At 74.2% G+C, this 230686-nt stretch carries 190 protein-coding genes and 4 pseudogenes (2 of these 194 cut by a window edge); 85 read left to right on the forward strand and 109 right to left on the reverse strand.

The genetic code is table 11. From position 1 onward, the window contains the following. The 4 genes from ACSU6Z_RS27460 to ACSU6Z_RS27475 form a co-directional block, all read left to right on the forward strand. Nucleotides 1-36 carry the end of a glycoside hydrolase family 2 TIM barrel-domain containing protein gene (locus ACSU6Z_RS27460; RefSeq protein ID WP_437049649.1) on the forward strand. It extends 3060 nt beyond the left edge of the window, so only the last 36 of its 3096 coding nucleotides appear in the window; the start codon falls outside the window, past its left edge; its stop codon occupies nucleotides 34-36. A 162-nt stretch (nucleotides 37-198) separates the two neighbouring features. Continuing rightward, nucleotides 199-2442, forward strand: a complete 2244-nt coding sequence (locus ACSU6Z_RS27465; RefSeq protein ID WP_437049651.1) for a glycoside hydrolase family 9 protein — start codon at nucleotides 199-201, stop codon at nucleotides 2440-2442. A 149-nt stretch (nucleotides 2443-2591) separates the two neighbouring features. Further along, nucleotides 2592-2837, forward strand: coding sequence for a hypothetical protein (locus tag ACSU6Z_RS27470; protein ID WP_437049652.1), 246 nt, complete (start codon nucleotides 2592-2594; stop codon nucleotides 2835-2837). Nucleotides 2838-2840: 3 nt separating this feature from the next. Beyond that, on the forward strand, nucleotides 2841-3218 hold the full coding sequence (locus ACSU6Z_RS27475; protein WP_437049654.1) for a toxin Doc: 378 nt from the start codon (nucleotides 2841-2843) through the stop codon (nucleotides 3216-3218). An 83-nt stretch (nucleotides 3219-3301) separates the two neighbouring features. Here the strand turns inward: ACSU6Z_RS27475 and ACSU6Z_RS27480 are convergent, their stop codons facing one another. Further along, nucleotides 3302-4912 carry a purine-cytosine permease family protein gene (locus ACSU6Z_RS27480; RefSeq protein WP_437049656.1) on the reverse strand — a complete coding sequence of 537 codons (1611 nt, stop codon included), beginning with the start codon at nucleotides 4910-4912 and terminating at the stop codon, nucleotides 3302-3304. 481 nt (nucleotides 4913-5393) lie between these two features. Here ACSU6Z_RS27480 and ACSU6Z_RS27485 point away from each other — a divergent pair, with 481 nt between their 5' ends. Then, on the forward strand, nucleotides 5394-5828 hold the full coding sequence (locus ACSU6Z_RS27485; protein WP_437049658.1) for a subtilase-type protease inhibitor: 435 nt from the start codon (nucleotides 5394-5396) through the stop codon (nucleotides 5826-5828). Between the two features lie 136 nt (nucleotides 5829-5964). Here ACSU6Z_RS27485 and ACSU6Z_RS27490 read toward each other — a convergent pair whose 3' ends face one another. From ACSU6Z_RS27490 to ACSU6Z_RS27535, 10 genes are all read right to left on the reverse strand, one after another. After that, nucleotides 5965-6207, reverse strand: a complete 243-nt coding sequence (locus tag ACSU6Z_RS27490) for a CDGSH iron-sulfur domain-containing protein (protein WP_437049660.1) — start codon at nucleotides 6205-6207, stop codon at nucleotides 5965-5967. Next, nucleotides 6188-6817, reverse strand: a complete 630-nt coding sequence (locus ACSU6Z_RS27495; RefSeq protein WP_437049661.1) for a HemK2/MTQ2 family protein methyltransferase — start codon at nucleotides 6815-6817, stop codon at nucleotides 6188-6190. Before ACSU6Z_RS27495 ends, ACSU6Z_RS27490 begins: the two co-directional genes overlap by 20 nt. A 45-nt stretch (nucleotides 6818-6862) precedes the next feature. Further along, complete coding sequence (locus ACSU6Z_RS27500; protein ID WP_437050509.1) at nucleotides 6863-7882, reverse strand: iron-containing redox enzyme family protein; 1020 nt, start codon at nucleotides 7880-7882, stop codon at nucleotides 6863-6865. Nucleotides 7883-7996: 114 nt separating this feature from the next. Next, nucleotides 7997-8179 (reverse strand): hypothetical protein, encoded by a 183-nt coding sequence (locus ACSU6Z_RS27505; protein ID WP_437049663.1) that lies wholly within the window; start codon nucleotides 8177-8179, stop codon nucleotides 7997-7999. Between the two features lie 63 nt (nucleotides 8180-8242). Beyond that, nucleotides 8243-9250 (reverse strand): Ppx/GppA phosphatase family protein, encoded by a 1008-nt coding sequence (locus ACSU6Z_RS27510; protein ID WP_437049665.1) that lies wholly within the window; start codon nucleotides 9248-9250, stop codon nucleotides 8243-8245. 102 nt (nucleotides 9251-9352) lie between these two features. Continuing rightward, a complete protein-coding gene (locus ACSU6Z_RS27515) occupies nucleotides 9353-12187 on the reverse strand; it encodes an NHLP bacteriocin export ABC transporter permease/ATPase subunit (protein WP_437049667.1) in 2835 nt (944 codons plus the stop codon). A gap of 1 nt (nucleotide 12188) precedes the next feature. After that, nucleotides 12189-14414: an NHLP family bacteriocin export ABC transporter peptidase/permease/ATPase subunit gene (locus ACSU6Z_RS27520; protein ID WP_437049669.1), complete on the reverse strand. Its 2226-nt coding sequence runs from the start codon at nucleotides 14412-14414 to the stop codon at nucleotides 12189-12191. Beyond that, a complete protein-coding gene (locus ACSU6Z_RS27525) occupies nucleotides 14411-15217 on the reverse strand; it encodes an HlyD family efflux transporter periplasmic adaptor subunit (protein WP_437049671.1) in 807 nt (268 codons plus the stop codon). Before ACSU6Z_RS27525 ends, ACSU6Z_RS27520 begins: the two co-directional genes overlap by 4 nt. Before the next feature lie 120 nt (nucleotides 15218-15337). Then, nucleotides 15338-15553 (reverse strand): type A2 lantipeptide, encoded by a 216-nt coding sequence (locus ACSU6Z_RS27530; protein WP_437049673.1) that lies wholly within the window; start codon nucleotides 15551-15553, stop codon nucleotides 15338-15340. A gap of 516 nt (nucleotides 15554-16069) precedes the next feature. Next, complete coding sequence (locus ACSU6Z_RS27535; protein ID WP_437050510.1) at nucleotides 16070-18232, reverse strand: SpoIIE family protein phosphatase; 2163 nt, start codon at nucleotides 18230-18232, stop codon at nucleotides 16070-16072. A gap of 267 nt (nucleotides 18233-18499) precedes the next feature. On the opposite strand from ACSU6Z_RS27535, the pseudogene ACSU6Z_RS27540 reads away from it, so the two are divergent. Continuing rightward, nucleotides 18500-19081, forward strand: a pseudogene (locus tag ACSU6Z_RS27540) (LuxR C-terminal-related transcriptional regulator); the annotation flags it as partial. Here the strand turns inward: ACSU6Z_RS27540 and ACSU6Z_RS27545 are convergent. The 4 genes from ACSU6Z_RS27545 to lanKC form a co-directional block, all read right to left on the reverse strand. Continuing rightward, nucleotides 19004-20926 carry an ATP-binding cassette domain-containing protein gene (locus tag ACSU6Z_RS27545; RefSeq protein WP_437049675.1) on the reverse strand — a complete coding sequence of 641 codons (1923 nt, stop codon included), beginning with the start codon at nucleotides 20924-20926 and terminating at the stop codon, nucleotides 19004-19006. The pseudogene ACSU6Z_RS27540 and the gene ACSU6Z_RS27545 sit on opposite strands and share 78 nt — an antisense overlap. Continuing rightward, on the reverse strand, nucleotides 20923-22638 hold the full coding sequence (locus ACSU6Z_RS27550; protein ID WP_437049676.1) for an ABC transporter ATP-binding protein: 1716 nt from the start codon (nucleotides 22636-22638) through the stop codon (nucleotides 20923-20925). Before ACSU6Z_RS27550 ends, ACSU6Z_RS27545 begins: the two co-directional genes overlap by 4 nt. A gap of 171 nt (nucleotides 22639-22809) precedes the next feature. After that, a complete protein-coding gene (locus ACSU6Z_RS27555; RefSeq protein ID WP_358784776.1) occupies nucleotides 22810-22926 on the reverse strand; it encodes a SapB/AmfS family lanthipeptide in 117 nt (38 codons plus the stop codon). 66 nt (nucleotides 22927-22992) lie between these two features. Beyond that, nucleotides 22993-25605 (reverse strand): class III lanthionine synthetase LanKC, encoded by a 2613-nt coding sequence (gene lanKC, locus ACSU6Z_RS27560; protein ID WP_437049678.1) that lies wholly within the window; start codon nucleotides 25603-25605, stop codon nucleotides 22993-22995. 253 nt (nucleotides 25606-25858) lie between these two features. Here lanKC and ACSU6Z_RS27565 point away from each other — a divergent pair, with 253 nt between their 5' ends. The 4 genes from ACSU6Z_RS27565 (at nucleotide 25859) to ACSU6Z_RS27580 (ending at nucleotide 30700) form a co-directional block, all read left to right on the forward strand. Then, on the forward strand, nucleotides 25859-28300 hold the full coding sequence (locus ACSU6Z_RS27565; protein WP_437049680.1) for a SpoIIE family protein phosphatase: 2442 nt from the start codon (nucleotides 25859-25861) through the stop codon (nucleotides 28298-28300). A 115-nt stretch (nucleotides 28301-28415) separates the two neighbouring features. Beyond that, nucleotides 28416-28835 (forward strand): CBS domain-containing protein, encoded by a 420-nt coding sequence (locus ACSU6Z_RS27570; protein WP_437049682.1) that lies wholly within the window; start codon nucleotides 28416-28418, stop codon nucleotides 28833-28835. A gap of 294 nt (nucleotides 28836-29129) precedes the next feature. Continuing rightward, nucleotides 29130-30116 carry a dTDP-glucose 4,6-dehydratase gene (gene rfbB / locus ACSU6Z_RS27575; RefSeq protein ID WP_437049683.1) on the forward strand — a complete coding sequence of 329 codons (987 nt, stop codon included), beginning with the start codon at nucleotides 29130-29132 and terminating at the stop codon, nucleotides 30114-30116. Nucleotides 30117-30199: 83 nt separating this feature from the next. Further along, complete coding sequence (locus tag ACSU6Z_RS27580) at nucleotides 30200-30700, forward strand: metallophosphoesterase family protein (RefSeq protein WP_437050512.1); 501 nt, start codon at nucleotides 30200-30202, stop codon at nucleotides 30698-30700. 356 nt (nucleotides 30701-31056) lie between these two features. Here ACSU6Z_RS27580 and ACSU6Z_RS27585 read toward each other — a convergent pair whose 3' ends face one another. Next, the gene (locus ACSU6Z_RS27585; RefSeq protein ID WP_437049685.1) at nucleotides 31057-31428 is read right to left on the reverse strand and encodes a helix-turn-helix transcriptional regulator; all 372 of its coding nucleotides are present in this window, start codon (nucleotides 31426-31428) and stop codon (nucleotides 31057-31059) included. A gap of 151 nt (nucleotides 31429-31579) precedes the next feature. Here ACSU6Z_RS27585 and ACSU6Z_RS27590 point away from each other — a divergent pair, with 151 nt between their 5' ends. Beyond that, the gene (locus ACSU6Z_RS27590; protein WP_437049687.1) at nucleotides 31580-31927 is read left to right on the forward strand and encodes an STAS domain-containing protein; all 348 of its coding nucleotides are present in this window, start codon (nucleotides 31580-31582) and stop codon (nucleotides 31925-31927) included. A gap of 575 nt (nucleotides 31928-32502) precedes the next feature. Further along, on the forward strand, nucleotides 32503-32892 hold the full coding sequence (locus ACSU6Z_RS27595; RefSeq protein WP_437049689.1) for an ATP-binding protein: 390 nt from the start codon (nucleotides 32503-32505) through the stop codon (nucleotides 32890-32892). Between the two features lie 335 nt (nucleotides 32893-33227). On the opposite strand, the gene ACSU6Z_RS27600 is transcribed toward ACSU6Z_RS27595, so the two are convergent. Both ACSU6Z_RS27600 and ACSU6Z_RS27605 read right to left on the reverse strand, forming a co-directional pair. Then, nucleotides 33228-33587, reverse strand: a complete 360-nt coding sequence (locus ACSU6Z_RS27600) for an STAS domain-containing protein (RefSeq protein ID WP_437049691.1) — start codon at nucleotides 33585-33587, stop codon at nucleotides 33228-33230. Then, nucleotides 33584-34906, reverse strand: a complete 1323-nt coding sequence (locus ACSU6Z_RS27605) for a PP2C family protein-serine/threonine phosphatase (protein WP_437049693.1) — start codon at nucleotides 34904-34906, stop codon at nucleotides 33584-33586. The genes ACSU6Z_RS27600 and ACSU6Z_RS27605 overlap by 4 nt, the downstream gene beginning before the upstream one ends. Before the next feature lie 206 nt (nucleotides 34907-35112). On the opposite strand from ACSU6Z_RS27605, the gene ACSU6Z_RS27610 reads away from it, so the two are divergent. The 7 genes from ACSU6Z_RS27610 to ACSU6Z_RS27640 all read left to right on the forward strand — a co-directional run bounded on the left by ACSU6Z_RS27610 (nucleotide 35113) and on the right by ACSU6Z_RS27640 (nucleotide 44319). Beyond that, nucleotides 35113-39261, forward strand: coding sequence for a SpoIIE family protein phosphatase (locus ACSU6Z_RS27610; RefSeq protein ID WP_437049695.1), 4149 nt, complete (start codon nucleotides 35113-35115; stop codon nucleotides 39259-39261). Further along, nucleotides 39261-39557, forward strand: coding sequence for an STAS domain-containing protein (locus ACSU6Z_RS27615; protein WP_437049697.1), 297 nt, complete (start codon nucleotides 39261-39263; stop codon nucleotides 39555-39557). Before ACSU6Z_RS27610 ends, ACSU6Z_RS27615 begins: the two co-directional genes overlap by 1 nt. A gap of 476 nt (nucleotides 39558-40033) precedes the next feature. Beyond that, nucleotides 40034-41122 carry an S-(hydroxymethyl)mycothiol dehydrogenase gene (locus tag ACSU6Z_RS27620; protein WP_437049698.1) on the forward strand — a complete coding sequence of 363 codons (1089 nt, stop codon included), beginning with the start codon at nucleotides 40034-40036 and terminating at the stop codon, nucleotides 41120-41122. Next, a complete protein-coding gene (locus tag ACSU6Z_RS27625; RefSeq protein ID WP_437049700.1) occupies nucleotides 41119-41751 on the forward strand; it encodes an MBL fold metallo-hydrolase in 633 nt (210 codons plus the stop codon). Before ACSU6Z_RS27620 ends, ACSU6Z_RS27625 begins: the two co-directional genes overlap by 4 nt. Before the next feature lie 124 nt (nucleotides 41752-41875). Continuing rightward, entirely contained in the window at nucleotides 41876-42790 is a 915-nt protein-coding gene (locus tag ACSU6Z_RS27630) for an SDR family oxidoreductase (protein WP_437049702.1), read from the forward strand. A 250-nt stretch (nucleotides 42791-43040) separates the two neighbouring features. Then, nucleotides 43041-43226, forward strand: a complete 186-nt coding sequence (locus ACSU6Z_RS27635; RefSeq protein WP_437049704.1) for a hypothetical protein — start codon at nucleotides 43041-43043, stop codon at nucleotides 43224-43226. Between the two features lie 544 nt (nucleotides 43227-43770). Further along, nucleotides 43771-44319, forward strand: a complete 549-nt coding sequence (locus ACSU6Z_RS27640; protein WP_437049705.1) for a flavin reductase family protein — start codon at nucleotides 43771-43773, stop codon at nucleotides 44317-44319. A 15-nt stretch (nucleotides 44320-44334) separates the two neighbouring features. Here ACSU6Z_RS27640 and ACSU6Z_RS27645 read toward each other — a convergent pair whose 3' ends face one another. Beyond that, nucleotides 44335-46758 (reverse strand): SpoIIE family protein phosphatase, encoded by a 2424-nt coding sequence (locus tag ACSU6Z_RS27645; RefSeq protein WP_437049707.1) that lies wholly within the window; start codon nucleotides 46756-46758, stop codon nucleotides 44335-44337. Between the two features lie 367 nt (nucleotides 46759-47125). Here ACSU6Z_RS27645 and ACSU6Z_RS27650 point away from each other — a divergent pair, with 367 nt between their 5' ends. Both ACSU6Z_RS27650 and ACSU6Z_RS27655 read left to right on the forward strand, forming a co-directional pair. After that, entirely contained in the window at nucleotides 47126-47287 is a 162-nt protein-coding gene (locus tag ACSU6Z_RS27650; RefSeq protein ID WP_437049709.1) for a hypothetical protein, read from the forward strand. A gap of 52 nt (nucleotides 47288-47339) precedes the next feature. Then, nucleotides 47340-47735 (forward strand): DUF3662 domain-containing protein, encoded by a 396-nt coding sequence (locus ACSU6Z_RS27655; protein WP_437049711.1) that lies wholly within the window; start codon nucleotides 47340-47342, stop codon nucleotides 47733-47735. A 45-nt stretch (nucleotides 47736-47780) separates the two neighbouring features. Here the strand turns inward: ACSU6Z_RS27655 and ACSU6Z_RS27660 are convergent, their stop codons facing one another. Continuing rightward, the gene (locus ACSU6Z_RS27660) at nucleotides 47781-48464 is read right to left on the reverse strand and encodes a nucleoside/nucleotide kinase family protein (protein ID WP_437049712.1); all 684 of its coding nucleotides are present in this window, start codon (nucleotides 48462-48464) and stop codon (nucleotides 47781-47783) included. A 150-nt stretch (nucleotides 48465-48614) separates the two neighbouring features. Between ACSU6Z_RS27660 and ACSU6Z_RS27665 the strand changes: the two genes are divergently transcribed. From ACSU6Z_RS27665 to ACSU6Z_RS27680, 4 genes are all read left to right on the forward strand, one after another. Beyond that, nucleotides 48615-49355 carry a beta-phosphoglucomutase family hydrolase gene (locus tag ACSU6Z_RS27665; protein ID WP_437049714.1) on the forward strand — a complete coding sequence of 247 codons (741 nt, stop codon included), beginning with the start codon at nucleotides 48615-48617 and terminating at the stop codon, nucleotides 49353-49355. Beyond that, nucleotides 49352-51706, forward strand: a complete 2355-nt coding sequence (locus ACSU6Z_RS27670) for a glycoside hydrolase family 65 protein (RefSeq protein WP_437049715.1) — start codon at nucleotides 49352-49354, stop codon at nucleotides 51704-51706. The genes ACSU6Z_RS27665 and ACSU6Z_RS27670 overlap by 4 nt, the downstream gene beginning before the upstream one ends. A 166-nt stretch (nucleotides 51707-51872) precedes the next feature. Beyond that, on the forward strand, nucleotides 51873-53390 hold the full coding sequence (locus tag ACSU6Z_RS27675) for a hypothetical protein (protein WP_437049717.1): 1518 nt from the start codon (nucleotides 51873-51875) through the stop codon (nucleotides 53388-53390). A 211-nt stretch (nucleotides 53391-53601) separates the two neighbouring features. Further along, on the forward strand, nucleotides 53602-54135 hold the full coding sequence (locus ACSU6Z_RS27680; protein WP_437049719.1) for a DUF5709 domain-containing protein: 534 nt from the start codon (nucleotides 53602-53604) through the stop codon (nucleotides 54133-54135). Nucleotides 54136-54203: 68 nt separating this feature from the next. Here the strand turns inward: ACSU6Z_RS27680 and ACSU6Z_RS27685 are convergent, their stop codons facing one another. After that, nucleotides 54204-54425 carry a hypothetical protein gene (locus ACSU6Z_RS27685; RefSeq protein ID WP_437049721.1) on the reverse strand — a complete coding sequence of 74 codons (222 nt, stop codon included), beginning with the start codon at nucleotides 54423-54425 and terminating at the stop codon, nucleotides 54204-54206. Nucleotides 54426-54913: 488 nt separating this feature from the next. Here ACSU6Z_RS27685 and bdeA point away from each other — a divergent pair, with 488 nt between their 5' ends. The 9 genes from bdeA (at nucleotide 54914) to ACSU6Z_RS27730 (ending at nucleotide 66525) form a co-directional block, all read left to right on the forward strand. Further along, nucleotides 54914-55843: a bis(hydroxyethyl) terephthalate hydrolase gene (bdeA, locus tag ACSU6Z_RS27690; RefSeq protein WP_437049723.1), complete on the forward strand. Its 930-nt coding sequence runs from the start codon at nucleotides 54914-54916 to the stop codon at nucleotides 55841-55843. A gap of 271 nt (nucleotides 55844-56114) precedes the next feature. Beyond that, nucleotides 56115-58994, forward strand: coding sequence for a LuxR C-terminal-related transcriptional regulator (locus tag ACSU6Z_RS27695; RefSeq protein WP_437049725.1), 2880 nt, complete (start codon nucleotides 56115-56117; stop codon nucleotides 58992-58994). A gap of 118 nt (nucleotides 58995-59112) precedes the next feature. Further along, on the forward strand, nucleotides 59113-60390 hold the full coding sequence (locus ACSU6Z_RS27700) for a PucR family transcriptional regulator (protein ID WP_437049727.1): 1278 nt from the start codon (nucleotides 59113-59115) through the stop codon (nucleotides 60388-60390). A 197-nt stretch (nucleotides 60391-60587) separates the two neighbouring features. Continuing rightward, entirely contained in the window at nucleotides 60588-61400 is an 813-nt protein-coding gene (locus ACSU6Z_RS27705) for an ABC transporter ATP-binding protein (protein ID WP_437049728.1), read from the forward strand. After that, the gene (locus tag ACSU6Z_RS27710; RefSeq protein WP_437049730.1) at nucleotides 61397-62251 is read left to right on the forward strand and encodes an ABC transporter ATP-binding protein; all 855 of its coding nucleotides are present in this window, start codon (nucleotides 61397-61399) and stop codon (nucleotides 62249-62251) included. The genes ACSU6Z_RS27705 and ACSU6Z_RS27710 overlap by 4 nt, the downstream gene beginning before the upstream one ends. Next, on the forward strand, nucleotides 62248-63144 hold the full coding sequence (locus ACSU6Z_RS27715; RefSeq protein WP_437049732.1) for a branched-chain amino acid ABC transporter permease: 897 nt from the start codon (nucleotides 62248-62250) through the stop codon (nucleotides 63142-63144). The genes ACSU6Z_RS27710 and ACSU6Z_RS27715 overlap by 4 nt, the downstream gene beginning before the upstream one ends. Further along, the gene (locus tag ACSU6Z_RS27720) at nucleotides 63137-64261 is read left to right on the forward strand and encodes a branched-chain amino acid ABC transporter permease (protein ID WP_437049734.1); all 1125 of its coding nucleotides are present in this window, start codon (nucleotides 63137-63139) and stop codon (nucleotides 64259-64261) included. The genes ACSU6Z_RS27715 and ACSU6Z_RS27720 overlap by 8 nt, the downstream gene beginning before the upstream one ends. After that, the gene (locus ACSU6Z_RS27725) at nucleotides 64258-65541 is read left to right on the forward strand and encodes an ABC transporter substrate-binding protein (protein ID WP_437049735.1); all 1284 of its coding nucleotides are present in this window, start codon (nucleotides 64258-64260) and stop codon (nucleotides 65539-65541) included. The genes ACSU6Z_RS27720 and ACSU6Z_RS27725 overlap by 4 nt, the downstream gene beginning before the upstream one ends. Before the next feature lie 165 nt (nucleotides 65542-65706). Then, complete coding sequence (locus tag ACSU6Z_RS27730; protein ID WP_437049736.1) at nucleotides 65707-66525, forward strand: SAM-dependent methyltransferase; 819 nt, start codon at nucleotides 65707-65709, stop codon at nucleotides 66523-66525. A 61-nt stretch (nucleotides 66526-66586) separates the two neighbouring features. On the opposite strand, the gene ACSU6Z_RS27735 is transcribed toward ACSU6Z_RS27730, so the two are convergent. Next, nucleotides 66587-67510 carry a helix-turn-helix domain-containing protein gene (locus ACSU6Z_RS27735; protein WP_437049738.1) on the reverse strand — a complete coding sequence of 308 codons (924 nt, stop codon included), beginning with the start codon at nucleotides 67508-67510 and terminating at the stop codon, nucleotides 66587-66589. A gap of 106 nt (nucleotides 67511-67616) precedes the next feature. Next, nucleotides 67617-67844: a DUF397 domain-containing protein gene (locus ACSU6Z_RS27740; RefSeq protein WP_437049740.1), complete on the reverse strand. Its 228-nt coding sequence runs from the start codon at nucleotides 67842-67844 to the stop codon at nucleotides 67617-67619. Nucleotides 67845-68385: 541 nt separating this feature from the next. Here ACSU6Z_RS27740 and ACSU6Z_RS27745 point away from each other — a divergent pair. The 3 genes from ACSU6Z_RS27745 to ACSU6Z_RS27755 all read left to right on the forward strand — a co-directional run bounded on the left by ACSU6Z_RS27745 (nucleotide 68386) and on the right by ACSU6Z_RS27755 (nucleotide 70017). Next, the gene (locus ACSU6Z_RS27745) at nucleotides 68386-68934 is read left to right on the forward strand and encodes a hypothetical protein (protein ID WP_437049741.1); all 549 of its coding nucleotides are present in this window, start codon (nucleotides 68386-68388) and stop codon (nucleotides 68932-68934) included. 232 nt (nucleotides 68935-69166) lie between these two features. After that, nucleotides 69167-69430: a DUF5133 domain-containing protein gene (locus ACSU6Z_RS27750; RefSeq protein WP_437049743.1), complete on the forward strand. Its 264-nt coding sequence runs from the start codon at nucleotides 69167-69169 to the stop codon at nucleotides 69428-69430. Nucleotides 69431-69795: 365 nt separating this feature from the next. Further along, a complete protein-coding gene (locus tag ACSU6Z_RS27755; protein ID WP_358784966.1) occupies nucleotides 69796-70017 on the forward strand; it encodes a hypothetical protein in 222 nt (73 codons plus the stop codon). An 83-nt stretch (nucleotides 70018-70100) separates the two neighbouring features. Here ACSU6Z_RS27755 and tgmB read toward each other — a convergent pair whose 3' ends face one another. From tgmB to ACSU6Z_RS27770, 3 genes are all read right to left on the reverse strand, one after another. Further along, a complete protein-coding gene (tgmB, locus tag ACSU6Z_RS27760) occupies nucleotides 70101-71093 on the reverse strand; it encodes an ATP-grasp ribosomal peptide maturase (protein ID WP_437049744.1) in 993 nt (330 codons plus the stop codon). A 16-nt stretch (nucleotides 71094-71109) separates the two neighbouring features. After that, nucleotides 71110-71301, reverse strand: coding sequence for a putative ATP-grasp-modified RiPP (tgmA, locus tag ACSU6Z_RS27765; RefSeq protein ID WP_437049746.1), 192 nt, complete (start codon nucleotides 71299-71301; stop codon nucleotides 71110-71112). A 148-nt stretch (nucleotides 71302-71449) separates the two neighbouring features. Further along, the gene (locus ACSU6Z_RS27770) at nucleotides 71450-71761 is read right to left on the reverse strand and encodes a YkvA family protein (RefSeq protein ID WP_437049748.1); all 312 of its coding nucleotides are present in this window, start codon (nucleotides 71759-71761) and stop codon (nucleotides 71450-71452) included. A 232-nt stretch (nucleotides 71762-71993) separates the two neighbouring features. Here ACSU6Z_RS27770 and ACSU6Z_RS27775 point away from each other — a divergent pair, with 232 nt between their 5' ends. Beyond that, nucleotides 71994-73331 (forward strand): hypothetical protein, encoded by a 1338-nt coding sequence (locus ACSU6Z_RS27775; protein ID WP_437049750.1) that lies wholly within the window; start codon nucleotides 71994-71996, stop codon nucleotides 73329-73331. Between the two features lie 76 nt (nucleotides 73332-73407). Here ACSU6Z_RS27775 and ACSU6Z_RS27780 read toward each other — a convergent pair whose 3' ends face one another. The 6 genes from ACSU6Z_RS27780 to ACSU6Z_RS27805 form a co-directional block, all read right to left on the reverse strand. Then, entirely contained in the window at nucleotides 73408-75546 is a 2139-nt protein-coding gene (locus tag ACSU6Z_RS27780; RefSeq protein WP_437049751.1) for a xanthine dehydrogenase family protein molybdopterin-binding subunit, read from the reverse strand. A 27-nt stretch (nucleotides 75547-75573) separates the two neighbouring features. Next, nucleotides 75574-76569, reverse strand: a complete 996-nt coding sequence (locus ACSU6Z_RS27785; protein WP_437049752.1) for an FAD binding domain-containing protein — start codon at nucleotides 76567-76569, stop codon at nucleotides 75574-75576. After that, complete coding sequence (locus ACSU6Z_RS27790) at nucleotides 76566-77135, reverse strand: (2Fe-2S)-binding protein (RefSeq protein WP_437049754.1); 570 nt, start codon at nucleotides 77133-77135, stop codon at nucleotides 76566-76568. Before ACSU6Z_RS27790 ends, ACSU6Z_RS27785 begins: the two co-directional genes overlap by 4 nt. A gap of 173 nt (nucleotides 77136-77308) precedes the next feature. Further along, nucleotides 77309-78553 (reverse strand): hypothetical protein, encoded by a 1245-nt coding sequence (locus tag ACSU6Z_RS27795; protein WP_437049756.1) that lies wholly within the window; start codon nucleotides 78551-78553, stop codon nucleotides 77309-77311. A gap of 334 nt (nucleotides 78554-78887) precedes the next feature. Further along, nucleotides 78888-79208, reverse strand: coding sequence for a hypothetical protein (locus tag ACSU6Z_RS27800; protein WP_437049758.1), 321 nt, complete (start codon nucleotides 79206-79208; stop codon nucleotides 78888-78890). A 57-nt stretch (nucleotides 79209-79265) separates the two neighbouring features. After that, a complete protein-coding gene (locus tag ACSU6Z_RS27805; protein ID WP_437049760.1) occupies nucleotides 79266-80366 on the reverse strand; it encodes a YihY/virulence factor BrkB family protein in 1101 nt (366 codons plus the stop codon). A 253-nt stretch (nucleotides 80367-80619) separates the two neighbouring features. Here ACSU6Z_RS27805 and ACSU6Z_RS27810 point away from each other — a divergent pair, with 253 nt between their 5' ends. From ACSU6Z_RS27810 to ACSU6Z_RS27825, 4 genes are read left to right on the forward strand one after another with little or no spacing between them, the layout of a single operon-like run. Further along, nucleotides 80620-81018 (forward strand): hypothetical protein, encoded by a 399-nt coding sequence (locus ACSU6Z_RS27810; RefSeq protein WP_437049762.1) that lies wholly within the window; start codon nucleotides 80620-80622, stop codon nucleotides 81016-81018. Then, nucleotides 81015-81791 (forward strand): hypothetical protein, encoded by a 777-nt coding sequence (locus tag ACSU6Z_RS27815; RefSeq protein ID WP_437049764.1) that lies wholly within the window; start codon nucleotides 81015-81017, stop codon nucleotides 81789-81791. Before ACSU6Z_RS27810 ends, ACSU6Z_RS27815 begins: the two co-directional genes overlap by 4 nt. A gap of 38 nt (nucleotides 81792-81829) precedes the next feature. Next, nucleotides 81830-82447: a roadblock/LC7 domain-containing protein gene (locus ACSU6Z_RS27820; RefSeq protein WP_437049766.1), complete on the forward strand. Its 618-nt coding sequence runs from the start codon at nucleotides 81830-81832 to the stop codon at nucleotides 82445-82447. A 37-nt stretch (nucleotides 82448-82484) separates the two neighbouring features. Beyond that, on the forward strand, nucleotides 82485-82859 hold the full coding sequence (locus tag ACSU6Z_RS27825) for a hypothetical protein (RefSeq protein ID WP_437049768.1): 375 nt from the start codon (nucleotides 82485-82487) through the stop codon (nucleotides 82857-82859). A 280-nt stretch (nucleotides 82860-83139) separates the two neighbouring features. On the opposite strand, the gene ACSU6Z_RS27830 is transcribed toward ACSU6Z_RS27825, so the two are convergent. Then, on the reverse strand, nucleotides 83140-84504 hold the full coding sequence (locus ACSU6Z_RS27830; RefSeq protein WP_437049769.1) for an FAD-dependent oxidoreductase: 1365 nt from the start codon (nucleotides 84502-84504) through the stop codon (nucleotides 83140-83142). Between the two features lie 307 nt (nucleotides 84505-84811). Between ACSU6Z_RS27830 and ACSU6Z_RS27835 the strand changes: the two genes are divergently transcribed. Then, on the forward strand, nucleotides 84812-86224 hold the full coding sequence (locus ACSU6Z_RS27835) for an MFS transporter (protein WP_437050514.1): 1413 nt from the start codon (nucleotides 84812-84814) through the stop codon (nucleotides 86222-86224). 27 nt (nucleotides 86225-86251) lie between these two features. On the opposite strand, the gene ACSU6Z_RS27840 is transcribed toward ACSU6Z_RS27835, so the two are convergent. Then, the gene (locus tag ACSU6Z_RS27840) at nucleotides 86252-86398 is read right to left on the reverse strand and encodes a hypothetical protein (RefSeq protein ID WP_437049771.1); all 147 of its coding nucleotides are present in this window, start codon (nucleotides 86396-86398) and stop codon (nucleotides 86252-86254) included. Nucleotides 86399-86547: 149 nt separating this feature from the next. On the opposite strand from ACSU6Z_RS27840, the gene ACSU6Z_RS27845 reads away from it, so the two are divergent. Continuing rightward, nucleotides 86548-86721, forward strand: coding sequence for a CsbD family protein (locus ACSU6Z_RS27845; protein WP_437049773.1), 174 nt, complete (start codon nucleotides 86548-86550; stop codon nucleotides 86719-86721). Nucleotides 86722-86869: 148 nt separating this feature from the next. Here the strand turns inward: ACSU6Z_RS27845 and ACSU6Z_RS27850 are convergent, their stop codons facing one another. Continuing rightward, entirely contained in the window at nucleotides 86870-89566 is a 2697-nt protein-coding gene (locus ACSU6Z_RS27850) for a SpoIIE family protein phosphatase (RefSeq protein WP_437049775.1), read from the reverse strand. Nucleotides 89567-90212: 646 nt separating this feature from the next. After that, the gene (locus ACSU6Z_RS27855) at nucleotides 90213-90578 is read right to left on the reverse strand and encodes a hypothetical protein (protein WP_437049776.1); all 366 of its coding nucleotides are present in this window, start codon (nucleotides 90576-90578) and stop codon (nucleotides 90213-90215) included. Nucleotides 90579-90863: 285 nt separating this feature from the next. Here ACSU6Z_RS27855 and ACSU6Z_RS27860 point away from each other — a divergent pair, with 285 nt between their 5' ends. Further along, nucleotides 90864-91292, forward strand: a complete 429-nt coding sequence (locus ACSU6Z_RS27860) for an ATP-binding protein (RefSeq protein ID WP_437049778.1) — start codon at nucleotides 90864-90866, stop codon at nucleotides 91290-91292. A gap of 44 nt (nucleotides 91293-91336) precedes the next feature. On the opposite strand, the gene ACSU6Z_RS27865 is transcribed toward ACSU6Z_RS27860, so the two are convergent. Beyond that, complete coding sequence (locus ACSU6Z_RS27865; protein WP_437049779.1) at nucleotides 91337-91678, reverse strand: STAS domain-containing protein; 342 nt, start codon at nucleotides 91676-91678, stop codon at nucleotides 91337-91339. Between the two features lie 172 nt (nucleotides 91679-91850). Between ACSU6Z_RS27865 and ACSU6Z_RS27870 the strand changes: the two genes are divergently transcribed. Beyond that, complete coding sequence (locus ACSU6Z_RS27870; RefSeq protein ID WP_437049781.1) at nucleotides 91851-92720, forward strand: restriction endonuclease; 870 nt, start codon at nucleotides 91851-91853, stop codon at nucleotides 92718-92720. A 66-nt stretch (nucleotides 92721-92786) separates the two neighbouring features. Continuing rightward, a complete protein-coding gene (locus ACSU6Z_RS27875; RefSeq protein ID WP_437049783.1) occupies nucleotides 92787-93062 on the forward strand; it encodes a hypothetical protein in 276 nt (91 codons plus the stop codon). Between the two features lie 206 nt (nucleotides 93063-93268). Here the strand turns inward: ACSU6Z_RS27875 and ACSU6Z_RS27880 are convergent, their stop codons facing one another. The 9 genes from ACSU6Z_RS27880 to ACSU6Z_RS27920 form a co-directional block, all read right to left on the reverse strand. Beyond that, nucleotides 93269-93463, reverse strand: a complete 195-nt coding sequence (locus tag ACSU6Z_RS27880; RefSeq protein WP_437049785.1) for a hypothetical protein — start codon at nucleotides 93461-93463, stop codon at nucleotides 93269-93271. 332 nt (nucleotides 93464-93795) lie between these two features. After that, entirely contained in the window at nucleotides 93796-94044 is a 249-nt protein-coding gene (locus tag ACSU6Z_RS27885) for a hypothetical protein (RefSeq protein WP_437049787.1), read from the reverse strand. Between the two features lie 219 nt (nucleotides 94045-94263). Beyond that, nucleotides 94264-96171 (reverse strand): DUF2264 domain-containing protein, encoded by a 1908-nt coding sequence (locus ACSU6Z_RS27890; RefSeq protein ID WP_437049788.1) that lies wholly within the window; start codon nucleotides 96169-96171, stop codon nucleotides 94264-94266. Next, complete coding sequence (locus ACSU6Z_RS27895) at nucleotides 96168-97199, reverse strand: hydroxyacid dehydrogenase (RefSeq protein ID WP_437049790.1); 1032 nt, start codon at nucleotides 97197-97199, stop codon at nucleotides 96168-96170. The genes ACSU6Z_RS27890 and ACSU6Z_RS27895 overlap by 4 nt, the downstream gene beginning before the upstream one ends. 82 nt (nucleotides 97200-97281) lie before the next feature. After that, complete coding sequence (locus ACSU6Z_RS27900) at nucleotides 97282-98145, reverse strand: carbohydrate ABC transporter permease (RefSeq protein WP_437049791.1); 864 nt, start codon at nucleotides 98143-98145, stop codon at nucleotides 97282-97284. Beyond that, on the reverse strand, nucleotides 98142-99131 hold the full coding sequence (locus ACSU6Z_RS27905; RefSeq protein WP_437049793.1) for a carbohydrate ABC transporter permease: 990 nt from the start codon (nucleotides 99129-99131) through the stop codon (nucleotides 98142-98144). The genes ACSU6Z_RS27900 and ACSU6Z_RS27905 overlap by 4 nt, the downstream gene beginning before the upstream one ends. Before the next feature lie 24 nt (nucleotides 99132-99155). Further along, nucleotides 99156-100487 (reverse strand): ABC transporter substrate-binding protein, encoded by a 1332-nt coding sequence (locus ACSU6Z_RS27910; protein WP_437049795.1) that lies wholly within the window; start codon nucleotides 100485-100487, stop codon nucleotides 99156-99158. Between the two features lie 191 nt (nucleotides 100488-100678). Then, complete coding sequence (locus ACSU6Z_RS27915; RefSeq protein WP_437049797.1) at nucleotides 100679-101764, reverse strand: substrate-binding domain-containing protein; 1086 nt, start codon at nucleotides 101762-101764, stop codon at nucleotides 100679-100681. Nucleotides 101765-101922: 158 nt separating this feature from the next. After that, a complete protein-coding gene (locus tag ACSU6Z_RS27920) occupies nucleotides 101923-102576 on the reverse strand; it encodes a class I SAM-dependent methyltransferase (protein ID WP_437049798.1) in 654 nt (217 codons plus the stop codon). A 457-nt stretch (nucleotides 102577-103033) separates the two neighbouring features. On the opposite strand from ACSU6Z_RS27920, the gene ACSU6Z_RS27925 reads away from it, so the two are divergent. Both ACSU6Z_RS27925 and ACSU6Z_RS27930 read left to right on the forward strand, forming a co-directional pair. Further along, nucleotides 103034-103705: a lytic polysaccharide monooxygenase auxiliary activity family 9 protein gene (locus ACSU6Z_RS27925; RefSeq protein WP_437049800.1), complete on the forward strand. Its 672-nt coding sequence runs from the start codon at nucleotides 103034-103036 to the stop codon at nucleotides 103703-103705. Between the two features lie 184 nt (nucleotides 103706-103889). Then, nucleotides 103890-105614 carry a hypothetical protein gene (locus tag ACSU6Z_RS27930; protein WP_437049801.1) on the forward strand — a complete coding sequence of 575 codons (1725 nt, stop codon included), beginning with the start codon at nucleotides 103890-103892 and terminating at the stop codon, nucleotides 105612-105614. 42 nt (nucleotides 105615-105656) lie between these two features. Here ACSU6Z_RS27930 and ACSU6Z_RS27935 read toward each other — a convergent pair whose 3' ends face one another. Both ACSU6Z_RS27935 and ACSU6Z_RS27940 read right to left on the reverse strand, forming a co-directional pair. Continuing rightward, nucleotides 105657-106898, reverse strand: a complete 1242-nt coding sequence (locus tag ACSU6Z_RS27935; protein WP_437050515.1) for a phytase — start codon at nucleotides 106896-106898, stop codon at nucleotides 105657-105659. Between the two features lie 249 nt (nucleotides 106899-107147). After that, a complete protein-coding gene (locus tag ACSU6Z_RS27940; RefSeq protein ID WP_437049802.1) occupies nucleotides 107148-108122 on the reverse strand; it encodes a helix-turn-helix domain-containing protein in 975 nt (324 codons plus the stop codon). A 96-nt stretch (nucleotides 108123-108218) separates the two neighbouring features. On the opposite strand from ACSU6Z_RS27940, the gene ACSU6Z_RS27945 reads away from it, so the two are divergent. From ACSU6Z_RS27945 to ACSU6Z_RS27955, 3 genes are all read left to right on the forward strand, one after another. Then, nucleotides 108219-108818 carry a non-oxidative hydroxyarylic acid decarboxylases subunit B gene (locus ACSU6Z_RS27945; RefSeq protein WP_437049804.1) on the forward strand — a complete coding sequence of 200 codons (600 nt, stop codon included), beginning with the start codon at nucleotides 108219-108221 and terminating at the stop codon, nucleotides 108816-108818. A 64-nt stretch (nucleotides 108819-108882) separates the two neighbouring features. After that, entirely contained in the window at nucleotides 108883-110307 is a 1425-nt protein-coding gene (locus tag ACSU6Z_RS27950) for a non-oxidative hydroxyarylic acid decarboxylases subunit C (RefSeq protein ID WP_437049806.1), read from the forward strand. 60 nt (nucleotides 110308-110367) lie between these two features. After that, on the forward strand, nucleotides 110368-110640 hold the full coding sequence (locus tag ACSU6Z_RS27955) for a non-oxidative hydroxyarylic acid decarboxylases subunit D (protein WP_437049808.1): 273 nt from the start codon (nucleotides 110368-110370) through the stop codon (nucleotides 110638-110640). Between the two features lie 428 nt (nucleotides 110641-111068). Here ACSU6Z_RS27955 and ACSU6Z_RS27960 read toward each other — a convergent pair whose 3' ends face one another. Both ACSU6Z_RS27960 and ACSU6Z_RS27965 read right to left on the reverse strand, forming a co-directional pair. After that, entirely contained in the window at nucleotides 111069-111932 is an 864-nt protein-coding gene (locus tag ACSU6Z_RS27960) for a DMT family transporter (protein ID WP_437049810.1), read from the reverse strand. A gap of 206 nt (nucleotides 111933-112138) precedes the next feature. Continuing rightward, nucleotides 112139-113584 carry a glyceraldehyde-3-phosphate dehydrogenase gene (locus ACSU6Z_RS27965; RefSeq protein WP_437049812.1) on the reverse strand — a complete coding sequence of 482 codons (1446 nt, stop codon included), beginning with the start codon at nucleotides 113582-113584 and terminating at the stop codon, nucleotides 112139-112141. 170 nt (nucleotides 113585-113754) lie between these two features. Between ACSU6Z_RS27965 and ACSU6Z_RS27970 the strand changes: the two genes are divergently transcribed. Then, complete coding sequence (locus ACSU6Z_RS27970; RefSeq protein WP_437049813.1) at nucleotides 113755-114333, forward strand: hypothetical protein; 579 nt, start codon at nucleotides 113755-113757, stop codon at nucleotides 114331-114333. A 140-nt stretch (nucleotides 114334-114473) separates the two neighbouring features. On the opposite strand, the gene ACSU6Z_RS27975 is transcribed toward ACSU6Z_RS27970, so the two are convergent. From ACSU6Z_RS27975 to ACSU6Z_RS27985, 3 genes are read right to left on the reverse strand one after another with little or no spacing between them, the layout of a single operon-like run. Next, nucleotides 114474-115703: a sensor histidine kinase gene (locus ACSU6Z_RS27975; RefSeq protein WP_437049815.1), complete on the reverse strand. Its 1230-nt coding sequence runs from the start codon at nucleotides 115701-115703 to the stop codon at nucleotides 114474-114476. Then, nucleotides 115700-116452 carry a response regulator transcription factor gene (locus ACSU6Z_RS27980; RefSeq protein WP_437049816.1) on the reverse strand — a complete coding sequence of 251 codons (753 nt, stop codon included), beginning with the start codon at nucleotides 116450-116452 and terminating at the stop codon, nucleotides 115700-115702. The genes ACSU6Z_RS27975 and ACSU6Z_RS27980 overlap by 4 nt, the downstream gene beginning before the upstream one ends. A gap of 4 nt (nucleotides 116453-116456) precedes the next feature. Further along, nucleotides 116457-117014 carry a DM13 domain-containing protein gene (locus ACSU6Z_RS27985; RefSeq protein ID WP_437049818.1) on the reverse strand — a complete coding sequence of 186 codons (558 nt, stop codon included), beginning with the start codon at nucleotides 117012-117014 and terminating at the stop codon, nucleotides 116457-116459. Between the two features lie 844 nt (nucleotides 117015-117858). On the opposite strand from ACSU6Z_RS27985, the gene ACSU6Z_RS27990 reads away from it, so the two are divergent. Then, the gene (locus ACSU6Z_RS27990; protein ID WP_437049820.1) at nucleotides 117859-120258 is read left to right on the forward strand and encodes an ATP-binding cassette domain-containing protein; all 2400 of its coding nucleotides are present in this window, start codon (nucleotides 117859-117861) and stop codon (nucleotides 120256-120258) included. A gap of 308 nt (nucleotides 120259-120566) precedes the next feature. Beyond that, nucleotides 120567-121568: a LacI family DNA-binding transcriptional regulator gene (locus ACSU6Z_RS27995; RefSeq protein ID WP_437050517.1), complete on the forward strand. Its 1002-nt coding sequence runs from the start codon at nucleotides 120567-120569 to the stop codon at nucleotides 121566-121568. Between the two features lie 212 nt (nucleotides 121569-121780). Here the strand turns inward: ACSU6Z_RS27995 and ACSU6Z_RS28000 are convergent, their stop codons facing one another. From ACSU6Z_RS28000 to ACSU6Z_RS28010, 3 genes are all read right to left on the reverse strand, one after another. Then, the gene (locus ACSU6Z_RS28000; RefSeq protein WP_437049822.1) at nucleotides 121781-123148 is read right to left on the reverse strand and encodes an alpha/beta hydrolase family protein; all 1368 of its coding nucleotides are present in this window, start codon (nucleotides 123146-123148) and stop codon (nucleotides 121781-121783) included. After that, the gene (locus ACSU6Z_RS28005) at nucleotides 123145-124443 is read right to left on the reverse strand and encodes an MFS transporter (RefSeq protein ID WP_437050519.1); all 1299 of its coding nucleotides are present in this window, start codon (nucleotides 124441-124443) and stop codon (nucleotides 123145-123147) included. Before ACSU6Z_RS28005 ends, ACSU6Z_RS28000 begins: the two co-directional genes overlap by 4 nt. 281 nt (nucleotides 124444-124724) lie before the next feature. Next, nucleotides 124725-125558 (reverse strand): PaaX family transcriptional regulator, encoded by an 834-nt coding sequence (locus ACSU6Z_RS28010; RefSeq protein ID WP_437049824.1) that lies wholly within the window; start codon nucleotides 125556-125558, stop codon nucleotides 124725-124727. A gap of 146 nt (nucleotides 125559-125704) precedes the next feature. On the opposite strand from ACSU6Z_RS28010, the gene ACSU6Z_RS28015 reads away from it, so the two are divergent. The 4 genes from ACSU6Z_RS28015 (at nucleotide 125705) to ACSU6Z_RS28030 (ending at nucleotide 129000) form a co-directional block, all read left to right on the forward strand. Then, nucleotides 125705-126175 carry a hypothetical protein gene (locus tag ACSU6Z_RS28015; RefSeq protein ID WP_437049825.1) on the forward strand — a complete coding sequence of 157 codons (471 nt, stop codon included), beginning with the start codon at nucleotides 125705-125707 and terminating at the stop codon, nucleotides 126173-126175. Next, a complete protein-coding gene (locus ACSU6Z_RS28020; protein WP_437049826.1) occupies nucleotides 126172-127341 on the forward strand; it encodes a zinc-dependent alcohol dehydrogenase in 1170 nt (389 codons plus the stop codon). The genes ACSU6Z_RS28015 and ACSU6Z_RS28020 overlap by 4 nt, the downstream gene beginning before the upstream one ends. A gap of 142 nt (nucleotides 127342-127483) precedes the next feature. Then, nucleotides 127484-128341 (forward strand): MBL fold metallo-hydrolase, encoded by an 858-nt coding sequence (locus tag ACSU6Z_RS28025; RefSeq protein WP_437049828.1) that lies wholly within the window; start codon nucleotides 127484-127486, stop codon nucleotides 128339-128341. A 308-nt stretch (nucleotides 128342-128649) separates the two neighbouring features. Beyond that, complete coding sequence (locus ACSU6Z_RS28030) at nucleotides 128650-129000, forward strand: hypothetical protein (protein WP_437049830.1); 351 nt, start codon at nucleotides 128650-128652, stop codon at nucleotides 128998-129000. A 49-nt stretch (nucleotides 129001-129049) separates the two neighbouring features. On the opposite strand, the gene ACSU6Z_RS28035 is transcribed toward ACSU6Z_RS28030, so the two are convergent. Further along, complete coding sequence (locus ACSU6Z_RS28035) at nucleotides 129050-129940, reverse strand: SDR family oxidoreductase (RefSeq protein ID WP_437049832.1); 891 nt, start codon at nucleotides 129938-129940, stop codon at nucleotides 129050-129052. 360 nt (nucleotides 129941-130300) lie between these two features. Here ACSU6Z_RS28035 and ACSU6Z_RS28040 point away from each other — a divergent pair, with 360 nt between their 5' ends. The 6 genes from ACSU6Z_RS28040 (at nucleotide 130301) to ACSU6Z_RS28065 (ending at nucleotide 143728) form a co-directional block, all read left to right on the forward strand. Then, complete coding sequence (locus ACSU6Z_RS28040) at nucleotides 130301-130675, forward strand: VOC family protein (RefSeq protein ID WP_437049834.1); 375 nt, start codon at nucleotides 130301-130303, stop codon at nucleotides 130673-130675. Nucleotides 130676-131113: 438 nt separating this feature from the next. Further along, on the forward strand, nucleotides 131114-132094 hold the full coding sequence (locus ACSU6Z_RS28045) for a short-chain dehydrogenase/reductase (protein WP_437049836.1): 981 nt from the start codon (nucleotides 131114-131116) through the stop codon (nucleotides 132092-132094). 356 nt (nucleotides 132095-132450) lie between these two features. Next, on the forward strand, nucleotides 132451-139818 hold the full coding sequence (locus ACSU6Z_RS28050) for an SDR family NAD(P)-dependent oxidoreductase (RefSeq protein WP_437049838.1): 7368 nt from the start codon (nucleotides 132451-132453) through the stop codon (nucleotides 139816-139818). Further along, nucleotides 139815-141188 (forward strand): hypothetical protein, encoded by a 1374-nt coding sequence (locus tag ACSU6Z_RS28055; protein WP_437049840.1) that lies wholly within the window; start codon nucleotides 139815-139817, stop codon nucleotides 141186-141188. Before ACSU6Z_RS28050 ends, ACSU6Z_RS28055 begins: the two co-directional genes overlap by 4 nt. Before the next feature lie 22 nt (nucleotides 141189-141210). Next, nucleotides 141211-142317: a diiron oxygenase gene (locus tag ACSU6Z_RS28060; protein ID WP_437049841.1), complete on the forward strand. Its 1107-nt coding sequence runs from the start codon at nucleotides 141211-141213 to the stop codon at nucleotides 142315-142317. Between the two features lie 184 nt (nucleotides 142318-142501). Continuing rightward, a complete protein-coding gene (locus ACSU6Z_RS28065) occupies nucleotides 142502-143728 on the forward strand; it encodes a wax ester/triacylglycerol synthase domain-containing protein (protein ID WP_437049842.1) in 1227 nt (408 codons plus the stop codon). Between the two features lie 199 nt (nucleotides 143729-143927). Here ACSU6Z_RS28065 and fabG read toward each other — a convergent pair whose 3' ends face one another. From fabG to ACSU6Z_RS28090, 5 genes are all read right to left on the reverse strand, one after another. Further along, nucleotides 143928-144722, reverse strand: coding sequence for a 3-oxoacyl-ACP reductase FabG (gene fabG / locus ACSU6Z_RS28070; protein WP_437049843.1), 795 nt, complete (start codon nucleotides 144720-144722; stop codon nucleotides 143928-143930). Between the two features lie 849 nt (nucleotides 144723-145571). Next, nucleotides 145572-145985 (reverse strand): GNAT family N-acetyltransferase, encoded by a 414-nt coding sequence (locus ACSU6Z_RS28075; RefSeq protein WP_437049844.1) that lies wholly within the window; start codon nucleotides 145983-145985, stop codon nucleotides 145572-145574. Nucleotides 145986-146278: 293 nt separating this feature from the next. Next, nucleotides 146279-146917 (reverse strand): hypothetical protein, encoded by a 639-nt coding sequence (locus ACSU6Z_RS28080; protein WP_437049846.1) that lies wholly within the window; start codon nucleotides 146915-146917, stop codon nucleotides 146279-146281. Between the two features lie 224 nt (nucleotides 146918-147141). Continuing rightward, on the reverse strand, nucleotides 147142-147474 hold the full coding sequence (locus ACSU6Z_RS28085) for a DUF3140 domain-containing protein (protein ID WP_437049848.1): 333 nt from the start codon (nucleotides 147472-147474) through the stop codon (nucleotides 147142-147144). A 5-nt stretch (nucleotides 147475-147479) separates the two neighbouring features. Further along, the gene (locus ACSU6Z_RS28090; protein ID WP_437050520.1) at nucleotides 147480-147710 is read right to left on the reverse strand and encodes a DUF2945 domain-containing protein; all 231 of its coding nucleotides are present in this window, start codon (nucleotides 147708-147710) and stop codon (nucleotides 147480-147482) included. 638 nt (nucleotides 147711-148348) lie between these two features. Here ACSU6Z_RS28090 and ACSU6Z_RS28095 point away from each other — a divergent pair. Beyond that, nucleotides 148349-148687 carry an STAS domain-containing protein gene (locus ACSU6Z_RS28095; protein WP_437049849.1) on the forward strand — a complete coding sequence of 113 codons (339 nt, stop codon included), beginning with the start codon at nucleotides 148349-148351 and terminating at the stop codon, nucleotides 148685-148687. Between the two features lie 186 nt (nucleotides 148688-148873). Here the strand turns inward: ACSU6Z_RS28095 and ACSU6Z_RS28100 are convergent. Continuing rightward, nucleotides 148874-149139 (reverse strand): annotated as a pseudogene (locus tag ACSU6Z_RS28100) (IS5 family transposase); the annotation flags it as partial. Between the two features lie 541 nt (nucleotides 149140-149680). Between ACSU6Z_RS28100 and ACSU6Z_RS28105 the strand changes: the two are divergent. Further along, nucleotides 149681-150889, forward strand: a complete 1209-nt coding sequence (locus ACSU6Z_RS28105) for an IS256 family transposase (RefSeq protein WP_437050278.1) — start codon at nucleotides 149681-149683, stop codon at nucleotides 150887-150889. Nucleotides 150890-150930: 41 nt separating this feature from the next. On the opposite strand, the pseudogene ACSU6Z_RS28110 reads toward ACSU6Z_RS28105, so the two are convergent. From ACSU6Z_RS28110 to ACSU6Z_RS28120, 3 genes and pseudogenes are all read right to left on the reverse strand, one after another. Continuing rightward, nucleotides 150931-151149: pseudogene (locus tag ACSU6Z_RS28110) on the reverse strand (helix-turn-helix domain-containing protein); the annotation flags it as partial. Nucleotides 151150-151637: 488 nt separating this feature from the next. Continuing rightward, nucleotides 151638-152237 (reverse strand): NAD(P)H-dependent oxidoreductase, encoded by a 600-nt coding sequence (locus ACSU6Z_RS28115; protein WP_437049851.1) that lies wholly within the window; start codon nucleotides 152235-152237, stop codon nucleotides 151638-151640. Between the two features lie 106 nt (nucleotides 152238-152343). Continuing rightward, entirely contained in the window at nucleotides 152344-153180 is an 837-nt protein-coding gene (locus tag ACSU6Z_RS28120) for an NAD(P)H-binding protein (protein ID WP_437049853.1), read from the reverse strand. 90 nt (nucleotides 153181-153270) lie between these two features. Here ACSU6Z_RS28120 and ACSU6Z_RS28125 point away from each other — a divergent pair, with 90 nt between their 5' ends. Beyond that, nucleotides 153271-154239 carry an AraC family transcriptional regulator gene (locus ACSU6Z_RS28125; protein WP_437049854.1) on the forward strand — a complete coding sequence of 323 codons (969 nt, stop codon included), beginning with the start codon at nucleotides 153271-153273 and terminating at the stop codon, nucleotides 154237-154239. Nucleotides 154240-154360: 121 nt separating this feature from the next. Next, nucleotides 154361-154667, forward strand: a pseudogene (locus tag ACSU6Z_RS28130) (transposase); the annotation flags it as partial. A 22-nt stretch (nucleotides 154668-154689) separates the two neighbouring features. Here ACSU6Z_RS28130 and ACSU6Z_RS28135 read toward each other — a convergent pair. From ACSU6Z_RS28135 to ACSU6Z_RS28205, 15 genes are all read right to left on the reverse strand, one after another. Further along, the gene (locus tag ACSU6Z_RS28135; RefSeq protein ID WP_437049856.1) at nucleotides 154690-155616 is read right to left on the reverse strand and encodes an inositol monophosphatase family protein; all 927 of its coding nucleotides are present in this window, start codon (nucleotides 155614-155616) and stop codon (nucleotides 154690-154692) included. After that, a complete protein-coding gene (locus ACSU6Z_RS28140; protein WP_437049858.1) occupies nucleotides 155603-156796 on the reverse strand; it encodes a hypothetical protein in 1194 nt (397 codons plus the stop codon). Before ACSU6Z_RS28140 ends, ACSU6Z_RS28135 begins: the two co-directional genes overlap by 14 nt. 155 nt (nucleotides 156797-156951) lie before the next feature. Then, nucleotides 156952-157701, reverse strand: coding sequence for an HAD family hydrolase (locus tag ACSU6Z_RS28145; protein ID WP_437049860.1), 750 nt, complete (start codon nucleotides 157699-157701; stop codon nucleotides 156952-156954). Beyond that, nucleotides 157658-159154 (reverse strand): mannitol dehydrogenase family protein, encoded by a 1497-nt coding sequence (locus ACSU6Z_RS28150; RefSeq protein WP_437049862.1) that lies wholly within the window; start codon nucleotides 159152-159154, stop codon nucleotides 157658-157660. Before ACSU6Z_RS28150 ends, ACSU6Z_RS28145 begins: the two co-directional genes overlap by 44 nt. Before the next feature lie 1175 nt (nucleotides 159155-160329). Beyond that, nucleotides 160330-160515 carry a hypothetical protein gene (locus tag ACSU6Z_RS28155; RefSeq protein WP_437049864.1) on the reverse strand — a complete coding sequence of 62 codons (186 nt, stop codon included), beginning with the start codon at nucleotides 160513-160515 and terminating at the stop codon, nucleotides 160330-160332. A gap of 194 nt (nucleotides 160516-160709) precedes the next feature. Next, on the reverse strand, nucleotides 160710-162785 hold the full coding sequence (locus ACSU6Z_RS28160) for an MMPL family transporter (protein ID WP_437049865.1): 2076 nt from the start codon (nucleotides 162783-162785) through the stop codon (nucleotides 160710-160712). 128 nt (nucleotides 162786-162913) lie between these two features. Beyond that, a complete protein-coding gene (locus ACSU6Z_RS28165) occupies nucleotides 162914-163348 on the reverse strand; it encodes a MarR family winged helix-turn-helix transcriptional regulator (protein WP_437050521.1) in 435 nt (144 codons plus the stop codon). Nucleotides 163349-163920: 572 nt separating this feature from the next. Continuing rightward, nucleotides 163921-164412 carry a hemerythrin domain-containing protein gene (locus ACSU6Z_RS28170; RefSeq protein ID WP_437049867.1) on the reverse strand — a complete coding sequence of 164 codons (492 nt, stop codon included), beginning with the start codon at nucleotides 164410-164412 and terminating at the stop codon, nucleotides 163921-163923. 182 nt (nucleotides 164413-164594) lie between these two features. Further along, nucleotides 164595-165623 (reverse strand): NAD(P)/FAD-dependent oxidoreductase, encoded by a 1029-nt coding sequence (locus tag ACSU6Z_RS28175; RefSeq protein ID WP_437049868.1) that lies wholly within the window; start codon nucleotides 165621-165623, stop codon nucleotides 164595-164597. 10 nt (nucleotides 165624-165633) lie between these two features. Beyond that, nucleotides 165634-166152, reverse strand: a complete 519-nt coding sequence (locus tag ACSU6Z_RS28180) for an isoprenylcysteine carboxyl methyltransferase family protein (RefSeq protein ID WP_437049870.1) — start codon at nucleotides 166150-166152, stop codon at nucleotides 165634-165636. Continuing rightward, complete coding sequence (locus ACSU6Z_RS28185; RefSeq protein ID WP_437049871.1) at nucleotides 166149-167237, reverse strand: type III polyketide synthase; 1089 nt, start codon at nucleotides 167235-167237, stop codon at nucleotides 166149-166151. The genes ACSU6Z_RS28180 and ACSU6Z_RS28185 overlap by 4 nt, the downstream gene beginning before the upstream one ends. Further along, nucleotides 167234-168415, reverse strand: coding sequence for an NAD(P)/FAD-dependent oxidoreductase (locus ACSU6Z_RS28190; RefSeq protein ID WP_437049873.1), 1182 nt, complete (start codon nucleotides 168413-168415; stop codon nucleotides 167234-167236). Before ACSU6Z_RS28190 ends, ACSU6Z_RS28185 begins: the two co-directional genes overlap by 4 nt. After that, nucleotides 168415-169248, reverse strand: a complete 834-nt coding sequence (locus ACSU6Z_RS28195; protein WP_437049875.1) for a UbiA family prenyltransferase — start codon at nucleotides 169246-169248, stop codon at nucleotides 168415-168417. Before ACSU6Z_RS28195 ends, ACSU6Z_RS28190 begins: the two co-directional genes overlap by 1 nt. Then, entirely contained in the window at nucleotides 169245-170309 is a 1065-nt protein-coding gene (locus ACSU6Z_RS28200) for an NAD-dependent epimerase/dehydratase family protein (RefSeq protein WP_437049877.1), read from the reverse strand. The genes ACSU6Z_RS28195 and ACSU6Z_RS28200 overlap by 4 nt, the downstream gene beginning before the upstream one ends. Before the next feature lie 348 nt (nucleotides 170310-170657). Then, nucleotides 170658-171557, reverse strand: coding sequence for an NAD-dependent protein deacetylase (locus tag ACSU6Z_RS28205; RefSeq protein ID WP_437049878.1), 900 nt, complete (start codon nucleotides 171555-171557; stop codon nucleotides 170658-170660). A gap of 516 nt (nucleotides 171558-172073) precedes the next feature. Here ACSU6Z_RS28205 and ACSU6Z_RS28210 point away from each other — a divergent pair. Further along, nucleotides 172074-175085 carry a family 16 glycoside hydrolase gene (locus ACSU6Z_RS28210; protein ID WP_437049880.1) on the forward strand — a complete coding sequence of 1004 codons (3012 nt, stop codon included), beginning with the start codon at nucleotides 172074-172076 and terminating at the stop codon, nucleotides 175083-175085. A gap of 33 nt (nucleotides 175086-175118) precedes the next feature. Here the strand turns inward: ACSU6Z_RS28210 and ACSU6Z_RS28215 are convergent, their stop codons facing one another. Then, nucleotides 175119-175952 (reverse strand): helix-turn-helix transcriptional regulator, encoded by an 834-nt coding sequence (locus ACSU6Z_RS28215; protein ID WP_437049881.1) that lies wholly within the window; start codon nucleotides 175950-175952, stop codon nucleotides 175119-175121. 141 nt (nucleotides 175953-176093) lie between these two features. Between ACSU6Z_RS28215 and ACSU6Z_RS28220 the strand changes: the two genes are divergently transcribed. The 3 genes from ACSU6Z_RS28220 (at nucleotide 176094) to ACSU6Z_RS28230 (ending at nucleotide 177908) form a co-directional block, all read left to right on the forward strand. Next, entirely contained in the window at nucleotides 176094-176360 is a 267-nt protein-coding gene (locus ACSU6Z_RS28220; RefSeq protein ID WP_437049883.1) for an Atu4866 domain-containing protein, read from the forward strand. Further along, entirely contained in the window at nucleotides 176357-177091 is a 735-nt protein-coding gene (locus tag ACSU6Z_RS28225; protein ID WP_437049885.1) for an SDR family oxidoreductase, read from the forward strand. Before ACSU6Z_RS28220 ends, ACSU6Z_RS28225 begins: the two co-directional genes overlap by 4 nt. A gap of 493 nt (nucleotides 177092-177584) precedes the next feature. Continuing rightward, on the forward strand, nucleotides 177585-177908 hold the full coding sequence (locus ACSU6Z_RS28230) for a hypothetical protein (RefSeq protein ID WP_437049886.1): 324 nt from the start codon (nucleotides 177585-177587) through the stop codon (nucleotides 177906-177908). Nucleotides 177909-177996: 88 nt separating this feature from the next. Here ACSU6Z_RS28230 and ACSU6Z_RS28235 read toward each other — a convergent pair whose 3' ends face one another. The 5 genes from ACSU6Z_RS28235 to ACSU6Z_RS28255 all read right to left on the reverse strand — a co-directional run bounded on the left by ACSU6Z_RS28235 (nucleotide 177997) and on the right by ACSU6Z_RS28255 (nucleotide 184933). Next, entirely contained in the window at nucleotides 177997-178524 is a 528-nt protein-coding gene (locus tag ACSU6Z_RS28235; protein ID WP_437049888.1) for a DUF488 domain-containing protein, read from the reverse strand. Nucleotides 178525-178935: 411 nt separating this feature from the next. Next, a complete protein-coding gene (locus ACSU6Z_RS28240; protein WP_437049890.1) occupies nucleotides 178936-179850 on the reverse strand; it encodes a LysR family transcriptional regulator in 915 nt (304 codons plus the stop codon). Continuing rightward, entirely contained in the window at nucleotides 179847-181571 is a 1725-nt protein-coding gene (locus ACSU6Z_RS28245) for an FUSC family protein (protein WP_437049892.1), read from the reverse strand. Before ACSU6Z_RS28245 ends, ACSU6Z_RS28240 begins: the two co-directional genes overlap by 4 nt. Nucleotides 181572-181962: 391 nt before the next feature. After that, nucleotides 181963-184275 (reverse strand): FdhF/YdeP family oxidoreductase, encoded by a 2313-nt coding sequence (locus ACSU6Z_RS28250; RefSeq protein ID WP_437049893.1) that lies wholly within the window; start codon nucleotides 184273-184275, stop codon nucleotides 181963-181965. A 37-nt stretch (nucleotides 184276-184312) separates the two neighbouring features. Continuing rightward, the gene (locus ACSU6Z_RS28255) at nucleotides 184313-184933 is read right to left on the reverse strand and encodes an SRPBCC family protein (RefSeq protein ID WP_437049894.1); all 621 of its coding nucleotides are present in this window, start codon (nucleotides 184931-184933) and stop codon (nucleotides 184313-184315) included. A 492-nt stretch (nucleotides 184934-185425) separates the two neighbouring features. Here ACSU6Z_RS28255 and ACSU6Z_RS28260 point away from each other — a divergent pair, with 492 nt between their 5' ends. Then, nucleotides 185426-186850: a DEAD/DEAH box helicase gene (locus ACSU6Z_RS28260; RefSeq protein WP_437049896.1), complete on the forward strand. Its 1425-nt coding sequence runs from the start codon at nucleotides 185426-185428 to the stop codon at nucleotides 186848-186850. Nucleotides 186851-187045: 195 nt separating this feature from the next. Here ACSU6Z_RS28260 and ACSU6Z_RS28265 read toward each other — a convergent pair whose 3' ends face one another. Next, nucleotides 187046-187678 (reverse strand): GNAT family N-acetyltransferase, encoded by a 633-nt coding sequence (locus ACSU6Z_RS28265; protein ID WP_437049898.1) that lies wholly within the window; start codon nucleotides 187676-187678, stop codon nucleotides 187046-187048. 577 nt (nucleotides 187679-188255) lie between these two features. Here ACSU6Z_RS28265 and ACSU6Z_RS28270 point away from each other — a divergent pair. Beyond that, entirely contained in the window at nucleotides 188256-189422 is a 1167-nt protein-coding gene (locus ACSU6Z_RS28270; RefSeq protein ID WP_437049900.1) for an alpha/beta hydrolase family protein, read from the forward strand. A gap of 77 nt (nucleotides 189423-189499) precedes the next feature. Here ACSU6Z_RS28270 and ACSU6Z_RS28275 read toward each other — a convergent pair whose 3' ends face one another. The 11 genes from ACSU6Z_RS28275 to ACSU6Z_RS28325 all read right to left on the reverse strand — a co-directional run bounded on the left by ACSU6Z_RS28275 (nucleotide 189500) and on the right by ACSU6Z_RS28325 (nucleotide 201459). Beyond that, nucleotides 189500-190342 (reverse strand): alpha/beta fold hydrolase, encoded by an 843-nt coding sequence (locus ACSU6Z_RS28275; RefSeq protein WP_437049902.1) that lies wholly within the window; start codon nucleotides 190340-190342, stop codon nucleotides 189500-189502. Between the two features lie 4 nt (nucleotides 190343-190346). After that, nucleotides 190347-190964: a dihydrofolate reductase family protein gene (locus ACSU6Z_RS28280; protein WP_437049903.1), complete on the reverse strand. Its 618-nt coding sequence runs from the start codon at nucleotides 190962-190964 to the stop codon at nucleotides 190347-190349. A gap of 579 nt (nucleotides 190965-191543) precedes the next feature. Continuing rightward, nucleotides 191544-192365, reverse strand: a complete 822-nt coding sequence (locus ACSU6Z_RS28285; RefSeq protein ID WP_437049905.1) for a PIG-L deacetylase family protein — start codon at nucleotides 192363-192365, stop codon at nucleotides 191544-191546. After that, on the reverse strand, nucleotides 192362-193642 hold the full coding sequence (locus ACSU6Z_RS28290) for a glycosyltransferase family 4 protein (protein WP_437049906.1): 1281 nt from the start codon (nucleotides 193640-193642) through the stop codon (nucleotides 192362-192364). The genes ACSU6Z_RS28285 and ACSU6Z_RS28290 overlap by 4 nt, the downstream gene beginning before the upstream one ends. Next, a complete protein-coding gene (locus tag ACSU6Z_RS28295; protein ID WP_437049907.1) occupies nucleotides 193639-194559 on the reverse strand; it encodes a sugar phosphate isomerase/epimerase family protein in 921 nt (306 codons plus the stop codon). Before ACSU6Z_RS28295 ends, ACSU6Z_RS28290 begins: the two co-directional genes overlap by 4 nt. Beyond that, a complete protein-coding gene (locus tag ACSU6Z_RS28300; RefSeq protein WP_437049909.1) occupies nucleotides 194556-196043 on the reverse strand; it encodes a YcaO-like family protein in 1488 nt (495 codons plus the stop codon). Before ACSU6Z_RS28300 ends, ACSU6Z_RS28295 begins: the two co-directional genes overlap by 4 nt. Then, nucleotides 196040-196867, reverse strand: a complete 828-nt coding sequence (locus ACSU6Z_RS28305) for an MBL fold metallo-hydrolase (protein WP_437049910.1) — start codon at nucleotides 196865-196867, stop codon at nucleotides 196040-196042. The genes ACSU6Z_RS28300 and ACSU6Z_RS28305 overlap by 4 nt, the downstream gene beginning before the upstream one ends. Then, nucleotides 196864-198021 carry a Gfo/Idh/MocA family protein gene (locus tag ACSU6Z_RS28310; RefSeq protein WP_437049911.1) on the reverse strand — a complete coding sequence of 386 codons (1158 nt, stop codon included), beginning with the start codon at nucleotides 198019-198021 and terminating at the stop codon, nucleotides 196864-196866. The genes ACSU6Z_RS28305 and ACSU6Z_RS28310 overlap by 4 nt, the downstream gene beginning before the upstream one ends. After that, nucleotides 198018-199265 (reverse strand): class I SAM-dependent methyltransferase, encoded by a 1248-nt coding sequence (locus ACSU6Z_RS28315; RefSeq protein ID WP_437049913.1) that lies wholly within the window; start codon nucleotides 199263-199265, stop codon nucleotides 198018-198020. Before ACSU6Z_RS28315 ends, ACSU6Z_RS28310 begins: the two co-directional genes overlap by 4 nt. Continuing rightward, complete coding sequence (locus ACSU6Z_RS28320) at nucleotides 199262-200212, reverse strand: hypothetical protein (protein ID WP_437049915.1); 951 nt, start codon at nucleotides 200210-200212, stop codon at nucleotides 199262-199264. The genes ACSU6Z_RS28315 and ACSU6Z_RS28320 overlap by 4 nt, the downstream gene beginning before the upstream one ends. After that, nucleotides 200209-201459: an inositol-3-phosphate synthase gene (locus ACSU6Z_RS28325; RefSeq protein WP_437049917.1), complete on the reverse strand. Its 1251-nt coding sequence runs from the start codon at nucleotides 201457-201459 to the stop codon at nucleotides 200209-200211. The genes ACSU6Z_RS28320 and ACSU6Z_RS28325 overlap by 4 nt, the downstream gene beginning before the upstream one ends. Before the next feature lie 1013 nt (nucleotides 201460-202472). Between ACSU6Z_RS28325 and sbnA the strand changes: the two genes are divergently transcribed. Genes sbnA through sbnB form a run of 6 tightly spaced genes read left to right on the forward strand, consistent with a single transcriptional unit; the run spans nucleotide 202473 to nucleotide 215337 of the window. Next, nucleotides 202473-203537, forward strand: coding sequence for a 2,3-diaminopropionate biosynthesis protein SbnA (sbnA, locus tag ACSU6Z_RS28330; protein WP_437049919.1), 1065 nt, complete (start codon nucleotides 202473-202475; stop codon nucleotides 203535-203537). Beyond that, the gene (locus tag ACSU6Z_RS28335; RefSeq protein WP_437049921.1) at nucleotides 203537-206650 is read left to right on the forward strand and encodes an amino acid adenylation domain-containing protein; all 3114 of its coding nucleotides are present in this window, start codon (nucleotides 203537-203539) and stop codon (nucleotides 206648-206650) included. The genes sbnA and ACSU6Z_RS28335 overlap by 1 nt, the downstream gene beginning before the upstream one ends. A gap of 10 nt (nucleotides 206651-206660) precedes the next feature. Then, a complete protein-coding gene (locus tag ACSU6Z_RS28340; RefSeq protein WP_437049922.1) occupies nucleotides 206661-213149 on the forward strand; it encodes an amino acid adenylation domain-containing protein in 6489 nt (2162 codons plus the stop codon). Between the two features lie 13 nt (nucleotides 213150-213162). Then, a complete protein-coding gene (locus tag ACSU6Z_RS28345) occupies nucleotides 213163-213471 on the forward strand; it encodes an AzlD domain-containing protein (RefSeq protein ID WP_437050523.1) in 309 nt (102 codons plus the stop codon). Between the two features lie 11 nt (nucleotides 213472-213482). Beyond that, entirely contained in the window at nucleotides 213483-214259 is a 777-nt protein-coding gene (locus tag ACSU6Z_RS28350) for an AzlC family ABC transporter permease (protein WP_437049924.1), read from the forward strand. Between the two features lie 52 nt (nucleotides 214260-214311). Continuing rightward, nucleotides 214312-215337, forward strand: a complete 1026-nt coding sequence (gene sbnB / locus ACSU6Z_RS28355; RefSeq protein WP_437049926.1) for a 2,3-diaminopropionate biosynthesis protein SbnB — start codon at nucleotides 214312-214314, stop codon at nucleotides 215335-215337. Between the two features lie 162 nt (nucleotides 215338-215499). Here the strand turns inward: sbnB and ACSU6Z_RS28360 are convergent, their stop codons facing one another. Both ACSU6Z_RS28360 and ACSU6Z_RS28365 read right to left on the reverse strand, forming a co-directional pair. Then, entirely contained in the window at nucleotides 215500-216420 is a 921-nt protein-coding gene (locus ACSU6Z_RS28360) for a hypothetical protein (protein WP_437049927.1), read from the reverse strand. Next, a complete protein-coding gene (locus ACSU6Z_RS28365) occupies nucleotides 216417-216797 on the reverse strand; it encodes a hypothetical protein (RefSeq protein ID WP_437049929.1) in 381 nt (126 codons plus the stop codon). The genes ACSU6Z_RS28360 and ACSU6Z_RS28365 overlap by 4 nt, the downstream gene beginning before the upstream one ends. A gap of 227 nt (nucleotides 216798-217024) precedes the next feature. Here ACSU6Z_RS28365 and ACSU6Z_RS28370 point away from each other — a divergent pair, with 227 nt between their 5' ends. The 3 genes from ACSU6Z_RS28370 to ACSU6Z_RS28380 all read left to right on the forward strand — a co-directional run bounded on the left by ACSU6Z_RS28370 (nucleotide 217025) and on the right by ACSU6Z_RS28380 (nucleotide 222488). Then, on the forward strand, nucleotides 217025-220462 hold the full coding sequence (locus tag ACSU6Z_RS28370; RefSeq protein WP_437049931.1) for a CHAT domain-containing protein: 3438 nt from the start codon (nucleotides 217025-217027) through the stop codon (nucleotides 220460-220462). A 229-nt stretch (nucleotides 220463-220691) separates the two neighbouring features. After that, nucleotides 220692-221732, forward strand: a complete 1041-nt coding sequence (locus tag ACSU6Z_RS28375; RefSeq protein ID WP_437049932.1) for a tetratricopeptide repeat protein — start codon at nucleotides 220692-220694, stop codon at nucleotides 221730-221732. A gap of 312 nt (nucleotides 221733-222044) precedes the next feature. Beyond that, a complete protein-coding gene (locus ACSU6Z_RS28380) occupies nucleotides 222045-222488 on the forward strand; it encodes an SUKH-3 domain-containing protein (protein ID WP_437049933.1) in 444 nt (147 codons plus the stop codon). Nucleotides 222489-222521: 33 nt separating this feature from the next. On the opposite strand, the gene ACSU6Z_RS28385 is transcribed toward ACSU6Z_RS28380, so the two are convergent. Beyond that, nucleotides 222522-223043 (reverse strand): hypothetical protein, encoded by a 522-nt coding sequence (locus tag ACSU6Z_RS28385; protein WP_437049935.1) that lies wholly within the window; start codon nucleotides 223041-223043, stop codon nucleotides 222522-222524. Between the two features lie 462 nt (nucleotides 223044-223505). Next, the gene (locus ACSU6Z_RS28390; RefSeq protein WP_437049937.1) at nucleotides 223506-224804 is read right to left on the reverse strand and encodes a YeeE/YedE family protein; all 1299 of its coding nucleotides are present in this window, start codon (nucleotides 224802-224804) and stop codon (nucleotides 223506-223508) included. Between the two features lie 155 nt (nucleotides 224805-224959). Between ACSU6Z_RS28390 and ACSU6Z_RS28395 the strand changes: the two genes are divergently transcribed. Beyond that, nucleotides 224960-225712 (forward strand): lantibiotic dehydratase, encoded by a 753-nt coding sequence (locus tag ACSU6Z_RS28395; protein ID WP_437049939.1) that lies wholly within the window; start codon nucleotides 224960-224962, stop codon nucleotides 225710-225712. A 175-nt stretch (nucleotides 225713-225887) separates the two neighbouring features. Here the strand turns inward: ACSU6Z_RS28395 and ACSU6Z_RS28400 are convergent, their stop codons facing one another. The 6 genes from ACSU6Z_RS28400 to ACSU6Z_RS28425 form a co-directional block, all read right to left on the reverse strand. Next, nucleotides 225888-226253: a DUF4440 domain-containing protein gene (locus tag ACSU6Z_RS28400; RefSeq protein WP_437049941.1), complete on the reverse strand. Its 366-nt coding sequence runs from the start codon at nucleotides 226251-226253 to the stop codon at nucleotides 225888-225890. 449 nt (nucleotides 226254-226702) lie between these two features. Further along, nucleotides 226703-227188, reverse strand: a complete 486-nt coding sequence (locus tag ACSU6Z_RS28405) for an SRPBCC family protein (protein ID WP_437049943.1) — start codon at nucleotides 227186-227188, stop codon at nucleotides 226703-226705. A 58-nt stretch (nucleotides 227189-227246) separates the two neighbouring features. Next, on the reverse strand, nucleotides 227247-227549 hold the full coding sequence (locus tag ACSU6Z_RS28410) for a helix-turn-helix domain-containing protein (RefSeq protein ID WP_437049945.1): 303 nt from the start codon (nucleotides 227547-227549) through the stop codon (nucleotides 227247-227249). A 152-nt stretch (nucleotides 227550-227701) separates the two neighbouring features. Beyond that, a complete protein-coding gene (locus ACSU6Z_RS28415) occupies nucleotides 227702-228700 on the reverse strand; it encodes an ester cyclase (protein ID WP_437049947.1) in 999 nt (332 codons plus the stop codon). A gap of 152 nt (nucleotides 228701-228852) precedes the next feature. Continuing rightward, nucleotides 228853-230199 carry an MFS transporter gene (locus tag ACSU6Z_RS28420; RefSeq protein WP_437049949.1) on the reverse strand — a complete coding sequence of 449 codons (1347 nt, stop codon included), beginning with the start codon at nucleotides 230197-230199 and terminating at the stop codon, nucleotides 228853-228855. Nucleotides 230200-230432: 233 nt separating this feature from the next. After that, a protein-coding gene (locus tag ACSU6Z_RS28425; RefSeq protein ID WP_437049951.1) for an HpcH/HpaI aldolase family protein crosses the window boundary here: on the reverse strand, nucleotides 230433-230686 show its end. 568 nt of this gene lie beyond the right edge of the window; 254 of the gene's 822 nt are visible here — the last part of the coding sequence; its start codon lies off the right edge, out of view; the stop codon is at nucleotides 230433-230435.

Below are 230686 nucleotides of genomic sequence, written 5' to 3' on the forward strand. Positions count from 1 at the left end.
ATCCGCATCAGCCGGTGGGAGGCCCCCGCGGCGTGAACCGTGAGCGGTGCTCCGGGCGGGACGGTCGGGGCGGGACGAAATCACTCCCGTCCCGACCGTTGACGCCGTGACACGGCTGCAACGACCATGTCCTGCGTCCGCCTTTGGGAGCGCTCCCAAGCCGAGCGTCACCCGCCCCTCCCCTTGAGGAGCCCAGACGTGAGAAGACGCAGAACCGCCCTGCTGTCCCTGACGGCCCTGCTGGCGGGGGCGCTCACCGCGCTGCCCGCCGCGCCGGCCGGGGCCGAGGAGGTCGAACAGGTCAGGAACGGCACCTTCGACTCCGGTACCGACTCCTGGTGGACCACCGCCAACGTCACCGCGGGCGTGTCCGACGGCCGGCTGTGCGCCGACGTCCCCGGCGGTACCGCCAACCGCTGGGACGCGACCGTCGGCCAGAACGACATCGCCCTCGTCAAGGGCGAGTCCTACCGCTTCTCCTTCCACGCCGACGGCACCCCGGCCGACCACGTGGCCCGGGTCGTGGTCGGGCTGTCGGTCGCCCCGTACGACACCTACCACGAGGTGAGTCCGCAGCTCAGCGTCTCGGGTGACACCTACTCCTACACCTTCACCTCGCCCGTCGACACCGCCCAGGGGCAGGTCGCCTTCCAGCTCGGCGGCAGCGCCGAGCCCTGGCGGTTCTGCGTGGACGACGTGTCCCTGCTGGGCGGGGTGCCGCCCGAGCGGTACGAGCCCGACACCGGCCCCCGGGTCCGCGTCAACCAGGTCGCCTACCTGCCGGCCGGGCCGAAGAACGCCACCCTCGTCACCGACGCCACCACCCGGCTGCCCTGGCAGCTGCGGAACGGCGACGGCACGGTGGTCGCCCGCGGCTGGAGCGTGCCGCGCGGCACCGACGCCTCCTCCGGGCAGAACGTCCACTCCATCGACTTCGGCGGATACAAGGCGCGCGGCCGGGACTTCACGCTGGTCGCCGACGGGGAGACCAGCCGGCCGTTCGACATCGGCACGGACGCGTACGAGCGGCTGAGCGTGGACGCCGCGAAGTTCTACTACACCCAGCGCAGCGGCCTGGAGATACGGGACGACCTGCGTCCGGGCTACGGCCGCGCGGCCGGGCACGTGGGCGTGGCGCCCAACCAGGGCGACACCGACGTACCGTGCCAACCCGGCGTGTGCGACTACCGCCTCGACGTCTCCGGCGGCTGGTACGACGCCGGCGACCACGGCAAGTACGTCGTCAACGCGGGCATCTCCGTGTGGGAGCTGCTGAGCACCTACGAGCGCGCGCTGCACGCCCGCACCGGGCGGCCGGAGAAGTTCCGCGACGGCTCGCTCGCCATCCCCGAGAGCGGCAACAAGGTGCCCGACCTGCTCGACGAGGTCCGCTGGGAGCTGGACTTCCTGCTGAAGATGCAGGTCCCGGACGGGCAACCGCTGGCCGGCATGGCCCACCACAAGGTCCACGACGAGAACTGGACCGGCCTGCCGCTGCTGCCCGGCGACGACCCGCAGAAGCGCGAACTGCACCCGCCGACCACCGCGGCCACCCTCAACCTGGCCGCCGCGGCCGCCCAGGCGGCCCGCCTGTACAAGCCCTACGACCCCGAGTTCGCCGCCGAGGCGCTCGCCGCGGCCCGCGAGGCCTGGGCGGCGGCCCGGGCGCACCCGGACGTCTACGCGGACGAGAACGACGGCATCGGCGGCGGGGCCTACCCGGACCGGAACGTCGAGGACGAGTTCTACTGGGCGGCGGCCGAGCTCTACCTCACCACCGGCGAGAGGCAGTTCGCGGACCACGTGCTGAACTCCCCGGTCCACACCGCCGACGTCTTCGGCCCGATCGGCTTCGACTGGGCGCGCACCGCGGCGGCGGCCCGCCTGGACCTGGCCACCGTGCCGAGCCGGCTCCCCGGCCGGGACAAGGTCCGCCACTCCGTCGTCCGGGGCGCCGACCGCTACCTGGCCACCCTGAAGGCCCACCCGTACGGCATGCCGTACGCCCCCGACGGCAACCGGTACGACTGGGGCTCCACCCACCAGATGCTGAACAACGCGGTCGTGCTGGCCAGTGCCTACGACATCACGGGCGGCTCGAAGTACCGCGACGGCGCGGTCCAGGGCATGGACTACGTCCTCGGCCGCAACGCGCTGAACATCTCCTACGTCACCGGCTACGGAGAGGTCAGCTCGCACAACCAGCACAGCCGCTGGTACGCCCGCCAGCTCGACCCGAAGCTGCCGAACCCGCCGGCCGGTTCGCTCGCCGGCGGCCCCAACTCGAGCATCCAGGACCCCGTGGCCCAGAGCAGGCTCCAGGGCTGCGTCGGCCAGTTCTGCTACATCGACGACATCCAGTCCTGGTCGACCAACGAGATCACCATCAACTGGAACGCGGCCCTGACCTGGATGGCGTCCTTCGTGGCGGACCAGGGCTGACCGCACGGCCCGCGCGGCCCGCACCGTCCGTCCCGCCGTGCGGCGGCCCCAGCCGCCGCCGCACGGTCCGGCCGCTCCGGGGTACCACCGCATCGGCCCTGCGACCTGCTGTTATTTACGGTGCAGTACCCGCGCGGTACCGTGAGGGCATGCCAGCTCTGAACGTGGAGTTCAGCGACCGCGAACTGGAGGATCTGCGGCAGATCGCCAAGGAGCGCGGTACGTCGATGAAGGCCCTCGTGCGCGAGGCCGCCGCCGCCGACATAGCGCGGCACCGGGCGCTGCAGGAGGGCGCGGAGGCGTTCCGCCGGTTCTTCGCCGCCCACGCCGAGGAGTTCGCCGCCGCCTTCCCCGACGACGAACCGCCCGCCGAGGGCGAGGGCCGGGCCACCTGATCCATGGCGCCCGTCCTCCACATCGACGTGCCCTGGCTGCTCCAGCGCCACGAGGAGGTCCTGCCGGACCGGCCCGTGATCGACGACTTCTCCGCGCTGGCCGCCGCCGTCGCCCGGCACCGCGTCGACCCGCCCCGCCCCGGCGTCGACTCCGACCCGGCCTGGCGGGCCGCCGCCCTGCTGCACACCCTCGCCGTGCTCAAACCCCTGCCGTCGGCCAACGCCCGCTTCGCCTGCGCGACGGCGGTGGCGTACATGTCCGTCAGCGGCGTCGGCATCGACCCGCCCCGCGGTGCCCTCGTCGGCCTCGCCCGCGACCTGATGTCCGGCACGGCCGACGTCTACGGGGCCGCCGACCGGCTGCGGTCCTGGCAGCTCTGAGGAGCCGGGGGAGAAGGGGCGCGCCGGAGAGCGGGCCGGTCCGGCGGTGCCCTCCACGAGGCCGGCGGGGGCGGCGCGGACGCTCAGCCCGCGCGCACGCCCGGCGCCCCGGCGGGCTCCGCACCCGGGCCGGTGATCGGCGGCACCGGCACCTCCACGGTCCGGACCAGCCGTGCGCCCTCGGGCCCGTAGGCCGCCCGGGGTTCGGGGAACAGCCGCAGCAGCGCGAGGAAGAGCACGGCCGCCACGGCCAGCGACAGCGGCAGGCCGATGTCGACGCCCCCCGCCAGCCCGCCCAGCGGTCCCACGAACTGGCCGGGGATGTGGGTGAACAGCACACCCGTCAGCGCCGCCGCCCACCAGGCGGTCAGGCCCCGCCAGTTCCAGCCGTGCGTGAACCAGTAACGTCCGCCGCGCTGACGGCGGTTGAACACCTGGAGCGCCTCCGGGTCGTACCAGCCGCGCCGGGTGAAGTAGCCCAGCGTCATCACGACCATCCACGGCGAGGTGCAGGTGATGATCACGGTGGCGAACGTCGAGATGGACCGCACCAGGTTCAGCCCGAACCGCCCGGCGAAGATGAACGCGATCGACACCGCGCCGACCAGCAGCGTCGCCCGCACCCGGGACAGCCGCGGGAACACCGAGGAGAAGTCCAGGCCGGTGCCGTACAGCGCGGTCGTGCCCGTCGACATGCCGCCGATCAGCGCCAGCAGACACACCGGCAGGAAGAACCAGCCCGGCGAGACCGCCAGCAGCCCGCCCACGAAGTCGGGGGCGGCCGGGTCGACGTACTCCGGCGCCTTCGTGGCGATGATGCTCGCCGTCGACAGGCCGAAGAGGAACGGCAGCAGCGTCGCGATCTGCGACAGGAACGCGGCGCCGACCACCCGGCGGCGCGGCGTGCTCGCGGGGATGTAACGCGACCAGTCGCCGAGGAAGGCGCCGAACGACACCGGGTTCGACAGCACGATCAGCGCGGCTGCGATGAACGACGGCCAGAACAGCGCCTGCGTGCCGGCGTCCGCCGTGTCCGTGAAGACGCCCGGGTACGACGGGTCGAAGTCGCCGGCGAAGGCGAGGGCGCCGAGCAGGAACAGCGTGCTCGCCGTCGTCACCGCGATCTTGTTGACGAACAGCATGAACCGGAAGCCGAACACGCACACCGCGAGCACCAGCCCCGCGAACAGCGCGTACGCGACGGCGTACGACAGGTTCCCCCGCTCCAGCCCGAAGAGCCGGTGCGCGCCGCCGACCAGGGCGTCGCCGGAGCTCCACACCGAGAGGGAGAAGAACGCGACGGCCGTCAGCAGCGACAGGAACGAACCCACCACGCGGCCGTGCACACCCAGGTGGGCGGAGGAGGAGACGGCGTTGTTGGTGCCGTTGACCGGGCCGAACAGCGCCATCGGGCACAGGATCAGCGCGCCCGCGACGACACCGAGGAGGGTGGCGGCGAGGCCCTGCGGGAAGGAGAGGCCGAACAGGATCGGGAAGGCGCCAAGGACGCAGGTGGAGAAGGTGTTGGCGCCTCCGAAGGCGAGCCGGAACAGGTCGAACGGGGTGGCGGTGCGCTCGGCGTCGGGGATGCGGTCGACGCCGTGGGCCTCCACCTCCGTCAGGGACGGGGGCGGTGTGGCGGGGGAGGGGGACTGCGAGGGCTGCGGCGGCAAAGGAGCTCCAGCGGGGGACATGGCGGTGGGCGCGCTGCGGCGCGGCGGTGCGAACGGCCGCTCGCCGCCGCCGGGCCGGGCCGGGCGACGGTGTCGGGTCAGGCGACGCTAAGGCGGCGTGCGCGTGCGCGGCCAGGGGGCGGATCATCCATCTTTCGCACCGCGGATGTGCGGATCGGCCATGCCCCCGGCGAGCCGGCCGCCGGGGCGCGCAGCCGTGTCGCGTGACCGGACGAACGGCTCGGGCGACATGTTTCCGGCCTATTACAGAGCGCGGGGATCACGCCATCCGGCCGGTTCCAGCGATCAGGAATCGCTCGAAATCGGCATGGGAACGTTCGAACTCGGTAACATCGCGCCACTGATTCAATACGCAAGGTTACCTAAACCCGCAGGGTCGATGTGAGTTCCGACGGCGGACTCGGCAGACTCGCGCTCGCCGTTCCGGCACCCGACCGGGCCGGACCGGCGACCCGTCGAATCGAGCGGAAGGATGCACACGATGCGGAACACCGCGCGCCGGGCGACGACCCTCGGCCTCACGGCCGCCACCGTCCTCGGGCCCCTGACCGGGGCCGCCCTCGCCGCCCCGGACCACACCCCCTCCTCGCTCCACGCCCCCTCGGCCCTGGTGCTCACCGTCGGCCGCGGCGAGAGCGCGGCCACCGCCACCCCCCTTCGCGCGGTCACCCTGACCTGCGCCCCGCGGCCCTTCGGCACCCATCCGGCCCCCGGTCCGGCCTGCGCCGAACTGCGTGCCGCCGATGGGGACCCGGACGCCCTGGCGGCCGGTGACGCGGTGCTGTGCACCAAGGAGTACGACCCCGTCGTCGTCACCGTCGACGGGGTTTGGCAGGGCCGGCGCGTCTCCTACGAGCGCACCTTCGCCAACGACTGCGTGAGACACGCCCACGGAGCGGACGTCTTCGCGTTCTGAGGACCGGCACCGCGCGGCGCCCGTGCCGTGTCAGGGACCCGTTGCTGGGGAGTGCGGGTCCGGACACGGGCCCGCGCGGTGCCACACCGGGGGCGGCGGACGGAGTGGGGCCGTCCGCCGCCCCCGGAACCACGCGTCAGTCCGACCGGGGCCGCTCGCCGGAGGCGGGGCCCTCACCGGCCCGGGACCGGGCGCGGTGGCTGGTGTCGCACCAGGGGTAGCGGCGGCTGCGGCGGCAGGTGCACAGGGCGACCCGGAAGCGGTCGGAGGACACCGTCGTACCGTCCTCCAACTCCACCTCCACCGGGCCCTCCACCAGCAGCGGGCCCCGGCGCCGGACGGTGATCCGGCGGGGGGCGTCAGACGGGGAGTTCGGCACGGACGACCACCAGCTCTTCCTTGTTGTCCGCCGCGGACAGCAGTCCCCGCTGCCGCAGCCAGCCTTCCCGGCTCCGCAGCACGGGGCCGAACGAGATCCGCTGCCGCCGGGTCACCGCCGCCTTCAGACCGGCCCCGCGCAGATGCCCGACGGTCCGGCCGGGATCGCTGAGCGCGGACTGCACGATCAGCAGCACCCCGCCGGGACGCAGCAGGGCGGGGCCCTCCCGGCAGATGCGGTCCAGAACGAGGCGGCCGTCGTGCCCGGCGTCCCAGGCCCGGGCCGCGCCGCGCGGCCGGATCCCGCCGTCCGGTGCCGGCACGTACGGCGGATTGGCCAGGATCAGGTCGAACGACTCGCCGCGGACCGGTTCGAAGAGGTTGCCGCGCCGCACCCGGACCGGCAGCCCGGCCAGCAGGGCGTTCAGGCGGGCGACGCACACCGCCCGCCGGGACAGGTCCACGGCGGTCACCCGGCCGCCCCGCCGCGCGGCCCGCAGCGCCAGCGCGCCGGAGCCGGTTCCCACGTCGAGGACGTCCGCCCCCGCGGGGAACGGCTCGTCGGACAGCGCCCCGGCCAGCAGCTCCGTGTCCTCCTGAGGGGCGTACACGCCCGGTAGCACCAAGGGATTCACACGCCCCGGGTACCCCGGGGATCAAAAAGTATGGGCCGCCGGCACCTCGGCGGACAGGGACGTGCGCAGGGCGGACCGGCCCGCCCGCCAGTCCGCGAGCAGGCGCGCGGCGAAGCGGTCCTCCACCACGGCGGTGGCGTCGATCCCGAAGACCACGTCCGGGGCCAGGTGCGGCTCCTCCTCCAGCAGGCCGCCGATCACCTCGTGGCGCACCACCTGCTCGTGGACCGCGTCGGCCTCGACGTGCTCGTCGTAGAAGTGCTCGGCGGCGGGTCCGGCGCCGGTGCGGCGCATCGCCTCGGCCAGCCGCCGGGAACCGGGGGAGGAGGTGATCTCGACCGAGGCGAAGTGGCCCACGAGGGCGCCCCGCAGGCTGCGGTGCAGGCCGAAGAGGGACATGAGGTTCACCGTGGCGAGGGCCTCCGCGGACGCCGCGTCCAGGTAATGCCCGTACGTGGTGTCCAGACCCAGGTCCGTCATCAGGTCCGCGAACAGGCGGGCGTGGACGCGGTCGGGACGGCCGCCCCCGTACTCGTCGAACTCCACCGCCGCCATCGCCGCCTTGGCCCGGCCGTGCAGCCGGGGCAGTACCCAGGCGTGCGGGTCCGCCTCCTTCAGGTGGTACAGGGACCGCAGGGCCGCGTACTCGCGCAGGTGCCACAGCTCGCCCTCGTCGCGCAGGAAGTGGGTGACGCCCGAGCCGTCGACCGGTTCGACGAGGAGGTCGGCGACCGCGTCCTCGACGCTCGCGTGCGCCCGGGTGCCGGCGCGCAGCGCGGACAGGAAGCGGTGCTCCAGAGCGGCGCGGGTGCGCAGCAGGTCGGGGTCCCACTCGCGGTCCGCGGACACGCCCGCGAAACCGCGGTAGTGCAGCTCGTAGCAGACGTAGAGGGCGAGTTGGAGATCGTCGCCGTACGGGGACGCGGCGGCGGCGGTCTCGGGGCGGGGCAGCGGGCCCGCGCCCAGCAGGTACTCGGTGACTGCGGCGGAGAGCGGTCCGCGGGCCGCCGGCAGCCGGGGTTCTTCGCGGTCGTGGTCCAGATCCATGGCCTGCGGGTACCCGGGCACGGCGGGAGCCCACCTCCCCTCCCGGACACGCGCGGGCGGCGGCGGGCCGTACGGGCCGCCGCCGCCCGCGCCGGGGCCGTGCGGTGATCAGTCGCCGCGGGCCTGTTCCTGCGCCTGGACGTTGGGCGTGACGGTGTCCCCGGCCTCGCCCCGGTGCCGCCGTTCCCCCTCGGACTCCGGGGAGCGCGTCTCGGCGTCCTCCACCTCGCGCAGCACCTCCTCCAGCGCCGTCCGGGGCTCCTTGCGGCCGTGGTCCTCCTCGTGGGACACGGTGTCTCCTTCCTGTCGTTCCTGTCGTTCCTGTCGTGCCGGCGTCTTTCCGCGGGCCGGGCCTCAGCGGGTCGTGGTCGCGATGCGCAGGGGCACCGGGTCCGGGGGAGACTCCTCGTCACCGCGCCGGGTGATCTCCGCCCACCAGGACGGGCCGTCCTCGATGTGGCGCAGCAGGACGCCCTCCCGGATCGCCCACGGGCAGATCGTCACCGTGCGCACTCCCGTCAGCTTCATCGCCGTGTGCCCGACCACCGCGCCCGCCAGGCTCTGCGCGGCCCGGGGCGCGGAGATGCCGGGCAGCCGGGCCCGCTCGGCGGCGGGCAGGGCGGCCAGCCGGCCGATCGCCCGCCGCAGGTCCGCGCAGTGCAGCTCACGCTCCACGAACGGCCCGTGCCGTCCGGGCGCGGCCCCGCACAACCGCCCCAGCTGCTGGAAGGTGCGCGAGGTCATCACCGCGGTGCGCGGGCCCTCCCACCGGATCCGGGCCGCCACGTCCCGCAGCTGGTGGCGCACCCGGCGGCGCAGCGCCCGCACCAGCTCCGGCGGCGGCGGGTCGAAGCCCTCGAAGAACTCGTGGGTGAGCCGGGCCGCGCCGAGCGGCAGCGAGGCCACGAAGTCCGGCAGCCGGCCCCGGCCGAAGGCCACCTCCAGCGAGCCGCCGCCGATGTCGAGCAGGGCGAGCGGGCCCGCACGCCAGCCCATCCAGCGCCGGGCCCCGAGGAACGTCAGCTCCGCCTCCACCTCGCCCGGCAACGTGCACAGGGCGACCCCGGTGCGGGAGCGGACGGTGCGCAGCACCTCCTGCCGGTTCGGGGCGGCCCGCACCACGGCGGTCGCGAAGGCCAGCGGGCCGGCCGCGCCCCAGCGGGCCGCGGTCCCGCTCGCCTCCGCGACCGCGTCGGCCAGCCGCTCGACCGCCTCCTGGGGGACCGGTTCCCCCGGTCTGACCTGCTCCGACAACCGCAGTCGCCACTTGGCGGTGTGCACCGGCAGCGGCACCCCGCCCTCCGCGTCCGCCACCACCAGCCGGACCGCGTTCGATCCGACGTCCACCACGCTGATTCGCATGTTCCGGCAAGTACCCACTCGGCGGGCGGTCCAACGGAACCGGAGCGGGCAGGGCCGGCATCCACCACCACCGTGGCGCATGCCGGCCCTGCCCGCCCCCCGTCAGGCCATCTGCCGCCGCACCAGCTCGTGCAGCCGACCGCCCGTGTCGGCCAGCAGCTGCGCGGGCGGCCCCTGCTGGGCGACCTTGCCGTCCTCCATGACGATCACGCGGTCGGCGTCCAGCACGGTCGACAGGCGGTGCGCGATGACGATCCGGGTCGCGTTGAGCGCCTTCGTCGACTCGATCACCCTGCGCTGCGTCTCGTTGTCCAGGGCGCTGGTCGCCTCGTCGAAGAAGAGGATGCGCGGCCGGCGGATCAGCGCCTGGGCGATCATCAGCCGCTGCCGCTGGCCGCCGGAGATCGCGCCGCTGCCCGAGACGATGGTGTGCAGCCCCATCGGCATCCGCCGGATGTCCTCGGCGAGCCCCGCCATCTCGGCCGCCGCCATCACCTCCTCGGGCGTGTACGGCTCCGTGCCGCAGATGGCGTCCATGATCGAGCCGGTGAACGGCTGCGCGTGCTGGAGCACCACCCCGCACTGGCGGCGCACCGCGGACTGGTCCAGGGCGGCCAGGTCCTGGCCGTCGTACAGCACGCTGCCCGACAGCGGCCGGTCGAAGCCGATCAGCAGCCTCAGCAGGGTCGACTTGCCGCAGCCGCTCGGGCCGACGATCGCCACGAACTCGCCCGGCCGCACCTCGAACGACACGTCGTCCAGGATCAGCGGCCCGTCGGTGGTGTAGCGGAACGACAGCCGCCGCGCCTCGATCGCCCCGGACAGCGGGCCGGGCCGGGTGCTGGCCGTGCGCACCTCCGGCGCCGCCTCCAGCACCGGCTTGATCTCCTCGAACAGCGGCAGCGCCGCCACCGCCGAGACGAACGCGCCGGTCAGCTGGGTGACCGAGGTCAGCAGCATCGTCATCGAGGTGGAGAAGGTGAGGAACGCCGCCGCCGACATCGAGCCGCGCGCCGGGCCCGCCAGCAGCATGAACATCACCAGGGTGCACAGCGGTAGGTACACCGCGCCCAGCACGGCGTTGAGGTTCTTGATGCGGCCGGCCTTCTGCTGGAGCTCACGGCTGCGCGCGAAGCGCTCCGCCCAGGCGGCGTACGCGTAGTTCTCGGCCGCCGCCACCCGCAGCTTGGGCAGGCCGCGCAGCGTCTGGAACGCCTGGTTGTTCAGCTTGTTGGTGAGCACCACCAGCCGTCGCTGCCAGCGCACCTGCCACAGCCCGAGCCCCAGGAACACCGCGGTGACCACGACGAGCATGGCGATCGCCGCCAGCGCCATCGGCACGCTGTACCACAGCAGCAGCCCCAGGTTCATCGCGCCGACGGTCACCGACTGGGCCACCGTCGGGCCGACCCCGGCCAGCAGCCGGCGGATCGCGCTGACCCCCATGGCCGCGCTCGCCAGTTCACCGGTGGAGCGCTCGGTGAAGAACGTCGTCGGCAGCCGCAGCAGCCGGTCCCACACCGCGGGCTGGAGGGTCGCCTCGATGCGGCCCTCCAGCCGCAGGATGGTGAGGTTCTGCAGCAGCATGAAGGCCGCCGCCACGACTCCGCCGACCATCACCGCCAGACAGACCTCGGCGATCAGATCGGTCTGGGCGCGCGGCACGAACTCGCCGAGCACCTTGCCGGTCGCCAGCGGCACCAGCGCCCCGACCGCCACCGTCACCAACCCGCTGAGCAGCAAGTTCAGCAGGTCTGCGCGCGTGCCCCACAGACAGAACCGCAGCAACCGCAGCGGGCCGAGCCGGCGGTCGGGCAGCGGCCGGTAGAACATCACCGCGCGCGGCTCGAACTCCCCGGCACTCGCCTTGTCCACGGCCGTCTCCCGCCCGGAGCCCGGTTGCACGGCCACGTATCCGCCGCGCCGCCACAGCAGCGCCACCGGCGCCCCCGACAGCGCCCGCCGGCCCACCAGCGGCCCGACGTTCTCCCGCCACCAGCGGCCCTGGAGGCGCACGGCCCGGGTGCGCACCCGGGAGGCGAGGGCGACCCGCTCCACCGGGTCCAGCCGGTCGCTCTCGGTGCCGTTGTGCGCCGGCTCGGCGAGCACGATGCCCGCGGCCTGGGCGACCAGCTTGCAGGCCGCGTACGTGGCGTCCGCGTCGGCGGCCGTGGTCCGCTGCCGGGACCGCGTGCCGATCGAGGCCAGCAGCGTCCGGTCGGCCCGGGCGCGCACTTCCTCACCGGCCTTGATGCCCTCGGCGGTGCGGGTCTCGTGGGTGCGCTCCAGCTGCTCGATCCAGCGGTCCAGCGTGGTCAGCAGCCGGTACTGCTGGTCGACCATGCTCCGCCACAGCGCCGGGTCCATCAGCAGGTCGGCCGCGGCGTCGGCGCCGTACAGCTCGCCGTACTGCACACTGCCCGGCGGGACCTGCATCCAGAACACGTCGTCGTCGGTGGGCGCCGCGGCCCGCTCGGTGGCCATCGGCGCCTGGAAGAGGATGGACAGACTGCGGCCGACGCCCAGGGCGAGGGCGTACTCCAGCGGGCTCGTCGTCGGCGGGACGTACTGCGGGTTGCCGTACTCGTCGTACGACCAGGACTGCGTGGTCGCCGGCTGGTACAGCTCGCGCAGGTTGATGCGGTGCACCACGCAGTCCCGCAGCGGGCGGGCCACCAGCGTGTGCTGCGGACCGGCGACCGGGCCCAGCAGCAGCGAACCCGCCTCCAGACGGCCGAGGTGGTGCCAGTGGCCCTGCTGTGCGGCGTCCACCGCGAACAGGTCGACGGCGCCCGCCGCGACCAGCCACAGCACCTGCGGCCCCTCCAGGTCCAGCCGGCTGAAACCGGCGCAGTCCAGCCGCGTGCCCAGCCGGCCGAGCGCATTGAGGACCAGGTCGCCCTCGTGCACGAGGCCGCCTTCGTGGACGGACGTCATCTCACCGCTCCCTGACCAGTGCCGCGTACGCGCCGCCGCGCGCCAGCAGCTCCTCGTGCCGTCCGCGCTCCACGACCGTGCCGTGCTGGAGCACGACGATCTCGTCGCTGTCCCGCACGGTGCTGAGCCGGTGCGCGATCACCACACAGGCACAGCCGCGCTTGCGCAGGTTGTCCATGACCACCTGTTCGGTCTCGGCGTCCAGCGCGCTCGTCACCTCGTCCAGGACGAGGATGCTGGGGCGGCGCACCAGCGCCCGCGCGATCTCCAGCCGCTGGCGCTGCCCGCCGGAGAAGTTGCGGCCGTCCTGCTCGACCCGGCTGTGGATGCCGCCGGGGCGGCGCATGACCACGTCGTACAGCGCCGCGTCGCGCAGCGCCTCCACCACCGCGTCGTCGGGGATCGACGGGTCCCACAGCGCCACGTTGTCGCGGACGGTGCCCTCGAAGAGGAACACGTCCTGGTCGACGAAGGAGACGGAGGCGGCCAGCGCCCCGCGCGGGATGTCCTCGATGCGCCGCCCGTCGATGCGGATGACGCCCTCCCACGGCGTGTACAGGCCCGAGATCAGCCGGGACACCGTGGACTTGCCGCTGCCCGAGCCGCCGACCAGCGCCACCTGCCGCCCCGGCCCGACGGTCAGGTCGAAGCCGCTGAGCAGCGGCTTGTCCAGGGGGTTGTAGCCGAAGGTGATGTTCTCCAGTTCGACGTGGCCCTGGAGGCGGCGCGTGTCCTCGCCGCCGCCGGGCCGGCCGTAGAGCGGGTCGGCCTGGAAGTTCTCCACGTCCTTCAGGCGGGCCACGTCGGCGGCGAAGTCCTGGATGCGGCCGGCGACGCCGTTCAGGCGGGTCAGCGGGGCGGTGAAGCGGGCCACCAGCGCCTGGAAGGCGACCAGCAGACCGACCGACATGTGGCCCTCCACCGCCCGCATGCCGCCGATCCACAGGATCAGCGCGCTGTTGAACGTGGCCAGCGTCGGCGCCACCACGCCCAGCCAGGCGCTCGGCACCCCGAGCCGCTGCTGCTCCTCCAGGGTGGTGGCGTGCTGCCCCGCCCACTTGCGGAAGTAGCCGTCCTCGCCGCCGGTCGCCTTCATCGTCTCGATCAGCTGCAGACCGGTGTAGGCGGTGTTGGTCAGCCGGGCGCTGTCCGCCCGCAGTTTCGCGGTGCGCGTCGCGCGCAGCCGGATGACGACCCGCATCGCCACGATGTTCAGCAGCGCCACGCCGATGCCGACGAACGTCAGCTGGGGGTCGTACGTGTACATCAGCAGCGCGTACAGGACGACGACCACCGCGTCCACGCCCGCCGCCGCCAGGTCGCGGGCCAGGGTCTCGGCCACCGCGTCGTTGGACTGCAGGCGCTGCACCAGGTCGGCCGGGCTGCGCTGGGAGAAGAACGTCACCGGCAGCCGCAGCAGGTGGCGCAGGAAGCGGGCGCTGGACAGCGTGGAGGAGATGAGCCGGCCGCGCAGCAGGTTGGCCTGCTGGAGCCAGGTCAGCACGACGGTGAACAGCACGCACGCCGCCATCGACGTGAACAGCACGCTCAGCAGCGACGTCTGCCGGCCGATCAGGAACTCGTCGATGTAGGTGCGGCTGAGCGCGGGCACCGCCGCGCCGACGACCACCAGCAGCAGGCTCGCCAGCACCGCGGCCGGCAGGGTGCCCGCGGTGCCGCGCAGCCGGGACGGCATCGCGCCCAGCACGCCCGGCCTGCGCCCGCCCCGGGCGAAGTCCTCGCCGGGCTCCAGGACCAGGACGACACCGGTGAAGCTGCCGTCGAACTCCTCCAGCGGCACGAACCGGCGTCCCTTGGCGGGGTCGTTGACGTACACCCCGCGGCGGCCGAAGCGGCGGCCCATGCCGTCGTAGACGACGTAGTGGTTGAACTCCCAGAACAGGATGGCGGGTGCCGTCACCTCGGCGAGAGCGGCCAGGTCCATCTGCATGCCCTTGGCGGTCAGGCCGTAGCCGCGCGCCGCCTTGAGCAGGTTGCTGGCGCGCGAGCCGTCGCGGGAGACGCCGCAGGCGATGCGCAGTTCCTCCAGCGGGACGTGACGGCCGTAGTGGCCGAGCACCATGGCCAGGGAGGCGGCGCCGCACTCGACGGCCTCCATCTGGAGCACGGTCGGGGTGCGGACGGTCTTCGTGCGGGCCTTGGGCACCGTGCGCTTGGGCGGCGGGGCGGCACGGCGTCCGCCCCGGGTCTTCAGGTCGGTGGTCACGGCAGCAGCCAATCGACGGGATGCTGGTCGGCCAGCCGGATCGAGCCCGTGGCCTGGGTCATGGAGGTGAGGGCGTACGGCGGTCCGCCGGCCGTCGACCACACGTAGCCGCTCTTGGTGGCGGGGGAGGTGTCGAGGCGGACGGTCACGGCGACGGGCCTGCCCTCCTTGGTGAACTGCTCGCCGAGCTGGCCGTCCCCGAGGAACGCGCCGATCTGCTGCGCCGACTGCGCGGAGCGGTCCACCGACTTCACGTGGCCGCGCAGCACGCCGTACTCCTGGCTGGGCACCGACTGCACGGTCAGGTCGACGGCGGCGCCCTCCCGGACCTCGGCGGCCTTCTCGGCCGGGACGTACACGGTGGCGTACAGCGGGTCCTCGGGGCGGTCGACCTTCTCCACGGCGGCGACGTCCGCTCCGGTCCGGACGATCTGCCCGACGGTGGCGGCCAGCGCGCTGACCCGGCCCGCGTCGAGGGCGCGCACGACCGTCTCGCCCTCGGGGGTGCGCACCTTCAGCACCGGCGCGCCGGCGGGCAGCCGTTCGCCCTGCTCGGCGAGGACGGCGGTGACCTGGCCGGAGACCGGGCTCTGCAGGATGTAACTGCCCTGCCCGTGCGTGAGGACGGCGGGCGCGCTGACGGTGGAGGCGACCGATCCGGTAACCGCCCACACCGACGCGGCGGCCATCGCGACCACGGTCACGGAGAGGACGAGCCAGCCCTGGGGACGGGCGAAGCGCACCGGGAGGTCGAGCTCCTCCGGTGACTGCAGCTTGGCGAGGGCCTGCTGGCGGAACTGCACGGACCTTCTCTCACCTGCGGAACTTGACGACGACGGCCCGCACGGGCCGGGAATGTGACGGCACCCGAGAGTCCCGGAGCCGGGGAGCGGCTCCGGGACTTCGGCGGTACCGAGGCGCGGTCAGAGACCGGCGACCAGGTTGGTGACCGGGGCGGTGTTCAGGCCGGTGACACCCTCGACCGTGTCGACGACGCCGTTCACCACGCCGGTGACCGGGGCGACGCTGTCCACCACGCCGGTGACGGTGTTCAGGGCGTTGACGGCGAGGCCGCCGGAGACGCTGTCGAGCTCGACGTCGGAGATCTCGGCGGTCTCGACCTGGGAGGCGGAGTTCATGATGGAACTTCCCTTCGTATGGGTACTTCACATGGGGGGAGCGGCCCCCACCGGGGACGGATGGACGGCCGCGACCGCGGGATGCCGGGTGCCCCGGGGCGGGGAGCCCCTGTCCGGCCCCCGCGGTGCGATGGATCAAAGCACGCCGCCTGTCCGCCGTTCCACTCACCCACCCGCTCCGACCAGGCCCTTCCAACCAGTCGGCCACCTTTCCGTGCAGGCGCGCGCACGGCTTGCTGGCGACTTCTTCACACGCGGCGCGGCGGCGGGGCGCCCGCGCCCGCGCGGCCCGGGCGGCGAATCCGGCACTTGCGCCCCAAAGGCGTGAGCGGGGCCGGTCCCCCGTCCGGCTCCGTCATGCGCGGTGACCGGGTTGGGAAGTCGATGTGCAGATTCGCTGAAGCGAGGATTCCGATCGGCGATGTCGACAGATCGCAACTGATCGACAGCTGAGCGTAAAAATGCGAATGGTGATCGGGGGAGTCGTCTCCGCCAGGGGTGGACCCGGTGCCGCCGTCACTCCTCCCGCGTCCTGAGCAGCAGCACCGCGACGTCGTCGATGCGTTCCTCCGCGTCCGCGACGCTCCGCACCAGACGGTCGGCGAGTTCGTCCAGCGGCAGGTCCCCCGCCTCGGCCAGCCGCCGGCCCAGGTCGGCGAGGGCGTCCTCGAAGTCGACACCGGGCGACTCGACCAGCCCGTCGGTGTAGAAGAGGAGCAAGGAGCCCGGGGAGAGGCCGACCTCCGACGTGGGGTACTCCGCCGCCGCGTCGATGCCCAGCAGCGGCCCGCCGGCCACCTCCAGGACCCGCACCCGCCCGTCCGGCCGCCGCAGCAGGGGCGGGGGATGGCCCGCGCGGGACAGCACGGCCCGCCCGCGCCCCGGATCGATCCGCACGTACAGGCAGCTGGCGAACAGATCGCTCCCCAGGTCGATCAGCAGCCGGTTGGTCCTTCGCATCACCTCCTCCGGCGCCTGGCCGACGGCCGTGTACGCGCGGACGGCGGTACGGATCTGCCCCATCAGGCCGGCCGCGGTCACGTTGTGGCCCTGCACGTCCCCGATCACCGCGGCGGCCATCCCCCCGACCGGCACCAGGTCGTAGAAGTCGCCGCCGATGTCCATGCCCCGCGTGGCCGGCAGGTAGCGGGCGGCCGCCTCGATGCCCGGCAGGCGCGGCAGCGAGTGCGGCAGCAGGGCCTCCTGCAGCCCGTGCGCCAGACGGTGCTTGGCGTCGTACAGCAGGGCGCGGTCCAGGGCCTGGGCCACCAGCCCGGCCAGACTGGTCAGCACGGCCCGCTCCTGAGCCGGGAACGCGTGCGGCCGGGCGTAGGCGAGCACCCAGGTGCCCACCGGCCGGCCGGAGGCGATCAGCGGCAGGTAGGCCCAGGCCGCGAAACCGTCCGGAGTGGCCTGCCGGGCCGGGTACAGGCGCACCAGCTGCTCCTCGGACTCCAGGAACGCGGGCACCCCCGTGCGCAGCACCTGCGTGCCGGGGGTGCGCTCGGTCAGCGACATCCCGTCGAACCGCTCCACGAGGTACGGGTCCGGGTAGCCGCGGTGCCCCAGCACCTCCATCCGGCCCGCCCGCGACCCGAGGATCACCAGCGCCTGGCTGCCCAGGGTGGGGGCGATCTCGTCCGCCACCAGCTGCACCACGTCCTGCACGCCCACCGCCTCGGTCAGCGCGCCGGACAGGCTCAGCACCTGCGCGATGGTGACCAGCCGGGACGGGGTCTCGCCCGCCGCCTCGCCGGCCCCCGGCGCGGTCCGGCCGGCCCCGGGCGCCTCCCGGGTCCGGCTGATGCGGACGCTGAGCCCGTTCCGGCTCGGGTAGAACCGGAACGACAGCCGGTCGCCGGGCGGGCGCAGCGCGACGAAGGAGGTCGTGCGCTGGCTGATCAGCGCCGCCCGGTAGCGGTCCTCGTACACGGGGTCGTTCAGCCACGGCACGGCCGCCCACAGCGGCGTGCCGAGCAGCTTGTCGGCCGGCGTCCCCAGGAGCTCGGCCGCCGCCGGGTTGGCGAAGGCGACGCGCCCGTTCAGGTCGAGCGAGCACAGGCCGTACGGCAGCCGCCCCGCCATCCGCACGGCCTCCAGGGCGCCGAGGGAGTCGGCCACGCCCCCCGCGGCCGGCGCGGCGGGCGGGGCGGGCTCGTGGTGGGCGGGCGGGCGCTCCCGTGCCGCCCGCTCCAGCCGGAGCGCCAGCCGGTCGCAGGCGGCCGCCAGCTGTTCCCGCTCCCGGTCGGACAGCTCCGCGGGGCGGGTCCCCGGCCAGGTCAGGAAGACCGCGCCGTACACCGTGGACCCGCTCGCGACCGGGAGTGCGGCCAGGGCGAAGGGGTAGGGCAGGACCACGGAGATCCGCGGGTAGCGCCGGGCCATCTCCTCCTCGCCGCCGATCCAGACCAGCCGACGCTCGCGCACCGCTTCGGCCACCGGGATGTGCGCGCTCAGCGGCACACGCTCCCAGGGCGCCGCGAACGCCCGGGGCAGCCCCGTCATCGCCGCCAGCTCCAGCACGGGCTGGTCCGCGGAGAGCAGGTACACCGCGCCGACGTGCGCCCGGACCTCCTCCGTCATCGAGGCCAGCGCCAGCGACAGGTCGGGCCGGTCGGCCGACGGCCGGGAGGCCGGGGGCTCCCCCGGGGTGGACTGCCGGTCGGACACCCCGACCACCTCCTCGCACGGCCGGGCGACGGGTCTCAGGGTCAAATCTCCCCTGTGAGGGCGCGTCGCGCACGGCGAACCGCGCGGCGCCCGGCCCGTGCGGGCGCGGACGGCGCCCGGAGGCCCGCGCCGATGCCAAATCCTCCGCCTACCCCGGCCGGCCCGGCCCATGGCCCCTCACCCGTTGCACGCGGCGGCGTACGGGCGCCTCGTGTGCGCCCCCGCGCCTCCTGATGGCCGGTTCCACGTGCTCGCGGGCAGCCGCGGACACGAACAATGGGGCACGCGCTCACCATCGACGGCGCGGGCGTACGGCGAGCTGAAGGGGTGGCAGTGATCCGGGTGCTTCTGGTGCACGACGCGTGTCTGGTGCGAACGGTCCTCGCGGACTGGCTGCGCCGCGAATCCGACTTCGGGGTGTTCGAGACCTCGTGGCGCGGCGCGCCCGGACGGGTGCGGACCCTGCGGCCCGACGTCTGCGCCGCGGACCTGGAGTCCGCGGACGCCCACGGCGTCCCGCCGCTCGGCGAGCTGTGCCCGCCCGGCCCGGGGCCGGCCTGCCCGCGGCTGCTGGTGCTGGCCCGCAAGCACCGGCCGGGGCTGCTGAAACGCGCCGCGGAGGCGGGGGCGCTCGGCTACGTGGACAAGGAGGGCACCCCCGATCGCCTGGTGCGCGGCATCCGGCGGGTCGCCCAGGGGGAACGTTTCGTCGACGACTCCCTGGGCCTCGGCTTCCTCAAGGCCGCCGAGATGCCGCTGACCCGGCGGGAGCTGAGCGTGTTATCCCTGGCCGCCGAGGGGGCCTCCATCGCGGAGATCGCCGGAACCCTGCACCTGTCCCACGGGACCGTGCGCAACTACATGGCCGCCATCACCCGCAAGACCGGTGCCCGCAACCGTGTCGACGCCATCCGCATCTCCCAGGGGCAGGGCTGGCTGTGACCGCCGTGCGGGCGGGGGCGTCCAGCCGCCCACGAGCTCCCGGTACGCCGCCGAGGACCGCAGCAGTTCCCCGTGGGTCCCGTGCGCCGTGCGCGGGCCGTCCATCACCAGCACGCGGTCCGCGCGGCGGGCCGAGCCGGCCCGGTGGGCGACGACGACCAGGGTGCCGCCGGGCCGGGCCGCGAAGGCCCGCTCCGCCCGTTCCTCGGTCTGCGGGTCCAGATGACAGGTCGCCTCGTCGAGCAGGGCGAGCGGCGCGGGGGACAGGTACGCGCGGGCGAGCGCGATCAGCTGCCGCTCGCCCGCGGACAGGGCCGACGGGTCGACCGGGGCCGCGAGGCCGCCGAGCGCCTCCAGGAGCGGGGACAGGCCGACCGCGTCGGCCGCGGCGAGCAGCTCCGCCTCGGGCACCGGCCCCGTGCGCAGGTGCGCGAGGTTCTCGGCGACGGTCCCGGTGAAGACGTACGCCTCCTGCGGGATGAGCACCCGCCGGGCGGCGGCGTCCGGTCCGGGCACCGGATGCCCGTCGATGGCGATCGTGCCGCGGGCCGGTACGAGGAGTCCGGCGACCAGGGCCGTGAGCGTGGACTTGCCGATGCCGCTCGGGCCGACGACGGCCAGGTGCGCGCCGGGCGGGAGGACGAGGTCGAGACCGTCGACGACGGGAGCGGCGGCGGGGCCGTAGGCGAAGGTGACGCCGCGGAGCGCCAGGGCGGGAACGGGGGCACGGAGGAGGTCCGGGGGCACCGGGGCCGGTGCGGCGGGGGCGGCGTGGGCACCGGGGGGAGGGGACGTGTCGCCGCCCTCGGGCTCGTCCGGCTCGTCCGGCTCGTCGGGCTCGTCGGGGGCGAGGCGGCGCAGCACGACCGCGAGCCGGGAGCCGCTGGTGCCCAGGCCGTGGACGAGGTCGCGCAGGGCCGGCAGCAGGGACTGGGTGACGTAGGCGAGGGCGCCGACCAGGGCCCCGGCGGTGACGCCGTGGGCGAGGAGCCAGGGCGCGGCGGCGAGCAGCAGCACGACCGGCAGCCTGCCGCCGACCGCCAGGGCCGCCACCCGCAGCACGCTCCAGCGGGCGAGGGAGCGGGCGGCTTGCAGCTCGGCCCCGACGTGCCGGGCGACGTCGGTACCGGCCCGGTCCTCCGCCCCGGCCGCCGTGATGTCCCGCAGGCCGGGGCAGACGGCGCCCAGATGGCCGGCGAGGGCCTCGTCGGCGACGAGGAACGCCTCCTGCCGGCGGGCCAGCACACGCAGCGACGCCGCGAACAGCGCCACCGCCGCCACCAGCGGCGGCAGGACGGCCGGCAGCAGCAGCGGCGAGAGGGAGAGCAGTCCGGTCAGCGCCCCGGCGGTGGTGAACAGGAACGAGCGGGAGACCAGCACCAGCCCGGCGAAGGCGTCCCGCGCGATCTCCACCTGCTGCGTCAGCCCGGACAGGGCCCCGCCGTCCCCGGTCCGCACCCCGCGGGCGGCCACCCGGGCGACGAGCCGGTCCCGCAGCGGTTCGACGAGGTCGGCGACGGCCGCGTACACCCGCGCGGTCCCCAGCGCGCCCAGCGCCACGCCGAGCCCCGCCACGGCCAGCCAGCCGAGCCCGGTCCCCGTCCGCCCCGCCAGGAACCCGTCGTCCAGCGCGCGGGCCGGCGCGTACCCGACGAGGAAGCTCTGCCCCGTCTCCAGCACGGACCAGCCCGCGAGCCGCGCCAGGACCCGCGCCCGGGTCCGCAGGTACCGCAGACCGCGCCCGTACACCCCGCCGGTCACGGGCCCCCTCCCGCACCGCCGAACACCGCCCGGTACTCCGCCAGCCGCCACAGCTCGTGGTGCCGCCCCACCGCCCGCACCCGTCCCGCCTCCAGCCACGCCACGGCGTCCGCGCGGGCGGCGGTGGCGGCCCGGTGGGCGACGAGGAGCCGGGTGCTGCCCGGTCCGTGGCCGACGAGGGCCCCCGTGATGCGGTGTTCGGTCGCCGTGTCGAGGCTGGAGAGGGCGTCGTCGAGGATCAGCAGCCGTCCTCCGTGGGCGAACGCCCGTGCCAGTCCGAGTCGCTGGGCCTCGCCGCCGGAGTGCGGGGCGTCGGCCACGGCGGTGGCGTACCCGTCGGGCAGGCGGCGGACGAAATCGTCCGCGCAGGCGATGCCGGCCGCCTCCCGGACACGGCCGGGGGAGGGGGTGGGCAGGGCGAGGCCGATCGTGTCCTCGACGGTCCGGCCCAGCAGGGCGGGACGGGCGAAGGCGTACCCGATCGCGCGGCGCAGTTCGGCGCGGGTCAGCTCCCGCAGGGGTACGCCGTCGAGCAGCACCTGCCCGGCGTCGGGGTCGGCCAGCCGCCCGGCGATCGCGGCCAGCAGCGACTTGCCGGAGCCGGAGCGGCCCACCACGGCCAGCGTCGTCCCGCCGGGCACCACCAGGTCCACGCCGTCCAGGACGGTCCGGTCGCCGCGCCGGGCGGTCACACCGCGCAGCTCCAGCCGGCCGGGGCCGTCGGGCAGCCGGCACGTCCCGTGGCCGGGGGCGGGCTCGGTGAGGACCTCGCCGAGCCGCCGGGCCGCCGCTTTGGCCCGGGCCAGGCCGGCGAGCTGCCCGACCAGCACGCCGACGCCGGTGGCGAGGACCGCGTACCGGGAGGCCGCGAGCACCTCGCCCACGGTCAGCCGGTGCCGGGCGAGGAGCACTCCGGCCACCGCGACGACGCCCAGGTACAGCGCGGGCGCCACGGCGACCGCCCGGGCGGCGGCCCGGCCCTGCACCCGCCACATGCGGTGCCCGGCCTCGGACAGCTCGGGCAGCGGACGCAGGATCCGCGCCGTCTCCCGGTCCGCCGTGCCCGCCGCCCGGATCGTGCGGAAGCCGCCGACGGCCTCCGCGAGGGCCGCGGCGATCCGTCCCTGTGCCTGCTGGTACCGCTCGGCGCAGGCGGAGGTGTCGCGGGCGAGGGCGCGCAGCAGCAGGACCAGCACCGGCGCCCCGGCGAGGAACACGGCGGCCAGCCACACGTCGATCAGGGCGAGCGCCACCAGGCCCCCGAGGGGACCGGCGAGCGCGGCCGGCAGCGCGGCCCGGGCCGCCGGTGCCGTCCCGGCCTGGGCCGCGCTGCCGACCAGGCGCGCCACGAGGTCCCCGGAGCCGAAGCGGTCGGCGGCCCGCGGGCCCACGGCCAGCAGGTGCCCGGTCACCGTGCGGCGCAGCCAGGCGGTGGCGCGGGCGCCGACGGTGCCGGTCAGCCAGGTCTCCACCGCGTCGAGCAGGGTGACGGCCAGCACGAGGGCGGCGCAGTACAGCACCCAGCGGGTCGCCGGGGCGTGGGCCAGCAGCAGGTCCAGGGTCCGGCCCAGCGCGGCAGGCAGCAGCAGGCCGGCACCGGTCCCGGCCACGCTCACCAGGCACAAGGCCGCGCACGGGACGCGGGAGTCCCGGCCGGCCGCCCGCGACAGCGCGCGCCCCGGTCCGGTCCCGGCGTCGGCACGGGTGGTCATACGGCTGCGACCCTCCCGTCGGGGGAGAAGGGAAAGACGGAGAAAGAGGAGAAAGAGGAGAAAGAAGAGAGGCGAGGACAGGGGGAGAGGGAGGAGGCGCGGGCGCGACGGACCCCGGGCGGCCCTCCCTCGCGGGAACGGACCGCCCGGGGCCGGGTCACATGGTGCCGGTCACAGACAGAGCAGCACGCTGGCCGCGCTGATGCAGGACAGCAGGCTCACCGTGCTGTTGCCGCCGCCGTCGGTGCGGGCCTCGGACTCCATCGTCTGCAGGTCGAGAAGCGCCATGTCGTTTCCTTTCCTCGGAACCCGTGAGGGTGATGTGGTTTTCCGCCCGTGGGGACGGGGGTGGTGTCACGACTCCGTCGGACGGCGGAGCCGCGTCGGTGGGGCCGCCGGCGGCGGCAGGAACGGCAGGTGCGCGGCGCGCTCGGCGTCCAGCGCCGCCGACAGGGCCAGCAGGCAGCCCGCCGTTCCGGTGGCGAGGTCCATGGACAGCCGCATCATCTGGTGGCCGGGGAAGGCCAGCTGGCCCTCGTACGCCATCGCCGACCAGCCCAGTGCGGCGATCTGCTCGGACAGGTGCGCGGGCGTGGCACCGGGCGCGCCGGTGCGCGCCAGGTGCAGGATCATTCCGGCGCGGCCCTGGAACAGGCCGGGCTGCGCGTAGAAGCGGGAGCGGGCGGCGGTGAGGATGCCGGCGCGGGCCCGCTCCAGCGCCGCGTCGCCGTCCGGGAGGTGGGCGAGGACGTCGTCGAGGACCACGCCGACGCCCACGCTGCCGTCGCCCAGGTACGGCAGGGTCCGCCAGCCCTCGTCGACCTCCAGCGCGCCGTCCGGGCGGGCCGCGCAGCACTCCAGGTCGCGGCCCAGCGCCAGGCGGGCCGCGTCCAGCAGCGCGCGGTCGCCGGTCCGCTCGTACCGGCGCAGCAGGAACAGCGCCGGCCCGCTCGCGCCCCGCAGCAGCCCGGCCCGCCGCCGGGGTGCGTCGGGCGGGGGTTCGGCGAGCCTGCGCAGGAGGATCCCCGCGGCCTCGGCCGCCCGGTCCCGCAGCTCCGTCTCGCCCGTGGCGCGGGCCAGGTGGTCGAGGACCAGGCCCAGCCCGGCGAGTCCGCCGTGCAGGTCGGAGGAGAGGTTCTGCCAGCGCTCCCGCAGGATGCCGTCGACCAGGTCCAGTGCCCGCCCGCGGTGTCCGAGGCGGTCCAGGACGTAGGCGACGCCCGCGAGCCCGTCGTACAGGCCGAGCGGTGTCCCGGCGGGCGGCGGGCCGGTGCGGGCCAGCAGCCACCGCTCGCCCTCCTCGTACCGTTCGGCGCCCGTCTCGGCCAGCGCGTACAGCACCCCGGCCGCGCCGTGCGCGAGGCCGAGGCCGCCGCCGTCGGAGAACTGGGCGATGTCACCGGGGAAGAGCCGGTCGCCGCGGTCCGGCGTGGCCGAGGCGAGGATCGCCTTGACCATCGAGTCGCGGCTGGAGGGCCAGTCGCCGGGCCGGGCCGGCGGGGCGGAGACGACGGAGGCCGGCCCCGGCCCGCGGGTGATCTCCGCGACCGCCTCGTCCAGGAAGGGGCGCGGCACGTCCGGGAACTGCTCACGGACGACCTCCGCCAGATGGGCCGCCTTGCCCCGGTCCACCACGAACAGCGTGGTCACCGGAAGGAACAGGGCGAGCCGCAGGCAGGCCAGCGCGTACCGGTCGACGTCGAGGCCCCGGCGGTCGGGCGGTGCGAAGAAACCGGGGTGGGCGACCACCTGGCGGCCCTGCTCCGAGGCGGGGGCCGCCGCCTCGAAGTCGAGCAGGAAGACCGACTCCTCGTCGGGCGCCACCATGATGTTGAAGACGTGCAGGTCGTTGAAGACGATCCCGCGCGCGTGCACCGCCGCCACCGCCTCCTCCACCTTGCGGTGGATGCGCAGCGCCCACGCCGTGTAGGCGGCGACGGCGTCCGGGTCGGGGTCGGGACCGAGCAGCGGGTGCCGTTCGGCGAAGAACGAGTTGAGCGGGCGGCCCTCGAGGAAGTCCATGACGAGGAAGCGGTGGCCGCCGAGTTCGAACCAGTCGCGCACCTCCGGCACCACGCCGGTGCCCGCCACCTGCTCCAGCGCCCGCTTCTCCCGCTCCAGCCGGGTCACCGCGTCCGCGCCGTCGGAGGCCAGTCCCGCGTGCGGCCGGCCCTCCTTCAGCACGACCTTGCGCCCGTCGCGGGTGTCGGTGCCCGCGTAGACCCCGCCGCCGTTGGAGAAGTGCAGCGCCTTCTCGATGCGGTACGGCAGGTCGCCCACCGTCGTGGTGTTGCGGGCCGCCAGATGGGGTTCGAGGAAGCCGGGCAGCGTCACCCACTCCGGCACCTGGAAGGACGGTGCCCGCCGGTCCGGCACCAGCCGCCCCGCGCCGTCGCGCACCGCCGGCACCAGCGAGCCCCGCTCGTCGACGACGAAGGCGCGCGCGAAGGCGCCGTAGCGCACGTACAGCGGACCGTCGTGCCAGCGCAGGTCGGTCAGGATGTACGGTCCCTCGAAACCCTCCAGCAGCGCGCCCAGCTCCCGCAGGACCCGGTGCAGCTGCGCCTCGTCGGCCGGGTAGACGGTGACGAACTTGCCGCTGCCGTCGCGCGGCGCGTACTTGGCGTTGCGCAGGTGCAGCAGATGGGGTCCGGGCACGAACTTGAAGGGGATCCGGCGCGGCACGCAGTAGTCCCACACGATCGCGGCGATCTCCTCCGCGTTCTCCCGGGTGGCCGAGGAGTGGATCTTCCAGCCCTGGGCCGGGCCCGGCAGCGGGCTCCCGTCCGGGCCGAGCGGCGTCATGGTCAGCCAGTCGCCGGTCCGCGCCGCCTCCCACCCTTCCGGCACCGTGCGCCGGGCAGCCTCGTACAGCGGCTCCGCGTCCGGCCCGCCCGCCGCCAGCCGGTCGGGCGTCTCGTAGAAGTGCCGGTCCGCGAGCGCGTACACCTCGTACCGCTTGTCCATGCGCGTCCCCCTCCTCGGGCGGCTCCGAGCCTTCCAGCCGGCCGGCGGCCCGGGACAGTCACAACTGTCACGGGATGACTGTGCGGAACCCATGGGTCAAGACATGTTCGGGTCATTTCGAACGACGCCGGGGGATCAGGGGGCCCGCCCAGGGCCGCGTCCCCGGCTCGCGGAGGCCGCGCCCCGGGTGCGCGGGACCGGCCCCGCGCGCACAGGGGCTGCGCGCCCGGCGCGGGGGCGCTGTAATGGCGGCGTGGTCGGTGAGGGCACTGCGGGGCGCGGGGCGGGGGTCCGGCGTGCCGAGGACGCCCTGGGAGCGATCATGTCCGGGCGGGACGCGACGGGCCGGCTCCGCCGCGTCCTCGAACAGGCGCTCGTCTTCGCCGGTGCCTCCTGCGCGGCCGTCTACGCACCCGGCGACGACACGGAACTGCTGTGCCTGGTGGAGTCGGCCGGTGTGCCCCGGACGCTGTACGGACTGCGCGACGGCTACCCCGCCGCCGGCCGGTCCCCCGTGGCCGACGCCCACCGCGGGGGGCGGCCGGTCTGGCTCGGCCCCGGCGACCTCGGCGGCCGCGCCGGGGCGGGACGCGTGCCGCCGGGGGACTTCAGCCTCGCGGCCCTGCCCGTGCGAGGGGAGGGCGGTTGCCTCCTCGCGGTGACCGAGTGCCCGGGCGGGTTCGGCCCCGACGCCCGCCGGTGCCTGGAACTGATCGCCGAGGCCGTCACCTGCCCCGCCCCGCGGGCGGAGGCCGAGGGCGCGGACCTGCCGTCCCACGCGTTCCGCCTCGCCGTGGACACCGGCCGCGTCGAGGCCGGCGGCGGCTTCCTGGACCTGTTCGGCCTCGACCCGGACGCGTTCGACGGCCGGGTCGAGACCCTGCTGGGCCTGACCGTGCCGGAGGACCTGCCCTCGCTGATGTCGGTGGTCGAGGCCGACCACACGACCATCGGCGAGCGCGAGCTGGAGTTCCGCGTGCTGCGCCCCGCCGGCCCGCCGCGCTGGATCCGCCTGCGCGGCCGGCTGCTGCCCGGCGGGGAGGGCCTGCCCGCGCGCCTGGTGGGCACGGCCGCCGACGCCGCCGGCCTGCGCTCCGACGTCACCGACGTGGCGCGCGTGCAGCGCCTGGCCGCCGCGCTCGCCACCGCGGGCACCGTCCGCGACGTCGGACAGGCGGTCGTCACCGCCCTGCGCGGACCGCTGCGCGCCGACCGGATCGCGCTCGCCGGACTGGAGAACGACCGGCTCGTCGTCACCGTCCTCGACCCGCCCGAACCCGAGGCCTGGCCCGGGATCTGGCGGCTGCAGTGGCGCACCGAGTGGCCCGACGCGCCCGTGCGCGCCATGCCCACCCTCGCCGCGGCCCTGCGCGAGGGCCGCGCCCGGATCTGGCCCGCCGGCTCCGCCCTGGAACCCGCCCTCGCCGACGTCGGCCCCGGTGGCCTCGCGGTGCTGCCCCTGCCCGCCGGCGGCCGCGTGGTCGGCGTCTGCCTGATCGGCTGGGACGCCCCCCACGACGTCGGTTCCGACGAACGCGCCCTGCTCACCGCCTCCGCCGGCCTGGCCGGGCAGGCCCTGCTGCGCGCCCGCGCCTTCGACGCCGAACACGAGCTCGTCGGCATGCTCCAGCGCCAGCTGCTGCCGCGCCGCCTGCCCGAACTGCCCGGCGCGGTCGCCGTCGCCCGGTACCTGCCGAGCACCACCGGACTGGAGCTCGGCGGCGACTGGTACGACGTGATCCCGCTGCCCGACCACCACGTCGCCCTCGTCATCGGCGACGTCCAGGGCCACAGCGCCGCCGCCGCCACCCTCATGGGCCAGATGCGCACCGCCCTGCGCGCCTACGCCGTCGAGGGCCACCCTCCGGACGTGGTGGTCTCCCACGCCAACCGGCTGCTGGCCGACATGGGCACCGACCTCTTCGCCACCTGCGCCTACGTCGACCTCGACCTGGAGGAGGGCGCCGCCTGGTGCGTCCGTGCCGGGCACCTGCCGCCGGTGCTGCGCCACCCCGACGGCACCACCGAGATCCCGGACGTGCCGGGCGGCCCGCCGCTCGGCGTCGTGACGCAGGCCGACTTCCCGATGAGCCCGCTGCGGCTGCGCCCCGGCACCCTGGTCGCCCTGACCACGGATGGCCTCGTGGAGTCCCCCGGCACCGACATCGACGACGGCATGGGCCGCCTCGCCCGCGCGCTCGCCGCCCACGACCCCGCCCGTCTCGGACCCCTCGCCGACGCCCTCCTCGGCGACGCCCGCCGCAGCGACGACGTCGCCCTGCTCCTGCTGCGCTACGACGGCATGGCCCTGCGCCCGCGGCGCGAGAGCTGGACGGTGTGGCGGGTTCCCGAGGCCGTGCGCCACGCCCGTCGCTTCACCCGGCGCACCCTGCGCTCCTGGGACGTGGCGCGGGACGACGCCGACGCCGCCCTCCTCGCCGTGTCCGAACTGGTCACCAACGCCCTGGTGCACACCGGCGGCCCGGTCCGCCTCGACCTCGTACACCTCGGCACCCGGCTGCGGATCGCGGTCACCGACGCCTCGCCCCGCACCCCCGTCAAACCCCCCGGCATCGGCTGGGAGGCCACCGGCGGCCGCGGCGTCCTCCTCGTCGAGGCGGTGTCGGCGGCCTGGGGGACGCTGCCGGTCGGCGGGGGCAAACGGGTGTGGTGCGAGATCTCCCTGGGCCGGTGAGCGCCGCCCCCGGCGGGCCCGGGCCCCGGCCTTCCCCCACGTGCCGACTCCGCGTGTCCGGGTACCCGGACGGTGAGGCCGCCCGTCGCAGAGGGAGTGAGGAAAGGGGTGCGTCATGGCGCAGTACGTCCGCGACATCATGACCAGGGAACCGGTGACCGTCGAGCCGCAGACCTCCGTCGCCGCCGTGGCCCGCATCATGCGGGACGAGGATCTCGGAGCCGTCCTCGTCACCGAGGGGGACCGGCTGCGCGGGCTGGTCACCGACCGGGACCTGGTGGTCCGGTCGCTCGCCGAGGGCGGCGACCCGGAGCAGGCCACGGTGGCCGCCGTGTGCAGCGGCGACGTGGTGACCGTACGGCCCGACGAGGAGCTGGACCACGCGGTGCGGCTGATGCGCGAGCACGCCGTACGCCGCGTCCCGGTCGTCGAGGAGGGGCACCCCGTGGGCATCGTCTCCCTGGGAGACATGGCCATGGAACGCGACCCGGAGTCGGCGCTCGGCGACATCAGTGTGGCCCGGCCGAACACGTGAGGCAGGCCGACGCCTCCCCGGCCGCGCGCACCGGGTCCGCCGGCCCGGCCCGACGGCCCACCCGGCGGGCCCGGTGCGCGCGGCCCCGGACCGCCCCGCGCGTGTCCGGGCACGCGCACCCGGACGGACCCTGCCGCGCGGGACCCGTCCGGGCCCGGACGGCCCGTGGTGCCCCGGGGCGTCCCCGGAGAGGGGTGGCGGCCGCACACCGGGGACGCCCCCCGGGCGCCGGGAGCACCCTGGTACCGTCACCGGCATGCCGGCCGCAGGACTCAGCAAGGTGCACACGCGTTCATGAACCTCCTCGTCACCGGCGCCGCCGGGTTCATCGGCTCCCACTACGTCCGCGCGCTGCTCGCCTCCGACGACCCCGGGGCGCCGCGCATCACCGTGCTGGACAAGCTGACCTACGCCGGTTCCCTGGACAACCTCGGGCCCGGCCACCCCCGCCTGGACTTCGTGCGGGGCGACATCCGCGACGCCGCACTGGTCGACAAGCTGATGGCCGACGCCGACCAAGTGGTGCACTTCGCCGCCGAATCGCACGTGGACCGTTCGATCGACACGGCCACCGCCGGCGAGTTCGTCCTCACCAACGTCGTGGGCACGCAGACCCTGCTCGACGCGGCGCTGCGGCACGGCGTGGAACCGTTCGTGCACGTCTCCACCGACGAGGTGTACGGCTCCCTGGAGTCGGGCTCGGCGACGGAGGAGCACCCGCTGCGGCCCAGCTCCCCCTACTCCGCCTCCAAGGCCTCCGCCGACCTGCTCGCCCTCGCCCAGCACCGCACCCACGGCCTGGACGTGCGGATCACCCGGTGCTCCAACAACTACGGTCCCCGCCAGTTCCCCGAGAAGATCATCCCCCTGTTCGTCACCCGCCTCCTCGACGGCGCGAACGTCCCGCTCTACGGCGACGGACGCAACGTCCGCGACTGGCTGCACGTCGACGACCACTGCCGGGGCGTCGAGCTGGTGCGCACCCGGGGCCGCGCCGGCGAGATCTACAACATCGGCGGCGGCACCGAACTGAGCAACAGGGAACTGACCGCGCTGCTCCTGCGGGCCTGCGGCGCGGACTGGGACCGGGTGGAGCACGTCGCCGACCGCAAGGGCCACGACCTGCGGTACTCCGTCGACTGGAGCAAGGCCCGCGACGAACTGGGCTACCGCCCACGCCGCGACTTCACGACCGGACTCGCCGGGACCGTCGCCTGGTACCGGGACAACCGCGCCTGGTGGGAACCCCTCGCACGGCGTGCCGCCGAGGACCGCCCATGAGGACGGAACCGCCCGCGCGCGTCCGGGCGGGGACCCGCCCCCGCCCGGACGCCGACCGGGCCGGCCCCGTACGCCTGCTGCTCGTGTCCGACACCCACCTGCCCCGGCGCGCCCGGGAACTGCCCGCCGCACTGCTGGCCGAACTGCCGCGCGCCGACGTCGTCCTCCACGCGGGGGACTGGGTCGACACGGCCACGCTCGACCTGCTGGAGAGCCGCTGCCGCAGGCTCGTCGCCGTGTACGGCAACAACGACGGACCGGACCTGCGCGTCCGGCTGCCCGAGGTGGCGTACGCCGACATCGGCGGCCTGCGCTTCGGCGTCGTCCACGAGGCCGGCCCCGCCCGGGGGCGCGAGGCCCGCTGCGCCGCCCGCTTCCCCGGCCTGGACGTCCTGGTCTTCGGGCACAGCCACATCCCCTGGGACACCACCGCCCCCACCGGGCTGCGCCTGCTCAACCCCGGTTCCCCGACCGACCGCCGCCGCCAGCCGTACTGCACGTACATGACCGCCTCGGTGGCCGGCGGCCGCCTCGAGGACGTCGTACTCCACCGGTTGCCGCCGCGCCGGGCCGGCCGGCGCTGACGGCGGCCCGGCCGGCCCCGCCGAGGTCGCCGGCTGCCCCGATGACGTCGGCGGTGCCGTCCCGGTCGTCACCTCCCGCAGCGCGGTGGGGGAGGTGCGGCTGCCGGGCCGGCGCTCGCGGCGGTGGGAGCGGCGACGGTGAGCACGAGGGCGACGGTCGTGGGGCAGAGGTGGCCGGGCCTGGGGACGGAGACGGCTTCCTTTGGTATGGGCATGTCAATACGTCGAAGGCGGGCGGCGCCGTTCGAAACGCGGGTTGTTCACGGAAGGCAAGGAGTGCCCGTCCCGTCCGCAGGGCCGCGTACACGACGGAATCGGGCGGGCGGCGGCCGGGTGGTTCCCCGGGCGGCCGACTCCTACGCGGTCAGTGGCCGGGAAGGCTGGTGCCGGGCGTCGTCGGCGTCCTCCCGGGAGCGCTGGGCGTCGTGTCGCGCGAGCACCGAGAGCAGTTCCGCGACGGTCACGCCGGCCTCCACCTCGGCCGGGTGCCGCAGGGGGACGCCCGGCTCGATGCGGTACGTGTTCGAACGCCCCTGGCGGGTGTGGGACAGGTAACCGCCCTGCTCCAGATCGGAAATGATCTTCTGGACGGCGCGTTCGGTCAGACGGCAGTGCGCGGCGATGTCCCGGATCCGGGAGTTCGGGTCCTCGGCGATGGCCGCGAGGACGCGGGCGTGATTCGTCAAGAACGTCCAGCCGGTGTGCGGCTCGGGTACTGCTCCGTGCATGGCACCAGATTATGGCCCATCGGTTCACGATCGGAAAAGCACGAATCGTTGTTCGTGTATTGTAAGGCGTGTTAAATGATGGGGCGGCCACCGGTGGAGGAGCCCGGTGTACCCCGCGTGTCCTGCCCCATTCCTGCGAAATGAGCGAGTCGTGGTGCACCAGCCGTTTTCCGCCGTACGTGTGTCGGAGTGCGACGGTGTCGCCGTGGTCAAGCTGCGCGGCGACATCGACATGACCGTCGAGGCGGAGGTGCGCCGCGCCCTGCTCCCCGCCTCCGACGCCGACACCCCGCGCGTCGTCGTCGACCTGAGCCAGGTGTCCTTCATGGACAGCGCCGGGATCAACGCGCTGATCGGCGCCCACCTGCACGCCAGCGCCCGGAACGGCTGGATTCGGGTGGTCGCCTCGTCCCCCATGGTCAAGCGCCTGTTCCAGACCCTCGGCATCGACGAGGTCATCGGCGACTACCCCACACTGCGCGAGGCCCTTCAGGCGTGAGGCCCGCCCTGCGGCACCATCGGCCTTCCCGGCTCGGAGCGCGCGGCGCCGATGGGTGCACCTCCCGCGGTCGGGGACGACCGGGCGGCGCGGTCGACCGCCCCCGGCCGCGGGACCGGTCGTTCCCGCAGACCCGGATTCCCGGGGCGGCGCGCACCGCCTGCGTCGGCCCTGGCGCATTTCGGCGGTCGCCGGGAGGATTGCATCCCGCCGACCGGGGTATATGCGCGCCTGCAGCCGGATGACGGGTGATGAGGGCGCCGATCGGTGGGAGAGGGCACATGGTGACGACCGCGACCGCGCAGTTCGCCGGAGGCTCCACCGGAACACCCGGCTCCACGAGCGGGACCGGCAGGTCCCGTGCCGCCCCGGTGTCCGCGACGCCCGGCAGGTCCGCCGGACGGGCACGACCGAACTACTGTAGGGGCCGAAAGTGTTCGGATCGCGACAGGGCGTCCCGGCGTCCGGTACAGGATGGGGGAGCCGCGCGGCGGTTGTACGGGATGGATGAGTTGAAGCTGATGGGTTCGCCGGCGGACCGGTCGCCGACCGCCGGTCAACCGCCGCGGTATTCGGTGACGTTCGAACGAGGAGCGCTGCGCGTCGCGGACGCACGCCACTGGGCCGTCGAGCGCCTGGCCGGATCACACGACGGCCGGGAGCCGTCCCTGCCGCCCCGGGTCGTCGAAGCGGCCCAGCTGGTCGTGAGCGAGCTGGTCACCAACGCGATCAAGTACGGTTCGGGCCCCGTGGAGCTGTCGCTCACCATCACGGACGATTGCCTTTCGGTCACGGTGAGGGACGGCGACACCACCCTGCCCACCCCCCGGCCGGCCGACCCCTCCCGGGTCGGGCAGCACGGTCTGGAGATCGTCGCGGCGCTGAGCCGGGACATCGACATCAGGCGCGAGCCGTCCGGGAAGCGCGTCACCGCGCACATCGCGCTGGACGCGTCCGCGCCCTGACCGGCGGACGCGACGCCCCCCGGCGGGAATCGCGTCCGGCACGCGGGGCGGGTCCCCGGCAGGCGGAGCGGCGCGAAGGCACACGGCGGGGCCACCGCCGGTGGGTGCGCCCGGCAGTCCGCGCAGCGGGCGCACCCACCCGCGTGCCGTGCCTTGGCAGCTGCTCGGGGACCGGTGGCGGACAGCCCGGGGGCAGGCGGTCCCGTCACCGCGGGGCCCGGACGCCGACCGCGATCCGACGGCGGGCCGGTCCTGCCGCCGTGACCACCGCCGGGGCGGCCCCCGCCGCGCGCCGGCCCGTGGATCCCGCGCGGGGCCGGGGGTGCCGGCGCCGTTCACCGTTGCAGCGAGGAGAGGGCCGCCTCGGCCGAGGGGTGGAAGGTGAAGACCTGGTCGAGGCCGACCACGCTGAAGACGCGCATCTGGTCCGGCCGCACACCGGCGAGGCTCAGGGGCGAGCCGGCGGCCTGCGCCCGCCGGTAGGCGGTGACGAGCACCGTGATGCCGGTGGAATCGCAGTAGACCAGGCCGGACAGGTCGATGATCACTCCGTGCGTGTCGAACGGAGCCTCCTCGACGGCCGACGCCAGGAGGCGGGCGGTGTGGTGATCCAGCTCGCCCGCCACCTCGATGACGAACGGACCGGAGGCGGTGTGTCGAGGGGTGACGGTCAAGAGACGTTCTGGTGGGGTCACCGGTTCTCCTGGTTGCGGTTCTCGGAAGGGGAGGGGACGGACAGGGCGAGCAGCGCGGTGTCGTCGCTGACGCCGGCGCCCAGGCGTCTCAAGAGAGCTTCGACGGACTCCAGCAGATCGTCCGCCGTGTGCGCGGTGACAGCCGTCAGGTGCCCGACCAGGCCCTCCTCACCCAGCATGGTGCCGTCCGGGACCCGTGCCTCGGTCAGGCCGTCCGTGTACAGCAGCAGGCCGTCACCGGGGAACAGGCGGGTGGTGGTCTGCACGAACCGGGGCTCGGGAAGCATGCCGATCAGCTGGCCCCCGGCGGTGGAGACGGGCTGTACGGTGCCGTCCGCGCGCAGGGCGAGGGCCGAGGGGTGGCCGCCCCCCGCCAGGGTGATCTCGAACGAGCCGTCGGGCAAGGGCTGGAGCACACCGAACACCGCGGTGCAGTACCGGGGCGCGCCGCCCTGGTACTCGCCCTTCAGGACGGTGTCGAGGTTGTGCAGGGCCGCGCAGGGGTCCGGGTCGTAGATGGCGGCGGCCCGCAGGGTGTAGCGGGTCAGGGAGGTCAGGGCGGCCGCGTCCGCGCCCTTGCCGCACACGTCGCCCAGGAAGAAGGCCCAGCGGCCGTCGTCGAGGGGGAACAGGTCGTAGAAGTCACCGCCCACCTCGTGCGCGGAGGCCGTGTGGTAGGCCGCCGCGGCGTGCAGGCCGGGCACCGCGGGCAGCACCGGCGGCAGCAGGGTGCGCTGCAGCGTGCGGGCGAGACGCTCGGCCTCGGCGCGGCGGTCGCGCTCGGCGCTGACCGTGCGGATGGCCGACAGGCGCAGTTCGAGTTCGTCCATGACCAGCGCGGCGAGGTCCTGGAGGGCGTCGAGCTGCGCGTCGGTCGGTCGCCGCGGGCGGGTGTCCAGGACGTTCACGGTGCCCAGGCGCTGCCCGTCGGAGGTGGTGATCGGGGCGGCCGCGTAGAAGCGGATGCCCGGATCACCCTGGACGAGGGGGTGGGCGAGGGCGCGGTCGTCGGTGACCGCGTCCGTGATCACATAGGGTTCGCCGTGCAGGATGGCGGAGGCGCACAACCCCGGCTCGCGGCCGACCTGGTCCATGCCCGTCAGTCCGTGGGTGGCCTTGAACCACACGCGGTCGGTGTCCACGATCGCCACCGTGGCCATGGGCGCCTCGAAGATGCGGGCCGCCAGCGCCGCTATCCGGTCGAACGCCCCGTCGGGTGGTGTGTCCAGGATCTGGTAGCGGCGCACCGCTGCCAGCCGGGCGTCTTCGTCGGGCGGACGCACCGCGGAGTCCTGGGCGGGATCCGGCGTCGTTCTCAATCCCTGCTTCCTCCGGTCCGAGTAACGGCCACCTGGGCGAGGGTCCCAGGGGCCGACTGGCTTATCCTACGAAGTCGTCGACCGCGTCAGGAGTCCGGCACGGTGGTCGGCCCGTCGCCGCACACGCCCCGCAGCCGGGACGGCACGCCGAGTTCGCGCGGGAGCGGCAGGCGGGGCGTAGTGGGGTCCGAGCGAGAGGGTGTGGAGTGACGCGTTCCCAAGACGCCGACCACGGGTCCGCGGCGGCGGCCTGGTCCGATGTGTTCGCCGCCGACGAGGAGGTCGGCCGGGACCTCGCCCGGGTGGACTGGGCCTCGACGCCCCTGGGACCGCCGTCGGCCTGGCCGCAGAGCCTGCGCACCGCGGTGAGCATCCTGCTGTCCTCCCGCTTCTCCATGTGGATGGCGTGGGGCCCCGAACTGACGTTCTTCTGCAACGCCGCCTACCGGCGCGACACGCTCGGCCGCAAGTACCCCTGGGCCCTGGGCCGCCCGGCGAACGAGGTGTGGGCGGAGATCTGGGACGACATCGGCCCCCGGATCGACCGGGTGCTCCGCACCGGGAAGGCCACCTGGGACGAGGGCCTGCTGCTGTTCCTGGAACGCTCCGGTTACGTCGAGGAGAGCTACCACACCTTCTCCTACAGCCCCCTGCGCGACGATGCGGGCGCCGTCGTCGGCATGCTGTGCGTGGTCAGCGAGGAGACCGAACGGGTCATCGGCGGCCGGCGCATGACGACGCTGCGCGATCTCGGCTCCGATCCCAGTGTGGTCCGCACCGAGCAGGAGGTGCTGGCCTTCGCGTCCCAGCAGCTCAGCCGGAACGGCCGGGACCTGCCGTTCACGCTGACCTATCTGTTCCGGCCCGACGGTTCGGCTCACCTGGCCACCACCACCGCCCTGCCCGCCGGGCACCCGGCCGCCGCCGCCGTGCTCCCGGCCGACGGGACCGGCGGCGTGTGGCCCGTCGCGGCCCTGGCCCGCGGGGAGTCCGCGCTCGTACCGCTGGACGGCACGCCGTTCACCCGGCTGCCCGCGGGCGACTGGTCCGAGCCGCCCACGCAGGCACTGGTGGTGCCGCTGCTGCAGCAGGGCAGCGCCCCGTACGGCTTCCTGGTGGCGGGCCTGAACCGCTACCGGGCCCTCGACGACGGCTACCGCGGCTTCGTCGAACTGGTCGCCGGCCACCTCGCGGCGGGCATCGCCAGCGCGCGCAGTTACGAGACGCAGCAGCGGCGGGCGGAGGAACTCGCCGAGCTGGACCGGGCCAAGACCACCTTCTTCTCCAACATCAGCCACGAGTTCCGCACGCCCCTCACGCTGATCATGGGGCCGGTGGAGGAGCTCCGCACCCGGCTGGCGCCGGCCGACCCCCGCGTCCGCGAGGAACTGGAGGCCATCCACCGCAACGGGCTGCGGCTGGGCAAACTCGTCAACTCCCTCCTGGACTTCTCCCGCATCGAGGCCGGGCGGATGCAGGCCAGCTACGAGCCGGTCGACCTGGCCGCGGTCACGGCCGAACTGGCCAGTGTGTTCCGGTCCGCCGTGACCCGGGCCGGACTGGACTTCGACATCGCCTGCCCGCCGCTCGAACAGCAGGTGTACATCGATCGCGGCATGTGGGAGAAGGTGATCCTGAACCTCCTCAGCAACGCCCTGAAGTTCACGTTCCACGGGTCGATCCGGGTCGGCGTGCACGCCGACGGCACCCACGCGGTCGTCACCATCGCCGACACCGGGATCGGCGTGCCGGACCACGAGATCCCCAAGCTGTTCCAGCGCTTCCACCGCATCGAGAACGTCCGGTCCCGCTCCAACGAGGGCAGCGGCATCGGACTGGCGCTGGTGAAGGAGCTGGTGGGGCTGCACGGCGGCACCATCACCGCCGACAGCGTCGAGGGGGAGGGCACCCGCTTCACCATCCGGCTGCCCTTCGGCTCGGCGCACCTTCCGCAGGACGCGCTCGCACCCGTCGACGACGGCCGCGGCGTCTCGGTCGCCGCGGAGCCCTATCTCCAGGAGGCGCTGCGCTGGCTGCCCGGCCCGGCCACCTCCGCCGACGCCCCGGAGGCAGCGGGCCCCACCTCCCGCCCGGCGGTCCCCACACGGGTCCTGATCGCGGACGACAACGCCGACATGCGGGACTACCTGGCCCGCCTCCTGCGCGGCGCCGGGTACGACGTCGACACGGTCACCGACGGTCGCGCGGCCCTGCTGGCCGTCCGCAGGACCGGTCCCGACCTGGTGATCAGCGATGTCATGATGCCCGGCCTGGACGGCCTGCAACTGGTGAGGGCACTGCGTTCGGACGCGCGCACCGCTTCCGTCCCGGTGCTGCTGCTGTCGGCCCGGGCCGGGCAGGAGGCATCCATCGAGGGCCTGCAAGCCGGAGCCGACGACTACCTCGTGAAGCCGTTCGCCGCCGCCGAACTGCTGGCACGGGTGCGGGCCAACGTCGAGCTGGCACGGCTGCGCAGCCACCAGGCGCGCTGGCGGGCCGCGCTGGTCGACTCGCTCCAGGACGGGTTCTTCGTCTGCGACGAGGACGGCGCGGTCGTCGAGATCAACACCGCGTTCACCGAGATCCTCGGGTACGGACCCGAGGGCCTGCCGTACCGGCCCATCCACCCCTGGTGGCCGGACGAGCAGACCGATCCGGAGGGGCACCGGCTGGTGAACGAGGCTTTCGGGCACCTGCTGAACCATCCCAAGGGCTTCTACACCCTCCCCCTCACCCACCGTGACGGTCACCGGCTGTGGGCGAGCGTCACCTTCAACGAGGCCCACGACCCCGACACGGGCAAGCGGGTCATCGTCGGCACCCTGCGGGACGTGACCGCCGAGCACTACGCCGTCCAGCGCAAGGACGCCCAGGCGGCGCTCAGCATGCGCCTCACCCAGGCGACCAGCCTGCCGGAGGCGCTGGAGGGCGCTCTGGCGCAGCTGAAGGAGCTGTGGCGTGCCCGGCGGGTCGTGGCCGTCGTGCCGCGGAGCGGCCCGGAGCCGTCGATGACGGCGACGGAGGCCGGGCTGCGCTGGCAGGACCTGTCCGCCGAACGCCGTCGACGCCTGATCGCCTGGCTCGACGAGCCCGCGCTCACCCCGATCGACGACGACAACGGGATCGCCATCGCGACGAGCCACCCCGACGGGCCCATGGTGGTGTGGCTCGACCTCGGCGACCGGCGTCCCTTCACCGCGGAGGACCAGGTCCTGCTCTCCCTGCTGGCCGGACAGCTCGCCCAGGGACTGGCCCGTGCCCACCAGATCGACCAGCAGCGCGAAACGGCCATCGCCCTCCAGCGGGCCATCCTCGGCCCGTCCAACCTCCCCGACGGCTTCGCCGTCCGCTACGAACCGGCAACCCGGCCCCTGGAGGTCGGAGGCGACTGGTACGACACGATCCCCCTCCCGGACGGACGCATCGGCATCGTCGTGGGCGACTGCGTCGGACGCGGCCTGGAAGCGGCCACCGTTATGGGGCAGCTGCGCAGTGCCTGCCGTGCCCTACTGCTCCAGGACTCCAGCCCCGCCCAGACGCTCATGGCCCTGGACCAGTTCGCCGCCGGCATTCCCGGCGCCAAGTGCACCACGGTCTTCTGCGGCGTCCTCGATCCCGGCACGGGACACCTCACCTACTCCAGCGCGGGACACCCGCCGGGCATCCTCGCCCACCCCGACGGCACCACCCACCTGCTGCAGGAGGGCCGCTCCGTCCCGCTGGCGGTCCAGCCCGGCACACCTCGTCCCGAGGGGAGCTGCACCGTACCCGCCCGAGCCACGCTCCTGCTCTACACCGACGGCCTGGTGGAACGGCGGCGACGCCCCCTGACCGCCGGCATCGACCAGGCCAGCGAGGCCGTCCAGGCGGGCCGCGACGCCGCGGTCGACGACCTCGCCACCCACGTCATGAGGCGCCTGGAACCCAGCGGGGGCTACGACGACGACGTGGCGCTGCTGCTGTACCGGCACCCCGCTCCCCTGGAGATGGCCTTCCGCGCGGAGTCGTCCCAACTGGCGCCCGTCCGCCGGGCACTGCGCAGCTGGCTCGACCAGTGCCAGCTCCCGCCCCACACGGTGCAGAACATCCTGGTGGCCGCGGGCGAGGCATGTGCCAACGCCATCGAGCACGGACACCGTGACACCCCCGGTGACACGGTCCGGCTGCGGGCGGAGGCCCGTGTCGACGCTCTGCGCCTGACCATCGTCGACACCGGCAGGTGGAAGACACCGCGGCCCGAGCAGAACAGCCACCGCGGCCGCGGCATGCTCCTGATGCGCGCCCTGATGCAGAACGTCACCGTCACCCCTGGCCCCGCCGGCACCACCGTCGACATGCACACGAGGATCGCCTGATGTCCACTCCCATGAGCCTCACCCCCAGCCGGAGGTCCGACGGCTCCACCCTCCTGACGGTCGTCGGAGAGATCGACATGAGCAACACCGACGCTCTCGCGGCGGCCATCGAGACCACCGACGGCCCCGTCGTCATCGACCTCACCGCCGTCGAGTACCTCGACAGTGCCGGCCTCAGCGTGCTGTTCAACCACAGCGACCGCATCGAACTGATCGCGTCCCCGCTGCTCGCCCCCGTCCTGAGCATCTCCGGCCTCGCCGACCTGATCACGGTGCACGGTCTCGACACGCCCTGAAACGGCTCCGGCCGGTCGCCGGCGGCCGGGCCGCGCCGCGGTCGCCCCGTCCTCGTGCGACCGCCCGGGCCGGCCCGCGTCCGTCACCACGGTCCGGTCGGCCGCCGCCCCGCGGGCAGCCGGCGCGCGGCGACCGGGACCGCGGCCGTACGGCCACCGGGGTGAGCCCGGCGGGACCGGCGTGTCCCGTCACCCGGCCGCTCCGGCCGGCGGCGGGAGCGCGCCACCCCCGGCGGGTCCGCCGGGAGGACCGGGCGTGTTCCGGGAACGGGGCCGTACGGGTCCCGCTTCCCGCGGCGTTTCCGGCCCGGACGGGGTACTCGGACACGTCGGTTCCTCCCGCTCCGGCTCCCGCCCGCCGGGTTCGTCGGGACTGCCACCGCCACAACCGGAATGGTCTGTTCCAGTCCCGTTGTCGATCAATCACGCATAGGGTCGGAGGGGACGGACAGCAGCGATACGGAAGGGGTGGCGCGATGGCGCAGGAAGTGCGGGGGGTGATCGCGCCGGGCAAGGACGAGCCGGTGCGGATCGAGACGATCGTGGTGCCCGATCCCGGTCCGGGGGAGGCGGTGGTCGCGGTCCAGGCGTGCGGGGTGTGCCACACCGACCTGCACTACAAGCAGGGCGGCATCAGCGACGACTTCCCCTTCCTGCTCGGCCACGAGGCGGCGGGTGTGGTGGAGTCGGTGGGGGAGGGGGTCACGGATGTGGCTCCCGGGGACTTCGTGGTCCTCAACTGGCGGGCGGTGTGCGGGGCGTGCCGTGCCTGTCTGCGGGGGCGTCCGCAGTACTGCTTCGACACGCACAACGCGCGGCAGAGGATGACCCTGACCGACGGCACCGAGCTCTCGCCGGCGCTGGGGATCGGGGCGTTCGCGGAGAAGACGCTGGTGGCCGCGGGACAGTGCACCAAGGTCGATCCGGCGGCCTCGCCGGCCGCCGCCGGGCTGCTGGGCTGCGGGGTGATGGCCGGTATCGGCGCGGCGATCAACACCGGCAACGTGGGCCGGGGCGACACGGTGGCGGTCATCGGCTGCGGTGGCGTGGGCGACGCGGCGATCGCCGGGTCGCGGCTGGCCGGGGCGGCGAAGATCATCGCGGTGGACATCGACGACCGGAAACTGGACACCGCCCGTGCGATGGGCGCCACCCACACCGTCAACTCCCGCCAGACCGATCCGGTGGCGGCGGTCCGCGAGCTGACCGGTGGCTTCGGCGCCGACGTCGTCATCGAGGCGGTCGGCCGCCCGGAGACCTACCGGCAGGCGTTCTACGCCCGTGACCTGGCCGGCACCCTCGTCCTGGTCGGTGTGCCCACTCCGGAGATGAAGCTGGAACTGCCCCTGCTGGACGTGTTCGGGCGCGGTGGCGCGCTGAAGTCGTCCTGGTACGGCGACTGCCTGCCCTCCCGGGACTTCCCCATGCTCGTCGATCTGTACCTGCAGGGCCGGCTGGACCTGGACGCGTTCGTCACCGAGACGATCGCGCTGGACGAGGTGGAGAAGGCCTTCGAGCGGATGCACGCCGGTGACGTCCTGCGTTCGGTGGTGGTCCTGCGATGACCGGTGTCCGTGTCGAACGCGTCGTCACCTCCGGGCGGTTCACCCTCGACGGCGGCACCTGGGACGTCGACAACAACGTGTGGGTCGTTGGCGACGACCACGAGGCCGTCGTCATCGACGCCGCCCACGACGCCGACGCCATCGCCGCGGCCGTCGGGGAGCGCCGCCTGACCGCCATCGTGTGCACCCACGCCCACAACGACCACATCGACGCCGCCCCCGCCCTCGCCGACCGCACCGGCGCGGTCATCTGGCTGCACCGCGACGACCTGCCGCTGTGGCGGCTCACCCACCCCGACCGCCGGCCCGACGCCTGGCTGTCCGACGGCCAGGTGATCGAGGCCGGAGGCGCCGACCTGACCGTCCTGCACACCCCGGGCCACGCACCCGGCGCGGTCTGCCTGTACGACCCCGGCCTCGGCACCGTCTTCACCGGCGACACCCTCTTCGCCGGCGGTCCCGGCGCCACCGGCCGCTCCTACTCCCACTTCCCGACGATCATCGATTCGATCCGCGACCGGCTGCTGACCCTCCCGCCCGAGACGAAGGTCCTCACCGGTCACGGCGAGGCGACCACCATCGGTGCCGAAGCTCCCCACCTGGACGAATGGATCAAACGCGGCCACTGACGCCTCCCCTCCCGTTCGCCACGCCCGCAGGCGGGGCGAACGGGAGGGAAAGGTGACACAAGACGTCCGGTTTCCCCGGCACCCTCGTCGGTGGGATCACTTACGGGACGACGGGAGGCCGGACATGTCACGTCCGCTGGAGGGCAAGGTCGCACTGGTCGCGGGGGCGACCCGGGGAGCCGGACGCGGCATCGCCGTGGAGCTCGGGGCGGCCGGCGCCACCGTCTACGTCACCGGACGCAGCACCCGCGCCCGGCGCTCGGAGTACGACCGCCCCGAGACCATCGAGGACACCGCCGACCTCGTCACCGAGGCCGGCGGCCACGGCGTCGCCGTCCCCACCGACCACCTCGACCCGGCCCGGGTGCGCGCGCTGGTCGACCGCATCGCCCGCGAACAGGGCCGCCTGGACGTCCTCGTCAACGACATCTGGGGCGGCGAGACGCTGTTCGAGTGGGACACCCCGGTATGGGAGCACGACCTCGACAAGGGGCTGAGACTGCTCCGCCTCGCGGTCGACACCCACATCATCACCAGCCATCACGCCCTGCCGCTGCTGCTGCGCCGTCCCGGCGGTCTGGTCGTGGAAGTCACCGACGGCACCGCGGACTACAACCGCGACCACTACCGCAACCCCCTCTTCTACGACCTCGCCAAGGCGTCCGTCCTGCGCATGGCCTTCGCCCTCGGCCACGAACTCGCCCCGCACGGCGCCACCGCCGTCGCCCTCACCCCGGGCTGGCTCCGCTCGGAGATCATGCTCGACGTCTACGGCGTCCGGGAGGACAACTGGCGCGACGCCCTCGACCGCGTCCCCCACTTCGCCATCTCCGAGACACCCCGCTACGTGGGCCGTGCCGTCGCCGCCCTCGCCGCCGACCCCGGCGTGGCCCGCTTCAACGGGCAGTCCCTCTCCAGCGGCGGCCTCGCCCAGGTGTACGGCTTCACCGACGTCGACGGCAGCCGCCCGGACGCCTGGCGCTACATCGTGGAGGTCCAGGACGCCGGAAAGCCGGCCGACGTGACCGGCTACCGCTGACGGCCCGCCCCCGCCCCGCACGCGGCGGCCGTGGCCTTCCCCGCCTCGCGTGACTCCTCCGGACCACGGGGGCCGCAGCGGTTCTCGCCGGCGTCACCGTCGCCCTGAGGCTCTGCGGAGTGCTCCGCAGTGCGGCGACGGGGCACCCGTGGGTTCCCCTGCCGGACGGTCGGCGGACGTGATCAGCGACACTGTCCGGTATGTCTGTTTGGCTTACGGTTGCTCACATCGTCTTCACGCATACCGCCGTATGCTTCACATTATGTCCACCACTGTTGAACCCTCCTCCGAGCGATCGGCTGCCGAGGTCAACGAGGAGATCCGGGCCCTGTGGCTCCGGTCGGGCGGGACACTGAGCGTCGAGCAGCGCGAGGAGTACCAGCGCCTCGTGCTGGAGTGGGCCGCCGCGGCCCCCGGCTCGGAGCGGGCCGCCTGACCCCGTAGGGCCTGTGGCGCACCGGAAACCCGCCGCGGGGCGACCGGCGCCGGACGGGTGCCCTTCTCGCACCGGCTCCCGCCGTCCCCTTTCCCGGCCGGCTCGGCGGGCTGCCGCTCGTCCCTGCCGGGCAGCGTGTCCGGCAGGGGCGAGCGGCGCCGCGGGTGCCCGCGTCCTGCCCGCCGGCTGACCGCCCGTCAGGTCCAGGCCTGGTACGGCTCGTCGACCAGCCGGAAGACCGGCTCACCCCGCACCGGGTCCTTGGCCGTGGACAACCGCACCCGGTCCCCGGCCCCGCGCCGACTCGGACCTGACACCGTGCCATCTGCGGGCCGGCGCCGTGCCGCCGGACGCCCTCACCGCCACGGCGACGACGTCCCCGCGCCGCTCACCGCGGGCCGGAAGCGCTCCGCACCGCTGAGGGGCGGCTGAACGGCCGAGGGCCGGGCAGACGTGTCCGGGACGGCAGGAGCGGCCGGCGCGTGGTGTCGCGGCAGACGAGTGACGACCGGGTGCCGCCACGGTGGACAGGAGGTGCCTCGCCATGGAGAGCGCGGTGGATGCGGCGGACGCCGGGAGCGCGGCGGACGCGGACGTCTTCGTCGGGCGGCTCGATCCCGACATGTGTGTGGTGACGGCCGCGGCAGGCGGGGAACGGGCCGGCTGTCTGGTCGGGTTCTTCTCGCAGTGCTCCCTCCACCCGGTGCGGTTCACCGTCTGGCTGTCCGAGGCCAACCGGACCTTCCGGGTGGCGCGGACCGCGGACGTCCTGGCCGTGCACCTGTTCACACGGGAGCAACGCGCCTTCGCCGAGCTCTTCGGCGGGCAGACCGGCGACCGCGTCGACAAGTTCGCGCACGTGCGGTGGCGTGAGGGGCACGGCGGGGCCACCGTGCTGGAGGACGCGCAGGCCTGGTTCGTCGGCCGGGTCCTGCGGCGGGTGGAGGGCGGCGACCACGTCGGGTTCGTCCTGGACCCGGTCGAATGGGGCGGGCGGCCTGCGGCGTCCGCCGGAGATGCCCCCGGGGCCGCGGGGCCACTGCTGCGGCTCACCGACGCCCACGCCGTCCGGCCCGGCCACCCGGCGGACTGACCCCGCCTTCCGCGGTCAGGCCCCGTCGTCCGTCCGGCCGGGCACCCGGATGTCGAGGACGCACACGTCGTCCCGCCGTTCCTCCTCCAGCATCGCGGCGAGCAGCGCGTCGAGGCAGCCGGGCTTGTCGGGAGGGTGGGCCTCGACGGCCTGCGCGAGGCGCTCCAGGCCCCGGTCGATGCTCTCGGGCGGCCGTTCGACCAGGCCGTCCGTGTAGAGGACGATCCGGTCGCCCGGCCGCAGCCGGCACTCCGCCTCCTTGAAGACGGGAGTGGCGGTCGCGCCGAGCAGGATGCCGCTCGGACGGTTGAGGTAACGGGCCCGGCCGGCGCGCAGCAGCAGCGGCGGGGGGTGGCCCGCCTGGGCCCAGAGCAGACGGCGCCCGCCGGGCTGGTAGCGGGCCAGGACCATGCTGGCCGTGCCGTGGGAGCCGCGGGAGTGCAGCAGCAGCGTGTTCAGGCGGGCCAGCGCTCCGGTGAGCGAGGAACCGGTGATGACCATGCCCTTGGCGGTGAAGCGGAGCTGGGCCATCGTCGCGACGGCGTCCACGCCGTGACCGGCCACGTCACCGATGACGAACAGGGCGTCGCCGTCGGGCAGTTCGATGGCGCTGAACCAGTCGCCGCCGACGTACACCCCCGACTGCGCGGGCAGGTACGCCACCTCGACGCGCAGCCCGGCCGGGCGCAGCGGCTGCCGGGGCAGCGGCAGCAGCGCGTGCTGGAGCCGGGCGGCCAGGGTGCGCTCCGCCCGCAGGACGTCGTGCTGGGTGATCATCGCCCGTTCGCTCTCGACGAGGGCCAGCTCCGCCCGCCGCAGCGCGGTCAGGTCCTGCACGAAGCCGAGCACCTCCACGGGCGTGCCGTCGATGTCCGTCACGGCCTCGGCGACCAACCGCAGGTGCCGTACCTCGGCCGGCGTCCTGGTCCGGAACGGGATGTCCAAGGGCCGTCCCTCGTGGGTCAGGGCCCGCACGGCGCGGTCCAGCGCGGGCGCCTCGTCGGGCAGCGCCAGCGCGGGCAGCTCGGTGAGGCGGACCGGGCCGCGTGCCGGGTCCCGGCCGAAGATGGCGAACACCTGGGAGGACCAGATGGCCTCGTGGGTGGCCAGGTTCCAGGTGGCCCAGCCGAGGTTGCCCAACCGCTGGAGGTCCGCCAGCCGCTGCTCCTGCCGGTCGGAGGAGTCGTGCCGGAGCCAGGTCAGGACCAGGCGGCCGTCCAGCGCCGCCACCCGCACCGAGTAGGTGGACAGTTCCGCGACGCCGGACACGATCTTCTGGTGCGCGAACGGGGCGCCCTCGTAGGGCTCACCGGTGAGCAGCGTGTGCAGACAGCCCCGCAGCAGCGGTTCGCCCCCGGCGGCCGGCAGGCACTCCGTGAGCCGCCGGCCGGCCAGCTCCCCGCCGCGGCCGACGACGTCCGCCGCCTGCTCGGTCGCCGCGTCGATGCGGTAGTCCTGGACCTCTCCGGACGGCGCCCGCAGGGGGGTGAGCAGCATCACCGCGACCGGCAGCGCGTCGAACACGCGGTGCACGGCGTCGGCGGGACCGCTCACGGCGCGCTCGGTCCGGCGGCTCCCGAACGTGCGCAGCCGTCCGGCGCACAGCAGGGCGACGGCCTTGAGGTGCTCGCGGGTGGCCGGCGGGAACGGGCCGCCGCCGCGGCGCAGCACGCCGAGGCAGGCCTCCTCCGCGGCCCCGGCCGCCACGGGCAGCCAGGCCCGCGACCGCCAGCGCTCGGGCGGGTCCCCGATCAGCAGGTAGTGCTCCCGGTCCTGTTCGACGTCCTCCAGCCAGCGCGGCCGGCGGTCCCGCAGGGCGTCCAGCGCCGCCACCCCGTTGAGCGGGGGGACCCGGTGCCACTGGGCGGCCAGTGTCTCGTCGATGCCGGCGTGCCCGATCAGTTCGAGCCCGCCGGAAGGCAGGCGGGCGTAGAGCATGACGGCGTCGGCCCCGGCGTCCGGCGCGAGGTGTTCCAGCAGGCAGCGGGCCAGGTCCTGCGGTGTGCCGACGCGGACGAGGGCCCGGGCGAGGCGGGCGAGGGCGGCGGGGGCGCCGTCGCCGGCCGGGGGCGGCGGGGGGACGTCGTGGCCAGCGGGGCGGGAGGCGGTGCCGGGGACCGCGACGACGGGCCGCGGATCACGGGGCGGCGTACCCGGGCGCGGCGGATCGCCGCCGAGATCCCCGAGGGTGACCCAGCACTCCTCCAGCAGGGTGCGGCCCGCCGCCTCGGCGCGCTCCAGCAGCGCCTCGCTCGCGGCCTGCGCGGAGCAGCCGGTCAGCGCCATCACGGCACCCTTGGCGCGCTCCACGACGGCCGACACCGCCGCCAGGTCGCGCAGCCGGTCCATCTCGGCGCGCTGCCGGGCGACGACCTTGGCCAGCGTGGCCAGGTCGGGCGCGATGCCGGGATCCGTCGGCGTGGCGTGCTCGCTCGTCACGCAACGAGCATCGCACACAGGGACGGGTCCGATGTCCGCCTTGTCGCCACCCGCTCCCGGCGTGCGCAGGATCGGCGCGGGCGGGCTCGCACGGACGAGCGCCGGTCGGCCGGAAGGACGGTCCGAGGCCGGTTCCGCGAAACGGCGCGCCACCGGTGTGCCGTGCCCGCCCGCCGGCGCCGCGCCCCCCGGCGCCGGGCCGCCTCACCGCCCGGAACCGGGCCCGCGACGGGGAGGAGGGGAGCCGGATGTCCGTCCGGGGCCGGTGCGGATGGATATCCGCGCCCTGTCCGGGAACCCGCCGCCCAGGAAGATCCGGCACGACGGAGCCGGAAGACCCCTGCACAACCGATGAGGAGCCACCGCCATGACCGTTCCGGAAGAGAACCGGCCGAAGACCGAGACCACCGACGACGTGCTCCACCAGAGCGAGGAGCACGAGTCCCACCCGCAGGGCGCCACCGGCCGCACGATGCGCGAGGCCCTGGAGGAGGCGCAGGTACGGCCCGACGACTACGACGAGGAGTGACACCCCCGGCAGGCGGTGCCCGACCCCGACACGACGGAGCAGGTGAGATCGCATGGGCGCACTCAGCGCTCTGGAGGAGTCCCTGGAGAACCGGTGGGAGGCGCTGCGCGCACGGGTCCTCGCCAAGGAACCCGTCGAACTGCTCGACGCCCTGCGCACCGAGTGCGACCGCCACGCCGTGGTCTGCGCCGCGGACCGGGTGATGGTCCCCAACGCCTACGACGTCGAACTCGCCGACGCCGTCCACGAGGAACTGGCGCCCCACCGCTGCCGCGTGGGCCAGGCGCTCACCGACAGCCTGGTACGGCACGCCGAGCGGCAGGGCTACCAGTGGGCCGGCCCCCTCGCCGTCCACCTCACCCGGTCCGCGGACGTGCCCAACGGCCGCTACCGCGTCACGAGCCGCGTGATGCCCCACGTGAGTGCCGAGGGCTTCCGGCGCGCCTGACGGCGGCCGGCCGCGGTGGACGGTGGTGACGGCGATGCCGTCCGTTCACCCGCCCGGGCGAACGGACGGCATCGCCGTCACCGGCACCACGAGGTCGGCCCGGTCCCGGGTCGCGGCCACCAGATCGGCGTTGCGCTGATCCGTCCCGCGCACCCACGCCACGGCGTCCGCGTGCGACTTGCCGAACTCCTCGTGCCGGGCGACGAGCCGCCGGACCCGCTCCTCCTCGGGCGCCTCGCAGAACCACACCTCGTCCAGCTGCGAGCGCACCCGCGCCCAGGCACCGGTCCCCAGCAGCAGGTAGTTGCCCTCCGTCACCACCAGCCGCGCCCGCGGCGGCACCGGGACGGCCCCCGCGATCGGTTGCTCCAGCACGCGTTCGAACCCGGGCGCGTACACGACCCCGCCCTCCGCCTCCCCGCCTTCCCCGTCTTCCTCGCGCAGCCGCCGCAGCAGTGCCGCGTACCCGGCCGCGTCGAACGTGTCCGGCGCCCCCTTGCGGTCCCGGCGGCCGAGCCGCTCCAACTCGGCGTCGGCCAAGTGGAAGCCGTCCATGGGCACGTGCGCCGCCCACGGCTCGGCCCCCTCCCCGTTCAGCTCCCGCACCAAGTGCTCGGCCAGCGTCGTCTTGCCCGAACCGGGGCTGCCCGCGATGCCGAGGATCGCGCGTCGTCCGCCCCCGGCGAGGCCGCGGGCCCGGATGAGGAGGTCGTCGAAAGTCAGCGGCACACCACAGAGTGTGTCACCCGATGAGCCGCACCACACCGGCCGGTCCCCGGCCGCCCGTCCCTCCGGCGCGCCGGGCCCGCGCCCCCCGTACGGCGGCTGTGGCACGAGCCGCCCGGTGGGATCGGGCCGGGGCGGGGAACCGTGACCTGTATGACGACGCAGCTCGGTCTCCCCGAAACCATCCAGGCCTGCCTCTTCGACCTCGACGGGGTCGTCACCAAGACGGCGGTGGTGCACGCCGCCGCCTGGAAGGAGACGTTCGACGCGTTCCTGCGCGAGCGGGACGGCGAGGACTTCCGCCCCTTCACCGACGCCGACTACGACGAGTACGTCGACGGCCGCCCACGTGCCGACGGCGTACGCGCCTTCCTCGCCTCCCGGGGCATCGAACTACCCGAGGGAAGCCCGGGCGACCCGCCGGACGCGCAGACGGTCAACGGCGTCGGCAACCGCAAGAACGAACTGCTCCTGGGGAAGATCCGCACCCAGGGCGTCGAGGCGTACGACGGCACCCTGCGCTACATCGAGGCCGTGCGCGCCCGGGGCCTGCGCACCGCGATCGTCTCCTCCAGCGCCAACACCCGGGACGTGCTGCGCTCCATCGACGCCGAGCCCCTGTTCGACGTACGGGTCGACGGCGTGGTGGCCGCCGAGCGGAAGCTGCCGGGCAAACCGCGCCCCGACACCTTCCTCGCCGCCGCCCGCGACCTCGGCGTCGAGCCGTCCCGCGCCGCCGTCTTCGAGGACGCCCTGGCCGGCATGGACGCCGGCCGCGCGGGCCGCTTCGGGTACGTCGTCGGCGTCGACCGCGCCGGCCAGACCGACGCCCTCTACGCGCACGGCGCCGACCGCGTGGTGAAGGACCTCGCCGAGCTGGGGGGCCAGGCGTGATCACCAACCGGACGTACACCGTCGAACCGTGGTCCGTGCGCGAGACCGCTCTCAACCTCGACCTGCTCGCCCAGAGCGAGTCCGTCTTCGCCCTGTCCAACGGGCACGTCGGCTGGCGCGGCAACCTCGACGAGGGCGAGCCGCACGGCCTGCCCGGCAGCTACCTCAACGGCGTCTACGAACTGCACCCGCTGCCCTACGCCGAGGCCGGCTACGGCTACCCGGAATCCGGCCAGACGGTCATCAACGTCACCAACGGCAAGGTGCTGCGCCTCCTCGTCGACGACGAGCCCTTCGACCTGCGCTACGGACGGCTCCTCAAGCACGAGCGCACCCTGGACCTGCGCCGCGGCGTACTGGAACGGATCTGCGAATGGGCCTCCCCGGCCGGGTCCGCGGTCCGGGTGCGCTCCACCCGGCTGGTCTCGCTCACCCAGCGGGCGATCGCCGCCGTGTCGTACGAGGTGGAACCGCTCGACAGCCGCACCCGGGTGGTGATCCAGTCCGCACTGGTCGCCAACGAGAGCCTGCCCGACCCCAACGGGGACCCGCGCACCGCCAAGGCGCTGAAGTCCCCGCTGGTACCGGAGGAGGACATGGCCGCCGGCCACCGGCTGCGCCTGGTGCACCGCACCCGCACCAGCGGCCTCAGGGTCGCCGTCGCCGCCGACCACGTCGTCGACGGGCCCGAGCCGACCAGCACCAGCACGGAGAGCAACGCGGACGTGGCCCGGCTGACCGTCACCTCGGTCCTGGAACCCGGACAGCGGCTCCGGGTGCAGAAGACCGTCGCCCACGGCTGGTCGGGGACCCGGTCCCGGCCCGCGATGAGCGACCAGGTGGAGGCGGCCCTCGCGGCGGCGGCCCACAGCGGCTGGGACGGCCTGGTGGAGGAGCAGCGGGCCTACCTCGACGACTTCTGGGGCCGCGCGGACGTCGAGGTCGACGGCGACGAGGAGATCCAGCAGGCCGTCCGCTTCGGCCTCTTCCACGTGCTCCAGGCCGGCGCCCGCGCCGAGCAGCGGGCCATCCCCGCCAAGGGACTGACCGGCTCCGGCTACGACGGGCACGCCTTCTGGGACACCGAGATGTTCGTGCTGCCCGTCCTCACCTACACCGCCCCCAAGGCCGTCGCCGAGGCGCTGCGCTGGCGCCAGGACACCCTGCCCGCCGCCCGGGACCGCGCCGCCCAGCTCGGCCTGCGCGGCGCCGCCTTCCCCTGGCGCACCATCGACGGCTCGGAGGGGTCGGCGTACTGGCCGGCCGGCACCGCCGCCTTCCACGTGGGCGCCGACATCGCGCACGCCGTGGTCCGCTACACGGCGGCCACCGGCGACGTCGACTTCGAACGCGACACCGGCCTGGAACTGCTGGTGGAGACGGCCCGCCTGTGGCGCTCGCTCGGCCACCACGACCACCACGGCACCTTCCACATCGACGGCGTCACCGGTCCCGACGAGTACAGCGCCATCGTCGACGACAACGTGTACACCAACCTCATGGTGCGGGCGAATCTGCTCGCCGCCGCCGAGGCGTGCGAACGCCACCCCGACGTGGCGGGCCGGTTCGGCGTCGACGAGGAGGAGTCCGCCGCCTGGCGGGACGCCGCCGAGGCCGTGCACATCCCCTACAACCACGAACTGGGCGTCCACGAGCAGCACGAGGGCTTCACCCGTCACCAGCGCTGGGACTTCGCCCGCACCCGGGCCGACCAGTACCCGCTGCTGCTGCACTTCCCCTACTTCGACCTCTACCGCAAACAGGTGATCAAACAGGCCGACCTGGTCCTGGCCATGTACACCTGCGGCCGGTTCTTCGACGAGTACTGCGACGAGGAGCAGATCGCCCGCAACTTCGCCTACTACGAGCCGCTGACCGTCCGGGACTCCTCCCTGTCGGCCTGCTGCCAGGCCGTCGTCGCCGCCCAGACCGGCCATCTGCGCCTGGCGTACGACTACACCGCCGAGGCCGCCCTGATGGACCTGGCCGACCTGGAGCACAACACCCGCGACGGGCTGCACATCGCCTCGCTGGCGGGCACCTGGATGGCACTGGTCGCCGGCTTCGGCGGCACCCGCCGCGAGGAGGAGCACCTCTCCTTCGCGCCGCGCCTGCCGGAGAAGTTCAGCCGACTGGCCTTCCGGCTCCAGTTCCGCGGCCGGCGCCTGCGCGTGGAGATCGCCGCCGACAAGGCCACGTACACCCTGCTGTCCGGTCCGCCCCTGAGGATCCGCCACCACGGCACGGCGCTGACCGTGAACGGCGACGGCCCCGTCACCCGCGTCATCCCCGCGCCGAAGCCGCGCCCGACGCCGGAGCAGCCCCTGCACCGCAAGCCGAACACCCACTGAACCGGGCGCCCGGGCGCCCGTGCGGACTGCGGGTGCCGGGCGTTCGTGCGGGGCGGCGGTGTCAGCCGTCCGGCCGCACTCCGCCCCGCACGCCCACCGCGCCCGGGTTAGCTTGTCGGTGTTCACACAGGGCTCACGCGGATTTCGCACAGGGTGAGGGGTGACCATGGCCGACGGTGCGAACGCCACCGTGGCGGGCGCGCGGCGACGCGGCCCGGCGGCCGGTTCCGGCGCGTCCCCGCGTGCGCGCGGCGACCGTCCGCTCGCCGCCGTGGCCGCCGCCTTCACCCTCGCCCAACTCGTCCTCGTGCGCCCGGGCATGGGCCTCGGCTGGGACGAGACGGTCTACGTCAGCCAGGTCACCTCCCACGCGCCGGCCGCCTTCTTCAGCGCGCCGCGCTCCCGCGGCGTCTCCCTGCTCGTGGCACCGGTCGCGTCCTGGTCGTCGTCCACCGCGCTGCTGCGCGTCTACCTCGCCGTGCTGTCCGGCCTCGCCCTCCACCTGGCCCTGCGCGCCTGGCGGGGCCTGTTCCCGACCCGTGTCCTGGTCACGGCCGGCGCGTTCTTCGCCACCCTGTGGGTGACGCTCTTCTACGGCCCACAGGCCATGCCCAACTACTGGGTCGCCATCGGCGCCCTGATCTGCGCCGGCTGCTTCCTGCGGGCCCGCGGGCGGGGCGCCGGCCCGGCGGCGCTGTGGGGGGTGGCGGCCGGTGCCGCGCTCATGGCGTGGATGCGGCCCACCGACGCCGTCTGGGTGACCGTGCCGCTGCTCGCCGTCGCGCTCGTCCGCCGCCGGGGGTGGCTCCTGCTCGCCCTCGTGGGCGGACTGGCGGCCGGGGGAGTGCCGTGGGTGATCGAGGCGTACACCGGCTACGGCGGCCTCGCGCAGCGGCTCGCCGACGCCTCCCGCATCCAGGGCGGCCTGGGCCGGCACATCGCCGTCGACGACCAGCTGCGCAGCCTGGGCGGCCGCGCCCTGTGCCGCCCGTGCACCGGGCCGATGCCGCATCCCGTGATCGTCCTGTGGTGGTTCGCGCTCCCGGTGCTCGCCGCCGTCGGCCTCGCCGTCGCGGTCCGCGCCGGGCGCACCGCCCGCACCCTGGTCCCGCTCGCCTGCGCCGCGACGGCCGCCCTGCCGTACCTGTTCACCATCGAGTACGCGGCGCCCCGCTTCCTGCAGCCCGCCTACGCCCTGCTGGCCCTCCCGGTCGCCGACGCGCTGTGGCACCTCGCCCGGGCCGGGGACGGGCGGTGGCGGCCCTGGCCCGCGGCCCTGGTCGCCGTCGCGCTGGCCGGGCACCTGGCGGTGCAGCTGGCCGTCCTGGTGCACACCGTGGACCGCAACACCGACAGCCGCCGCGACTGGGCCCGCACCGCCGCGGCGCTGCACCGGCTCGGGATCCGGCCGCCCTGTCTGCTCATCGGCCACGAAGCCATCCCGCTCGGCTACTACGCCGGCTGCTCCTCGGGCAACACCCACGGCAACAACGCCAACACGACCGCGGCGCGGATCGTGGACGCCGCCCGGCGGATGCCGGTCGCCGCCCTCGTCGGACCGGACGGCACCCCGCCCGGCTACACCCGGTCCTGGACCCCGTACCGCATCAGCGACCTGCAGGTCCGCATCGCACCCCGGCAGGAGGCACGGCCGGTCCCGGACGGCACCCCGGACGGCCCCTGACCGCAGGTCGCGCGGCCTCCCCGGACGACCGCGGGCCGGACGGGGGCGCCGCGGTCCGCCCGCGGGACCCGCGCGCCCGCGTCCGGGGTTAGAGATCGCGTAACGGGAAACGCGAATGCTGCCACCGGGACGATCGGGACGGCCGGGACGGTCAGGACGGCCGGGACGATCGGGACGGACCGAGGCGACGCAGTTCGAAAGGGAGGCAGTGATGGGCACGGACCCGATGGCGGACGACGCCTACCAGCCCACCGGAAGCAACGAGGAGCAGGAGGACGCCGCGCCGCTGGACATGCAGGACGCCGTCGACGAGCGCACCTACGACGACGTGCTCGACGAGGGTTACTCGCCGCCGGAGAAGCCGCTCGGTGTCACCAAGCACGGCACCACGGCCGCCGAACAGCACGACGGCGAGACGCTGGACGAGCGGCTGGCGCAGGAGGTGCCCGACGTGACCGCGCCGTCCGGGGACGGCGTGGGCGACCAGCCGGGCGGGGAGGGCGAACCGGTCGACCCCGAGGCGGGCACGGACCGCTCCGGCCGCCTGGTCGCCCCGGACGAGGGCGTGCGCACCGACACCACCAAGGAGACGGTCGCCGACGACGTGGGCATCGACGGCGGTGCCGCCGGTGCCGAGGAGGCCGCCGTGCACGTCGTCGAGGACGACACGACGCTGCCGGACTCCTCCGGCTACCCGGGCTACCTGCAGGACCGGGACGAGGAGCGCCCCGGCTCGACGGGCTGACCCGGACACGCGGCGGGCCCGGGACCGGCGGAGGCCGGACCCGGGCCCGCGACCGTGCGCGGACGGTGTCAGGGCAGCAGCCTGTCGACGGCGGCGGGGCCCTCCGCGGCCAGCTTGCGCCTGGCCCATTCCAGGTTGTGCGGGGTGATGTCCTTGCCGGCCGCGAGGACCAGGTCCTCCGGTGACACCTCGGTGCCGTTGCGGGTGTGGAGCAGGTCGTCCGGGGTGGTGCGGTCGTCGTACGCGCGGGCCCCGGACGGCCGGGACGCGCCAGGCTGGGTCGTCGACATGATCTGAAGCTCCTCGGTCCTCATTCGCCGCGTCGGTCCCGGTGCGGCCACCGGCCCCGACGCCTGCCGTCCCCCGATGTCATGCATTTTTCCCAGTATCCCCCGATATCACCATTCATCCGGGTGGAGCGTCGTGTATCCGGGAGGCGGTGCGCGGCCCGTCTCCCGCAGGGGGCGCGGGTACCTTCCGCGGGTCGCCGGAAACCCCGGGCAGGGCGGGCGCGTGGGCGCACCCGGCCCCGGCGCGGCCGCCACCGCCGCGGCCTCCGGCGTCCCGGCCGGCCGTGTCCCGCCCGCCGCACTCCGCCCCCTGTTCCGGAGACCGGTGATATTGCCGATCCCCGCGGCCCGGTCGTCCCCCGATAGTGGCAGCGCAAGTCCAACGGCGACGCCCGTCCGGCCGCGCCGCGGAGCGCGACCCCACGCGCCCCCGAACCATGGACGGCCACCGGCCGGGCCCCTCGCCACGAAAGAGAGGACGACTCGTCGTGCACCGACACCCCCACACCCGCGCCACCGGTGCCCGCTCCCGGGCGTTCCACGGGCCCCGGCGGCGGCTCGCGGGAGCCGCGGCGGCGATCGCCGCCGTCATCGGGCTCGGCACCCTGGGCAGCCCGGGCGCCCACGCCGCGGACAACCCGTACGAGCGGGGCCCCGCGCCCACCGAGGCCAGCATCGAGGCGCTGCGCGGCCCGTACTCCGTGGCGCAGACGGAGGTCTCCTCGCTCCTCGTCACCGGCTTCGGCGGCGGCACCATCTACTACCCGACCAGCACCAGCGACGGAACCTTCGGCGCCGTCGTGATCTCACCCGGCTACACCGCCACCCAGTCCTCCATCGCCTGGCTCGGCCCGCGCCTGGCCTCGCAGGGCTTCGTCGTGTTCACCATCGACACCAACACCACGCTCGACCAGCCCGCCTCGCGCGGGCGGCAGCTCCTCGCGGCACTGGACTACCTCACCGAGCGCAGCTCCGTCAGAGGCCGCATCGACAGCAGCCGGCTCGGCGTCATGGGCCACTCCATGGGCGGCGGCGGCACCCTGGAAGCGGCCAAGTCCCGGCCGTCCCTCCAGGCCGCGATCCCCCTCACCCCCTGGAACCTCGACAAGACCTGGCCCGAGGTCCGGACCCCCACCATGATCATCGGGGCCGACGGCGACACGATCGCCCCCGTCTCGTCCCACTCCAAGCCCTTCTACTCCAGCCTGCCGGCCGGCACGGACCGCGCCTACCTGGAGCTGAACAACGCCACCCACTTCTCGCCGAACATGTCGAACACGACGATCGCGAAGTACAGCGTCTCGTGGCTGAAGCGGTTCATCGACAACGACACCCGCTACGAACAGTTCCTGTGCCCGCTGCCCCGCCCCAGCCTCACCATCGAGGAGTACCGGGGCAACTGCCCGCACGGCTCCTGACGTCCCCGGGCCCCGGCACCTGCCGGGCCCAGCCGTCACCGGATGCCGCCGGCGTCCGGTGACGGCACCGCAACCGGCGGCGGTCGCACCTGCGGGGCGACCGCCGCCGGCGTTGTGCCGCCGTACGGCCCAGGGCCCGGCAAACCGGGCAGCGGCACAAGCCGCCCGCCGCCTGAACCGGGCGGATGCGCAGGTGGCGGCGGTGCCGACCGGCGCAACGGTACGGACCGGTAGCTTCCGCCTTCGGTTACCCACGCGTAACCTCGCGGGAATGACGGGAGACACGACCACACGGACGGCTCCGCGGCTCCACGGCAACGGCGCGCAGCGGCAAGCGGTCGGCGCGCTGCTGGACCGGCTGCGGACCCACAGCGCCGGACTCCTCCTGACCGGGGAGCCCGGTCTCGGCCGTACCAGCCTGCTCCGGTGGGCTGCCTGCTCCTTCACCGCCGGAACCGTTCTGCACCTGGAGGCCGGGCCGGGCCGTTCCGCCGCCCCGCCCGGTGCGGCATGCGCGCGGATCACCGACGGCACCGGGCCCCGGGCGCTGCTCGACACGCTGCGGGCCGCCGCCGGGGACAGGCCCCTGCTGGTGTGCGCCGACGACGCCCACCGGTGGAGCGCCCCCGCCCGCGCCGCCCTGGGCGAGGCGGCCGAGCACCTGGACACCGCGGGCCGGGTGGGCCTGCTCGTCACGGTCCGCGGGGACCGCGCCGTCGACCCGGAGTTCGCCCGCCTGCCCCTGGTGCGTCTGGACCCGCTCGGCCCGTCCCAGGCCGCCGCCCTCCTCGACGAGGCCACCGGCGGCACCGCCGACCCGGCCGTCCGGGACGAACTGCTCGCCGAGGCCGAGGGGAACCCGGCCCTGCTGCTCGCCCTGCTCCGCCGCCTGTCGCCCGCCGAGCTGAGCGGCCTCGGGCCGTTGCCGCGACCGCTGGCGGACGCCGCGACCCTGGCCCGGCTGGCGGGCGAGGCCCTGCCCCGGCACGCCCCCGAGACCCAGGACCTGCTGCTGACGGTGGCGGCCGCCGTACGGGCGTCGGACGGCGCGGACGTCGACGCCGACCTCGTGCTCGGAGCGCTCGGGCGGCTGCGGCCCGCCGCGCCGCCCCCCGGCCTCCGGCCGCCGCCCGAGCCGCTCACCCTGACGGACGGCAGGCTCCGCTTCCGCGGCGGACTGGTCCGCCGCGCCGTCTACGCCGGGGCCGGGCCCGACCGGCGCCGCGCCGCACACCGCGCGCTCGCCCGGGTGCTGGAGGCCGGCGGACACCGGCTGCCCGCGCTGCTGCACCGGGCCTGGTCGCTGACCGGCCCCGCGCCCGGCCCGGCGGACCTGCTGGCGGAAGGCGCCGCCGACCCGGCGGCGGCCGCCTCCCACCGGCTGCGCTCCCTGGCGTACACCCGCGCCGCCGAACTCACCGCGGACGTTTCGCGGCGGGCGGAGCGGTATACGGCGGCCGCCGAGCAGGCGCTGCTCGCCGGGCGGCCGGACCGGGCACGCCCGCTGCTGGCCGAGGCCCGCGCCGCGGCGGTACCGGCCGTGGTGCGGGGACGCGCGGAGCTGGTCCGCGGACTGACGGAACTGCGCGACGGGCCGGTCGGCGACGCCCACCAGTCCCTCCTGCTCGCCGCGTCCCTCCTCGCCGCCGACGCCCCCGGGCCGGCGGCGACCGCCACCCTGGCCGCCGCCGACGCGGCCTGGGCGGCCGGAGACCTGCCGGCATGCCTGGCCGTGCTCGGGGACGAACCGGGACGGCGGGAACAGGAAGCGGACGCCGAGCCGCCCCTGGCCGCCGGGAACCGCCGGATCCCCGGGCCTCGCGAGGGCGCCCCGGCCCGCGACCCCCGGCCCGTCCTCGTGCCCCGCGACGCTCCGCCCGCCCCCACCCCGCCTTCCGCCGCCCCGCCCCCTGTCACCCCACCCCCCGACCCCGTGCACCACCACCGCCTCGGCCTGCGCGCGCTGCTCGAGGGGAACCTCGAGCGGGCGGCCGGGCCGCTGGGGCGGCTCGTGCGGCGGGCCGGGGCGGACGACCGGCCCGACGTGCTGCTGCGGTCGGCGGCGGCAGCGCTGCTGCTGGGCGACGTGGAGGCCGCGCGCCGGGCCGGCGCGCGGGCCCTGGCCGCCGCCCGCAGCCTCGGGTCCGCCGCGCTCGTTCCCCAGGCCCTGGAGTACCTCGCCTACGCCGAACTGCGCGCAGGCCGCCACGCCCAGGCTCGTGCCCACGCGGAGGAGGGGCTGCGTGCCGCACGGCGGACCGGGCAGCGCAACACGGCGGCGCACCACCACGCGGTACTGGCCCTGGCGGCATCGATCGAGGACGAACCGGACGCCGTCGAGCGCCATGTGGCCGCCGCACTGGCCACCGCCCGGCGGCACGGACTGGCGCAGGCCGCCACCCTCGCGGAGTGGGCGGCGGCCCGGGCCGACCTCGGACGCGGCCGTCCGCTGGACGCCGCCGACCGGCTGGGACTGCTCGTGCTCCCCGGTCCCCGGCGCGGGCACTTCGCGGTGTGGCGCCTGGCCGTCCCCTGCTTCGTCGAGGCCGCCGCCCTCGCCGACCGGCACCAGGACGCCCGCACGGCACTGACGGACTTCGCCGAGTGGGCGGCGTTCGGCGCCGATCCGCAGGCCGCCGCCCAACTGGCCCGCTGCCGTGCCCTGCTGGCCCCACCGGAGCACGCCGACGACCTCTACCGGCGGGCGCTGGCCCTGCACGACGAGACGGCCGGCGCGGCGGGCGGCGGCGACTTCGAACAGGCCCGCACCGCCCTGCTGTACGGCAAGTGGCTGCGCCGGCGGCGCAGACCGCGCGAGGCCCGTGACCGCCTCGGCGCCGCGCTGGCGGGCTTCGACCGCTGCGGCGCCGGCGCGTGGGCGCGCCAGGCGCGCGGCGAGCTGCGCGCGCTCGGTGCCGCCTCGCACGGTGCGGACGCCGGGGCGCTGACCTGTCTGACGCCGCAGCAGCTGCGTATCGCGCGGTACGTCGCCGAGGGCGCCACCAACCGCGAAGTGGCCCGCAGCCTCGCCGTCAGCACCCGCACCGTCGACTACCACCTCCGCAAGGTGTTCGCGGTGCTCGGCGTCCGGTCCCGGGTGGAGCTGGCCCGCATGGTCGAGCAGGCGGAAAAGGCTCCTGCACGACCCTAGGGACCGACCGGACGGTATGCCATCCTTCGGGGCAGACGAGTCACGGGGCCGAAACGGCGTGGGCGCTGCCGCCCGCGCCGCTTCGCCCGTGGAGGCCGAACCCCGGGGGAGGGCCGCGATGCAGCACGCCGTACGGTCACGAGGAGCGATCCGCACCGGACCCGCGCCCGTTCCGCGCCCGCGGACACGGCGCGTGACGTCACCGCTCGACGCCGACGCCCTGCGCGTCCTGCACCGGGCCGCCCGGGCCCTGCTCGAGGACCTGCCGGGCCTGACCGACCGGCTGGTGGCCGTCCTGCAGGAACAGGAACCCGCCTACCGGACCGTCGTGGCCGGTGACCCCGCCGGCACCTGGCAGGAGGTGCACCGCTCGCTGCGGCACAGCGTGACGTCGCTGATCGACCCCCGCAGCACCCGGGACGCCGCCCGCCGCTGCTCCTGGCGGATCGGCGCCGCGCGCGCCGAGCAGGGCCTGCCGCTGGACGCCCTGCTGCACGCCTTCCGCCTCGGCGGCTCCCTGGTCTGGCAGCGGCTGGTCGAGGAGGCGTCCCGCACGGCCCCGGAGGACGTGCGCCTGCTGGTCCACGTCGCCGCCGACGTGTGGAACTTCGTCGACGAGCACTGCACCCTCGTCGCGGACGCCTACCGGCAGGCCGAGTGGCAACTGAGCCGCCGGCGCGAGAACCGGGCCCGGCTGCTGGCCGCCGCCCTGCTCGACGGCACCGGCCGCATCGCCGACGTGCCCGAGGCCGCCCGGGCGCTGGGCCTGCCGGAACACGGCCGGTACGTCGTCGTCGCGATCACCGGCGGGCACCCCGCGGGCCGTGCCGCGGTCCGCGCGGCGGCCGTACCGGAGGGCATGGGCGTCCACTGGCACACGGGAGTGGAGGCGGACTACGGCATCGTCCTGACCGACGAGGGCGAGCTGCCGCAACCGCCGCCGCGGCTCCGGCCGGACCGGTCCGCCCCCGGCGCCCGGATCGGCGTGAGCAGCACCGTCGAGGGACTGGCCGCCGTGGGCGACGCCCGCCGGCTGGCCGACACGGCCCTGAGCATCTGCCCCGAGTCCGGCGGCACGGTCCGGCTGGCCGACCACCTCCCCGCCGCCCTGGTCGTCTCCGGCCCCGCGCTCGGCCGGGCGCTCGCCGAGCGGGTCCTGGGCCCGCTGCTGCGGCTGGAACCCGCCGACCGGAAGGTGCTGCTCGACACCCTCACCACCTGGCTGGCCTGCGACGGCTCGGCGCAACGGGCCGGCGAGCGGCTCTACTGCCACCGCAACACCGTCCTGAACCGCCTGCGCCGCTGCGAGCAGCTCACGGGCCGCTGCCTGGCCCGCCCGTCCGACGTGGTGGAGATCAGCCTGGCCCTCACGGCCCACCGGCTGCTGCGCGACTGAGACCGGCGGTGGGCGGCGCGACGGCGGCACCGGCCGGACGCTGGGCATCCGCACAACCTCCCCCGCCCGGGACTGGGACGCCGCAGCGCCCCCCGCCCAGGCCCTGTACGGCCCCGCCCGGCCGTGCTGTCGTGAGGGCGTCCTTCCCCGACGCCCCGCGACCGCGCGCCCTCGGCGCGCGGTCCCAAGGAGCTGCGATGCCCGAAGCACCACCGGGCGGGGAGTCCTCCTCGCCCGCCGAGGAGCCCTCCCTGCACGTCGAAGACCTCGACGTGACGTACGGCCGGGCCCTGTCCGCCCTCCGCTGCGTGTCGCTGACCGTCCCGCACGGCGGCGTGGTCGCGCTGCTCGGCGCCAACGGTGCCGGCAAGACGAGCCTGCTGCGGGCCGTGTCCGGCACGCTGCGCCTGCACCACGGCGCTGTCACGGCCGGCCGGATCCGCTACGGCGGCACGGACCTCGACGGCCGCGACCCCGTCGCCGCCGTCCGCGCCGGCGTCGTCCAGGTGCCGGAGGGCCGGCGGGTGTTCGCCGGGCTCAGCGTCGACGAGAACCTCAAGGCCGGCGGACTCGGTACCTCCCGCCGCCCGCCCGCCCGGGTCCGCGAGGCACGGGACCGCGTCCTCGCCCTCTTCCCGCGGCTCGCCGAACGCCACCGCCAGGCCGCCGGCCTGCTGTCCGGCGGAGAGCAGCAGATGCTGGCCATCGGCCGCGCCCTCATGGCCTTCCCGCGCCTGCTCCTCCTCGACGAACCCTCCCTCGGGCTCGCTCCGCTGATGGTCCGGCGCATCGCCGAGGTGGTCCGTGAGATCAACGCCCAGGGCACCGCCGTCCTGCTGGTCGAGCAGAACGCCGGCATGGCCCTGTCCCTCGCCGACCACGCCCACGTCCTGGAGGTCGGCGAGATCCGCCTCTCCGGCCCCGCCGCCGAACTCGCCGGGACGGACGCGGTCCGCCGCCTCTACCTCGGCGAGACCGCCGGGACCGCCGACGGGCGGGGGGCCGCGTGACCCCCCGCCCCGGCACCCCGCCCCCGCTGCGCGTCCGGAACGTGACCGTGCGCTTCGCCGGCCTCACCGCCCTCGACGACGTCTCCCTCACCGTCGCCCCGGGCACCGCGCACGCCGTCATCGGCCCCAACGGCGCCGGCAAGTCCACCTGCTTCAACGTCCTGTCGGGCCTGTACCGGCCCGCCTCCGGCACCGTCCGGCTCGGCGACCGGGAGCTGACCCGGCTCGCCCCGCACCGGATCGCCGCGCTCGGCGTGGCCCGTACCTTCCAGAACATCGTCACCACCCGGGGCACGGTCGCCGACAACCTGATGCTCGGCCGCCACGCCCTGACCCGCGCCGGGTTCGCCGCCGGCGCCCTGCGCCTGCCATGGGCCGTGCGCGAACAGCGCGAGCACCTCGCCAAGGCCCGCGAGATCGCCGAACTCACCGGTCTCGGAGCCCACTTCGACACCCCGGTCGCCCTGCTCCCCTACGGCGACCGCAAACGCGTGGAACTCGCCCGCGCCCTCTGCGCGGAGCCCCGTGTGCTGCTGCTCGACGAACCGGTGGCCGGCATGAACCCCGCCGAACGGCTCCGCACGGCCGAGACCGTGCGGGCCGTACGCGCCGAACTCGGCCTGTCCGTCGTCCTGGTGGAGCACGACATGGGCCTGGTGATGCGGCTCGCCGACGAGGTCACCGTCCTCGACTTCGGCCGCCGCATCGCCCACGGCACCCCCGACGAGGTCCGCCGCGACCCCGAGGTGCTGCGCGCCTACCTCGGCACCGAGAGCACCGAGAGCACCGAGAGCACCGGGACCGCCCGGACCGCCGGGACCACCGGGACCACCGGGGAGGACACGGCATGACCGCCCTGGCCGACAACGTCTTCAACGGCCTGGCCCTCGGCTCGGTCTACGCCCTGATCGCCCTCGGCTTCGTCACCGTCTTCAAGGCCTGCGGCGTCCTCAGCTTCACCCACGGCTCGCTGCTCCTGCTCGGCGGCTACCTGACCGCGGTCCTCCACGACGACCTGGGCTTCGCCGGGGCGCTGGCCCTCGCGGTCCTCGTCACGGCGGCCGTCGCCGGAGTGCTGGACCGGTTCGTCCTCCAGCGCATCGGAACCGACCCGCACGCCGCCCACGTGGCGACCATCGCCACCATCGGCGTCGACATCGTCCTCGTCACCGACCTGTCCCGGCGCATCGGCGGTGACCTGCTCACCCTCGGCGACCCGTGGGGCGACGCGGTCACCGACATGGGGCCGGCGACCGTGGCGGACAGCCGCATCGCCGCGATCGTCGTCTCCGCCGCGGCCATCGGCGGCGTCTTCGCCCTCTTCCGGTTCACCCCCTGGGGCCTGTCCCTGCGCGCCGCAGCCGAGGACGCCGAGGCCGCCGCCCTGATGGGCGTACGGCTGACCCGGGTCCGCACGCTCGCCTGGTGCCTGGCGGGCGCGCTCGCCGCGCTGGCCGCGGTGTTCCTCGCCGCGTTCCCCGCCCCGGGCCTGGAACGCACCACCGGGCAGATCGCCCTGAAGGCCTTCCCCGCCGCGATCCTCGGCGGCATGGCCTCCCCGGCCGGCGCGCTGGTGGGCTCGACGCTGATCGGCCTGACCGAGGCGTTCGTCGCCGGACACCAGTCCGACCTGCACGTCCTCGGCGAGGGCTTCGGTGACGTCGCCCCCTACGCCGTGATGGTCCTCGTCCTCTTGGTCCGCCCCGCCGGGCTGTTCGCGGCGAAGGGGACGGCCCGTGTCTGACCTCCTCAAGCGCGGCGGATTCCTGCTGCCCGTCCTGCCGCTCGCCGCCCTGCCGTTCTACCTGGACGCCTTCTGGCTGCGCGTCGGCCTGTTCTCCATGGCCGCCGCCATCGGCGCCGTCGGCCTCGGCCTGCTCAGCGGCACCGCCGGCCAGCTCTCCCTGGGCCACGCCTTCTTCCTCGCCGTCGGCGCCTACGGCTACACATGGCTGGCCGGCGACGACGGCCCGGGCCTGCCCCCGGCCGTCGCCCTCGTCCTGGCGGTGCTGCTCGCCGGAGCCGCCGGCGGCCTGTTCAGTCCCGTCGCCGGCCGGGTCAAGGGCGTCTACCTGGGCGTGGCCACCCTCGCTCTGGTCTTCCTCGGCCACCACGTCCTGCTCACCGCCGACTCCGTCACCGGCGGCTTCAACGGCAGCCCGGTGCCGCCCCTGGAGATCGGCGGCTTCACCTTCGACCAGGGCGACGGCCTCACCGTCCTGGGCGTGCCGTTCGGAGCCGAGGAACGCCTGTGGTACCTGGGCCTCGCCCTGTTCGCCCTCACCTGGTTCACCGCCCGCGGCCTGCTTGGCGGACGCCCCGGCCGCGCCCTGGCCGCCCTGCGCGACAGCGAGACCGCCGCGGCCGTGATGGGCGTGCACGTCGCCCGGTACCGCTCGGCGGCGTTCGTCGTCTCCTCGATGTACGCCGGACTCGCGGGCGTCCTGCTCGCCCTGTCCTTCCGGCGCGTGGTGCCCGACTACTTCTCCCTCGCCCTCTCCGTCGACTACCTCGCCATGATCGTCATCGGCGGGCTCGGCTCCGTCGCCGGAGCCACCGCGGGCGCCGTCTTCGTCACCGCGCTGCCCCTGCTGATGACCCGCTACGCCGACCGGTTGCCGCTGGTCGCCGCACCCGGCACCGGGGACGGCTCGATCGGCCCGACCGAGGCCGCCCGCTACCTCTACGGCGCCGCGATCGTGGTGATCCTGCTGTTCGCGCCCGACGGCCTGACGGGCCTGGCCCGCCGTACCCGCGCCCGCCTCGCCCGCCGCCGGCCGTCCGCCCCCGCCCCCTGCGGTCCCGGGGCCGCGCCCCGGTCCTCCGACACCGCCGTACGAACCAAGGAGCACACCCCGTGAACGTCACGCACCACAGGCCCCGCACCACCAAGACCACCCTGGTCGCGGCCGTCGCCGCCGTGCTGCTCGCGGGCACGGCCTGCAGTTCCAAGGGGGCCGGCGACGCGAACGGCGGCGGTGGCGCCGACGGCGTCAAGACGGGCCCCGGCATCGGCGAGAAGTCCATCAGGCTGGGCGCGCTCACCGACCTGACCGGCCCCTACGCCACCCTCGGCAAGTCCATCGTGCAGGCCCAGCAGATGTGGGCCGACGAGACCAACACCGCCGGCGGCATCTGCGGCCGCAAGGTCGAGATCGTCGTCAAGGACCACGGCTACGACGTGCAGAAGGCGGTCGCCGCCTACGCCGACATCTCCCCGGACGTGGTGGCCCTGCCCCAGGTCATCGGCTCCCCGGTGGTCGCCGCCCTGATCGACGACATCGAACGGGACGGCCTGCTGACCTTCCCGCAGGCCTGGGCCGCCTCCCTGCTGGGCCGGGACCCCGTCCAGGTCCTCGGCACCACCTACGACCTCGACATGATCGCCGCCGTCGACTTCCTCACCCGCACCGGGAAGGTGGCCGAGGGCGACTCCATCGGCCACGTCCACTTCGAGGGCGACTACGGTGCCAACGCCCTGGAAGGGTCCGAATGGGCCGCCGGACGGGCCGGGATCAAGGTGGTCGGCCAGAAGATCAAGGCCACGGACACCGACCTGACCGCGCAGGTCTCCGCCCTGCACAAGGCCGGGGTGAAGGCCGTCCTGATCAGCGCCGGCCCCGCCCAGACCGCCTCCCTCGCCGGCGTGGCGGCCTCCCGCGGGCTGCGCGTTCCGATCGTCAGCAGCGCTCCCGGCTACGCCCCGCAGCTGATGAAGACCCCCGCGTCGGCGGCGCTGGAGGCCATGGTGCACGTGGTGAGCGCCGCACCGGCCGTCAGCTCCGACCTGCCGGGCGTGAAGCGGATGGTGTCCTCCTACGGGAGGAAATACCCGGGCTCCCCGGTCGACTCCGGTGTGCTGTCCGGGTACAACGCCGCCCGGCTCCTCGGCGCCGACCTGGAGAAGGCCTGCGAGAAGGGCAGCCTCGCCCGCGAGGACGTAATCGCGGCGCACCGCTCGCAGGAGAACGCCGACACCGGCCTCGGCACCCCGCAGGACTTCACCGACGTCGACCGGCCCGCGAGCCGCTCCACCTACGTGCTGAAGCCGGACCGCGAGGCGATCGGCGGCCTGGTGGGCGTGGAGGACGCGCACCAGCCGCCGGGCGTCGACGAGTACCTGGCCTCGCGCAGTTCTTGACGGGCAACAGTCCCTCCAAGCAGGGGGATTGGTGAGAACCAGGACGATGCGGACCGTCGGTTCGGCGGCTCCCTCGTTTGTGGGCCGTTCCCATGAACACGGGCTTTCCGCGATGTACGCTCTGTCGAGCCGGTGCAGTCGGCGCGGTATGGAGCTGGGGGAACGATGCAGACCGAGAAGCGGCTGTCCACGGAGATCGACGCCAACGTGCCGACGGCCGCACGCATGTACGACCACTATCTGGGAGGCAAGGACAACTACGCGGCCGACCGGGCCGCGTGCGAGGAACTCGACAAGGTCGTCCCGAGCACCCGCCATCTGGCCCTGAACAACCGGCGCTTCCTCCAACGGGTCGTCAGGACCCTCACGGCGGAGTACGGCATGCGGCAGTTCCTCGATCACGGTTCCGGACTGCCCACCCAGAACAACGTGCACCAGGTCGCGCAGGGCATCGCCCCCGAGTCGCGCGTCGTCTACGTCGACAACGACCCGATGGTGCTGGTCCACGGCCGCGCGCTGCTGGAGCAGAACGAGCACACCGCCGTCGTCCACGCCGACATGCGCGACACCGACGGCATCTTCTCCCACCCCGAGACCCGGCGTCTGATCGACTTTTCGCAGCCGGTGGCCGTGTTGTTCAACTCGGTCTTCCACTGCATCCCCGACAGCGACACCGACGGTCCCCTGGCCGTCGTCCGCCGGGTCAGCGAGCGGCTCGTGCCCGGCAGTTGCCTGGTGATGTGCCAACTGGTCAGCGATGAGCCGAAGGTGCGCGAGTTCGTCACCGAGTTCATGGACCGGGTGACACAGGGTCATTGGGGGCGCGTCCGCGAGGAGAAGGACGTCGCCGAGTGGTTCGAGGGCATGGAGATCCTGGAACCGGGCCTGGTGGAAGTCTCCACCTGGCGCCCGGACAACGAGGTGGCCCCCCGTCAGCTCACCCAGGAGTGGATCGAGTTCGGTGGAGTCGGCCGCCTCCGCTGAGGGCCGCCCGGCACCGGCCGTCCGTTTCGGCGCCGCCTTCCGCCCGAAGGAATCGCGCGGCTCACTTCACGGGGGGATAGCGCTGTTCCAGCGTCGCGCGCAGCAGTTCCATCGAAGCGCGCGGCGTGAGCGCCTCGTCGGCGAGTCGGTCCAGCGCGAGGCGGTACTCCTCCGTCTCGTCCCGGTCCTCCAGGAAGTTCGCGCTCTTTATGTGCTCCAGGTACACCACGTCCGGCAGATCGAGACCGCCGAAACGCAAGTAGGTGACCGGGATCGCGGGGGCCGAGGCGTTGGTGACGTCCAGAGGAACGATCTGCAGGGTCACGTTCGGCCGTTCCGCCATGGTCACCAGGTGCGCCAGCTGTTCGCGCATGACCTCCCGGCCACCCAGTACACGGAGCAGTACGGACTCGTCGATGACCGCCCACAGCTGGGGCGCGTCCGCGCGTGACAGCAACTGTGCCCGCCGCATGCGCAGTTCCACTCGGCGCTGCACCTCGCCGGCGGGGGCGTTCGGCAGGCCGCGCTCCACCACGGCCCGGGTGTAGTCCGCCGTCTGCAGCAGGCCGGGGACGTACTGGATCTCGAAGGTCCGAATGGTGGCCGCGGCCTCCTGCAGTCCCACCAGCCGCTCGAACCACTCCGGCATCAGGCGCTTGTCGTACCGCTGCCACCAGCCCGGTTCACCGGCCCGCTGCAACAGCTTGAGCAGTACCGACGTCTCGTAGGGGCCCGTGCCGTACAGCGCCAGCAGTGCGCGGACGTCCTTCTCCGCGGGGGGCTTGCGGCCCTTGCCCGACTCGATGCGCGAGAGCTTGGCCGGGCTGAAGCCCAGTCGGCGGGCCGCCTGCTCCTGGGAGAGGCCGGCGTCTTCCCGGAAGCCCGCCAGCTGGACGCCGACGAGCATCTTCAACAGGGTCGGAGCCGGCTCCGAGCGGTCCAGATAGGGCTCGAGACGGGAGATGCGATGCGACGCGGCGGACATCCTGGCTCCCAGCGGACCGGCAGACTTGGGAAAAACACTATCGCATCCCGTCCGAGCGCGTCGCATCCCCCCTGTGCCGAAGGGCGGTCGAGGCGCTCGCGGCGGATCACACCAGGTGGTCGAACTCGCCCTCCTTGGCGCCGGCCAGGAACGCCGCCACCTCCGCGGCCGTGTAGACGAGCGCGGGGCCGTCCGGATCACGGGAGTTGCGCAGCGCTATGCCTCCCTCGACGAGCGCGACCTCGACGCAGTTGCCCTCGGCGTTGCTGTGCCGGCTCTTCATCCAGGTGGCGTCCAGCGAGCTGGCCCGCACTCCGTTCCGCACTGGTGGCACCGCAGTCTCCTTGTGTGTCGGGGGGCGGACCGCACTGTGCCGCCACCGTCTGTTCCCGGCCGACTTCCGCGCAATTTCCCGTGCAATTGCACGCGAGCGCTGTCAGCGTGGATAATAGCTACGGCGTCAACCCCTCGGTTCGGCGCCCCTGCTGACGTCGCATCAGGGAGATGCCGTGTCGTCCTTCGCGCACCGAACGCTCGCGCCGCCGGGTGGACGCGCGCCACGCGCGGGACCGGCGGGCGAGGGCGGCCGGCGTCCGCGCACGACGCGGTCGGCCGGCCCCCACCCCCGCCGCCCGCACGACCGGACCTCCGCCCTCCCGCCGCCGACCGTCCCCCGCTCTCCCGTCGGCGGCCTGCCCGCTCCCGCACCGGCCGGCCACCCCATACCGGACGGGCGCGGCCGGACCCGGTACCGGGTCGAGGCCCCCGTGGCCCATCGGGGCCGTGCCCCGGGATCCCGCGCCGGCGCGACCGCCCGGGCCGCGTCGGCGCCCTGCCACTCGTCCGACATGACCGCCGCGGAAAGGCCCCCCACCATGCGCACCGCTCCGACCCGTCAGCCGAGCACCGAGCGCACGCCAGGTCCCACCCCGCCGGACGGGCCGGCGCGCCGCCCCGCGTCCCTCGCGTCGCTGGACCAGGTGCCCTGGGACAGCCTCCAGGACTCCACCGGTTCGGCCACCGCCATCCCCCTGCTGCTCGACCGCATCGCCCGGGGAGGACCCGACACCGCCCGCGCCGCCCTCGGCGAGCTGCGGAAGCGGATCTGCCAGTACGGCTTCGTGGTGGAGCAGGCCACCGCCGCGACCGTTCCCTTCCTCTGGGAGCTCGCCCAGTCACCCCAGGTGACCTGCCGCGCACGGATCATCCGGCTGCTGAGGGACATCGCCGCCGCCCGGCAGTGGGAGAACACCGCCGCCGTCTACCCCAAGCTCCTCAACCGCCGGGAAAACCACGTGGTGTGGGAGCGCGCGGCGCGGCAGGCCGTCCGCGCCCGGCGCGACGATCTGCCGCGTCTGCTGTCCGAGGAGGACGCCGAGATCGCCCGGGCCGCCGCCGAACTGGCCCGCGCACTGGGGGAATGAGACGCCCGCGCCTTCCACGGGGGTGAAGGCGCGGGTCTCCCGGCGCAGCCGCCGGTTTTCGTGGCCCGCGAACCGGTCACACCGCTCATTTTCGGCCATTCAGGCCTTCCGTCAGGCTTTCGAACGGGCGGAAAGCGAAAGTTTTTCGTCAACTCCGAAGAAGTAAGGGCGGGGTGTGAATGTTTCGACTGGGTCCGGGCATACGCAGCGAAAATCGAGAGAGGGGCGCTTCGTGCTCGTACCGGATCCGAAGGCAGTCAGAGAGTTGCTGACGCGGTACGCGTCGCTGCAGATCGCTCAGGCGGAGAGGGCGAGGCCTGCCGTGGCCCGCGAGCTGGAGGACGTCTGCTACACGCTGTGCGTGATGATGGGAACCACCGGCATCCATGAAGCGGTGGCCAAGGCGGACGCCCTGCTGCTGGCGGGACAGCGAAACCCGGTCGCTGCCGAGATGGCGGAGCAGGACGGCGAGAGCGGGTTGCCGCTGGCCGTGTGAGGCTGCCGGACAGCTCCTGGGAGCGGTCCGCCGGACCGGCCGGCCCGCCGCGGAAGGCCGCGCGGCGGGCGTGCGCGGTGGTGCCGGCCACCCGGCGGACCGCTCGGCGACGCGGTGGGGGAGTCGAATCCGGCCCACCGCGCGATCCACTGGATCGAATGGCGGCTGCTCCGGCAGGCCCCAAACCCGCCGGACCACGCCCTCGGCAGCCACTGAGGCGGTGTGCTGCCCGTCCGTTCGCGAAACCGGCGGCCGGACCACCGTAGGGGCGCTCGGGGGAATGCGCACGGCAGGGCGCGCGGGCACCTAGACTCGGCACTCGCACCCCCGCACGGGGGCGGACGACACGAAAGGCACGTTGACGGGTGTTCCAGGATTCCCCCATCTACGACCGACTCGTCGCCGAATGCGGCGACGTGCCCGCGCAGGTGCGCCGGGAGGCCGAGCGCGTGAACAGGGAACTGGAGGTCGTCCTGCGCCCCCTGCACGTTCCCGGCCACCTCCCCGGCCCCGGCCCCGAGCGCCCGCCGAACCCCGGCAACGGCTGGCAGCGCACCGCGATGCTGCCGGCTCCCCGCCCGCACTGACCGGCGAAGACCGCGCCGCCCCCTGCCGAGGCGTGCCGAGGTCTCCGTCGGTCAGGGGGTGACACGAGCCCGGCGGCCGCCGGTCAGCGGGCCGTGGCGGACGCGCCGTCGGTGTGTGCCGCCTCCCCGGTGCCGGGCCGGGCCAGCCACGCGGCGATGGTACGGGCGATCGGCTGGCCCGTGTCCACCTCGACGAATCCGAACTGCCCCGATTGGTTGCACTCCAGGAACCACCACGTCCCGTCGGCGTCCTCGGCGAAGTCGAAGGCCCCGTAGGCGAGTCGGGCGCCCTGAAGATAGGCGTGGACGGCCTCCGCGACGCGCCGCGGCACATCGGTGGGCCGCCACGGCTCGTCGGACGCGGCGAACCGGACGTCGATCTCGTCGGGGCCGTCGGGGTCCGTGTCCGGCGTGGTCGCCTTGCGAGCGGCCAGCAGGCGTTCGCCCACGGCGGTGAGACGGATGTCGGCGCGCTTGGCGATCCGCCGCTGCAGCAGCGTCGGACCGTGGGCGACGGCGGTGAAGTCCGCCTCCGGCGACACCCGGCTGGCCGGCACCGCCCGGGGCGGATCCTGCGGATGCGCCCCCGAGACCGGCTTGACCACCAGATCCGGGTAGCGTTCCGCGAACTCCCGCGCCGCCCGGGGAAAGGTGGTGATCAGTGTGGCCGGTACGGGCAGGCCGCACTGCTGGGCCAGCCGCAGCTGCCACGGTTTGTGGCGCGCCCTGCGGGCCGCGTCGGGGTGGTTCATCCAGCGGGCCCCGCAGCCGCGGAGCATGCCGTACAGCGCTTGGGAGGACTCCTCGGTCAGCCACGCGGACGCCCCGGGCGCCCGCGCGGCCGGAGCGCCCGGTCTGCGCACCCAGACCGACCGCAGCCCGCCCATGCCCACCAGACGGCCCCCCGAGGACAGATGCCCGTGGAAGGAGCCGTGCGCGAACTCCCCGGACAATCCCACGGAACCGGTGAGGTCGGCCGGGTCCAGGCGCACCACCGGCACCCCCGACGCGTTGAGGTGCACCACCACCATGTCCGCGGTGACGTCCTCGTCACAGGTCAGGATCAACACGGTCATCGTCGCCCGCCCGCGGTCAGTCGTCGAAGTGCGTCTTCGAACCCGCGGTGGAGGTCGTGGTCCCCAGTTCCCGCAGCAGGGCGTGGTCGCAGGCGGCCACCCGCCCGTCGAGGAGCACGTTCACCTGGAGCCCGGCGTCGTAGACGTACGGAGCCGCGGCTTCCGACTCCGGTGCGGGACGTGCGTACTGAAGCGCGAACGGTTGCATCGTCTCTCCCTCGTCGGTGCTGTGCCGGTCAAGCGATGGTTCGGCTGCGCCGTCGCCTGGTCCGCCGGCTTCACCCGGCTTCCAGAGACTTATACGAATCGAACGGGTGAATGGTTGCTTCGCGCTGCGCGGTGTTACGCGGGCGTGATCACGGCGCGGGTTCCCGATCCGGCCGCCGGGGCGCGGCGTGCTTGTGCCCGCCGCGAGGTCCGCGCACGGAACGCAGGGCGAGGAGCAGGACGCCGACGTCGTCCAGGTACACCGGATCGGGCACCAGGTCGGCCGGCAGCACGAGGTAGAGGACGGCGCCCCAGAAGACCCAGCGCGGCCCCGTCGGCAACCCGGCCCGCGCCAGGTCGCGCCGGGTCCGGACCAGCCGCACCAGCAGGCCGACGGCCAGTGCCAGCACGATCGCCGCGAGCACGGCCGCCGCGATGATCACCGTCGTGGTGGTGTCCACCCCACCCCTCCTTCCGGGTGTCCCGCACCGGTGGGCCGGGACGCAGGCGTCCTCCTGCGGATTCCCCGTTCGCGGCGCCGGTATGGCCGCACGGCGGTCCCCGCCGCGTCCGTTCATCCCCGTGGCCCACCGCGGTGGCACGGCGTCACAGGGGGGCCTAGTAATGGTCAGCACACGTCGCGTGTCGCGTCGGGGGCCAAGGAGCGGCCGCACCCTTCCCACGGAGCAGACCATGACCACCGGCTCGACAGCACCGCCGCCGAACGGCTACGGCATACCCCCCGCATCGCCCTGGGACGCGCCGCCCGCGGAAACGGCCCCGGACGCCCACGCGGTGTCCGGGGCGGACGCGGAGTCCGCCGTCCGGGCCCCCTCCGCCGCGCCGGCGGCTCACCCACGGCGAGCCGCCGGGGACCCGCCCGGCCGGGCGGGGGACCTCGAGGAGCCCCCGGTCCGGCCCGAGCCCGCCGAACGCCCCTCCGCCGAAAGTCCCTCCGCCGAACGGGAGCTCTTCGACCGGTACGGCAGCGGGCGGGCCTACGGCGATCCGGTCGCCGAACTGGTGCGGGCCGCCGTGGCCGACCGGCCCCTGGACGAGGTCGTCGCCCTGATCAGACTGCTGGAGCAGTCACCTGAGCACGCCGAGGCGACGGCCGACACCCTGCGCGCGGTCGGTGTGAACCGGTCCGTCGAGGACGTCACCCGCCTGGTCGCCCTGCTGACCCGGCCGCCGCGCCGTCCCGACTGCGCGGACGAGGTGATCCGCGCCGCGGTCGCGTGCCGTCCGATGGAGGACGTGTCCCGGCTGATGAAACTGCTGAGCCGGACCTCGCTGGAGCCCCACTGCGGGCGGGAGGCGGTCCGGGTAGCCGTCACCGGCCGGCCGATGGAGGACCTGGTGGAGCTGATCGGCCGGCTCACCGTGGAACGGCGGGCGCGGACCGAACGGCCGGACGAGGACCTTCCCCCGCTGTACGCCGAGGACGTGCCGCCGGACGCCGCCCACGACGGCCCGGGCACCGGCGAGCGGCCGGCGGGACCCACCGCCGCGTCCGCCGTCCCGGGCCGCACCGTCCGCGAACGCCGCCGGATCCCGCGCTACGGCCGCATCCGGCAGGGCAGCGCCCCGCGCTCGTCCGGGGGAGAGGGCCCTTCCCGGCCGGACCGGCTGGCGGCCGTCGTGCTCGTCGTGTGCGGGACCGCCTTCTTCCCCTTGTACTCCGGCGGCGTCTCCGCCCACGCCTACGGACTCGCCCTCGGCCTCTCGGCGCTCTGCATGGCCGTGGCCCTGCTGCTGACCCTGCGGCCCGCCGCGCCCGTGCTCGCCGCGGCGGTCGTGGTGCCGGCGGGTCTGGCCGCCGTCAAGCTGTACGCCCACTCGTTCCCCTCGGGACGGCCGGCCCGGGCCATGGACCTCACCCTGGCCTCCACCTGGGTCGCCGCGCCGGTCGCCGTGTGCGCGTTCCTGGCGGCGCTGGCGGCCCTGTGCCTGCAGGTGACGGCACGGATCCGGGCCGGGAGCGGACCGGCCCGCCCGCCGGCCCGCTCCCGCCGGACGACGGCGCGCTGACCGCCCGGACCCGGCAGGTCCCCGACGCGCCTCCCGCGAGCCGTACGGCGTTCCCGGCACCGTACGGCTCACCGGGTCACCGGCTCGCGGACCCCACCGTTCCCGCCGGCCGCTCGTGGGCGAGCAGCCCGGCGAGCACCCGGTCCGGGGTGAGCGGCAGTTCGCGGAAGCGGACGCCGGTGGCGTGGTGGACGGCGTTGCCGATCGCCGCCGCCGTGCCGACGATGCCGATCTCGCCGATCCCCTTGCTCCCCATCGGGTTCAGGTGGCCGTCCTCCTCGTCGATCCAGTGCGCCTCCACGTCCGGGACGTCGGCGTGCGCGGGCACGTGGTACGACGCCAGGTCGGATTCGGCGAAGTCGCCGAAGGCCGCGTCCATCGTGCTGCCCTCGGTCAGTGCCATGCCCAGGCCCATCGTCATGCCGCCGACGAACTGGGAACGCGCGGTACGGGCGTTGAGGATGCGCCCGGCGGCGTAGACGCCCAGCAGGCGCCGCACCCGCACCTCACCGGTGACCGTGTCGACGGTGACCTGCGCGAAGTGCGCCCCGAAGGCGTGCCGCGCGAAGGGGCTCCCGGCGTCGGCCGTGCCGGAGGTGTCGGCGCGCTCCTCGATCCCCGGGGCGGGCGGCGGACCCGGCAGGCCCGCCAGGCGGTCCGTCAGCCGGGTACAGGCCGCGTGGACGGCCCAGCCCCAGGAGGCCGTGCCCGAGGAACCGCCCGCCAGCGCGGCGGGCGGCAGGTCGCTGCTGCCCACCTCGATGCCGACCCGCTCCGGCGGCACACCGAGGGCGTCGGCCGCGATCTGCGCGAGGACCGTCCGCGCCCCGGTGCCGATGTCGGTGGCGTTGATCCGCACCAGGAACGTCCCGTCGGGCAGGGCCCGCGCCGACGCCGTGGACGGCGCCACCAGGACGGGGTAGGTGGCGGCGGCCACCCCGGAGCCGATCAGCAGGGGCCCGGCGGTGCGGGACCGCGGGCGCGCGTCGCGCCGGTCCCAGCCGAAGCGGCGGGCGCCCTCGCGCAGGCACTCCACCAGATGCCGGCTGCTGAAGGGCCGCCCGCCGTCGGGCTCGACGTCCGGCTCGTTGCGGATCCGCAGTTCCACCGGGTCCACGCCCAGCGCGCAGGCCAGTTCGTCCATCGCGGACTCCAGCGCGTACATGCCGGGCGCCTCGCCCGGGGCGCGCATCCACGACGGCGAGGGCACGTCCAGCGCCGTCACGCGGTGCAGGGTACGGCTGTGGGGTGCCGCGTACATCACGCGCGCGGGGACGGCGGCCTGCTCCACGAACTCCTTGATCCGGGAGGTGTGGGTGGCCACCTCGTGCACGAGGGAGGTCAGGCGGCCGTCGGCCGTGGCGCCGAGGCGGAGCCGGTGCAGGGTGGGGGCGCGGTGCCCGACCGTCGTGGGCAGCAGGCGGCGCGGCAGGTTCACGGTGACCGGCCGGCCGGTGTGCCGCGCGGCCATCGCCGCCAGCACCACGTCCGGCCGGGGCGTGCCCTTGGAGCCGAATCCGCCGCCGACGTGCTCGGCGGTGACGCTGATCCGTTCCTCGGGCACGCCGAACATCGTGGCGAGCACCGTGCGCACGGGGGTGGTGCCCTGGCTGGAGGTGTGCACGACGAGCCGGTCGCCGTCCCAGCGGGCGGTGCTGGCGTGCGGCTCCATGGGGTGGTTGTGCAGCGGCGGCACCCGGTACTCCGTGTCCAGGCGGACCTCGGAACGGGCGAAGGCGCCGTCGGGGTCGCCGTGGGCGCGGACGGCCGGGTGACCGCCGTTGGCCTTCTCGGGGACGTACAGGCCCGGGTGCCGCGCGGTGAGCGTGACGTCGTGGTCCTCGGTGGCGTAGTCGACGCGGACCTCGGCGGCACCGGCCCGGGCCGCCTCCGGGGTCTCGGCCACCACCAGGGCCACGAACCAGCCCCGGTGCGGTACCCGCGGGTCCTGCAGCACCATGAGGGTGGGATCGTCGGGCTCCGCCAGGCGCGGCGCGTTCTCGTGCCAGAGCACGGCGAGCACGCCGGGCAGGGCGAGGGCGTGCGCGGGGTCGACGCCCGTCACCCGGCCCCGGGGGACCGCGGCCGGCACCGGCCAGGCGTGGGCCCGGCCGGGGGCGTCGTACTCGGCGGCGTAGCGGGCGGTGCCGGTGACCTTCTGCCGGCCCTCCCGGCGTTCGGCGCCGGCGCCCACGGCGGTCTGCGTACCGGTCATGGAGTTCCTCCTCGAAGGGCGCCGGGGTCAGATCGTGGGGGCGGGCGGCGCGAGCCGGCCGAGCACGTCCAGGGCGAGGCGCCGGGCCAGCGGCACCTTGTAGGCGTTGTCCCGCAGCGGCTCGGCGGAGGCCAGCTCCAGGTCGACGGCGTGTTCGAACGCCGCCGTGGTGGGCGCGGCGCCCAGCAGCGCCTCCTCGGCCTTCCGGGCCCGCCACGGCCGGTGTGCCAGCGCCCCGAACGCGATGCCCGCCCGTTCCACCACGCCGTCCGCCACATGCAGCACGGCGGCGACGGAGGCGAGCGCGAAGGCGTACGACGCCCGGTCGCGGGCCTTGCGGTACAGCGAGGGCAGCCCGGCCGTCGCGGACGGCAGCAGCACCCCCGTGATCAGCTCGCCCGGGCGGATCTCGGTGTCCCGTTCCGGGTGGTCGCCGGGGAGCCGGTGGAAATCGGCCGCGGGCAGGCTGCGGGCGCCCTCGGGCCCGTACAGCTCGATCCGGGCGTCCAGCGCGGCGAGCGCCACCGCCATGTCCGAGGGGTGGGTGGCGATGCAGTGCGGGGAGTGCCCGAGGACGGCGTGGTCGCGGTGGACGCCTTCCAGGGCGCCGCAGCCGCTGCCCGGCTCCCGCTTGTTGCACGGCTTGGACAGGTCCTGGAAGTAGGGGCAGCGGGTGCGCTGGAGCAGGTTGCCGCCGGTCGTCGCCACGTTGCGCAGCTGTCCGGAGGCGCCCGCGAGCAGCGCCTGGGACAGGGCGGGCCAGCGGTCGCGGACGGCGGGGTGGGCGGCCAGGTCGCTGTTGCGGACCATCGCCCCGATCCGCAGGCCGCCGTCGGGCAGTTCCTCCACCTCGGCGAGGGGGAGGCGGGTGACGTCGACGAGGGCGGCGGGCCGCTCGACGCCGAGCTTCATCAGGTCGATCAGGTTGGTGCCGCCGCCGAGGTAGCGGGCGCCGGGGCGGGCGGCGTACTCCCCGGTGGCCTCCTCGACGCTGCCGGCGCGCACGTAGGCGAAGGGCTTCACGGGATCACGTCCTCCACCGCCTCGGCGATGCGCGGGTAGGCGCCGCACCGGCACAGGTTGCCGCTCAGCCGCTCCCGGATCTCCTCCCGGCCCAGCGGCACCGGCTCGCCCGAGGGTGTCGCCGGGTCCGTGACGTGCGAGGGGTGGCCGGCGGCGGCCTCGGCGAGCGCGCCGACCGCGGAGCAGATCTGGCCCGGGGTGCAGTAACCGCACTGGAAGGCGTCGCGGTCCAGGAACGCCCGTTGCAGCGGGTGGAGTTCCTCGCCGTCGCCGGAGAGACCCTCGACGGTGACGACCTCGCAGCCGTCCAGGGCGACGGCCGGCAGCAGGCAGCTGTTGACGCGCCGGCCGTCCACCAGGACCGTGCAGGCGCCGCACTGCCCGTGATCGCAGCCTTTCTTGGCGCCGGTGAGGCCGAGGTCCTCCCGCAGGAGGTCCAGCAGGACACGGCGGTTGTCGACGGTGAGGGTGTGCGGTTTGCCGTTGACCCGCAGGGTCGTGTCGGAGCTGTGGCGGGGCTCGGCGGCGGCGCGGGGCCCGCCGCCGTCGTGGGGCCGGCTTTCCATGGTGTCGGTGACCTTCCGGGACGGGCGGTGCTCTGCTGTGCAGTCCGCGTATCCAGGTGGCGCGGGACGACACGTGCGGCCCGCGCACCGGCCGCCCGGACCGCCCGGCGCCGACGGGCCGGAGCCCGGACGGACGCCGGCCGGCTCCGCCGTCCGTCCGGGCTCCGCCCGGCTCAGCCCTCGCGCGCGCCGGTGATCCCGGCGGGCCGGTCCGGGCCGTCGCCCGCGCCCGTGGTCGTCGGGGACCCGCTGCCGCTGTCCGCGCCGGCGGCCCGCGCGGGCGGGTGGTCCTCGCCGTCGCCCTTCCCGGACGCGCCGCCGGCCGGGAAGGGGCGCAGCGTCCTCGCGGAGCCCTTGAGCCGCTCCAGGGTCCGGGTCAGCTGCCGCAGCGGGGACGGGGGGTGCGCGTCGGACGGCTGCCGCACCGGCGCGGTCCCGGCGGACTCCCGGTAGGCGGCCAGCGCCTCGTGGGCGCGTTCGGCCGCCTCCCGGTACAGGTCCCGGGACTTCGTCATCGCCTCCAGCGCCTCGGCGTACATGGCGACCAGCCGGCGCTCGCGGGCCAGCTCCTCCTCCAGGGTCAGCAGGTGCCACTCCTCCCGCAGCCCGGTGAGGGCCTCCTCGCCGCCCTTCGGCAGCGGCCTGGGAAGCGCCGCGAACGCCGTCAGCACCGCGATCAGCTCGGTGGGCTCGGAGCCGTCCAGGAAGACGCTGCGGACGGCGAAGTCCCGGGCTTCGTAGTCGTCCGGGACCGGCGTGCCGGGAAGCACCACGGCACCGCCGCGGGGCACCTGGACGCCGAAGTCCTCCAGCACCCAGTTCACCACCCGCAGCTGCTGCGGCGCGGCGCGGTGCTCGACCACACGGTGCCGCAGGCCCGGCGGCAGCCATCGCACCAGCGGTTCCCGGCCCCGGTGGTCGGGGGTCATCGCCTCGTGGACGACGAAGTGGGTGTTCCACGGGCTGCGCAGGGCGGCCCGCAGCACCCGCCGGATGTCCTTCTCGTCGTCCGGCAGTGGATTGGACCCGCGAAAGCGCAGGCCGGTGGCGGGGTCGCGGTCCCAGGTGGTGTCCGGGTCGTCGGGCCAGAACATGGTGGCGGGCGACGGCCACGCGGGGTCCCAGGGCTGCTCCGCCTCCGCGGCCAGCGTCCACTCCTGCCCGCCGCCCGAGGCACGGGCCAGCGCGAGCCGGGCGCGGACGATCACCTCCCCGGGGGCCCGCCAGCGGGCCTCGACGACGCGTTCGCGCGCGCCCTCGGCCTCCGGCAGCTCCAGGAAGTCGTCGACGACCTGGCTGTCCTTCAGCCGTCGCAGCGTACGCAGGACGACGTCTTCCGCGGCGGATCCCAGGTGGCGGCCGCGGGCCAGCCACACCGTGGGGGGAGTCGTGGGACGGACGGTGGGAGAGGTCGGCATGGGTCCATCTGTGCGCAGGGGAAACGGGTACGGCCAGTATCGTCGCCGCGGCCCGGCGGAGATCAACCGGGGGCCGCCGACGACGGATGACAGTACGCCAGTGGGACCACATGCCACGACGGCGCCACGACGGCGCCGCGGCGACGCCACGACGAGGAGCCGTCGGGCCAGGCCCGGCCCCGGCGGACGGACCGCGCCGGTGACGGGCTCCTCCCGGGGCACCGGAACGGCGATCGCCGCCGGTCCGCGCCGCTGCTGCGCCGGGTCGCACGGTGGTCGTGGCGGACGCCTGCGGCGCGGCGGGACGGGGAGCGCCCCGGGACGGCCTCGGGCGCTACCCCTCCTCGTCCTCCCGGGCGGGCCCGGTCTCGTGCCCGCCGACGATACCGGTCACGCCGGACTCGTCGGGCGCCTCCTTTCCCGGCCGGGGCGTGCTGCGGCCGCCGGGCTGGCCGCCGCCGGTGGTGCCGTAGCCGCCCGGCACGCCGGGGACGCTGTCGGCGTCGGCCTGTTCGCGGCTGATGTGCCGGGTGGCGCGCACGTTGGCGCGCCGCTCCGGGTAGGGGTAGCTGAAGGGGCGGGAGCGGGCGCGCTCCTCCTCCGTCTGCTCCGTGTGCGGGTGGTCCTGCGGTTCTGGGGTCTTGCCGTCGGTCATGGCCTTCGCCTACCCACGGGGAGCCGGGGCATGTGGGGCGGGCCGTCCCGCTTCGCGTCATTCGTTCCGTTCCGCGCGGCGCCGGTCCTGGTCGTCCCAGGCGCGGGTGTCGCGGGGTTCGACGTAGGGCTCGTCGTCGGCCGGATGACCGGCGTCGATGACGCGCTGCCGGGCCAGCTCCGCGTCGAACTCCAGGCCGAAGAGGATGGCCAGGTTGGTCACCCACAGCCAGACCAGGAAGATGATGACGCCCGCCAGGGTCCCGTACGTCTTGTTGTACGAGCCGAAGTTGGCCACGTAGAACGCGAAACCGGCCGACGCGATCATCCAGACCACCAGGGCGAGCACACTGCCCGGTGTGATCCACTTGAAGCCGCGGACCCGGGCGTTCGGCGTGGCCCAGTACAAGAGCGCGATCATGAGCACGACCAGCAGGACCAGGACCGGCCACTTGGCGATCGACCACACCGTCAGAGCGGTGTCGCCGATGCCGAGGGCGGTGCCCGCCTGCCGGGCCAGGGTGCCGGTGAAGACGACGATGAGCGCGCTGGCCACGGCGAGCAGCAGCAGCGCCACGGTCAGGGCCACGCGCAGCGGCAGCACCTTCCACACGGGCCGCCCCTCGGGGACGTCGTAGACCGCGTTCGCGGAGCGGATGAAGGCGGCGACGTAGCCGGAGGCGGACCAGACGGCGGCCACCAGGCCGGCCACCGCCAGCACCGAGCCCAGACCGGCGCTGCTCTGCAGCTGCCGCACCGCGTCGGAGATGATGTCCCGCGCCGAGCCGGGCGCGAGTGTCTGCAGGTTGTCCAGGACTTCCCGGGTGGCCGACTGCCCGGCGATCCCGAGCAGCGAGACCAGTACCAGCAGGGCGGGGAAGAGCGACAGCACCCCGTAGTAGGTCAGGGCCGCGGCGCGGTCGGTGAGCTCGTCGTCCTTGAACTCGGCCACCACGCGCCGCAGCAGTGCGGACCACGAGCGTTTCGGCAGCTCCGTGGGGGAGTCCGCGGCCCGCCGCTCCGTGGCGGGCCCCGGGCCGTACGCCTCGGCCCCGTCGCGCGCTCGCTCCGCGTGCGGTTCCCGGCCGCCGGAGGGCGCGTGCGTGTCGTCCTGTCCGGGACTGTGCTTCCCGCGGTGGGGGAGATGAAGTCGGGCCATGGGGCCCGGGTAGCCCGTCCTGCCGTGTCCACGCCGGGGGAGCCCCGGCCGGGTGCCCGTCCCGCGCGTCGGAGCGGTCGGCAGCGGTCCTTGCCGAACGCATTCGGGCGGACCGGGACGGAGTCGGGCGCACTCGGACGCCCCGCCGCGCACGTTCCTTTGGAAAATGCCAAACGGCTCACCCGTGCCGAGCGCCTTCCGTAGTCTCGCTCTCACGTTCGCGGTGTGAGCCGTGCGGGGGAGGGGATCCGGCGTGTCCGGAATAGACGAGAGTCTGCTGGAGGCCATGCGGCTGCCCGGCGCACGCGGTGCGTCGCTGGTCGACTGGATCAGCGGGCTCGCCCTGGGAACGGTGGGCGAGGCCCCCGGCGGGGACGCGGAGGCGACGGCCGCCCAGGCCGCCGAACTCGCCCGCCACGCCGCGGAGAGCGGCATCCTGGCACCGGCCCACGGCGCCCCCGCGACGGACGGGGAACCGCCCGTCGAGGACCTGATCGTCACCACCGCGGACTCCTACCACCTCCTGAGGTTCGTCAGCACCCCGTTCGACAGCACGGTCTTCCTCCACCTGTGGCTGGACCGCGCCGACGGGAACCTGGCGCTCGCCCGCATCCGGCTGGCCGCACTGGCGGAGCGACTGGTGCTCGGATGACCCCGGTCCGGACCCCCCACGACACCGTCTCCGCCGCGCTCGCCGCCCTCGCGGACGGCCGCGCCACCGGCGCCCTGTCGGGCGAGCGCGGCGTCGTCCACCTCGCGGAGGGCCGCGTCGTCCACGTCGAGTCCGCCCTCACCCCCGACCTCGGGTCCCTGCTCGTCCACAGCGGAGCCCTCACCCCCGAGAACTGGTGGGACGCGGTCGGCCGGGCCGGAGCGCACCAGCGGGTGGGCCGCCGGCTCGTGGACAGCGGCCGGCTCGCCCCCGGCGCGCTGCAACTGTGCCACCTCGGCACCCTCTTCGACGCCGCCTACTTCGTCCTCGCCCACGACGGGCCCGTACGCCGCTTCCGGCCCGGCGCCGTGCACTGGCTCGGGCCCGTCCGCCCGGTCCCGGCGGACGCCGTCGTCCGCGAGTCGCGTCGCCGCCGGGCCCTGCTGGACCGCATCTGGCCCGACCCCGCCGTCGACACCGCCCCCCTCGCGCGCACGGCCGACGCCGACACCGGCCCGCTGCCCGCCCGGCGCGGCCGGATCCTGGCCCAGGTCGACGGCGTCCGCACCGCCGCCGACATCGCCGCCGCGCTCGCCTGCCGTACGTACCACACCCTCGTCGAAGTGCGCCGCCTGGCCGCCGGCGGACTGATCGTCCCCGCCCCGCGGCCCGCCGCGCCCGCCGCGCCGGTCCCCGGCCGGCCCGGCGCGGCGTGGGACGACCCGGACACGGCGCTGCTGCGGCGGCTCAAAGACGCCTTGGAGGCCCTGTGATCCGCGCGCGCCGGCAGCGTGCCGAAAGGAGACTGCTCATGGCCGTCGAGAGTGACGTCCTCGACGAACTGCACCGACTGCGCAACCGCGTCCCCGAGCTGACCGGGTCGCTCGCGGCCACCGTCGACGGGCTGGTCCTGGCCCACGACGCGCCGGACACCGAGCCCGAGGGCCTCGCCGCGCTCACCGCCGCCGCCCTCGGCGTCGCCCACCGCACGGCGGACGCCACCGCGCGCGGCGCCTTCCGGGAACTGCTGCTGCGCGGCGAACACGGTTACGTCGCCACCTACGCGGCCGGCCCGTCGGCCGTCCTCACCCTCCTCGCCGGGGACCGCGTCAACGTGGGCCGCCTGCACCTGGAGGGCCGGCGCGGCGGCGCCCGGATAGGGGAACTGGTGGCCGCCCGCCTCGCCCCGCAACGCGGCCGCCCCGGCGATCCGCCCGCACCCCCCGGCCACGTCCCCCCTGTGCCCTCCGGCCACATGTCCCCCGCGCCCCCCGCGTCCTTCGGGCACCTCCCGTCCGCGCCCGCCGACCACCTCCCCGCCACGCCCCCGGACGCCGCCCGCCCCATCGGCACCCTGCCGGTCCGCGCACCGCAGCGGCCCGTGCACGAGCCGGGCCGGCAGCCCGACGGCGACCGCCGGAGCCCCTGACCCCCCGATCCCGCAGGTACGGAAAGGAAACCCACGCATGGCCAACCTGGAGACCGCCCTCAAGGAGTGCCTGAGCTCCATCGACGGAGCCACCGCCGCCGCACTGGTCGACTACACCAGCGGCATGGCCCTCGGCACCCTCGGCGGCGGCAAGGACTTCGACCTGGAGGTCGCCGCCGCCGGCAACACCGACGTCGTCCGCGCCAAGCTGCGCACGATGGAGCACCTCGGCCTGAAGGAGGAGATCGAGGACATCCTCATCACCCTCAGCACCCAGTACCACCTGATCCGCCTCCTCAAGGGCCGCGGCGGCAACGGCCTGTTCCTGTACCTCGTCCTGGACGCGGGACGGGCCAACCTGGCGATGGCCCGCCACCAGCTGCGCCGCATCGAGGCCGAACTGGAGGTGTGAGCCGGGCACGCCCCGAGGACGCGGGCGCGGGTCCGGCGGGACGCCCCCCGCCGCCGGGCCCGCGCCCGCCCCCGCCTCCCGGCCCTCCCGCTCCCCGCCTCCCTCCCCGCCTCACTCAGTCCACCGTGAAGCAGTGGACGACGGTGTGCTCGGCCCCGCTCGGGACCGCGGCCCGGCGGGGACGGGTTCCACGAGCGACCGGGAGAACGGGCCCGCCCGGCCGCCCGCGGCATCGCGGGGCGACCGGGCGGGCCCGGCAGGGACTCGGCGGGTCAGCGGTTCACGCGCCGCTCTCCCTGAGCATGTCCTCACGCTCGACGATCTTCACGCGCTCGCGGCCCTGCGGCTCGCCCAGCGCCTTCTCCGCGGCGTCGAGGCGGTACCAGCCCTCCCAGGTGGTGAAGCGGATGTTCCGCTCGGCCAGGAAGGCGTCCACGGCCTCGGGGCCGGGGGAGACGGGCGTGTGCAGCCGCCCGTTCGCGAAGTCGTCCAGCAGGTTCGCCACCGTCTCGTTGGCGTCGCCCTTGGTGTGGCCGATCAGACCGATGGGACCGCGCCGGATCCAGCCGGTGACGTACGTGGACTGCAGGTGCTCGCCCGACTCCTGCACGACGCGTCCGCCCTTGTCCGGAACCGTGCCGGACTCCAGGTCCCACGGCAGCTTGGGCAGCTTGTCCGACAGGTAGCCGACCGCGCGGTACACCGCGGTGACGTCCCAGTCCGTGAACTTCCCCGTGCCCTTGACGTTGCCCGTGCCGTCCAGGGCGGTGCGCTCGGTGCGCAGGCCGACGACCTTGCCGTCCTCGCCGAGGATCTCGGCGGGCGACTCGAAGAAGTGCAGGAACAGCTTGTGCGGCCGGTCGCCGGCATCGCGTATGGCCCAGTTCTCCAGCGTCTTGGCGACCATGTCGGCCTGCTTGTTGCCGCGCCGGGTCGCGATCGAGCCGTCGTCGTAGTCGATGTCCTCGGGATCGACGATGACCTCGATGTTGGGGGAGTGGTCCAGCTCGCGCAGCTCCATCGGGCTGAACTTCGCCTGCGCCGGGCCGCGGCGGCCGAAGACGTGGATCTCCTTGGCCCGGTTGGCCTTCAGCCCGTCGTAGACGTTCGGCGGGATCTCCGTCGGCAGCAGCTCGTCCGCCGTCTTGGCGAGGATGCGGGCCACGTCCAGGGCGACGTTGCCCACGCCCAGCACGGCGACCTTCTCGGCCTCCAGCGGCCAGGTGCGCGGCACGTCCGGGTGGCCGTCGTACCAGGAGACGAAGTCGGCGGCGCCGTAGGAGCCCTCGAGGTCGATGCCGGGGATCGGCAGGGCCCGGTCGGCCATCGCGCCGGTGGCGAAGATCACCGCGTCGTAGAACGCGCGCAGGTCGTCCAGGCTGATGTCGGTGGGGTAGTCGACGTTGCCGAAGAGGCGGATCTGCGGCTTGTCCAGCACCTGGTGCAGGGCGGTGATGATGCCCTTGATGCGGGGGTGGTCGGGGGCGACGCCGTAACGGATCAGGCCGAACGGCGCCGGCATCCGCTCGAAGATGTCGATGGACACGCCGGGCTCGGCGGCCACCTCGGACTTGAGCAGTGCGTCGGCGGCGTAGATTCCGGCCGGGCCGGATCCGACGATGGCTACCCGCAGAGGGCGGGGCATGATCAGGTTCCCTTCGAGCGATGACAAGCGTCTCGTCGGGAAGCCTAAGTTAAGGCAAGCCTAAGTCGGTACGCGGGTCCCGTCTATGAGCTCATAAGGCAGGCTTATGGGGCCTCTCGGGAAGGGTTTGGACCACCCGTCACGGGTGACGCAGGCGTCAGGACGGTTCGATCTCGCGAGGGAGCCGGGTGTGAACGGGGACAGGGAGGCCGACGGCCACCGACGGGACCGGGGCCACGACGACGGCGGCGGCCGGCCGGACCCGAACCGGTGGAGGGCCCTTTGGGTGACACTGGCCGCCGGGTTCATGAGCCTGCTCGACGTCACCATCGTCGCCGTGGCCCTGCCGTCCATCCAGCGGGACCTGCACGCCTCGGCGGCGTCCGTGCAGTGGGTGGTCTCGGGCTACGCCCTGGCGTTCGCCCTGACGCTGGTGACGGCCGGGCGCCTCGGCGACGCCTTCGGCCGGCGCCGCCTCTTCCTCGCCGCGCTGGCGGCCTTCATGGCGTGCAGCGCCGCGGCGGGCGCCGCTCCCACCATCACGCTGCTGGTCGTGGCCCGGCTGGCCCAGGGGGTCGCCGCCGGCAGTCTCGCCCCGCAGAACTCGGCCCTGATCCAGCAGATGTTCCACGGCGCGGAACGCGCACGCGCCTTCGGGCTGTTCGGCGCGACCGTGGGCGTCTCCAGCGCGGTGGGCCCGATCACCGGGGGCCTGATCCTGGCGCTCGCCGACGGACCGCAGGGCTGGCGCTGGATCTTCTACGTCAACGTGCCCGTCGGCGCGCTCGCCCTGCTCCTCGGCAGCCGTCTGCTGCCCCGCACCGCGCCCGGGCGCCCGGGGCGCCTGGACCCCCTCGGAGTCGTCCTGCTCGGCGCCGGCATCCTGGCCCTGATGCTGCCGCTGGTGCTCGCCGAGGCCGGCGGGCCCGGCCGCCTGTGGTGGCTGTTCCCGGCCGGGGCGCTGACCCTCGCCGGGTTCGTGCGGTGGGAGCGCCGGCTCGCCGGCCGCGACGGGGCTCCGCTCCTGGACCCGCGGCTGCTCACCGACACGCCGGGCTACGCCACCGGCGCGGTCCTGGGGGCCCTGTACTTCGTCGGCTTCAGCGGGGTCTGGCTGGTCTTCGCGCTGTTCTTCCAGAACGGCCTCGGCTACTCGCCCCTGCGGTCCGGGCTGGCGGTGACGCCCTTCGCCGTCGGCTCCGCCGCCGCGGCCGCCGTGACGGGGCGGCTGGTCGGACGGCTGGGACGGCTGCTGACCGTCTGGGGACTGGCCGCCGTCATGACGGGACTGGGCGGGACGGCGCTGGTGCTGTGGCTCGCCCCCGCGGACCACGCCGTGTGGATCGCGGCCCCGCTGCTGCTCGTCGGCGGCCTCGGCAGCGGCTGCGTCGTCTCCCCGAACATCACGATGACGCTGCGGAACGTCCCGGTGCGCATGGCGGGCGCCGCGGGAGGCGCCCTGCAGACCGGGCAGCGGCTGGGCGCCGCCGTGGGGACCGCAGCCCTGCCCGGCCTGTTCCACCTCGCCCTGCGCGCCACCCACGACGACCACCGCGCCGCCGTGGCCGTCGCCGTCGGGTCCGGCGCCGCCGCCATGCTCTGCGCCCTGGCCGTCGCGGTCCTCGATCGGCGGCGGGAGGGTTCCGGCGACGGCCCGGGCCGCCCTTCGGGGCCCCTCCCCGCCCCCGCCCGCGCACACCGGGACCGGTACGGCGGCTGACCCGCCGTACCGGTCCCGGTTGCGCGCTCAGTGGCGCTTGCCGAACTTCCGCAGCACCTGCTGCGCCTGGGCGCGGCGGCGGGGGTCGGCGGCGGCCCGGCGCAGCTGCTCGGTCGTGCGGCGCCCCTGCGGGGTGCGCGTGAACTGCTTGATCCGGTCCAGCATTCCGGCCATGACGTACCTCCGGTTCGACGACGGATCCTGTTCTGCCGGTCTTGTACCCGGCAACCGGGCAATCAGCCCTGGGGCCGGGCATGTTTGCGCCCGTCCGGGCGGGCAACCCGGCCTCCCGGAACCGAGACGAACCCGCTGAGGTGAGCGCTGTGAGCGGCAACGAGAAGGCCAAGGCGAAGATGGAACAGGCCCGGGGGAAGGCCGAGGAGGCCACTGGGCGCGCGGTGGGCGACGAGGGGCTCGCGGCGAAGGGCCGCACCGAGGAGTCGAAGGGCGACGCCCGCCAGGTGAAGGAGAAGGCGAAGGACACGTTCCGGCACTGACGTGCCGTCACGGTCTACCGGCCGGCACCCGTGCCGGCCCGGCGCGAGGCCGCGGAACCCGGTGCACGGCCGTTCCGCGGCCTTCGCCGTGCCGGACGGTCCGCGCCGTGTCCGGTGGGCCCCGGCGGCCCGCGCGCCGCCGTGTCCGTCAGGGAATCGGCTGCTCCGCCCAGATGACCTTGCCCTCGGGCGTGTAGCGGGTGCCCCAGCGCTCGGCGAGCTGGGCGACGAGGAACAGTCCGCGTCCGCCCTCGTCCGTCATGGCCGCGTACCGCAGATGCGGCGAGGTGCTGCTGCTGTCGGCCACCTCGCAGATCAGTGCCCGGTCGCGCAGGACACGGACGCGGATGGGTTCCCCGCCGTACCGGATCGCGTTGGTGACCAGCTCGCTCAGCAGCAGCTCCGTCGTGAACGTCAGCTCCTCCAGCCCCCACTGCGCCAGCCGCCGGGAGACCCGGGCGCGCACCTCGCCGACGGCCGCCGGATCGGACGGCACCGCCCACTCGGCGACCCGGTCGGGGCCGAGGGCCCGGGTACGGGCCACCAGCAGGGCGATGTCGTCGCCCGGGCGGGACGGGAGCCGCGCCTCCAGGGCGGCCCGGCACGTCTCCTCGGGCGACTCGCCGGACACCGCGAGAGCACCGCGCAACCGCTCCAGCCCCTCGTCGATGTCGTGTTCCCGGTCCTCCACGAGCCCGTCGGTGTACAGCACCAGCCGGCTTCCCTCCTCCAGCTCCAGCTCGGCCGTCTCGAACGGCAGGCCGCCGAGGCCCAGCGGGGGGCCGGCGGGCAGGTCGGGGAAGTCGACCGTGCCGCCCGGCCGGACCAGCGCCGGCGGGGGATGGCCGGCCCGGGCCGTCACACAGGTCCGGGAGACCGGATCGTAGACCGCGTACAGGCAGGTCGCGCCGGTGACCGGGGCGGCGCCGTCCTCGACCGCCTCGTCCTGGTCGATACGGGCGACCAGTTCGTCCAGCAGGGTGAGCAGTTCGTCCGGCGGCAGGTCCAGCGCGGAGAAGTTGTGCACCGCCGTCCGCAGCCGGCCCATGGTGGCCGCGGCGTGCAGCCCGTGCCCGACGACGTCGCCGACCACCAGCGCGACGCGGGCCCCCGACAGCGGCAGCACGTCGAACCAGTCGCCGCCCACGCCCGCCTGCGCCGGCAGGTACCGGTAGGCGATGTCCAGCGCGTCCTGCTCGGGCAGGCTGCGCGGCAGCAGGCTGCGCTGGAGGGTCACCGCCATGCTGTGCTCGCGGGTGTAGCGGCGCGCGTTGTCGATGGAGACGGCGGCCCGGGCGACGAGCTCCTCGGCGAGGGCCAGCTCGTCCGCGTCGAACGGCTCGGGCCGCGCGGCGCGCCAGAAGCTGACCACGCCGAGGAGGAGGCTGCCGGCCCGCAGGGGCACGGTGATCAGCGAGTGGACGCCGTACTCCAGCACCCGCGCGGAGCGCTCCGGGTCCTGCGCCCGCCAGCCGAGGTCCCCGGCGAGGTCCGGTTCGAGCACCGACCGGCCGGTGCGCAGGCTGCGGCCCTGCGGGGAGGACGCCACGAAGCGGACCTGGTGCCCCACCGGGTACAGCGGGATGTCCTCGCGGGTACCGCTCAGGGCGGTACGGCGCAGCGGGGTGACTTCCTCCGGTTGGCCGCCGGCGAGGACCGCGTCGTACAGGTCCACGGTGGCGAAGTCCGCGAACCGGGGAACGACCAATTCCGCGAGCTCCTCGGCGGTACGGGTGACGTCCAGGCCGGTACCGATGCCCACACCGGCGTCGTACAGCAGGTCCAGGCGCTCCCGGGCGGTCTCGGCCCGGCCGGACAGGGCGCGCAGCTCCGTGGTGTCGCGCAGGGTCGCCACGCTGCCGGGCGGCCCGCCGCGGCTGTCGGTGGGCCGCTGGCTGACCGCCAGCAGCCGGTCCTTGACCAGGTGCACCCGGTCCGTGGCCGGGCGCCCGGAGGCCAGCAGCTCCGCCATCTCGGCGGGCAGCCCCAGGTCGCGCACGTGCCGCCCCTCCGCGTCGCCGGGCAGGCCGAGCAGGCGGTGCGCCTCGTCGTTGGCGAGCAGCAGCGCGCCCTGGCCGCCGACGATCAGCACACCCTCGCGGACGGCGTGCAGGACGGCGTCGTGGTGCTCGTACATCCGGGTCATCTCGTGCGGGCCCAGGCCGTGCGTCTGGCGCAGCAGCCGCCTGCCCACCAGGGCCGTGCCGGCCGTCGCCAGGACCAGTGCCACACCCGCGGCGGACAGCAGCAGCGGCAGCTGCCGGTCGGCGGCACCGCCCACATGATCCTTGGTGATGCCGGCCGACACCAGGCCCACGACCGAGCCGTCCGCCGCCTCGACCGGCACCACGGCCTGCACCAGCGGTCCCAGCGACCCCTCGATCTCCTCCGTCACGGTCCGCCCGGCCAGCGCGGAGGCGATCGTCCCGGCGAACCGCTCCCCGATGCGGTCCGGCTCGGGATGGGTGTAGCGCACCCCGCCGGTGTTCATGACGGTGACGAAGTCGACCCCGGTCGCCCTGCGGGCCGCCTCCGCCCGCGGCTGCAGCAGGGCCGTGGGGTCGGGACTGCGCAGCGCCTCCCGCACGCCCGGCCCCTCGGCGAACGCCGCGGCCACGGCGACCGACCGGTTGCGGGCCTCGACGGTGCTGTCGTGACGGACCTGGAGCACCAGGGCGGCCACGGCGGCCACCACCAGCAGCAGCACGATGACGATGTGCAGGACGAACACCTGCCCGGCGACGGTGCGCCCTCGCCGAAACCGGCCCTCGCCCCGCCGCCGGCCGAGCGGACCGCCGGGACGCCGACCCGGCCGGGCTCCCGACCGGCCCGTCAGCCGGACCATGTGCCCGTGTCCACGAGGCCGGGCAGCGGGGGGCGGGGCAGGTCCGCCCGGGCGCCGGGACGCCCCCGCGCCGCACGGTGGGGCGCGGGCGGGGCCGCTCCGGCCGTGGGGAAGCGGCGAGTCCGTGCGGACGTCCCCGTGAGGGCGCGCGGGATGCCTCCCGGGCGGGTCACGGCCGGCCGCCTCGCGGTGCGGCGGCGCACCGTCCCGGCCGGATCGGGCGGCACCTCCGCCACGCCCCGCCAGAGGGCGCCGGCGACGGGGGAGGGGCGGTCGGCGTGCGGTCGCCGCCGGACGCGGGACGATGCCCCGGGCAGTCCCGCCGGCACGGGCAGGAGCGGCGCGCCGGGTCCACGGGACCACGGTCGGGCCCCGCCCGCGTGGCCGCCCGCCTCCGCCGGGGCGTCGACCGGCGGCGTCACCGGCCGCCCGGCTTCCCGGTGTGCGCCCTCGGTGCCTGACGTCATCGGCCCACCTCGTCCGTGCCCCGTCACGCGGTGACACAGCAAGGATGCGCCACCGGAACCCGGCACGCACCCGGGCGGCGACCCGCCCCCGCGGCGGGCCCGGGGCCCCGACGGCCTTCGGCCGGCCGCTCGTCCCGTGCCCGCCCCGCGCCGGTGGTGTGACGGGGCGGGCACCCGGGTCAGGTCCCGGAGACCTCCGGCCGGGGCGGGGCGGGCGCGAGGGCAGGGGCGTCGGTGTCGAGATCACGGTGGCAGCCGCGCAGCTCGTACCGTGCGCGCAGCACGGCGGCGGCCTCCTCGCGGGGCACCGACGTCAGGCCGAAGTGCTGGTGGGCGCAGGCCAGTACGTCGTCGACGGTGACCCGGCCGCGCGGCGGCCGCTCACCGGTGTGCTCGCCGACGGCCTCCCCCCGCTCCGCCAGGGCGCGGCGCCGCGCCCTGATCGCGATGTCGGCCGCCACCCCGAGCTGCGCCCGGAAGTGACGTGCGCGGCGTGCCGCGGCCTCCTGCGCGGCACGGCCCCTGCGGCGGATCAGACGTCCCATCGCTGCCCCCTCCTCGTCTCCGGCCGCCGTACCGGGCGGCAGCCCCTGTGAATGAAGTCGTGTCAGGTCCGCTTACCCGTCGAAACGATGTTCAGACGTCGCTGGTCGCGGCCCGGTCGCCCCCGCGGACGCGGGGTACCAGAACCCGGCGCATCATGGCCAAAACGCTGCGGGACCAGCGGAACTTCGCACAAAACAATGGGGGGTGCGGGTCGGCTGCGTATCGTGAGGGACCAGGGTCCTTGCTTCCAAGAACGGGCCCAGGACCGGACGGTGAGGCTCCGCATGACTCCGGCGCGCAGGTCTGATGCCGTTGACCGTTCCGCGCTGTCCACGGTGGTGGACTTCGACGGCGGTACGGAGGTGATCCCTGCCGCCCGGGACCTGGTCCGGGACTTCGTCGTCCGGCTCGGTGAGGCGGGAGTGGAGACGACCGGCACCTTCCTGGACGCGGCGCGGCTGGTGACCAGCGAACTGGTGACGAACGCCCTGCGGCACGCGCCGGGGCCGTGCCGGCTGCGGTTGTCCGTGGTGGACGGCAGCGTCGAGATCGCGGTGTCGGACACCGGCGACGGGTTTCCGACGTTCCTGCCGCCCGACCCCCGGCGGGTCGGGCGGCACGGGCTGGAGATCGTGACGCGACTGTGCGACCAGGTGATCACCAAGCCCGACGCCACGGGCAAGACCGTCTACGCGCGGCTGCCCCTCGCGTGAGGCCGCGCCGCCCCGGGTCCGCGGGGCGGCGCGGCCGGCGGGTGTCAGGCGGCCAGGGCCGCCTCCACCGTCGGGTAGCTCGGGATGAGGGCGTCCACCCCGACGAGCCGCAGGACGCGTCGCACGGCCTGCTGCGGCGCGGCGAGACGGAGCCAGACGCCGCCGGCCTCGGCGGCCTGGTGCGCGATGATCAGCGCGTTGATGCCGCTGGAGTCCATGAAGGCCACACCGCCCAGGTCGACGACCGCGCCCCGCCCCGTTCCCAGGCAGGACAGCAGCACGTCGCGGAACCGGACGCTGCCGTCGAGGTCGACCTCTCCCGCGACGGTCACGAGACAGGCGCCGTCGTCCGTGGTGGTGCGGTTGATCAGCAGCCGTTCGGGCATCGCCGTTTCCTCGGTGTCCGCCACACTTCCTCACTTCCGCTCTCCGTCTCCGGACGTGGTCGGTGACCATGATGGCAGGGCTCCGCGCAGGCGCGGAGGGCGATGAAGCGTCCGGTCCCGGGGCAGACGGCGGGAGTGATCTCCGCAGCGATCCGAGGAGGCAATCGCCATCATGGCCAGCCCTGCCCGCCGTATACGAACCGACCAGCGCCGACACCCGTTCGACCTGCGCAGGACCGCCGTGTTCTTCGGCCTGCTCGCCGCCCTCGTGATCATTGCCGGGTTCGCGGCCCGCACGGCGGCCGACCTCGTCGAACGGCGCCCGGTCTGGGCGTCGGTGCTGGTCCTGGCCGGCGGCGCGGGCGCCCTGTCCCTGTGGCGCCGCCGTCGCCGCCTCTCCGTGTCCCGTGCCGCGCGCCGGGCCGGAGCCGCGCTGGACGAGGCGGCGCGGACGGCGGTCGACGCCTGGGACGACACCCCCTTCCGCCCCGGCGGGGAACCGGGCGTGCCGGGGGCGGCCGCGGACCGGCGGACGGCCGGGGCCGCCGTCGTCCGGGACACCGCCGCGGCCGGGGCGCCCGCCGGTACCGGCCACCTCGCCCCGGCCCCGGACGAGTACGACGTCCTGGGCCCGGACGAGTACGACACCCTGGGCCCGGACGAGTTCGAGCACGCGGTGGCCGCGCTCTGCGTGCGCGACGGGTGCCGCGAGGCCGAGGTGGTCGGCGGAGCCGGTGACCTCGGCGCCGACGTCCTGGCCGTGGCCCCCGACGGACGTCGCGTCGTCATCCAGTGCAAGCGCTACGGGGACGGCACCACGGTCGGTTCCCAGGACGTCCAGCGCTTCGGCGGCACCTGCTTCGCCGTGCACCGGGCCGATGTCGCGGCCGTCGTCACCACCAGCGGCTTCACCGCGCCCGCGCTCGACTACGCCGAGCGGTGCGGGATCGTGTGCCTGGACGGGCGGGGCCTGCGGGCGTGGCGGGACGGCACGGGGCCGCGGCCGTGGGAGGTGCGCGGCGCCGACGACCGCGCGTGCTGACGGCGCGCTCCGGCGAAACGGTTTTCGGCGCGCGCGATGACGCTCCGCTGACTAGGGTCTCCTGGTGTGGCTAGCACTTTCGAAGAGCTCGTGGCGAAACGGCGCGCGGCCGACCAGGCACACCAGCGGGTCGAGGAACTGCGCCACTCGTACGGGGCGCCCACGCAGAGCCGGTGGAACCCGCAGCAGTCCGACATCTACGAGACCGCCGTGCGGGCCTGGCGCGACCTGGACCGCGACGCACAGGCCGCGGTGACCGGCTACGCGAGGGAGCAGGGCCAGGCGCGGGACATGGTGGAGGAGGAGGTCCGCCGGGCCGCCCAGGGCGCCGAGCCGTCCTGACGGCCGGGGAGCGCCCCACCCGGGCGGCCGGTGGTCCCGCCGGTTCCCCCTCCGATCGCGCCCCCGCCCGGCCTTCGCGGCCCCCGGACCGCGCCCCGTCCCGGCGCCGGGCACCGGTGCCGCTCGCGGCGTTCGGCGGCACCTCCGTCGTGGGCGGGCCCGCCCCCGGCCGGTGGAGGTGCCGCGCCGTGGGGCGGGCGGCCCGCTCAGTCGTCCGAGCTGCCGCCGCTCCGGTAACCACCGCCCGAGCGGCCCGCCACGCGCACCAGTTCCCCGGCCGTCAGGGTCACCGCCGCCACCGCGCGTACCCAGCGCGGGCCGCCCCGCACCGCCCACACCACGCAGACGCACCCGGCGACGACGAGTGCGAGGACGCCGGACACGACGAGTATCCCGGTCATGGTGAACCCCCCTTTGCGAAACGGTCCGCGTCATCGTCGCATCCCGGTCCGCTCCGGTTCCGGCGGCGGCGCGCGTGACTTGGCCGGTTCCGCGACGGACGGCGCCTCGGGGCCCGGCTCGCCGGGAAGTCCCGTGCTGCCGGACCCCGCCTGCGGCGGCGGGGTCCGGCAGCCCCGCGAGCCCGCCTCGCCCACACGCCCCGCTCCTCGGGCCGCGCCGCCTGCCGGGGCCGTCCCGCGGGGCATGCGGGCAAGCGGGTACCCGCGCTCGTGCGGAACCGCGGGGGCGGGTGCGGGAGGCCGGTGGGGCCGTCCCGCCGGCCACGGCACGGTCAGACGACCGGCCGCCCGTGGTGGCGCCCGCCCTGGCAGCGCGTGACGACGGAGCCCGTCCCCGCGACGTCCAGTTCGACGACGACGGTGCCGCCGCCCTGGAGGCACTGGGGCACCGTGACACCGCCCGGCGCGCGAACGGCGACCCGCCCCGCGGAACCGGGTGACCCCGGCGCGGCCGCCACCGCGGGGGCGGCCGGCACCGACGCGGCCAGGACCGCGAGCAGCACGCACGACAGCTTGTCCATGGAGACTCCTTCCCACCGGGTCCGTACCAGCGTCACCGGCCCCGGCCCCGGCTGCGACCGGACACGGGCGCCCGGGGGACCCGCGGCGCCCCCACCCGCCGGGCAACCGCCCGCCGCCACCGCACCCGAGCGGACCCGGCGGCTGCGCGCGGGCCGGGAGGAGCCGGTCCGCGCCCCGCCGCGCGACGGCTTCCGGCCCCCCCCGTTCCCTCCCTCCCCCTACGTCCCCTCCAGGCCGGTCCCGTGCGTCACCCGCACCGGATCGAAGCGGATCCGGGTCCGCACACCGCCCTCGGCCCAGACGGCCACCACCTCCGCGTCACCGGCCACGACCTCGGTGACGGCGTCCGCCAGCGGCCCGGGGCCCGGCGCGGCGGCGAGGGCGGCCAGACAGACGTGCACCGAGGTACCGCCCGCCGCGCCGGTCAGCCGGGGCATCCGCGCCCAGCGGGTGTACGCCGTTCCCTGGGGCGCGCGGATCCGCTCGGGCGCCCCCTCCCAGCCGTGCAGCCCGTGCAGCGCCGACACCAGCGGCTCGTCCGGGCCCGTGGCCCACCCGGTGTGCTCCACCCGCGCCCCGGCGGGCGCCCCGGTCACCCGGTGCACCCGCAACTCGTACACGCCGTGCGCCACCGTCACGCTCTCCACCCGCAGCCCCGGCACCATCGGGGGACCGGAGGCGAAGACGGGCCGGTGCCAGGAGGCCGCCCAGCCCCAGCCGTCGCCGTGCCCCGCGCCCAGGGGACGGACGCGGCGCCGCACACTGGAGTGGCCGCCGACCCGCACCGACAGGTGGTTGTCGGCGGCGTTGCCGGGCGCGGTCGGGCCGGTCCGCGTCGAGTACGCCTGGCGGCCGTAGTGCGGGTCGTCCTCGGCGGCCGCCTCGCCCTCGTGCGGCCGGACGTGGTCGCTGCCGTGGTTGTGCAGCCGTACGATCCCGTCCCCGCGCGTCGCCTGGAGCAGCAGCCCCGGGGCCGGGAGGGCGAGGACCCGGTCGGCCTCCTCCACCGGCGCGGGCTCCTCGGTGGCCGTCCACAGCGGGTGGCCGCCGGGTGCGAGCAGCGCCAGGAACGCCTTCGACGCCCAGTACGGGGACGCCGGACCGGAGTAGGGCTGCAAGGTGGCCTCGTGCGGCCCGTGCCAGCCCAGGCTCAGCAGCCCGTCGGCGGTCAGCGCGCCGCGGTCCAGGAAGTGGCGCAGGCTGCCGCTGGCCAGCCGCCGGGAGGCCCCCGGCGTCAGCGGCGTGTGCCCGGTCAGCGCGCCGAGGCTCACGGCGGCCGAGGCGGCGAACCGGTACGTCAGCGACCGGCCGAAGTGCAGCGGCGCCCCGTCCGCGCCGAACATCAGCGCGTAGCCCTCCAGGTGGGCGCGCAGCCGGCCCCCGTACAGGGCGGCCGCCTCACCGTCGCCGGCGAGGTGGGCGTCGAGCACCGGGTACAGGTGCAGGGCCCAGCCGTTGTAGTGGTCGAAGGCGCGCCCGTCCCCGTCGGCGTACCAGCCCCCGCCCCGGTACCAGCCCTCCAGCAGCTCCAGCGCCCGCCGGCGGGCCGCCGCCGTGTCCGCGTCCCCGCGGCCCACCGACTCCAGGAACCCGGCGACCGTGTACGGGAACAGGTACCAGTTGTTCGGGGCGGGCGTGTGCCGCAGCGCGCCGCGCAGCCACTGCTCCACCCGGTCCCGCACGTCCTCGTCGAGGTGCTCCCACAGCCAGGGGGCGGTCAGCCGCAGCCCCAGCGCGACCGACGCCGACTCCACCATCGGCTGGCCCTGCACGTCGTGGTCGAGGATCAGCGGCCAGGACTCGGCGTCCTCGCGCCCCGGGGAGCGGGTGCCCGCGGCCAGGCCCCGCGCGTACCGGTCCAGCCAGCCGTGCGGATCGTCGCCGCCGGCGCCCGCCACCCGGAAGGCGGCGGCGAGGAAGGTCCGCGCGAAGCCCTCCAACCCGTCGGAGCGCACCCCCGAACGCGAGGGCCGTCCGGGCAGGTCCAGCAGGGCGCCGCCGGGGGTGCTCCAGCGCCACGCCGCCGCCAGCAGCCCGTCGGCCACCGCCTCCCAGTGGGCCCGGGTGTAACCGGTGTACGGGCTCCTCGCCCGGTCGGCGGCGGGCAGGTCGAAGGAGATGCTCATGCCAGGAAGGCCAGCCTTTCGCGTCGTACGGGATGGAGGAAACCGGCCCCCGAGGCCCAGCGGGCGGTCTCGGCCAGGGCGTGCTCGGCCAGGCGGCGCCACTCGTTGCCCTCCGAACCGGCGAGATGAGGGGTGATCAGCACGTTCCCGCACTCCCACAGGGGGTGGTCCCCGGGCAGCACCTCGGGGTCGGTGACGTCGAGGACCGCCCGGATCCGGCCCGCCAGGACGGCGTCGGTGAGCGCGTCCTGGTCGACGACCGCGCCGCGCGAGGTGTTGATGAGCACGGCGTCCGGCCGCATCGACTCGATCAGGGCGCGGCTGACCAGGCCGCGGGTGGCGGGCAGCAGCGGCGTGTGCACGCTGACGGTGTCGCAGCGTGCGAACAGCTCCGCCAGCCCGGCCCGCCGGACACCGAGCGCGGCCACGTCCGCGTCGGTGACGTACGGATCGTGCAGCAGCACCTCGACGTCGTGCGGGCGCAGCAGCTCCACGACCCGGCGGCCGATGAGCGACGCCGACAGGATGCCGACCGTGCGGCGGTGGTTGCCGACGGTGCGCGGGGTGCGCAGCCAGTTCCCGCGCCGGCGGACCGCCCGGTAATCACGGGCCCGCTCCCACACCCGCTTGCCGGTGAGCAGGATCATGCCGAGCGTGTACTCCGCCACCGGCACGGCGTTGGCCGCGGCGGCGGAGGACACCTCGATGCCGCGCTCCCAGCAGGCGTCGGTGACGTGCCCGCGGACACTGCCCGCGGTGTGCACGACGGCCCGCAGCCGCGGCGCCGCCCGCAGGACACCGGCGTCCAGGGGCGGACAGCCCCAGCCGGTGATCAGCAGGTCGGCGTCGGCCAGCAGCGACCGGGCCCGCGGTGTGGCCAGGTCGTCCAGTACCGGGAGCGGGGCAAGGTCGCACAGCGCGCGGAACGCGGCGAGCGTCTCGGGGTCCAGGACGGCCTCGGCGGCGTCCCGCGACATCGCCACGGCGGCGCGGGGACGGAAGCCGGGGCCCGGCGTCGACACGGTCATGTGGGGGATCGGACTCCTCGCTCGGGGACGGGGCGGGCGGAGCGGGCGCGCCGCCGCCCTCCGGCACGCCCGGCCGCCGCGGTCACTTGACGGCTCCGGCCGTCAGGCCGCTGCGCCAGAAGCGCTGGAGCAGGACGAAGGCGGCGACGAGCGGCAGGACGGCGAGCAGCGAACCCATGATGACCACGGGGTAGTACTCCGGTGACACGGTCGCGGCGCTGTTCCACGCGTACAGCCCGAGGCTGACCGGGTACAGGTCCTGGTCGGACAGCATCACCATGGGCAGGAAGAAGTTGTTCCAGATGGCGGTGAGCTGGAAGAGGAAGACGGTGACCAGCCCGGGGCCGAGCATCCGCAGCGCCACCCGGACGTACGCGGTCAGCTCCCCGGCGCCGTCCATGCGGGCCGCCTCCAGCACCTCGTCGGGGACGTAGCCCCGGCTGAAGACCCGCCCGAGGTAGACCCCGAACGGGTTGAACAGGACCGGGACGAACACCGCCCAGAAGGTGTTGACCAGGCCCGCCTCGGAGGCCATCAGGTACAGCGGCAGCGCCAGGACGGTCTGCGGGACCATCACCGCCGCCAGCACCAGCCCGAACAGCTTCTCCTTGTGCCGGAAGCGGTACTTGTCGAAGGCGTAGCCGCAGGCCACGCTCACCAGGGCGCCGACCGCCGCGCCGAGCACGGCGTACAGCAGGCTGTTGGCGTACCAGCGCCCGTACAGGCCGCCGTCCATGGCGAACAGGTCGCGCAGGTTCCGCGTGAACGAGAAGCCGTCCGACGACAGCAGATCGCTGCGGAACAGTGCGTCCCGGTCCTTGGCCGAGGCGAGCGCCAGCCACAGCACGGGCAGCAGCGTGTACAGGACGGAGACGGCGACGACGGCGTTGACGGTGGCACGGCCCAGCAGCCGGGGCCGCAGGGCGGCGCTGCCGCTGGTGCTCATCGGGCCTCCTCGGGGGTGCCGGCGCGGGCGGCCAGGCGGGTGACGCCGTAGGACAGGGCGATGGTGCACACCAGCAGGACCACCGAGGAGGCCGCCGCCAGGCTGTAGTTGTTGCGGTTGAACGCCGCGTCGTAGATGTACATGCTCGGCGAGAAACGAGAGCTGATCATGGGGGAGGACTGGCTGAGCAGCATCGGCTCGGTGAACAGCTGCAACGCCCAGATCATGGTGAACACCACGACCATGACGATCGAGGACCGCACCATCGGCGTCTTGACCCGCAGCGCGGTGCGCACCGGCCCGGCGCCGTCGACGACGGCCGCCTCGATCACCTCGCGGGGCACGGCCCGCAGGGCGGCGTAGAAGACCACCATGTTGTAGCCGAGGTTGCTCCACAGGGCGATGTTCACGATGGAGGGGAGCACCGTGTGCACGCCGAGGAAGTCGATCGTGATGTCGGCTCGGGCGAACAGGTCGATGACGGGGCTGATCCCCGGGGTGTACAGGTACAGCCAGATCAGCGCGGCGATGATGCCGGGCACGGCGTGCGGCAGGAACAGCCCGAGCTGCGCGAAGGCCCGCAGCCGCACCACGCCCGAGTCCAGCAGCAGGGCCAGGGCGAGCGCGCCGGTGACCATCAGCGGAATGTAGATCACGCAGTAGAGGGCGACGGTGCCCAGACCGCCGAGGAACGTCGGGTCGGTCAGGACCGCCGCGTAGCCGCGCAGGCCGACGAAGACGGTCCGCTCGGGGCCGAAACCGAGGCCCGGCTGGTCGTCGCTGTAGAAGCTGAGGTGGACCGCGGTCCCGACGGGGACCAGGAACACGGTCACGAGCAGGGCGAAGAACGGCGCCATCAGCACGCCGCACGCAATCGCCTGACGCCGCCTCGCCGTCCGGCGGGCACGCGGGCCGGCGGCGGCCGGGGCGCCGGCGCGCGCTGCGGCGGCCCGCACCGGCCGGGGTTGCGGAGTGGTCGCGGTCATGGGTGTCACCTGCCTTTCGACGGCTCAGGTACTGCGCTGGGTGGTGGACAGGCCGAGGGCCCGAAGGTCGGGCATCGTGCCCTCCTGAGCCGTGCGCAGGGAGCCGGTGAGACTGCCCTGACCGGCACCGACGCGGGCGAAGGAGTCCTGCATCACCTTCTGGGTCGCGGTCATCCGCGGACCCCACAGCCAGCCCTCCCGGATCCTGGCCGCCTCCTGCTCGAACAGGCGGTAGATGTCCTGCCCGCCGTAGTACGACCGGTCGAACGCCGCGCGGCCCACGGCCACCAGGCCGGGAGCGGCCGGGTACTGACTGCTGGTGCCGCTGGACAGGCGGGCGCGCAGCGCGTCGGGGTGCGACACCTGCCACCGGATGAACTCGAACGCGGCCTCCGGGTGGCGGCTGTCCTTGGTGACCGCGAACGTGGACCCGCCGTGCGTGCCGACCGCCGGGCGGCCGGCGTCCCACTGCGGCAGCGGCGCGATCCGCCACAGACCCCTCTGCCCGGGCCGCGCGTTCATCTGCGCACCGGCGTCCCAGGCGCCGCTGAGCCGGGTGAGCACCAGCCCGTTGCCGATCTGCGCGTCGGACTGCCGGCTGTCGACCGCGTTCACGAACACCGCGTCGTCGTCGATGAGCCGCTGCCAGTACGCCGCCACGCGCCGGCTGGGTGCGTCCGCGAGGGAGACGTTCCACGCTCCCCCGGAGATGTCGAACCACTGCGCCCCCGCCTGCCAGGCGTACGCCGCGAACTGGGTCATCCCGTCGGTGGGGAAGAGGACCAGCCGCCGGCCGGGCACCCTGCGGCGCACGGTGTACGCCAGCTCGGCGAACTCCTCCCAGGTGCGCGGGACGCTCAGGCCGTAGCGGTCGAAGAGGTCGGCGCGGTAGTGCAGCACCATCGGTTCGACGTCCAACGGCACGCTGAACACCCGTCCGCCGAAGGTGGTCAGCCCCAGCGCCTGCGGCAGCAGCGTGCGGCGCAGGGAGTCACCGACGAGGTCGGTGATGTCGCGGGCGACACCGTCGATGGCGTACCCCGGCACCTGCGGATACTCGATCGTGGCGACGTCGGGGGCGTTGCCGGCCCGGGCGGCGTTGCTCAGCTTGGCGTAGCCGCCCTGCCCGCCGGAGGGGACCTGCTGGAAGTCGACCTGGATGCGGTCGTGCGTGCGGTTGAAGGCGTCCACCACCTCCTGGCTGCCGCGCAGCGCGGACCAGAAGGTGATGCGGGTCGTTCCGCTGCCGCCGCGCGACCGGCCGCCGCCCGTCCCGCTGCAGGCGCTCACGGCTCCTGTCAGCGGTACGGCGGCCATCGCGGCGAGCACGGACCGACGACTGCGTCGACCGGGCATGGCGCCTCCCGCGGCTCCTGCGTGTCGGGGACACGGCTGTTCGGGACACGGGAATACTCGATGCCGGAAGAGAAACGGTCAATAGACCGATCAGAAGAAAATAAAACGCTCAAACGCTCACGCGGGTCAGAGGGCGCCGGGGAACAGGAGACGGCGCCGGGGGCCGCACCGACCGCTCCGCCCACGGACGCTCACACCGGCCGGGTGGAGCCGCGCACCGTCAGCCGCGGCAGCAATTCGATCCGCCGCGCGGCCCATCCGGCTCCGGGCGCCTGCGCCATACGCTCCAGCAGGACCCGGGCGGCCACCTTTCCGACCTCCGTCTTCGGCGGGGACACGGCCGTCAGCGGCGGTGTGCCGAGCCCCGCCACCACGTCGTCGTACGCCACGACCGAGCAGTCCTGCGGCACCCGCACCCCGTCCCCGGCCAGCCGCTGCACGATCATCAGCGCGTCGACGTCCCCGTGCAGCACCAGGGCGGTCGCGCCCACCTTCCGCAGGAGCACCGGCAACTCCGCCGTCTGCTCCGCCGAGTACGCCCCCTCGGCTCCCGCCTCCGACGCGCTCAGCGCCCAGGCCCAGGACTCCACCAGCGGATGCGCCCCGGCGATCTCCGCGAAGGCGGCCCGCAGCGTGCGCGCGGTGGGGCTGTCGTCCCGGGTGGCGAAGACGATCCGGCGGTGACCGAGCCCCACCAGGTGCTCCACGGCCAGGTGCGCCCCGTACCAGTGGTCCGAGCACACCGAGTCCAGGGCGTGCAGCGCGCTGCCGCGCCGCGGCCGGCGTTCCATCAGCACCGTCGGGACGTCCAGCGCGGCGAGCCGGCCGTAGTCGGCCTCCTCGGCGGCCCGGCTGGTCCACCGGGGGGCCAGCAGCAGGCCCCGCGCGCCGTCCGCGAGGGCCCGCTCCACCAGCGGGCGCTCGGCGCCGGGGACCTGCGGGGCGATGTGCAGCGCGATGCGCAGACCGGCCTCCTCGAGCACCGCGCGGGCGCCGTGCAGGGTCTCGGTCAGGTACGAGTGCCGCTCGGGCACCACCACCGCCACCCGGTCCCCGGCCGCGACCTCGCCACCGGGCAGCTCCTGCGCGGGCAGGGTCGACCGGACGACGCCGTGCCCGCGCCGCAGCCTCCCCTCGCGGGTCAGCTCCTCCACGTCCCGGCGCACGGTCACCACCGAGACCTCCAGCTCGGCGGCGAGGTCGCGCACCCGGGCGCTGCCCCGTGCCTGCACCGCGGCCAGGATCCGCTGCCGCCTGAGCTCGACCGGCTCCCTCATCTGGCCTCCCGCCCCGGAGATGTTCGTTTGAACGATTCGCGCCATCCTAACGATCGCTCCGAGGGAGGCGGGGACGGCCGGAGAGGGGCGGACGCCACCGGCCGGGCGGGGGCGGGACCGGTGCCACGGGGCACCGGCACGGGCCCCGCTCCGGCGGGTCAGCCGGCCGGCGCGGTCGCCCGGCGGCCGTGCACGAAGAGGTGGGGTTCGGGCACGGCGTCGGGATGGGCGGGGGTGAACAGCACCTCTTCCCGCGCCAGCACCTCCAGGCCCGCCTCGCGGGCCAGCGCGGTGACGCCGTCGGCGGAGAAACTGGTCACCCGGACCGGCTGCCCCATGAAGACGCCCTCGGCGTCCTCCACGTCCAGCGGCACGGTGGCCAGGACCAGGTGGCCGCCGGGGCGCAGCGCGCGCACCAGGCGGCGCACCACGGCGGCCTGCTCCGCCCGGTCCATCTGGAGCAGGGAGAAGTACACGCAGACCGCATCGAACGCCCCCTCTTCCAGGGCGACGTCACGGATGTCCGCGTGGCGGAACACGGCGCCGGGCACCTGGCGTGCGGCGATCCCCACCATCACGGGGGAGACGTCGACGCCCAGCACCTCGTGCCCCGCCGCCGCGAGCGTCTCGGCCGTGGGCCGGCCCGTCCCGCTGCCCACGTCCAGCACGCGGCTGCCCGGGGCGAGCCGTCCGAGCAGCCACCGCAGCGAACGCCGGTGGGCTTCGGACCCGGCGAACGCCTGCTCGTAGGCCGCGCCCAGGGCGTCGAACACGGCGGCGGCCGCGGGGCGGTACTGGTCGTCGGTGGTCACGGTCTTCCCTTCCCGGTGCGGGCGGCGGTGCCCGGCATCGTCGCACCGCGGCGAACCGCCCGCAAGGGCGGCGCGCGACGGTGCCCGGGCCCGCATCCCGGCGTCCGGCGCCGTCCCCGTCTCCGCCGGTCCCGGGCCTCGCGAGGCCGCCGGGGCGGTGGCGCGGCCGGAGGGGAAGGAGGACGACCCGATCCGGCGGGTGCCGCGCCCGCGGGGCAGGACCCAGGGGGCCGCGAGCGGAAGCCCGACGGGTGGAGGGGGCGCTGCGACACCGCCGTCCCCTCCGTCCGGGGCGCGGCGGTGGATCGCACGCATCCGGCGCGTCGAACGCATCGAACGCGCCATCATCGGTGCGGAAGTGACGCAATCGCGTGTTGCCGCTCCGTTTCCCGGCACGCAGCCTGTGCATTGGGAGCGCTCCCAATGCACTGTGTCCCCTCATCGGAAGAAGAAGACCATGCTTTGTCATGATCGCGTCAAAGGCGTGCGGCGCCGGGTGTCCCTCGCCCTGAGCGTGCTCACCGCGGCCCTGCTGTGCCTCATCCCCTGGAGCGGTACCGCCGTCGCCCACGGCTCGGTCGTCGACCCGGCCTCCCGCAACTACGGCTGCTGGCTGCGCTGGGGCAGCGACCACCAGAACCCGGCCATGCAGCAGCAGGACCCCATGTGCTGGCAGGCGTGGCAGGCCAACCCGAACGCCATGTGGAACTGGAACGGCCTGTACCGCAACGGCTCCGGCGGCAACTTCCAGGCTGTCGTCCCCAACGGCCAGCTGTGCAGCGGCGGCCGGACCGAGGGCGGCCGGTACAACTCCCTGGACGCCGTCGGCCCGTGGAAGACGACCGACGTCGGCAGCAACTTCACCGTCAAGCTGTACGACCAGGCCAGCCATGGCGCGGACTACTTCCTGGTCTACGTCACCAAGCAGGGCTTCAACCCCGCCACCCAGCCCCTGACCTGGAACGACCTCCAGCTCGTCGCCCGCACCGGCAAGTACGCCCCCAGTCAGAACTACGAGATCCCCGTGAGCACCTCCGGCCGCAGCGGCCGGCACGTGGTCTACACGATCTGGCAGGCGTCGCACATGGACCAGACGTACTTCCTGTGCAGTGACGTGAACTTCCGCTGAACCCGGCCCGCCCCCGCCGGACCGGCGCGTCCGGCGGGGGCGGACGGCGGCGGGCCGAGGCAGCGCGCCCTCCCGGCCGCACCACCGGGCGTGCCGGAACGCGGCCCCGTGGCGTGATGCGGGCCGAGGACGTCCGTGGGACGGTGGAGTCCCCGGGCGGCAGCGGCACGTTCAGAAGGCGACCATGGACGACACCAACGGCACGGACGGCGACGGCTACTACGACCTCGGCGCCCACGGCCGCCCCGTGACGACCTCCTCCCCGCGGGCGCAGACCTGGTTCGACCGCGGACTGGTGTGGACGTACGCCTTCCACCACGAGGAGGCCGTCTCCTGCTTCGAGGCCGCCGCCGCGGCGGACCCCGGCTGCGCCATGGCCCACTGGGGCATCGCCTACGCCCTCGGGCCCAACTACAACAAGCCCTGGGAGGCGTTCGACGGCCGGGAGCTGACACGGACCGTGGACCGCGCCCACGCCGCCGTCGAACGCGCCCACGGCCTGGCGGCCGGCGCCACCCCCGTGGAGCGCGCCCTGATCGGAGCGCTGCGCGCCCGCTACCCGCAGGCACGCGCCGCCGCCGACTGCTCCGCCTGGAACGCCTCCTACGCCGACGGCATGCGCGCCGCCTACGACCTGGCCCCCGACGACCCGGACGTCGCCGCCCTCCACGCCGACGCCCTGATGAACCTGACGCCCTGGCGGCTGTGGGACCTGCGCACGGGCCGGCCGGCCGAGGGCGCCCGCACCCTCGAGGCCAAGGAGGTCCTCGACCGCGCCCTCGCCGGCGAGGCCGGCCGGCGGCACCCGGGCGTCCTGCACCTGTACGTCCACCTGATGGAGACGTCCGCCACCCCCGAGGCGGCCCTGACCGTCGCCGACCGGCTGCGCGGCCTGGTCCCCGACGCCGGCCACCTCCACCACATGCCCTCCCACCTGGAGGTGCTCTGCGGAGACTACCGGCGCGTGGTGGCCGACAACGACGCGGCGATCGCCGCCGACGAGAAATACCGGACGCGGGCCGGCGCGATGAACTTCTACACCCTGTACCGGGCGCACAACCACCACTTCAAGATCTACGGCGCGATGTTCCTCGGCCGGTACCGCACCGCCCTGGACGCCGCCGCCCGGCTGGAGGCGGCCGTCCCCGAGGAACTCCTGCGGGTCCGGAGCCCGCCGATGGCCGACTGGCTCGAGGGCTTCCTCGCCATGCGGGTGCACGTGCTGATCCGGTTCGGCCGCTGGGCGGACGTCCTGCGCCTGCCGCTGCCCGCCGACCGCGAGCTGTACTGCGTGACGACCGCGATGCTGCACTACGCGCGCGGCGTCGCGCTCTGCGCGACCGGCCGGATCAGCGGGGCCGAGGCCGAACGGGAGGCGTTCCGCGCGGCCGTCGCCCGCGTCCCGGCGAGCCGCACCCTGTTCAACAACACCTGCGCCGACATCCTGGCGATCGCCGCGGCGATGCTCGACGGCGAACTGGAGTACCGCAAGGGCGACCACGACACCGCCTTCGCCTCCCTCCGGCGGGCCGTCGAGCTGGACGACACCCTCCCCTACGACGAACCGTGGGGCTGGATGCAGCCCACCCGGCACGCCTACGGCGCCCTGCTGCTGGAACAGGGGCGCGTCGCGGAGGCCGAGGCGGTCTACCGGGCCGACCTCGGGCTGGACGACACCCTGCCGCGCGCCCTCCAGCACCCCGGCAACGTCTGGGCGCTCCACGGGCTCCACGAATGCCTCCTGCGCCTGGGCCGGGCGGGCGAGGCGCGGATCGTCGGGCAGCAGCTGAGGCTCGCCGCCGCCCTGGCGGACGTACCGGTCACGGCCTCCTGCCTGTGCCGCCTCGACACCGCCGCCTCCTCCGGCGACGCCGGCACCGCGGACGGTTGCTGCGGCCCGGGCCACTGAACGGGCACCGGGCCGCCCGCTCCCGCGGCGGTGGGGCCGCCGTCAGTCGTCGAGAGCGCCCGTGACGTCGCCGAGGTCGACGAACTTGAAGTTCGTGGCGGCCCGCCCACCGTCCTCCGGAGCGTCGTGGCCGTCCTGCACGACCAGCAGACCGTCGGGGAAGCGGGAGCCCAGCGGTTCGGCGAGCACCGCCGCGCCGTCGCACTCCTCGGAGCCGTCCAGGGACGGCGAGGCGGCGGCGACGCGGAAGCCGCCCTCGTACTCGTTGTCGTCGCCCACCTCGCGGTCGTAGGCGGCGAAGGTGTCGTCGCCCTGGCTGGAGGCCAGCAGCAGACCGTCCCCGTCGGGCTCCTGAAGCAGCGTCAGCCCTTCGACGTCGGCGGACAGCCGGGTCCCGCCGTAGCCGGGGTCGTCACCGGCAACGCACTCCTCCGTGGCCTCGTCGTACACGGCCCGGACGCCGTACTCCCGCACCTTGTCCACGAGCCGGGGCGTGCCGGTGAGGTCGGCGCGCAGCCGCCAGATGCCGACGTCCTCCTGGCCCGCGTACAGCGTGCCGTTCGCCGGGTCGACGACCATGCCCTCCACCTGCGGCAGCTCGCCGGGCTCGCCGCACGGCGACCAGGAGGTGCCGTCGGGCAGCCGGAAGGAGGCGGGCAGGTCCAGGGAGCGGACGGTGCGGTAGCCGACGCCCCCGGACGCGGTGGGGACCAGCTCCAGCAGCGCGACCGTGGTGCGCTCGCGGCGGCTGACCAGCGCGTAGGAGCGGCCGGTCGCCCGGTCCGTCCAGGTCGCCAGGCCGTACGCGGTGCGCTGCTCGTCGATCTCCTCCTGGCCGGCGGAGAACACCGGCGGCGCGGCCGCCGGGTCGGTGACGTCCGTGAGCGGCCGGCCGGACCGGGACGGGTCGATGCGGTAGAAGCGCAGGCGGTCGCCGCCCCGGTCGGTGGTGACCGCGACGTCGGCGCGGCCGGTGCTCAGCTTCAGACCGTGAACCAGGTCGACGTTGTTGAACCGGCCGGGCGCGTCGTCGGGTCCCGGGGCGGGGGGAGCGGGGACCGACTGCACCAGCCGCGCGTCGAGGTCGTAGACGCGCAGCCCGCCCTCCTTGGCCGTGGCGACGACGAGACTGCGGTCGGGATCGGCGGCGTTGCGCCAGATGGCGGGGTCGTCGGCGTCGGCGTTGCCGCCCGCCTCGTCGTCGTACAGGGCGGGCGTCTCGGCCCGCGGACGCACCTCCGGCAGGCTCCCCTGGTCCCGGGCCGCGGCCGGTGTCCCGGGCAGGACGGCGGCGACGGCGAGGGCGCAGACGGCCCACGGCCGTAGACGGTGTCCGCTCACGTCGGTGCTCCTAAGGTCGAAGACATGACAAACGACAACCGGTGATCTTGCGGAGGGCGTGGGACGGAACGAGGGCCTCCCGGTGGCCGGGAGGGCTCGCGGAGGCGAACAACGCGGGCGTGCCGTGCCGCTGGGCGGCGGAACGGCGCGTGTCAGCCGCCGCCCGGCCGGATACCGCCCCCGCCCCCGTCCCTAATTTCCGCTTCCGTCCCCGGCCGTCGTGCCGCGCGCCGCCGCGCGGAAGGCGAGCGGGGTGCGGCCGTCGTGCTTGCGGAAGAACGCGCCGAAGTCGCTGGGATCGTCGAAGCCCAGCCGGCGCGCGATGTCCGCGGCGGTGGCGTCGGTGTGCACCAGCAGACGTTTGGCCTCCAGGACGATCCGCGCGTCCAGGTACGCCTTCGCCGTGGTCCCGGTGGCGGCCTTGACGGCACGGGTGAGGGTGCGCGTGCTGTAACCGAGTGCGGCGGCGTAGTCGGCGACCCGGCGGGTGCGGGCGAAGTCGCGTTCCACGGCCGCGCCGAACCGCCGGAAGGGGCCGTCGGGCGGCGCCGTGCCGCCGGCGGCCGGCGGGCAGGCGCGGGCCAGCCGCAGCAGCAGTACCGACAACAGCATCCGCAGTGCCCTGTTGTGCGCTTCGAGCGGGAGCGCGCCCAGGTCGTCGTACTCGGCTACGAGGTGGTCGAGGGCCAGGCGGACCAGCCGTGCGTGCGTGCCGGCCGGCACCACCGGTCCCTCGGTGTGCGGCGGGTCCTCGGTCACGAAGCCGGGCCGCCAGATCACCATGACGCCGCGGGCCCGGGTGAGCGGCCCGTCGGGTTCGGCCGCGTACTGGTGGACCTGGCCCGGCCGCACCCACAGCCAGCCGCCCGGCGGGACGACGTGACGGGAGAAGTCGACGGTGTGGGGGAGCGGCGGCGAGTGCGGGGCGAGGTGGATGAGGTGGTGGAAGTCCGGCCGCTGCGGACCGGACAGGTCGATGCCCCGGCGCCGCGCCCGGTCGCGCACCTCCTCGAATCCGACGACGTCCATGCCGATCGGAGCGCTCAGCGAGGGCCGGTAGGCGACGTCGGTGATCGCGGCGGCACCGGCCGCGCCGGGCCGTCCCGCCCGTCCGCCGAGGCGGCAGCCCGCTCGGCCCGGCTCTCGTTTCTGTCCGGAATTCCCCATGGTGTGTCCCGAGCTTACCGCCGGTCCACGCAGGTCGCTTCCTAGCGTGAGAGATGCAGACGGTGCCGCGATGACCGAAAAGGAGCAGGTGCGACCGTGCGATTGATCGTGGGGATGACGGGGGCCACCGGGGCCGTGTTCGCGGTGCGGCTGCTGGAGCGGCTGGCCGAGCTGCCGGACGTGGAGACGCACCTGGTGATGAGCCGCTGGGCGCGGGCCACCGCCGAGCTGGAGACCGGCCGCACCCTGCGGGAGATCGGCGCGCTGGCCGACGTGACGCACCCCGCCGGGGACCAGGGCGCCACCATCTCCTCCGGATCCTTCCGCACGGACGGGATGGTGGTCGTCCCGTGCTCCATGAAGACGCTGGCCGGCATCCGCGCCGGTTACGCCGACGGCCTGGTGGGCCGGGCCGCCGACGTCACCCTCAAGGAGCGCCGGCCGCTGGTGCTGGTGCCGCGGGAGACGCCGCTGAGCGAGATCCACCTGGAGAACATGCTCGCCCTGGCCCGGATGGGCGTGCGCATCGTGCCGCCCATGCCCGCCTTCTACAACCACCCCCGCACCGTCGACGACATCGTCGACCACATCACCACCCGCGTCCTCGACCAGCTCGACCTGCCCGCCCCCGCGGCCGAGCGCTGGTCCGGCCTGCGGGCGGCGCGGCTCGACGGCCCGCGGGACGCCGGCTCCTGACGGCCCGCCCCCGCGCCGTTCCCCTCCACCCTCCCCCCTTCACGACGTACATGAGGAGACATCCGTGCCCTACGACGATCTGCGGTCCTTCCTGAACACCCTGGAGAAGGAGGGCCAGCTGCTGCGCATCACCGACGAGGTGCTCCCGGAACCGGACCTCGCCGCCGCGGCCAACGCCGCCGGGCGGATCGGCGAGGGCGCCCCCGCCCTCTGGTTCGACCGGGTCAAGGGCTTCACCGACGCGCGGATCGCGATGAACGTGCACGGCTCCTGGCGCAACCACGCCCTCGCCCTCGGCCTGCCCAAGGAGACCTCCACCCGCGACCAGGTCGAGGAGTTCGCCCGCCGCTGGGACGCCTTCCCCGTCCCGCCCGAGCGCCGCGAGGACGCCCCCTGGCGGGAGAACACCGTCACCGGCGACGACATCGATCTGTTCGACATCCTCCCCCTGTTCCGCCTCAACGACGGCGACGGCGGCTTCTACCTGGACAAGGCCGCCGTCGTCTCCCGCGACCCCGACGATCCGGACCACTTCGGCAAGCAGAACCTCGGCACGTACCGCATGCAGGTCGTCGGCCGCAACCGCCTCGCCCTCCAGCCGGTCCCGGTGCACGACATCGCCCAGCACCTGCGCACGGCGGAGGAACGCGGCCAGGACCTGCCGGTGGCGATCACCCTCGGCAACGACCCGATCGTCCCGATCGTCGCCGGGATGCCCCTGCGTTACGACCAGTCCGAGTACGAGATGGCGGGCGCCCTGCGCGGCGCTCCCATGCCGATCGCCACCGCCCCCCACACCGGCCTGGACGTCCCCTGGGGCGCCGAGGTCGTGATCGAGGGCGTCGTCGAGTCGCGGGTGCGGCAGATCGAGGGCCCCTTCGGCGAGTTCACCGGCCACTACTCCGGCGGCCGTCGGATGCCCGTCATCCGCATCGAGCGCGTCTCCTACCGCACCCACCCGGTCTTCGAGTCCCTCTACCTCGGCATGCCCTGGACCGAGTGCGACTACCTCGTCGGCCCCAACACCTGCGTGCCGCTGCTGAAGCAGCTGCGCGCCGAGTTCCCCGAGGTGCGGGCCGTCAACGCGATGTACACCCACGGGCTGCTGGTCATCATCTCCACCGCCAAGCGGTACGGCGGCTTCGCCAAGGCGGTCGGCATGCGCGCCATGACCACCCCGCACGGTCTCGGCTACGTCACCCAGGTCATCGTCGTCGACGAGGACGTCGACCCCTTCGACCTGCCCCAGGTGATGTGGGCCCAGTCGGCCAAGGTGAACCCCAAGGAGGACGTCGTCGTCATCCCGAACCTGTCGGTGGTGGAACTCGCCCCCGCCTCCCAGCCGGCCGGCGTCACCAGCAAGATGATCATCGATGCCACGACGCCCGTCGCCCCCGACGTCCGCGGCAACTTCGGCACCCCCGCCAAGGACCTGCCCGAGACCGCCGAGTGGACCGCCCGACTGCGCTCCCTGCTCGCGGAGCGCTGACCGCCCGCCCCGCTGCCGCCCTCACCCCGCCCAAGGCCCGTCCAGGAAAGGAACCACCCCATGCACTCCAGTGACAGCGACCGCTCCGAGGCCCCCGGCGCCTCCCCGATCTGCCCGCGCTGCGCGGACGCCGGCGTCTCTACCGTCGCCCACTCCCCGCAGCCCGGCGTCTGGCAGGTGCTCCAGTGCGCCCGCTGCCTCTACATGTGGCGCACCACCGAACCGTCCCGGCGCAGCCGCCGCGAGGACTACCCCGTCCGGTTCCGCCTGACGGAACACGACATCGCCACGGCCACCGAGGTGCCCGCCGTGCCCCCGCTGCGCACCCGGTGACCGGCGGGCGCCGTCCCGGTGCGCCGAGCCGGCCGAGGTGTTCCGGGCGGCCCGGGGCCACGATCCCCGGACGGGCGGCCGGCGCACGGCCCGCGGATCAGCCGTCCGCCGGGCCGGCGGCGGGTGCCGCCCCCGGCAGTCGAGGAGCACCGGGTCCGGCGCCTGCTGGTGCGCCGTCCGCTGCGGCGCCGGCCGTCCGCCCGGCGACGCGGCCGGCGCCGCGGCGAGGGCCGCCGCGAGCGGGGCGAGGTCGCACGGCGTGACCCTCGTCCTCCCGCCGACTCCGCCCGTGTCTGTTCCCGCCCGCCTTCTTCGGGGCTCGTGTCCGTTCCGGGGCTGCGGCCGCGCCCGGCACCGCACCACCCGCACGGGGCGACGCCCCGCAAGCGCGCGCCTCCGGCCCGCCGGCACGCTGTTCCCCGGCGTGGTCACCGGCCGGTCCGCAGGTCGATCCCGCGCCGGGCCAGGGTGACCACACCCATGGCGACCAGGGCGACGCCGGTCGCCTGCGGCAGGATCCACCAGCCGGTACGGACGTCCTCCCGGTACAGGAGCAGGCCGAGCAGCAGGCTCACCGTCGCGTCCCCCAGCGACAGGGCCGGCTGGGAGGCGATGAGCGGGCCGCCCTGCAGGGCGTGCTCCAGCAGGAGCACGGCACCGGCTCCGGCCGCGGCGAACCCGTACGTCTGCCACGCCGTCAGGAAGCCGACGACGCCGTCGGTGTCCAGGGCGCGCATGGAGTCCTTGACCAGACCGGCCGTCAGCGCGTAGCAGACGGCGGTGGCCGCGCCGAGGCAGCCGGCGCGGGCCTTGCCGACGGGACGCCTCAGCCCCGCCCCGGCCAGCAGGAGGACCGCCGCTCCGCAGGCCGCCAGGACCGGTACCCAGCGGGCGAGGGAGACTTCGGTGACCCCGCCGGAGGGCGCGGCCGACGTCAGCGCCAGGCCGAGTCCGGCGACCACCGCGGCCACGGCGACCCACAGCGTCCCCGGCAGCCGGCGCCCCGTCATCCACGAGGCCAGCAGCAGCGCCAGCGGAAGTTCCAGCACGAACAGCGGCTGGACGAGGGAGAGGGGACCGGTCGCGAGCGCCGCCGCCTGGCCCGCGCCGGCGACGGCCACCGCCAGCATCCCGGCCAGCCAGACCGGCCGCCGCAGCAGATCCAGCACCAGGCCCGGGCGCAGCCCCCGGGCCTGCGGCACGCTCAGCGCGGCGCGCCGCTGCAACACGGTGGCCAGCGCGTTGCTGAACGCGGCCACGCACGCGAGGAGGACCGGCAGTACGACACCCATCCACCGATCCTCGCCCCCCACGCCTCCCCTCGCGCGCCGCCACGACGGTCCGCGCGCCCGGGAAGACCCCGGGGAAGCCGGGGGGAAGTCCGGGGGCCCCGGAACGGAGCCGGGGAGGAGGGGAAGGGCGGCGGAAACGGGCGGGACGGCGACCGGTGCCGACGCCCCGCCCGCGGTCCACGCGGCCGCGCGGACCGTCCGGCCGATCAGACCGCCGGGGCCGGGTAGGTCGGGTACTCCACGCCCGAGACGTGCTGCACCACGCGGACGACCTGGCAGGAGTAGCCGAACTCGTTGTCGTACCAGAGGTAGAGGATGGCGTTGTCGCCCTCGACCTTGGTGGCGCCCGCGTCCACGATCGAGGCGTGGCGCGAGCCGATGAAGTCGCTGGAGACCGCGTCGGGAGCGCTGATGAAGTCGATCTGGCGCTTGAGCGGCGAGGTCAGCGACACCTCGCGCAGGTGGTCGAGGACCTCCTCGCGGGTGGTCTCGCGGGCCAGTTGGAGGTTGAGGATCGCGATCGAGACGTCCGGCACCGGGACGCGGATGGAACTGCCGGTGATCTTCGCCTTCAGGTCGGGCAGCGCCTTGGCGACGGCGGAGGCGGCACCGGTCTCGGTGATGACCATGTTGAGCGGCGCCGAGCGCCCGCGCCGGTCCGACTTGTGGTAGTTGTCCAGCAGGTTCTGGTCGTTGGTGAACGAGTGGACGGTCTCCACGTGGCCGCGCACCACGCCGTACTCGTCCGCCATCGCCTTCAGTGGCGGGACGATCGCGTTGGTGGTGCAGGAGGCGCAGGACAGGATCTGCTCGTCCGGCTTGATGGTGTCGTGGTTGACGCCGTGCACGATGTTGGGGACGTCGCCCTTGCCCGGCGCGGTCAGGACGACCTTGTCGATGCCGGGGCGCAGGTGCTTCGACAGGCCCTCGCGGTCGCGCCACCTGCCGGTGTTGTCGATGAGGATGGCGTTCTTGATGCCGTACGCCGTGTAGTCCACCGTCGTCGGGTCGTCCGCGTGGATGACGCGGATCTCGTTGCCGTTGGCGATGATCTTGCTGTTCGCCTCGTCGACGGTGATCGTGCCCTGGAACTGGCCGTGGATGGAGTCCCGGCGCAGCAGCGAGGCCCGCTTGACGATGTCCTGGCTGCCGCTGTCGCGGACGACGATGGCGCGCAGCCGCAGTCCGTTGCCGGAGCCGGTCTTCTCGATGAGCAGGCGGGCCAGGAGGCGGCCGATGCGGCCGAACCCGTAGAGGACGACGTCGCGCGGCTCACGGCGTGCGATCTTGTTGGTGCCCGTGGCACCGGCCACGGCCTCGGCGGTGAACTCCGCCACCGAAAGGCCGCGGTCGTCGGCCTTGTAGGTCGCGGCGAGCATGCCGATGTCGATCTGGGACGGGCCGAGGTCGAGCGTGGTGAGAGCCTGGAGGAACGGCAGGGTCTCGGTGACCGAGAGCTCCGCACCGGCGATCTGACGGGCGAATCGGTGGGTCTTGAGGATGCTGACCACCGACTTGTTCACCAGGGAACGGCTGTGCAGCAGGACCGTGACGTCCCGCTCGCGGTGCAGCTTCCCGATCATCGGGATCATCGACTCCGCGATCTCCTCGCGGCACTTCCAGTTGGTGAACGAGTCGTCGTTGACAGTCACGGGTATCTCTTTCGAGCTAGGCGGCGCTCATATGCTAACCCCTCGCTCCTTTGAGCGATCAAGTGGGTGAATGAGCACGGGAAAGCACCCGAACGGGCGGCGGCCCGGTGCGGCGGCGCCGCGTAAACTCCCCATCCCCGCCGGCCCCGGACGCGAAGGACCGCATCCTCATGACCACACCCGCCGCGAAGGACCGGACCGGACGTACCAGGTGGAGGAGGCGCGCGGGACGCGGCGGACCGGCGGCGGGGGGCGCGGCGCTGCTGGCGCTCCTCGCACTGACCGCGGCCGGGTGCGGCGGCTCCGGCGAGTCGTCCGGCGCCAGCCCGGCACCCTCCCGCCCGGACGGCCGCTCCGCGAGCAGTGCGCCCCCCGCCGCGAGCCCGTCCCCCTCCGTCACGGCCTCGGACGGCGACGACATCCGGGCCTGCGAGGACGGAAGGTGCGAAGTGCTGGTGACCGAGCCGGTGACGGTCCGCTTCGAGGGCCCGGCCGGCCAGGTGAAGCTGTCCGTGACCGAGGTCGGGCGGAACGGGATCGGCTACACGGCGACCGGCGCGGGCGGCGGGGAGGTCTCCGGGGAGACGAGCGGGGCGGGCAACGGCTGCACCGCCGTCCTCACGCCCGGCGGCGGCACCGGCTTCTGCGGGCCGACGGGAACGCCGCCGCGCGGACGGGCCGGAGCGGTGGTGATCCACCTGGAGCCGGGCGGTGACGGCGCGGCGGTCCTGCGGATCGTCTCCGGCTGAGACCGGCGGTCCCGCGACTCGTCCCCGCCCGGTGCCCGGCGTCCGGCGCACACGGTGCCGACGCGGCGCGGCGCGGCGGTCCGGGAGCGGTCACCGGGTGTGCGAGGGGAGCACCGCGCCCCTCCCCGTCCGTCGTCCCGTCAGCCCGTCCGTTCCGGCGGACGGGCGTCGGCCGCCGGGAGGGTGATCTCGAAGCGGCAGCCCGCCGCGGCGTTGTGCACCGAGGCGTGGCCCGCGTGGGCCTCGACGATGCCGCGCACGATCGCAAGCCCGAGCCCCGCGCCGGTGTCCCCGTGCCGCCGCTGCCCCGCGGCGGGCGCGAAGCTCGCTGCGGTCGTAGTCGTAGTCGTAGTCGTAGCCGCGGTCGCGGCCGTGCGTCCGGACGGCGGGGTACGGGCCTGGACGCCGCGCCAGCCGGCGTCGAACACGCGTGGCAGGTCCTGTTCCGGAATGCCGCCGCAGCCGTCCTCGACCGCCAGCACCACCCGGTCGTCCCGACGGCGCGCGCTCACCGCGACGGTCCCGTCGGCCGGCGTCGCCCGGATGGCGTTGACCAGGAGGTTGCCGAGCACCCGCGTGATGCCCTGGCCGTCCACCCGGACCGGGATGGGCGTGACACCACCGTCCACCAGCCGCACCCCCCGCTCCCGCGCGAGGGGCCGGGCCGTGGCCAGGGCGTCGTCCACCAGGTCGTAGACCGACACCCGGGTCGGGGCCAGTTCCAGGGACCCGGCCTGGATGCGGGAGAGCTCGAAGAGGTCGTCGACCATGCCGGAGAGCCGCTCGGCCTCGGTGCGGATGCGGGCGTGGTAGCGGCCGGGATCCGGGGCGATGCCGTCCTCCAGGGCCTCCGCCATCGCACGCAGCCCGGCGAGCGGGGTGCGCAGGTCGTGCGAGATCCAGGCGATCAACTCGCGCCGCGAGGCGTCCAGCGCCCGCTCGCGGGTCTGCGCCGCCCTCAGCCGCGCGCCGGTCTCCTCCAAGGCGGCGGCGAGCGCGGCGAGTTCGGCGGTGGGCGGATCCGCCGGGGCCGCGAAGCCGGCGTCGCTGCCGACGGTGAGGGCCGCCGCGGCCAGTTCCCGGCTGCCGGCGGAGATCCGGCGGCCGAACAGCAGCGCGGCGGTGAGGGAGATCGTCCCCGACACGGCGACCACGATGAGCACCACGCGGAAGTCGTGTCCCGACAGGAACATCTCCAGCGCCACCGCGACCGTGCCCGCCGCCATGGCGACGACGGCGAGCGCGGCGACCGCGAACATGGACAGGACGACCGAGCGCCGCCGCAGCAGGGTGACGGCGGGAGCGGCGAGGAGCCCGGCGAGCAGGGCACCCAGGGCCGCCAGGGCGACGATGACCAACATGTCGGTCACGGCCGGAGCCCCCCGTCCCGTGCCCCGTCCCGGGGCGGGTCGAATCGGTAACCGGCGCTCCACACCGTGCTGATGAGCGTCGGTGTGGCCGGATCGTCCTCGACCTTCTCGCGCAGCCGCCGTACGTGCACGGTCACGGTGGAGGTGTCGCCGAACTCCCACCCCCACACGTGCCGCAGCAGTTCCTCGCGGGAGAACACCCGGAACGGGTGGCGCAGCAGAAAGGCCAGCAAGTCGAACTCGCGCCCGGTCAGAGCAAGTTCCCGGCCGCCGCGTTCGGCCCGCCGCGCGGCCGGGTCGACGACCAGGTCACCCGCCCGCAGGACCGCCGGGGCGGTGGGCGGCGGGGCCTCGGCGCGGCGCAGCACGGAGGCCACCCGCAGCACCAGTTCGCGTGGGCTGAACGGTTTCGTCAGGTAGTCGTCCGCGCCGACCTCCAGCCCGAGGATCCGGTGCTCCTCCTCGCCGCGCGCGGTCAGCATCACCACCGGCAACGGTGGCCCGCCGCCCATGCGCAGCCTGCGGCACACCTCCAGGCCGTCCAGACCGGGCAGCATCAGGTCCAGGACGACCAGCCGCGGTCGCACGGCCGCCGCCCGTTCCAGGGCGGTGAGGCCGTCGGTGACGCGCTCGACCCGGTGGCCGGCGCGGGTGAGGTAGCCGGTGACGACCTCGGCGACGGTCGGGTCGTCCTCGACGAGGAGGATCCGGCGGGCGGGGCCACCGGCGGGCTCGGGCAGGGCGTTCACCGGATCAGCCTGCCACGGGAGCGAGGTCGGCGGCGCCGAAGGAGACCGAGAACCGCTCACACCAGATCACGGCGCTGCGGAACCCGGACAGATCCGTACCGGCCGGAACGGCGTAGTTCTGGTTGCCCCTGTTGCCCTTGAGCTCCCCGAGTTCGACCGCTCCGTCCCCGAGCCCCTCCCTCACCGCAGCGGCGCTCCGGGCCGAGAGGTAGACCCGTACGTCCGGTCCCTCGGAGGTCCTGAGGTCCTCCAGCCGCAGTACCCTGCTGCCGTCCGTGAGCCGGACCGTGCGGGCGGTGCCGCGGGTTGCGTGCTCGTGCGTGACGAAACCGCCCCGGGCGAGATCCTCCGGTCCCCCGTCCGGCGCCGGCCGCTCCCCGTCCTTCACGCCGGCCCCGTCCGCCGTCGCCGGCCCGGAGGCGGCCGGCAGGGCCTCGTCCACCGCGGTGTCGGTGAACGCCGTCCAGGGCTGGAGGAGGAAGAGCCCGACACCGGCGGCGGCCACCAGCACCATGAGGACGGGCACGACGGTACGGCGGGACACACGGGACACACGGGACACCAAGGCCTCCTGGAAGGGACGAGCGGGCCGACCGCGATCGGCCGGCCCCATCACGTGCCCAGCCAACACGTGCCGGCCCCCGCCGGACACCGGTGCGCTCGCTCCGTAAGACACCGGTAATCCGCTCGCGCCGGGACAGGACCCGTCCCGCCCCGCGCGCCATGGCGGGAGCACCCGCTCCCACCCCTTCCGCGGACGCCTTCCCGCGTCGGCGCCAGGAGCCGGTCACCGAGGCCGAACCGGTCGGCAACGGCCCGGTGCGCGGCGCCGCGGCGATCCGCCCGTACGGGTACGGGCCGTGGGAGCGGACGCGGCAGGGACGGACACCCGCATCAGGGCGGCGGGCGCCTCAGGCGCCTGCTCGCCGCTGCTCGTCCCGCGGCCGTGCCTCACGCGGGAGGCCGAACACGTGGAGGACTTCGCGCCCGGGTCCGCGGCCGTCACGCACGGCGGCGCACAGGAGGGCCCGCGGTGCCCGGCCGCCGGCACCAGGGTCTTTCGTTCGGATCATGCCGGGCTCGCGGGGCCTGGTGCCGTGCCTCGCCGCGTTGTCGTCGGTTGCCATGGCTTTCGCCATGGCGCCCTCCTCCGCCTTGCGATGCACGGCACCAGGTCCCGCTCCCTGATCCGACCTGATCCAAACGAAAGACCCTAAGCCCCCTCCCGCGCCCGCGGACAGGCGGCGGACGGGCGGGAGTCGGGGGCGGGGTGGCGACGGCCGGCCGAATCGATCAGGAACGAAGAAGCACAACCAGTCACCGCCTCGTAGCGTCGAACCTACGTCCCGCGACCGGCAGGACGGCACCGACCGCGGGGACGAACCGCCCGGCAGATGGGGGAGACGATGAGCAAGGCCACGACCACGGACACACGGCCGCCCGCGCCGCACACCGCCGACAGCCACGACGTGATCCGCGTGCACGGCGCACGCGAGAACAACCTCAAGGACGTCGGTGTCGAGATTCCCAAGCGCCGGCTGACGGTGTTCACCGGTGTCTCCGGTTCCGGCAAGAGCTCGCTGGTGTTCGACACGATCGCCGCGGAGTCGCAGCGGCTGGTCAACGAGACCTACAGCGCCTTCGTGCAGGGTTTCATGCCGGCCCCGGCACGGCCCGAGGTCGACGTCCTCGACGGCCTGACGACCGTGATCGTCGTCGACCAGCAGCGGTTGGGCGCCGACCCCCGCTCCACCGTCGGCACCGTCACCGACGTCCACGCGATGCTGCGCATCCTCTTCAGCCGGCTCGGACAGCCGTACGCCGGCCCGCCGAGCGCCTTCGCCTTCAACGTCCCCTCGGTCCGGGCGAGCGGTGCGATCACGGTCGAACGCGGCGGCAGGAAGACCGAGAAGGCGACTTTCAGCCGCACCGGCGGCATGTGCACGCGCTGCGAGGGCCGGGGCACCGTCTCCGACATCGACCTCACCCGGCTCTACGACGACTCCAGGTCGATCGCCGGGGGAGCGTTCACCATCCCCGGCTGGAAGGCGGACAGTTTCTGGACCGTGCGGACCTACGCGGAGTCGGGCTTCCTCGACCCGCACAAGCCGATCCGCGAGTTCACCGAGAAGGAGATGCACGACTTCCTCCACCGGGAGCCGACCAAGGTCAAGGTCGAGGGCGTCAACCTCACCTACGAGGGGCTCATTCCCAAGATCCGGAAGTCGTTCCTGTCCAAGGACCGGGAGGCGATGCAGCCGCACATCCGGGAGTTCGTGGACCGGGCGGTCACCTTCACCACCTGTCCCGAGTGCGACGGCACCCGCCTCAGCGAGGCCGCCCGGTCCTCGAAGATCGAGGGCATCTCCATCGCCGACGCGTGCGCGATGGAGATACGCGATCTGGCCGCATGGGTCCGCGGCCTCGGCGAGCCCTCGGTGGCGCCGCTGCTCGCCAAACTCCGGCACACCCTCGACTCGTTCGAGGAGATCGGCCTCGGCTACCTCTCCCTCGACCGTCCCGCGGGCACCCTGTCGGGCGGCGAGGCGCAGCGCGTGAAGATGATCCGCCATCTCGGCTCCCCGCTCACCGACGTCACCTACGTCTTCGACGAGCCCACCGTCGGCCTGCACCCGCACGACATCCAGCGGATGAACGACCTGCTGCTGCGGCTGCGGGACAAGGGCAACACGGTGCTCGTCGTGGAGCACGAGCCCGAGGTCGTCGCCATCGCCGACCACGTCGTCGACCTCGGCCCCGGTGCCGGCACGGCGGGCGGCACCGTCTGCTTCGAGGGAACCGTCGAGGGGCTGCGCGCGAGCGGCACCGTCACCGGCCGCCATCTCGACGACCGGGCCGACCTCAAGAAGACGGTGCGCACGCCCACCGGCCGGCTTGCGATCCGCGGCGCGACGACGCACAACCTGCGGGGCGTCGACGTCGACATCCCGCTCGGCGTGCTCGTCGTCGTCACCGGAGTCGCCGGCTCCGGCAAGAGCTCGCTCATCCACGGGTCGATCCCGGCCGGTGAGGGCGTCGTCTCGGTCGACCAGACCCCGATCCGCGGCTCCAGACGCAGCAACCCGGCGACGTACACCGGCCTGCTGGACCCGATCCGCAAGGCGTTCGCCAAGGCCAACGGCGTCAAACCGGCGCTGTTCAGCGCCAACTCCGAGGGTGCCTGCCCCACCTGCAACGGCGCCGGAGTGGTCTACACCGACCTGGCGATGATGGCCGGTGTCGCCACCGTCTGCGAGGACTGCGACGGCAAACGCTTCCAGGCGCCCGTACTGGAGTACCGCCTCGGCGGACGCGACATCAGCGAGGTCCTCGCGATGCCGGTGACCGAGGCGGAGGAGTTCTTCGGCACCGGGGACGCGCGCACCCCGGCCGCGCACAGGATCCTCCGGCAGCTCGCCGACGTCGGGCTCGGCTACGTCTCCCTGGGCCAGCCCCTCACCACGCTGTCCGGCGGCGAGAGGCAGCGGCTGAAGCTGGCGGCCCACATGGCCGAGAAGGGCGGCGACCGGCTCGTCTGCGTACTCGACGAGCCGACCGCGGGCCTGCACCTCGCCGACGTCGAGCAGTTGCTCGGCCTGCTCGACCGGCTCGTCGACGCCGGCAGGTCGGTCATCGTCGTCGAGCACCACCAGGCGGTCATGGCCCACGCCGACTGGATCATCGACCTCGGCCCCGGTGCCGGTCACGACGGCGGCCGGATCGTCTTCGAGGGCACCCCCGCCGACCTCGTCGCCGCCCGCTCCACCCTCACCGGCGAGCACCTGGCGGCCTACGTCGGTGCCTGACCGGGGACCGCGCGCCACCGGCCCCCGGTCGGCACGTCGAAAGGCGCCGCGGCGGCTTCCTCCCGATCCGGAAGGCCCCGGGGGTGAACACGGGCGAACACGCAGGGATGCGGAGGGGTGATCGACGGACGAGGAGGGGACGAATGAGGGAGCGCGCCCCACTAGCGCGCTCTAGTGGCCAGTACGATGGCCTCGGCGCACAGGTCACGCCGATGCCTCGTCGCCGGGGGATTTCCGGGACCGCCGTAGGGTGAGCGCCGTCGAGAGGGGGATCACGCGTGGACGAACCGGGCAAGCAGCGGCCCACGATGGCGGACGTCGCCGAGAAGGCGGGCGTCTCGCGCGCCCTCGTCTCGATCGTCTTCCGCAACCAGCCCGGAGCGAGCCGGGAGACCCGGGAGCGGGTGCTGCGCGTCGCCGACGCCATCGGCTACCGCCCCGACAGCGCCGCCCGGCTGCTGGCCCGCGGCCGCAGCCGCACGCTCGGCGTGATGTTCACCGTCCACCAGACCTTCCACGCCGACCTCGTCGAGGGCATCTACCCGGCCGCGGAGCGGCTCGGCTACGACGTCCTGCTGTCGGCGACCGCTCCGGGACGTGACGAGGCCAAAGCGGTGGAGGCCCTGCTCGGCCACCGCTGCGAGGCGGTCGTCCTCCTCGGCAGCAGCGCGGAGCCGGCCGCACTGGAGGCGCTCGGACGGCGCACGGTCGCCGTCTCGGTCGGCCGCCGGGTGCCCCGCGTCCACATCGACAGCGTCCACACGGCCGAGGGCAAGGGCGTGCGGCAGGCCCTGCGGTACCTCGTGGAGCTCGGGCACCGCCGGATCGCGCACATCGACGGCGGCCGGGGTCCCGGCTCCGCCGAACGCCGCCGCGCCTACCGCGCCGCCATGCGCCGACACGGGCTGGAGGACGAGCAGCGGATCGTCCCCGGCGACCACACCGAGCGGTCCGGCATCGAAGCGGGCCGGACGCTCCTTGCGGAACGCGACCGGGGCCGCCCCCTGCCGACAGCGGTCCTGGCGGGCAACGACCGCAGCGCCATGGGTCTGCTGATGTCACTGGCGAAAGCGGGCGTCGAGGCGCCGCGCGACCTGTCCGTCATCGGCTACGACGACAGCCACCTCTCCCACCTGATGCCGGTCGGCCTGACCACCGTGCGCCAGGACGCCGTCCTGATGGCCGAGCACGCCGTGCGCTTCGCCGTCGAACGGCTGGAGGACGACCGGCTCCCGCCGAGGGAAGCGGTACTGGACCCGAAGCTGGTGGTGCGGGGGACCAGCGGGCCGCCCCCCGCGGAGGCGGCCTGAGCGCCGCCCGGCGCCACGGCCCGCCCACCGCGCGCAAGTTCGCCGTGCCCGAGGACACGGGCGCGCCGTCCCGCACGCTCTCGTGGTCGTCCCCGGCCGTCGGCCGCCGCCCCGCGCTCGCCCGGGCCGTCGCTCCGGACGCGTCGCGCTCCCGCTGACGGCGGGCGGGACGGGGGAGTCCCGCCCGTGCCCCGTTCGCCTCGGCCGGGCCCTCACGGCCGGGCGTCCCCCGGGTGGGCGAGGTCGTACGGCCGGGGATGGGCCGCGGGCCGGTACGCGGTGTAGCGGGTCTCGCCCGCCGGATCCGCCTGCCGGGCGCGGGAGTCGAGCGAGGCCGGCGAGACGTCCCAGCGGCCGGTGTCCAGCCGGTGTTCCAGGGCGTGCAGGGCACCGACCGTCTCGCCCGGGGTGAACGTGCAGTGGCCCGGGGCACGGACGTAGGCCCGGGCGAGCAGCGGCCCGGAGCCGGCCGCCGTGGCGGCCCGCCGGTAGGCGCTCTGGGCCGCCACCGGGATCAGCGCGTCCCCGGTGGTGTGGACGGAAAGCTGCGGGTCGGTGAGCCTGCCGGTGAGGACGCTGGTGTGCCGCATCCACCGTACGGCCGCGGGGTCGGCGGAGACACGGGGTGCGCGGTTGAGCGCCGTGAGGTCGGCGCTCAGGGAGAGGCCCGCCTCCTTGTAGAGCTCGGTCACCTCCTTGTACAGCGGCGACCTGCGGAGCAGGGCGGTGTAGTCGACGCCGGTGTTCCAGGACGGATTGCCGCCCGCCCGGCTCTCCGCCTCCTGCCGCCAGTCGAAGGCGGGCCGTTGCAGCAGTGCTCTGACGGCCGCGTACTGGCCCGCCTGCCGGCCGGCCCGGTCGCCGGGGGCGGGCTCGGGCCGGGCGGGGTCGTTGTGGCCGGGGATGTGGTGCAGGGCGGCGGCGAGCGCGATGCGGGCGCGGCCCCCGGGGGTCCGCTGGGCGGCGTCGGTCTCGGCGGTGAGCTCGCGCGCGGCGCTCCGTGCCGCCGCCCGGTCGGTGAAACCGGTCAGCGCGATGCCGGAGTCCGGGGCCAGCAGGGTCTTCAGCGCGAACGTGGCGTCCAGGGTGCTGTTCCAGTTGGCGATGCCGCCCTGGAGGAGCCCGCACAGGGACAGGGAACCGTCGAAGCGGCCGGCGTGCCGTTCGGCGAGCACCGTCGTGACGAACCCCCCGTAGGAGGTGCCCCAGGCGAGCGTCCGCCGGGCCGGGCCGAACCTGCCGGTGAACGCCTCCAGCGTCGCGAGCTGGTCGGGCACGGCCTCGGTGACGGCCCAGCCGGTCGTCGCGTAGGAGGACCCGATCAGCGCGTAGCCCTCCCGGAGCAGCTTGTCCCGTGTGGCCGTGTCCGGCGCGTTCCGGGCCGGGTTGGGCTCGCCGGCGGCGGTGTATCCGTGGCTGTAGAGCAGGACGGTGCCGTTCCAGGAGGCGGGTACGTCCATCACGTACCGGGCGCCGGAGGGGAGCCGGCCCTCCACGCGGGTGTCGGGCGCGGCGGCTTGCGCGGGGAGCGCGGTCGCGGCGCACAGCGACACGGTCAGCAGGGCGAGACGGACCTTCATCGCGGGGTTCCTTCCGGTGCGGGGCGGGCGGCGGGGACCGCGGAGGGGTCCAGGGCGTCGGTGCGGGTCTCGCGCAGCCGCCACACGGTGAGCGCGGTGACCGCCGCGCCCGCGCACAGCAGCAGGGAGACGGGTGTGCCGCTGCCGCCGGCGGCGGCGACGAGGCTGCCGGCGATCATGGGGGAGAACCCGGCGCCGATCAGGGTCGCGGCCTGGTAGCCGAGGGAGGCGCCGGTGTAGCGGACCCGGGTGCCGAACAGCTCGGTGAGCAGCGCGCCGAGCGGGCCGTACATCGTGGACTGTGCGACCCCGTGGCCGAGCGCGAGCGCGAGGATCAGCAGGCCGGGGGAGCCGGAGTCCACCAGGGCGAGCACCGGGAAGGCGAGCGCGGCGCAGGCGACGGCCCCGACGAGCACGACGGGGCGGCGGCCGACCCGGTCCGACAGCGCGGAGGCGGTGGGCAGCACCGCCAGCGCCACACAGGAGGCGACGGTGACGGCGGTGAGCACCTGCGGACGGCTGTAGCCCCGGTCGACGGCGTACGAGATCATGAAACCGGTCAGCAGCGACTGCGCCGTGAACGCGCCGATGCCCACGCAGGCGGCCAGCAGCACCGGTTTCGGCCGCCGCAGCACCTCCACGACCGGCGGCCTCGCCGCGGGCTCCCGCTTCACCCGGACGAACAGCGGGCTCTCGGCGATCTTCAGGCGCACGAACAGGCCGACGGCCAGCAGGACGACGCTGAGCAGGAACGGGACGCGCCAGCCCCAGGAGCGGAACTCCTCGTCGGGGAGCGTGGAGACGGCGGTGACCACTCCGGCGGAGAGGACCGAGCCGAGCGGGGCGCCCAGCTGGGTGAAGCCGGACCACAGGCCGCGCCGGGAGCCCTGGGTGCGTTCGGCGTGCTCGACGACCATCAGGGTCGCGCCGCCCCACTCGCCGCCGATGGCCACGCCCTGGACGACGCGCAGGGCGACGAGCAGCACCGGCGCCCACACGCCGATGACGTCGTAGGTCGGCAGCAGTCCGATGAGGAAGCTGCCGCAGCCCATCAGGACCATGGTCAGCAGCATCATCGACTTGCGGCCGATCCGGTCGCCGAAGTGGCCGAAGACGATGCCGCCCAGCGGGCGGGCCACGTAGCCGGCGGCGAAGGTGCCGAAGGCGGCGACGGTGCCGACCGCGGGATCGGCCTCGGGGAAGAACAGGTCGCCGAAGACGAGGGCGGCGACGGTGCCGTAGACGAGGAAGTCGTAGAACTCGACGGCGGTGCCGAGCAGTCCGGACAGGGTCACGCGGCGCAACTGCCGGATTTCCGGGGAGGGCGAGGGGGGACGGGCGGACGTAGGGGATGGCTGCACGGTGAGCTCCCTGTTGCCGTGGGGCGCCACCGGTGGGGACCGCACCGGTGCCACGGTGAAGTTAGGCATTGATCGACCTGCCGTCAATCATTTGCACAACATCGAGAGGGCGTGCGGCTCCGGCCGCTTGTGCGGCACACCCGAGTCCGCCGCGCGTGCCGGACGGGCGGGGCGGGGGAGGACCGGCCGGCCGTACGGCGGACTCCGCCGCAGTGCTACGCCGGATCGTCACGCACCGGCACCAGGTCGAGCAGCCGCCGCGCGGCGGCCTGCGCGAGCGGGGTCAGCCGCTCGTACGCCGCGCGGAACGTCTGCTCGGCCCGCTGCGCCGGCCAGTCGTCCGGCAGGTGCTCCACCGGAAGCCGGGGATCGCCGCGGATGATCCGCAGCCACTCGGCCTGCGCCCGCAACCGCAGGGGCAGCGCGTCGTCCGCGTCCTGGGGCGTCCGTGTCCGCCACGGCTGCCAGCGCCGTACGAACGCCTCGTAGCGGTCCGCCAGTTCGCCGAGCTCCCAGGTCTCCTCGATCATGGCGCCGATGTCCGTGCCGGCGTCGGCGTGCGCGCGGAACACCTTCACGTGGGCGGCCAGGCCCAGTTCGGCCACCAGTGCCGACACGTCGACCTCGCCGGGGGCGATCCACAGACCGTTGAACAACGGTCCGAAACCGCTCCAGGCCAACTGGGAGCGCAGGTCGTGGCGCTGGCGCTGCCAGGACTCCGGCAGGGAGAAGCCCAGCAGGGTCCAGGTGCCGTCCCAGTGGCGGTTGACGGCGCCGGTGTGCCAGATGCGCCGCTCACCGTCGCGCAGCACGGCCGCCGAGCGCTCGGTCAGCCCGAAGTACATCCGGCGGCCCTCGCGCTGACGGCGCAGCAGGCCGCGGTTGACCATGCGGGTGAGCGTCGAGCGGGTCGCCTGCTCGCCGATGCCCACGCGGGCGAAGACGTCGATGACGCTGCCGGAGTACACGCACACGTCGCGTCCGAGCACCTGGTCGCCCAGGAACGTCAGCATCAGGGATTGGGGGCGCAGCGCTCCTTCATCGGTCACGCGGCCACGGTACCGCCGGCGATCGGCGGCTCCGCCGACGTGGGCGGACCGGCCCCCGGCCGTCGTTTGGCTCCGCCGGTCGCGGAAACCCGGCGCGGGACGGTACGGGTACGCGCAAGATCACGCGCCGGAGTGGAGACGGTCGTATGAGGAAGACGGTGTGGGCGGTGCCGCTCGTCGGCGCGGCGGGCGTCGCGGTGGCGTGGAGGACCAGGTCCGGTTCCCGCCCTGGCGGACGGCCGGACGGCCGGTGGCTGACCGTGACGGTCAACCGGCCGGTCACGGAGGTGGGGCAGGAGGAGAAACCGCCCCCGCCGCTGGACCGGTTCGGGGACTCGGTGGAGGTACGCATCCGGCCGGCACCCGGCGACCGCGGCACGGAGCTGGCCGTGCGGCCGGCCGGGCCGGCGTCGGAGGACATGCCCTCCTCGGTGCCCGCACGGCTGGCCGGCAAGGACCCCCGCCAGGAACTCCGCCTCGCGCTGCGCGAGGCCAAGGCCCTCCTGGAGGCCGGGGAAGTACTGCGCCCCGACGCGCCGCCGACGACCCGGCCGACCCCGGCCGGCAAGCTGATCGGCCTGCTCGGCCGCCGTTCCGGTGGGGAGGGAGTGCTGTGAAGGCGCTGTGCTGGCAGGGCGTGAACAAGCTGTCCGTCGAGAACGTCCCCGACCCGGAGCTGCGCAACGACCAGGACATGATCGTGCGGCTCGTCGCGGGCACGACCTGCGGCTCCGACCTGCACCTCATCGGCGGGTACATCCCGGCGATGCGCGCCGGGGACGTGATCGGGCACGAGTTCGTCGGGGAGGTCGTGGAGACCGGCCCCGGCGTGCGCCGCCACCGGGTGGGCGACCGGGTCGTCGTCTGCTCGTTCGTGGGCTGCGGACGCTGCTGGTACTGCGCGAACGACCTGTGGTCCCTGTGCGACAACACCAACACCAACCCCGGCATCGGCCAGGCCCTGTTCGGCTACGAGTCGGCCGGCATCTTCGGCTACTCCCACGCCATGGGCGGCCTGCGCGGCAGCCACGCCGAGTACGTCCGCGTCCCCTTCGCCGACTACGGCGCCTTCCGCGTCCCCGACGGGATCGACGACGTCAGCGCCCTGTTCCTCTCCGACTCGGCGCCCACCGGATGGATGGGCGCCGACCTCGCCGGTGTGAAACCCGGCGACGTCGTCGCGGTCTGGGGCTGCGGCGCCGTGGGGCAGATGGCGGCCCGGGCGGCGAGCCTGCTCGGCGCGGAACGCGTCATCGCCATCGACCGCATCCCCGAGCGACTGGCCATGGCCGAGCGGTACGCGGGCTGCGAGACCATCGACTACACGGCCACGGACGTCGCCGCCGAGCTGCGCGAGCGCACCGGCGGACGCGGCCCGGACGTGTGCATCGAGGCCGTCGGCATGGAGGCCCACAGCGACGGCCCGATGTACCTGTACGACCAGGCCAAGCAGCAGCTGCGCCTGCAGACCGACCGTCCCACCGCCGTACGCCAGGCCATCCACGCCTGCCGCAAGGCCGGCACCGTCTTCATCCTGGGCGTCTTCGCCGGCCTCGTCGACAAGTTCCCGCTCGGCGCCGTGATCAACAAGGGGCTGACCGTGCGCGGGGCCCAGATGCACGGCCAGCGGTACATCCCCATGCTGCTGGAGCGACTGGCCGCCGGTGAACTGCGGACCGCCCACCTGGCCACCCACAGCGTCCCCCTCGACCAGGCGCCGAAGGCGTACGACCTGTTCAAGCACAAGATCGACGGCTGCGTCCGCGCCGTCATCCGCCCGTAGCGGTCGCCCGGCTGGCCGTCCGGCCCGTCGGGCAGCCGGGCCGGACGACCCGCCCAGCCCCGTGCGGGCGGGGGCGGAGTGACCCCGCCCGGCACGGGTACTCCGGGGCGCACGGGCACTCCGCCGTCCGGAGGAGAACACGATGGCACGGATCACGGAGCACGCCGACGACGGCGTGCTCGACATCCACTTCATCGGCAACGCGACCGTCCTCCTGCGTTACGGTCCGCTCACCCTGCTCACCGACCCCAACTTCCTGCACCGCGGGCAGTACGCCCACCTCGGATACGGCCTGCTGAGCCGGCGCCTGACCGAACCGGCCGTCGACGTGGACGAGCTCCCCCGCCTCGACGCAGTCGTACTGTCCCACCTGCACGGGGACCACTGGGACCGCCGGACCCGCCGGGGGCTGGACCGTACGGTGCCGATCCTGACCACGCCGCATGCCGCCCGCCGCCTCAAGGTCGTGCACGGCTTTCCCCGCACGGCGGGGCTGCGCACCTGGCAGGCGTTCACCCTCCGGCGCGGCGGGGTGCAGGTGAGGGCCACGGCCCTGCCGGGCCGGCACGCCGGCCACCGGCTGCTTCGCGGTCTGCTGCCGCCGGTGATGGGGAGCATGCTGGAGTTCGGTCCCGTCGCCGGGCCGGTGGCGCTGCGCCTGTACATCTCGGGCGACACCCTGGTGTACGACGGCCTGGACGAGATCGCCGACCGCTTTCCGGCCGCCGACCTCGCCGTCCTCCACCTGGGAGGCACCCGGCTGCCCGGAGGGTTCCTGGTCACCATGGACGGCGCGCAGGGAGCGGAGCTCGCGCGTCGCCTCGACCCCCGCCTGCTCCTGCCCGTGCACTACGGCGACTACACGGTGATGCGCTCGCCGCTGGAGGCGTTCCTGGCCGAGGCCGGCAAGATCGGGCTGGGCGACCGGATCGTCCACTGCCGCCACGGCCGGCGTGCCCGCCTGGCCGCAAGCCCCGGAGCGGTCCCGACGGTCCTGTGACCCCGGCCGCGCCGGGTGCACCCCTCCAGGGGCTGCGCGCCCCCTCGCCGACGGCTGCGCGCCCACGGCACGACGGACGGACCCGGCCCCGCGTGAGGCAGGAGGGCGGCCGCCATCGCTCCGGACGGGGGGACCAATCCCGGGCAGGGCCGTCCCGGCCGGCGGACGGCGGGCGAAGGACCCGGCGGGCGGCCGCCCGCCGCGCCGCCGCGGGCACCTCGCCCCGCCGGAGCCCGGTGCATGACACATCCATTCCGGGGCACGTTCACGGGGCACCCACCCCGCACGGCCTCGGAACGGAGACTGCGATGCTGTCACACACCATGGAGCACGGTGTTCTGGTCATCACGGTGGACAAGGATCCGGGAATCGACGGGCGGGCAGCGCTGTCCACCCGGATGACCCACCTGATCGAAGCGCACGTGCCCACCCCGGTCGTCGTCGACCTCGCCGACCCGGCCGCGAGCGACGCCACGGTCAGTGCCGTGCTCCGCGCCCACCAGCTCTGCGGCCGCCACGGCGTGTCGATGTCCGTCGTCACCCGGAGCGCTCCGCTGCGGCGTCTGCTGGAGGCCCGCGCGGACACGGCGTGCCCCCGCCTGGCCCTCCACACCCGGATGGACACGGCCGTCGCCGCCTGCTTCACCGCGGCGGCCTGAGGGACCGCGTCCCTCAGGCCGCCAGGGCGTGTCCGGGCCGTGTCCCGGATCAGGGCAGCGGCGTTCCGCCGGTCGCGTTGAGGATCTCCGCGGTGATGAAGCTCGCCTCCTGCGAGGCGAGGTAGACGTAGGCGGGGGCCAGCTCGGCCGGCTGGGCCGGGCGGCCCATCGGGCTCTGCTTGCCGAACTCCGCCGTGTCCGGCATCGTCGCGGGAATGAGCGGCGTCCACACCGGGCCCGGCGCGACCGCGTTCACGCGGATCCCGCGCTCGGCGACCATCTGGGCCAGACCCTGGGTGAAGGTGACGATCGCGCCCTTCGTCATCGCGTAGTCCAGCAGGTGCGGGCTCGGCTTGTACGCCTGGACCGACGTGGAGTTGATGACGCTGCCGCCCCGGGGCATGTGCGGCAGGGCGAACTTCGTCAGCCAGAACATGCCGTAGAGGTTGGTCCGCATCACCCGGTCGAACTGCTCGGTCGAGATCGCCTCGATGCCGTCCGGCTGCGACATCTGGTAGGCGGCGTTGTTCACCAGGACGTCGATGCGTCCGAACTCCGCGACGGCCCGCTCGATCAGCGCCCGGCAGTTGCCCTCCTCCCGGATGTCGCAGGAGACGGCCACGGCCTTGCGGCCCGCGTCCTCCACCAGACGCGCCGTCTCCCGCGCGTCGCTCTCCTCCTCGTCGAGGTGGGTGAACAGCACGTCGGCGCCCTCGCGCGCGAAGGCCAGGGCAACCGCGCGGCCGATGCCGGAGTCCCCGCCGGTGATGACGGCCTTGCGTCCCTCCAGCCGGCCGGAGCCCCGGTACGTCTCCTCACCGTGGTCGGGCGGCGGGTCCATCGGCCCCGTCCAGCCCGGGTGCGCCTGGTCCTGCTGGGGGAAGTCGGGGCGGGGATACCGGGTGGTGGGGTCCTGCCCGGAGTGCTGGTCGTCCGCCACGATGGCCTCCTGTCTGTCGGGTGAACCGGATGGACGACCGGGTTCCCTGATCACGCCGGACGAAAAGCCCGGTCCGCCGCGTCGAAGGCCGTTCGACCGGGGCATGGGGACATGAGGCCGCCGAAGCCCGAGCGGTTCCCCCGCCCCGCCCTCCCTTGTCGCGGCCGGTGGAACGAAGTAAGGTCACCCGACGTGAACACCGGACCGGCGCTACGCCACACACGGATCGGCTACCCGGTGGTGGGCTGATCGCGCGACGGGTGTGGAGTACACACCCCCTCAGTCCGGCACGCGGACCTCCCGGCGACTCGCGCACCGCGAGGCCGTTTTCCGCGTCGGACATCAATGAGGTCAACCGAAGTGGCAGCCACGTTCAACCACACCATCATCGCCGCCAAGGACCGCAACGAGTCGGCCAGGTTCTTCCGGGAGTTGCTGGAACTCCCGGAGGCGCCGTCCTGGGGCCCGTTCACCAACATCCAGCTCTCCGACGGCGTGCTGCTGCAGTTCGCCGAGCCGCCGGTCGAGATCCAGATGCAGCACTACGCGTTCCTGCTCGACGACGAGCTGTTCGACCGCGCGTACCAGCGGCTGTGCGATCGCGGCATCGAGCACTGGGCCGACCCGCAGATGCGGCGTCCGGGCGAGATCAACCACGGGCACGGCGGCCGGGGGGTGTACTTCAAAGACCCCGCCGGTCACGCGATCGAGCTGATCACCCGCCCGTACCTGTAACCGGGACAGGGCCTGGTCGGGCACCCGGAACGCGGCGCCCGGCCAGGCAACGGACGGACGGGATCCGCCGCCGCCCGCACCATCGTGTCCGGCAGCGTCGACGACCTGGAGGCAGCGGCCGCACGGGCGGCGCAGGCGCGCCAGGGCCCGCCCCCGGGCCGTTGAGCGGCCCCGGTGAGGAGCACTTCGCGAAGGCCGTGATTCCCGGGGGAAACCACGGGCGGTGGGGCCGGACGGCTTTGCCGTCAAGCCACCGGACCCCGCAGGCCGCCGACCACCTGTGCCGGATCGATCCCGAAACCCCGGCGGCGGTCCAAACGGCGATGGGACAGTGGGAACCGCCCTGCCGGTGCCCCGCGCCAGGCACCGGAACCCGCCCGCCCCGTGCCCGCGCAAGGCGGCACCAGCAGCTCAGGCTCACCAGCGAGGAAGTGGTCAGTGTCCCGTTACCCGCTCCCCGGCAAGACCGTGCTCATCACCGGCGCCGCCGGCGGCATCGGAGCAGCCTGTGCACGGGCGCTGCACGTCCGGGGCGCGAACGTGGCGCTGGCCGGTCGCACCGCCTCCTCGGTCGCCGCGCTCGCCCGCGAACTGGGCGGGCACAGAGCGCTGCCCTTGCGCGTGGACGTGACGGACCGGGTGGCGCTGGACGACGCGGTGGCCCGTACCGTGGATCGCTTCGGACGGCTCGACGTCGTCTTCGCCAACGCGGGCGCCGCTCCGGAGCGTCCCGCGACGGTCGCCACCGTCGACCCCGTGGAGTTCGAACGCGTCATCGAGGTGAACCTCCTGGGTGCGTGGCGCACCGTGCGAGCGGCACTGCCCCAGGTCATCGCCCATCGCGGTCACGTCCTGGTCAACGCTTCCGTCTACGCCTACGTCAACGGCACCGCGAACGCCGCCTACGCGGCCTCCAAAGCCGCGGTCGAGCAGATCACCCGTGCCCTGCGCGTGGAGCTGAGCCCCCACGGCGCCACCGCCGGTGTCCTCTACCCGGGGTGGGTGGACACCGGACTGGCCCGGCCGGCCTTCGGAGGGGACGAACTGGCGACCAGGATGCGCGAAGCCGGCTTTCCCCGTGTCCTGGCCGCCGCGATCGACGCGGAAGCCGTCGCCGGACGTGTGGTCCAAGGCATCGAGCGGCGCACCGCGAGCATCACGGTCCCCCGGCGCTGGCAGCCGGTCGGGATCCTGCGCGGCGTGGTCAACCCCCTCTGCGACCGCCTCCTGAGCCGCGACACCAGGCTCCGGCAACTCCTGCGGGCACTGGAGGGCGGAACGTCCGGCGCCGCCTTCCCGGGTGACGCACCGGCCCCTCGCGGGGGACCCGCACCGGCCGGGCCCCACGGGGCAGCCCCGCCGCCGGCGCCGAGGCGCGCCGGCCCTCCCGGCGAGCCGGCGCCCCCGGAAGCGGGCTGACCCCGAACACCGGCGCCCTGCCGTGTCCGCCGCGCCGGGCGGTGGACGACGGCGGACAGGGAGCCGCCCCGGCAGACGGCACGTCCGGCCGGGTGCGGCCGTCGAGTCGTACCGGAGCACCGGGCCGGACCCGCCCCACGCCGTCCCGCAGGCGGGTGGAGGGGGTGGCCGCGACCCGTACCGCACCGCAGCCATAGCGCATACGTCCCGATGTCGGGGCGAAATCACCTGAGAGCCACCCTAATGGGTGGTGGTATGGGCCATTCGAGTGAACGTGCTCCTCCTGATCCGCCGGGCGCTGGAGACTCCCAAGGGGTCTTCTTCCGACCTTCCGACAATTCACCGCGAGGAGCTCCATGGCCGAGCTGGACCAAGCCGTCGCCGTCGTCGGCACCGCTTGCCGACTGCCGGGCGGCATCAGCGACCTGGAGGGGCTCTGGACCGCTCTGGTCAAGGGAGAGGATCTGATCGGGGAGGTCCCGCCGGACCGGTTCGACCCGGCGGACTTCCTGGACGGCGGCCGGCGCCGGCCCGGACGGACCTACACCGTGGCCGGCGGCTTCCTGCCGGACGTCCGGGGCTTCGACTGCGAGTACTTCCGCGGCATCTCCCCCCGGGAGGCGCAGCACATGGACCCGCAGCAGAGGCTGCTGCTGGAGCTGGCGGTCGAGGCGCTGGACGACGCGGGCGTGGACCCGGCGCGCTGCGCGGGATCCGACGGCGCGGTCTTCGTCGGCTGCTCCGGCCACGACTTCAGCCGCCTGGCGCAGGCCAGGCCCGCCATGGGCGACGTGCACTCGATGTCGGGCCTGGCCCTGGCCAACACCGCCAACCGCGTCTCGCACCTGCTGGACTGGCACGGGGAGAGCTTCGCGCTCGACACCGCCTGCTCCTCGGCACTGACCGCGGTCCACCGGGCCTACGAGCACCTGTGCGCCGGCCGTGCCCGACTGGCCCTGGCGGGCGGCGTCAACATCCTGCTGGACCCCCGCGTGTTCGCCGGGTTCTCCAACGCGTCGATGCTGTCGCCCACGGGCCGGTGCCGGGCCTTCTCGGCGGACGCGGACGGCTACGTCCGCTCCGAGGGCGGCGGCCTGCTGCTGCTCAAGCGGCTGCCCGACGCCCTGGCCGACGGCGACCGGGTCCACGCGGTCATCCTCGGCAGCGGCGCCAACAACGACGGCCGCACCCCAGGCATCGCCCTGCCGAGCGGGAAGGCCCAGCAGAACCTCCTGACGACCACCTACGCGGCGGCGTCGGTCCACCCCGACCGCCTCGTCTACCTGGAGGCCCACGGAACCGGCACCGCGATCGGCGACCCCGTCGAATGCGAGGCCATCGGCCGCGCCCTCGGCTCCCGGCGCACCGTCGGCCCCCTGCCCATCGGCTCGGTGAAGACCAACCTGGGGCACCTGGAGCCGGCCTCCGGGGTGCCCGGCCTGCTGAAGGCCATCCTGGTGCTGCGGCACGGCCTGGTGCCGCCCACCCTGCACGCCGAGCCGCTGAACCCGCGCATCGGCTTCCCCGACCTCAACCTCACCCCCACCGTCCGGCCGCACCGTGTCGAGCTGTCCTCCGACGCGGTGGTCGGCGTCAACTCCTTCGGCTTCGGCGGCGCCAACGCGCACGTGCTGCTCGGCCCCGCCCCGTCCGCCCCCGCCCCCCGGGCGGCGGCCGGGGGCCCGCTGCCCGTCATGGTCACCGCCCGCGGCCAGGGCGCTCTCGCCGAGGCGTGCGGCAGGCTGGCCGAGAGACTGCGCACATCCGGCGCGAGCGACTTCTACGGCGTCGCCCACACCACGACGCGCCGCCGGGCCCGGCACGACCACCGCACCGTGGTGCTGGCCGACACCGCGCAGGAGGCGGCGTCCGCCCTGCTGGCGGCCGCCCGCGGGGAACGCCCGGCGCCGGGTTCGGCCACGGCCAGGGCGGTGGCGCACGGCCGGGTGGCGTTCGCCTTCTCCGGCAACGGCTCCCAGTGGCCCGGGATGGGGGCCGGGCTGCTGCGTACCGAGCCCGTCTTCCGGCAGGCCGTGGAGCGCGTCGCGGGCGTCCTCGACGAGCTGCTCGGATGGTCGGTCGTCGACGCCATGGCGGCGGGCGACGCGCGGCGGCTGCGCTCCACCGAGGTGGCGCAGCCGTTGCTGTTCGCCTATCAGCTCGGTGTGGCCGAGGTGCTGCGCGCACACGGGGTGCGGCCCGGGGCCGTCGTCGGGCACAGCGTCGGGGAGATCGCCGCGGCCTGCGTCGCCGGAGCGCTCGACCTGGCGTCCGCCGCCCGGGTGGTCGCCGCCCGGAGCAGGGCCCAGGAGGCCACGGCCGGCACGGGACGCATGGCGGCCGTCGGACTGTCCGAGGAGGAGCTGACGGCCGAACTCGCCCGCCACGAGGGTCGGCTGGAACTGGCCGGCGTCAACAGCGGGAACGACACCACGGTCGCCGGACGGGCCGCCGACGTGGCGCTCCTGGGCGAACACCTCCAGGAGCGCGGGGTGTTCGCGCGCGAACTGGATCTCGACTACGCCTTCCACAGCGCCGCCATGGACCCGATCCGGCACACCCTGCTCGCCGCGCTGGCGGACGTGCCGTCCACGAAGCCCGCGCTGCCGTTCGCCTCCACGGTGACCGGCGGCATCCTGGACGCCCTCCCGCTGGACGCCGCGTACTGGTGGCGCAACGTCCGCGAACCCGTGCGGTTCGCCCTGGCCGTCGAGGCGCTGGCCGCCGAGGGCTTCGACGTCTTCGTCGAGATCGGCCCGCACCCCGTCCTCGGCCCCTATCTGCGCCGGCTGACCCAGGACGCCTCCTCGCCCGCCGCGGTGGTGAGGACCGGCACCCGGCGGGCCGACGGCCCGGCAGCCCTCAGGACGACCGTCGCCCACCTGCTGGCCGCCGGCGCCGCGGTCGACACCGGCGCGCACTTCCCCCGGCCGGTACCGCCGGTGGAGCTGCCCGCCTACCCGTGGCAGCGCGAACGGCACTGGGACGCCGAGCCGAGCTGGTGGTCCGGCATCGCCAGCGACGGCGTGTCCCTGCACCCGCTGCTCGGCCAGCGCGCCGTCACGGCCGGACCCGCCTGGCACGGCGTGCTGAGCACGGTCCGCAGCCCCTGGCTGTCCGAGCACCGCGTCGGCCGGACCCCCGTCCTCCCAGCCACCGGATACCTGGAGGCCGCCCTCGCCGCCGGACACCGGATCCTGGACACGGCCGCACTGGAGGTCACCGACCTCTCCGTCACCAGCGCCTGCGTCCTGCCCGGCGAGGACAGCACCGACGACCTGCTGCTCCAGACCGGCCTGGAACCGCGGACCGGGACGGTGACCATCGCCGGCCGCACCGGAGCGGACGGCCCCTGGCAGCACCACGCGCAAGGACGCGTACGCCGCCTGCTGCGGCCGGAGCCCGCCCCCCTCGACCTGGCCGCGCTGCGCGCCCGCCTCCGCCCCGACCCCGTGCCCGCCGCCGCGCACTACCAGGCCCTGGTCGCCAGCGGCATCACCCACGGTCCCGCCTTCCAGGTCCTCACCGAGTTCCGGCTCGGAGAGGGGGAACTGCTCGCCTCCTACCGCACCGGGCAGAGCATGGACGGCTACCTCGCCCACCCGGTGGTGACCGACGGCGCCCTCCAGGCCGGAGCCCCGCTCCTGGCCGAGCTGACCGACCGGGCCCTCTTCCTGCCCGCCCATCTGACGGCCGTACGCCGGTGGCACCCGCCGGCCGCCGAGGGCCACCTGCACCTGCGACTGGTCCGCGCCGGCGGCCGGGAAGCCGTCTGGGACGTGTCGCTGACGGACCGGGACGGCCGGGTCTGCATGGAGCTGGAGGGCTGCCGGCTGCGCCGCTTCGACCAGCACGGCGACACCGCCGTCGCGGTGCGCGAACTCGTGCTCCGGGCGGCCCCGCGCGAGGACACCGCACCGGTGCGGCTGCCCGCCCCCGCCGAGCTGATGGCGCAGACGGCCCCCGCCCGGGCCCGCCTGCGCGAGCGCATCGACGACCGCTACGAGCAGGTGACCGCCCGCACCGGGGAGATCGCGGCGCTCTTCGCCCGGCGCGCCGTCGAGACGCTCCTGCCGGACAGGGCCGACTTCGGACTCGACGACCTGTGCGCGGCCGGCGCGCTGCCGAAGTACCGGCCCTACCTCCGCCGGCTGGCCGCGACCATGTGCGCGCACGGCCTCGCCGAGCGGACTGCCCCCCATCACTGGCGGCTCACCGGACGGGCGACCGCCACGGACCCGCTGGAACGCATCCGCCCCCTCCTGGCCGACCTGCCCGACGCGCTGACCCTGACCCTGCCCGGCCTGCGCTGCGGGCTGCGGCTCGCCCGGCTGCTGCGGGGGGAGGACGATCCCCGCGAGGTCCTCTTCGGCGACGCCGACCAGCACCTCCTCACCCAGCTCTACGGCAACGCCCCCCACCTGCGCCTGCACAACGCCTACGCCGGGAAGCTGCTGGAGGCCGTGGCCGGGCACTGGCCCGCCGACCGGCCGCTGCGCGTCCTGGAAGTCGGCGCCGGCACCGGCGGAATGACCGGCGCGCTGCTGCCCGTACTGCCCCCCGAACGCACCCGCTACCTGTTCACCGACCGCTCGGCCGGCTTCCTGGCGAAGGCGAAATCCCGCTTCGCCGCGTACGACTTCGTCGAGTACACCACCTTCGACTTCGACCGCGACCCCGCCGAACAGGACCTGCCCGCCGGCCGGTTCGACCTGGTGATCGCCGCCAACGCGCTGCACACCGCCAAGGACCTGACCGCCGCCGCCGGCCGGCTCGCCGGGCTCCTCGCCGACGGCGGCATGCTGCTCGCGCTGGAGAGCCACGACAGCGACTGGGTGTCCACCTTCTTCGGTGTGCTGGACGACTACTGGGACTACACGGACACCCACCTGCGGCAGGACTCCCCCCTCCTGACCCGCGGGCAGTGGAAGGACCTGCTCGCCGCGTGCGGATTCGACGCCGTGGCCTGCACCGGCGAGGCACCGGACGCGGAGCGCGCGAGCGACTCGGTGATCCTCGCCCGGCGCGCGGCCGCCCCCGCCTGCCCGCCGCCCGCCCCCGCCCCGGCACCGGAGCCGGCCGGCCGGTGGCTGGTGGCGGCGACCGCCCCGGGCGCACTGCCGGGCCGGCTCGCCGAGGCGCTCGGCACCCGGCCCCTGCCGCTTGACGGCCCCGACCGGTTCGCGGCGGTGCCCCGCGAACCGGACACCCCCGTGCACCTGGCCCTGCTGCTGGAGGAGACCGGTCCGGCGGCCGACCCGGCCGCCGCCATCACCCGCGCCGCCTGCCACGTCCGGGACGCGGCGGCCGCCCTCGACGAGCGCCGGGAAGCCGCCCTGTGGCTGGTCCTGCCCCCGACCGGACTGCTCCCGTCCCCGGAACGCCCCCGGAGCCCCGAGGCCGCCGCCCTGTGGGCACTGGGCCGCACCGTCGCCAGCGAGTACCCCGCCCTCGAGGTGCGGATGATCTCGCTGGAACGCTCGGACGACCCCGGCCGGGACGCGGCCCGGCTCCTCGCGGAGCTGCACGACCCGGGGCCCGAACGGGAGATCGTCCTGACCGGCGCGGGCCGTTTCGTCCCCCGGTTCACCACGGCCGCGCCGCCGGTCCGCCGACAGGCCGACGGATACCGGCTGAGCCTGCGCGACCCCGGCATGGCCCACCGGCTGGTGTGGGAACCGCAGGACCTCCCCGCCCCCGCCGCCGGCGAGGTGCTGGTGGCCGTACGGGCCGCCGCCCTGAACTACCGCGACGTCATGCTCGCCACCGGACTCATCCCGGACGACCAGCCGGTACCCGGCCTCCAGGGCCCCGCCCTGGGACTGGAGGGCGCCGGCGAGGTGGTCGCCGTGGGAGCGGGAGTGACCGCCCTCGCCCCCGGGGACCGCGTCTTCGGCAGCGGGGTCGGCTGGTTCGCCTCCCACGTCGTCCTGAGGGCCGAGCAGGTGGGCCGGATCCCGGAGGGGATGTCCTTCGCCGAGGCGGCCACCCTGCCCGCGGTCTTCCTCACCGTCCAGTACGGGCTGGAGCGCCTGGCCCGCCTGCGCCCCGGCGAGCGGGTGCTGGTCCACGGAGCGGCCGGGGGAGTGGGCCTGGCCGCCCTCCAGTACGCCTGGTCCGTGGGCGCCGAGGTCGTCGCGACCGCGGGTACGCCGGCCAAACGCGACCTGCTGCGGATGCTCGGTGTCCGGCACGTCCTGAACTCGCGGGACCTGCGCTTCGCCGAGGACGTCCGCGCGCTGACCGACGGCCGCGGTGTCGACGTGGTGCTGAACTCGCTCGCGGGCGAGGCCATCGCGCGCGGCCTGGAGTGCCTGAGCCCCGGCGGCCGGTTCGTCGAACTCGGCAAGCGGGACCTCTACGCCAACACACCCCTCCTCCTCGGGCCCTTCCGGCGCAACATCGCCTACTTCGGCGTCGACGTGGCGACCCTGCCCGAGCAGTTGCCGCAGACCGCGGCCGAGGAGTTCACCGAACTGTGCCGCCGTGTCACCGAGGGCCGCTACCGGCCGCTGCCCCACCAGGTCCACTCCGCCGACACCCTCCCCGAGGCGTTCCGCTCCCTGCGCCACTCCCGGCACCTGGGGAAGATCGTCATCGAACTGGGCGAGCCGGTCCCGGTGGAACAGCCGACGCGGACGGCGGCCCTGGACCCGACCGCCGGCTACCTGGTCACCGGAGGGCTGAGCGGACTCGGGGCGGCGCTGGCGGAGCGTCTGGCGCACCGGGGAGCCCGGCACCTGATCCTGGTCGGGCGGCGCGGCGCGGACTCCCCGGAGGCACCGGCGCTGCTGGAGCGGCTCACGCGGGCCGGAGCGGAGGTGACGGCACTCGCCGCCGACGCGGCCGACCGCGAGGCGATGCGGCGGGCGCTCGCCGACGCGGACGAGGCGGGGCACCCGGTGCGGGGCGTCCTGCACGCGGCGATGGTCCTGGACGACGCCCCGCTCGCCCAGCTGACGGCCGAACGCCTCGACGCCGTCCTGCACCCCAAGGTGCGCGGCGCCGCCGTACTGTCCGACCTCACCGCCGACCGCGAGCTGGACTTCTTCCACGTGTTCTCCTCGGTGGCCGCCCTCGGCGGCAACAGGCTCCAGGGCGCCTACGTCGCCGCCAACGCCTACCTGGAGGCCCTGGTCCGGCAGCGCCGCGCCCGCGGCCTGCCGGGCACCGCGCAGGCCCTGGGCGGCGTCGCCGAGACCGGCTTCGTCGTCCGGACCGGCTTCGAACAGACGCTGCACCGCATGGGGTTCGGCTCCGTCACGCCCGCGGAGATCTGGGAGGCCTTCGAGCGGCAGATCGGTCACGGGCCCGATGTCGGGGTGTTCGGCCGGGTGGACTGGGAGACGATGGGGCAACTGCTCGCCGGGCTGAACCGGCCCGCCTTCGCCGCGTGCCGGCAGGCCGCCGGCCGCGCGGGGGTGAGCCGGGCCGAGGCGCTGCGCGCCCGGCTCGCCGCGCTCCCCGACGACGAGGCCGCGAAGGCGGTCGCCGACGAACTGGCGGCCCTGGTGGCCGAGGTCGCGCAGACCACCCCCGAGCGCGTCGACCGCACCTGCAAGCTGGACCAGCTGGGACTCGACTCGCTCATGGTCGTCGAACTCTCCGTCGCCGTGGACCGCGCCCTGGGCTGCAACATCCCCGCCCTGGAACTGATGGCGGCGAGCTGCCTGGACGACCTGGCCCGCCGTGTCCTGCCGCTGGTGGCGGGAGGCACCCGATGACCGGCGTGCCGGAGCGACCGGCGGTCGAACTCGACGAACTGCCCTGGTGGCGGCCGCTGGTGGTGCAGGTCGCCGGGCGGCCCCACCCGGACGACACCGCGCTGGGCGTCTTCGTCCGCCGGCTCACCGCGGCCTTCGAGGAGCAGGGCCACACCGTCGTGGAGTCGTCGCACGGCGACGTCGACCTGCTGCTGATCGTCACCCACATCCCGGCCGGCCCGCGGCCCCTGCCCGACCGGGTACCCGAGGAGAGCCCTCCGCTGAGCGCCCGGATCTGCGGCGAGCTGGGGCTGCGGGTGGGCTCCCGCCGTACGGTGGTGATCGCCCAGGTCCCCGAGCGCCTCGCCGGTCTGCCGCACACCGAGGCGGTCGAGACCGGACGGACCGTCATGGCGCGGACCGCCGCCCCCCGCGTGGTCCTGGTCGGCGGCGACGGGCGGGAGGCCACCCTGTTCACCCTGGAAGGCGGCCACCCCACGGAGACCGGGCAGCTCGCCGACCGGATCCGGGACCGGCTGGTCACCGCCGGCTGCGCCCAGGACGTCGGCGACCGCTACGACGTGGTCCCCGACGCCCTGCCCGCCACCGCCTGGGCCGCCTGCGCGGCACCGGGGCACCTGGCGGCGGCCGGGCGGCGGATGGGCCGGCTCGGCCTGCTCCCCGAACCGGTCCGCATCGACCGCTACGTCTCGGAGGGCCTCGCCTGCCTGTACCGCGAGTACCTCGGCTGGAAACGGCTCAGCGAGGGCATGCTGTTCCTCTACGACCCCGGCCTCGACGCCGTCGTGGTCACCGCCTCCGGAAGCTGGGACGTCGACAAGCGGGACCTGCGCGAGGACGAGGTCACCGTGCTCCACCCCCGAAGCCGCGGCGACCGCCTGCGGGTCCTCGCCCCGCAGGGCCTCGCCCCCAAGGGCCCGTCGGTGGAGGCGTGGGAGGTGTGCGCCCTGCTCTCCTCCGTGCCCACGGTCCGGCTCGGGCGGTCGGCGGGCGGGCGGTGGGTCGTGGACCCCGACGGCGAGCGCACGGCCCCCCTCGTCCGCGGGGGCGTGCACGCCCATGTGGGAGTCGGCCACGCCGACGCCGCGGTGATCGAGTCGCTACCGCCCAACCGCGAGCTGTACCCCTACGGCTTCGGCTGCGGCACCGACCTGATGGCCGACGTGGCCGCCGACACCGTCGCCCGCTCGCGCGCCGTCAACGACCCCGCGGACCGGCGGCTGTACGTCCGCTGGCCGATGCTCTACCACGGCGAGATGGCGGTGGAACTGTGGAAACCCGGCCTCCCCGAACAGCCCCTGCAAGGACTGCTGGACGCCTACGCCCGGTCCGTCCGCTACACCCCCGACCACGTCGACCAACCGCTGTGACACCGCAAGGAGGACGGCGCTCGTGACATCACCCACCCCGCCCCCGTCCGCGGCCGGCCACTGGACGGTGCCCGCCGGCGCGGCGACCACCTTCTCCTGGCGGTACGGCGACGGACGCGAACGGCTGCTCGCGCTCTACCAGCGCGGCAAGGACCGGCAATGGGACGCCGTACGCCGGATCGACTGGGACACCGAAGTGGACCCCGCCGACCCCCTGGGAACCCCCGACGAGGCGCTCCCCCTGTACGGCACCCCGTACTGGGAACGCCTGGGACCCGAACGGCGAAGCGAGCTGCGGCGGCACTTCGCCGCCTGGCAGTTCAGCCAGTTCCTCCACGGGGAGCAGGGCGCCATGATCTGCTCGGCCCGCATCGTGGAGAGCACGCCCGACCTCGACGCCAAGTTCTTCGCGGCCACCCAGACCATGGACGAGGCCCGCCATGTCGAGATCTTCTCCCGCTTCCTGGGGGAGAAGATCGGCCTGACCTACCCGGTCGACGGCAGTCTGCGCACCCTGCTGGACGACACCTTGCGCGACTCCCGCTGGGACCTGCCCTACCTGGGCATGCAGGTCCTCGTCGAAGGGCTGGCGCTGGCGGCGTTCGGGCTGCTGAGGGACAGCACGGCCAAGCCCCTTCCGCGGCGCCTGCTCGCCTACGTCATGCAGGACGAGGCCCGCCATGTCGCCTTCGGCCGCATGGCCCTGCGCGACCACTACCGCGACCTGAGCGCGAACGAGCTGGCCGAGCGGGAGGAGTTCGTCATCGAGGGCTGCCACCTGATGCGGCACCGGCTGCGGGGAACCGACGTGCTGGAGAACTTCGGGGTGTCCCGCACCGCGGCCGTCCGCATCGCGGAGGAGAGCGGCTACCTCAGGGCCTTCCGCCGGGCGCTGTTCTCCAGGATCGCGCCCTGCGTCAGGGACATCGGGCTGTGGAGCCCCGAGGTCCGGGAGGCGTTCGCCGACCTGTGCGACGGGGATGTACGGGGCGGCGACCTGGACCGGCTGATGCGCCAGGACGACGAGATCGCCGAAGCCCTGGACGCGGAACGGTTCACCGCCGAGGAGAGGGCACGGGCCACGGAGATCGACGAGATGATCACCCTGGGGGAGGATCCGAGCCGGTGACGGCGACGGATCCGCGCGGTCCGCGCAGTCGCCACCAAGACGCCGGGCACCGGCGCCCCACGGATTGGGCCCCCGCGCCCGGGAACGCGGGGGGACCGGGCCCTGACCGGCCCCGCCGCCGCACGCACCCGGGCCTTTGCCGGACCGGGCCGGCCGCAGCCCGTCACCCCCGAGGAAGGCACGCTTGACCACGCGCAGTGGACGGACCACCGGGCCGGCCGACCGCTATTTCCTCGGGAACGGCACCGCCTGCGGGTTCGTGCTGGACTTCGACGGCCCGGCGCCGCCGGCCGAGCGCCTCGCCGCGCGGGTGCTGCGGCGGGCGTCCTCCAACGCGTCGCTGCGCTCGCTGCCGCCCCCGCCCGGCCGGTACGGGTGGACCTCGCAGCGGGAACCGCTGCGTCAGGACGCGCACGTGCGTCACGTCGTCTGCCCCGACGACGGCACCATGACGGCGGCCGCCCGGACACTCCCGGACCAGCCGCTGCCCCGGCCGCCGCACCCTCCCTGGGACGTGTGGCTGCTGCACGCCCCGGGAAGGCCCGGTTTCCGTGTCGTCTACCGCGTTCACCACGCCCTCCAGGACGGAGTGGGTGCGGCGCACGCCTTGCTCGCCCTCCTGGCCGACCGGGCGGTCGAAGGCCCCCGGCCTCACCGCGCGGCCCCGCCCACCGTGACGGGGGCGCTGCTCGCCGGACGGTCCTGCCTGGCCGCGCTGCGCCCGGCGAAGGGCTGGGACGTCCTGCGCCGGGCACCGTCGAACCGGACCCGGTGGGTCTGCGCGGACGTGCCCGAATCCCACTTGCGCGAGCTGGCGAAGGGGTACGGCACAACCGTCAACGACGTCTGCCTGGCGGGTCTGGCGGGCGCGCTCGGACGCTGGCACGGCGCGCTGCGCAGGACCCCGCACCCGGCCCCCGAGCTGCCGGTCCTGCTGCCGATGTCCTTCCGCCAGGACCACCAACGGTATGCCCCGGGCACGTTGGCCACCGCGCACCGCCTCGTGCTCCCCTGTCACCTCCCCGGCCTGGAGCAGGCCCTGCGCTCCGTGCACAGGCAGACCCGGGCGCTGCGCGGCCACCGGGTCCGCGACACCTCCCGCCTCGTGCTGGGGCTTCTCCCCGCGGCGCTGGGACACCGCGCCGCCGCTGCCGTGCTGGGCGCGAGGGAGGTTCCGCTGGTCGTCAGCAGCGTCACCCTGCCCACCGGGTTCACCTGCTTCGACGCGAGGCTGAGCGCCGCGTCGCTGATGTGCGACCTCTACGGCGGCCGGCTGGGGTACCTCTCCTTCACCCGCGCCGCGGGCGTCGTCCGGTGCGGCCTCGTCCACGATGCCGCGCTGCCCGGCGCGCCGGCGATCCCGGCACTGTGGCGCGAGGCCGTGACGGGGGGAGCGGGGGCGCCCCGCTGAGAGGTCCCCGGCTGAGCGTGGGCCGGGCCGTGTTCCAAGGCTGTCCCGCAGGGGACAAAGGCGCGCAGCCGGCTGTCGCGCTGCCGCTCCCGCGGCCCGCACCCGGCACGAGGGGATGATTCCGGATGCGTCGGGGCCGGGTCGTGCGGGCCCGGCCCCATGGGCGGGCCCCGAAGGCCGGGCGGTTCTCCGGCCGAGGTCAGGGGGTGGCGGGGGGAGCGAAGGCGTCCAGGGACTCGGGGAGGGTCTGGCCGCCGTCGACGGTGAGGGACTGACCGGTGACGAAGGAGGCTTCGTCGGAGGCGAGGAAGAGCACGGCGTGTGCGATGTCGGCCGTCTCGCCGAGCCGGCCCAGCGGGATGGAGCCGGTCATCCGGCGCAGGTAGTCCGGCCCGAGGTCGGTCAGCCCCTCGGTGCGGACGTTCCCGGGCAGGACGGCGTTGACCGTGATGCCGTACGGCGCCAGCTCCAGGGCCGCGCCGCGCAGGAAGCCCAGCTGTCCCGCCTTGCTGGCCCCGTAGTGGGACCACCCCGCGTAGCCGGTCGTCGGGCCGGTGATCGAGGAGGTCAGGACGATCCGGCCGCGGCCGGCCCGTTCCATCGCGGGCAGGCAGGCCCGCACCGACAGGATGGAGCCCCGGAGGTTGACGTCCAGGACCTCGTCCACGTCCTCGGCGGTCAGCTCGCGCAGCGGACGCTCCGGGAAGATCCCGGCGTTGGCGCACAGCACGTCGATCCCGCCGTACCGCCGTTCGGCCTCGGCTGCCATCCGCTCGATCTCCTCGGGCCGCCGCACGTCCACGCCCATGCCCGCGACCCGTCCGCCGGTGATCCGGGCGAGGCCGTCCGCCGCCGTGCGGGCCGTCTCCTCGTTCCGGCCCGTGAGCAGCACGGCGGCGCCCTGCCGGGCGAAGAGTTCGGCGATGCCGAGCCCGATCCCCCGCGTGCCCCCGGTCACGATGACGGACCGGTCCTCCCAGCGTGTGAACGTCATGTCGTCTGCACCCTTCGCCGCCGTTCCTCCGCCACCGGGGGCACCCGGCCGCTGTCCGGGGCACACCAGTGCTGCGACCGTACAGGTTCACCGGGTTGCTGTTGATGCGAAGTGCTCGATGAACGGGGTGCCGATGTGCTTCGCCGGTGGTCGGCCAGGCCGTTCGCGAGTTCCTCCCCGTCGCCGTCACGGATCGTGCGGAGGGCTCGCCGCAAGGCGAATGTGCCGCGGATCGCGGTGACGAGGGCAACGGGGTCCGCGGTCCGGCCGGTTGCCCACTCGTGTTCGGCCGCGGCACGGGCCACGCCGTCGTTCACGCCTACCACTGAGCACCTGAGCCCAGGCCGGTCGCCCGCGAGGGGGCGCGATCACGATGGGAGAGGGGCGGCCACCGACGACGCGCTCACCTTGGACGTGGACGCCTTCGTCGCCCGGATGCCGGCAGACCCGGCCGATCCGGCACCACCCTCGCCGCCCTGCGCCACCACTGAACCGCAGCACCGCCACGGCCTTCGGCGACGGTGATCCCGGAAAGGATCCCGGGGGTCCCCGCCCGTGCGCCCGCCCGAGCGGACGGAAACCGGGGCGATGGTGATCGGCGCCGCCAGGGGAGACCCCGACGCGCCGCCGAGGGCGGACCGGTCGCCCCCGAGGGCGGACCGGTCGCCCCCGAGCGCGCCGTCGCTTGCGGCAAGCGACCGTTTGCGACCGGTCGCACGAGAGGAGCCTGGTGCGCCATGTCGAAGGGCGCGGACAGCGCCCGGCGGCGAGGACGACCACGAGCGGCGCGGGCGGACCACCGCGACGGACGCCCCGGTCAGAGCCGGTGTTCCGCCGCGAAACATCCCCTCAGACGACCGGGACGCGGCGGACAGGGACCTCGAAGACGAGTTCGAGACCGTCCTCCTCGTCCCACTGCTCCCCGACCTCGACGAAGCCGAAGCCCGAGATCGTGGCCAGGGACGCCACGTTGTCGGGGCTGATCGTCGCCCGCACGGTCGTGACCGCGGGTGCGGCCGCTGCCCGGCGAAGCAGCTCGATCAACGCGGACCGGGCGTATCCCCGGCGGCGGAAGGGGGGAGCGATGGAGTACCCGATCTCGACCATGCCGGCCTCATCGGGCGGTCCGTGGAACCCGGCGTGTCCGACGACCAGCCCCTTGTCGCCGACGACCGCCTGCCGCGCCATCCACCGCGCACGACCGGGATCGGCGGCCATCTGGCCGAGCCGGAACCGCCACAGCCACCGTGCTCTGTCGGTCACGAAGTACTCGCTCAGCGAAACCCCGGCCATCCTGCTGGCTGCGGACAAGTCCCCGTCGAGCAGAGCGGACATCACCTCGCCGGACAGCTCGACAAAACGGATCCGTTTCGGGCTCCGCGTGAACGGTCCCTGGCAATCGGTTGAGTTCGTCACCCGCAGATGCTCGCTGACCGGACCGAGGGACGTCCAACGATTTCGAAGCAGCCGGGCGGTCGGCCCGCGGCACCGCCCACCACGGCCCCGGCCCCGTGAGCGTCCTCGGCCACAGCGCCGGGGACGGTGCCACCGGTACGTCACACGTGCCGTGTGCCGTACCAGCGCCACTCGGTGAGCCGCGGGCGGTCGGGCAGGGCCGTGCGCCCGGTCGCCCACAGCAGGGTCTCCCACGCGTCGCAGCCGCGGGCGACGTGGGGAAAGAGCCTGTCCAGGACCCTTTCGCACAGCTCTCCCGGCGGTGACCACTCCAGGTTCAGCCCTTGGCAGACGTCGTGGGTGTGCACCAGGGTCTCGACCACGGCCATGGCGGCGAATCCCTCGGGATCCGAGGGTCCGAAGACGTGATACGCGACGGTGTCCGAGGGGGCCGCGAGCAGGGCGGACGCGAGCAGGCCGGCACACGCCTCGAGGACGAGCAGATGCCCCTCGATGCCCGAGTCGGGCTCGATGGAGATGACGTTGGCCGGCCCGCCGCTTCGGTCGCTGCGCGTCCTGAAGGGCAGCAGCGCGGACGTCGGCGGCTCGGCGAGCCCGAACCGCGCGGCGTAGGTGAACAGGTCGTCGGCCAGGTGCTCGAGCGTCTCCCGGCACGTCCACTCGAGCGTCCCGGCCCTGGAATCCAGGTCCGGGGCGTCCGCACGGCGCAGGGTCTCGACGGCCAGGCGGACGACCCGGCGTACATCCTCACCGCCGACCGCGGTGTCCGCTTCACGCATGTCGAAGATCGTAACAACGCCGTTCCCGCTGTGACCTCGCGGTCTGCGCTCCTCTTCCCCCGTGCCGATCGACCGTTGCCGACTCCGGATCCGGGGCGAGCGGGCTCACCGGATCCGGTTCTCGATCGGCGGGGTCGTCCCGGGCGTCCGGCGCGTCGCGCACGGCCGGCTCGCCGACGCCCCCGCAGCGAGCGGGGACGAGTACGCCGACCACCCCACCCGCGTCACGCCAAGGGGTCGTGTCCCCAGTTCATGAGCGAGTACCGCCACCGGGTGTCCCGGACGTCGCCCGGCGGCCGCTGGGCGAGATGTCGCCGGACGTAGCCGACGACCTTGTGCATGTGCCGGTAGTCGTCGTCCGAGAGGTCGGCCTTCCTGGTGCGCAGGATCTCCAGGATGCGACGGCCGGAGGCATGCCCGGTGGACTCGTCGCCGTCCTTGTGCTGCCCGGCGCCCTGCGACTCCTCCGATGCCAGCCACTCCTCCAGTTGGGCGGGCTTCATGTTCACCAGTTCGCGGAACTCGTCCCAGGTCGCCTCGCGCTCTTCGTCGTGCACGCCGCTCACTTCTTCTTCCTCAGCGCGGACGGCTTGTGTACCGCGGACCTGCCTGACTTCTCGCTGCGTACCTCGTACTGCGGATCCTCCGCGGAGGCGTCCACCGTTCTTCCCGCTGCCTCCGTCCGTTCAGTGATCTTCGCCTCCACCCTTCCCTCGGCCTCATTGCCGTGGCTGCTCCAGACCACCTTGTCGCCCTTCTCCATCTGTTCGCGCTCGCTGCCGCCCTTCGCCATGGCCTTCTCCGCCTCCCGTGCTCGCCGCTGGACAGTTCGATGCCCCATCTCCAGGATGCGAGCTCCCCGGCCGCATCGCAGCCCCAGGCCGGCGTCGGAGCCGGCCGGTGTCCCGCGCCCCGCCCCGGATCCCCGCGGCAACCGGTACTGATCGTGTCCTTCCGGGGCTTCGGCACCGTCGACGGCGCCTGGCTCGATCCCCGACCCGTGCGGCGGGGCCGTGGGGCGGTCGTCTTCTTCGTTCGCCGCTTCGCGGGCTGCGTCGTGCGCGGTGCGCGCGCCTCGCGGCGGGTGCCGGCCCGGTGTCCTCGCGTCCCGGTGGTCGTGCGGGGCCGGGTCGGGACACCGGTTCCCCCGGGGCGAGGGCCGCCCGCACGCTGTCCCGGGCCACCGGCCGGACCGCCTCGAACCGTGCCTTCGGCCGGTGCGCGCGCCGACCGCGGTCACCTCCGCACGGGGCCGCGCGGGTCCCACTGTGCGATGATGGGCGGACATGAGACCGACCGGCGCCGCGGGTACCGGTCTTTCGGGTCCCGGGAGTCGCCCCCTTCTAGGGCACCCGGTTCCCGCCATCGTCGGCCCGTTCCTTCCAAGGGGCGCTTCGCCTTTGGGCTCCTCACCCTTGGAAAGGGGCGCCCATGCACTTCACCATGCGGATTGACGGCACCACCGCTCGCATCACCGTGCACGGTGAGATCGACTATTCCACCCTGCCCACGCTCCGTGCCGCCGCTGCCGGACTCCCGCCGAATGTGACCGAGCTGATCTGGGACCTGCACGACGCCCACTTCATGGACGTCGCCGGCCTCCACCTGCTCTTCGAGGAACCGTCACGGGAGGGTCCGCCCCGCAAGACGACGGTGACCAACCTCGCCCCCCAGCCGCTGCGGCTCCTGCTCCTCGCCACCGAAGTGAACCCCGCCCTTGAACTCGCCCGCCTGTTCCCCGACACACCCCAGGTCGCCCTCGACGAGTGACGACTGCCCGGCCGGGACGAGCGGCGGTACCGCTTCGCCGGGCCGCCACCCCACGGACCCGGGAGCGCGGCAAGGGCACGGTGGCTCCTGCGCGAAGCGCTGACGGGCTGAGGGCGGGGCGATCTCGGAGGTCGCTCTCGTTGTTCCATCCCGGAATCTGTGGCTGGTGTGGCTTGCGAGGTCGCGTCAGGAGATGGTGTTCCCATTGGTGAGGCGGTGGGCCATGAGGTCGGTCATGGCGAGGTGGATCATGGCTTCGGAGCGGGCCGGGAGGGTTTCGTAGTCGCGGGCCAGGCGGCGGTGGAGCATCAGCCAGCCGTACGTGCGCGCCACGGTCCAGCGTTTGGGCAGCGGGGTGGATCCTCTGGTGCCGGGGGTGCGTGGACGATTTCCCTGTCGATGCCGAGGGTGGCTGCGTGTTCGACGAGGTGTTGGCGGCAGCCGCCGTCGGCCTCGGGCGGCGCCCGAACGCCAGGGCCCGGCGGCGGCGCTTGGATCGCCAGGCCGCCAGGACCGGCTCGACCAGCTCCCAGCGGGCATCGGACAGGTCACTCGGATACGCACGACGTTCGCTCATGACCTGGATGTACCGCCGGCAGACGAGTGCGCCCAGGCGTGTGTTCCGCCTCGTGGAAGCACGCGACTCGATCAGGCGTCCTGGAATGAAACAGGCGCGAACCGCCTCCAGCCCCACCCGTCACCTCATCCAGCCCTTGAACCCCACTCGGAACGGCAGCCTCATCAACACCACACCAGTCCACCGCAGAAAACCGACGATGACAATGCATTGCAGACGAAAGCGACCTCTCGAAAGCACCCCGAACCCATCGTTGGGTCTGTAGCGTGAACGGTGTAACTCCCCAATAAGTGGCAGCAGTTAAGGCTGCTGTGACCGATGGGAGCAGGACCGTGAAGCAGAATACGCGTTCGACCACCGAAGTGGACGAGGAGACGGCTGCGCCGTCTCTGGACAGGTCTCTGGTGGCCCAGCTGATGGCTCAGGCAAAGGCTGACGGTGTGACCCTGACCGGAGAGGGAGGACTCCTCGCCCAGCTGACGAAACTGGTGCTGGAAGGAGCCCTGGAGGGCGAGCTCACCGACCATCTCGGCCGGGAGAACGGCCAGCGGACCGAGGACGGCCGCAGCGGGAACTACCGCAACGGGCACCGGTCGAAGACGGTGACGACGGAGGTCGGGCCGGTGGAGATCGACGTCCCGCGCGACCGGAGCGGATCGTTCGAGCCAAAGTTGGTGAAGAAGCGGCAACGGCGACTGACCGGCGTCGACGAGATGGTGCTGTCGCTGTCGGCGAAGGGCCTCACTCACGGAGAAATCTCCGCGCACCTCGCCGAGGTCTACGGCGCCGAGGTGTCCAAGCAGACGATCTCCACGATCACGGACAGCGTGCTCGAGCGGATGACCGAGTGGCAGAACCGTCCGCTCGACCGCGTCTACCCGGTCGTGTTCATCGACTGCGTGAACGTCAAGATCCGCGACGGCCAGGTCGCCAACCGGCCCGTCTACATGGCGCTCGCCGTGACCGCGGAAGGAACCCGCGACATCCTCGGCCTGTGGGTCGGAGACGGCAGTGAGGGAGCCAAGTACTGGCAGCACGTCCTCACCGAGATCAAGAACCGAGGCGTCGCGGATGTCCTCATGGTCGTCTGCGACGGACTGAAGGAACTTCCCGAGTCCGTGACCCGCGTTTGGCCCCTGACCGTGGTCCAGACCTGCGTGGTTCATCTGCTGCGGAACAGCTTCCGTTACGCGGGCCGGCAGGACTGGGAGAAGCTCGCGAAGGACCTGCGGCCTGTCTACACGGCTCCGACTGAGGCCGCGGCAGCCGAGCGGTTCGGCGAGTTCCAGGAGAAGTGGGGGACGAAGTACCGGGCCGTCGTCCGGCTCTGGGAGAACGCCTGGGCGGAGTTCGTGCCCTTCCTCTCCTTCGATGCGGAGATCCGAAAGATCATCTGCACGACCAACGCGATCGAATCGGTCAACGCCAGGATCCGCAAGGCCGTCCGGGCCCGCGGCCACTTCCCGACCGACCAGGCCGCCCTCAAGTGCGTCTACCTGGCGATCATGAGCCTGGACCCGAAAGGCACCGGCACGAAGGCGTGGACCCGCCGCTGGAAGCCGGCCCTGAACGCCTTCGACATCGCGTTCGACGGCCGACTCACCCTCGGCACCGCTAACAACTGAAATCAACCAACGGAGTTACACCGTTCCGCAGACACTCCCGTCTTGGGGCGGGCAGCCGATCCCCCGGAGCGCAGGGTCTGTCGGCCGCCTTCCTGCCAGGAACGGCGCCAGCGCTGCATCGAGCGCACGCTGACCCGCGGCTCCTTCGCCACCGTCGCATTGTCCTGTCCCTCGGCGAACATCTCGGCCGCCTCCATGCGGATGCGTTCGCGAAACGCCCGCCGCTCGGCGGTCAGGCCGCCGCCTTGCGGATACCTCATACTTCCGGCATACCGCGACAACCATCGCTTGTCAGCCTCGCGACATCACGCCGACAATCTCAGTGGAGGGTCCGACCCCGGTGGTCCTGGACACCCGGAGCGTCCACGTGGCCGCCGGGGTCCCCGCCTCCACGACCCGGCCAAGCGGCGCCCGGCCGCAAGCGGGGGCTTGCCGTGGACGCCCTCGGCCTGGTCGTCGCGGCCGTCGTCCTCGCCGCGAACACCGACGACAACACCGCGGGCATCGTCCTGCTGGACCAGGTCGCCGAGTACGCCGGCGGAAGCGTCCGCGAAGCCCTGGTCGATCAGGGCTTCAAGAACCAGGTCGCCGCGAACGGGACATCGGCCTCGGTGGTCGACGGGCACGGAGCCTACGGCGCGATGAGCCGTCGGACGGCGAACACGGAGACTCCAGCGCAGCTCTACACCGTCGGTGCGGCCACCCGGTCGTGTTCTCCCGGACAGCCTCAGCGGGTGTCCGACTCGCCTCATTCCTTCAGGCGGGCGCGGATGGTTTCGCTGATGGTCCGCACCGCACGGTCGACCTCGCGCACCGTGGCCTCGGGGGAGAGCTGTTCGGATTCGTGGATGAACGCTGTGGAGCCGCGCCGGCTGCCGCAGTAGTCGACGATGCCGTGCTCGATCTGCGTCCGCAGTGCGCTCTCGTATCCGTGACGCTCGTACGCACCGGAGTCGTCGCCGGCGACGGGGAGGAGATGGGTGGTGAGGTTCTGCAGTTTCGGCCGCAGGCCCGTAGCGGGGGAGTGCTCGAAGGCCCAGCCGTTGACGAAGACACGGTCGATCCACCCCTTCAACAGTGCAGGCATCGACCACCAGTACACGGGGAAGACCAGCACGAGATCGGTGGCACGCTCAAGACGACGGTGCTCAGCCATGACGTCAGCCGGATAGTTGCCGCCTTCGTGGTACGCCCGACGATCCGCCGGTGTGAACCGGGGGTCGAACCGCTCCTCGGACAGGTCGGCAATCTCGACCGAACCGGGTTGAAGCGCTGCCTCGAGTCTTCCCAGCACGTAATGCGTCAGGGACCGGGGATCCGGGTTGGCGGTGACCAGCAGGGCATGCATCGATGGCTCCGGTTACGCGTTGACAAGTGGTGAGGATGTGCAGGATGGCGCGCGGTGCTCCGCCCCGCGGAGTCCTCCAGTACGCCAGGCGAAGGACCCGCGGGACTCAGCACCGCCAGGCTTCCGCTGCCGCGGCCCGCAGGACGAAGTCCTCGAACGTCCGCGGCGCGCGTCCCAGCACGGTGGCGACATCGTCCGACGTCCAGGCGGCGACCCCGCGTTCAAGCAGCACGAACATCTCGGCGAGGTGCTGGGCCTCGTCCTCGCTCCAGCCCTCCCGAATCAACATCGCGGTGTACTCGGCCGGGGAAATGCGCCGGAAGACGATGGGCCGCCCGGACGCCCGGGAGATCAGCTCGACTGCCTCCGCCCAGGTCAGCCCGCGCGGCCCGGTCAGCTCATAGACTCGACCGGCGTGCCGGCCGGGCTCGGACAGTACCGCGGCCGCCACGTCGGCGACATCCTCGAGGTCGATGAACGGCTCGGGGACCGCACCCGCCGGAAGCGCCAGTTCGCCGGCGGCCAGCGGGACGCGGAAGGGGTGCCCGTCGAAGTTCTGGGCGAAGTTCGAGGCACGCAGGACGGTCCATTCCAGCGCCGAGCCGCGCACGGCGTCCTCGGCCGAGCGCATGTCCAGCCCGAACGGGGAGTCGCCCCAATCGTCGGCGCCGTGACCGGAGAGCAGGACCAGGCGCCGCACACCGGCGGCCTCGGCCCGCGCCACGAAGTCGTGCACCGGACCGGGCACGGGCGGGGGCACCACGTAGGCGACGGTGACGCCCCGCAGGACCTGGTCCCAGCCGGTGGGGTGGAACCAGTCGAACGGCGTGGGACTGGAACGGGAAGCGGCGCGCACGGGTGTGTTGCGCAGCCGCAACCGGGCGGCCACCCGCCGGCCGGTGTTGCCCGTCGCGCCGAGGACCAGAGTGGTGTCGTTGCTCATGACAGCGAGTCAACGGTACGCACCCGGACGATTCCATAGGTGATACGCCAGATCACCTGGGTGATCGTCTGGATCGTCTAGCCTTGGCGTGTGGATGCTTTCGGCGACCTACTGCGTGGATTGCGGGCCCACGGCTCGTTGTTCGGCAGCTCGACCCTGTCCCCGCCCTGGTCGCTGCACTTCGTGGACGGCGCACCGCTGACCTTGTGCACCGTCCTTTCCGGAGGCGGCTGGATCGTGCCGGAGCACCGCCCGCCCGAGCGTCTGGGCATCGGCGAGACGGTGATCGTGCGGGGCCCCGCGCCGTTCCTCTTCGTCGACGAAGTGGGCACCCGGGCCGACCCCGTCGCGTGCGGCGCGTTCTGCTCGACGCCCGAGCAGGGCGGGACCCGGTACCGGCTCGGCTGGCACGACGCCGGCACCGGCGGGGAGAACACGACGACCCTGGTCGTCGGCGCCTATCCGGTGCGCGGCGAGATAAGTCGCAGGCTGCTGGACGCGCTGCCCGTCGTACTGCGCGTGGGATCCGGCGACGGGCCCGACCCCGTGTGGGACCACCTCGCCACCGAGGTCGCCGCCGACACACCGGGCCAGCAAGTCGTCCTCGACCGACTGCTGGACTGGATGCTGGTGTGCGCGCTGCGCGAGTACTTCGACCGGCCCGGCGGAACTCCGCCAGGCTGGTACTCCGCCGGGCGCGACCCGGTGGTGGGCGGCGCGCTGCGCCTGCTGCACGGGGAACCGGCAGCGCCGTGGACGGTTGCCTCGCTCGCCGCCCGGACCGGAGTGTCGCGAGCCACGTTGGCGAAGCGGTTCACCGACCTGGTCGGCGAGCCACCGCTGACCTACCTCACCCGCTGGCGCATGGCGCTCGCGGCAGACCTGCTGACCGAGCGCGAGACGATGACTGTCGCGGAGGTTGCCCGCACCGTGGGCTACTCCGACGCCTTCGCGTTCAGTGCGGCGTTCAAACGAACCCGCGGCATCAGCCCCAGCGCCTACCGGCGCACCGCAACGACCCCGCCCCCGCAGCCGGCCGGCGGTACATCCAGGTCATGAGCGAACGTCGTGCGTATCCGAGTGACCTGTCCGATGCCCGCTGGGAGCTGGTCGAGCCGGTCCTGGCGGCCTGGCGATCCAAGCGCCGCCGCCGGGCCCTGGCGTTCGGGCGCCGCCCGAGGCCGACGGCGGCTGCCGCCAACACCTCGTCGAACACGCAGCCACCCTCGGCATCGACAGGGAAATCGTCCAACGCACCCCCGGCACCAGAGGATTCACCCCGCTGCCCAAACGCTGGACCGTGGCGCGCACGTACGGCTGGCTGATGCTCCACCGCCGCCTGGCCCGCGACTACGAAACCCTCCCGGCCCGCTCCGAAGCCATGATCCACCTCGCCATGACCGACCTCATGGCCCACCGCCTCACCAATGGGAACACCATCTCCTGGCGCGACCCGCAAGCCACACCAGCCACAGATTCCGGGATGAAACAACGGGAGAAAACGACCTCTCAGTGCCGACCGGGGCCGTCGCCTCCCCCGAACCGGAGCGGCTCCCGTGCGGGAGGTCGTCCCGCACCGGCGCGCCCCTGGCCTTCGCCACCGGTGTCGGCGCGGCCGGTCCGGGGCGCACCGGTCCGCGGGTACACCACGGCGAGGAGGGACCGGAGGGACTCCCACAGAGCCGGCGGGGCCGCCAGGACGTCGCCGCTGCGCGGCCAGGTCCCGGGCGTCGGGCCGGTCAGGTCACCGGCCGTTCCGCCCGCCTGCTGCACCAGCAGCACACCCGCGGCGCAGTCCCACGGCTGCAGCCCGGGGGCCCACAGGGCGTCCGCGCGGCCGGTGGCCACCTGGGCGAGGGCGGCTGCCGCGCTGCCCCCGCGGCGCACGTCGCGCACCCGCGGCAGCAGGGCGTTCACCATGGGACCCGCCCGGGGACGTTGTTCGGGCCGGCCGAGGTTGACTTCCACCAGCGCGCGGGCGAGGTCGTGCTGGCACAGGACGGCGGTGGGCGTGCCGTTCGCCGTGGTGCGCGCGCCGGCCCGGGCCTCGGTCAGCAGGCCCGGCACGGGCTCGATCACCACCCCGGCGAGCAGCCGGTCCCCGTCGGCGTCGGCCGCGGCGACGCTGACCGCCCAGTCCGGACGCCCGTAGAGGTAGTTGGTCGTCCCGTCGATCGGATCGATGATCCACCGCACTCCGCTGCGGCCCGTGGTGGTTCCCTCCTCCTCGCCGAGGACGGTGTCGTGCGGCCGGTGCTCCGCCAGGACGGCCCGGATGGCGCGCTCGGTGTCCCGGTCCGCCTGGCTGACCAGGTCGTCGGGGCCGGCCTTCTCCTCGACGAGCAGCCCATGGGCGCGCCCGCGCCAGGAGGTGGCGGTGCGGGCGCCCGCCCGAGCGGCGTCCCGGGCGAGGCCCAGCAGGTCATCGAGGTCCATCGGCGTCCCTCCGCACGGCTTCCCAGGTGGCCTGGCCGACCACCGCACGGGTGAGGGGAACGAGTGGGGCCGACACCAGGGAACGCACGCGTGCGGGCAGTGCGCCGATCGTGTTCGGGCAGCGGCTGCTGAAGGTGAGGTAGGCGGCCATCAGGGACAACCAGGGCAGCAGGGCGGCCGGCGGGCGCGGCTGCGCGGTGAGGAACAGCAGTGTCAGGTGCGCGGCGGAGCCGGCGAGGACGGCCGCGGGACGCCCCCTCGGAAGGAGGATCACCACCGAGGTCGTGACCGCGCCCAGCGCGGCGGCGGCCACGGCCCGCTCCACCGGGACGTGCGCGGTGAGCAGCACCCCCGTCACGGCCGCCGCCGTCCCCGCGACCACCGCCGCCACGTTCCACGGGGCGGCGGGCGAGGTGCGGCCTCGCAGCGGTGCCCAGTCGGCCGGGGCTGCCCCGGCGGGGTGCGACGGCAGCCAGCGCACCAGCGACAGGAGGTGCTCCCGGGCCTGTTCGGCCCGCGCCGTCCAGGTCAGCCGGCCGTGGTCCGACGTGGCGAACGCCAGGCTCTCCAGGGCCCACCTGCTGGTGACGAACGCGATGCCGAACGCCCACAGCGCCACGGTCGCCGACACCGCCAGGGCCGGACGCCGGCCCAGGTCGACGACGAGCGCGAGGCCGGTCATGCCGCGGACGGCGTAACCGGCGCCCACGACGACCCACAGGGCGACCACCGCGGGACGGACCGGCGGCGGCACCGTCCCGCTGCGCCCCGTGCCCCGCGTGCGCAGGGCCTCGTAGGCGAAGGCCGCGCCGAAGACCGCCGCGGTCACCCCCGCGAGAATGCCGGTGAGGTGAAGGGAGGGCAGTGCCAGAGCCAGGGCCGCGGTGACCAGCAGGCGTGCCACCGCGACCGCGCCACTGGCGCCGACGCGTGCCCGGGCCCGCTCGATCGGTCCCGGCAGCCGCCCGCGGTCCCGTTCGGCGGGGTGCTGCTGATCGGCGACGAACCCGCGGATGTCGTTCCACTGGTAGCGGGCGGGGTAGATGAGCAGCTCCAGGGCTCCCCAGACCACCAGGGCCCGCAGCACGGTCTGCTCCGTCGCGTGCGCGCCGGCGGCCACGGCCAGCGCGAAGGTGAAGGGCATCAGCAGTGCCTTGACCGCGTCCTTGGGCCGCGGCATCACCAGGTACCCGAGCATCGAGCGGCGTCGGCGGGACGGACGAGGCGGCCCGGCGGACCCGTTCAGACGCCGCGGTCCGGGGTCCTGCGGGCCGGCGTGCCGGGGCCGCGGCCGACCTGACGGCACGGTGAGGTCACGCGGTCGCCCGGTGCCCGTCACGTGGCCACCAGTGCCGTGTCGCCGGTGAGGTCGCGGGTCAGCTCCCGCCAGCTCCGCCGCACCCAGGCCGCCCCGGCGCGGCCCAGTTCCTCGATGCGGGCGGCCTGTTCGCCGGCCGGGACGAACTGCACGATGCCCGCGGTGGGGATGCCCGCCGCCACCGCCGACGCCGCGCCGGTCACGGAGTCCTCCAGGGCGAGGGCCTCACGGGCGGTGATGCCGAGCCTGTCCAGGACGAACCGGTAGATGGCCGGGTCCGGTTTGCTGGTCGGCACGGGCAGGCTGTCCTCGGCGCTGAAGCGTCGGTCGGCCGCCAGCAGAGCGTCCAGGCCGCTGGCGGTGAAGCACGCGGCCAGGCGCGTCAGGGCACTGGAGCTCACCACGGCCAGCCGGTAGCGGCGGCCCAGTGCCGACACGGCTGCCACCACGTCCGGCCCGGGCCTCAGCATCCGGCCCAGGTGGGCGGTCACCTCCGTCTTCTCGCGCTCCACCCACCTCTCCAGCTCACCGGCGTCCAGGTGGACCCCCTGGCGTTCGGCGAGGTCCCGGGCCGTGGCGCGGAAGTTCCTGCCCGTGGTGGTGCGCCGCAGGTGCTCGGGGGAGAAGTCGCCCGTCAGGCCGAAGTGACGGGCGAAGTCCCGGGTGACCGCTGCGGAGGCGACGAACGCCGGTTCCTCGGACGGGAACAGGGTTCCGTCGGCGTCAAGCAGCAGCGTCGTGGTTCGGGTGAGGTCCGGAATGCTCATGGGTCTCCTGCGCTCCAGGGGGAACGGGGCGTTCGGCAGGTCGTGCCGTCGATTGCATGGCGGACCGCAGGCTCCTGCCACTGCTGAAGCCGCCGGCGAGGAACCGGCGGACGGCGGCCACGCTCACGGTGTCGTCCGCGAGGTCGCCGAAGATGTCGGTGAAGGCCAGCAGGGGCCCCGGGTCGTCGCCGCCGCGCAGGGCCGCTTCGCGCAGTTCTCCGGCACGGGCGTCCTGCAGGTCGATCGGGTCGCCGTCGAGGTCCACCCCGCGCAGATAGCGCATCCACGCGGCAACGGCGAAGAGCAGCCGGGTGCGGGGCCGATCCTGGGCGCGCGCGGCGTGCAGGGAAGGCAGCAGGTAGTCGGGCATCTTGGTCGAGCCCCGGCGGCACAGCCTGGCGAGCTGGTCCCCGATGCCGGGGTTGCGCAGGCGCTCCAGCACGGTGCCGCAGTACTCGTCCGGATTCATGCCGGGGACGTCCGCGGGCAGCAGGGGAGCGATCTCCTCGCGCATCAGGCGTTCGACGAAGGCGGCCACGACCGGATCCGTCATGGCCTGGTCGGTGGTGCGGTGCCCGGCCAGGTATCCCACGTAGCCCAGCGCGCAGTGGGCGCCGTTGAGCAGCCGGCTCTTGATGAGTTTGTACGGGGCGACGTCGTTCACGAACAGCGCGCCGACCCGGTCCAGCGGCGGCCGGTCGTTGCAGAAGTCGTCCTCTATCACCCACTGGGTGAACCGTTCGGTGATCACCGGCCAGCGGTCACCCACCTGGAAGTCCTCCTCGACCTCGTCCCGGTCCCCCAGCGTGGTGGCCGGGGTGATGCGGTCCACCATGCTGGCGGGGAAGGAGACCCGCTCCTCGATCCACCGGGCCAGCGCGGGATCGCGCCGGCCGGCCAGGGTCATGACCGCCTCACGCGCGGCGGCGGCGCTGTCGGGCAGGTTGTCGCACGACAGCACCGTGAACGGGGCCTGGTGGGCGCGCCGGCGTTCTTCCAGGGCGTCGACGATCAGGCCGAACACCGAGTCACGGGCCTGCCCGGGGTCGGCGGGCAGCCGGTAGCCGTCGGCGGTGATCGTCAGCGTCACCAGCCGTATGCGCGGGTCGGCAAGCCGTGTCAGCACCGCCTTCCGGTCCTCGGCCAGCAGGAGGTACTCGGCCATGCTTCCGATGACCTTGGCCGTGCTGTCGCCGGCCCCGCGCTGGACGACGGTGAAGAGGTTGTCCTGTGCGCCGAGGACCTGTCCCATCTCGCGCCGTTTCATGCCGACGCCGATCACACCCCACCGGGTGAAACCCAGCTCCGCCAGTTGGTCGAAGTAGACCTCTTGATGCGCGCGGTGAAAGCCCCCGACTCCGAAATGCACGATGGCCGGTTCGATCCGGGCGCGGTCGTAACCGGGCGTTTCCAGCTGACTGCCGGGCGAGGTGCCGAGGGTGCGGTTGTTCAACGCGGGGACAGATCCGGATGACTCGGACATTTTTACGATCCCTGGTGGCGCTCAGTGCTCATTGTTCTCACTGCCGATGTCCTTCTGGAGGAGGGGTGCCCTGCGACTCGATCGGCCGTGGTGGTCTTCGGTCCCGTCCCGGTCGGGCCTGGCGGATCCGCGGAGGGGCCGGCCGGGGGAGGGGCCGGGGATCCCGCCGGAGCGGCGGGATGGTGTCGGAGTACCACCGGACGGCTATCGAAAACGGGCTAAATGTGCCAATTGGGAATTACTGGACGCCTCCGCTCGGGCGGTGTATGGTTTCGGGCCCGCACTCGGCACACCTTCGGCGCCGGGCGGGCGAACGCCCGGACCCCCGAGTGCCGGCGGCCCGGTGTCCGCCGCGCGGGACCCGCCGAGGGGCCACCGCGGGTCCGGCCCCGATCCGGCTCCGCCGCCCCGGCGCACGGGGCGGGCACGGGACCGCGGTCGGAACCGCCCCTGCCTTCCGCGCCGGTATCCGGACGTGCCCGACCGCCGAGGGGCACCCGGTCACGGTGCCCGAGCTCGCGAGGCCGGTCGAAGCGCACCACGCCGATCCGGTGACCGCCGACAGCGAGCCCCCGTCGCAGGTGCGTGGTCCGCGGGACGGCGTCGAGGCGCGGGTGGGTGGACCGCAGCGGGCCGATCCCGGGCATCCTCGACGAGCACGCCCACAGGTGCGGGGAGAGGGCGCGAGCGGAGGGGCGCACCTCGCCCACGAGCCGCCGCGGGTGCGCGGCCACGGCCGCGGGACGCCGCGGACCGGCGGCGGCCGGGCGGCCGGCGGAGCGGGCATCGGCGCGCGCGGTGGTCCGGGCGGCGGGCTGTGCGGCCCGTCGGTTCACGCGGTCCGCATCCGCCGGCGCACGTGCCGACGAGCCCCCTGCGCCGACCCCGCCCGCGAACAGGACGTGACGCGGTCGGCCCGCTGGTCGCGGACCCGTCTGCCGGAGACCGGCCTCTCCCAGGGGGAGGCGCGGGCCATGCGCCGAGGCGCCGAGACCCTCACCTGCCCGCCGGGGGCCCGCCCCACCGGCCGCGCCCGAGCAGTGCGGGCGGGTCCGCCCCGAGCACCGGGTGATCCGTCACCGCTCGACCGGCCGGAGCGGCGCCCGGGCCGCGCCGTGCGGGAAGGCCTCGGACTCCGTCGCTGCTCAGGGCATGCAGAACGCCAGGAGGACCACTGCGACGACAACGAGCGCGACGGCGAGCCACACGGACTTCCCCCGTCGGCCTCCGCTGGTGCGCGAGACGTCCTCCGGGCCGCCACCCCGGGGCCGGTCCTCCGGCAGCTCCGGGTTGTCCGGGCGATCACGTGTGTAGAAGTCGTCGTCGGCCATCTCGGACTCCCTTCGTGCACGGCACCGTGTTCCCCTGACGGCTCCGGCCGAACCTCACCCCGCACCGCGGAAGGCCCGCTGCCCGATCGCCGGCCCCGGCGCACGCGTCGAGTCGCTCCGCTTGGTTCCCCGCGACCGCGACAGCGGGTGGACCGGCTCCTCCGACACCGTGGCCGAGGACACGGACGTGCTGCTCAGCGCCGGCTCAGCCGACCGGGCCACCACACCTTCGCGCCGATGTCCCGGGCGAGCGCGGGCACCAGCAGGGACCGCACGACCAGGGTGTCGAGCAGGACGCCGAAGGCGACGATGAAGGCGACCTGCACCAGGAAGGCCAGCGGAATCACCCCGAGCGCGGCGAAGGTCGCCGCGAGCACCACGCCGGCGGACGTGATCACCCCGCCGGTGGTGACGAGCCCGCGCAGGATGCCCCGGCGCACGCCGTGCCGCAGGGACTCCTCCCGGACCCGGGACATCAGGAAGATGTTGTAGTCCACGCCGAGGGCGACCAGGAACACGAAGCCGTACAGCGGTACGGACGGATCGGTGCCGGTGAAGCCGAACGCGTGCGGGAAGACCAGCGCGCAGACGCCCAGCGTGGCGAGGAAGTTGAGCGCCACGGTGACCACCAGCAGCGCCGGCAGGAGCAGGGAACGCAGCAGGGCGACGAGGATGACGAAGATGATGCCGAGGACGACCGGCACGATGAGGGTGCGGTCCCGTTCGGCGGTGCGCAGGGTGTCGTACCGCTGGGCGGTGTAGCCGCCGACCGCGGCGTCCGCGCCCGGCACGGCGTGCAGGGCGGTGCGCAGCCGGGCCACGGTGTCGCGGGCGGCGTCGCTGTCGGCGGCGTCGCGGAGGGTGACGTCGAGGCGGACCCGCCCGTCGACGACCAGCGGCTTTCCTCCGCCGGGCCGGCCGGAGGCGGTGACCGGTGCCGCCGAGGCGACGCCCTCGGTGCCCCGCGCGGCCGCCGTCACCTGCGTCAGGCGGTCGGCGTCGGCGATGACCACGGCGGGGTTGCCGGCGCCGCCGGGGAAGTGCTCGCCGAGGACGCGCTGCGCGGTCACGGAGGGCGCGTCCCCGACGAACGTCTCGTCCATCGGTACGCCCTTGGAGGTGAGGGCGGGGGAGCAGGCCGCGGCGGCGAGGAGGCCCGCGAGGCAGACGGCCCAGACCTTGCGCGGCGCACGGTCCACCAGGCCGGCGACGCGGTCCCAGACGCCGTGCCCGGCGTCGGCGGCGCGGGGCTTGGCGGGCCAGTAGGCGGCGCGGCCGAGGAGGACGAGGACGGCGGGCAGGAAGGTCAGGGAGGTCAGCACGGCACAGGCCACGCCGATGGCCCCGACGGGGCCGAGCGCGCGGTTGTTCGTCAAGTCGCTCAGCAGCAGGGCGAGCAGCCCGAGGGCGACGGTCGCGGCGCTGGCGACGATCGCGCCCCACGACTCCCGCACCGCGGCCCGTACGGCCTCCCAGCGGTCCGCGCGCAGCGCCAGTTCCTCGCGGAAGCGGGCGGTCAGCAGCAGGGCGTAGTCGGTGGCCGCGCCGATGACCAGGATGGACAGGATCCCCTGGACCTGGCCGTCGACGCGGACCACGTCGTGGTCGGCGAGCACGTAGACCAGGGCGCAGGCCACACCGAGGGCGAAGACGGCGCCGATGATGACGACGAACGGCAGCAGGACGCTGCGGTAGACGAGCAGCAGGATGACGAGCACGGTCACCAGGGCCACGGCGAGCAGCAGGCCGTCGATGCCCGCGAAGGCGTCGGAGAGGTCGGCCTGGCTCGCGGCCGGTCCCGCCACGTGCACGGTCGTGCCGGGGACGCGTTCGGCGGCGTCCCGGACGCGCTCCAGGGCGTCGGCGAGGCCGTCGCCGAGGTCGGGTCTGAGCGGGACGACGCCCTGGAGGGCTTCCCCGTCCTCGGAGGGCAGGGCGGGTGAGGCGCGGCCGGCCACACCGGGCTCGCCGTCGAGGGAGGCGAGGGCCTGCGTGGCCGCCCGCTGCCGGTCACCGGCCCGGGTGCCGCCGTCGGTCGTCCACACCACGACGGCGGGCAGCGTCTCCTCCTGCCGGAACGCCCGCTGTTCGTCGATGACCTCGGTGGACTCGGCGTTGCGCGGCAGGAAGGCGGCCTGGTCGTTGGTGGCGACCTCGCCGAGGCGTCCGGCGAAGGGACCGGTGGCGCCGCCCACGCCGAGCCAGGCGATCAGCAGCAGGGCGGGCAGGAGCAGTCGCGGCCATCGGGCGCGGCGCGGGGTGGCGGGCATGGTTCTCCAAGGAGGAAAGTCTCTCAACGGAAAACAATCTCAATGATTGAGTTAGTTTTCGGTGATGGTAGACGACACCTTCCCCTTCCCCCGCCACCCGGTGCCCGAACGCGTCCGCGGCGGCGCGGTCAGCCGTCCGTGGGTCTGGTGTGAGCCAGTTCGTCGTTGAGCGCGGCGAGGAACCGCACCACCACCGACAGCTCGTCCTCGGTGAAACGGGACCGGGCGGCCTCGGTGGCCTCGGCCAGGGGCCGGAAGTGGGAGCGGGCCGCCGCCCGCGCGCCGTCGGCGTAGTGGAGGTGGACGACCCTGCGGTCGGTGCTCTCCCGCACCCGGCGGATGTGCCCGGCGCGTTCCAGCCGGTCCACGCAGGCCGTGACGGCGCCCGAGGTGAGCCCGAGGCGCTCGCGCAGCCGTCCCGGCGTCATCGGCTGCTCGGCGTCGAGGATCGCGGCCAGCGCCTGGACGTCCGTCGGGTGCAGTCCCTGGGCGCCGGCGAATCCGTGCACCAGGCGGTTGATCTCACCGTTCATGCGGCGCAGCTGGACGGCGAAGGACGGCAGGCCGGTTCCGTCCGGGTGCTCCGCCGTCGCTGTGTCACGCTGCTGCCGCTCTCGCTGCCGGCTGCCCCGGTCGTCCGTACTGGCCACGTGATCAGCCTATAGAAGGCTCCCGGGGCCGGGCGGGGGCGGCGGGGCCCTCGCCCGGCGGACGGCGCCGCCACGGCGTGGAGCGGGCCGTGCACCATCCCGGGAACCGCCCGCTCCGGCCTCTCCCGTCGGCGCCGCGGCCGACCGCCCCGCCATGCGGACGGCCGACGCCCCGGGCACCACGAGACCCACCCCCCGTGGAGGCGGTGGGGGCCATACGGGGCCTGCGGCGACCGCCGGCCGGCTCCTCGTCCGGTTCCTGCGCCCGCGGCCCGCTCGTCCGCCACCGCGCACCCGTACGACCACGTCACGGCCCCGGAGCGGCAAAGTCCCGATCAAACCCGAACGGTTCCGCCTCGCGAAGGCGTGCTGTACAGGCGGGACTTCGCCGCGCCCGCGCGACACGGCCGCAAACCCCGGGGGCTCGCGGCCGTCGTCGTGCGCGAAGACGTCGTCACCGAGGGGAGAAGGAGTTCGTCGGCGGGTCAGGACCCGACGATCCGGCGCACGTGGTCCACGGAACCGCAGCCGGCCTTCAGTTGGCGCTCACGCTCCCGCAGGAACGCCGCGCCCAGCTCCTCCCGCCGCCGCATCGCCACGTTCTCGCGCGCTCCGTTGAGGATGGTGCGCTCCTCCTCGTCCGCGTGGTGGTTGACGGCCTCCACGAGCTCCTCCAGCTTCGAGTCCCACTCCTCGGAACCGATCTCCTCGACCTCCAGGAGGGCCAGGAGGGCCTTGTTGCCCTCGTCGTGCTCGTGCTCGCCGTGCTCGACCTCTTCGTCGTCGATGTCCTTGTACCGCTTGAGGGCGGGGTAGACCTCGGCCTCCTCGGCCGACGCGTGCGCGATCAGCAGGTCGGCGAACTCCCGCAACGCGGCCGCTCGGTCGGCTTCGACGCTCCGCATCCGGCGGAAGAGGTCCTCCATGCGGCGGTGGTCCCGGAGGATGAGTTCGACGACGTCCTGGGTCTCGGCCATGGAACAGCAGAGCCTTTCGTGTGAAGGGGTCGGGCCATGACCGCATACCCCCTTCCCGCCGTTTCGCGCAGTGCCGGCCTCATTCCCTGTCGCCGCCGGCGGCTTCCGGAACGGAAACCGCCGACGCGGACCGGGTCCGCGGCAGCCGGCCGTCGTGACACCGGTGTCCGAAGCCCGCCGGATCACGTCCCCACCGGGTGGGCCAGCGCGTCGACGGCCGCGGAGAACACCCACGGCAGCCGCTGCGCCACGGGCACCAGCGCCGCGCGGACCGGGGGCACCCTCGTCGCGCCGAGCAGGGCCTGGGTCAGCCGGCGGTGGCGCCGCGTGAGCCGCCGCCACTCCCGCTCGTAGGAGGCCAGGTCGCCGACGGCGACCGCCCGCACCGCCGCCGACGCCTGCGCGAGCGCCAGCGCGATGCCCTCGCCGGTCAGCGCGTCGACGTAACCGGCCGCGTCGCCGACGAGCAGCACCCGGCCGGCGGTGCGCGCGCTCGCGTCCTGGCGGAGCGGGCCCGCCCCGCGCACCGGTCCGCGGGTTCCGGCTCCGGCCAGCCGCTCCCGCAACTCGGGGAAGGCGGCGAGGTGGTCGTCGTACGGTCCGCGGCCGGCGGTGAGCACCGCGACGCCCACGAGGTCGTCGGCCACCGGGGTCACGTAGGCCTCCGCGTCCCGGGCCCAGTGCACCTCCACCCGGTCGCTCCAGGGGGCGAGCGCGTAGTGGCGCCGCAGCCCGTGCCGCCGGTGGGCCCGGCGCGGCCGGTGCAGACCCAGGGCACGGCGGATCGGCGAGTGCAGGCCGTCGGCCGCGACGAGGTGCCCGGCACGGGTGCCGTCGGCCACCACACCGTCCTCGTCCTGCTCGACCCGGCGCAGGACGCGCCGTTCGATCCGCACACCCGCGGCCAGCACCACCTCGCGCAGCGCCGCGTGCAGCGCGGTGCGACGCACCCCGCGGCCCGGGCCCGCCCGGAAGTCGGCGTCGACCCGGCGCGGTCCGGCGACGTACCGGATGCCCCGCAGGTCGTGTCCCGGCGGGTGGACGCCGAGCGCGGCCAGGGCGGCGACGGCACCCGGCATCAGACCCTCGCCGCACGCCTTGTCGACGGTGCCGGCGCGCTGCTCCCAGACGGTCACGTCGAGGCCCGCCCGGACCGCGTGCAGGGCCGTGGCCAGCCCCGCGGGCCCCCCGCCCACGACGAGCAGGTCCATGCGCGCCTCCTCAGGCCAACCGCGTCAGGGCGGCGTCCTCGGCGCGGATGCGGGTGGCGAGCAGGAACCCGTTCGCCACGGTGAAGACGGCCGCCGTGATCCAGGCCGAGTGCACCAGCGGGAGCGCGAGCCCCTCGACGACGACGGCGACGTAGTTCGGGTGCGGGAGCCGGCGGTAGGGGCCGCCGGTCACGCGCGGGGCACCGGGCACGACGATCACCCGGGTGTTCCACTGCCGGCCCAGGGTGGCGACGCACCACCAGCGCAGCGCCTGCGCGGCCGCGACGAGGGCGAGCATGGCCCAGGCGAGGACCGGTACGGCGTCCGGCCGGCGCACCCACACCTCCACGAGCGCGCCGGCCAGCAGGCCCGTGTGCAGCGCCACCATGAACGGGTAGTGCCCCCGCCCGGACTCCACGCCGCCGCGCGCGAGGCTCCAGGCCGTGTTGCGGTGGGACACGACCAGCTCGGCGACCCGCTCCAGACCGACCGCCAGGACCAGGACGGTGAACAGGACCTGACCGTTCATCCCTCGCCCCCAGGGGCGCGCAGCAGCACGAGTTCGGAGCAGAAGCCCGGCCCCATGGCGAGCATGAGCCCGTGGGAGCCGGGCGGGGGCGGGCGGTCGGCGAGCGTGTCCGCCAGGACGTGCAGCACCGAGGAGGAGGACAGGTTGCCGACCCGCCGCAGCGAGTCCCAGGTCATGCCGAGGGCGTCCCGCTCGACCCCGAGGACGTCCTGCAGCGCCTCGATGACCCTGGGGCCGCCGGGGTGCGCGACGTACCAGCCGAGGTCGCCGTCGGTCAGCCCGTGGTCGGCGAGGAAGCCGCGCACGTCGTCGCCGACGTACCGGCGCACCAGGTCGGGGATCGAGGAGTCGAGCACGACCTTGAGCCCACCGGAACCGACGTCCCAGCCCATCGTGTGCTCCGAGTCGGGGTAGAGGCGGCTGCGCGAGGCGAGCACCTCGGGACGGGCGGGGTCGCCGGAGCGCGCGAGCGGATGCTCGGAACCGACGGCGACCACCGCCGCGGCCCCGTCCCCGAACAATCCGCTGGCCACCAGATTGGCGGCCGAGGTGTCCGCGCGCTGGAGCGTGAGCGAGCACAGTTCGACCGACATCAGCACCGCGACCCCGTCCGGGCGACCGCGCAGCAGGTCGTGCAGGCGTGCGATGCCGGCCGCACCGGCGACGCAGCCCAGGCCGACGAGGGGCAGGCGCACCACGTCGGGGCGGAGCCCGATCTGCGCCGCGACGCGGGCCTCGAGCGTGGGGACGGCCAGGCCGGTCACCGTGCACGACACGATGTAGTCGACGTCGGCCGGTGTGAGTCCGGCGTCCTTGAGCGCGTCGACGACCGCGCGCCCGCCGAGCTCGGTGCCGGCCCGGATGAAGACGTCGTTGGACCGGCCGAAGTCCCCGAGCCGGGCGTACTCCTCCAGCGGGAGCACGATGTGCCGGGTCTCGACGCGCGCGTTGCGGTGGAACCGCTTGACGACGCCGCGGTCGACCGTGCCCTCGACCAGTGTGGTGGTGAAGGACTCGGTGATCTCCTCCTGCCGGTGGCAGTGCTCGGGCAGGACGCCGCGGACACTGAGGACGCTCATGGTCATGCTGGCTCCTGGGGGCGGCCGGTCGGACCGAGGGGGGTGAGGAGCGTCCGGCCGAGGCCGAACGCGACGGCGGGGGTGAGCCGGCCCCGGGCGAGACCGAGTTCGACGAAGTCGTCGAAGACGCGCTGGTCGGCGGCCGCGGCCCGCAGCCCGGCCTCGAGGACGCGCGTGCTGCGGGCGAGCCGGGCGGCCAGGGCGGTGTGGCGCAGGTGGGGCAGCAGGATCCGGCGGGTGGCGCGGGCGTACCGCTTGCCCGCCTGCTCGGGGCATCCGTCGTGCAGGGCCGAGGCGGCGGCACGGCCGGCCGCGATACCGGTGGCCACGGCGTGGTGGATGCCCTCCCCGGTCAGCGGGTTCACCAGGCAGGCGGCGTCGCCCGCGAGCAGGACGCGGCCGGGCGGGAAGCACCGGCGTGCCGTCGACAGCGGCAGGTGGTGCCCGATCCAGTGCCGTCCTTGCGCCGTGGCGCCGGGCAGGAGCGCCTCGAGGCGCTCGAGCAGCCGGGCACGGGTCGGCGCCGGACGGTTCTCGTGGAGGAGCTCCCCGTACCCGACGTTCGCGAGGCCGTCGCCGCCGTCGAAGGACCAGGCGTACGACGGCTGGTGCCGGGTGCCGAACTCGATGACCTGCGCGCCGCGCCGCCCGGATGCGACCGGGGCGTAGCCGCGCACCGCCAGGGCCACCGGACCGCGGGGCCGGCCGAGCGCGCGCCGGACGACCGAGTGGGCGCCGTCGGCGCCCACCACGACCGCGGCGCGGAGCTCCCCGTCCAGGACCACCGCGTCGGGGCGCTGCCGCAGGTCGCGGACGCGGTGCCGCAGGAGCCGGGCGCCGGCGGCGACCGCCGCGTCGACCAGCCGGGCGTCGAGGACCAGACGCGGCACCACCCACGCCGGGCGGGCCATCCGCCGCTCGGCGATCAGGCCGCCGCGGCCGAGGCGCAGGCGGCCGACCGGGACCCGGTCGTCGAAAAGACCGGTGACGCCGACCTCGGCGAGGAGGTCGAGGACGTGCGGGGCCACCCCGTCGCCGCAGGCCTTGTCCCGCGGGAAGTCCGCCCGGTCCAGCAGGGCGACGCGCAGGCCCGGGTCGGCGTGCAGCGCGCCCAGGGCGGCGGCGGCGCCGGCCGGTCCGGCGCCGACCACCACGAGGTCCCAGTGGACGGGGGCCGGCGCCATCAGCCGACCGCCACGAGGAGCACGACGTCGACCAGGGCGATGGCCATCGCGGCCCGGAAGGGAGTACGGCCGCGGGTGGCCGACGTGAGCACCACCAGGACCGCCACCGGCGCGAGGACCGCCCACGCCCATGCCGGGGGAGGCCCGGCGGGACCGAACACGGCCAGCAGCGAGGCGGCGGACAGCAGCACGCCGGCCAGGACGCGCGAGGGGCGCTCGCCGATCCGGTGCGGCAGGCCGCGCACGCCGGTGCGCTCGTCGGCGGCGAGATCGGGCAGCGTGTTGAGCAGGTGCGCCCCGACACCGAGTGCGGCGCCGGCACCGGTCGCCCACGGCGGCGCCCAGGCCGGGACGGGACCGGCGAGGGTGACGACCGAGGGCAGCGTCCCGAAGGTGCTGGCGTACGGTGCCCACGACCACCAGGTCGCCTTGAGCCCCAGGTTGTAGGCGTGGCCCGCGCCGGCGCCGAGGACGACGTTGACCAGCGCGCCGCGCCAGCCGACGAGCGCGGACAGCACGAGGCAGGCGAGCCCGGCCACGACCAGGGCGCGCACCGCCCAGCCGACCGGGAGGGCACCGGTGGCCAGCGGCTTGTCGGCGCGGCCGACGGCGCGGTCGCGGGGCAGGTCGCGCAGGTCGTTGCCCCAGCCGATCGTGAGCTGGCCGGTGAACACCGCCGCGGTGACGACGGCGGCGTCGAGCGGGCGCAGGTCGCTGCGGAGGGCGAGCAGGCCCGCGATGACGCCGACCGCCAGGGCCGGTCCGCCGTGGGCGGCGGCGAGCAGCGCGAGCAGGGGCGGCCCGGGGCGCGCCGGGGCCGTGCCGGTGGTCACGGGCGCCGCCGCACCGCGACCGGCCCGCTGCGTACCGCGTCGCCGAGCGCGCCGAGGACGGTGCGTGGACGCAGTACGGGTGTCCGGCCGGACGCGGCCTCCCGCATGCCTTCGATCACCTCGGCGAGCACCTGCGGGCCGTCCTTGGCCGGGGCCCAGTCGAGTTCCGTGCGCGCACGGGTCGTGTCCAGGGTCGGGAGCGCGAAGCCCATGTCGAGCCAGCCGGTGTCGACCTGCTGCAGGTGCGCGTGCCAGGCGGCCGACATGACGGCGCGGACCACCGCGGAGGGCACGTGCACCAGCCTGGCGCCGAGCGTGTCCGCGAGGACCGCCGCGGTCACGGGCGTACCGGCGGCGAGGTTGAACGGACCGCCCGCGCGCCGGTGGAGCACCGCGACGACCGCCTCGGCGACGTCGTCGGTGTGGACCATGGGAATGGTCAGCCTCCGGTCCATCGGCAGGACCGGCAGCAGGTCGAGCGCCTTGGGGGGTACGAGGGCGGGCACGCCGTACCTCAGGAGGGCGCTGCCGGCGGCGCGCTGTCCGACGATCCCCGGGCGGAGGCGGGTGACGAGCGTGCCGGCGCCGGAGGCCTCGTGCCGGTCCAGGAGGCGCTCGGCCGCCGACTTGTGCCGGCTGTACAGCGAACTGCGCACGCCCCCGGTGGGCCAGGACTCGTCGACCGGACGGTCGTCCCTCTTCGGCGAGTAGGCGCCGACCGAGGACATGTGGACCAGGTGCGGGACACCGGTCTCGGTGACGGCCCGGAGCACGCGGCGGGTGCCGCCGACGCCGAGCTCGGCCAGGTAGACGGGGTCGTGGGACGGCTGGAAGCCCCATGCCAGGTGGACGACCGCGTCCGCGCCGGTGAACGCCTCGACGAGCGTGTCGTGGCAGGCCTCGCTGCTGAGATCCGCCGAGCGCCAGTCGACCCCGCGGCCGTCGGGCCCCTCGGGCAGCCGCCGGGCCACACCCACGAGGTCGTGCGTGCCCTCGGCACGCAGGCGTTCCACGACGACGGAGCCGATGTTCCCGGTCGCTCCGGTGATCACGATGCGCATGCAGCATGGGATGCCCCGTCGCCTCTCCGCTCACACGGGACACTGCGTCATCCGGCGGACACCGGTGTCACCCGGCCGGTGTCCCGCGCGCCGCGCGCGTTCTCCGCCCCGCCCCCGGCCCCCGCGGGCGCGGGCGGTCCAGGGAACCGGTCGCCCTCGCCCTGGCCGCCCTCCGGCACGGTGTCCCGCGCGGGGCGTTTCCCGGCGGATGCCGCACCGCCGTCGTCCACCACCGGGGCGCCCCGCTCCCCGGTGACCGTGCGCGGCCCCGCAGCCCGGCATGACGCCCGGCCGTCGATCCGGCGCTCGGCGAACCCCGCCGGCACTCCGGCACCGTCGCGGCCGCGTTCAGCCCGCCGCCCGGCCGTCGACGGGGATGCCCAGTCGGCCGGCCACGGTGGTGAGGGCGGCTCCCAGGGGGAGCGCCACCCGGGTGAGGGCGTGCCGGTCGCCCCGGGTCGGGTCCCGGTTGACGATCAGCACCGGCTTCCCGGCCTGGGCCGCCTGGCGGACGAACCGCAGCCCGGACATCACCGTCAGCGAGGATCCCAGGACCAGCAGCGAGGACGCCTCACGGACCAGCCCGCGGCAGTGCTCGACCCGCTGCGGCGGAACGGTCTCGCCGAAGAACACCACGTCCGGTTTGAGGACGCCGCCGCAGAGCGCGCAGGGCAGCACACGAAAGTCCCCGACCTGTTCGTCGGTGAGGTCGGCGTCCCCGTCCGGATTGATTCCCGCGGCCACCGGCTCGAAGCCCGCGTTGGCCTCCTCCAGCCGCCGGGCGAGTTCGCGGCGCGGGCTGAGGGCGCCGCAGGAGAGGCAGACGACCCGGTCCAGGCTCCCGTGGAGTTCCACGACGTCCTCGCTGCCGGCGGCCTGGTGCAGGCCGTCGACGTTCTGGGTGATCACACCCGAGAGCAGGCCGTGCCGCCCGAACGCCGCCACGGCCCGGTGCCCGGCATTGGGGCGGGCACGGCCGAAGGTGCGCCAGCCGAGGTGGCTGCGCGCCCAGTACCGGCGCCGGGCCCGGGCGTCGGCGACGAAGTCCTGGTAGGTCATCGGGGTGTGCCGGCTCAGGCTCCCGCCCTCGCCCCGGTAGTCGGGGATGCCCGACTCCGTGGAGATGCCCGCCCCGCTGAGCACCAGCACACCGCCGGCGCTCAGCGCGTCGGCGACCGGTTCGAGGTCCGTGGTGCCCGGCAGCGGGTCCTCGGTGGGGGTCCAGCTCAGAGTGGGGCGCATGCGCATGCCGCCAGGGTACGGAACGCACCGCCCCCCTCCGCGTCCGTGACGACGCCGGCTTCCCCGGCGGCCCGGCGCGCGCGGCACGTCCGGGCCACCGCCCACGGCGCACCCGCCTGCGCGGCACCACCCGCTGCTCCTGTCCCACGCCTGCGGCGGCACCCGCGCGGGACGACCGTCCCCGGAGACCGGCGGCGCGCGGCACCCCGTGGGCCCAGGGACACGACCGGTCCGCCCTCTGCCGCCCGCCGCCGGAAGGCGGGCACACGGTACGCCTGCGGACCGCGCCGTGATCGCAGCGGGGCCGGGCGACTCCCCGCCCCCGGTGGTCCCTGACCGGTCCGGCCCCCGGCTCGGCACGCTGCGTGCGCGTGTCCCGCCCTCCGGGACTTTGAACTCACCGATGACAAAGTATGGACGCGCTGAGCGGAAGTCTCCTAGCGTGTCGGCCGCAACCGTTGGCGTTTCGCGTATTCGGCACCGGAGTTGATCCGGCCCTCCGGCCGACCCTCAGGAGGAAGCATGAACGCACGGCTGTCCCACCGCGCCCGAAGACGCCTGACAGGACTGCTCGTCGGCGTCTTCGTCGCGAGCGGGCTCTGGGGATCCCCCCTGGCTTCGGCGCGGCCGGGCCCCGCACCGCGGGCCGACGTGCCGCCACAGGAGCCCGGAGTCACCCTGCGCGTCTTCGACGTCCAGATCCCGCTCAGCCGGATCTGCACACTCAAGCCGGGGCAGACCCCCAACGTCGACCGGTTGATGCCGACCGTCGACTGGAAGTCGACCGACGACTTCGGCGGATTCAGCGACAACTTCGTCACCCAGGTCACCGGCAACATCCACGCGCCGGCCGACGGTTCGTACACCTTCCGGCTGTCCAGCGACGACGGTTCACGGCTGCTGATCGACGGCAGGCCGGTCATCGACCACGACGGCCTGCACGGTGCGGAACCCAAGGACGGTACCGTCCAACTCACCGCGGGCATGCACGCGTTGCGCATCGACCATTTCGAGCGCAGTGGTGAACAGCAGCTCACCCTGGCCTGGCAGCCGCCGGGTGCCACCGGTTTCGAGACAGTGCCGCGCACGGCACTGAGCACCGACGCCGGCGTGGTCCGGGTGACCGCCCCCGGCCGCAAGGAGTGCGAGGGGATCACGGACTCGCCGGGCGACGGTCTCCCGCTCACCTCGGTGCGCCCCGACCACACCCTCACCGACCTCCGCCCCGAGGGCTTCGAACCGCAGATCACCGGCATGGACTGGCTGCCGGACGGCCGCCTGGTGGTGTCCACCTGGGGCGGCACCGACAACACGGCCGGCGAGGTCTACGCCATCGAGCACGCCACGGGCGCCACGGGCCCGGACGAGGTGAAGGCCACGAAGATCGCCGAGGGACTCAAGGAGCCGATGGGGCTCAAGGTCGTCGACGGGACCATCTTCGTCTCCCAGAAGCACGAGCTGACGGAGCTGGGCGACCGCGACGGCGACGGCGTCATGGACCGGTTCAAGACGATCGCCACCTGGCCGTACGGCGGCAACTTCCACGAGTTCGCCTTCGGGCTCCTGTACCGCCAGGGCCACTTCTACCTGAACCTGTCCGTCGCCATCGACTACGGCGGTGCCACCACGAATCCGCAGCCCGCACCCGGCCGCGGCACGACGATCAAGGTGAACCGGAAGACCGGCGAGGTCACTTACCTCGCCGGAGGGCTGCGCACTCCCAACGGCATCGGCTGGGGCCCCGGCGGTGACATCTTCGCCACCGACAACCAGGGCGGCTGGCTTCCCGCGTCGAAGCTGGTCCACATCGAACAGGACCGCTTCTTCAACCACTACACCAATCCCGCGGGCCCCTTCGACTCCAAGCCCGTCACCCGGCCGGTGCTCTGGCTCCCGCAGAACGAGATCGCCAACTCCCCCAGCACACCGCTGTACTTGACCAAGGGCAGGTTCGCGGGGCAGATGCTGTTCGGTGACGTCACCTACGGCGGCATCCAGCGCGCCTACCTGGAGAAGGTCAAGGGCCAGTACCAGGGCGCCGTCTTCCGCTTCACCCAGGGCCTCGAAGCCGGCGTGAACCGGATCAGCATGGGACCCGACGGCGCGATCTACGTGGGCGGCCTGGGAGCGGACGGCAACTGGGGCCAGGAGGGCAAGCTCAAGTACGGCCTCCAGAAGCTGTCGCCCAACGGCGGCAACACCTTCGACATCCAGGCCATGCGGGCGAAGAAGGGGGGCTTCGAGCTGGAGTACACGCAGCCCCTGTCGCAGGAGACCGCGCAGGAGCTGGCGAGCCGCTACCGGGTGGAGCAGTGGCGCTACACCCCGACGAGCGACTACGGCGGCCCGAAGATCGCCGAGGAGACCCTGAAGGTGAGCTCGGCGAAGCTGTCGGCCGACCGCAAGAAGGTGACCCTCGCGCTCGAAGGCCTCAAGCCGGGCCGCGTCGTGCACGTCCGGTCACCCCGCCCGTTCAGCTCGGCATCGGGCGAGAGCCTGTGGAGCACGGAGGCCTGGTACACGCTCAACGCCCTGCCCGGCAAGCAGCCCCCTCCGTCGCCGCTGTACGAGGCCGAGGAAGCGGCCCTCACCGGAGCGGCCGGCATCAACACGGACCACCGGGGCTACTCCGGCAGCGGCTTCGTCGACCGGTACGGCACCGAGGGGGCCACGACCACCTTCGACGTCGACGTCCCCAGGAGGGGAGCGTACGACGTGGGCCTGCGCTACTCCAACGGCCCGAACCCCTTCCAGGGCACCAAGTCCCTCTCCCTGTACGTCAACGGCACCAAGGTGAAGCAGACGGAGCTCCGCAGCACCGGCGACTGGGACACCTGGTCGACGCAGCGGGAGGTCCTGCCCCTGCGGGCCGGGCACAACACCATCGCCTACAGGTACGACAAGGGCGACACCGGCCACGTCAACCTCGACCTCATCACCGTCGACCGGCACGGCAGCCCGATCACCCTGTTCGACGGCGGCAGTTCCGACCGGTGGCAGCACACCGACGGGCGACCGGTGGAGTGGCCCGTCGCCGACGGTGCGATGGAGGTCTGCTGCGGGGACATCCGCACCAAGGACGGCTTCGACGACTTCGCCCTGCACGTCGAGTTCCGGCTTCCCGGACTCCCCCCGGACGTGACGGGCCAGGACCGCGCCAACAGCGGTGTGTTCCTCCAGGACCGCTACGAGATCCAGATCCTGGACTCCTTCGGCGACACCACGCTCGACACGGACGAGGCGGGGGCGATCTACTTGAAGAAGGCCCCCGACGTGAACGCCGCCACCGCACCGGAGACGTGGCAGTCGTACGACATCGTCTTCCGCGCGGCGCGCTACGACGCCGAGGGCAGGAAGACCGCCGACGCCCGGGTCACCGTGGTGTGGAACGGCAGGAAGATCCACGACAACGTCGCGATCGACGGCCCGACGGGGTCCGGGGCACCTGAGAATCCCGCTGCCGGAGCCATCCGGTTGCAGGACCACGGGAACGCGGTGCGCTACCGCAACATCCGCATCACACCTCTGAGTTAGAACGGAATGGCCGAGCCCGGCCGTCCCCTCCGGCTACCTGGGGGCCTGATCCGAGGTGGCGTGCAGGGAGCCGAGCAGGTTGAGGGCCTGGGCGCTGGGACTGCCGGGTTCGGCCTGGTAGACGACGAGTTGCTGGCCCGGGGCGTCGCGCACGTCGAAGGCCTGGTAGGTGAGCGCCAGGGGACCGACGTCCGGGTGCAGGAGGTGCTTGGCGTCCTGGGTCTTGCCACGCACGGCGTGGGTGTTCCACAAGCGGGTGAAGTCCGCACTGTGCTCGGTGAGGACGCGGACGAGTTCCCGCAGCCGCGGGCTGTCCGGGTCGAGGCCGGCCGCCTGACGCAGGTGGCTCACGGTGGCCTGCGCCGTGTGGCTCCACCGGGTGTAGAACTGTCGGCCCGCCGGATCGAGGAAGGTCATGCGGGCCAGATTGTCCGCCTGTTCGAAGGGGGAGTGCAGGGCCTCGGCCAGGGCGTTGCCCGCCAGGACGTCCAAGGTCCGGTTGATGACGAACGCCGGGGCGCCCGGGTAGCCGTCCATCAGCTGGCGGAGGGCGGGACTGACGCGGTCCGTGACGTGGGTGGACTGGTTGCCCGGCACCGTCCCGGCCAGCCGGTGAAGATGTGCGCAGGCATCGGGGTCCAGTCGCAGGGCGCGGCCGAGCGCGTCGAGTACCTGGGCCGAGGGGTGGCGTTCGCGCCCCTGCTCCAGGCGGGTGTAGTAGTCCGCGTTCACTCCGGCCATGACCGCGACCTCCTCACGGCGCAGTCCGGTGACCCTGCGCACGCCGTAGCTCGCCATGCCGACGTCCTGCGGCCGTAGGCCCGCCCTGCGTGCGCGTAGGAACTCTCCCAGGTGGTTGTCGGTCATCTCCCCAGGCTAAGGCGCGGGCACCATGTGCTGCCCGGGTGCACCGCACCCAGGCAGCACACGTCCTGGTAGGCGGTCCTCGGCCTGTCCAGACTCGGTCGGGCAGGACAGAACCGCACCCATGGACGAGGAGGGCCCGTCATGACGGGAAACACGGAGGAGGGCCATGCCGACGTGGTCGGCATGTGGGTGACCGCGGACGGCCACATCCGCCAGGAGTTGCGGGCGGACGGCCGGTACGACGAGGCCCGCGGTGACCGGCGCAGCGCGTACACGGGCCGCTACACGGTGACCGGCAGCCACATCGACTACGTCGACGACTCCGGGTTCACCGCGACGGGCGACATCCGCGATGGCGTGCTCCACCACGAGCACCTCGTGCTCCACCGAGAGGAAAAGCAGGCATGACAGACACAGCCAAGGTCGTGGTGATCACCGGGGCGAGCAGCGGGATCGGCGAGGCGACCGCCCGCCGGCTCGCCGCCGACGGCCACCGTCTGCTCCTGGGAGCGCGACGCACCGATCGTCTCGACGCGTTGACCGGGGAGATCACCACCGCAGGCGGCACCGCGGCGTTCCGGCGGCTGGACGTCACGGATGCGGACGATGTCCGGGCCTTCGTGTCCGCCGCCCGCGAGCGCTACGGCCGGGTGGACGTGGTGGTCAACAACGCCGGAGTGATGCCGCTCTCGCCGCTGGAGGCGCTGAGGACCGAGGAGTGGGACCGCATGATCGACGTGAACGTGCGGGGAGTCCTGCACGGGATCGCCGCCGCCCTGCCCGTGATGCGCGCCCAGGGCGGCGGGCACTTCGTGAACATCGCCTCCGTCGGCGCCTACGAGGTCTCTCCCACCGCCGCCGTCTACTGCGCCACCAAATTCGCCGTCCGCGCGATCTCCGAAGGACTGCGCCAGGAGTCCACGGGGGACATCCGGGTCACCCTCGTCTCCCCGGGGGTGACCGAGTCCGAACTCGCCGACGGCATCTCCGACCCCGCTGCCAGGGCGGCCATGACGACCTACCGCGCCGTGGCACTGCCCGCCTCCGCCATCGCGGAGGCCATCGCCTACGCCGTTTCCCAGCCTTCGCAGGTCGACGTCAACGAAATCGTCGTCCGTCCCGCCGCAAGCGCCCAATGACCCGCGGTGGCGCCGCACGCGTCGCCCACGACACTGTCGATCGCACCGGAGCCGAGCCGCGCGAGGCGGTCCCCACCCGCCTCGTGCCGCGACGGCTGCCCCGGGGGAGCCGTCGCGGCGGCCGGGCGCCGAGGCGCTCAAGCGGCTCCGGCCGCACCCGGGCCGGGAGGACGGGCGGGTCGAGCAGGGCGCAGTACCGCTCCCGCTGCTTGCGGTCGGCGGCGCAGGAGTCGGGGGTGTCCTCCGGCCGGAGGTTCTTCTCGTGCGCCGCGCCGCGTCCCCCGCGGCCGGCGGTCCCGCCGCCGCTCCCCGCGGGGAGCGTCCCTGCGGGGGCCCGGCCCGATCGGGGGGCAGGCGTGTTCGGCGTGGCTGCGCATGACGCGCCGGCCGGCGCGCGGCCGGGCGGGGCGTGTGGACCGGGACGGCGGCGGCCCGACGCGGCGTGCCGCCCCGGCACCGCGCCGGGGCGTACCCGAGCGGGCAGAATCGTCTCGTGGAAGCACACCGGTCACCGGAGACGACTCCCGACGGGCACTTCGTCGTCATCGGGGGAAGGAAGTGGCGGGCAACCGATCCGTCCGTCCCCGAGGAGATCGCCGCCCGCCTCCGGCGCCACCTCATGGCGGCTCGTCGCGCGGTGCGCTCCGCGACCACTGCGGGCGATGCGCAGGCCGAGCGGGCGGCACGTGCACGCGTGAACCTGGCGAAGGTCGCACTGGGCGAACGGGGCACTCCCTGGTGGGACCAGCCCGAGGACGAGCGCCGCCGACGCTGGGAACAGGGGCTTGCGGACCTCGACGCGCGGACGCGGGACTGAGCTCGCGGGAGGACGAGGGGCGACAGGGCGAAGGCGGCGCCCGGCCCCCGCCGCCCCGGTGACGGAGCGCCCGGCCCCGGGCGCTCCGTCACCGGGGCGGCGGATAGACCAGGTGCCCGTCGCGGACCCGCGCGTGCTCGTTCAGCACGGCCGGCACGGACGTCGTGGTGGACATGATGTGCACCACCTCCACACCGGCGACGATCAGGGCGTCGGTGATGAGCCGCCGGTGGCAGCGCCAGGGCACCGCCTCGCTGCACATGATCGCCGGACGTTCGTGCTCGGCCAGCCGCAGGAGTTCCCCGAGGCCCGCCGAGAACTCCTCGCCGGCCATGTGGTCGGCGTAGTCGCGGAAGGCCTTGACCCGCCACGCGCCGTTCTCGCTCGGCACACCCCCGGGGGTGTGCCGGCGGCCGCCGAGGCGGCGGATCCAGCGGTATCCGATGTCGGACGGCAAGGACTCCTCGATCGCGGACCGGTTCCACTGCGGGTACTTCCGGGACGACGGAAACGAACGGACGTCGACCAGGCAGGACACGTCATGGGCCCGCAGCATCTCCACCACCTCGTCGAAGCCGCGCGTCGAATGCCCGACGGTACAGATACGGTTGGTCATCCGTTCGGCACACCTTCGTCAGCGGTCCCCTGCTCCTGACACATGTACCCCGTCGGCCGGCGCGGCACCGACCGGCGCGGGCAGTGCTCGGGCGGCCCGGCGGGCGTACTCCCTTCGCGGACGGGGCGGCCGTCCGCGCGGAGCGGTCCGGCGGGCCGGGCGGGGAACCCGTCGGTCGACGGGGGGAGCGGGTTCCGGCCGCCGGCCGGGGTCACGGCCGTGTGCCGGCGCCGGGCAGGTCCCGCCGGCCGCCGTACGAGGGGGCGCGGCCCGCGGCCCGCTTCACCCGGTCGCGCACCGCGGTCCCGGCCGGATCGCAGCCCTCGGCCGCCCGGCGTTCCGCTCGCGCCGGTGCGGCACGGCCGGCCACGCCACGGCGGCGGTCCCGCGGTGGGCGGCGGGAGGCCGGCCTCACCACCCGCCGTCGGCCGCCCCGGCCGTGACCCGGAGCGCATGGTCGATGAAACGCCGCGACGCCGGCGGCAGGGTGCGTCCGGACAACCACGCGACGCCGATGTCCCGGGCACCGCGCACGTCGGTGATCTCCAGGTAGCGGATGGGGAAGTCCGGGGTCGCCGCCGTGTCCGGGGACGACGGGATCAGGGACACGCCCAGGCCGGCGGCGACCAGGCCGCGCAGGGTGTGCACCTCCTCGCCCTCGAAGCCGACGAGCGGGGTGAAGCCCGCCCGGCGGCACAGCGTCTCGGTGACGCTGCGCAGCCCGTAGCCGGGCTTGAGCAGGATGAAGGGCTCTTCGGCGACCTCGGCCAGCCGGACCCGGCGGCGCTCGGCCAGGCGGTGCCCGGTGGGCACGGCGAGCCAGAGGGGTTCGACCAGGAGCCGCCGCCAGGTGATGAGCGGATGGCCGGGGTCACCGCTGGTGATCACCAGATCCGCGGTGGCGTCCAGGAGGTGCTGGACCAGGCCGTTCTCCACGTGCTGGTGCAGCTCGAAGCGGACCTGCGGGAACTCTTCGCGGAACCCGGTGACGAGCTTGGGAACCAGCCAGGTGCCCAGGGTGTGCAGAAAGGCCAGCGACACCGTCCCCGTGTCCGGGTCGACGGCCTCGGCGACCGCCCGCCGCCCCTGGTCGTAGCTGTCCAGGGCGGCGTCGACGTACTCCTTGAACACCCGCCCGGCGGGCGTGAGGCGCAGCACGCGGCCCACCCGCTGGAGGAGCTGGGCACCCACCTCCTCCTCCAGTCTGCGCAGCGCCCGCGACAGGGCCGGCTGGGTGACATGGGCCTCGGCCGCGGCCTCCGTCACCGTCAGTCCCTGGGCCACCGCCTGGAAGGCGCGCAGCACCTGGAGGTCCATCGTGCTCATCCTCCCCCCGCACCGGCCGCCGCGCACCGGGGAACCGGGTGCGCGGAAGCCGCCGGCCCGGTTTCGAGGTTGCGCGCGCTGACGGCGTCGCACATCCGCTCCGCCGAGGCGATGGCGTCCTCCCAGTCCGCCAGCCTCCGGTCGGAGCGGCCCGGCTCACCGCGGGCGTGGGCGACGGCCCGCCGCGCCTCGGCCAGCCGGTGGTAGGCGGCCCGGCGCAGTGCGTGCCGCTGCGCCGCCGCGGTCCCGGGCGCCAGGTCGCGGTACCGGCGGGCGGCGGCCAGGGCGGCCCCGGTCTGCGCCGCGGCCCGCTCCGCCGCGGAGCGGGGCCACAGCACGAAGTGCGCGACCAGGACGATCGCCGCTGCCAGCGCGGTGTCGAGGATGCGTGCCGCGAACAGCGCACGGTGGTCGCCGAGCATCTGGACGAGGACGAGGACGATCGCCGTCAGACCCGTCGTGGCGAGGGCGTAGTGGTGACGTACACCGACGGCCATCAGCGCGCCGAAGGCCGCCACCGCGCCGATCAGGGCGTAGGTGTCCGTCGTCAGCAGGGTCACCGCGCCCAGCGCGGCCACCCCGACGACCGTGCCGACGCAGCGGTGCAGCGCCCGGCGGAAGACGGGACCGAAGTCGGGCTTGTAGACGAAGGCCACCGTCATGGGGAGCCAGTACCCGCGCGGCCCGTGCAGCAGCTCGGCACAGAGCTGGGCGACCAGTACGCAGACCGCCAGCAGCACGGTGTAGCGCACCTGGGCCGCCCGCCCGTGCCACGGGTGCGCCGGGAGGCGGGCCGGCACCTCGTCCGGGCGCTCCCGGACGGTCTCGGCGGACAGCTCGGCGAGCGCGCGCAGGCCCGGTGAGTCCGGGGCGGTGCGGGGCACGGCCCGGTCCGTACCGGCGGAACCGGTCGCCCCGCCCGGCCCCGGCAGCAGGCGCGCGGCCATCAGCAGCGGCGTGTCCGTCACGTCCCGGGGAAGCGGTCGGCCCTCCCACACCAGTGCGGACGTCACCTCGCCCAGCCGCACCGCTCCGTGGAAGGCGACGCGCAGCGCGTCCGGCTCCGTCCCGGGCCGGGCGCGGCGCGCGAGGTGGGGGCCCATCACCTGGTGGGCGTGGTCGAGGGCCGCGGTCAGTCGCCGGCGTGCGTCCTGCGCCGCCGGCGTACCGGCCGCCGCCAGGGCCGCGGAGGCCGCCCGGTACACGGTGAGGACGGCGGACCGCTCGACGGCGTGCCGGCGCCACAGCCACGGCGCCGCGGACAGGACCACGACGAGGCCCACCCCGGCGAGCAGCGCGAGCGGAGCCTGCCACCACGGACCCGGTACCGGGATGCCGCCGCCGATGGTGGCGCCGAGCAGGAGGTGCATGCCGCACACGGAGGCCAGCCGGCCGCGCAGACTGATGGCGCCGGCGAGCAGGGCGACGGCGACCAGGCAGACGGTCACCGCCGCGGGGTGCCCGCTGCGCAGTGCGAGTTCGCCGGCGAGCAGGCCGAGGGCGGCCCACAGTCCCATGCAGCCCAGGCGCCGCACCCGCAGCGGGTAGGGGTCGGGGCCGTCCTGGCTCACTCCCCACAGGGCGCCGATCCCCGCGATCACGGCGGGGACAGGCGTCGCGGTCCACACGCCGACGAGGAGCGGCACGGCCAGCGCGACGGCACCGCGCGCGGCGGCCGCGAGGGGCACCGGGGTCGGTGGGAAGCCGCGCAGTGCCTTCATGAAGTGATCGACTCCTCGGGACGGGGCTGGGGGACTCCTTCAAGGATCGATCGGAAGCATGCATGCGTCCAATGCCGGGCGAGGGGGAAAACCATGCATACGGCGCATGGGAAATCGGCTCCCGCACTGCCTCCGGTCGTCATGACCGGACCGGCCGCGCGGAGCACGGCCCCTGATGCGCCCACAAGATCGGAACGCCCCGGCAAGCACACCCCGGACTCACCGCGGAGGGCTGCTTGCCGCTTCGTCAGGGCCTGGGGGGAACGGATTGGGGCGGGACGAGCGGGTTTCGCAGCCGCCGCTCCCGGCCCGCTGAGGGCACGCCGTCCCGGCCGGCACCGCGTGGCGGGACCCGCTGTCGTCGCGGGCCCCGCCGGGGCCGTGCCGCCGGTCAGGCGGGTGCGGGCCGTGCCCGGTCGAGGGTGGGTTCGAGGCGGACGACGATCCCCTTCGACGTGGGCTGGTTGCTGATGTCGGCGACGCTGTCCAGCGGCACCAGGACGTTCGTCTCGGGGTAGTAGGCGGCGGCCGAGCCCTTGGCGGCCGGGTAGGGAACGACCTCGAAGTTCTCCGCCCGGCGTTCGGTGCCGTCCGCCCAGACGCTCACGAGGTCGACGTGATCGCCCTGGGAGAGGCCGAGCTCGGCCAGGTCGGCGGGGTTGACGAGCACGACGTGGCGGCTGCCGTGGATGCCGCGGTAGCGGTCGTTGTTGGTGTAGGGGACGGTGTTCCACTGGTCGTGCGAGCGCAGCGTCTGCAGCAGCAGGTGACCCTCGGGTGCTCGCGGGACCACGTGCTCGTTGCAGGTGAACAGGGCTTTGCCGACCTTGTTGTTGAAGACGCCCTCGTTGACCGGGTTGGGCAGTTGGAAGCCCCCGGGGCGGGTCACGCGCGCGTTGAAGTCGTGGAAGCCCGGCACGACGCGGGAGATGCGGTCGCGGATGGTGCCGTAGTCGCCCTCGAACTCCTTCCAGGGGATGTCCGCCCCGCCGTCCAGCGTGCGGCGGGCGAGCCGGCACAGGATGGCGACCTCGCTGAGCAGCAGCGGGGAGGAGGGTTCCAGGCGGCCCCGGGAGGTGTGCACCTCGCTCATGGAATTCTCCACGGTGACGAACTGCTCACCGTTGGCCTGGATGTCACGCTCGGTGCGCCCCAGGGTCGGCAGGATCAGCGCGGTGTCGCCGCAGACGGTGTGCGAGCGGTTGAGCTTGGTGGAGATGTGAGCGGTCAGCCTGCACGAGCGCATCGCCTCCTCGGTGACCTCGCTGTCGGGAGCGGCACGGACGAAGTTGCCGGCCAGGGCGAGGAAGACCTTGACGCGGCCCTCGAGCATCGCCTTGATCGAGTTCACCGAGTCCAGGCCGTGCGCACGCGGCGGGTCGAAACCGAACTCCTTCCGCAGGGCGTCCAGGAAGGTGTCCGGCATCCGCTCCCAGATGCCCATGGTGCGGTCGCCCTGGACGTTGCTGTGGCCGCGCACCGGGCAGGCACCGGTACCGGCCCGCCCCAGGTTGCCGCGCAGCATCAGGAAGTTGACGATCTCCCGGATGGTGGGCACGCCGTGCTTGTGCTGGGTGATGCCCATCGCCCAGCAGACGATGACGCGTTCGCTGCCGAGGACCTCGTCGCGGACCTTCTCGATCTCCTCGCGGGTCAGTCCGGTCGCCGTGCGCACGTCGCCCCAGTCGACGGTGCGGACGTGCCGGGCGAACTCCTCGAAACCGGTGGTGTGGGTGTCGATGAAGTCGTGGTCCAGGACGGTGCCGGGCCGGGCGTCCTCGGCCTCCAGCAGCAGGCGGTTGAGGGCCTGGAACAGGGCGAGGTCGCCCCCGGGCTTGATGTGCAGGAAGCGGTCGGCGATCTGGGTGCCGCGTCCGACGATCCCGCTCGGCTTCTGCGGGTTCTTGAAGCGTCGCAGCCCCGCCTCCGGCAGGGGGTTGACCGCCACGATCCGGGCGCCGTTGCGCTTGGCCTCCTCCAGGGCGCTGAGCTGGCGCGGGTGGTTGCTGCCCGGGTTCTGCCCGACCAGGAAGATCAGGTCGGCGTGGTGGAGGTCGTCGAGGCTGACGGTGCCCTTGCCGGTGCCCAGGGTCTCGCTCAGGGCGAAGCCACTGGACTCGTGGCACAGGTTGCTGCAGTCGGGCAGGTTGTTGGTGCCGAAGGCGCGGGCGAAGAGCTGCAGGACGAAGGCGGCCTCGTTGCTGGCCCGGCCGGAGGTGTAGAAGACGGCCTCGTCGGGCGAGGCCAGCGCCTTCAACTCCTGTGCGAGGACGTCCAGGGCGTCGTTCCAGCCGATGGGCTCGTAGTGCTCGGAACCGGGCCGCTTGATCATCGGCTCGGTGAGCCGGCCCTGCTGGTTGAGCCACATGTCGGAGCGGGCGGCGAGGTCGGAGACGCTGTGCTCGCGGAAGAAGCCGGCGGTGATCCGGCGTGTGGTGGCGTCGTCGTTGATGTGCTTGGCGCCGTTCTCGCAGTACTCGTTGCGGTGGCGTCGGCCCGGGGCCGGGTCCGCCCACGCGCAGCCGGGGCAGTCGATCCCGTCCACCTGGTTCATGGCCAGCAGGTCCACCCCGGCCCTGCGCGGGGAGGTCTGCTCCAGGGAGTACTCCAGCGCGTGCACGACCGCGGGGACTCCGGCCGCCCACTTCTTCGGCGGTGTCACCGAGAGGGTGGTCTCCGGCTCGTCGCCGGGCGGGTTCTGCATCGGTTCGCCTCTCTCTGTGCCGTGTCCGGCATGCCGGTCAGCCGACGGGCCACTGGGCCACGCGGCTCCTGGGCGGTTCCGGGTGGTCGTACTGCACGCGGCCGTTGCGGATGGTGCCGCGCCAGGCCCCGCCCTCCTGCCCCACCCCCTCGATGAACCGCTTGAAGTTCATGAGTTCGTTGCGCACCGTTCGGGCGGCCAGCCGGGTGGCCCTGGACGATCGGGTGAGGATCCTCGCGGCTCCCTGCGGTCGCAGGAGCACCCGGACGGTGATCGCGGTGCCGCCGCGCTGTGTCGGCCTGAACTCGACCTCGCCCTGGTGGGAGGGGGTCTGCCGCAGACCGCGCCAGGCCAGGTAGGCGTCGGGGTCCTGCTCCACGATCTCGACCGCGAAGCGGTGGCGCAGGGGCCCGTAGCCGATGGTCCAGGCGGTCACGGTGGGCTTGATCTGCGCGACGTCCTGCACCACGGCCGAGAAGCGGGGGAAGGTCTTGAACTGCGTCCACTGGTTGTACGCCGTCCGCACCGGCACCGCGACCTCGACCGTCTCCTCGACGTGCCGCTCGCGCAGCGGACGGCGGCGTGTGACGCCGTCGCCGCCGGTGCGCGTTCCCGGCGTGTCCGGTACGGCCTTCCGGGCGTCGTCTTCGTGCGCCATCGTGGTCTTCCTTCCGGTGAGGGGCCGGGCGTCCGGGCACCCGGTGTGCCCTCCTGCGCCAGGGCTTCTCCTCCGGTTCCCACATTGTGCGCTTCGAGTCACCCCGGTGCATGTGCGTCCCGCGCGATCCCGGCTACGGGAGGTGAGGGCGGCCGGTCACGGGGGACTTCCTGCGGTGGCCTCGCGGACGGGTGCGGCGCGGGGAGTCGCGCATGCCGGCGTCCAGCGGGTGCGGGGCAGGGCCGTTCTTCCAGCGGTGTCGCGGTCCGGGCGTCCGGTGCCGCGGTCCGGGCGCCTCGGGACGATCCGCACAGGCGGGTCCGGATGCCGTACCTCGGCCGCAGGGGCCAGGGGACGCCCCCCCCGCGGACCCGTGCTAGCGTTGATTGTTTGCAGCGTCCCCGTGCCGGTGCTCCGACAGGGGCTCCCTGACCGGTGACCGCGTCCCCGCCGCGCCTTCCTCGGTACGGTCCCCTCGGAGGAAGGCTCTCTGTGAGCGAATCAGCACATGGCTCCGCCCGGCAGCGGCGGGACGACGTACCCGATGCGCCGGGCTCCGCGTCGGCGCTGCCCACGACGGCGTCCTTCGCCCGGCTGGGACTGCCGGACGAGGTCCTGCGGGTGCTCGGTGAACAGGGCGTGACCGTGCCTTTCCCCATCCAGGCCGCGGCGCTGCCGAACGCGCTCGCGGGACGGGACGTCCTGGGCCGGGGCCGCACGGGATCCGGCAAGACGCTGGCCTTCGGCCTGGGGATGCTCGCCCGGACGGCCGGGCGGCGCGCGCGGCCCAAGGAACCGCTGGCGCTCGTTCTGGTGCCCACCCGGGAACTGGCGCAGCAGGTGGGTGAGGCGCTCGCCCCGTACGTCGAGGCGCTGCGGCTGCGGCTCGCGACCGTGGTGGGCGGGGTGTCCGTCGGGCGGCAGGCCGCCGCGCTGCGGGAGGGCGCCGAGATCGTCGTGGCCACGCCCGGTCGGCTGCACGACCTCGTCGAGCGTAAGGACTGCCGACTGGGCCGGGTGCGCATCGTGGTCCTGGACGAGGCCGACCAGATGTGCGACATGGGTTTCCTGCCGCAGGTCACCGAGATCTTGGACCAGGTGCGGTCCGACGGTCAGCGAATGCTGTTCTCCGCCACCCTCGACCGCGACGTCGACGAGTTGGTGCGGCGCTACTTGCGCGATCCCGCCGTCCACTCCGTGGACCCTCCGGCCGGCGCGGTTTCCGCGATCGAGCATCACGTCTTCGTCGTGCACGGCCCGGACCGGTACGCCGTGACCACCGAGATCGCCGCCCGGGACGGCCGCGTCCTGCTGTTCCTGGACACCAAGCACGGCGTCGACCAGCTCACGCGGCACCTGCGGGCCAGCGGCGTGGCCGCTGCCGCCCTGCACAGCGGCAAGTCCCAGCCGCAGCGCACCCGGACCCTGGCCCAGTTCAGGAACGGGCAGGTCACCTCGCTGGTGGCGACGAACGTCGCCGCACGAGGCCTGCACGTCGACGATCTCGACCTCGTGGTCAACGTCGATCCGGCCACCGAATCGAAGGACTACCTGCACCGCGCGGGCCGCACGGCCAGGGCGGGTCGCTCCGGCACCGTCGTGACCCTCGTCCTGCCGGGCCGGCGCCGCGAGACGGTCCAGGTCATGGCGGACGCCGGCGCCGCTTTCAAGGTCACCAAGGTGCGGTCCGGTGAGGCGGAGCTGAGCCGGATCACCGGCGCCAGGGTCCCCACCGGGAAGCCCCTCGACGGCGAACCGGCCGTCTCGCGCCCCAAGAACCACAACTCCCCCTTCCGCGGCCTGGGCAGCACCAAGGACGCGAAGAACGGCTCCGGTGGCAGGCCGTCCCGCAGAGGCAGCGAAGCCCGCAAGCTCGCGGAGGCCCGCAAGGCGGCCAGGGTGCGGCGCGGCGGCTGACCCCGGCCCCCGGACAGCCCGGTGACGGCTTCCCGCAGCGCCGCGTGCCGGTCGGCGGAGGGCCCCGGGCATCGGGGGAGGACGACGACGCCGTCCTCCCCGCGCCGGTCGGACACCTCCGGGGCGACCAGGAGTTGTCCTCGACCTCCTACTCGGCAGCGGGCGGTTCGTGGCGACGTATCACCAGACCGTGATTCACCACTCGGAACCATTTCGAGGTACGTCCCGATGCGGATTCCTGCGCATGCACCACGTGCGGGGGCCACTGTCGGGGAGCAGGACCTCGGCTGTGACCTGGAAGCCGAGCCGCTCGTAGAACACCACGTTCCTCTCGCTGGAGGTCTCCAGGAATGCCGGGTACCCGGCGCGTGCGGCTGCCTCGATGCCGGGGACCAGCACCGCGGTACCGAGGCCGCGCCCCTGGGCTTCGGGGGCGACCCCCACCGTGTCGAGGAACCACCCCGGCTCCTGCGGCCGGTACGGAGCGACGGTCCGTTCCGCGGACTCGTAGGCGGCCGCCCGGTCACCGGTGAGGTCGACGAGCAGCGGGCCGATCTCGGCGAGGGCGGGCAGGGGGTCCCGGTCGGGGGTGCTCCAGACGGCGACGGCGAGGCCCGCGTCGGCAACCCACACACGGCCGTACACCATTCCGATACGGGTCAGGCAGATCTCCTGGAAGCGCCGGATCCGGTCTTCGTGGCCGTCCGCGGCGATCACGTGCCGGGTGAAGGGGTAGTCGGCGAAGGACCGGGCGAGGGTGTCGACCGCGGTGGGAACGTCGGCGTTGGTGAGGGGACGCACGGCAGGGCCGGTCCGGTTCGGTGGCATACCGACTGAACGATCTTGAGGGCGGGTGAGTTCCTGACCGGTCCACTCGACCCCCTGTGCCGCCGTCCGCTGCGAGGTCATGCCCCGCGTGGAGCACTGCTCGCACAAGGGCCCGGGCGATCGGGGGAAGAACGGCCGCCGGCCGACGAGGCAGCGTGGACGGGTCTTCCTGTCCGGTGGGCGCCGTCCGGGGACTCCTGTCCGCGTTCAGCGGCATCCGGCCCGCCGTCACCTGACGACCGCCTCCGGACACCGATGCGAGATGACGGTCCGCTTCGCGATCCGGGATCGGATCACCGGCGCTGCCGATCGGTCCACCGCACCCCGGTACCCGCCCGAACCGCGGCCCACCGCACCCCGGCACACCAGCACACGGGCGCCGGCCCGGCAAGGCGGCAACGACCCCCGTGCAAGGCGTTGCCACCGCACGAGACCCCTACCGATCGGGCCCATCCCCCGTAGGGGGGCGGAAGCGCCCGTGTCCGTCCACGGGCGGAGACCGGCATACGTCCGGGGGCCGACACCGTTCAGGCCGTGGGCTGACGCCCCGGCGCGGCCCGCTGCCTAGCCTCACAGCATGAATCATCCGCCTCGCGGCACAGCCGCGGCTTTACTCGTTCTGTCCCTCGCTCTCCTCGGCACGGGGGTGGCCCAGGCCGCACCGTCCGCGCCCGCGGTGGTGCCACCGGCCGCCGAGACCGGCCGGGTACGCCTCGAACTGCCGTCGCCCACCGGGCCGTACACGGTGGGCCGTGACACCCTGCACCTCGTCGACGAAAGCCGCCCCGACCCCTGGGTGCCGGAGGCCGGAGCGCGTGAACTGATGGTGTCGATGTACTACCCGGCACGGCCCGGCGGCGGCCGGACGGCCCCGTACATGACCTCCGCCGAGGCCCAGGCCTTCATCGACGACCGGGAACTGACCGGCGCGGTGTCCGCCGAGACGCTCAGCGGCACCCGCACCAACGCCCGCCCGGCCGCCACACCCGCACGGGGGAGGTTCCCGCTCGTGGTGCTGTCGCCCGGGTTCACCGTCAACCGCTCCACCCTGACCCTGCTCGCCGAGGAACTGACCAGCCGGGGGTATGTCGTCGCTGCTGTCGACCACGCCTACGAGTCGGTCGGCACGGCCTTTCCCGGTGGGCGCCTCCTGGACTGCGTCGCCTGCGGGAAGATCCCTCCCGGCGGTTACGGCGTGGTGCCCGCGGGCCGGGCCCAGGACGTGTCCTTCCTCCTCGACCGGCTGCTCGCCGATCGGCACCCCGTCTGGCGGCATGCCGGCGTGATCGACCCCACGAAGATCGGCATGGCCGGCCACTCCATCGGTGGCGCCTCCGCCGCAACGACCATGGCGGGAGACGAGCGGATCCGTGCCGGGGCCAACATGGACGGTTCCTTCATGGCGCCGGTCCCGGCGCAGGGCCTGGGCGGGCGCCCCTTCATGATGCTGGGCACCAGCGACGGCGACCGCTCCTGGACACGCGACTGGCCGCTCCTCGACGGCTGGAAGCGCTGGATCAGCGTCACCGGCGCGGGACACTTCACCTTCACCGACGTGCCCGTCCTCGGTGACCAACTCGGTCTCCTGCCGCCGCAAGAACCCCTGTCGGGCAAGCGGTCGCAGGAGATCACCCGCGCGTACGTGACAGCGTTCTTCGACCTGCACCTGAAAGGCGTGGACCGGAAGCTGCTGGACGGGCCGGTGCCCGAGCACCCGGAGGTGGTCTTCCACGGGGTGGACTGACCGGGCGGGGAGGACGAGGGCGGAGCGGGACACTCCCTCGCCGTCACGGACGTAGGCGGCGTCGGGTCACCGAACTCCTATTCGAGTGCGAGCATCGCCTCGGCGACCTCGCCGACCGCCGTATCCGGGATCCTCGTGGCGGCTTCCTCCAGGACGAGCAGCCGTGCCCCGGGGATCCCGGCCACGATCGCCTCGCCGTTGCCGACGGGGAAGAACCGGTTGCGGCGGCCGTGGACGACGAGCGTGGGGACCTTGATCTCGGGCAGCCGCTCACGCCAGCGGGGTGTGCAGTCGAGCCGGGAAAACACCATGCCCATCTGGTCGGCCAGGTGGGACGCGGGTGCGGTGCCGGGCGTGCGGTCCCAGATGCGCGCGGCGATCGTGCGCGCGGCGGCGGGGTCGTCGCCGAGGATCTCCGCGCCGGCGGCGGCGAACTCCGCAACCGCCCCGCGGTCGGTCCAGTCGGGCATCGGACGCGTGAACAGCCGGCGCATCGTCGCCCGGTCGTGGTCGGGGAGGTCGTCGTCGGGCGGGCCGGGGGCAACCGCGCGGGTGCCGACCAGGGTGAGCGCCGAGAACGCGCCCGGATGGTCGAGCACGGCCACTTGGGCGACCATTCCGCCGACGCCGATCCCCGCGAGGTGTGCGGGCCCGCCACCGAGCGCGGCGGCAAGGGCCGCCGCGTCGGCGGCGAGGTCGCGCAGCGTGTAGGCGGGCGCCTCTGGGTCCGTCGTCGTCGACTCCCCGCTGTCGCGCAGGTCGTAGCGCACCACGCGGCGCCCGCCGGCGGCGAGGCGCTCGCACAGTGCGTCGGGCCAGGAGAGCATCGTCGTCCCGCCCGCGAGCAGGACGAGGGGTGCGCCCTCGTCACCGAACGACTCGACGCCCAGGGCGACTCCGTTGGCGTTGACCGTGGTCATCGGATCACCTCAGGACGTCGTAGGTCAGGTGCGTCGCGGTCGATGTCGGGATCACGCCTCGCTGCACCAGCGTGCGCGGCGCTGCGCCGGTGAACAGTGGCGTCCCGGTACCCAGCACCAGGGGTGCGAGGTGCAGTGTCAGCGTGTCGACCAGCCCGGCGTCGAGCGCCGAGCCGATCGTGGCGCCGCCGCCCATGAGGACGACGTCGAGGTCCTTGCCGCTCTCCGATGACGCCGCCTCGGCGTGCTCCCGCGCGGCGGTGACGGCGTCGGGCAGACCGGTGGTGACGAACGTCCAGTCGAGGCCGGTGAGCCGCACCGCCTCCGGTGGCGAACTCGTCACGACGACGAACGCGGGCTTGCCGGCCTCGCCGGCGCCGTAGCCGACGTTGTCGTCCCAGCCGTTCGGCCCGTCGACCACGTCGAAGAGCCGCCGGCCGAGGACGACGGCGCCCGAGCGGGCGGTCGCCTCGCGCAGGACCCGGCGGTCGTCGGGGTCGTCGGAAAACGCCCAGGCGTGCAGGGCCCCGCCGCCGCTTCCCAGACCGCTGTCCGGGCCGGGGTCGGGTCCGGTGACGAAGCCGTCCAGGGAGATCGAGATGTCGGCGATGATGCGGGTCATGCCAGGACGGACCCGATCCGCCGCCCGAACTCATCGCTCCCACACGAAACCGTGTGCTGGACGCACGCCCCCGCGCAGCTTCGGCCCCCTCGCGCCGCACGCTGTGAACCGTCCCGTGCGGCAACACCATGCCCTTCGTGCCCAGGCCCGCCACGCCTGATGCGGGACGCCGGCGTCCCGCGCGGGGACGACTGCGGGGCCGTGCGGGGACGGCAGGACCGTCCCCGGTGATCCGGTCATGCCCCGGAACCGGGCCCCCTGGGAAGCCGCATCCGCCAGACACCCGGCCGACGTGCGCGTGAACCGGTACGTCACGGGCTCCTGAACCCCGCGCCCGGGCGTCCCCGGTGCCCGCACCCCGGACCGCGCGGTGGGGGACCGGGAGGCCGCACACACGGGCGGTCCTGTCCCCGGCCCGGGGGAAAGCGCCCGCGTCCCGCCCCGCGGCCCCTTGGTCCCGGTGTACCGTCCTGGGCACCGCCGCCTGGTCCAGCAACCCCCCGAGCACGACCAGGCGACGACACGACGAAGGGCCCCGCGCCGGCCTCCCCGGCGCCGGGGCCCTTCGGTCCGCTCGAGTCAGGTGTGCGCGCGGACCCGCGCCCCGGCGAGCAGCAGCCGGCGGGCCGTGCGCCCGGCCCTCAGCGACTCACCGTGGACGCACGGTGCCCCGGTGCGCAGGGCCTCGGAACGGGCCGCGCAGGAGAGGAACTCACCGGTTTCCCGGGGACCGCCGAACTGGAAGCCGAGCTGGGTCGTGTAGCAGCGGGCCGCGTCGATCTTGTCCGCCAGAACGGCACCGATGTCGACGGTCACCTCGTCCGCCCCCTCGGGCACGCCGCGCCAGGATCCGGTGCCGGACGGCGGCGTGCGGGCGGCATAGGGCAGGTCGCGCCACCACCCGATCCGCGAGGACGGCGAGGTGGCCGCCGCCGCGCGGGCGGTGAGCAGGTGGTCGACGTGGCCGCCGATCGCCCGGGGGGCGAGGACGAGGTCCGCCGGTGCCAGGTGGGGGCGGAGCAGCCGCCGCAGCTCCGCCTCGACCGTGTCGTCGGGGCGGGGAGGTGCGAAGAGCTCCGACGGGCTGTCGTACCCCCGGTGCGGCGCCTCGGGCAGCGGGAGGTGGACCGGGGCGAGGGCGCCCAGCCTCCGCTGGGCGGCCCCGTCCTCGGCCCGGCGCAGGGCCATGTAGTCCACGTCGGCGGGCAGCCCCTTGTCGAGCTGGGTGGACAGGGCGAAGGGGCGGGGGTCGTCGACCGACGCGGTGAAGCAGGTGACGACCCGTACGCGCCAGCCCGTCCGGGCCAGCAGCGCCAGCACGCCTCCGGCGGAGAAGACCGCGTCGTCCAGGTGCGGGCTGATGGCGACGGCGGTGCGGGCGCCGGACCCGGGCGCGGTCACAGCAGGTGGGGTTCGCGGCGGAACCGGCAGGACAGGTCCACGGCGATGTCCGCGGATCCGTCGGCCGAGGGCTTCGCGGACGCCGTTCGTCCCGGCCGCGCGGCGCGCACCTCCTCGTACACGGCGCAGATGCGCGCGGCGGCCACCGGCCACGACCACCGGGTCAGCACCTGCCGCCGTGCCGTGCGGGCGAGTCGGTGGCGCAGCGGCGCGTCGTCGAGCATCCGGCCGACGGCTTCGGCCAGGGCGTGGGGCTCGCGCGGGGGCGCCAGCAGTCCGTTGACGCCGTCGCGTACGCAGTCCACCACGCCGACCACCTCGGTGGACACCACCGGAAGTCCGCTCGCCATCGCTTCCAGGATGGTGTTGGAGAAACCCTCGGCCCAGGTGGGGCTGACGAAGACGTCACCCCTGCGGTAGACGGCGGGGGCGTCGTGGTAGTCGGTGGGACCGAGCACCTCCACGGTGCCGGCCAGGTCGTGCTGCCGTGCCCGGCGGGCCAGCCGGTCCAGGTCGGGGCCGGTACCGGAGACCAGCAGCCGCAACCGCCTCCCCCCGGCCCGCAGGAGCCGTACCGCCTCCAGCAGGTCGAAGACGCCTTTGCGGACGTCGATCCGGCCGTGGTACAGCAGCACCGGCGGATCGCCGAGGGATCCGGGCCGCCGTCCGGGCGCGGGGCGGAAGAGACCGGTGTCGGTGGCTCCGGGGACCACCGTGAAGCGTTCGGCCGGCACCCGGTGGCGGGCGGCGACCTCGGCCCTGAAGGAGGGCGAACCGATCAGCAGGGCCGACGCGTCCCGCAGCACCCGGCGGATCGCCGTGCGGTGGGTGCTGCAGCACGTGCCGACCCAGTGGCCGTCGCCGCCCTGGACGGACACCACGGCCGGGATCCCGAGCAGGCCGGAGGCCTCCAGCGCGGCCAGGCCCGGAGGGTAGCCGTACTGGGCGTGCAGCACATCCAGCGGTTCCCTGGCGTGCACGTCGGCGATCGCGTCGCGCAGCGCGGCCACGTCGGCCTCGAAGTCCGCGGGCAGTCCGTCCCCCACGGCCTGTTCGCCCAGGGACTCCAGCGCCACCAGGCGCACGCCGTCGGGGACCCGTTCGGGCGGAGGGGGGCCGCCGCCGTAGACGGCGCGGCCCTGGCGGTCGCCGCGGTACTGGGACACCAGGGTGACCTCGTGGCCCGCCGCGGTCAGGGCCCGCAGCAGGTTCTCCGCGTAGGCGCTCATGCCCGACACGGCGGGCCAGTAGCGCCGTGAGACGAAGCAGATCCTCATCGCACTCCTCCTGGGGCGCCGGCGCCGTGGGGGGATCGGGCGTCCGGGGGGTCGCCCGCTCCGGCGCGCTCGGCCTCGCGCAGCGCCTCCAGCGCGGAGCGCACCAGGGTGTCGGCGCGGTGCGCGTCCCGGGACAGCTCCAGGCTCACGAGTCCGCCGTACCGCACGGCGCGCAGCGCGCCGAGGACGGCGGGCAGGTCCATGTCGCCCTCGCCCGGGGCACGGTGTTCGTGCCGGCCGTACGGCATGTCCTCCACGGCGACCGCACCGAGGTCCCCGGCGTGCCGCACCACCGCCTGGTCCGGCGCCAGGTCACCGGCGACCAGGCAGTGTCCGGTGTCCAGGGCCAGGCGCAGCCCGGGGACGAGAGCGGCCAGCCGGGACCAGCCGGCGCAGTCCTCGACGAGCATGCCCGGCTCGGGTTCGAAGGCCGCCACCACGCCCCGTTCGGCCGCGTACGCCGTGACGGCGCGCACCCCCTCCGTCAGACGGCCCCAGGCCGCCCCGCCCAGGGAGGTGTCCGTGCCCGCCGCGGGGACGCCCGCCCAGAACGAGACCGCCTCGCTGCCCAGGTCGGCGGCGATGTCCACGCACAGGCGCAGGAACGCGATCCGGCGGGCCCGGCCGGCCGGATCGGGAGTGATCAGGGTCGGCTCGTGCTTGTGCCGGGGGTCCAGCAGGAAGCGCGCCCCGGTCTCCACGGTGCTGCCCAGGCCCAAGCGGTCCAGACGGCGGGCCAGCGCCGCCGTGCGGGAGGCCAGGTCCGGTGCGAAGGGGTCGTGGTGGGCCACGTCCACGGTGAGCGCGACCCCGTCGTAGCCGGTGTCGGCGAGCAGGGCCAGCGCGTCGTGCAGACGGTGCGAGGTCATGCCGTTGGTGTTGTAGGCGTAGCGCAGCCCGCCGGCGCGGGAGGTCATCGGATCGCTCCCGCGGTGGTGCGGGCCAGCGCGTGGCGGTCGGGTTCGCGGTAGAGCGGATACAGCGCCCCCACCGTCTCCCGCGCGGCGTCGACGTCGAACCAGGCCGGGCCGCCCAGCCGTTCGCGGGCTTCGGGCGTCAGGTGCACCGGTCTGGCCCCGGGGCGGGGGAGCGGCCCCACCCCGGCCAGCGGGTGCCCGCGTTCCATCAGCCTGCGCACGCCGCGCTCACCGATCCTCGCGTAGGACATCGTCTCCACCTCCATGCCGGGGACGAGCGCCTTGACCGCGTACGCCCCGGGTCCGCCCGCCTCGATCACCAGGACGTCGAAGTCCGCCAGCCGCCGCAGCAGGTCCTCCAGAAGGGCGGCGGGATCGTCCAGCGAGCCGGGCGGCACGGTCGGCAGGGAGGAGAAGGGCACGCTGGAACGCCGGGACAGCACGGTGGGCTCCAGCAGTTCCCGCAGCCGCGGGGCGTCCAGGGCGGCCCACGCCCTCATCGCCGACAGCGCCCTGGGTTCCTGCGCGGCCAGGGGCGAGGACAGCTGGCGCTCGAGGTACCCGGGCGGGGCGACGCGGGCGACCGTCTCCAGCGGGCCGTGGAAGAAGACCTTGCGCGCGCGGGAGGACACGTACTCCGTGAGCGCCTTGCGCAACGCCGCCTCGCGGTCCGGGTGGGCGGCCTCGCCGCACGCGGTGAGCGCCAGCGCCGTCCCGTCCTCCCGCGTCCCCGGGGCGGTGTCCGTGCCGACCACGTGGACGTCGGCCAGGCCGAACTGGGTGGAGGCGAGCTTGGGCAGCACCTCGACACCGGTTTCCCGCAGCCGGTCCAGGACGCGGCGGGTGACCGGGTCGCCCACCTCGTCCAGGTCGATGACCACGCCCTCGTCCATCGCCCGGTGCGCGGTGGCGTTGCCGTCGCGCTGGAGGACCTCCAGCAGCGCGTGGGACAGGGCCCGTTCCAGGGTGTCCCCGGCTCCCAGCCCGTTGGTGACCGGTGTGGTCAGCCGGCCGCCGGGAGGAGGGGGGCCGGGCAGGTCCGAGCCGCTGGAGGCGGCGAACTCGGCGGGCACCAGCACCTCCTCGCCGGTGCGGTACCGGCGTGCGGGCACCCACTCCAGGGGGCGCTCGGGGGTGTAGTCCGCGCCGGCCGGCAGCACGAGCCCGACCGGGTCGGCGACCCGGTCCCGGCCGCGTGCGCGCACCAGCTCCGCGTAGCAGGCACGCAGGCGTCCGGTGCGGGCCAGGTGCCGTGCCAGCAGCACTTCCTCGGCGAGTTCTCCGTAGGCGCCGGTACGGGCCTGGGCGAGGTCCGCCCCGTACCCGCAGGCGCTCTTGCGGACGCCGGCCGCGTCCAGGTGGTCGGCCGAGACGACCGGCAGGCCGGTGCGGTCGACGGCGCTGATGTCGAAGTCCTGTTGTTCACCGGGGGCGAGCGCCTCGCGGTAGGCCTGGACCACCGGGTGCCCGTCGGCGGCGCTCACCGGTCGGTTCCCAGCGGGAGGGGGGCCGTGTCGGGCCGGCCGGCCAGTTGGTGGTCGAACAGGCGCAGGACGTCCGCGGTGGTGACCGGAGCGGCGAACTCGAAGGGGGTGGCCACCGCCTCGAAGTCCAGTGCGCCGATCACCGACCGGTAGCGGCGCACCTCGTCGTGGGAGAGCGGTACCCGGGCGTGGTAGGCCTTGTGGCAGGACAGGGCGCGCGGCACGGTGCCGTCCAGGTCGACCTTGAGGGCGTCGCCGCAGAACAGGATCCTCCGGCGTTCGTCGTGCAGCACGCAGTGGCCGGGGAAGTGGCCGCCGGTGCGGTGCACGGTCAGGCCGGGGGCCAGCTCGAGGCGCTCGTCCACCGGCCAGGTGACCCGGAACGCCTTCGTCCATTCCAGGTCCTGCACGCCGACGGCCACCACCGGCGGGTCGAAGCGGTGCTGGAGCTGCCACAGCGCTCCGTAGCCGTGGACGTGGCTGGCGCCCAGCCGGGCGACGCCGCCGAGCCGTTCGATCTCGGCCAGCGCGTCGGGCGGGTAGTAGGGGGCGGCCTCCCAGGCGACGTTGCCGTCCCCGGTCTCGATCAGCCAGCCCGTCGAGGCCAGGCCGAAGGAGGGCAGGGTGCGGAATCCGGTGACGCCCGGCGCGGCCCGGTACCAGTCCGCGCTCACCAGGGTCCCGACCGTCTTCTCGTCGGGGATGTCCCAGCCCTCCTCGGGCAGCGCGTTGCGCACATCGCAGCAGACCGGGCAGGCGGGTGGGGTGGTGAACCACCGTTGCCAGTGGCCGCAGTTGGCGCAGGAGTACATCGTCAGGGTCATCGTCGGCCTTCCTCGGCGGTGGACGGGACCGGTGGTGGCGGCGTCGGTGGTGGAGCCGGTGGTGGGGCCGGGCGGGCGTGGCACAGGGCCTCCAGCAGCAGGCGGTGCAGGGCCAGGTCGCGGTGGAGCGGCCACGGCCAGGCCCGCCGCACCGGGTGGCCGGCGCGCACCGCGGCCGCGGCCGCGGAGAACTCCCGGACCTGGGCGGCGAAGGGGGACGTGCCGGTGTCGAACGGCACGGGCACAGGGCGCGCGGTGTGCGCACCGGTGAGCCACAGCCCGCCCCCCGCGTCCTGGCCGAGGGTGTCGACGGCGGTCAGCTGCCCGAGGGTGCCGACGACCTCCAGCCGGCGGCGGGGCAGCGCGTCCGGGGTGTTGTAGGCGACGTGCAGGCAGACCAGCACGCCGCCGCCGGTCCGGCCGGCCAGGACGGCGCCGTCGTCGACCGGGTAGGGGTGCACCCGGTGCTGCACCAGGGCCGTCAGCTCCACCACGTCGTCCCCGCCGAGCAGGACGCCCACCAGGTCCAGTCCGTGCGGCGCCAGGTCCAGGGCGGCCCCGCCGCCCGCCCGCGCCGGATCGGCACGCCAGTTGTCGTACGGGCGGCCGTCCGGCGACCAGGCGGGCGGCAGCCAGCAGCAGTAGGTGACGCGCACCGCGGTGACCGTGCCCAGCGCCCCGGAGGCCACCACCTCCCGCACGGCCCGGTGGGCCGGGTGGAAGCGCTGGTCGTAGGCGGTCGCCGCCAATACCCCCGCCCGGTGGCAGGCGTCGACGAGCCGCTCGGCGTCGGCGAGGTCGGCGGCCAGCGGTTTCTCGCACAGCACCGCGGCCCCCGCGGCCGCGGCCGTCGCGGCCGCGGGACGGTGGGCGTCGTTGGGCGTCGCGACGTACACCGCGTCGGGGCGGTGTACGGCCAGCAGGGTGGCCAGGTCGGCGGCGGTCCGGGCGCCGGGGGCCAGGGCCGCCAGCCGGGCGGCGGCCGCGGGGTCGGCGTCGGTCACGGCCACCAGGCGGGGCAGCGCGCCGCCGGTCCGGCCGTCGGCGGCCGCCAGCAGTCCGGGCAGGAAGTGGTCCCGGGCCACCCATCCGCACCCGGCTATCGCCCACCGGCACACGGCGGTGGGGGCGGTCCGTCCGTCCGGCGCGTTCACCACTGCTCCGGGAGGTCCAGGAGCACGCGGCGGCGGGCCAGGTCGGCCACCTCCGGTGTCAGCCGCCCGGCCCGGGCGTCGGCGAGGACGGCTGGGGGAAGCGCGATCCGTTCGGGCAGGTAGGCACGGGCGGCGGCCCCGTACTCGTCCCGCCACCGGTCCGTCGGCCAGTGCAGCAGACCGTCGTGGTAGAGCGGGTTGGGGCGCAGGGGCCGTCCGGGGACGGGCCGGTCCGGGGACAGGGGGCCGTGCCAGGGCGGCGGAGGCGGGGCGCTGACCAGGGCCATGGCCTGGCAGCCGGCCAGTTCTCCCGCCGTGCGCGACCGGGGAGGGGTCCTCGCCAGCAGGGCGCGGGTCAGGTCGGCGTCGTCGTAGCAGACGGCTCCGGGCAGCAGCGCGCACCATCCGGCCGGATCCAGCGGCAGGCCGCCCACCGGTCCGGGGACGAGGGAGTTGTGGCAGTGGCCCAGGACGACACCGCCGCCGTCGGCGTACGCCAGCGCGCGCCGCACCACTTCCTCCTTGCGGGGGAGGAAGTACAGCGCGTCGTGGCAGACCACGTGGGCGGGGCGGCCCGGGGGGAGCAGCGGCCAGGGTGCCGTGACGTCGGCGCACACCAGTCGTGCCCGGGGGGCGACGAAGCGCCGGGCCAGCCACAGTTTGGCGAAGACCACGTCGATCCCGGTCAGGTCCCGGTGCCCGCGCAGCCCCAGTTCCCGCAGCAGGTGCCCGGCGCCGCACGCCAGTTCCAGCACCGGCAGACCGCCGGGGGAGTGCCGGGCGGTCAGGGCGAGCACGGCCAGCCAGGTCGGATCGCTCCACCGGTGCAGGAAGTACGTCCCGACCCTGCCCAGGCCCAGCAGCGTCACGGCCTCGCGCAGGGTGGCCGCCCCCAGCGCGGCGCGCAGCGCGCCGGGGGAGAGGGCCGGGCCGTCCCACCAGTCGTCGGCGTCGGCGAGCAGGACGAGCGCGGCGCCGTCCGGATCGCCCTCCTCCATCCGGCGCACCGCCCGCTCGCGCAACGTCTCGCGGCCGGTGCGCAGCCAGGGGATGCCCGCCACGACGGGCCAGCGCCGTTCGCCGTCGGACAGCAGGCCGGGCCCGCAGGGCCGCAGCGGGCACCCGTTGCCGGGGCTGATCAGGCGGGGCGTGGCCCGGTCCGTGTCCGCGGCCGTCGTGTCCTCGGCCGCGGGGAGTCCGGCCGGCGCGCTTCCGGCCGCCGCGCGGCCCGCCCGGCTCCTCACGCCGTCTCCGCCGCGTCCAGGACGGCCCGGTGGAAGCCGGACACCGCACAGGGGTGCACCAGATCCAGGTCCTCCAGGGCCTGCTCGGCGGTGAAGGCGGCGGCCCGCGCGTGGTGGCGGACCTGCAGCACGCGGTCGAGGACGTCGGCGGCGTGGAAGGCCCGCGCGACCGGGGTGTCGGCCCCCTCGCGTGCGGCGAGCAGCGGCTCCACGCACGCCGCGAGGGCCGCGGGCAGCTCGTCGAGCGCCTGCCGCGTCAGCCGTGCGAGGACCGCGGGCAGGTGCTCGCCCAGCAGTTCCTCCCCGGCGAAGCCCGCGTCGGGCAGAACGGAGTTGTGCAGGTGGTGGGCCAGACCGAGCAGGAAGACGTCGCCCGGAGCGGCGCCGAACGCCTCGGCCAGCAGCACTCCGTAGACCGCCACCGCCCAGCAGTGGTCGCCGTGGCTCTCGGGGGGCTCGACCATCAGCCGCGGCCGTCCCGGGCAGGTGGCACCCGCCCGGGGCTGGGAGCACAGCACCGCCGCGAACCCGGGGCCCGGACCCTCGTACGGCTCCTCCACCAGGTCCGGCAGCGCCTCGCGCAGCAGACCGGACGTCACCGGGTCCATCCGGTCGGCGTGCCGGGCGAGCGAACGCTCCAGCACGGCCACCGCCTCGTCGGCGGTCAGCCCGCACCGCCGCAGCACCGGGCCGTCGACTCCCGCCAGACGCGCCCCGGCCACGGCGGCCGCGCACTCGCGCACGGCGACCCTGCCGGGGTCCCCGCCGCGCACCAGCTCGGCCCACGACCGGCGGAAGGCGCGCTCGGCCATCGAGGCCCCGCCGCCACCGGCCGTACGGACCCTCTTGAGGTCGCCGATCTCGCGCAGCAGTGGAACGGCCGCCCGCAGGGACTCGCGCGGCAGCTGCCCGTCCCGCCCCGCGAAACGGGCAGCGGCCCGCGTCACGACCGCCCGTCCGGCACGGCCCGGCCCGCGCCGTCCAGCCAGTCCAGCAGTGCCCGCTCCTGCAGGTGCAGGGCGTGCTCCGGGACGCTCCCGTCGGCGGTCATCGGGGCTTTGAAGAAGAACCCGAACTGCTCCTGCACCCCGCGCTCCCCGCGGCGCCGTGCCTCGGCCAGCAGCCGGATCAGTTCCAGCACCAGCGGAGCGGCCAGGACGGAGTCCCGGCACAGGAAGTCGATCTTCATCTGCATCCGGCGGCCGAGGAAGCCCACGAGGTCGATGTTGTCCCAGGCCTCCTTCTCGTCGCCGCGCGGCCGGTAGAACTCGATGCGCACCTGGTGGTCCTCCACCGGGTAGCCGAGCAGCGCGTCCAGCACCGACTCCTTGGTGGCCGTCTTGCTGGCCAGCGAGCCGGGGTCCTCCAGCGCCCGGCCGTCACGGTTGCCCAGCAGGTTGGTGGAGTACCAGCCCTCGACCCGCAGCGCCCGCGAGCGCAGGGCGGGGGCGAGCACCGTCTTGACCATGGTCTGTCCGGTCTTGCCGTCCTTGCCGGCGATCGGTACCCCCTGCCGCTCGGCCAGGCGTATCAGCGCCGGTACGTCGGCCCCGCAGCTGGGGGTGAAGTTCAGGTACGCCATGCCCTCCCGCAGGGCCGCGTAGGCGTAGAGCATGGCGGGGGTGATCGCCTCGTCGCCCCTGTCCAGCGCCGCCTCGAAGGCCTCGGGCGAGGCGAGGGCGGGCGACGCCGGGTCGGGCAGGCGCTCGGTCGAGGCGAGGTTGACCACGACCACCTCGTCCAGACCCTGTTCGTCCCGGAAGCGCCGCAGGTCCTCCCGGATGCGCTCGGTGCGCTCGCGCGGGCTGTCGAACGCCACGACATGGGCGCCGGTCACCGCGCGGCAGTAGGCCCGGTCCGCCACCGCCGGCCACGGCCGCATCCGCTGGAGCCGGGAGGCGGCGGCCTCGATCTGGGCCGGTTCCAGGACGCGGTGCAGGTGGGCGGCCTTCGCCAGGTCGTCGGCCGACACGTCCCAGCCGCCGAACACCAGCTCCTCGTAGGGCACCAGGTCCGTGCGCGAAGCCAACGGGAGCCCGTCCGGACCGCACAGGCCGAGCCTGAGCAGTTCCACTCCGGCCACGGCGGTGGTCGCGACCGCCCCGCCCAGCCCCACGATGGCGGCGCCCAGGCGACCCGTCGGAGCCTCCGGGGCCGCGTGCCGGGCGGATCGTCCGTCGGTCGGTCCATGCATCGCTCTCTCCGTTCGCCTCGCCCACGGGACGCGCCGGGCTCCGGTCGAGAGGCGACGGGCACGGCCGGTGGTCCTGCGCGGTCCGTGGAAGCCATTCCTCGTGCGGCGGTCGGATCCACCGCAGCGACGCCACCCAGCCTCCGTGTGAACGCGGACCGGCGCATCCGCAGAAAAAAAATAACGGTTCAGGCGTTTCGTCCCCGTTTCCGTGGTGGTGACGCGCTGAACCACGCCCGGTGGAGGCGTTCCGCCGTGCGGACGGGCACGCGGGCGGACGGCCGAACGGGTGAAACCCCGCGCCGCTTCGGACCGCCTCGACGAACGCACGGGACACCGGGACGGCGTTGCCGCGTCGGCGGCGGGGGCGACCGGCCGACGGGGCGTCGCGCCCACCGCTCCCATGACGGCCGACGCGCCGGTGCTCCCCGGCCGACGGGGCGCGGCGTCGCCGAACCGGAGGACGGCCCGGCCGCCCGTTCCCGGCGCGAGTGGCGTCGCTTCCGCCGCACCTGCCGCAGGAGCGGGCCCGCCACCGGCCCCGCGACGACCGCGACGGCTGTTCGGCGACCCGAAGGAACCGGTCATTCATGACGCACCGGCGGGGTGCCCGGGGCACCCGGCGCCCGGTGAGGCGGCATCCGCGGGACGGGGGTCGGGCCGCTTCCGGACTCCCGCGGCCGTCCCTTGCGTTCACAAGGGACGGCACCGCCCACCGTGTCGGCGCGGATGCGCACGGTAGCGGATCGGTCCCGGTTGATCGCGGCTTACCGGGCCATCCGGGCACTTCGTGAAGTAAGGCCTTATAGGGGCAAGGAGTAAGGCCTTATGGGGGCAGGCTGATCGTAGCTTCCTCTGATTGTTTCAGGCCGTGCGGGTGATTGCCTTGTGTGGTTGTTCGGTTACCGTGCTGTCGTTCCTGCCGCTCGGGCACCGATCGCTCTTTGGGCTGCTGGGCTCGGCCGCGGCCTCTCGGTGGAGGCGGCGTCCGCGGTGCGCAATGCAATTGGAAAGTGATGACCGAGATATTTCATGGAGCACCGGGGCGCAGGACTGCCCGAACCTCCACCGGTTTTCGATTAATCACCTCCCCGTCGGAATACATCCCGGACGATGTCTACCTCGACCTTTCGCAGGTTCTCGGCCGGCGCGTGCACATGAAGTGCGAGGGGCTCAACTTCGCGGGATCCGTGAAAATCAAGGCTGCGACCGAGATGGTCGACGCCGCGGAGCGCTCGGGACTTCTGCGGCCGGGCGGACGCATGGTCGAATCGTCCTCGGGGAGCCTCGGTGTGGCACTCGCCATGATCGCTGCCGGCCGCGGGTACGCCTTCACCTGCGTCACCGACACCCGCTGCAACGAACGCAACCTGCGTCTCATGCGTGTGTACGGGGCCGACGTCGTCGTCATCGAGGCGCCGGATCCCGTGGAGGGGCTGCTCGGCGCCCGTCTGCGGCACGTCGCCGACCTCTGCGCGCGCGAACCGGACGTGCTGTGGCTCAACCAGTACGCGAACGACAGCAACTGGCTCGCGCACTACAAGACCACCGGCCCGTCGATCGCCACGGCTTACCCGGACGCGGAAATGGTGTTCATCGGAGCCGGCACGACCGGCACGCTCACGGGGTGCGCCCGCTATCTCAAGCAGGTCGGGCATCCGGCGAAAATCGTGGCCGTCGACAGTCTGGGGTCCGTGACGTTCGGCGGACCGTCCGGCCCCAGGCACATTCCGGGACTCGGGACGGGGCGGCGCCCGGAAATCGTCGACGAAAGCGTCATCGACGACATCGTCATGGTCCCGGAACTCGAAACCATCCGAATGTGCCGGACCATGGCGGGCCGTGGTTATCTTTTCGGCGGCTCCACCGGGACCGTGCTGGCAGGGATGATGCACCGGATTTCCGCCGAACGAGCCGATATGCCGGTGGTCGCCATCTCCCCGGATTTCGGTGAACGCTACCTGGATTCCATCTACGACGACGACTGGGTCAGGGACCGGTTCGATCCGGGCGGCGGCGCGGGACGGATCACCCGCCGCCGGCCGGCGGCACCGGCGGCGGACGGCCTGGGGGGCATCTGATGGCTGAGCAGCACCACCTCATCGGGTTGTTCGAGGAGCAGGCACAGCGGTCGCCGGACAGGACGGCGGTCGTCTTCGGCGACGACCGGCTGACCTACCGGGAACTGCGCGAGGAGGCCCGGCGCGTGGCCAGGCGGCTGCGCGGCCTGGGCGTCGGCCCCGAGACACTCGTCGCCATGGCATTCCCGCGCTCCGCGGACGCCGTGGTGTGCATGCTGGGCATCGTCCTGGCCGGCGGCGCCTACCTCCCCGTCAATCCGGACTTCCCCGCCGAGCGGCTCAACCGCATGCTCAGTGACGCGCGGACACCGCTGGTGGTGTGCGCGCCCGAGGCCGGCGATGCCGTGCGCCGGGCCCTGCCGGAGGGCACCGCCCTGCGCACGTTCCCCGAACTGATCGCGGACGACACCGGGCCGGCGGACGGCGGACTGCCTCGGGCCGTCCCCGCGGACGCGCTCGCCTACGTGATGTACACCTCCGGCAGCACCGGTCACCCCAAGGGGGTCATGGTGGAGCACCGGAGCGTGGCGCGCCTCGTGAGGGACACGGACTACTTCGGGTTCTCCCAGGACGAGCGCTTCCTGCTGACCGGAGCGCTGGAGTTCGACGCCTCGACCTTCGAGATCTGGGGCGCGCTCCTGAACGGGGCCGTCCTGCACATCGTCGAACAGGAGGTCCTGGTCGTCCCGCAGCGTCTGAAGCGGGCGCTCAGGAAGGCGGGAACCACCGTCCTGTGGCTGACCGCGCCGCTGTTCCACCAGCTCGTCGACGAGGACGTCTCGCTGTTCGAGGGCCTCGGTACGCTCCTCGTCGGAGGCGACACCCTCTCCTGCCCCCATGTGAACCGGGTGCTCCGGGCATGCCCCGGCCTGCGGCTGCTCAACTGCTACGGACCCACCGAGAACACCACCTTCACCACCGTCTTCCCCGTCGACCGCGCCTACGAGTCGGCCGTTCCCATCGGCCGTCCGATCACCGGGACCACCATCCGCGTCCTCGACAGCGACCTTCGGCCGGTGCCGGCCGGCCAGATCGGCGAGCTGTTCGCCGGCGGGCTCGGGCTGGCGCGCGGCTACCTGCACAACCCCGAGGCGACGGCACGCGGTTTCCTCACGCTCGACGGCGAGCGCTACTACCGCACCGGCGATCTGGTCAGCGCGGACTCCACGGGCGTGCTGTCGTTCCACGGCCGTACCGACGACCAGGTGAAGATCCGCGGCCACCGGGTCGAGGTGAAGGAGGTCAACAGCGCCCTCCTGGACGTCCCGGGCGTACGTGACGCGCACACCGTCGTCCACGACCCGGGAACGGGCAAGCGGCTGATCGGCTACGCCGTCACGGACGGGACGTGCGACGCGGACGGCGTGCTGGAGGAGTTGAGGCGCCGTCTGCCCGCCTACATGTGCCCGGAGCGGATCGTGCGGGTCCCCCGGCTGCCGCTCAACGCCAACGGCAAGGTGGACACCGCCCGGCTTCCCGCCCCGGTCGTCTCCGCACCTGCCCGTTCCCGGCAGTTGAGCCCCGAGGAGGAGGAACTGGCTCGTCTCTGGTCGGAGGTGCTGCACCGCGGGGCCGAACTGATCGGCCCGGACAGCGACTTCTTCGACCTGGGCGGAACATCCATCACCGCCGGAGCCCTCATCGGCAGGATCGGGCGCGTTCTGGGCGGATCCCTGAGCTTCCAGGAGCTCTTCGCCGCGCGCACGTTGCGTCGTATGGCGCGCGCCGTGAAGCGCGGTGAGGCTCAGGCCTTCGTCCCCATCCCCGCGGCGCCGCCCGGTGGCGACCTGCCGCTGCATCCTCAGCAGCGCGGCCTCTACGCCCTGTGGCAGGCCGACGAGGAGTCGCTCGCGTACAACATCCCGGCGCGTCTGGACGTGAGCGGGCACCTGGAACCCGAGAGGCTGCGGACCGCCCTGCGGAACCTGACGGGGCACCACGACGCCCTGCGCACCCGGTTCGTGACCGAGGGGGATGCCCACGGCCTTCCACGGGTGCGGCAGGTCGTCCGGAGCGCGGTGAACGTGCCGCTCGACGTCCTGCCCCGGTCCGAGGTGCCCACCGACGAGGACGTGGTGGCCCGGTTCGTCCGTCCCTTCGACCTCGGGACCGGCCCTCTGCTGCGGGCTCTGCTCGTGCGGGGGGAGGGCCGCGACGACCGGCTCTATCTGGACGTCCACCACATCGTCTTCGACGGGGTGTCGCTCGCGCTGCTGGTCGACGAGCTCTTCGACCTGTACGCCGGCGTCCCGCCCGAGGAACCGGCCTCCACCTACGCCGCGGCCGGCCGGTGGCTGGCCCGGGAACTGGAGTCGGGCCGTTTCGAGCGGGACGGCGCGTACTGGCTGGAGCGGTTCCGGGACCTCCCGCCGCCCCTCGGCCTGCCCACGGACCACCCCCGGCCCGCCATCCGCAGCTCCCGGGGCGCCGTCGTACGCCGCGAGCTGGGGACGGCGTGCCGGGACGAGGTCCGCCGGTGCGCCGCCACCCACTCGGTCACCGACTTCTCCGTCCTGCTGATCTCCTACGCCGCCGTCCTGGCACGTCTGAGCGGGCAGCGCGACCTCGTCGTCGGGTGTCCCATGAGCGGCCGGGTACATCCCGACCTGGACCGCGTGATCGGCATGTTCGTCAACACGGTGGCACTGCGCCTGCGGATCGACGACACCACGACACTGAGCGACCTGCTGGTCCAGGCCGGCCGGGAGCACCGCGACGCGCTCACCCACCAGGTCTACCCGTTCGACCGGTTGGTCGAGAAGGTGGCGCCCCGGCGGGATCTGAGCCGAAACGCCCTCTTCGACGCCTTCTTCGCATTGCAGAACATCGACTTCCACACCTTCCGCAAGCACGGGCGCCGCGTCACGGTCTCGCTGCTGCACCCGGGCACCAGCCGCTTCGACCTCAATCTCCAGGCGTATCAACGCCCCGAGGGCCTGCGGCTCGAACTCGAGTACTCCACCGCCCTGTTCACGCGGCAATCCGCTGAATCACTGCTCGAGCAGACCGTGGCCACCCTCGACGAGGTGTTGCACCACCCCGGCCGCTCCGTCTTCCCGCCCGCGCCCTCGACGGCCCCGCCCACCGCGCCCGCCGCCGACTTCGCCTTCTAGGAACCTCCCCATGAGCAACGTCATCGCACTTCAGCAGGTGCTGCGCGCCCACCCCGAGCAGGCCGAGTACTGGCGGGCACAGCGGCGTGCCTGGGCCGAACCGACCGTCCTGGTCAGGGACCACCTGCGCAGACATCCCGCCGGCGGCTGCGACGCCCGGGCCGAGATCCCCGCCGTGGCGGTCGCGGCAGCCGACAGGCTCACCAGCGGTGACCCGATGCTGCGGCGCGTCCTGGCCGGTGCGGTGCTCGCGCTGCTGGCCGCCCGGGCCACCGACCGGCGGGACGTCACCGTCTTCCTGCCGGTCGCCGATACGACGGTGCCGGTCTCGGTGCCGGTCCCGGCCGATCAGACCGGCCGCGACCTCCTCACCGCGCTGCGGGCGCGCTACCTGGAGGCCACCGAGCACCTCGACATCCCGGTGCAGGCGTTCCTGCGGCACGAGGGGCAGCAGCCCAGCGACCTGATGCTGACGCTGGACTCCCGGCTCACGCCGGACGACGCCGAACAGGCGGGCTGCCCCGTGCTGTTCGACGTGCGGGCCGACGCCGTCGTCGTCCACGGCGACCCCCGGCTGTTCAACGCCGCCACCGCCCAGCGGCTCGCCGACACGTACGCCGAGCTGTACGCCGCGCTGCTCGCCGACCCCAACGCCTCCCTTGCCGTGCAACTCGCGGCCAATGCCGCGGAACTCGCCGCGATCACGGGCGAGTTCAACGACACCGACGCGCCGTTCCCCGATACGCGGACGCTGCACGGCTTCCTGGAGGAGCGGGCGGCGGACACCCCGGAGGCGACCGCCGTCGCCGACGACGGCATGACCTACGGCCGGCTGAACGCGGCCGCCAACCGCCTCGCCCGTGTACTGCGCGACCGCGGTGTCCGGGCCGGCACCGTGGTGGGCGTGTGCGTACCGCGCTCGCCCCACATGCTGGTCGCGATCTACGCCGTGCTCAAGGCCGGCGGCGCCTACCTGCCGATCGACCCCACCCTGCCGCGCAACCGCGTCGACTACATCCTCGAACACAGCGGCACCCCCCTGGTCGTGACCGCTGAGGAGACCCGCGAGGTCGTCACCGGCCGCGAGAGCGTCGATGTGACGGCCGCGTACGACAGCCTCGTCGACCCCGGCGACCTCGAACCGCTCAGCGGCCCCGACGACCTGGCGTACGTCATCTACACGTCCGGCTCCACCGGCAGGCCCAAGGGCGTCATGGTCGAACACCGCGCCATCGTGAACCGCCTCTGGTGGATGCAGCGGGCCTATCCGCTGAGCGGCGACGACGTCATCCTGCACAAGACGCCCTTCACCTTCGACGTCTCCGTGTGGGAGATCTTCTGGTGGTCCATCGCGGGGGCGTCCGTGGTCACCCTGCCCAACGGGGAGGAGAAGAACCCGGAGCGGATCGCGGAACGCATCGCCTCGGCCGGTGTGACCACGCTGCACTTCGTGCCCCCCATGCTCAACGCCTTCCTCCAGTACGTCTCGGCGACCGGCGCCGAGGACCGGTTGGGCAGCGTGCGCCGGGTCTTCGCCAGCGGTGAGGCGCTCGCCGTCGCGCACGCCGAGCTGTTCCGGGAGGTCATCGGCGGCCACGCGCGGCTGGTGAACCTGTACGGCCCCACCGAGGCCGCCGTCGACGTCACCCACCAGCCGTGCGGCAACGTGGACAGCACCCGGTCGATTCCCATCGGGCGTCCCATCGACAACATCCGCCTGTACATCCGTACGCGCGAGGGGGCACTCGCCCCGCCGGGAACCCCGGGCGAGCTGTGCATCGCCGGAGCGGGCCTCGCGCGCGGCTACCTCAACGCCCCCGAGCTGACCGAGGAGCGTTTCCTCCCCAACCCGTTCGAGCCGGCCGGCCGCGTCTACCGCACGGGTGACCTCGCGCGCTGGCTGCCCGACGGGACGATCGAGTACCTCGGCCGCATCGACACCCAGGTCAAGGTCCGCGGGTACCGCATCGAGCTGGGTGAGGTCGAGCATGTGGCGGGCGCCTGCCCCGGCGTCACCGACTGCGCCGTGACCGCTGTGGAGGACGCCTCCGGGGAGCGGGCGCTGGCCGCCTACGTGGTGACCGGAGCCGGTTTCGACACCGATGTGCTGCACCGGCACCTCGCCGCGGAACTGCCGTCCTACATGGTTCCGCGGTACGTCGTCGAGATCGACGTCATCCCGACCAGCCACAACGGCAAGCGCGACCTCAAGGCGCTGCCGCGGCCCGCCGGCACGGGCACCGCCGGCTCGGACGGCGCGGCCCCCGCCGTGGCGCCGAGCACCCCCACCGAGCAGGCGCTCGCCGCGATCTGGGCCGAGGTCCTCGGCGTGGAGGAGGTCGGCGTCCACGACAACTTCTTCGCGCTCGGCGGCGACTCGATCAAGTTCATCGCCGTCCTGGCCCGCGCTCGCGCCGCCGGCCTGCGGTTCTCCTTCCAGGCGCTCTTCGCCCACCCGACGGTGAGCGAACTCGCCGGCGTCGTCGGGACCGGCGCGCCCGCCGGGACCGGACGCGACACCCCTGCCCCCGTCGAACCGTTCGCGCTGCTCGGCGAGGCCGACCGCCGGGCCCTGCCGGGGGACGCCGACGACGCCTACCCCATGTCCCGGCTCCAGGTCGGCCTGATCTACGAGGCGGCCCGCAGCGATGCCGAGGGCCTCTACCACGACATCCTCAGCTACCGCATCGGCGAACGGGTCGATGTCGGCCTGTTCGAGCGGGCCGTCGCGCACGTCGCGCGGCGCCACGCGGTGTTCCGCACCTCGTTCCACCTGCACGGGTTCAGCGAGCCGATCCAGGTGGTGCACGCCGAGGCGCCCACCCCGCTGACCGTGCACGACCTGCGAGGGCTGCCCGCCGCCGAGCAGCAGGCAGCCCTCGAGGCCTTCTCGCGGCAGGAGCTGCGCGCCGGTTTCGTCCACGGCACCGCCGACCTGGTCCGCGTCCACCTGCACCTGCTGGGGCCCGAGGAGTTCCAGTACTCGCTCAGCTACCACGACGCCGCTCTCGACGGCTGGAGCGTCAACACCATCCACCGCGACCTGTTCACCGCCTACTTCGCCCTGCTCGACGGCCGTGAGCCCGAGGTCCCCGCCTACGAGGTGGCCTACCGGGACTTCATCGCCCTGGAGCGGCAGGCGCTGGACTCCGCCGAGCACCGCGCCTTCTGGCTGGAGCTGATGGCGGACGCGCAGAGCACGCAGCTGCCGCGCCACCGGGCCGAGGCCCGGCGGGCCGATGACCTTCCCGAGGTCGTCATCCACGATGTCGGCCTGCCGGTGGAGCTCTCCGCGCGGCTGATCGAGCGGGCTCACCGGCTGCGGATCCCGGTCAAGTCGCTGCTGCTCGCCGCGCACACGGCGGTGCTCGGCTTCGTGGCGGGCACGAACGACGTACTGACCGGTTACGAGCACTCGGGGCGCCCGGAGGCGGAGGGCGGCGAGAACGTCCCCGGCCTGTTCCTCAACACCGTGCCCTTCCGGCTGCGGCTGCCGGACGACGGCACCTGGGCCGACCTGGCGCGCTCGGTGTACGAGGCGGAGAGCGACATGCTGCCGCACCGCCGCTTCCCGATGGCGGAGATCAAGCGCGCGGTCGGCAGCCGGGACACGCTCTTCGAGACGGTGTTCAACTTCACCCACTTCCACGTGCTGAAGAGCCTGGGGGAGCGGGACGGTTTCGCCCTGGTCCGCTCGGTGGTCAACGCCCAGACGGAGTTCCCCTTCCGCGCGGAGTTCTCCCAGGACGCCGTGTCCGACGAGGTGCTGCTCAGCATCCACTACCACCCGGCCGCGTTCGACGCGGCCCAGGTGGCCCGCATGGGCACCTACTACACCCGGGCCCTCACCCTGCTGGCGACGGAGCCCGACCAGCCGCTCGGCGCGACCTCGTTGATCGGCGCCGAGGAGCAGGCGGCCCTGCGGGAGTTCAACGGCGGGCCCCGGATGCGGCTGCCCGGCGGCACCTTCGTCGACGTGTTCGCCGCGTCGGTCCGGCGCAACCCCGGCGCCATCGCCGTACGGCACGGCGAGCAGCGCCTCACATACGCCGAACTGGACGAGGAGTCGGACCGGTTCAGCGCCTTCCTCGCCGGGCGGGGCGTGCGGCCCGGCGACGTGGTGACGACCATGTTGCCGCGTGGCACGGCCTGGGCGGTGACCGTCCTCGCCCTGCTGAAGAGCGGCGCCGTGTACCTGCCCCAGGACCGCGCCTACCCCGCCGACCGCGTCGCCTCCGTACTCCGCCGCAGCCGCTGCCGCCACATCGTCGCGGCCGAGGAGGACGTGGCCGGGCTGCGGAGCGCGCTGGACGAGCGGCTGGACGGTGTGGAGGTCCTCGCCTACGAGCAGGCCGCCCCGGTCGCTCCGGTCGCGCCCCCCACCCGTCCGGGACCGGACGACGTCGCGTACATCATCTTCACCTCCGGCTCCACCGGTGAGCCCAAGGGCGCGACGATCCGCCACTCGGGCATGCTCAACCACCTGCTGGCCAAGGAGATCGACCTCAAGCTCGGCGCGGCCGACCGGGTCGCGCAGATCGCCACCCAGTGCTTCGACATCTCGGTGTGGCAGCTGCTGGTCGCCTGGATGTGCGGGGGCAGCACCGTGATCTACGGGCAGGACGAGATCGTGGAGGCGGGCGCGTTCCTCACGGCCCTGCGCGACGACCGCATCACCATCCTCGAGGTCGTGCCCTCCTACCTGGACGCGCTGCTCACCGAGGTCGAGCAGCGCCCGGCCCACCTGCCCGACCTGCGGTTCAACATGGTGACGGGCGAGCCTTTGCCGCCCGCCCTGACACGCCGCTGGTTCGCCCACTACGACGTGCCGCTCGTCAACGCCTACGGCCCCACCGAGGCGTCCGACGACGTCACGCACCACGTGATCGAGTGCCCCGTGGAAGGCAGCCGGACCCCCGTCGGCCGGCCGGTCATCAACACCGGCATCCATGTCGTCGGCCCCGACGACTCGCCACGTCCGATCGGCAGTTACGGTGAGATCTGCGTGACCGGCGCGGGCGTGGGGCTCGGCTACGTCAACGACGCCGAGCGCACCGCCGCGGTCTTCGTCGCCAACACCCTCGACGACCGGTCGCAGGTCATGTACCGCACCGGTGACGTGGGGCGCTGGCTGCCCGACGGCAGCCTGGACTGCGCCGGCCGCGTCGACCACCAGGTGAAGGTGCGCGGCCACCGCATCGAACTGTCCGAGATCGACAGCGCGCTGGAGCGGTTGCCCGGAGTGGACGGCGCGGTCACGCTGGCCCGGGAACTGAACGGCGAGAAGCGGCTCGTGACGTTCTACTGCGGCACTGCGGAACCGGACCTGCCCGCGTTCCACGCCCGGCTGTCGGCTTCGCTGCCCGCCTACATGCACCCCGAGGTCCTGGTGCGCATGACGGAGTTCCCGCTCACCGGCAACGGCAAGGTCGACCGCAAGGCCCTGGCCCGCCACGAGCCGGCCGCCTCCGACCGCACCGACGCGGTGCCTCCGGCGGACGAGCACGAGCGGCTGGTGCGGGACCTGTTCGCCGGGGTGCTGGGCCGGGATCCACGAACCGTCGGCGTCACCGACAACTTCTTCGAGATCGGCGGTCACTCACTGGCCGCGATGAAGGCCGCCGTCGCCTCCGAGGGCCGGATCTCGTTGCGGGACCTGCTGACCCACCCCACGGCGCGGCATCTGGCCCGGGTGCTCGTGCGGCGGACCGGCGCCCGGCGCGACCTCCTGGTCGACCTCACCGCGGCCGCGGGCGGCGAGTGCGCCCGGCCGCAGGCGACCGTGGTGTGTGTTCCCTTCGCGGGGGGCAGCGCGGTCAGCTACGTCGCCCTCGCGAGGGAACTGGCCCGGGCCGGGGCGCCGGTCCGGGTGCTCGGCGTGGAGCTTCCCGCGCGCACCAGGCGGGACGGTCTCGCTCCCGTCCCGGTGGAGCGGCTCGCCGAGCAACTCGCCGAGGAGATCCGGCGCTCGGCGGGCTCCCCCGTCACGCTCCTGGGCCACTGCGCCGGCTCGGCTCTCGGCCTGGCCACCGTGCCCCGGCTGCGCGAGCACGGAGTGGACGTGCGAGGACTGCTCGTGGTCGCCAAGCTGCTCAAGTCCGTGGACCCCGCCGCGCACGCCTCGAACGAGGTGGTCGACATGTCCGACGAGGAGATCCTGGACTGGCTGGTGGACAACACCGGTCTGCAGGACATCGCCGGGCTCGGGGCGGGGGAGCGGGCGGATCTGGCCCGCGCCTTCCAGTACGACACGGCGCAGGCGACGCGCGCCTTCCACCAGGCCCTGAGCACGCTGCCCGCCGGCCGCCTCGACTGCCCGCTCACCGTGCTGCTGGCCGAGGACGATCCGCTGGCGCGGGGCCACGAGGAGACGGCGCGCAACTGGGAGCTGTTCAGCGACGCCGTTCGCGTCGAGGTCAGCGCCGACGGCGGCCACTACCTCAACGCCACGTGCCCCGAGCGGATCGCCGCGGTCCTGCGCGCCGACCTGGGGCTGTGACGCCGTGACGACGATGACCATCGTGCTCATGGGCGCCGTGACGTTCGCCCTGCGGTTCTGCTTCTTCGGCCCGCTCAAGCCGGAACGGATGCCCGGCGGTGTCGAACGGGCCCTGCCCTATGTGATGCCCGCCGTCCTGATGGCGATCATCGTGCCTTCCGTGCTCCTCGCCCCGGCACCGGGCGACGGTCCCGGCTGGCTCTCGCCCTACCTGGTGGGAGCGGTGACCGGTTTCGCCGTCGGTGTCTTCAAGAAAGAGAACTTCTTCCTGGTGTTCGCCTCCGCCGTCGCCTCGTTCGCCCTGGCCAAGGTCCTGCTGTGACGGAGCCCTCGATGAGTACACCCCCGGTCTCCGCCGGGCCGCCGAGCCGCGGGCGGGAGATCCGCACCGGGCTCCGCGACGCGGTCCCCCTGGCGCTCGGCGCCCTGCCCTTCGGGCTGCTGTTCGGCGCTGTCGCACAGCAGGCGGACCTCGGCCTGTTCGACACCGTACTGATGAGCGCCCTCGTCAACGGCGGCTCCGCCCAGATGATCGCCACGGGTCTCATGTCGTCCGGCACGGCGTGGTTCCTCACCGTCGCGACCTGCCTGGTCGTGAACATGCGGCACGTGTTCTACTCGGCCGCCCTGTCGGCGAAGGTCCGGCACCTGCCGGTGCTGTGGCGGGCCGTACTGGCCTACGGCATGATCGACGCGATCTACGTCCTGGCCGCCAAACGGTACGAGGACGCCACCGACGACCGGCGCGGCCAGCAGCACTGGTACGTCCTGGCCGCATCGGCCCTGATGTACGGCGGCTGGCTCTCCAGCACGCTGGTCGGCTACGCCTTCGGCAAGGACGTCACGCGGATCGACGGCCTGGGACTCGACTTCGCGATCTACGCCACGTACATCGGCCTGGTCGTCTCCTGCTTCACCAGCAAGCGCGCGGTGGTGGCCGGCCTGCTGGGCGGCGCGCTGGCGCTGGCCCTGCACCGGCTGCCGTACCAGAGCGGCCTGTTCTGCGCCACGCTGGCGGTGACCGTCGCCATGGCGCTGTGGGAGAGCCGGGTACGGGCCGAGGACGGCGCGCCGAAGAGCCCGGAGCGGGAGCCGACCGCGAACGGCTGACCCCGCCTCCTTCCACCCCCGCAGTTTCCGTCCGTCTCCAGGAGTTACCGCCTTGTCCAGCGCCCCTCAGTTCTCCGTCGTCAGCGGAGCCACCGTCCACGACGTCCTCGACGGCCGTGAGCAGGACCTCGTCGACCTCGTCGCCCGGGCCTACACGGCCCACGGCCGGCAGCAGACCGTCAACCCGCCCAGCTACTTCCTTCGCTTCCCCGACCGGCCGGACTCCCGCATCATCGCCCTTCCCGCCTCCCTGGGCGCGGAGTTCGGGGTGGACGGCATCAAGTGGATCTCCAGCTTCCCGGCCAACATCACCTCCGGTCTGCCCCGGGCCTCGGCCGTCCTGATCCTCAACGACCACGACACCGGCTACCCGTTCGCGTGCCTGGAGAGCTCCATCATCAGCGCCACGCGCACCGCGGCCTCCGCCGCCCTGGCCGCGGACCGGCTGCACACCGGCAGGGAGCGCCCGCGCCACGTCACCTTCATCGGCACCGGGTTGATCGCCCGTTACATCCACCGGTACCTGTCCGGCACGGGCTGGGACTTCGACACCGTCAGCGTCTACGACCACGCCCCGCAGTACGCCCGCAGCTTCGCCGACCACGTCTCCGGCACCGGACACAGCGGCACCGTCAAGGTGCTGGACGACGCCGAGACCGCCGTCCGCTCCTCCGACCTGGTCGTCTTCGCCACCACGGCGGGTGAACCCCACATCCACGAGGTGGAGTGGTTCGCGCACAACCCGACGGTCCTGCACATCTCGTTGCGGGACCTCTCGCCGGAGATCATCCTGGCCTCCACCAACATCGTGGACGACGTCGAGCACTGCCTGAAGGCGCAGACCTCGCCCCACCTGGCCGAGCAGGCCACGGGGGACCGGTCGTTCATCGACGGCACCCTCTACGACGTCATGGAGGACAAGGTCGAGATCCCCGCCGACCGTCCGGTGGTCTTCTCGCCGTTCGGGCTCGGCGTGCTCGACCTGGCCGTGGGCGCGCACGTCTACAGCGAAGCGACCCGCCGTGGCCTGGTGACACCCGTCCCCGACTTCTTCCACGACCTGAGCCGCTACGCATGACCGCCCCGGCCCCGCGCGGCGGGGTCCGGCGCGACGCTGCCCGACTCCGTGCGGCCGGGCCGGCGCGGTAGCCGCCCCCTCGCCGCCGCCCCGCGGGCCGGGCCCCGAGGCGGCGGCGCCGGCCGGCCCGGAGCGAGCCCGTATCGGAGTGCGAACCCGGCCCTACGCGGCTTGCGTCCCCTTCCGCAGCACCCGTGTGAGGCGCTCCCCGAGCGCCCGGTCGACGCTCCCCTCGCACTCGATGCCCAGCGCGGCCGCCAAGTCGCGCATGTGGAGGTCGGCCAGGGCCTCGGTGAGTTCGGCGAAGGCGTCCGCGGCCGCGCGTCCGCGCCGCACGCCCGAGGCGATGGCGACGACCCCGACCAGTGCCGCCGGCCACCACCAGAGCGCCAGCACCAGATAGCCCACGCCCCAGGCGCAAAGGCGCGCCGCCGCGGTCAGCCTGAGCCGCGCCGCCTGCAGTTCGGCACGCGTGCCGTCGGCGGCCAGGAGCCACAGATGCGGCCAGGCGACCGCCAGCTCCAACCCGTGGGAGTGCCACAGCCGTTGTCCGGGTGCGGAGAGGCGGTCGCCCATGGCGAAGGGGTGGCGGGGCGGTGCCGGGGCGATGCGGTCGCGGTCGGCGTGACGGCGCTCGGCGATGTCGACGAGCCGGTCGGCGTCGTCCGTGCCCTCGATCCGGGCCCGGCCCGCGACCACCAGCGCGGTACGGAAGGCCGTGTCGGCCGCGCGCCAGCGGCGCAGCCGCCGGTCGGCGAGGTACCGCAGCAGTGGCCCGTGCGGCTCCGCGCACCAGAGCAGTTCGACGCCCGCGCCGAGGGACTGGGCGGCCGCGCCGGTCACCGCGGCGCCGGCCAGCACGCCCAGCGCCACCAGGACGACGGTGCCGGCACGGTCGGTCGAGGGGGAGGCGGCGAGCATGTCGACCCAGGCGCGCAGCCGTTCGAGGTCGGACCAGTGTTCGTGGCCGAGGACCGCGGCCGTGGCGAGCACGGTGAGGAAGAGCAACCCCGGCAGGGCCAGCAGTGCCAGCCACCGTTCGGCGATCCGGCCGCTCAGCGCGCTGAGGAAGGCGCTGGTCACCGGAGGGGGACCGTGCGCAGCGGCTGGTCGAAGACCCGGCAGCCGGGGTGCGGGGCATCGTCGCGGGGTGCCTCCACGCGCCCGCAGTGGCCCCGCGGGCACGCCAGCACGAACAACGCCGGTCGGGCCGCCCCGGCGACGGGGAGCCGCTGGTAGCCGGGCCCGGGCTGCGGTGGTGTGGTGCGGTAGGAGCCCAGGCCGGCGCTGTGCCCGGCCGCGAGCAACTCCTCCTCCAACTCGTCGAACACGTCGTCGAGTTCCTCGGGGGCCCGTCCGATACGCAGTTCGGAGATGATGGTCTCGACCAACCGCAGTCCCCGCTCGCCGAGGTCCAGTGCCGCGGACGCGTCCGTCAGCCGTCGGCAGAGTTCCCCCAACCGGGCGTGTCCGCGTCGTGGTCCGCTTCGCCCACCGGTCTCGGTCTCCACCGTTCCCCCTCGGATGCCGGATGCCGGATACCTGATGCCTGATGCCGGTCGGCCGCGATTGTACGCCGGTGGCCTGAGGGCTCGTTCGCTATCGTGGGGAGGGGCCGCGCAGCGGCGAGGGGCTGTGGTCACGACGACGTGACAACGGGGGGTGGGGCGTGTCGAACTTGGGTCCCGTGCAAGGGACGGAGGGGCCGGACGCCGGATCGCACGCCGACCGGCTGCTGTCGCACCACCTCCAAACGGGCGACCGGCAGGCCCTCGATCAGGCGATCGCCCTGTACGGGCGGGCACTCGCTTCGTCGGCGCCGGACGCCGCGGCCACTGCCGTCCGGGCCTCCAACCTGATGGTCTGCCTCCAGACCCGTTACCGACTGCTGCGGCGCCCCGGCGATCTCGAGGCACTGATCGACCTGGGCCGTGAACGAGCCGAGTGCGAACCGGTCCGCCCGCAGGACGTGCGGCTCCTGGGCCTCGCGTACCAGCAGCGGTTCGACCTGTACGGGCGGCCGGACGACCTCGACCGGGCGGTGGATACGTTCGACAGGGCGACCCGCCTCCCCCAGGAGGCCGAGACCGCGGTCCAGTCGCTGTCCGCCCTCGCGGAGGTGCTGCACCTCCGGCACAGGATCGCCGTCGGCCGCGCCGGGCCCTGGGACACCGGCCCCCGGGACGGGGACGCCACCGCCTCCGCCGCGACGGACCTTCACCGTGCGACGGACGCGCAGCGGCGCGCGCTCCGCGTGCTGCCGGAGGGATCGGATGCCCGTCTGGGCACGCTGAGCAACCTGGCCGGACTCCGGTACAGCGCGTACCAGGCCCACGGGGACTTCGGCGCCCTGCGTGAAGCCCTCGACCTGTGGCGCACCGCGCTGGACATCGCCCCGCCGGACCACCCCGGCCGCGTGATCGTCCTGCGCAACCTCACCCAGGCCCTGCGTCAGTGGTACGAGCACCATCCCGAGGAGACGAACCGGTCGGAGATGCTGCGGATCCACCGCACGGCCGTGACCGAATGCCCGCGCGGCCACCCGGACCGGGCCGAACTGCTCGCCGGGTTCGGCGTCGCCCTGCGCCTGGCCGCCGAGGACACCGGCGAGCCGGCGCTGCTCGAGGAGTCCGCTGCCGCACTGCGCGAGGCCCTGGCGCTGTTCAGCCCCGACTCCCCGCTACGCGCCATGGGACGGAACAGCCTCGGGAACGCCTTGCACAGGCTGGCGCAGTGGACCGGTGACGCGGCGCTGCTGGACGAGGCCGTCACCACCCTGCGCACCGCCCTCGCCGAGCAGCGACAGGGTACGAACGAGTACGCCGAGATCCTGGCCAACCTCGCCGTCACCCTGCGCGAGCGTGCCCTCCGGACCGATGACCTGATCTCCCTGCGGGAAGCCTCCCGACTCGCCAGGGAAGCCCTCCACGCATCATGGGAGCCCCCCGTCCTCCGGGCCGGACTACTCGCCAACCTGGGAGTGGTCCTGCAGAGCTGGCACGCGGTGACCGGGGACACCGGCGCCGCCGACGAGGCGATCGACGTGGCTCGTCGGGCGCTCGCCCTGGTGCCCGAGGCCGGGCAGCCGCGCGCCGACCGGCTGACCCACCTGGCCAACGCGCTGCGGGCCCGGTTCAGGTCCACCGCGGATGTGGCAGACCTCGACGAGGCCGTCGGACTGCTGGAGGAAGCCGCCCGGCAGGTCCCCTACGGCGATCCGGCGCTCGCGGTCGTCCTCACCAACCTCGGCTCCGCCCGGCTCACCAAGCACCGGGCCACCGGCGAACCCACCGAGTTGGAGCGGGCCGTCAGCGAACTGGGCCGCGCCGTGTGGGCCGTCACCGAGCACACCTCCGCCCACGGCGCCTACCTGAAGTCGTACGGCGACGCGCTGCGCGCCCTGCACCACCGGGACGGTGACCCGGGAGTGCTCCGAGCCGCCGAGGACGCCTACCGGCAGGCAGCCCAGACCATGGCCCTGCCCGCCTACGAACGGGTGCTCGCGGCCTGGGAGTGGGGCGCCGCCGCCGCGGACGGCAGCCGATGGGACGAAGCCCTGCCGGGCTATGAACTGGCCCTGCGGCTCCTGCCGTTCGCCGCGTCGGGCCGACTGGTCCGCAGCGACCAGGAGCGCGGCCTGTCCCGGGTGCGGGGACTGGCCGCCGAAGCCGCCGCCTGCGCGGTCAACGCCGGGCAGCCGGAGCGCGCGGTGCTGCTGCTGGAGCAGGGCCGGGGCGTCCTGCTGGGGCGGGCCATGGCCACGCGCGACGGGCTCGGACGGCTGCGCGAAGCCCACCCCGCCCTCGCCGAACGCTTCACCCGCCTGCGGAAACGGCTCGACGCCCTCGAAGCGGCCGACGCCGCGGACACCGCGCAGGGCCGATCGCCGGCCGACACCGCCGACCTGCGGCACACCCTCGCGGCCGAGCTGGACCACCTGGTCTCCGAGGTCCGCGCGAGGCCCGGCTTCTCCGACTTCCTCGGCGCACCGACCATCGACGCGCTGCTGGCCTGCGCCGACAGGGGCCCCGTGGTGCTCGCCTACTGCAGTGTGTACCGCAGTGACGCCCTGGTGCTGAGGGGCGGCGAGATCCTGCTCGTCCCCCTGCCGCATGCCACCCCGCGGGCCGTGGGCGAACAGGCGGACCGCCTCGAGCGGGCCCTCGCGGACGCGGCCGACCCCGCCCGCGACCGGACAGCGCAGCAGACCGTCAGCGAGGTCCTGGCCTGGACCTGGGACCACGTCACCGGCCCGGTGCTCGACCGGCTCGGGTTGCGCGGCCCCACGCCCGGCGGTGAGTGGCAACGGGTGTGGTGGTCACCGGGGGGTGCGCTGGCCTCTCTGCCGCTGCACGCGGCCGGTCACCACGGCGAGGCCCCGGCCGCCGGAGCCGCGGCGGGTCCGGCAGCCGTCCAGGGACCGCGGACGGTACTGGACCGGGTGGTCTCCTCGTACACGCCGACCGTCGGAGCCCTCCGCTACGCCCGGGCCCGGGCCGCCGCCCCCCGCCCGCACGGCCCGCTGCTCGCCGTGGCGCTCCCCGACACTCCCGGTGCCCGGCCGCTCAACGGCGCGCGACGCGAGGTGGAGGTACTGCGCGGTTTCCTGCCGACCGAGGTGCTCTGCGGGGAACAGGCCACCTTCGAAAGGGTGATGGAGGCCCTGCCCCGCCACCCCTGCGTGCACTTCGCCTGCCACGGAGTCAGCGAGCCGGCCGACCCCTCGAACGGCCGGCTCCTCGTGCACGACCACCCGACACGGGCGCTGACGGTCCGCGAGATCTCCCGCCTGGAACTGCCGACGGCCCGGCTCGCGGTGATGTCCGCCTGCGAGACGGCGCGGGGCGGCGGGGAACTGGCCGACGAGGCGATCCACATCACCTCCGCCTTCCAGCTCGCGGGATACCCCAACGCCGTCGGAACCCTCTGGCCGGTGCACGACGTGGTGGCCGTCCGTGTCACGCGCCTGCTGTACGGGGAACTGCGCACCCGAGGACCCGACGGACGGCCGGAACTGGACGACACGAGGACGGCCGACGCCCTGCACCGGGCGGTGCTGCGGTGCCGCGCCGCCTTCGCGGCCAGTCCCAGCCTGTGGGCCGCGCACGTGCACGCGGGCGCCTGACCACACCGAAAGCGACGAGGAGGCGGTCACGATGGCCCGATGGTGGCGACGACGAGCCACGAGAGACGACCGGGGCGCCGGCGCGCAACCGCCGCAGCCTGACGGGGAACGGGAGGGCCGGGGCCGGGCGGACCGGGAGAACGCGGACGGCCGGCCCCGGACGGATCCGCACGCGTCGGACCCCGCCGGCCCGCGGCGCCCGGTCGGGGGGCACGTCATCATCACGAAGGTGACGGAGGGGCGGCCGGAGGAGGAGATCGCCCGCGTCGAACTCTCCGCCGAGGTGATCAACACCATGCGGGCCCGGGCTGCCATCGACAAGCTGGGCCCCGAGCACCCGGACGCCCTCGACGCCATGCGTGGACTCGCCCACGTCCTGGCATCGATCCCGGGACGGGGCGAGGAAGCCGTCGAGCTCTACCAGCACGTGGTACGGACCCAGTGGACCGTCCTCGGCGACCGCCACGAGGACACCCTGCGGACTTCCGCCGAACTCGCCGAGGTCCTCCATGCCACCGGCCGATTACGCCTCGCCGAGCAGGCGTGGCGCGACACCTTCCGCGCCCAGGCGGACGAGTTCGGCCGCGACCACCCCGACGCGCTGCGAAGCGCCACCCGGCTCGCCGCCGTCCTGGAGGACCTCGGCCGCGTCCACGAAGCGGAGCCGCTCCTGCGGGACGTCCTCGAACGCCGCGCCCGACTGCTCGGCCGCGACCACCCCGACGTCCTGTCCTCCACCAATACCCACGCCGCCTCGCTGCTCAAATGCGGCCGCCACGAGGAGGCCGAGCGCGCCCTGCGCGCCCTCGTACCCCGCCTGGAGGACCGGTACGGGCGCGATCACGAGTCCACGATCGCGGCGCGGGGCAATTACGGCGCGGTCCTGGTCCGGCTGGGCCGCCACGCCGAGGCGGAACGGCACATCCGTACCGTCGTGCGGTCGAGGGAGGCGACGGTGGGGCCGCGCCACGAGGCCACCCTCACCGCACGCAACAATCTCGCCGCCGTCCTGCACGCCATGAGGCGTTACGAGGACGCCGTGCCCATCCTGCGCGCCGTCCTCGCCGAGCGCACCGCACGCCACGGCGACGAGCACCCCACGACGGTCGGCGCCCGGGAGAACCTCGCCAACGTACTGATCGACGTGGGCCGGCACGGCGAAGCCGCCGAGCTGCTCGACCGTTGCGTACGCGACTACCGCCGTATCCACGGCCCCGGTCATCCCCGTCTGCGCGCCGTCGAGGAGCGGCTGGCCTGGCTGCGGGAATGACCGGCCCCTGGCGGCCCGGGCCGAGGAGGCGGACGCCGCCGGTTCCTGCCGCCGCGAGGGAGGGACGACGGCGGAGCGACACCGGGCGCGGCCGGCACCGGGCCGGGCTCGTGGGCCATCGCGCGGGGGCGGGGGTGACGGACTCGTTCGGACAGATCTCGGCGAGCTGGTTCAGGGCGGTCTGTTCGGCGGTGGTCTTGTCCTGAGTCGCGGTTCCGGCGCGCCTTCCGTGAAGCGGTCACGCGCTGTTAGGGGCCGTCGGCCGCTGGGATGATCACTGGTCACCCGTAGTCGAGGAGTAGGGGCCCCGGGATGAGTGACTGGTCGCCAGAGGTGCGCGGGGTGTTGGAGGCGTCGGGATGGACGCCTGGACGGAAGGTGGACACGGGTCGCTGGCGATCCATGTTCGAATCCGTCGGCCTCGCCATGCACGACGCCGCGGAATCCTTCCTGCAAGAGTTCGGCGGTTTGACCGTGAACGTCAGTGGACCGGGGGTCAGCTGTGCGCGTACGCCGTTCGCATTGGACCCCGAGCTGGCCTGGGGCGAGGACGACCGGTTCGCGGAGTGGGGTGAGTCGATCGGGTACCGTCCCTTCCCGCTCGGTGAGCTGGATAACGGCCGGTTCTTCCTGGTCATCGATGAGGTGGGTGTGATCTATCTCGTCGAGACGTGGGTTGCCGACTTCGGACCGATGCCTCAGGCACTGGAGAATTTGGTTCTCGGCGTGGCTCCTCGCCGGATCGATGAGGGGTAGGAGCCTGCAGGACACGCGTTCGGGCTCGGCACGTCATCTGTGGGGGAACACCCGTTTGCGGAGGAGTCGAAATCCGACTCGGCCGGGCTTCCGCCATTTGAGCATCTTGATCCGGCTGACGCGCCCTTCAACAACGCCCGAGTCCCGGGGCGGGGTGGGACCGGCGATGACGGCATCGCGGTCGCGGTCGGTGCCGGCAGCGAGGGTGCGGAGGCCGGGCAGGTCGTCGTTGCGGACGGCGTCGAGCCACTCGGGCGGCCACTGGCTCCGGAACTCGGTGAGGATCTTCGCGAAGGACCGGACGTGCCCGGTGAGCGCATCCAGTTCGGGACAGCGGACAAGTACGGCTTCGAGACGGAACTTCTCGACCTCGGTGAGGGTCTCGGGGCGGCGGAGGATCCGGCCGGCGACCGTGCGAGGGAAGGGCGATCGCGCTGTGACCGGATCTGCCGGGAGGCGCTTGGTGTGGACGATCATGTTTTGTCCCGGCGGGTTGACCGACGAGATCCACTTCGCGATCGAGCAGGTACGGAAGCCGCTGCCGGCGGTGATCACGGCCGGGAAACGGGACGATTCCCGCGATTTGGGCCGGTCCTGGAGGCGATCCGGATGCCCCGGGCCGGACTTGGCAGGCCGCGCAAGCGGCCGGACCGTGCGCGGGCCGACAAGGCGTACGACTCCCGAGGCAACCGCTCTCACCTGCGCAGACGCGGAGTCAAGGCAGCGGTTCCGGTTCCTGCGGGCCGAGTCCGCAACCGGCTGAGGCGCGGCTCGCGCGGGGGCCGCCCGCCGGAGTTCGACAAGGACGGCCGCAAGCAGCGGTACGCGGTCGAGTGCGGGATGACCGCCCCAAGCGCCACCGGTTCGTCGCCACCCGTTGTGACGAACTCGCCGTCCGCCTCGAAGCGGCCGTGCTGGTCGCAGCCCTCAATGAACGGCTGCGACCAGCACTTTCGCAACAGGCCCCAGCGGCCCGCGCGGCACAGGCCTGGCCCTTGCGCCGTGCGGGCACCCCCGTCAGCAGACGCTGTCGCCCGGCTTGGGGTTGCCCAGGCCGAACAGCGGCCGCAGCCTGAGGCCGACCCAGGTGCCGGCCAGCGCGAAGGCGCCCCACAGCCAGCCGCTGAGGCTGCCCGACGCGATGCCCGCCAGGTAGGCGCCGATGTTGCAGCCGCCGGCCAGCCGGGCGCCGATGCCCATCAGCACGCCGCCGAGCACCGCCGCGAGCGCCGTGCGCCAGGGGACGCCCCGGTGCAGCGCCCAGGTGCCACCGAGCGCGGCAGCGACGGCCGCGCCGATCATGATGCCGATGTCGGTGAGGCTGGTCTTGTCGGCGAGCACGGGACCGGCCAGCATCTCGGCGTTGCCGGGCTGCTGCCACCAGGTCCAGTTCTCCGGGTGACCGCCGAGCGCGCCCACCAGCTCCGAGCCCCACAGGCTGAAGGCGCTGGTGATCCCCCAGGCGCCGCCGGACACCAGCAGGACGCCCGCACCGAGCACGGCCAGCGCCAGAGCGCCGACGGCCAGGGGCCAGGAGCCGCGCACGGCCCGGACGGCGGCCCGACGCGCCGAGGGGACGGCGCCCAGCGGCGGCGGGTTCCGGCGGGCCTGGACACGCCGGCTGACCAGCACCACGAGGAGCAGTGCGACGATGGTCACGCCCCAGGATCCGAACCAGCCGATGTGCTCGGACAGCACGACGGGCTCCCAGGCCGGGAGGTCCTTCCACAGGTCGAACTGCCAGGCGGCCAGAGTGGCGCCGGCGACGAAGCCGCCGAGGGTCAGCACGATCGACGTCTGTCCCGAGCCGACCGCGAAGAGGGTGCCCGAGGCGCAGGCGCCGCCGAGCTGCATGCCGATGGCGAACAGCACCGAACCGGCGAGCAGGCCGACGCCGATCGGTCCGGCGGACGGCGCGGGCTGGGAGCCGAACAGCCCGGTCCCCGTGCCGATGAGCAGCGCGAACAGGGTGGCCGTGGTGCCGAGGAGCAGGGCGTGTGCCCGCAGCCCGGTCCCGTTGCCTACGGCGACCAGCTGCCGCCAGGCGGAGGTGAAGCCGAACCGGGAGTGGAAGAGGGCGACGCCCAGGCCGAGGCCGAGCAGGAGCAGCACGCCCGGCTTGGCGCCGTGCGCGGACCACACGTACGCGGTGAGGGTGGCCGCGAGCAGCCCGGACACGGCAAGCGGCGCCCGCCGCACCGGGGGCAGGGGCGGCGCCTTCGGACGGTCCGAGGAGGTGGGCGAGGGAGCGAACAGAGGGGTGGTCGCGCGCGGCGGCGCGGCCGGGGACGACCCGGCAGGGGGTGCGGTGGTCACGGAAGATCTCCGGGGGTGATGTGCACGGGACGGCGGACGCTGGCGGACCGGTGGCGGGGATCACGCGGCCGGTCCGGATGCTCAGCGGGGACAGAGGCCGTCGTCGACGCACCACGCCGAGCACGCGAAGAGCGCGAGGCACAGCAGCGGAGCCGATGTATGCATGTGTGCAAATATACGGAAGGGGATGCTCCGGATGCCATGCCGTCTTGCCATGCGGATGGCGGACGGCGGACGGCGCCGATCCTGTGCCCGCGGTTGCGAGACGGGCATGTGCGGCTCCGCGTACGCGAAGCCGGGGCGATCGGCGTACGCGGGACGCTCCACCCCCGCCCCGGCGCCCCGGGCACACCGGGCCGCGGCGCCCCGGTCCTCCGCCGCTCTCCCGGCCTGCCGTTCGCCAGTGCCCGCCAAGTCGTGCGCGAGCTCCGCCACCTCACCGCGATCGCCTATGCCGCATCCGTCCCCTGATCCCCCCGGTCCCGCACACGGTGCCCGCGTTGTGCGCCCCGCTCCTTTACCCTGCGGCTCACCCGGCACCCGGCACCCGGGACGTCCTGGACCAGTTCGACAAGGCCGCACGGCTCCTGGCCGGACATGACCAGGCCGCGGGCGGTGCAGCCCACACGCCGCGCACGATGGCCGACGATCTGACGCGGATCCCCCGCGGCCGGCCGCAACCGCATCGCTCCCGGTCTGCGGCTCGACGCCACGCACGCGCCCCCCACCGCGTCCTGGACGGAGCGGAGCAGGCCGCGTGTGCGCCCGTACGCCTGACCCGGGCCTGCGGCGAGTCCTCCGCTCGGGCGACGTACGCCACACACTTCTGGGAGCGGCAAGGCGCCGGCGTCCTCGTCCCCGTACACGACGCTGTCGATCCGGCCGCCGGCATGGGGTGCCGGGTATGACGCCGACCGGAGGCCGCGGATCGCGGTCGAGGCGGGCAAGCTCACCCCGGTCCACGACGCCTGGTGGGCCCAGGCCCGCAAGGTCCACGGCGAGCGGAAGCGCCAGCCACGGCCAGCTGGGACCGCCCTATTCGGTGGGGCGACCACAGCCCTCGCGGGCGGCGGCGCCACCCGTTCAACCGGTCGAAGTGCCCTGGTGGAAGTACATCCGCCAGCCCGTCTCCGTCAGGCGCCACACAGAGCTCCGCCACACCCGGCGGCCTTGGTGCTCGGCGAGGTACGTCAGATGGACGACACCCGGAGCAAGGACGGCTCCGGACATCTCACGGACCTTGACCGGGGACTCCGGGGACACCGAGCCGCCACTCGTCACCGTGACGATCGACTCCACACCCCACCGGCGCCCGGAAGCCCCGATCTCGGTGAACTCCGGATCCAAAAGCTCCAGGACGCGGACCGGGGAAGCACGCACCTCGGGATCGAGAAGCCGCATCTCCCCGTCGATGGCCGCCCGCACCGCCCGCTCACTCCCCTCCACCATGCGCAAACCTTACGGACGCTGCTTGCCAGGGCACAGCGAATTGATCACACAAGGCGACGACGGCGCGGCGATGCCGTCAAAACTCGCCGACATCTCTCGACAAAGTGATCACCAATTGCCTGTAGAGCTCATGCACAAGTGCTTCCGTCAACGTGAACGAAGCCACACGCCCCGCTTCCCACACGGGGGAACGTCGCGCGCATTCCCGTGGTGCTGCCCCTCGTGCTCAGCGTCGGCGGACACCGCGAGCCGGCCGGCCACGTCATCGACGGTTACCGGCCCGAAGTCGGCCGCTGCGGCACCGCCGCCTCCACCGCCCGCCGCACCCTCGTCCGGCACCACCTGCCCGCCCCGGCCACGCTGGAACAACCTCCCACAGCTCAGCCGGAACCAGCCGCTCGACGATCCCGGCACGGCAAGCTGTCGAACACTCCGAATGGGATGGCCTGTCAGGCACCTTCATGACCGCGTGGGCCGGGGTGCGGGTGTGCGCGTACCCCGGGGGCGTGGCCGGCCAACCCGGTCGCCATGTCCCGCATGAAGCGGCGCAGGTATCGCTGGAGGAACCAGCGCATCCCCCAGCTGGCCGAATACGTGCCATGCCACCGGATCCGCGTTCCGCCGCCGGGCAGCCCCACCAGCGTGACCGCTGCCCGGTAGTCGGTCATCCGCGGGTTTTCGACACCTTCGTAGGCGAACCGGCGTTCCGGCTCCAGCGCGGTGATTCGTTCCTTGGTGACGACCTTCCCGGTCCGGAACGCGCGCACCGCGCCGACGCCGTCCCGGCCGTCGGGGGAGAGGCCGGTCGACTGCGCGGTCTCCAGAGCGTCGATGCGGGACCAGGTCGGCCAGCTGCGGGCGTCGAGCAACAGTGCCCACACAGCTGAGGGCGGTGCCGCGGATTCGGCGGTGACGTCATAGGACTGCTGGGTCATGAAGGCAGGCTAGGGTGGCTCCGGTCCCCGGGCCAGGCCCGGAATTGCGGTGTGCCGGTCAGGAATTGCGGTAGGCCGACGGGCGGGTTCCGGTGTGGCGCAGGAACGCGGCCGAAAGGGCGCCGGAACCGGTGAAGCCGCATCGCGGTGCGATCTGGTCGAGCGTCAGGTCGGTTTCGCGTAGCAGCCGCTTCGCCGCTTCGACCCGCAATCCGGTGAGGAACCGGTGCGGGGTTTGGCCGGTCGCCTTCTTGAACACCCGGACGAGGTGGTAGACCGACAGGTGCACCTCGTCGGCGAGGTCGGCCAGGGTGACTGGATCGGCCAGCCGCTCGTGCAGGAACGCGACGGCCGCGCGCACACGGGCGTCCTCCCGAGCCGGGGGGCCGCCGCGAACGGCTGGCGACTTCGGCCGACGGGGGTGCTGTGGTTCGGTGGCGCTTGCCGGAGCGGGTGAGCGGCGCAGGCGGGCCCCACCGGCATTCCGGTGGGGCCCGGCCGCGTCAGCGACCCTCAGTAGATGTTGGCTTCGACCCGGGGGCCGTCCCCGCGCCCCGCGTTGATCTGCGCACGCAGCGAGATCTCGTCGTAGACGCGGACCTCCTTCACGATGCGGCCCTGCTGGATCAGGAACTGCGAGACGCCGAGCACCGTTACCGGCCGGCCGGTGAGGGGTCCGAAGGCGGCGACGCCGCGGTAGGTGCCGTGCATGGTCCACAGGACGGCCACGCGCAGGCCCGCGTACCGCGGGGAGTGGTTCGTCTGGATGTCGCGGACGGCGAACCGCGCGTCGGGGAAGGGGGCGACCGTGGTGAGCAGGTCGCTCTGGTAGCGCTCGGGACGGATGACGGTGTGGTCGCCGATCGTGTGGAGGAACAGGTCGCGGTCCATGAAGTCCTTGACCTTGTTCAGCCGGCGCTGCGTCCACACCTCGTCGATGAACTCGAGCACCATCTCGCACTCGGGACGGAACTCGTCCGGTCGCGCACCGCTGACCCCGGCCCGCAGTACGTCCGCCGGCGGTTCCTCCAGCATCGAGCCGCTGTATCCCTGGAAGACCAGCCCGCGGGCCACCTCGTCCGGGTCCAGGCCGCTTTGCAGGCAGTCGGCCAGGTCGTCGCGTACCACCCATTCCTCGACCATCCGGCCGCGCCGGTAGAGGCAGTTGGCCACCGTGCGCTTGCGGATGCGGATGTTGCGGCCGTCCACGAGGTGTTCGTCGGCGGAGAAGACCAGGTGGGAGCTGAGGAAGGCGTCGTCGCCTCGCGCCTCCCACACCACGTCCTCGGCTTGGCCGATGTGCCCCGGAGCGCTGCCCATGCGGATGGTGCTGCCCTCGATGACACCGTCCCGGCCCACGACGGTGCCGAGGCTGGTGTGCACGATCGAGTCGGGCTCGTAGTTGTCGACGATGTAGGCGATGTCGCGGTCGACCCAGATGCGGTCGGTCACCTCGCGGATGAAGTCGTCCGGGTCCTTGTAGGGGAGGTACGCGACGGGGTCCAGAGGCATGGTGCTTCCGTTCCGGTAGTGATGTGAATGCGTATGCAGGTGGTTGATGGGGAGGGTAGCCGGGGAGATCGCCTGCCGGGTCACCGGGCCGCCGGGTCGCCTGTCGGGCGGCCTTGAACGCCGGGTCGCCGCGGATCGGCTTTCCGGTCGGGCTACCGGGCGAACTTGTCCGCGCCGAGCTGGCTCCGGTACGTCTCCGTCATGAAGGCGCCCACGACGACCAGGGCCAGGAGGGCGCCCACCGCCAGGTAGGCCCAGACGGCGTAGATCGTGCCGAAGGTGCTGACCAGCAGCGTCGCGACGAACGGCGTGATGCCCATGAAGATGGAGAACGAGCTGTTGTACGCGATGGCGCTGGCACTGAACCGGGTGCGGGTGGAGAAGAGTTCGGCCGCGCAGACGGTGACGATGCCCGTGAGGAAGAACTCCGGGACGATGTAGATGAGCTGGCTGGCCACGGCCGCCCCGAAGGTGCCCTGCTCGCCGACCCGGAAGGCGACCGGGACCAGCACGATGCACGCGATGGCGCCGGTGACCAGCATCGGCTTGCGTCCGATGCGGTCCGACAGCATGCCGGCCAGCGGCAGGGCCGGGATGAGGACGGCGATGGAGATGGCGTTCGAGGCCAGGCCCATCCAGCGCGGCAGGCCGAGCGTGTCGGTCAGGTACTGCGGATAGAACGTGACCCAGGTGTAGGAGAGGATCGCGAGCATGATCGAGACGCCGCAGAAGACCAGGATCGGCCGCCACTGCGAGCGCAGCGCCTCCCGGACCGGCGCCTTGACGACGTCCGTGCCCTCCTCGGTCGCGCGCACGAACTCCGGGGTCTCCTCGATGTGCCGGCGCAGCCACATCCCGACCAGGCTGAGCGGGACCGCCAGCAGGAACGGGATGCGCCAGCCGTAGGAGTCCAGCGCCTGGCCGTCGAACACCCAGCTGGTCAGGGCCGCCGTGCCGGCACCCGCCAGGATGCCGACGAAGCAGCTGTTGGAGGCGTACGACGTGTAGTAGGCCCGCCTGTTCGGCTCCGCCCACTCCACGATGAACGCGACGGCCCCGACGTACTCACCGCCCGAGACCGCGCCCTGCACGACGCGGAGCAGCAGGAGCAGGACCGGCGCACCGATGCCGATCTGCTGGTACGTGGGCAGCAGTCCGATCAGGCCGGTGGTCACGCCCATGGCCACGATGGTCCACAGCAGCGTCTTCTTGCGGCCGGCCCGGTCGCCCCAGCGGCCCACGAGGGTGCCGCCGAGCGGGCGGAACAGACAGGCGACGGCGATGATCGCGTACGTGCCGAGCACCGCCACGGTCCGGTCGCTCTCGGGGAAGAACGCCGGGGCCATGATCGGCGCCATGTAGCCGTACAGGCCGTAGTCGAACTGCTCGACGAAATTGCCGATGCTGCCCGCGCCGATGGCTCGGCGCATCGCCTTCCGCTTGTGCGGATCGACCTGGGTGGAACCGAGTGTCTGGGTGGGTGGCGCTGCGGCGGACATGGGTTCTCCGATCGCGCGGGGAGGGGGGAGGGGGAGGGGGCTGCGGGTGGAGGACGGGAAAGGTCATGCATACGTATGAACTGGTCGGGAACACTAAGGATCCGGATGTGGGGCGTCAAGGGGTGGGCGCACAGGATTCGGCACCCCGGAAGACGGCAGCCGAGAGCTCGGCGCGGCGCGTCCCGCAGGGTGCGGGGCGCCACCCGCCGGCGGCCGGGTCCGCCCCCGGCTCCTCAGACGGGGTCCGCGATCGCGCCCGTCGTACCGGGCGCGCCGGTCCTGCCGGACACCCCTGTCGTTCCGGTCGTGGCCAGTGCGCGCAGGGTGTCCATGAGCACGTGCGCCATGTTGTAGACGATCAGCCGGCAGCCCCGGCGCTCGGCGGCCAGGGCGGTGTCGAGGTTCGGCACGATCGTCATGATCGCGCGCTGATGGGCCCGGGCCGCGTCGTGCGCCCGGGCGATCAGCCCGTCGACGACGGCGGGCT

The sequence above is a fragment of the Streptomyces sp. enrichment culture genome (assembly GCF_964273145.1).
In the GTDB taxonomy this organism is placed as follows: domain Bacteria; phylum Actinomycetota; class Actinomycetes; order Streptomycetales; family Streptomycetaceae; genus Streptomyces.

Bases quoted from the DNA above. Each gene is read 5' to 3' on its own strand.
- ACSU6Z_RS27470 (WP_437049652.1), top strand. From the start codon at position 2,592: ATGCCAGCTCTGAACGTGGAGTTCAGCGACCGCGAACTGGAGGATCTG.
- ACSU6Z_RS27475 (WP_437049654.1), top strand. From the start codon at position 2,841: ATGGCGCCCGTCCTCCACATCGACGTGCCCTGGCTGCTCCAGCGCCAC.
- ACSU6Z_RS27480 (WP_437049656.1), bottom strand. From the start codon at position 4,912: ATGTCCCCCGCTGGAGCTCCTTTGCCGCCGCAGCCCTCGCAGTCCCCC.
- ACSU6Z_RS27485 (WP_437049658.1), top strand. From the start codon at position 5,394: ATGCGGAACACCGCGCGCCGGGCGACGACCCTCGGCCTCACGGCCGCC.
- ACSU6Z_RS27510 (WP_437049665.1), bottom strand. From the start codon at position 9,250: ATGCGAATCAGCGTGGTGGACGTCGGATCGAACGCGGTCCGGCTGGTG.
- ACSU6Z_RS27515 (WP_437049667.1), bottom strand. From the start codon at position 12,187: ATGACGTCCGTCCACGAAGGCGGCCTCGTGCACGAGGGCGACCTGGTC.
- ACSU6Z_RS27530 (WP_437049673.1), bottom strand. From the start codon at position 15,553: ATGAACTCCGCCTCCCAGGTCGAGACCGCCGAGATCTCCGACGTCGAG.
- ACSU6Z_RS27550 (WP_437049676.1), bottom strand. From the start codon at position 22,638: ATGACCACCCGTGCCGACGCCGGGACCGGACCGGGGCGCGCGCTGTCG.
- ACSU6Z_RS27555 (WP_358784776.1), bottom strand. From the start codon at position 22,926: ATGGCGCTTCTCGACCTGCAGACGATGGAGTCCGAGGCCCGCACCGAC.
- lanKC (WP_437049678.1), bottom strand. From the start codon at position 25,605: ATGGACAAGCGGTACGAGGTGTACGCGCTCGCGGACCGGCACTTCTAC.
- ACSU6Z_RS27570 (WP_437049682.1), top strand. From the start codon at position 28,416: ATGGCGCAGTACGTCCGCGACATCATGACCAGGGAACCGGTGACCGTC.
- rfbB (WP_437049683.1), top strand. From the start codon at position 29,130: ATGAACCTCCTCGTCACCGGCGCCGCCGGGTTCATCGGCTCCCACTAC.
- ACSU6Z_RS27585 (WP_437049685.1), bottom strand. From the start codon at position 31,428: ATGCACGGAGCAGTACCCGAGCCGCACACCGGCTGGACGTTCTTGACG.
- ACSU6Z_RS27615 (WP_437049697.1), top strand. From the start codon at position 39,261: ATGTCCACTCCCATGAGCCTCACCCCCAGCCGGAGGTCCGACGGCTCC.
- ACSU6Z_RS27620 (WP_437049698.1), top strand. From the start codon at position 40,034: ATGGCGCAGGAAGTGCGGGGGGTGATCGCGCCGGGCAAGGACGAGCCG.
- ACSU6Z_RS27625 (WP_437049700.1), top strand. From the start codon at position 41,119: ATGACCGGTGTCCGTGTCGAACGCGTCGTCACCTCCGGGCGGTTCACC.
- ACSU6Z_RS27630 (WP_437049702.1), top strand. From the start codon at position 41,876: ATGTCACGTCCGCTGGAGGGCAAGGTCGCACTGGTCGCGGGGGCGACC.
- ACSU6Z_RS27635 (WP_437049704.1), top strand. From the start codon at position 43,041: ATGCTTCACATTATGTCCACCACTGTTGAACCCTCCTCCGAGCGATCG.
- ACSU6Z_RS27640 (WP_437049705.1), top strand. From the start codon at position 43,771: ATGGAGAGCGCGGTGGATGCGGCGGACGCCGGGAGCGCGGCGGACGCG.
- ACSU6Z_RS27650 (WP_437049709.1), top strand. From the start codon at position 47,126: ATGACCGTTCCGGAAGAGAACCGGCCGAAGACCGAGACCACCGACGAC.
- ACSU6Z_RS27655 (WP_437049711.1), top strand. From the start codon at position 47,340: ATGGGCGCACTCAGCGCTCTGGAGGAGTCCCTGGAGAACCGGTGGGAG.
- ACSU6Z_RS27665 (WP_437049714.1), top strand. From the start codon at position 48,615: ATGACGACGCAGCTCGGTCTCCCCGAAACCATCCAGGCCTGCCTCTTC.
- ACSU6Z_RS27675 (WP_437049717.1), top strand. From the start codon at position 51,873: ATGGCCGACGGTGCGAACGCCACCGTGGCGGGCGCGCGGCGACGCGGC.
- ACSU6Z_RS27680 (WP_437049719.1), top strand. From the start codon at position 53,602: ATGGGCACGGACCCGATGGCGGACGACGCCTACCAGCCCACCGGAAGC.
- ACSU6Z_RS27685 (WP_437049721.1), bottom strand. From the start codon at position 54,425: ATGTCGACGACCCAGCCTGGCGCGTCCCGGCCGTCCGGGGCCCGCGCG.
- ACSU6Z_RS27695 (WP_437049725.1), top strand. From the start codon at position 56,115: ATGACGGGAGACACGACCACACGGACGGCTCCGCGGCTCCACGGCAAC.
- ACSU6Z_RS27700 (WP_437049727.1), top strand. From the start codon at position 59,113: ATGCAGCACGCCGTACGGTCACGAGGAGCGATCCGCACCGGACCCGCG.
- ACSU6Z_RS27705 (WP_437049728.1), top strand. From the start codon at position 60,588: ATGCCCGAAGCACCACCGGGCGGGGAGTCCTCCTCGCCCGCCGAGGAG.
- ACSU6Z_RS27715 (WP_437049732.1), top strand. From the start codon at position 62,248: ATGACCGCCCTGGCCGACAACGTCTTCAACGGCCTGGCCCTCGGCTCG.
- ACSU6Z_RS27730 (WP_437049736.1), top strand. From the start codon at position 65,707: ATGCAGACCGAGAAGCGGCTGTCCACGGAGATCGACGCCAACGTGCCG.
- ACSU6Z_RS27735 (WP_437049738.1), bottom strand. From the start codon at position 67,510: ATGTCCGCCGCGTCGCATCGCATCTCCCGTCTCGAGCCCTATCTGGAC.
- ACSU6Z_RS27745 (WP_437049741.1), top strand. From the start codon at position 68,386: ATGCGCACCGCTCCGACCCGTCAGCCGAGCACCGAGCGCACGCCAGGT.
- tgmB (WP_437049744.1), bottom strand. From the start codon at position 71,093: ATGACCGTGTTGATCCTGACCTGTGACGAGGACGTCACCGCGGACATG.
- tgmA (WP_437049746.1), bottom strand. From the start codon at position 71,301: ATGCAACCGTTCGCGCTTCAGTACGCACGTCCCGCACCGGAGTCGGAA.
- ACSU6Z_RS27775 (WP_437049750.1), top strand. From the start codon at position 71,994: ATGACCACCGGCTCGACAGCACCGCCGCCGAACGGCTACGGCATACCC.
- ACSU6Z_RS27780 (WP_437049751.1), bottom strand. From the start codon at position 75,546: ATGACCGGTACGCAGACCGCCGTGGGCGCCGGCGCCGAACGCCGGGAG.
- ACSU6Z_RS27790 (WP_437049754.1), bottom strand. From the start codon at position 77,135: ATGGAAAGCCGGCCCCACGACGGCGGCGGGCCCCGCGCCGCCGCCGAG.
- ACSU6Z_RS27795 (WP_437049756.1), bottom strand. From the start codon at position 78,553: ATGCCGACCTCTCCCACCGTCCGTCCCACGACTCCCCCCACGGTGTGG.
- ACSU6Z_RS27800 (WP_437049758.1), bottom strand. From the start codon at position 79,208: ATGACCGACGGCAAGACCCCAGAACCGCAGGACCACCCGCACACGGAG.
- ACSU6Z_RS27805 (WP_437049760.1), bottom strand. From the start codon at position 80,366: ATGGCCCGACTTCATCTCCCCCACCGCGGGAAGCACAGTCCCGGACAG.
- ACSU6Z_RS27815 (WP_437049764.1), top strand. From the start codon at position 81,015: ATGACCCCGGTCCGGACCCCCCACGACACCGTCTCCGCCGCGCTCGCC.
- ACSU6Z_RS27820 (WP_437049766.1), top strand. From the start codon at position 81,830: ATGGCCGTCGAGAGTGACGTCCTCGACGAACTGCACCGACTGCGCAAC.
- ACSU6Z_RS27825 (WP_437049768.1), top strand. From the start codon at position 82,485: ATGGCCAACCTGGAGACCGCCCTCAAGGAGTGCCTGAGCTCCATCGAC.
- ACSU6Z_RS27830 (WP_437049769.1), bottom strand. From the start codon at position 84,504: ATGCCCCGCCCTCTGCGGGTAGCCATCGTCGGATCCGGCCCGGCCGGA.
- ACSU6Z_RS27835 (WP_437050514.1), top strand. From the start codon at position 84,812: ATGAGCCTGCTCGACGTCACCATCGTCGCCGTGGCCCTGCCGTCCATC.
- ACSU6Z_RS27840 (WP_437049771.1), bottom strand. From the start codon at position 86,398: ATGGCCGGAATGCTGGACCGGATCAAGCAGTTCACGCGCACCCCGCAG.
- ACSU6Z_RS27850 (WP_437049775.1), bottom strand. From the start codon at position 89,566: ATGGTCCGGCTGACGGGCCGGTCGGGAGCCCGGCCGGGTCGGCGTCCC.
- ACSU6Z_RS27855 (WP_437049776.1), bottom strand. From the start codon at position 90,578: ATGGGACGTCTGATCCGCCGCAGGGGCCGTGCCGCGCAGGAGGCCGCG.
- ACSU6Z_RS27860 (WP_437049778.1), top strand. From the start codon at position 90,864: ATGACTCCGGCGCGCAGGTCTGATGCCGTTGACCGTTCCGCGCTGTCC.
- ACSU6Z_RS27865 (WP_437049779.1), bottom strand. From the start codon at position 91,678: ATGCCCGAACGGCTGCTGATCAACCGCACCACCACGGACGACGGCGCC.
- ACSU6Z_RS27870 (WP_437049781.1), top strand. From the start codon at position 91,851: ATGGCCAGCCCTGCCCGCCGTATACGAACCGACCAGCGCCGACACCCG.
- ACSU6Z_RS27880 (WP_437049785.1), bottom strand. From the start codon at position 93,463: ATGACCGGGATACTCGTCGTGTCCGGCGTCCTCGCACTCGTCGTCGCC.
- ACSU6Z_RS27885 (WP_437049787.1), bottom strand. From the start codon at position 94,044: ATGGACAAGCTGTCGTGCGTGCTGCTCGCGGTCCTGGCCGCGTCGGTG.
- ACSU6Z_RS27890 (WP_437049788.1), bottom strand. From the start codon at position 96,171: ATGAGCATCTCCTTCGACCTGCCCGCCGCCGACCGGGCGAGGAGCCCG.
- ACSU6Z_RS27895 (WP_437049790.1), bottom strand. From the start codon at position 97,199: ATGACCGTGTCGACGCCGGGCCCCGGCTTCCGTCCCCGCGCCGCCGTG.
- ACSU6Z_RS27900 (WP_437049791.1), bottom strand. From the start codon at position 98,145: ATGAGCACCAGCGGCAGCGCCGCCCTGCGGCCCCGGCTGCTGGGCCGT.
- ACSU6Z_RS27905 (WP_437049793.1), bottom strand. From the start codon at position 99,131: ATGACCGCGACCACTCCGCAACCCCGGCCGGTGCGGGCCGCCGCAGCG.
- ACSU6Z_RS27910 (WP_437049795.1), bottom strand. From the start codon at position 100,487: ATGCCCGGTCGACGCAGTCGTCGGTCCGTGCTCGCCGCGATGGCCGCC.
- ACSU6Z_RS27915 (WP_437049797.1), bottom strand. From the start codon at position 101,764: ATGAGGGAGCCGGTCGAGCTCAGGCGGCAGCGGATCCTGGCCGCGGTG.
- ACSU6Z_RS27925 (WP_437049800.1), top strand. From the start codon at position 103,034: ATGCTTTGTCATGATCGCGTCAAAGGCGTGCGGCGCCGGGTGTCCCTC.
- ACSU6Z_RS27930 (WP_437049801.1), top strand. From the start codon at position 103,890: ATGGACGACACCAACGGCACGGACGGCGACGGCTACTACGACCTCGGC.
- ACSU6Z_RS27940 (WP_437049802.1), bottom strand. From the start codon at position 108,122: ATGGGGAATTCCGGACAGAAACGAGAGCCGGGCCGAGCGGGCTGCCGC.
- ACSU6Z_RS27955 (WP_437049808.1), top strand. From the start codon at position 110,368: ATGCACTCCAGTGACAGCGACCGCTCCGAGGCCCCCGGCGCCTCCCCG.
- ACSU6Z_RS27960 (WP_437049810.1), bottom strand. From the start codon at position 111,932: ATGGGTGTCGTACTGCCGGTCCTCCTCGCGTGCGTGGCCGCGTTCAGC.
- ACSU6Z_RS27970 (WP_437049813.1), top strand. From the start codon at position 113,755: ATGACCACACCCGCCGCGAAGGACCGGACCGGACGTACCAGGTGGAGG.
- ACSU6Z_RS27990 (WP_437049820.1), top strand. From the start codon at position 117,859: ATGAGCAAGGCCACGACCACGGACACACGGCCGCCCGCGCCGCACACC.
- ACSU6Z_RS27995 (WP_437050517.1), top strand. From the start codon at position 120,567: ATGGCGGACGTCGCCGAGAAGGCGGGCGTCTCGCGCGCCCTCGTCTCG.
- ACSU6Z_RS28000 (WP_437049822.1), bottom strand. From the start codon at position 123,148: ATGAAGGTCCGTCTCGCCCTGCTGACCGTGTCGCTGTGCGCCGCGACC.
- ACSU6Z_RS28015 (WP_437049825.1), top strand. From the start codon at position 125,705: ATGAGGAAGACGGTGTGGGCGGTGCCGCTCGTCGGCGCGGCGGGCGTC.
- ACSU6Z_RS28025 (WP_437049828.1), top strand. From the start codon at position 127,484: ATGGCACGGATCACGGAGCACGCCGACGACGGCGTGCTCGACATCCAC.
- ACSU6Z_RS28030 (WP_437049830.1), top strand. From the start codon at position 128,650: ATGCTGTCACACACCATGGAGCACGGTGTTCTGGTCATCACGGTGGAC.
- ACSU6Z_RS28050 (WP_437049838.1), top strand. From the start codon at position 132,451: ATGGCCGAGCTGGACCAAGCCGTCGCCGTCGTCGGCACCGCTTGCCGA.
- ACSU6Z_RS28055 (WP_437049840.1), top strand. From the start codon at position 139,815: ATGACCGGCGTGCCGGAGCGACCGGCGGTCGAACTCGACGAACTGCCC.
- fabG (WP_437049843.1), bottom strand. From the start codon at position 144,722: ATGACGTTCACACGCTGGGAGGACCGGTCCGTCATCGTGACCGGGGGC.
- ACSU6Z_RS28080 (WP_437049846.1), bottom strand. From the start codon at position 146,917: ATGCGTGAAGCGGACACCGCGGTCGGCGGTGAGGATGTACGCCGGGTC.
- ACSU6Z_RS28090 (WP_437050520.1), bottom strand. From the start codon at position 147,710: ATGGCGAAGGGCGGCAGCGAGCGCGAACAGATGGAGAAGGGCGACAAG.
- ACSU6Z_RS28095 (WP_437049849.1), top strand. From the start codon at position 148,349: ATGCACTTCACCATGCGGATTGACGGCACCACCGCTCGCATCACCGTG.
- ACSU6Z_RS28105 (WP_437050278.1), top strand. From the start codon at position 149,681: ATGGCTCAGGCAAAGGCTGACGGTGTGACCCTGACCGGAGAGGGAGGA.
- ACSU6Z_RS28115 (WP_437049851.1), bottom strand. From the start codon at position 152,237: ATGCATGCCCTGCTGGTCACCGCCAACCCGGATCCCCGGTCCCTGACG.
- ACSU6Z_RS28120 (WP_437049853.1), bottom strand. From the start codon at position 153,180: ATGAGCAACGACACCACTCTGGTCCTCGGCGCGACGGGCAACACCGGC.
- ACSU6Z_RS28135 (WP_437049856.1), bottom strand. From the start codon at position 155,616: ATGGACCTCGATGACCTGCTGGGCCTCGCCCGGGACGCCGCTCGGGCG.
- ACSU6Z_RS28140 (WP_437049858.1), bottom strand. From the start codon at position 156,796: ATGCCGCGGCCCAAGGACGCGGTCAAGGCACTGCTGATGCCCTTCACC.
- ACSU6Z_RS28145 (WP_437049860.1), bottom strand. From the start codon at position 157,701: ATGAGCATTCCGGACCTCACCCGAACCACGACGCTGCTGCTTGACGCC.
- ACSU6Z_RS28155 (WP_437049864.1), bottom strand. From the start codon at position 160,515: ATGGCCGACGACGACTTCTACACACGTGATCGCCCGGACAACCCGGAG.
- ACSU6Z_RS28160 (WP_437049865.1), bottom strand. From the start codon at position 162,785: ATGCCCGCCACCCCGCGCCGCGCCCGATGGCCGCGACTGCTCCTGCCC.
- ACSU6Z_RS28170 (WP_437049867.1), bottom strand. From the start codon at position 164,412: ATGGCCGAGACCCAGGACGTCGTCGAACTCATCCTCCGGGACCACCGC.
- ACSU6Z_RS28175 (WP_437049868.1), bottom strand. From the start codon at position 165,623: ATGGACCTGCTCGTCGTGGGCGGGGGGCCCGCGGGGCTGGCCACGGCC.
- ACSU6Z_RS28180 (WP_437049870.1), bottom strand. From the start codon at position 166,152: ATGAACGGTCAGGTCCTGTTCACCGTCCTGGTCCTGGCGGTCGGTCTG.
- ACSU6Z_RS28185 (WP_437049871.1), bottom strand. From the start codon at position 167,237: ATGACCATGAGCGTCCTCAGTGTCCGCGGCGTCCTGCCCGAGCACTGC.
- ACSU6Z_RS28190 (WP_437049873.1), bottom strand. From the start codon at position 168,415: ATGGCGCCGGCCCCCGTCCACTGGGACCTCGTGGTGGTCGGCGCCGGA.
- ACSU6Z_RS28200 (WP_437049877.1), bottom strand. From the start codon at position 170,309: ATGCGCATCGTGATCACCGGAGCGACCGGGAACATCGGCTCCGTCGTC.
- ACSU6Z_RS28205 (WP_437049878.1), bottom strand. From the start codon at position 171,557: ATGCGCATGCGCCCCACTCTGAGCTGGACCCCCACCGAGGACCCGCTG.
- ACSU6Z_RS28210 (WP_437049880.1), top strand. From the start codon at position 172,074: ATGAACGCACGGCTGTCCCACCGCGCCCGAAGACGCCTGACAGGACTG.
- ACSU6Z_RS28215 (WP_437049881.1), bottom strand. From the start codon at position 175,952: ATGACCGACAACCACCTGGGAGAGTTCCTACGCGCACGCAGGGCGGGC.
- ACSU6Z_RS28220 (WP_437049883.1), top strand. From the start codon at position 176,094: ATGACGGGAAACACGGAGGAGGGCCATGCCGACGTGGTCGGCATGTGG.
- ACSU6Z_RS28225 (WP_437049885.1), top strand. From the start codon at position 176,357: ATGACAGACACAGCCAAGGTCGTGGTGATCACCGGGGCGAGCAGCGGG.
- ACSU6Z_RS28235 (WP_437049888.1), bottom strand. From the start codon at position 178,524: ATGACCAACCGTATCTGTACCGTCGGGCATTCGACGCGCGGCTTCGAC.
- ACSU6Z_RS28240 (WP_437049890.1), bottom strand. From the start codon at position 179,850: ATGAGCACGATGGACCTCCAGGTGCTGCGCGCCTTCCAGGCGGTGGCC.
- ACSU6Z_RS28245 (WP_437049892.1), bottom strand. From the start codon at position 181,571: ATGAAGGCACTGCGCGGCTTCCCACCGACCCCGGTGCCCCTCGCGGCC.
- ACSU6Z_RS28250 (WP_437049893.1), bottom strand. From the start codon at position 184,275: ATGCAGAACCCGCCCGGCGACGAGCCGGAGACCACCCTCTCGGTGACA.
- ACSU6Z_RS28255 (WP_437049894.1), bottom strand. From the start codon at position 184,933: ATGGCGCACGAAGACGACGCCCGGAAGGCCGTACCGGACACGCCGGGA.
- ACSU6Z_RS28265 (WP_437049898.1), bottom strand. From the start codon at position 187,678: ATGCCACCGAACCGGACCGGCCCTGCCGTGCGTCCCCTCACCAACGCC.
- ACSU6Z_RS28270 (WP_437049900.1), top strand. From the start codon at position 188,256: ATGAATCATCCGCCTCGCGGCACAGCCGCGGCTTTACTCGTTCTGTCC.
- ACSU6Z_RS28275 (WP_437049902.1), bottom strand. From the start codon at position 190,342: ATGACCACGGTCAACGCCAACGGAGTCGCCCTGGGCGTCGAGTCGTTC.
- ACSU6Z_RS28280 (WP_437049903.1), bottom strand. From the start codon at position 190,964: ATGACCCGCATCATCGCCGACATCTCGATCTCCCTGGACGGCTTCGTC.
- ACSU6Z_RS28290 (WP_437049906.1), bottom strand. From the start codon at position 193,642: ATGAGGATCTGCTTCGTCTCACGGCGCTACTGGCCCGCCGTGTCGGGC.
- ACSU6Z_RS28295 (WP_437049907.1), bottom strand. From the start codon at position 194,559: ATGACCTCCCGCGCCGGCGGGCTGCGCTACGCCTACAACACCAACGGC.
- ACSU6Z_RS28305 (WP_437049910.1), bottom strand. From the start codon at position 196,867: ATGACCCTGACGATGTACTCCTGCGCCAACTGCGGCCACTGGCAACGG.
- ACSU6Z_RS28325 (WP_437049917.1), bottom strand. From the start codon at position 201,459: ATGCATGGACCGACCGACGGACGATCCGCCCGGCACGCGGCCCCGGAG.
- sbnA (WP_437049919.1), top strand. From the start codon at position 202,473: ATGACCGAGATATTTCATGGAGCACCGGGGCGCAGGACTGCCCGAACC.
- ACSU6Z_RS28335 (WP_437049921.1), top strand. From the start codon at position 203,537: ATGGCTGAGCAGCACCACCTCATCGGGTTGTTCGAGGAGCAGGCACAG.
- ACSU6Z_RS28340 (WP_437049922.1), top strand. From the start codon at position 206,661: ATGAGCAACGTCATCGCACTTCAGCAGGTGCTGCGCGCCCACCCCGAG.
- ACSU6Z_RS28345 (WP_437050523.1), top strand. From the start codon at position 213,163: ATGACCATCGTGCTCATGGGCGCCGTGACGTTCGCCCTGCGGTTCTGC.
- ACSU6Z_RS28350 (WP_437049924.1), top strand. From the start codon at position 213,483: ATGAGTACACCCCCGGTCTCCGCCGGGCCGCCGAGCCGCGGGCGGGAG.
- ACSU6Z_RS28380 (WP_437049933.1), top strand. From the start codon at position 222,045: ATGAGTGACTGGTCGCCAGAGGTGCGCGGGGTGTTGGAGGCGTCGGGA.
- ACSU6Z_RS28395 (WP_437049939.1), top strand. From the start codon at position 224,960: ATGTATGCATGTGTGCAAATATACGGAAGGGGATGCTCCGGATGCCAT.
- ACSU6Z_RS28400 (WP_437049941.1), bottom strand. From the start codon at position 226,253: ATGGTGGAGGGGAGTGAGCGGGCGGTGCGGGCGGCCATCGACGGGGAG.
- ACSU6Z_RS28405 (WP_437049943.1), bottom strand. From the start codon at position 227,188: ATGACCCAGCAGTCCTATGACGTCACCGCCGAATCCGCGGCACCGCCC.
- ACSU6Z_RS28415 (WP_437049947.1), bottom strand. From the start codon at position 228,700: ATGCCTCTGGACCCCGTCGCGTACCTCCCCTACAAGGACCCGGACGAC.
- ACSU6Z_RS28420 (WP_437049949.1), bottom strand. From the start codon at position 230,199: ATGTCCGCCGCAGCGCCACCCACCCAGACACTCGGTTCCACCCAGGTC.